The organism is Rathayibacter sp. AY1F2, from assembly GCF_002930885.1.
Classification (GTDB): domain Bacteria; phylum Actinomycetota; class Actinomycetes; order Actinomycetales; family Microbacteriaceae; genus Rathayibacter.
The window spans coordinates 55,939-239,959 of record NZ_PSVG01000003.1 but is presented as its reverse complement, the minus strand read 5'-3'; the positions used below and the strand labels follow the sequence as shown (position 1 = coordinate 239,959).

The window sequence follows — 184,021 nt, the reverse complement described above, 5'->3', positions numbered from 1 at the left end:
GGTCACCCGCCGCGTCGGCACCACCTCGACCCGACTGCGCGGCCCGAGGCTCGGCGCGGAGGCGGCGGCGCCCTCCTCGGGCGGGAGGCCGCAGACGTTGCAGTAGCCGTCCTCGATCGTCCCGGTGCAGCCGGGCGTCGCGGTGCAGGGGGCGCCGTTCATGGGGTGGCCTTCCGGTGGTGCGCGGGGTCGGGGTGCGGGAGGTCGCGGGTGACGACGTCGTACTGCTCGACCAGGTGGCGGGCGAGCGGGACGGAGCAGGGCACCGCGTCGAGGGCGGCGCGCACCTCCTCCTCGGCCGCGACGCCGACGGCGGTGGCAGCGCGGCCGTTGCCCTCGGCCCGCTCCCGCAGCGCCCGGACGCGGAAGCCGAGGGCGGCCCGTTCGCGCAGCGGCGAGGTGTAGGCGGCCTCGACCGCGTCGAACGCGCGGCCGACGGCGGTGAGCCGGGCGAGGTGCGCGTCGAGCGCCTCGCGGTCGGACGGAGGATCGCCCAGCCGGGAGACGTCGGGCACGGCCAGCCGCGGCGGGTCGGCGATCTCGCGGCGGCAGCGGGCCACGAGCTCGCGCAGCGGCGCCTCGCGTCGCTCGGCCGCCTCCGCCAGCTCGCGCGCCCGACGGCGGTCGCGCTCGAGTCCGCGCCGCTCGGACGCGGCGATGATCAGGTCGCGCTCGAGCCGGGCGGAGTCGCTCTCGAGCTGGCCGAGCGGCCCCGACACGTCGGCTCCCCGGCCCGCCCGCTCGGCGAGCGCGTCGAGGCGGGAGCGCAGCACGGCGACCCGCTCCGCCCGCTCGCGGTCGACCGTGCCGCCGCCGTCACGGGTGAGGTCGCGGCAGCGCTCGATCTCGGCGCGCACCCCCACGATCCGCCCGGCGACGTCGGTGCCGCTGGGGTCGAGCTCGAGCCGGGAGCGCAGCTGGCCGACGACCGCGTCGCAGAGGCGCACCGCCTCCACCAGCGAGACCGCGCCGCTCCCGGAGGCGTCGAGACGGCCCCAGATCAGCTGCGACATCCGCTCGCGCGCCACGACGTCGACGCGGCCGGAGTCCCAGACCGCCTCGAGCTCGGCGAGGCGCCGGGTGACGGACTCGCGGAGCGACTGGGCGAGCACCACGTCGGCTGTGTAGTTCTCGGCCTGCGGCGACGCCAGCGCGGCGGCGTCCAGCCGCGAGAGCTCGCGCGTGGTCCGCTGGAGCCAGCGGGTGAGAGCGGCGAGGTACTCGAAGAGCTCGCGCTGCGGCGCGGCCTCCCCCAGCCGGCCCGGAGCGACGGGGGTCCCCTCCGCGAGACCGGTGCTCATCGGCCGTACACCGGGGCCGGCGGCGAGGCCTCGCCGAGGACCCCGAGCCAGCGATCGTAGATGCTCTGCCAGCGGCCGTCGCTGCGGATGCTCTCGAGCGAGGCGTTGACGAAGCGCACGAAGTCGGGGTCGTCGGCGGGCAGGCCGAGGCCGTAGGGCTCCGAGCTCAGGGCGTCGCCGACGACCTTCGCGTACGGATCCTGCGCCACGAAGCCCGCGAGGATCGTGTCGTCGCCCGCGATGGCGTCGACCTCGCCGGCCTGGAAGAGGGCGAGGCACTGCGAGTGCGTGGCGGCCTCGACGGCCTCGACCTCCGGGTAGTCGTTCTGCAGGCGGCTGAGCGTCGTGGTGCCGCTGGGCGCGCAGACCCTCTCGCCGCCGAGGTCGCCGATGCCCGTGATCGGGACGCCGTCGGGGTCGTCGGAGACGAGCACCTTGAGGCCGGCGTCGTAGTACTCGGACGAGAAGGCGATCGAGCTCCAGCGATCGCAGGTCATCGTGAGGGTGCGGGCCACCATGTCGACCTGCGGGGCGCCGTCGCCGCCGGTCAGCGCGGGGAGGCGCTGAGCGGAGGTGATCACGACGTAGTCGATGGAGTCGCTGCCGAGGATCGCCCGGGCGACCTCGCGGGCGATGTCGACGTCGAAGCCCTCGATCGCCCCCGTGATCGGGTTGCGGGCGCTCATCAGGAGGGTGTCGGCCGAGACGCCGACGCGCAGGGTCCCGCGCCCGCGGATCTCCGCGAGCCTGGTGCTGTCGGTCACGCCGGTCGGCGCGTAGGAGGTGACCGCCGAGGGCGAGCAGTCCGCCGCGGCCGGAGCGGCGGGAGCGGCCGCGCTCGCCGTCGGAGTCGGGGTCGCCGCGGCGAGGGGCGTGCCGAGGTCGTCCGCCCCCGTCGTGCAGCCGGTGAGGGCGAGAGCCGCGGCGGTGGCCAGGGCGAGGGCGGCGGCGCGCAGGCGGTTCATCGGTACTCCTCCAGTCGCTGGGCGATGCCGCGCCAGGCGAACACGGCTCCGGCGAGACCGGCCGCCAGCAGGATCCACGAGACGAGGGTCGCGAACTCCGCGCCTCGATCGAGCGTGGTGGCGGCGGCCAGTGCCTTCTCCTGCACCACGTCGCGGGCGTCGTCGGAGAAGGTGGTGAAGAGCTCGTTCGGCGTGCCGTTCCCGGTGATCGTGGCGACGCGGACGGCCTGGTCCCAGTTCCCGGCGTCGTCCGCCTCCCGGATCTCCTCGTGGAACGACTGCCACTGCCCGAACTCGTCGACGAGCCGTGTCCTCGCCAGCTCGTCCTGCAGGTCGCCCGACAGCTTCTCCCGGGCGGAGTCGACGGCCTGGGTGTAGCGCTCCTCGAGGGCGGCGCCGGAGCCGCGCTTGATCAGCGTGAAGCTCTCGAGCGACTTGGCGTCGCTCGCGGCGATGAGCGCGTTCGACACGGTGAGCGCCTCGCGGTAGGACTCGACCCGCGCCGTCCCCGCGTCCGCCGCGACCGATCCGTAGGCGAGCGCCCCGCCGACGCCGACGACCAGCAGGAGGGCGGTCCCCGTGGCGAGCGGGCGGTTGAGGTAGCGGTGCGTACGGCGGGCGAGCCAGAGCTGCGCCGCCAGGAGGAGGACCAGCATCACGAGCGAGCCGATCATGAGCAGGACGCTCCAGCGGACGGCGTCGTAGGCGGCCGCGACCCGGTCGGCGCCGGAGTCGACGAGCCCGTCGAGGTCCTCGAGGATGCCGCCGTCTCCCGAGAGGGCCGTCGACGCCTGGTCGAGGTACGCCGAGGCGACGGGGAAGCCCTGCCGGTTGTTGGCCCGCGCCTGCTCGATCAGCCCGCTGTAGGTCGTGATGCTGCTGGCGACCCGGGCGAGGGCCCGGGTGTCCGCCGAGTCGGCGGCCGAGAGTCCGGCGATCGCGGAGGCGGCGCCGGTGAGGCTCGAGACGTACGACGCCCGCAGCTCGGTCGGCTCCAGTCCGCCGACGAGGAAGGTGTTGGCCGCGATCGCGTTGGCGTCCACCAGCAGCGTGCGGACGTTCTGCACGCCGAGGAGCTGCGCCGACTGCTCCCGGGCCGTCGTCGCGGCGCGCGCCTGCATCGCTCCGGCCTGCTGCGCGAACACGCCGAACAGCACGGTCGCCAGCGCCGTCAAGGCGAGCAGGAGGCGCAGGGTGGCCGGAGTGGTCGCGGTCGCGCGGGCCAGCAGCGACGGCTTCCGCTGCGCCGGCCGGTTGGCGACCTGGACGAGGGGCGGCTCGGGGATCCTCTGCGCGGGCGGCGCGGCGGGTGCGGTGCTCAACGGCTCTCCTCCTCGGGGTCGTCGGTGACGGGGACGGCCGTGCCGCTCGGGGCGGCGTCCGCCTGCCCGAAGGCCTCCTCAGAGCCGTCGACCGCGCCCTCGTCGTCGTCGCCGGCTCCGTCCGGGCTGCTCGAGGCTTCGGGGCTCTCCACCACGTCCTCGGGGAGCAGGATGCGCAGCTCGTCGAGCGTCGGCTCCTCCACGTCGCGGAGGCGCCAGGCGTGCCGGGCGATCGCCGCGTCGAGGACGTTGCGGACCCAGCGCCCGTTGCCGAACGCCTCCGTGCGCTGCTGCGCCGAGGCGAGGCCCGCGAACGCGGCGAGCGCCTCCTCCGTCGGCTCGAAGTCCGCGGAGGCGGCGAGGCGGCCGAAGATCGCCGAGAGCTCGTCGTCGGAGTAGTCGGCGAAGTCGATCGTGGTCGAGAAGCGGCTGGCGAGACCCGGGTTCGTGTCGAGGAAGCCCTGCATCGGCCCGGAGTAGCCGGCGACGATCACGACGAGGTCGCCGCGGTGGTCCTCCATGTCCTTCACGAGGGTGGTGACCGCCTCCGCGCCGTACTGGTCGAGCGCGAGCGCGTAGGCCTCGTCGATGAAGAGGACGCCGCCGCGCGCGGAGGCGATCACCTCCGCGGTCTTCGTCGCGGTCTGCCCGAGGTAGCCGGCCACCAGCTCCGATCGGTCGACCTCGACGAGCACGCCCTTCGAGAGGATGCCGAGCGAGCGGTAGATCCGCGAGACCAGCCGCGCCACCGTCGTCTTGCCCGTGCCGGGGTTCCCCGTGAAGACGAGGTGGCGGGTGAGCGTGGGCGTGCTGAGTCCGGCGGCCTGGCGCAGGGTGTCGATCCGGAGCAGCTGCGTCTGCCGCTTGATCTCGCTCTTCACCCGGTCGAGGCCGATCAGCGCGTCGAGCTCGGCGAGCAGGTCGTCGATGGACTCCGGCGGGTCGAGCGGCTCCGGCTCGGAGGCGGGCTCCGCGGCGGGAGCGGCGGCGGGCGCCGGCTCGTCCTGCGGACCGTCGTGCTCGGTCCGGCGGAGGCGCTCGAGGATCTCGTCGACCCCGGGCACGCCGGCGGGCAGACCGGTCGGCAGGTCGGCGCTCGCGGCACCGTCCGGCGTCCGGCCGGTCGTGTGCGGTACTCCGCCGCTCGTCGTCGGAGCGGCGCCCCGGGCGCCCGGGACGGCGGAGAGCTGGGCCGCGGCGGTCGCGGAGGCGGAGGCGATGCCGCCGATGCCCGGGTCGCCGAGAGCGCTGGCCGCCGAGACGACCTCGGTCAGGGCGCGGGCGTAGGCGGAGGCGTGGTGCGAGCCCGCGCCGACCAGGGCGGCCAGCTGATCGGTCGGCCCCGACCGCCAGCGCCGGCCGCTCGAGGCGGCGGTGAAGAACGCCTCCAGACCGCCCGTCGCGCCGGTCGCGGCGAGCCAGTCCTGTCCGGCGCCGCGGATCGACTCGGCGACGGCGGCGGCCAGCCGCGCACCCTCGTCGCGGACGGCCGCGGCGTCGAGGCCGGCGGCCGTCCCCGCGAGCACGAGGGCGTCCAGCGCCGGGGCGAGCGCGGTCACGAGGCGCTCGGCGGGGTCAGCGAGCCGGATCCGGACGGTGCTCCCGGCTGCGGAGGCGCGTCGAGACCGCTCGGGGAGAGCGAGGACTCCGTGAACTTCTCGGCCAGGAACTGCCCGTGCGCGATCAGCGCCGAGGCGTCCTGCCGCGAGACGGCGTCCGAGATGCGGTCGAGCGTGCCTCCGAGGAGGTCGAGCTGGTCGCAGAGGATCATCAGCGAGGTCTTCCCCCTGTGCACGGCGCGGCGGTCGGCGAAGTCCCTCGGCAGGCGGAGGTAGCCCTCCACCGCCTCGGGGAGGTAGCTGGTCGCGGTCGCGACGACGGTGTGGCCCTGCCGGCTCATCCCGCCGAGGCGGTCGAGACGGGGCACCATCTCGCGGACCGTCTCGTCGATCCGCTGGATGCGCGCCGCGACGATGCCGGGCACCCGGCCCTCCGTCCGCGTGCCGACCCGGTCGAGCGCCGCGAGGATGTCGTCGCTCGTCGGGACGCTCGGCAGAGCGGGCGCGGTCTCCTCCGGCGCCGCGGGGGCACCCGTGAACAGTCGGGAGAACCAGCCCATCGGCTAGCGGCCGAGATCGAGCGAGGACGTCGCGTCGATGTCCGAGTTGCTGCGGCGGGCCCGCTCGACGTACTCGCCGGCCTTCGCCGTCTCGGTCTGCAGGACTCCGACGGTCTGGGCCATGCTGTCGAGCGCCTTGATCTTGAAGTCCGAGATCGAGTCCATCGTCTGGTAGATGTTCGCGAACGCGGCCTGCAGCTGCGGCAGCCCGACCGTGGCCGAGGCGGCCTGCGACTGGATCGAGGCCGACTGGTCGGCGAGCATGCGCGAGGTGGCCTCGATCATGTTGGACGTCGTGGTGTTCAGCGCCGTGATCTGATCGAGCACGAGGCGCTGGTTGGCGAGCGCCTGCGCCACGATGACCGCCGTGCGCAGCGCCGAGACGGTCGTGGTCGTCGCGCGGTCGACGCCCTTGATCAGCTCGACGTTGTTCTTGATGACGACGTCGATCGCGAGGTAGCCCTGGATCGACACGGCCAGCTGGGTCAGCAGGTCCTGGTGCTTCTGGCGCGCGTAGAAGAGGACGTCCTCGCGCAGCGCCTTCGCCCGCTCCGGATCGGTCGCGTCGAGCTCGGCGATCTTCGCCGAGAGCTTCACGTCGAGCCGCTCGGCGACGTAGATGTACTCGTTGAGACGGGTCATCGTCTCCCAGAGGTTCTGCTTCTCGAGATTCAGGGCCGCGTTGTCCTTCCGCAGCTCGTCCTGCCCGTCGTACAGGGCCTGGATGATCGCGTTCAGGTGCGACTGGGCGCTCTCGTAGCGGCGGAAGTAGTCGGTGATCTTGTTGCCGAACGGGATGAAGCCCAGGATCTTCTTCTGCAGGTTGTCCTCGGACGGGTCCAGATCCTCCACCGTGCGGCGCAGCTCGAGCAGCGTCTTGCCGATGGTCGACCCCTCGGAGAGCCCGCCCTCCTGGAGGGCGCGCACCGGCGTGCTCAGCAGCCGGTTCGACGAGTCGGCGGCCGAGCGGATGTCGGCGTCGCCCATCGTGCGGATGTCGTTGGCCCGCGTCGCGAACTCGGGGCTGCGGGACTCCGTCGCCAGGAGCGTGTCGAGGTAGCCGTCGACCTTCGCCTCGAGGCCGGGCAGGGCGGCTTCGGGCACCTTCGGCGCGATCGACGGCGCCGAGGTGGTCGGCACCGCCGCCACCGGCTCCGGAGGCGTGAGCGAGAGGGCGTTCTGGACGGGCGGCTGCAGGGCCTCGGTCATCGGGATCCTCACCGTTCCTGGCGCTCGGCGCCGACTGGGATGAACGTCCGCCCAGCATATCCCGGGCCCTCCCGCGGGATCCCCGCGAGCCGCCTCGTCCGAGGACTCGACGCGATCGGGCGGCTGTGGAGGAGCATCCGCCGCCGGTCAGACCGCCTTCGGGCGCCTCCGCAGCGTCGCCACCGCGACTCCGGCCAGGGCGAGCGCGCCTCCGAGCAGCGCGGCGAGCGGCGGGGTCTCGCCCAGGACGAGCCAGGACAGCAGCACCACCACCGCGGGCACCGCGTAGGTGGACGCCGCGGTGCGACCCGCGCTGGAGCGCGCGAGGACGTACCCCCACGTCGTGAAGGCGACGGCCGTCGGGAAGATCCCGAGGTAGACCACGGCCAGGATCGAGGAGAGCGGAGCGGCGGCGAGCGCCTCGACGAGCTCCGGGGCGAAGGGCAGGCACGCGACCGTGCCGGCGAGGCAGCCGAGCCAGGTCATCGTCGGTGCGTCGATCCGTCCCAGCAGGCGCTTCTGAAGGGTCGCCGCGCTGCCGTAGACGACGGCGGCGACCAGGCCGAGGGCGACGCCGATCACGTCGAACTGCCCGGTGGAGGTGGAGAACGCGATCACCGCGACGCCGGTCAGCGCCACGAGCATCCCGGCGAGGAGACGGCGGGGGAACCCCTCCCCCAGCAGCAGCCCGGCGAGCACGGCGGTGATCATCGGCGCGATGTTCACCAGCAGCGCCGCCGTCCCCGCGTCGACGTGCCGCTCCGCAGCGTTCAACGCCAGGTTGTAGACCCCGAACCAGGCGACCCCCCAGCCCAGCACGAGCAGGAGGAGGCGCCCGCGCGGGACCGCCGTGCGCGGATCCGGAGCCGCCTCCGAGCGGCGCCTCCGGGCGGTGAGGACGACGCGCACCACCGTGAGCGCGAGCGACCCCACCACGATGCGGCCGAGGGTCAGCGCGCCCGGGCCGAAGTCCTCCGTCGTGGCGCGGATGCCGACGAAGGCCGACGCCCAGAGCAGGACGGTGACCGCGATCGCGCCCCACAGCAGGAGGGCGTCCCTCGTGGAGGGCGGGGCGGAGGAGGAGACGTCGGTCATGAGGCCATCGTGGCGCTGCCGGGGATTCAGCACCAGTTCCGTTCACTGTCGGATCGTTCAGCCGGACTGTACGGTCGTCTCATGCTCGACGTGCACCGGCTCCGCATCCTCCGCTCCGTCGTCGCCTCCGGCTCGATCGCGGGAGCCGCCTCCGGCCTCGGCTACACGTCCTCCGCCGTCAGCCAGCACCTCTCCGCTCTGCAGCGCGAGACCGGACTGACCCTGCTGGAGCGGGTGGGCCGCGGCGTCCGCCCGACCCCAGCCGGACGCGCCCTCGCCGCCCAGGCGGACCGCGTCCTCGAGCGCCTCGCCGAAGCGGAGGCCGTGGTGGAGGAGCTGCGCGAGGGCCGCTCCGGCCGCCTCTCGGTGACGTACTTCGCCTCCGTCGGCAGCGCCTGGATGCCGGAGGTCGCCCGCCGGCTGACCGCCGCGTTCCCCGGCCTCGCCCTCGATCTGCGCCTGGGAGAGGAGCTCGACGACGACCTCGGAGCGCGCCCCGACGTGCAGCTCCTCGTCGCCTCCTCCGAGCCGACCGCCCCCGGATTCACGGCGCACCACCTCCTCGACGACCCCTACCTCGTCGTCCTGCCCGACGGTCATCCGCTCGCCTCACGGAGCGAGATAGACCTCGCCGAGCTCGCGAACGAGCGCTGGGTCGACAACGACCTGCCCACCGGCTGGTGCCGCCGGAACGTCGTGGAGGCCTGCGCCGCCGCCGGGTTCGCGCCGCCCTTCCACGTCCAGGCCAACGACCACATCACCGCCGCCGCGTTCGTCGCCGCGGGCATGGGCGTGACGGTCCTGCCGGAGCTCGCGGCCCACCGTCTGCCGGACGGCGTCCGCGCCGTGCCCGTCGTCCGTCCCCGGCCTGTCCGCTCCCTCGAGGCCGTCGTGCGGAACTCCGCCGCCTCCTCCGCACCGGTGGCCCTGGTGCTGGAGACACTGAAGGCCCTCGCCGCGCGCCGCTGAGCGCGCCTGCACGGGCGAGCTCGCAGCACACCGGAGCACGATGGGCGCGTGAGCTCCGTCGAACCCGTCACCCGTTCCGCGCCCGCGCTCGGCGGACCGCGCATCCTGAAGCAGCGCTGGACCGAGGCGACGTTCCTGCACTGGCGGGTCGACCCCGCCCTGGTGGCGCCCCACCTCCCGGCCGGGACGAGGCCCGACGAGCACGACGGCTCCTCCTGGGTGGGCCTGATCCCGTTCCGGCTCTCGCGGACGGCCTTCCTCGGCGGCCCGCGGGTGCCCTGGCTCGGCACCTTCCCCGAGGTGAACGTCCGGCTCTACTCCGTCGACGAGCAGGGACGACGCGGAGTCGTGTTCGTCTCGCTCGACGCCTCCCACCTCCTTCCCGTGCTCACCGCGCAGGCGGTGTTCGGGCTCCCCTACCGCTGGGCCCGGATGAGCATCGAGCACCGCCACGGCGCGGTGATCTACGACACGATCCGGCACTCGGACTCGGCCGCCCGCTCCCGGATCGTCGTCCGCCCGGGCGAGCCGGTCGACGAGGACCCGCTCGGCTCGTTCCTCACCGCACGCTGGGCCTACCACGAGCGCCACCTGGGCTCCACCTGGTACGGCCGCAACCTGCACCGGCCGTGGCCGCTGCGACGCGCGGAGCTGCTCGCGCTCGACGACGGGCTGCTCGACGCCGCGGGCTTCCCCGGGCTGGCGACGCGCGCGCCGGACTCGGTGCTGTACTCGGCCGGAGTGGAGACCGTGTTCACGGTGCCGCGGAAGGTGTGAGGGGGGCGACGCTCCTCCACAGACGGTTCTTCGCGATGCTGTCCGATGAAACGGCGCTCCCGAGGCCCACGGCGAGACTTCGTCCGGTGAGATCAGGGCATGAAGGAATCGGCGACAGTAGACGACGCGCTCACGGAGGCGCTCGCGCTCGCCGGCTCACGGCACGCTGAGCGGTCCGCCGTCGAGGCATCCCGGTACCGGGCAGTCGAGGAGGCACGCCGCCTCGCGATGGCGGCACCGGCGGCGCTCGTCGGCGAGCACGTCCAGGTGCAGGTGGATCGGGCGGAGGCGGCGCACCGGGCGCTGATCGCGGAGCTCGCGACGGGACTCCGGGTCTCGGAGGCGCACGCCTCTGCACTGGTCGACGAGGCACGCCTGCTGGTGAACGACCTCCCGGCGACGTTGCGCGCACTCGCGGACGGAGCGCTCTCCCCCGAGCACGCGCGACTCGTGGTGCGAGGAGCGCTCGACGTCCCGGCCGAGGTCCGTGGGCGCTTCGACGAGGAGGCCGCCACGATCGCGGTCGCCTGCACCCCGCCCCAGCTGCGACGCGCCCTCCGGTCGCTCCGGGAACGGCTGCACCCGCAGACGCTCAGCGAACGTCATAGGGACTGCGCCCGTCGTCGCGCGCTCTGGGTGGAGGGCCTCGACGACGGGATGGCGATCCTGCACCTCTACACCGCAGCTCCCGATGTGCTCGGCGCGATGGACAGGATCGACCGGGCCGCCCGCTCCCTCGCGGATCTGCCGGACGAGGAGCGGACGCTGGGCCAGCTCCGCGCAGACATCGCCGCTGCGCTGCTGGTCGACGGGGAGACATCGGCCGACGGAGACGGCACGTCGATGCCGGCGGGAGTGCGCGCCGAAGTCGCGGTGACCGTGCCGGCGCTGACCCTCCTCGGGCGGTCCGACCAGCCCGCCGTCCTCGACGGATACGGACCCGTCGATCCGGAGACCGCGCGGCGTCTCACAGCAGGTGCTCCCTCGTTCACGCGGCTGCTCACCCATCCGGAGAGCGGAGCGGTCCTCTCCGTCGGACGCGACTCCTACCGAGTGCCGGCGGACCTGCGTCGCCACCTCCAGCACCGCGACGGGACCTGCCGGTTCCCGGGATGCACCCGCAGCACCCGCCACGCGGACGTCGACCACACGAACGACTGGCACCACGGAGGCACCACGTCGGCCGACAACCTCGCGCACCTCTGCCGACACCACCACCGGCTCCGCCACACCACGGGGTGGACCCACCGGCAGGAGCCGGACGGCACGCTGCACTGGACGAGCCCGACGGGACGGCAGCATGTCACCCGGCCCGGGGAGCCGGGGAACGGGACGGAGGGCGGACACGATCCGACCGGGACCGGCGGGCCGTGACAAGGGGCAGGTCGGGTGGCGTGGACGGGCAGGTCAAGGGGCGGGCCCGCTTCGGCGCGCCCGCGTAGCGTGGACGGCACGGGCCGATAGGCGCGGAAGCGACAAGAGGGGCAGCGACATGGCAGGAACGAAGGACAGGAAAGACGCGACGACGGGGACCTCCGCGGTGCTCTTCGACATCGACGGGACCCTCGCCGACACGAACTTCCTCCACGTCGAGGCGTGGTCGCGCGCCTTCTGGCAGGCCGACCTCGTCGTGCCCGCCTGGCGCATCCAACGAGCGATCGGCGCAGACTCGTCGGAGCTGCTCGACATGCTCCTCGAGGACGACGTGAAGGAGGAGCAGCGCGCACTGGTGAAGTCGCTGCACACCAAGAACTACGCCGAGACGACAGCACGCATCGTTCCACTCCCGGGAGCTCGCGAGCTCGTCGCGACGCTCGTCGGTCGAGGCGTCCACGTCGTCCTCGCCACCTCGGCACCGCAGAACGAGCTGGACGTGCTTCTCGACGTCCTCGACTTCGGCGGGTCCGTCCACGCTGTCACCAGCGGCGCCGACGTCTCCACCGCCAAGCCAGCACCCGACGTAATCTCGATCGCGCTCGACCGCGCGGGCGTCTCCGTCGACCGCGCCGTCATGGTCGGCGACGCGACCTGGGACGTCCTGGCCGCCGAGCGCGCGGGCCTGGCAACGGTCGGAGTCCTCTCCGGCGGTACCTCGGAGCACGAACTCCGCGAGGCCGGGGCCGTCGCCGTCTACGAGGACGCGGCGGCCGTCCTGACCGGTCTCGGCGAAGGGCCCCTCGCGAGCCTCCTGAACTGACCGGCCGTCGTCACAGGAGGGTCACGAGCCTCAGTCGCGGGGTCGCCGTCGCAGCACGAGGAGCGTCACTCCGATGGCGGCGGCGACCGCGGCGAGAGCGCCGCCGATCCACAGGACGTCCCCGAGGAGTGCCGGGTCCGATCCGGACGTCGCCTGCGCCTCGTCGGCGGACTCGGCCTGTCCTCCTGAGACCGCGACGGTGCCGTTGCAGTCCGGGACCGAGTCCGACCCGTCGGCGAGCGCGGTCCCGTCGGCCGGCGTCCAGTCGAACGCGTACTGGCCCGACACGGGGTGCCCGTCGGTGGACACGACCTGCCAGGTCACCTCGTAATCCCCCGCCGCGCCGAGCTCGAGCGGCATCGACGCTTCCGGCCCGACGACGCTGACGCAGCCGTCGCCGTAGTAGAGCCCGTCCGGCCCGACGACGCGCAGAGCCGCCGCCGTTCCGTCCGTCCCGAGGACGAGCAGGTCGTCGTTCGTCGTCAGCACCAGCGTTCCCGGCTGCTCCGTCACGGTCGAGTCCGCAGCGGGAGTCGTCGAGACGAGGTAGTTGTGCGCGCTGGCGGGCGCCGCCACCGCGATCGAGCCGAGCAGCCCGATCGCGGTAACGGCGACGAGGGCCTTCCGACGGGTCACGCCGACGCCCGGGGTCCGCGGCGGCGGGAGGCGAGCCCGACGGCCACGCCGACCGCGCCGACGACGAGCCCGCCGACTCCGAGGATGCGGGCGAGCACGTCGTCGCCGCTCGTGGCCGTCGTCGCCGAGGCGGTGGTCGCGACCGCGTCGTCACCGTCGCCGTCGCCGTCGTGTCCGCCCCCGTGGCCGGACCCCGCTTCCGCCGCGGTCACCGCGACGGTGGGAGCGGGCAGCTCGGGCTCGTTTTGGCCGTCGACGGTCGGCTGGTCCCAGGCGGTGCTGCCGGTCTCGCACGTCTGCAGCACGGGGAACTCCAGCGTGGAGCCGGCTGCGTCCTCGGGGAGCTGAAGCTGGAGGGCGACGGTGTCGCGGTAGCCGTCGGCGAGGGGCGTCTTCGCCGTGTAGACCACGTCCGAGACCCGCTTGGTCGCGGTGTTCCCGTGGGAGTCGGTGACCGGGTCGGCGATTGCGACCTCGTTCTTCACGACGTCCCAGTTCGGGTTGATCGTCGGGCTGACCGAGTTGATGCCGTCGGGCATCGTGATCGTGAGTCCCGTCGTCGGCGAGCCCTCGCAGCCGTGGGCCAGCGAGAACGTCACCACCGTGTACGAGCCGGCGGCGGTGCTGCTCGCCGCCGCGGTCACGTGGGCGCTGGCCGCCGTGGGCGCGGCGACAGCGAGCGCGATCGATCCGGCGGCGACGAGTGCGCCGCTGCCGACGAGGCGGAGCCGCGAGAAGGAAGAAGAAGAAGAAGAAGAACGGGTCATGACGGTCGTGTCCTCGGGGGAGATCCGGCGCGGGGCCGGGAGTTCTGGACGCAGCGCGGGTTCGCGGTGCATGCGGAGGCGCCGACCGGAGCCGCTCCCGCACGGGAGGGGCGTCAGGCGGCGCGGAGGACCCGCAGCGGCGGCCCGCGGTGCCGGAGGATCGAGAGGACCGCGTCGAGGGATCGGGGCGCCCGCGGCTCGGGGGTGCCCGTCATCGAGACGCCGGGTGCCGACGGGAGCGCGACCGCGGACGCGCGGGCGACGATCCGTACGACGACGCGGTGGAGGCCTGCTCCCAGCGTCCAGAAGAGGCGCTCGCCGTACCGGAACGCCGCGATCGTGAAGGCAGCCGCAGCGAGGTGGGCGAGGAGCATCACCGGCGCGTGAGCCGCGTGTCCGCCTCCGCCGGCGATCAGCTCGATGGTCGACCCGTCGTGGAAGTGCGCGCCGGTGCCCGTCGTCCCGACCACGCTCACCTCCCCACCGCTGCCCGTGATGAGGAAGAGGCCGTGGTACGCGATCTGGCTGAGGAGCACGGAGAGCGTCAGCCGGGGAAGGGACGGACGGCGCCCCGAGAGGAGGACGCAGACGACGACGGCGAACGCCGCGGCGAGGGCGAGCACGGCAGGAGTGGGGGTCTCGGCGCCCGCGACCGTGTGGGAGGCGGCGGCCGTGGCGGTCGCGGCGAGAGCGGCGGCGACGCCGCGAGCCACTCGTGCACCTCGGGTCTGCATTCGCCCGTCCTCTCGTCGTCGCGTCGACGCGTGCGCGCGACGTCTCCAGGGTAATCGACGCGGCGGAGCAGCTCCCCGCCGTCCCGGTTCCCTGCCGTTACGAAGCCGTTACCTAGATCACCGAAAGAAATCCAAACCCCCGCAGGGAGGGCTCCGAACACATGTCAACGGCCGCGACACGGTCCACACAGAACAGGTCCTCCGCATCACGTGGGGGCCGTCTCACGAAGGAGTAATCCCATGCGATCCACCAAGCGTTCCGCCCTCGCCGCATTCGCCCTGCTGGGCACCGCCGCCCTCGGCCTCACCGCCTGCTCGAGCGGAAGCGGCTCGACCACCGCCGCCAGCGACGCGGCGACCGAGATGTCGACCCCGATGGCCACCTCGTCGGCCTCCGCCTCCTCGACCCCCATGGCGACCATGGACCCGGCCGCGAACCTCGTCGGCCCCGGCTGTGCCGCCTACGCCGAGCAGGTCCCGGACGGCGCCGGCTCGGTCGAGGGCATGTCGCTCGACCCCGTTGCGACCGCCGCGTCGAACAACCCGCTGCTCACCACCCTGACCGCTGCGATCTCCGGTGGCCTCAACCCCGACGTCAACCTCGTCGACACGCTGAACAGCGGCGAGTTCACCGTCTTCGCCCCGGTCGACGACGCGTTCGCCAAGCTCGACGCCGCGACCGTCGACTCCCTCAAGACCCCCGAGGGCGCCGCCACGCTGTCCTCGATCCTGACCTACCACGTCGTCCCCGGCCAGATCGCCCCTGACGCGATCGCCGGCGACCACGCCACTGTCCAGGGTGGCAACCTCACCGTCACCGGTTCCGGCGACGACCTGAAGGTCAACGACGCGTCCGTCATCTGCGGTGGCGTCCAGACCGCCAACGCGACCGTCTACCTCATCGACACCGTGCTGACCCCCCCGGCCAGCTAATTCCCCTCACCGGCTCCGGCCGGTGAACACGCCGAAGGGCGGGCACCGCGAGGTGTCCGCCCTTCGGCGTTCGTGCGTGCAGAAGCCCTCCGCGAAGCCGGACACTGCAGAGTCGTCCGGCACAGAGTCGTCCAGCGCAGAGCCGCGCAACGCAGCGCCGCCCCACGGGAAGCCGCACAGCGCGGAGCCCTGCGTAGTGCGGAGTCGGAGGGTCACCACGACCCGGCACTCGCCGTCACGCCGCACCACAGAACCCACCACGAACGACACGAGGCGCGGACCCCGATGCAGGGGTCCGCGCCTCGTCGTCGTGCGGTCGGCGGCTACTCGGCCGGGGCGCTGATCTCGCGCAGGACGCGGTCGCCGGGGCGGGCCTCGATCATCTCGGCCTCGATCTCGGCCCGGTCGAGCAGCTCCTCCATGCGGCGGCGGCGGTTGCGCGTGATGAGCGTCACGACCGTGCCCGTCTTGCCCGCGCGGCCGGTGCGGCCGGAGCGGTGGAGGTACGTCTTGTACTCGTCGGGAGCGTCGGCCTGGATCACCAGGTCGATGTCGTCGACGTGGATGCCGCGCGCGGCCACATCGGTCGCGACCAGCACGTCGACGCGTCCACTGGTGAGCAGCGCGAGGTTGCGGGTGCGGCGCGACTGGTTGAGGTCGCCGTGGAGGCTCGTCGCGGGGATGTCCGCGTGGTCGAGCTGCTCCGCGAGCTGCTCCGCGAACGCGCGGGTACGGGCGAAGATCAGCGTCTTGCCCTGGCGGGCGGCGAGCTGCTCGATGATCTCGGCCTTGTCGCGGTGCTCGATCAGGAGCACGCGGTGGTCGATGGTCGAGGACGCCTGGTCCTCGCCGGCGACCTCGTGGACGCTCGGCTCGACCAGGAACTCGTCGACGAGCGTCGCGACGCCCTTGTCGAGCGTGGCCGAGAACAGCAGCCGCTGGCCGCCGTCGGCGGTCTGACGGAGGATGCGCTGCACGGGCTCGAGGAAGCCGAGGTCGCACATGTGGTCGGCCTCGTCGAGCACCGTGATGGTGATGTTCGAGAGGTCGAGGCGCCCCTGCTCGACGAGGTCCTCGAGGCGGCCCGGCGTCGCGATGACGATGTCGACTCCGCGCTGGAGGGCTCCGACCTGCTTGTACTGGGGGACGCCGCCGTAGATGGTCGTCGTGAACAGGCCGACGGAGCGGGCGATCGGCTGGATGGTCCGGTCGATCTGCATGGCGAGCTCGCGGGTCGGCGCGAGGATGAGCGCGCGCGGAGCGCGGCCCGGCTTGCGGCCCTTCGCTCCGTTGTTCTCCATCAGGCGCTCGACGACGGGGGCGCCGAAGGCGATGGTCTTGCCGGAGCCGGTCTTGCCGCGTCCGAGGACGTCCTTGCCGGCGAGCACCTCGGGGATGGTCGCGGCCTGGATCGGGAACGGCGCGGCCGCTCCGAGCTCGGTCAGCATCCGGACGATGTTCCCTCCCAGGCCGAGGTCGCCGAAGGTGACGCCCTCGACGTCGACGGCGAGAGTGGCCGTCGCCTCGAGGCGCTCGAGCACGACGTCGTCGGCCTGGTGCGGCGCACGGGCGTCGCGGCTGGGGTAGAAGTCCGAGCCGGAGTCGCGGCGCGAGGGCCGGGAGTCGCGGTCGAGCGAGCGGGTCGGGCGGTCGCCGCGGTCGTGGCCGCGCGAGGGACGCGCGTCCCGGTCGAAGGAGCGAGCCGGACGGTCGCTGCGGTCGAACGAGCGGGCGGGACGCTCGGTGCGGTCGTAGCCGCGCGAGGGGCGCTCGTCGCGGTCGCCGGTGCGGGCCGGACGGTCGTCGCGTCTGTAGGAACGCGCCGGACGCTCGTCGCGATCGTTCGAGCGCGCCGGACGCGCATCGCGGTCGAAGGAACGGGCCGGACGGTCGCTCCGGTCGAAGGAACGCGCCGGACGCTCATCGCGCCCGTAGGAACGCGCCGGACGCTCGTCGCGATCGTTCGAGCGCGCCGGACGCGCATCGCGGTCGAAGGAACGGGCCGGACGGTCACTGCGATCGAAGGATCGCGCCGGACGCTCGTCGCGGTCGTTCGAGCGCGCCGGGCGTGCGTCGCGGTCGTACCCGCGGACCGGACGCTCGTCACGGTCGTTCGAGCGCGCCGGACGCGCGTCGCGGTCGTAGCCGCGAGAGGGCCGCTCGTCGCGGTCGTTCCCGCGGGCGGGCCGATCGGCGCGCTCGGTGGCCCGCTCGGCGCGCTCGTCGGCGTTCCAGCGCGCCTTCTTGGGGGCGTTCTCGTCGACGGCGCGGAATCCGCGGTGGCCCTCGCTGCGCGAGCCCGGCTTGGCGCCGGGGAAGCGCGAGCGGCCGCCGAGCTGGGACTTGCCGCTCGAGGCGCCGAAGCGGTTGGGCTCGAAGTTCTTGGCCGGACGTCCGCCGGCGGGCTTCTTGTTCTTGGGCATGGCAGTTCTTCCTGGGTTCAGGTCGTGCGCGAGGAGGCGACGCCGGAGGAGCCCCGTCGTGAGGGGCGTCCGTGCGCTGGACTGCTGCGGGGCAGCAGGGGGGAGAACCCGGGCGAGTCATTGACCGGGGCCGATTCACACATGTGATTCGTCTCACGACGACTGTCGGAGACCCGGCCCACTTGACTAACAAACCCATCCGCACGAGAACGCACGGTGTCAAGAGCCGACCGAGCGAGTCTACACGCGGCCCCGGAGCCTGGCTAGGGCGGGGAGACGTGCGGCCAGGAGCCGCTCAGGTCGGGGGCCGCGAAAGCCGGGAGCCGCGAAGCCCGGGAGCCGCGAAGCCCGGGGGCCGCGCACCTCCGCAACCGGTCCCCCGCGGAGTCGCCCCGCAACAGCCCCCCGGCCCCGAGCCGCAGCACGATCGACGCGCGCCCGCGCGCAACGACCGCCCGTCCGCTACTGCGACGCCCGCCGGGCCCGGTACGCGGCCACGTTCGCGCGATTGCCGCAGTTGCCCGTGTCGCAGTAGCGCTTCGAGCGGTTGCGGGAGAAGTCCACGAGCACCGCCTCGCAGTCCTCCGCCGCGCAGACGCGGATCCGCTCGCGCTCGTCGCCGCGGATCACGTCGACGAACGCCATGGCGGCCTCGACCAGGATGCGGGTGGCGAGCGGGCTCTCGTCGCGCGTCGCGTGGAGGTGCCAGCCGTAGGGTCCGTGCCGGACCAGCTGCGGGAGCGCGCGGCCGGAGTCGAGCATCCCGTTGACGACGGGGACGAGGTCCTCCTCGGCCCGCGTGAGCCAGAGGGTGCGGAGGGAGGAGCGGATCGCCCGCACGGCCTCCAGCTCCTCGGTCGATCCGTCGCGGCTGCCCGTGTACCGGTTCTCGAGGAGGAAGTCGTCCAGCTGCTCGATCGTCGCCATCTCGTCCTCGCCGGACGGCGACAGCTCGGGGAGCGTGTTGACGAGGGTGGCGGTGGAGGTCAGTGACGCCTCGACGTCATAGGCGAACACCATGTTGACTCCTGACAGTGCGGCTCAGTAGTGTGCGATCAGCTCGCTGTCACGAGTGTAATCCTTTTGACTCCTGAAGGAGCCGACCATGACCGCCGAGAGCACCGCCGCCGTCACCCTCCCCGCCGCGAGCGCGCCCGCGCCTGCACGGCGCCTCGGCTCGGGCCTCGTCGCGGCGCTGGCCGCGTCGGCGGCGTTCGGTCTGGGCGGGCCGTTCGTGAAGCCGCTCCTCGAGGCGGGCTGGACGCCGGCGTCCGCGGTCCTCTCGCGCGCGGGCGGCGCCGCCCTGATCCTCGCGATCCCGGCGGTCCTGTCCCTCCGCGGCCGTTGGCCCGTGCTCCGCCGCAACCTCGGCACGATCGCCCTCTACGGAGTCTTCGCCGTGATCGCCGCGCAGCTCTGCTTCTACAGCGCGATCGAGCACATGTCGGTCGGCGTCGCCCTGCTGATCGAGTACCTCGCGCCGGTGTTCCTCGTCCTCCTCGCCTGGGCGCGCACCCGCCGGCACCCCGGCCGCTTCACCCTCGCCGGCTCCGCTCTCGCGCTCGGCGGCCTGGTGCTCGTGCTCGACCTGTCCGGCGAGTCGACCCCCGAGCTGGTCGGCATCGCCTGGGCGCTGACCGCCTCGCTCGGCCTGTGCGTCTACTACGTCATCGCCGGCCGAGTGGATCCGGAGCTGCCGCCGATCGCGCTCACGGCGGGGGCGATGACGGTCGGCGCCGCGATCCTGCTGGCACTCGGGGCGCTCGGCGTCACACCGCTGCGCGCGACCTTCGGAGAGGTGGTGTTCGTCGGAGCGGAGGTCAGCTGGCTCCTCCCCGCGGGCGTGATCCTCGGCATGTCGACGGTGCTGGCGTATCTGCTCGGGATCGAGGGCGGACGCCGTCTCGGCACGCGGATCGCCTCCTTCGTCGGCCTGACGGAGGTGCTGTTCTCGATCGCGGCCGCGTGGCTGATCCTCGGCGAGCTGCCCGCGCCGATCCAGTTCGGCGGCGGCGCGCTGATCCTCGCGGGGGTCGTCCTGGTCCGTCTGCAGCGCGAGCCCGGCACCCCCTGATCGCGGGGGTGCCGCATCCGGGGCGCCGGGCACCCCGTACGCTGATCGCACTCATGCGCGAGCCCACCCGATCCCCGCGACGCGTCGCCACGGTCCTGGCCGCCCTCGCACTCCTCCTCTCGGGCTGCGCGAGCACCACTCCCGTCTCGGAGCCGGTGGCGCAGGCGCTCGGAGCGGCACCCGCACCCGACTGGTCCGGCGTGAGCGTGACGGCCGACGTCGTCTACGACGCGAGCACCGGGCAGAGCGTCGACGTCTGCTCCTCCCCTGCCCCGTCGGCGGAGCCGCGGCCCGCCGTCCTCGTCGTGCACGGCGGCAGCTGGGCCCGTGGAGGCAAGGCCGACGCGAACTGGCGCCCGATCTGCCAGTGGCTCGGATCGGAGGGGTTCGTCGCCGTCTCGGTCGACTACCGCCTCGCGCCCGCCGCCGTGTTCCCCGCGCAGCTCGACGATGTGACGGCCGCCCTCGACTGGCTGCTCGAGCCGGAGCAGACCGCGCGCTTCGGCATCGATCCGGAGCGGGTGGCGGCCTTCGGCGGCTCGGCCGGCGGCAACCTCGCCTCTCTGCTCGGCACGCTGCCGGCGACCTCGTCGCGCCTGGCCGCCGTGGTCGACCTGAGCGGCCCCTCCGATCTCAGCGCCGCCGGCCTCGCCGACGACGACCCGGTGGTCGGAGTCGCGGCCGCCGTGCGCAGCTACCTCGACTGCGCGGACCTGGCCTCCTGCCCCTCCGCGACCGCCGCCTCGCCCCTCGCGCAGGTGGACGGCTCCGAGCCGCCGTTCCTCATCGCGCACGCGGCGCACGAGCGGGTCGCGCTCAGCCAGTCGACCCGCTTCGCGGAGGCGCTGCGCGGAGCGGGCTCGAGCGTCGACCTCCTCGTCCTCCCCGGCTCGCTGCACTCGATCGCGCTCCTCGACGACGCTCTGCGTGCTCGGGTCGTCGAGTTCCTCCGCGCCCACCTGGGCTCGTGAGCGGAGTCGTCGTCCGCCTCGAGGACGCAGCCGGAGCGGAGGGCCTCCTCGCCGCGGTCCCACCCCCGCACGCCCGCGTCCTGATCGCCCGGATCGACGGGGCGGCGGCCGGCGTGCTGGTGCTCGCTCCCGGCCCGGACGACTTCGCCGAGGTACTGGAGCTCGTGGTCGCCTCCGTCCACCGGCGCACGGGAGTCGCCCGACGGCTCGTCGCGGCGGCGGAGTCGTGGGCGCGGGTGCAGCGGATCCGCACGCTGCGCCTGGCCGCCGCTCCGGAGCTCGCCCCAGCGGCCGGGGCGCTCGGCTTCACGGCGATCGACGGCTTCGGAGCCCACGTCGGCGACGACGCGATGCTCTGCTTCGCGCGTCCGGTCTGAGCAGCGCCCGCTCCGATCCGAGTGCCGCTCCCGAGAGGCGGCCCCGCCCTCGTCCGGCGCCCACCCCCGCCGTCAGTCGATCGAGCAGCCCGGCTCGTCCGACAGCGCCCGCTCGATCCGGGCGCGGTGCTCGTCCGACATCGGCGGCAGCGCGTCGGGCGCGAACCAGCCGACCTCGGTCGACTCGTCGTCCGCGACGTGGGCCTCCCCCGAGATCCAGCGGCAGCGCACCACATGGTCGAGGTACTGCGAGCGGTCCCCGTTGGGGTACTGCATCGGGCGGAGGGTGTGCACCTGCACGAGGCGCTCGACCTCGATCTCGACGCCCGCCTCCTCCTGCGCCTCGCGGCGGGCGGTGCCGGCGACGGTCTCGCCCGGGTCGATGATCCCGGTGACGGCCGTCCAGGCGCCGGTGTCGGCGCGCCGGACGAGCAGGACCTCGAGCGCCGGCTCCTCGCGGAGGATCACCGCGGTCACGCCGGTGAGCCAGAGCAGCTCGGTCCCGATCCGCTCGCGCAGCCGCAGCACGAACTCGGGAGTCGCCATCAGTGCGCTTCGGGTCGGAAGTCGAACGCGACGATGCCGGCCGTGTCGACGAACGGCCCGACGAACTCCTTGAACGCGTCGTGCGCCGGATCCCAGTGCGCGGGGTCCTCGACGGCCGGCCGGCCCAGGTAGTAGTGCAGGTCGCCCTCGGAGGAGAAGGTCAGCAGGAACGCGCGGTCGAAGCCCTCGCCCGCGCCCTCGATGCTCAGCTGCGGCCCGGTCTCGATGGACTCGATGTAGGGCCGTCCGTCGCGGACGCACTCGTCGGCCAGGGCGAGGAAGCGGCGGGTGACCTCGTCCGCCTCGGCGACCAGCGCCGTCGGGCGGAAGCGGATCAGGACGAGGTGCCGGAGCGTGCCCGGGCGGAAGTCGCGGGCGACGAAGCGCTCCGGACCGATCTCGTCGAGGACCGCGGTGGCGCGCTCCGGGCCGCTGCGCCAGCGCGAGCCGACCGTCTCGGCCGCATCCCTGATGTCCGTCATGCCGACGCCTTCCCGGCGCGGGCGGCACGCCGCCGCTCACGATACCCCTCGACCAGGTTGTAGACGACGGGCAGGACCACGAGGGTCAGCACCGTCGAGGACACCAGGCCGCCGATCACGACGATCGCCAGCGGCTGCGAGATGAAGCCGCCGTGGCCCGTGATCCCCAGCGCCATCGGCAGGAGGGCGAAGATCGTCGCGAGGGCGGTCATCAGGATGGGCCGGAGCCGCCGCTCGGTGCCGTGCAGCAACGCCTCCCGCACCGGCATCCCGCGGTCGCGGTACTGGTTCACCAGGTCCACGAGCACGATCGCGTTCGTGACGACGATGCCGATCAGCATCAGCACGCCGATCAGGGACGGCACGCCCAGCGGCACGCCGGTGATCACCTGCAGGAGGATCGCGCCGGTCGCCGCGAACGGCACGGACACGAGCAGGAGCAGCGGCTGCAGGAGCGAGCGGAACGTCGCCACCATCACGACGTAGACGATCAGGATCGCGACCAGCAGCGCGATGCCCAGCTGCGAGAACGCGTCGGCCTGGTCGGCGGTCACTCCGCCGAGGGAGGCGTCGACACCGGCCGGAAGCGCCGTCGCGTCGATCGCGTTCTGCACGGCGACATTGGCCGAGGCGAGGTCGTCGCCCTCCGGGGTGACGGTGATGGTCGCGGTGCGCTGCCCGCGCTCGGTGGTGATGCTCGCCGGACCGTCCGTCTGCTCGACCGCCGCGAGGGTGGAGAGCGCGACGGTGCCGGTCAGGGTCGGCACCTCGAGGTTCCGCAGCTCGTCCACGGTGGCCGGCGGCTGCCCGTCGGCCAGGTAGATCGAGAGGGTGCGGTCGTCGATCACGACGCTGCCGACCTGGCTGGGCTGGAGCGCCTGGCTGACGATCGTGCCCACGGCGACCTCGCTGAGACCCGCCCGGGCCGCGGCGTCGCGGTCGACCCGCACCGCGATGTAGGGCAGCGAGGAGGAGAGGTTGCTCTCGGCCTGGCTGATCCCGTCGGTCCCGCGCAGGGCTTCGAGGAGCTGGTCGCTCGCGCTCTGGAGGTCGCTCTGCGAGGCGGTCGAGAGGTCGACCTCGATGTCCGAGGAGGCGCCGAAGCCGGAGGAGGCGGCGACGCTGATGTCCTCGGCCGAGGCGACGCCCGACAGCGCGTCGCGGACGTCCGCCTGCACGGCCACCTGGTCGGCCGACTCGTCGGTGGTGACGGAGTAGCGGATCGAGGTGCCGCCGCCTCCTCCCCCGCCGAACGCGCTCTGCAGGCCGCCGGAGGAGCCGACGGTGAGCTGGACGGTCTCGACGCCGTCGACGCCGAGGATCGCCGTGCTCGCCTGCTGCGCCGTCGCGTCCTGCGCGTCGAGGCTCTGGCCGACGGGGACCGTCTGGGTGACGGTGAAGGTGTCCTGCCCGCTGGAGCCGAGGAAGTTCGTCTTCATCAGCGGGTACAGCGCACCGGTCCCGACGAGCACGAGCAGCGCGAGGAGGACGGTGACGACCGAGTGCTTCAGGGTCCAGTGGATGATCGGGCCGTAGACCGACTGCAGCCCGCGCGCCCGCCGGGGAGCGGCGTGGGCGCCGTGGTGCGGGGCCTCCTCGACCGGCGCAGCGGTGTCGGCCGGGACGCCCGAGGCGGGTGTCCCTCCGGCCGCCGCGCGCTCCTCCGCGAGCGCCGCCTGCGCGGCCTGGCGCACCGCCGGCCGCATCGAGGGGCGGAGGAACCAGGAGGCCAGCACCGGCACGATCGTCAGCGCCACCACGAGGGAGGCGAGCAGGGCGATCGACACGGTCAGCGCGAAGGGCCGGAACAGCTCGCCCGTGGTGCCGCCGACGAACGAGATCGGCAGGAAGACCGCGACCGTGGTGATCGTGGAGGCGGTGATCGCGCCGGCGACCTCGCGGACGGCGACCGCGATGGTCCGGGCCCGGTCCTCGCCCGCGTCGAGGTGCCGCTTGATGTTCTCGATCACGACGATGGAGTCGTCGACCACACGCCCGATCGCGATGGTGAGCGCGCCGAGGGTCAGGATGTTGAGGGTGTAGCCGGCCGTCTGCAGGCCGATGAACGTGATCAGCACCGACGTCGGGATCGAGATGGCCGTGACCAGGGTCGAGCGCACCGACAGCAGGAACAGCAGGATCACCAGCACGGCGAAGACGAGGCCGAGCGCCCCCTCCTGCGCGAGCGACGCGATCGACTCCTGGATGTAGGGCGCCTGGTCGAAGACCGGGGTGAAGGCGGCGTTGTCGCCGATCGACTCCTCGAGGTCCGGGAGCAGCGCGGCCACGCCGGTCGACACGTCGACGGTGTTCGCCGCGGGGAGCTTGGTGATCGAGAGGGTCAGGGCGGGCTGGCCGTTGACGCGCGAGATCGAGGTGACGGGGGCGTCGGTGACGGCGACGGTCGCGACGGAGCCGAGGGTGGTGACCGTCGGCTCTGCGGTCACGGCCGCGCCTCCCGCCGCCGCTCCGACGTCGGAGCCGCCGACCGAAGCGCCGGAGCCCGCGGAGGCACCCGCGCCCGCTGACGCACCGGCGCCGCCCGCACCCGCGGAGGCACCTGCGGACGGCAGCAGCGGCAGCGCCGCGATCGCGTCGGTCGAGTCGAGCTTGACGCCCGACTGCACCGAGAAGGTCGAGCCGTCCTGGGTGATCTGTCCGCCCGCGACGAGCACGCCGTTCTGCTGCAGGGCCGAGCGGATGTCGCCGGTCGAGAGGCCGGCCGCGGCGAGCGCCGCGTCGTCCGGGGTGATCGTGACGCGCTGGGCGGTCTCGCCGACGAGCGCCGCCTCGCGCACGCCCTCGACCTTCTCCAGGTCCGGGATGACCGTGGTGCGCAGGCGCTCGGCCAGCGCGTCCGCGTCGCCGTCGCTCGACACGGCGAGCTGCAGCACCGGCAGGTCGTCGAGGGAGCCGGTGACCACCTGCGGGTCGACGCCGTCCGGGAGCGTGCTCTTGATCCGGTTGATCGCCTGCAGGATCTTCTGCTCGGCGGTGGCGAGGTCGGTGCCGTAGGTGAAGGACGCCGAGATGAGGGAGGAGTCCGTGGAGGACGTCGCGCTGGTCGTCTCGAGCCCCGGCACCCCCTGGATGGCGGTCTCGATCGGCGTCGAGACGTCGTCGTTGACCACCTCCGGAGCGGCGCCCGGGTAGGACGTGACGACGGCGAGCTGCGGGAAGGAGATCGACGGCGCGAGCTCCTGCTTGAGCCCGGTCAGGGCGACTCCGCCGAAGACGGCGATGACGACGGTGACGAGCGCGATGAGCGCCCGGTTCTTCATGCTGAGGACCGCGAGGAGATGCACCCTCCGAGTCTTCCATCAGCCGACTGAGTGTTGGGAGGGACGCGGCGTTCCGGGGCGTGCGACGGGGCGACCGGCGCCACCGGCCGGCCCCGGACGCCCTCAGCCCAGGCGGACCTCAGCCGTCGACGACCCGACGGGGAGGCTCACTGCAGCGCCCGCCCCGGCGCTCGAGAGCGCGAAGTCCCCGGCGAAGGCCCGGACGCCGACGCGCCCCTCGGCGTCCGTCCGGAGCACCGTCGGCTCGAGCCACCAGTCCCCGCGGATCCGCGAGCGCAGCGCCTCGTAGGCCGGCTTCGGGCTCCCGTCGCGGCGGAGGAACCCGCCCGGCGCTCCGAGCCAGGCGCCGGCGTCGTCGAAGCCCCAGTAGGTGATCGCCTCGACCGCCGGATGCGCGACCAGCGTCTCGTAGTGCCGCACCATCTCGTCCGCCTGCCGCGCCTCCCCCTCCGGGGTGGTCGGCCAGTCCTCGACCACGTGGTCGTTGAGGTCCTCGATCTCGGCGGGCATCAGCTCGCCCGAGACGAGGGTGGTCTCGGTCCAGTGCAGCGGCAGGCCGAAGCGCGCGAACCTGTCGCAGATCGCCGCGATCTGCTCCTCCCCGCGGAACCCCTGGTGCATGTGCGACTGCAGGCCGATCGCATCGGGCCGGATCCCGGCCTCGAGCACGTCCTCGATCAGCCGCTCGTACTCGGGCCCGAGGTCGAAGTCGTTCAGCACGAGCACCGGTCCGGTGCCGAGGCTGCGCGCCTCCGAGAAGGCCAGCTCGACCATGCCGACGCGTCCCTTCTCGCGGGCGAGGCGGGTGACGGCGTTCGTCACGCCGTCCGGCTCGTTCGCGAAGCGCGGCATGATGACGACCTCGTTGATCGCGTCCCAGGTGTCGATCAGCCCGGCGAAGGCGCCCACCTCCCGGCGGATGCGCGCGCGGAGGAGCTGCTCGGCCTCGTCCAGCGGCAGCGCGTCGAGCCACTCCGGCTTCACGTAGTGCCAGACGAGCGGGTGACCCTTCAGGCGGACGCCGTCCGCGGCGAGCGCGCGCGCCTCGGCGAGCACCTCCTCCGTCGCGGTGCGGCCGCGCTCCGGCTCGAAGCGTCCCCAGTAGACGGGGAGCGTCGCCGTGTCGAACAGGTCGAGCCAGAGCCGGCGCTCCTCGGCGCGGGCGGGGTCGGTGCTCGGAGGAGTGCAGCCGAAGGCGAAGGCGTGGCGGCGCTGCTCGACCGTCACGTCGGCGTGGGCGAGCGGAGCGCCCTCGGCACCGAGGACGGTGACGAGGGCGTCGGCGAGACGGGGGCTGAAGTCGGTCATGCGGGGCCTCTCAGGCGGGGTGGCGCTCGTCGAGCGCCGTGTACTCGGATCGGGTGAGCGGGAGGACCGCTCCGTGCTTGGTGTCCTCGGGCAGGTCGAACTCCTCCGCGAGCTCCCAGCGGCCCGAGGCCGGGTCGGTGCTCGTGTAGGCGCGGTAGCCGTAGGGGCGGAGGGCGTACTGGTCGACCCAGAGCGACCAGCGCTCCTCGCGGTGGTGCCGGAAGACCAGCGGCCCCTCGATGCTCGGGCCGAGCTCCTGCCCGATCCCCCGCGCGACGGTGGCGAAGTCGTCCGCGAAGAGGGAGGAGCCGACCTGCTGGAACACCTGCATCGTGTCGGGGGCCTCGTCGTGCTGCTTGGCGAAGCGGTGGACGGCCGTGCCCTCGATCAGCAGCGTCATGTCGATCACTCCGCCGGGCAGCCGCAGGTAGGTCTCGGGCTCGGCGAACGTGCGGAAGTCGCGCGTGCGGGACATCAGGATGCGGCTGTCGCCCGTCTCGCCGGTGGCGGGGTCGCCGTCCTCGGCCAGGCCGGAGGACCAGTGCACGAGGAAGTCGCCCGAGACCGGGTCGTAGACCGACTCCGGCGCCCAGGCCATGCCCGCTCCCGCGGGAGCGACGGCGACCGCGCGCGGCTCGGACCACTCGAGGAGGTCCGGGGAGTCCCAGACCACGAGGTCGCGGCTCCCCCGGTGCCGGTAGAGGTCCCAGTCCGGGCCCTCGGGCCGCCAGACGCGGAGATCGGTGGCGACGAGGTGGAAGCCCCGCGGCCCGCGGACGATGTGGGGGTCGCGGACGCCGCCCGTGCCGCCGGTCCACTCCAGCACCGGCCCGAGCGCGCGCCAGCGCAGCGGATCGTCGCCCCGGCTGAGCGAGAGGAAGATCTTCTCGCTGTGGCCGGTCCGGTCCTCCACGAAGTGGACCAGCAGGTAGCCGTACCCGTCGCTCATGAGAGAACGATCTCACACGCTCGGCGGGCACTCCACCTCAGACCACGTCGGCGAGGTACCCCGGGTCGGCCGCCGGGTGCCGGGCGACCTGCGCCCACGCCGTCGCGAGCGCCTCCACGGCCCGGTCGGTCGCCTCGGGCGAGTAGCCGATCGGGATGCGGAGGAAGCGCTCGAAGGCGCCGTCGATCCCGAAGCGCGGGCCCGCGGTGATCAGCAGGCCCGCCGTCCGGGCGGCGAGCGCGAGCTGCGAGCTCGCCGGCCGGCCCAGGCCCACCCAGGTGGAGAGGCCGCCCGAGACCCGCGGCACGCTCCACTCCGGGATCGCGCGCGCCAGGGCCGCCTCGAGGTGGTCGCGGCCGGCGCGCAGCTGCGAGCGCCGCAGCTCCAGCACGCCGTCCATACGGCCGAGCATGTCCGCGACCAGGAGCTGCTCCAGGATCGGCGTGCCGAGGTCGCTCGCCGAGCGCGCCAGCGCCAGCTTGCGGATCACCGCCCGCTCGGCGCGGATCCAGCCGATCCGGATGCCGCCCCACAGCGTCTTGCCGACGGAGCCGATCGAGAGCACCGTCCCCTCGGGTCCGTAGGCGGCGAACGGCAGCGGCGACATCCGCCGGTCGATGTCGAGCTCGGCCGTCGTCTCGTCGGCGATGATCAGGGTCCCCTGCCGGGCCGCGGCGGCGATCGCCCGCTCCCGCAGCTCGGGGGCCATGGAGCGGCCGGTCGGGTTGTGGAAGTCGGGCATCAGGTAGGCCAGGCTCGGGCTCGTGCCGCGCAGCGCGGCGATCAGGCCCTCTCCGTCCCAGCCGTCCGCCCCGTCGACGTTCACCGGCACGAGCCGCGCGCCGGCCAGCCGGAGGGCCTCGTAGGCGTGCGGGTAGGTCGGTGCCTCGATCAGCGCCCGGTCGCCCCGCGCGAGCAGGGTGCGGGCGACGAGCGCGATCGCGTGCTGCGCGCCGATGGTCACCATGATCTGGCCGGGCTCGGTGCGCAGACCCCGCGCGGTGTAGCGCTCGGCGATCGCGCGGCGCAGCACCGGCAGGCCGACGGTGTCGTAGGAGCCGGAGTCGAAGTGCTCGGGGGCCGCCTGCGCCGCGCGGGTGTACGCCTCGGCCAGCTCGGGGAGGGCGGGCAGGGCCGCCTTGGTGAAGTCGAGGAAGTCCGGCGCGAGCGAGGGCACCGCGTGCACGGCCGCTCCCGGCAGGCGGGTGACGCTGCCGGAGCCGCGCACGCTGACGAGGTAGCCGCTGTCGCGCAGCTCGCGGTACGCGGCGGCCACGGTCGTGCGGCTGACGCCGAGGCGGGCCGAGAGCTCGCGCTCGGCGGGCAGGCGGCTGCCCGCGGGGATGCGGCCGTCGATCCCGAGGAGGCGGATCCGGTCGGCCAGCGCGAGGTAGGCGGGCAGGGTGCCGCGCTGCTCGCGCCAGTCGCCGAGGAGGGTCTGCAGGGCGCGCGCGCCGAAGTGGACATCAGCCATGCGTCCAAGGTAGCCGAATTGGACCGCGCGAAGAAGGCCAATGTCGCGCTGTGATGAGTCCATGACGCTCACCGCTCCCGTTGCCGCCGCCGCTCCCCCGGCTGGCCAGTGGCGCCTCCGACCCGTGCCGCGCCTGCTGGTGGGCCTGATCCTCTACGGATTCGCCGACGCGATGATGATCCGCGCGGCGATCGGCGTGGACCCGTGGACCGTCTTCGCCCAGGGGGTCGCGCACCAGACCGGGCTCGGGATCGGACTGCTCACGAACGTGATCGGCCTGCTCGTCCTGCTGCTGTGGATCCCCCTCCGACAGCGGCCCGGTCTCGGCACCGTGCTGAACGTGCTCGTGGTCGGCACGATGATCGACGTCGGACTGCGTGTGCTGGCGACGCCGGAGGAGTGGTGGGCCCGCGGCCTGCTCTTCGCTGGCGGTCTCGTGCTGCTGGCGGTCGCGAGCGGGATCTACATCGGCGCCCGCCTCGGTCCGGGGCCCCGCGACGGACTGATGCTGGGCCTGCACACCCGCACGGGCCTGCCGATCTGGGTGGCGCGCTCGGGCGTCGAGCTCACGGTGCTGCTCATCGGCTGGGCCCTCGGCGGCGACGCCGGCCTCGGCACCCTCCTCTTCGCGGTGCTGATCGGGCCGCTCTGCTCGGTGACCCTGCCTCTGCTCGGGGTGCGGAGGCACTGACCCGCGCACGACGGACGCCCCGCCTCCCAGACCGGTTCCGGGAGGCGGGGCCTTCGCGATCGGATCGGCTAGCGCTTGGCCGCGATCTCCGCGCGCATCCGCGACGCCTCGTCGGAGTCCTGGATCGAGGCGATCCCCTCGGTGATCGAGGTGCCCGACGCGGGGGCCTCGTGCTCGTCCGCTCCGAGCGTGGTCTCGTCGAAGGGCGAGCGCCCGCCGAGGACCTCGCGGACCTGCACCATGTCGATCTGCTTGGTCCAGGTGCCCACGAGAAGGGTGGCGACCGCGTTGCCGGTGAAGTTGGTGACCGCGCGGGCCTCGGACATGAAGCGGTCGATGCCGACGATCACACCGACGCCGTTGACCAGGTCGGGACGGAAGGACTGGAGGCCGCCGGCCAGCGTGGCCAGGCCCGCTCCGGTGACGCCCGCGGCGCCCTTCGAGGCGATCATCATGAAGAGGAGGAGGCCGATCTGCTCCGGGATCGACATCGGCGCTCCGGTGGCCGAGGCGATGAACAGCGACGCCATCGTGAGGTAGATCGCCGTGCCGTCGAGGTTGAAGGAGTAGCCGGTGGGCACGGTGATGCCGACGACGGGCTTGGAGACGCCGAGGTGCTCCATCTTCGCGATCAGGCGGGGCAGCGCCGCCTCCGAGGAGGAGGTGCCGACGATGAGCAGGTACTCGCGGGCCAGGTACTTCATCAGCGAGAAGATGCTGACGCCGGTCACCAGGCGCAGCAGCAGGCCGAGGACGACGACCACGAAGATCGCGCAGGTGATGTAGAAGCCGATCATCAGGGTGGCGAGAGCGACGACCGCTCCCCAGCCGGTCTTGCCGACGACCGCGGCGATGGCGCCGAACGCGCCGATCGGGGCGACCCAGAGCACCATCGAGAGGATGCGGAAGACCAGGACCTGGAGCTGCTTGATCGCTCCGAGGATCGGCTGGCCCTTGGCGCCCATCTTCTGCAGCGCGAAGCCGACGAGCAGCGCGACGAAGAGGGTCTGCAGGATGCTGCCGTCCACGAGCGAGGAGAACAGCGAGACGGGGATGATCCCGAGGACGAAGTCGCTGGTGCTCTCGGCCTTGAGGTCGCTGGTGTCGTAGGTGGCGCTCGAGATGTCGAGGCCCTCGCCCGGGTGCAGGATGTTGCCGACGACGAGGCCGATCGCCAGGGCGAAGGTCGACATCACGATGAAGTAGCCCAGCGCGAGTCCGCCGACCTTGCCGACCGTGGCGGCCTTCGCGATGGAGCCGATGCCGATGACGATGGTGCAGAAGATGATCGGCGCGATCATCATCTTGATCAGTCCGACGAAGGCCTTGCCGACGGGCTCGAGCGTCGCCGCGAAGGCGGGAGCGACGAGTCCGACCACGACGCCGGCGACCACGGCGATGATGACGGCGATGTAGAGCCAGTGGTTCCGGTCGATGCGCCGCCGGGTCTTCGGAGGGGTGACCGCGGGGATCAGCCGGTCGGACGGCGTCTGAGGCGTCTTCGCCATGGGGGTGTCCTTCTCTTCGTCGAGGTGAGGGGGTAGGACGATGGTGGCCCCGCCTCCGGAGCCCGGCACGGTTGCGTTCATACTGTTCACGGCGGGGCGCCCCGAGCGCTCGCTCACGAGGGAGTGGCATGGTCAGGACGCCGAGCGCACGCGGACCGCGCGGCAGCATCGCCGCGCGCCTGTTCGCCGTGCAGCTGCTGAGCATCCTGCTGATCGCCGCAGCGGCCGTCGCGGTGCTGGCCCTCGACGCGCGGAGCCGGGCGGGCGACGAGGCCGCCCAGCGGAGCCTCGTCGTGGCGCGGACGGTGGCCGACAATCCGTTCGTCCTCGAGTCGACGGCCGGCGCGGATCCCTCCGCGAGCCTGCAGCCGTACGCCGAGGAGGTCATGCGGGACACCGGCGTCGACTTCCTCACGATCATGGCGCCCGACCGCACCCGGTACACCCACCGCGACCGCGACCGGATCGGCCTGCCGTTCCAGGGCACGATCGAGCCCGCGCTGGAGGGGCGGACCTTCACCGAGACGTACACCGGCACGCTCGGGCCCTCCGTCCGCGCCGTCGCGCCGATCGAGGACGCCGACGGCGCGGTCGTCGCGCTCGTGTCGGCGGGCGTCACGCTCTCGGCCGTGGACGCCTCCTTCGCCGCCCGCGTGCAGGTCGTCGCGTGGGGCGCGCTCGGCGCGGTCGCGCTCGGCGCGCTCGGCTCGTGGCTCCTCGCACGCTACCTGCGCCGGGTCACGGGCGGGCGGGGCCCGGAGCAGATGAGCCAGGTCTTCGCCTACTACGAGTCCGTCCTGCACTCGGTGCGGGAGGGGCTGCTGCTGGTCGACGACCGCGGCCGACTGGTGCTCGCCAACGACCACGCGCTGGAACTGCTCGGGCTCGAGGGCGTGCGGACGCCGGTGCCGGTCGCCGAGCTCGACCTCCCCGTCGCCCTGCGCGAGCTGCTGCAGGACGACGAGCCCGTCTCGGACCGCCTGGTCGTGGCCCGGGAGCGGATCCTCGTGGTGAACGAGCGGCCCGCCGCCTCCCCCGGCGCCCGCCCCCTGGGCACGGTCGTCACGCTCCGCGACCGCACCGAGCTGCAGCGGGTGAGCGGCGAGCTGGAGTCGCTGCGCACCCTCTCGGACGCGCTGCGCTCGCAGACCCACGAGTTCTCGAACCGCCTGCACACCATCGCGTCGCTGATCGAGCTCGGCCGGCCCGACGAGGCGCTCGCGTTCGCCGCCGGCGAGCTGAACCTCAGCCAGCGCCTGGCCGACCGGGTCCTCGGCTCCGTGCAGGAGCCGGTGATCGCCGCCCTGCTGCTGGGCAAGGCCGCACAGGCCCGCGAGCGCGGCGTCGAGCTGCACTTCGAGACGCACCTCGAGCCCGGCACGCAGGGGCTGGAGCCCGGGGACCTCGTGACGGTGCTGGGCAACCTGATCGACAACGCCCTCGACGCGGCCGCCTCGTCCGCTCCGGACCGCGAGCCGTGGGTGGAGGTCTACCTCGGCCTCGCGGAGGGCGAGCTGGTGGTGCAGGTGTCGGACAGCGGCCCCGGAGTCGCGAGCGCCGCCGACGTCTTCGCGCGCGGCTACTCGACGAAGGAGTCGGACGGCTTCGGCCGCGGCATCGGCCTGGCGCTGGTGCAGCAGGTGGTGGAGCGGCTCGGCGGCTCGATCGAGGTCTCGCGCCACGTCGGCGCGGTGTTCACGGTGCAGCTGCCGCTGCCCGCGCGGGTGGCGTCGTGATCCGGGTGCTCGTCGTCGAGGACGAGCCGCTGACCGCGAGCGCCCACGCCGACTACGTCCGGCGGGTCGACGGCTTCGAGGTGGCCGCGGTCGCCGGCAGCGGCGCGGAGGCGATCCGGGCGCTGCGCGCGGACCCGGGCATCGCGCTGATCCTGCTCGACATGAACCTGCCTGACATGGGCGGCCTCGACCTCTGCCGGGCCGTCCGGGCGGCGGGCCTGGACGTCGACGTCATCGCGATCACCGCCGTCCGCGACGCCGCGAACGTGCGCGCCTCCGTCGCCGCCGGCATCGTGCAGTACCTGATCAAGCCGTTCGTCTTCAGCGCGTTCGCCGCCAAGCTCGCCAGCTACCGGTCGTACCGCGAGCGGATGCACGGCGCCGACGTCGCCAGCCAGCACGAGGTGGACGGGGCCTTCGCGGCGCTCCGCACCTCCAACGCCCCGGGTCTGGCCAAGGGGCTCTCGGCCCAGACCCTCGAGGCCGTCACCGCACTGCTGGGCCCCGTCGGCCTCTCGGCGGCCGAGCTCGCCACCCGCCTCGACATCTCGCGGGTGACGGCCCGCCGCTACCTCGAGCACCTCGCCGACTCCGGAGTCGCGGACCGCGCGCCCCGCTACGGCTCCCCCGGCCGCCCGGAGCTGGAGTACCGCCGCCGCTGAGCGCGCGTCAGGCGGCCCGCAGTGCGGCGGCGATCTCCTCCTCGATCAGGTCGTGGTTGATCGCCGCGCCCACGCGCAGCCCGTCGGCGGACGAGGCGACGACCTGCGCCATCGGCTCGACCAGCGAGCCCGCGGCGAAGACCCCGGCGACGCCGGCCCGGCCCATCGGATCGACGGCGAGGTGCCGCGCGACTCCCGACGGGTGGTCGGCGAGCTCGAGGCCGAGCCCCTCGGGGAGCCGCCCCTCGACCCGCGGGCCGACGACGAGCGCGTCGAGCTCGTGCCGCCGACCGTCGATCACCACGCCGACCAGGCGGTCGTCCTCGACGAGGACCTTCTCGACGCGGCCCGGCACGAGAGCGATCCCGCGGGCGGCCAGCGCCGCCGCCTCGTCGCCGGCGGGCACGGGTGCGCCGTGGAGCAGGATCGACGTCCGGTCGCTGAGCTGACGGAACATCTGCGCCTGGTGCCCGGCGAACGAGCTGCCGAGCACGCCGATCCGCCGGCCGCGCACCTCGAAGCCGTGGCAGTAGGGGCAGTGCAGGACGTCCCGTCCCCAGCGGGCGCCGAGCCCGGGGATCTCCGGCAGCAGGTCGCGGACGCCGGTCGCGAGCAGGAGGCGGCGCGCGCGGAGGACCGTGCCGTCGGCGAGGGTCGCGGTCACGCCCTCGGCACCCGCGGAGGCGCGGACCGCCTCGCCCTCGACCACCCGGGCACCGTAGCCCTCGGCCTCGGCGCGCGCCAGGCGCACCAGCTCCGTGGGCGGGACGCCGTCGCGGGTCAGCACGTTGTGGGCACCGGGCGAGGGTGCGTTGCGTGGAGGTCCGCCGTCGACGACGAGGACGTCGCGGAGACTGCGGCCGAGGGCGGTGGCAGCGGCGAGGCCGGCGAAGGAGGCGCCGAGGATCAGGACGTCGGCGGGGGCGGGGACGGACGGGCCGGTGGGGGCGTCGGTGGAGGTCATGGGTCGATGCTCCGCCGCCCCGGGGCGGGCCGCGAGGATCCGTGCCGTTCCGGCATGCGGCGCGACCGCCCGTGCCAGGATGGCGTCGTGCCCGAGACCCCGCCCGCCCCCTCCGACGACGAGATCGTCGCCGCCGTCGGACCGCGGCTCCGTCGCCTGCGCACCCGCCGCGACCGCACGCTCGCGTCCCTCGCCGCCGAGACCGGCATCTCGGCGAGCACCCTCTCGCGCCTCGAGAGCGGCGGCCGCCGCGCGACGCTGGAGCTGCTCCTCCCGATCGCCCGCGCCCTCGGGGCGCCGCTCGACGAGCTCGTCGGCGCGGCGCCGGAGGATCCCCGCGTGCACGGGCGGCCGGTGCGCCGGAACGGCATGCTCATCCAGCCGCTCAGCCGCGACGCGGGCGCGCTCCAGGCGTTCAAGCACACGCTCCCGGCCGGGCCGGTGACGGAGCCGGCGGAGCAGCGCGCGCACGAGGGCTTCGAGTGGCTCTACGTGCTGAGCGGGCGGCTCCGCCTGCGGCTCGGCGAGCACGATCTGGTGCTGCCGGCCGGCGAGGCCGCCGAGTTCGACACCCGGGTGCCGCACTGGTTCGGCCGCGCCGACGAGCAGCAGGTCGAGTTCCTCAGCCTCTTCGGCCGCCAGGGCGAGCGGATGCACGTGCGCGCGTCCACGCGCCGCTGAGCGCGGTCACGCCTCGCCGAGCACCTCACGCGCGAAGCCCTCGGTGCGCGCCCGCAGAGTCGCGATCCGCTGTGCCCGCGCCGCCTCGAGGTCGAACCCGATGTAGGCCACCGACGGGCGCCGCCGCACATTCACCGAGCACTCGAAGCGGGAGCAGACGAGCGTGCCGAGCGAGTCCCCCGCCCGCCCGGCCGCTCCGGCCTTCCGCGCCCCGAAGAAGACGACGTCGTTCGGGAGCTGCACGTCGCGGCACCACGAGCACTGCGCCCGCGAGCGCGGCAGGGCGTCGGCCTGGGTGAGCAGGACCCCGACGAGGCGCTCCTCCAGCGGCACGACGACGTAGGCGCGGCGGCCCATCCTCCGGTCGCGCCAGCCGAGGTGGTCGATGACCGACCAGTCCAGCGCGTCGAAGTCCTTCGGCAGCGCGAGATCGGCGACCTCCTTGCGGGAGGCGTTGACGAAGGACTCGCGGATCTCGGTCTCGGTCAGTGGCTGCATAGCGCTTCCGAGCCTAGGCCGGGATCAGCCCAGGTGGGCGACGGCCTCCTTCGGAGCCTGAGCGAGGAACTCCTCCTTCTTCACCCGGATCATCGCGACGGCGACGACGGAGGCGACGACCAGCCCGATCGCGGCCGCGACGAAGACCGCGGAGTAGCCGTCGACGAAGGCGACCGGCGACTGCTGCTCACCCGCGACTCCCGCGTAGAGGGTCGTGAAGATCGACAGCCCGATCGAGCCGCCGATCTGCATGGCGGCGTTCGCGGTCGCTCCGGCGGCACCGGCGTCGTGGGCCGCGACTCCGGTGAGCGCGAGATTCTGCAGCGGCACGAAGACCATCGCCATGCCGACGCCCAGGAGGATCAGCGCGGGCAGCACCTCGAGGAGGTAGCCGCCGTCGGGGGTGATGCGGCTCAGGTAGAGGAGCCCGGCCGCCGCGATCAGCGGGCCGACGATCATCAGCACGCGCGGGCCGATGCGCGGCAGCAGCTTGGCGGCGACTCCGGCGACGATCATGATCGTCACCGTCATCGGCAGATTGGCCAGGCCCGCCTCGAGCGGCGGCAGGCCCAGGACCAGCTGCAGGTGCAGGGTCAGGTAGAGGGTGGAGCCGATCATCACGCTGCCGACGATCGCCTGGACCAGGAAGGCTCCGCCGCGGACGCGGTCGGCGACGATGCGCAGCGGCAGCGACGGGTGGTCGGAGCGGGCCTGGATCCGCACGAAGAGGGCCAGCAGCAGCACGCCGACGAGGAGGAAGCCGAGGGTGTCGACGCGGAGCCAGCCCTGCTCGGCGAGGGTGAAGCCGTAGACGACGCTCGCGAGCCCGAGCGCGACGGTGATCGTCCCGGCGACGTCGAAGCGGTTGCGCCCCTCCGCGCGGCTCTCGGTGACGAGCAGCTGGCCGGCAATCGCGCCGACCACGACGACGGGGACGTTGACGAGGAGGCACCAGCGCCAGTCGGCGAACTCGGTGAGCAGCCCGCCCAGCACGAGGCCGACGGCGGCGCCCGCTCCGGCGACCGCTCCGAAGACGGCGAAGGCCGTGCCCCGCTCGCGGCCGGAGGGGAAGGAGACGGTGAGGAGGGCCAGAGCGGCCGGAGCGAGCAGCGCGGCGAAGGCGCCCTGCAGCCCGCGGGCGGCGATCAGCTCGGTGCCGGAGGTGGCGAGGCCGCCCCAGGCGGAGGCGGCGCCGAAGCCGATCATCCCGATCAGGTAGGTGCGCTTGCGGCCGGTGTAGTCGGCGATGCGGCCGCCCAGGAGCAGGAGCGCGCCGAACGCGAGGGCGTAGGCGGTGACGACCCACTGGCGCTCGACGTCGGTGAGGCCGAGGTCGGCCTGTGCGGCGGGGAGCGCGATCGTGACGATGGTGCCGTCGAGCACGACGACGAGCTGCGTGAGCGCGAGGATCACGAGCACCCACCAGCGGCGGGCGGAGGAGGGAGCGGACGGGGAGGGCATGGCGGCCTTTCACACGGAGCGGAGCGGGACCGGCGGGTCCGGATCCGAGCCGCGTCATCGGGGCCGAACCACCCCAACCAGTTGGTTGGGCGAAGAAGAGTGTATCGTTCGAGCGCCTGGAGGTGAACCATGGAGCCGACATCCGATGCGGCGCTGCCCGCACGCGAGCGGATCCTCCGCGCCGCCTCCGTCGAGTTCGCCGCCCACGGCTTCGCGGGCGCCCGGGTCGACCGTGTGGCCGCGGCGGCGGGTCTGAACAAGGAGCGGCTCTACGCCTACTACGGCGGCAAGCGCGGCCTGTTCGTCGCGACCGTCGTCGAGGCGCTCGGCGCTCTCGACGAGACGCTCCTCGCCGAGGCGGCGGACCTCCCCGACCTCGCGGGCCGCATGTTCGACCATGTGTGGGAGCACCCGGAGTTCCTGCGCCTGCTCACGTGGGCGCGCCTGGAGGGAGCCGGCGTCTGGGAGGAGGCCGGCGAGCAGCTCGGCGGGGTCCCCGCCCCCGAGGCCCGGGTCCTCGAGTGGCAGCGCACCGGCGTCGTCGACGCGAGCTGGTCCGCCGACGACCTCTTCATCGCCCTCCTCGGCCTCTGCGAGATCTGGCACCTCACCCCCTTCGCCTCCCGGGGCGGGGAGAAGACGCGCGACCGCCGCCGCGCCTTCGTCGTGCACGTCGCGCAGCTGGTGGGCGCACCGCGCTGAGGCCGACCCCTCCCCCGGCAACGGAAGCGACGTCGGCATCTCCGATCCGGACGCGGTGGACGGGGCGGCTCATCCCTCCGAGCCGGAACCCGACGGATCGGAGGAGACTGGGAGGTCCCGCGGATCCGGCTTCGGGACGACCCCTTCATCACCCGGAAGGACCGCGCCCGCCGCGCGCTGAGCCTCGTCCTCGAGGAGGAGTGATTCGAAATCGCCGGGCGCGCACGGCATCTCCGCCCCGATCATGTACATCTCCTCGACAGCGCCGGTGACGAAACTCGCCCGCAGCACCGGTCCGCCCTGCCCGTAGACCGTCGGGCGCGGAGTCGAATCGGTCACTCTCACCGTCATCCCCAGAGACTCCCAGTAGTCCGCGACCTTCCGCGCATCCCCCTCGACATCGGTGCCCGCCGGGGCCCACCAGGCGTAGCTGTAGCTCGCACCGCTCACCCGGTCGCCGGGGCCGCACACATCGGGCCTGGCCGCGCCGCTCCGCGGCCACCACCCCTCCACATCGAGCCGCCCCGCGGAGTCCCGCACGAACTCCACCACCCGATCCCGACCCTCCCGAGGACTCATCGTGCTCACCGGTCTCGCCTCCTTCTCCGTTGCACAAGCGGTCATCGACATCACGAGCAGAGCGGCGACGGTCAGCGCGACGCCCGTCCGCTGAGGAGAACCTCTACCCGCCATGGGAGGCTCCCACGACCGCCTTCTGGAAGGCGGTCGGTCCGAGCGGCCGGTTCTCGGTCAGCAGGTCGAGTCGCCGGGAGACGGCCCACGCCGCGTTCTGCAGGGACTCGGTGTTCGTGTCGAGATACCCCGCGAGATCGCCGTCGTCGCTCTTCAGCGCAGCGTGATCCGTCACGATCCTCCCGGCGTCGCCTCCGGTCTCCACACCGAAGACGCGCGCGCCGAAGTCCTCGTCAGCGGGATCCGTGTGGTGGTTCCAGCTGAAGGCGCGGCCCATCCACGCGGCCTCGTCGCCGCTCTCGGTCTCGCCGAGGTACTTGTCCCGCGCCTGCCCCGCGAAGACGGATTCCGCGTGCAGGTCGCTCGCCTCGTCGACGCTGTCCGGGAGGCCGGCCGAGCCCAGCGTCACGACGACCCCGAGCTCGACGTCCGAGCGCGAGGCGGCGACGGCCATGACGGTGCTGCCGTAGGAGTGTGCAACGACGTTCGGCTTCGGCAGGTCGTCGCCCCGGACCGCGGAGAGCCCCTGGACAGCCGAGGCGAGTGCGGCGCCGCCGGCGACCGCCTGGTTCGAGGTGAGGACGTCCATGCCGTTCCCGCCGAGCCGCGCCATCGGCGGGGTCTCGTAGCCGATCCAGGAGACGACGGCGCTGCCGGGCGGGAGGAGCGACTGCAGATTCTGCGACGCCTTCGTCCATCGGGTCATGCTCTCCGTCGTCTGTCCCATCCCGGGGACGGCGTAGGTGACGTTCGTGGCGGTGTCGGGATCGCCGATCGAGACGGCGGCGAGCGGAGGCTCGTCGGCGGTCAGGGAGATGAGGAAGCGCGGTTCCTGACCGAGACCGCGCCGGAGCGATGCCCGCACGTCCCTCAGCGCCACCAGCTGCGACTCCACCGCCGCGAGTCGCTCCCCGTCGCCCGCCTTCCCGCGCAGGCCCGCCGCCTCGCTCCTCAGCGCCACGATCCGCGCCCTCAGCGCCCTCTCGTTCGCCCTCACCCGGGCGCGGTAGGGAACACCCTCCAGATTCCCGATCACCCCGGGCAGACCGGCGACCAGCGCCTCCTGCTGCGGCGAGAAGCGCGCGCCGTCCGTGGAGTCGAGGCTCCGCCACCAGTCGTTCACGAGGGTCGGAGCCAGTCGCCCGAGGCGCGCCGCGAGGTCGGGCGACGCCGCCAGGAGTGTCGCGAGATCGTCGGACGAGAGCGTCGCGAGGGAGTCGAGCAGGCTCCGGCCGCCCCGGGGCCGCGCCAGGGTGCCGACGGCGTCGAGGACCGGAACGGAGAGCGCCGCTCCCCCCGCGGCGGTGAAGGCCAGGGAGATCTGCTCGACCCAGGTCGCGTCGGCCGCACCGATCGACAGCAGCTCGCGGAAGCCCCGGAGCACCGAGAAGGACTCGACCGGCGCCCACGAGCAGCGGTTGCCGAAGGCTCCCCAGGCGGCCATCAGATCCTGGAGCCGGGAGCGCATCGCCTCGTCCGCCTGCCGGGTCTGCGAGACGAATACGTCGAGGCGCTCGGGGTCGGCGGAGGTCGTGCCTCCCGCGGCGGGGCCGCCCGGGGACGTGCGGGGCACCGACCGGGGGGAGAACAGCGCACGGATCGGCGGAGGCACGACCGGCCGATCGGACGGCGGCCGGTCGACGACCTCTTCGACTCCCGCCGCGAGGGCCGCGACCGGATCGAGGCGGCGCTGCTGCTCGCGCTCGTCCGCCCGCCGCTCCCAGGCCGCGTACTCCTCCCGGCGCCGACGCTCCTCCTCGGCCTTCCGTGCCACGAGCCGAACCGTGTCGGCGAGCTCGTGCAGCTCGGCGCTCAGCCGACCGCGGTTCTCCCTGTCGCAGACGCAGACCCGGCGGAACAGCTCGGCGTACGCGCCGCGGAACTCGCCCAGCGCGTACTCGGCAGCGACGGACCTCAGCAGGCCCTCGGAGGCGAGCGCCTCCGCCGCCTCGTCCGAGGCGCGGACCAGCTCCGCCGCTGCTGCGTGGTCGAAAGAGAACAGGGTCATCGCCTCCTGAGTGAGAACATCTCAGGAAATGTAGAACGACTACGACGGCGTCGGCACCGGGTGGCGCGAGACGGCGCGCGGTCAGCGCGCCCGCGCCGCGTCCGGCGGCACGCAGAAGTGGCGCGGACCGCATCGGACCGCGCCACTCGTCCAGATCACGCGGCTCACTCCGCCGCGGTCAGCCGCTCCAGGTATCCCGCGAACGCACGCAGGTCCTCCTCGGGCCAGGCGCTCAGCGCCTCCTGCATCCGCTGCCGCTGACGGCCGCCGAGGTCGCGCATCCGCTCGCATCCGGCCGCGCTGAGCGAGAGGAACCGCGCTCGGCCGTCGGCGGGATCGGAGGTCATCTCGACCAGGCCCAGCTCGGCGAGCTGGCGGGCCTGGCGGCTGATCGCGCTGCGGTCGACCCCGAGCCGCTCCGCCGCGGCGCCGGAGTGGACCGGACCGCAGCGCTCGAGGATCCGCAGCAGCCGCAGTCCGAAGGGCGGCAGCGCCGGGTCGATCGACGCCGCCGCGTCCCGGACGGCGAGGCGCACCTGGACGGCGAGCACGGTGATCTGCTCCTCGACCTCGTGCAGCGCCTCGGCCGAGGGCGCGGCGGCGGGCATCAGGAGCGCTCGATCACGTCGACGGAGCCGGTGGGAGCGGCGTGGCGTGCGTGCCCGACCGGCTCCTCCTGCCGCTCGTCGTCGGCGTGGCGGCCGTGTCCGGCGGGAGTGGCCTCGCGACCCTCCCGGGCGTGCGTCGCGTCGTCCGTCCGCCGGGCCTGGCCGACGGGGCGGAGCGCCGCCTGGCCGTCCGAGGCGGCGATGAGGGCGTCCTCCGCGGCCTGCAGCGGAGTGGTCGGCTCCGCCTTGAGCTGCACCGCGTTCTTCGAGCCGAGACTCACGTTGGGCAGGAGGACGACGGCGATCAGCGTGACCACGGCGAGCGGGATGCTGTAGAGGAACACGTCGCCGACGCCGATCCCGTAGGCGCTCTCGACCACGACGCGCACGGCGTCGGGCAGGGTGGCCGGCTGCGGGATCGTGCCGCTGCCCAGCGCCTGCGCGGCGAGAGCCTGGTCGGCGGGAGCGAGCCCCGCGATGCCGGTCTTGATGCGGTCGGCGATCACGGTGCCGAGCATCGAGCCCAGGACCGAGACTCCGACGGTGCCGCCGAGGCTGCGGAAGAACGTGACCGCGCTGGTCGCGACGCCGAGGTTCTTCACCTCGATCGAGTTCTGCACCACCAGGACGAGGTTCTGCATCAGCATGCCCAGGCCGGCGCCGAGGACGGCCATGTAGATCCCGACGAGGACCAGGTCCGTGTCGTAGCGGAGGGTGCTGAGGAGGGAGGTTCCGATCACGGCGAGCACGCCGCCGCTGATCATGATCGCCTTCCACTTGCCGGTGCGGGAGATGATCCCGCCGAAGATCGTCGACGCGATCAGCAGGCCGGCCATCATCGGGATGGTGAGCAGGCCCGACTGGGTCGGCGTGGCTCCGCGGGCCAGCTGCATGTACTGCGCGAGGAAGACGGCGACGCCGAACATCGAGACGCCGACCGAGATGCTCGCCACGACGGCGAGGCTGAAGGTGCGGTTCTTGAACATCCCCATCGGGATGATCGGCTCGGCCACGGTGAGCTCGGTGATCACGGCGGCGATCAGCAGCACGACGGCACCGCCGACCATGACCGCGGTCTCCCACGAGGCCCAGTCGAAGTTCTTGCCGGCGAGGGAGACCCAGATCAGCAGGAGCGAGACTCCGCCCGCGATGAGCACGGCGCCGAGGTAGTCGATCCGCACCTTGCGCTTCGGGTGCGCGGGGAGGCGGAGGGTCATCTGGAGGAGGACGATCGCGACGATCGCGACGGGCATCGCGATGAAGAAGTTCCAGCGCCAGCCGAACGCGTCGGTCACGACGCCGCCCAGGAGCGGGCCGCCGACGGTGCCGATCGCCATCACGCCGCCGAAGAGGCCGGCGTACTTGCCGCGCTCACGGGGGCTGATGATGTCGGCCATGATGATCTGGCTCAGCGCGGCGAGTCCGCCGGCGCCCAGGCCCTGGAACACGCGGAAGACGATCAGCATGTTCGTGTCCTGCGAGAAGCCGGCCAGGGCGGAGCCGATGACGAACAGCCCGAGGGCGAGCTGGATCAGCAGCTTGCGGTTGAACAGGTCGGCGAACTTGCCCCAGAGCGGGGTGGAGACCGTGGTCGCGAGCAGGGTCGCGGTGACGACCCAGGTGTAGGCGTTCTGGTCGCCCTTGAGGTCGGAGATGATCCGGGGCAGCGAGGTCGACACGACCGTGCCCGCGAGGATCGAGACGAACATGCCCAGCAGCAGGCCGCTGAGCGATTCGAGCACCTGGCGGTGCGACATGGCGCCGTCCGGCCCGGCGGGGGCGTGCGGCGCGGTGGTTCCGCGCGATGCGGCGCGGTGTTCGGGGTGTGACATGGGCTCCTCTTCAGCACGGCGGCGGTTCTAGTTGACTGCGATCAACTATTGACCGAGAGCAACTATATAGCCGGGCGTCACGAATCTCCAGTGGCACTCTGCTGCCGTCCAGGCGCCGCTCCGGCCGCGCCTATCCTCGGAGCATGGACAACATCGATCGGAAGATCCTCGATCTGCTGCGCCAGAACTCCCGCGCGGGCTACGGCGACATCGGCGGCGTGGTCGGGCTCTCCGCCTCCGCGGTGAAGCGCCGCGTCGACCGACTCGTGGCCGACGGCGTGATCCGCGGCTTCACGATCAAGGTCGACCCCGCGGTCGACGGCATGGCCACCGAGGCCTACGTCGAGCTCTTCTGCCGCGGCACCGTCGCTCCGGACGAGCTCCGCCGCATCCTCTCCGCGGTCCCCGAGGTCGTCGACGCGGGCACGGTCACCGGCTCCGCCGACGCGATCGTCCACATCCGCTCGCGCGACATCCCCAGCCTCGAGCTCGCCCTCGAGAAGGTCCGCATCGCGCCCAACGTCGACCACACGCGCTCCGCGATCGTCCTCTCCCGCCTCATCCAGCGCAGCGAGGCCTGACGGATCGCGCCACCTCCTCGACGCGCGTCGCGACCGCCTGGTACTCCATACCTGTATGGTGAATCCAGGAGGGCGAGCATGAGCGACAGGGAACAGGCCGGTACGGCGGCACGACGGAGACGGCGCATCTGGCTGATGCTGCCGGCACTGTTCGTCGGCGTCCTGGCCGGGCACCTCGTCGCGACCGCGGTGGGCGCCGAGGATCCGTGGGACGTCGTGGTCACCGCCGCCGTCGCGGCAGCGGTGGCGTCCGTCGTCCTCGCCCTCGTCGATCGGCGGCGCTGAGCCCTCCCTCCTGGATCGGAATCCGAGGGAGGGAACGACGATGGAACGACAGAGGACGAGCACGGCACTGGTCGCGGCGGCGGCCGCTCTGCTGGCGGTGCCGCTGTTCACAGCGCAGGCCGCGCACGCCGAGCCGGCGAGGCAGGAGACGAGCAGCCGGGTGCACCTCGAGGCACGGGGCGGATCGGCGTCGACGGTGACCTTCGACGTCACCGACGACACGCGGATCGTCGAGCTGGCGGGCGGCGGGGTCGGCTTCACGGACGGCGCCGAGACGTCCGACGCACTCCCGGAGAGGATCGACGTCGGACGCGGCCGCACCGTGTCGGGCCACTGGTCGATCGACGACTCCGACACGCTCACCTTCCACTTCGCCCCGGACTCGGCGTCCCGCTCGGCGGTGGGCGGCCTGCACCTGAACAGCGACTGGAGCTCGCCCGAATGGGGCCACTGCGTCGCCGGGAGCGGCGTCAGCGGTGCCGCGACCGGCGGGGTGATCGGCGCGATCTCCGGTCCCGGCGCGATCGCCTCCGCGACCGGCGGGCTGCTCGCGGGGATCATCGGCGGAGCGATCACCTGCTGAGTGCCGCCTCCTGAACGACCCGGATCAGGCGGGCGCGTCCGCTGCGGTGTGGACGCGCTCGCCGCCGATCCAGGTGCCCAGCACCCGGGTGTCCCCGATCGCCCGGGGGTCGCCGGCGAAGGGGTCCCGGTCCAGCAGGGCGAAGTCCGCCGCGAGTCCCACGGCGATCGAGCCCGACTCGCCGTCCAGGCCGTTCACCCACGCCGAGCCGGCCGTGGAGGCGGAGAGGGCGGTGGCGAGGTCGAGGCGCTGCTCCGGGAGGAACACCTCCTCGCTCCACCCCGGCTCGCGCTCGGACGGCGCCGAGAGCCGGTTCACCGCGACGTGGATCGCGGCGAGCGGGTCGGGCGTCGACACCGGCCAGTCGCTCCCCGCGGCGAGCACCGCGCCCGAGCGGAGCAGGTCGCCGAAGGGGTACTGCCACGAGCCGCGCCGCTCGCCGAGGAACGGCAGCGTCAGCTCCACCATCTGCGGCTCCAGCGAGGCCCACAGCATCTGCAGGTTGGCCGTGACGTCGAGCGCACGGAAGCGCGGCAGGTCGTCCGGATGCACGACCTGCAGGTGGGCGAGGTGGTGGCGGTTGCCGCGGCGCCCGTTCGCCTCGATCGCCCGCTCGACGGCGTCCAGGCACTCGCGCACGGCGCGATCGCCGATCGCGTGGAAGTGCACCTGGAACCCGGCCGCGTCCAGGAGCGGCACGGCCTCGTTCAGGAGGCGCGGGTCGACCATCGAGAGGCCGTCGCCGTGACCGTGGCCGCCGTGCCCGTCGAGGTAGGGCTCGAGCATCGCCGCCGTGAAGTTCTCGGCGACCCCGTCCTGCATGATCTTGACGGTCGTCGGCGCGAAGCCGTCGGCGGCGAGCGCCGCGCGCCGCTCGACGAGCTCCGGGATCTGCTCGACGCCGCGGCCCCGGTCCCACCACAGCGCACCGCGGACGCGCCCGGTCAGCTCGCCGCTCAGCGCCGCGCGGCGGTACACCGGACCGGGGTCGCCCACATCGCCGTAGGAGCCGATGATCGCGTCCTGCCACGCCGTCACTCCGAACGAGTGCAGGGTCTCCTGCCCGAGGAGCAGCGCGCGGTGGAGCTCGTCCGCGCTCGCGGGCTGGAGGTGGCGGCGGACCGCGTCCATCGCCCCCTCGTGCAGGATGCCGGAGGGGGTGCCGTCGGCCAGGCGCTCGATGCGGCCGTCGGCGGGGTCCGGCGTCGTGCGGTCGATCCCCGCGAGGCGCAGTGCGGCGGAGTTGACCCAGGCGCCGTGCCCGTCGGCGTTGGTGAGGAAGGCGGGCCGGTCAGGGACGACCGTGTCGAGCTCGCGGGCGGTCGGGGTTCCTCCGGGGAAGTCGGGCAGGTTCCAGCCGCCGCCGAGGATCCACTCCGCTCCGCTCTCCCGAGCCGCGTACCCGGCGACCGTCGCCAGGTGCTCGGCGGGCGATCCACCCGCTCCGAGCCAGCAGCGCAGCAGCGCGGCGCCGCCCCAGACCGGGTGCACGTGGGCGTCCTGGAAGCCGGGGACGAGCATCCGGCCCTCGAGGTCGACCACCTCGGTGCGCGGCCCGATCAGGTCGGAGGCGTCGGCGCCGACCGCGACGATCCGCCCTCCGACGACAGCGACGCCGTGCGCTCGGGAGCGCACGGCGTCGGCGGTGAAGACGGCGCCGCCGGTCAGGACGAGATCGGCGGCGCGCACGGGTTCAGAAGCCCGCGGGAGCGAAGGCCTGCGTCATCTGGGAGAAGAGCGACACCGTCCAGCCGATCGCGATGAGGAACGACACGACCACGACGCCGAGGAAGACCCAGAGCGGGAGGAGGCCGCCGCCGGTCACGCGCTTCACGACCACGCTGCGGCCGATCACGTAGACGTAGGGAGCGGCGAGGAAGGCCCACGCCCAGTGGAACGGACGCTGCAGGCCGGCTCGCTTCAGCTGGCGCCAGTCGAGGAAGGCGAAGACGACCTCCGCCGCGTAGATCAGGAAGCCGACGACCTGGAGCACGCCGAGGCCGACGAGGTAGGCCGTCGACATCCCCATCGAGGAGCTCGGCCCGTAGGTCGAGGCCATCGACGAGTCGACGATCGCGCTCGGCGGGAGGAGGAAGATCGACAGCGCCGAGAGCAGCGGCAGGAGGACCACCACCCAGATCCACGGGGTGGACGTGACGATGCTCGTGTCACGCTGCTGCACGGGTGCTCCGGGAGCCGCGGAGTAGGCCGGGTACTGCGGCTGCTGCTGGTTGTAGGGCTGCTGCGGCTGCTGGCCGTAGGGCTGCTGGCCGTACCCCTGCTGGCCGTACTGCTGGGGAGCCTGCTGGCCGTAGCCCTGCTGCGGCTGCTGCTGGCCGGAGGGCTGCTGCGGCTGCGGCTGCTGACCGGCGCCCTGCTGGCCGTAGCCCTGCTGCCCGTAGCTCTGCTGCCCGTAGCTCTGCTGCCCGTAGCTCTGCTGCGGGTCGGCGGACGACGGCTGCTGCGGATACCGACCCGAGGCCGACTGCCCGTAGCTCGTCGCCGCTCCGCTCGACGTCTCCCCGTAGGCGGGACGCTCGGCGGGCGGCGCGGGCGGAGTCGGTGCGGTCGGCGGAACGGGAGTCGCGGCGGCCTGCGCCGACCCGCTCCCGGCCGGGGCGGTGGGAGTGGCCGCCGGCGCGTCGCGGAGCGACTCCGTCCAGCCGGTCCCGTCCCACCAGCGCTGACGGGACGAGCCCGCCGGGTCCGGGTACCACCCGGCGCGGGGTCCGGAGGCCTCGCCGCCCGTGCTCGCGCCCTGGTCCGTGCCGGTTCCGTTGTCGTCCGTCATGGCGTCCTCCACTCCCCTCCGGGCGTCTGCCCGCGATCTCGGACCACCGTAGCGCCGCGACACGATGCGTGGCCTGAGGGCGGGCTGATCGCGCGCTGTCCGAGCGCTGTCCGCACCGGCAGGCGCCGGAGGCCGCCGACCGCCAGGATGGACGCATGCCCCACCTCCTCCGAGCCCGCGCCGCCCTCTTCGACATGGACGGGACGCTCGTCGACTCGACGGCCGTCGTGGAGACCATCTGGGGTGCCTTCGCCGAGCGCTTCGCTCTCGACCACGACGCGGTGCTCGGCGCCGTTCACGGTGTCCGCGCCGCCGACAGCGTCCGCCGCTTCGCCCCGGCCGGCAGCGACGTCGACGCGATCGTCGCGGAGCTCGACGCGTACGAGCTCGAGCACACCGAGGGCACCGTCGAGATCCCCGGCGCGACGGCGTTCCTCGCCTCACTCCCCCGCGAGCGCGTCGCCCTGGTCACGTCCGCGAGCCCGGCGCTGGCGGCCGCACGTCTGGCTGCGGCGGGCGTCCCCTCCCCCGACACCGTCGTCACCGCGCACGACGTCGCGAACGGCAAGCCTGCTCCCGACGGCTACCTCGCCGCCGCGGCCCTGCTCGGCGTCTCCCCCGAGGACGCGCTGGTGTTCGAGGACGCCGAGGCCGGCATCCGGGCGGGTCTGGACGCCGGCATGCGCGTGATCGTCGTCGGGAGCCACGAGAGCGCGAGCACCCGGGGTCTGCCCCGGATCGCGCACTACTCCGACGCACGCGCCGTGCTCGAGGGCGACGAGCTCGTCGTCACCCTCGGCGGGCCTCAGTAGCGGATCGCGTCGATCACCTTCACCCGCACGGCGACGATCGCCGGCACCAGGCCCGCGAGCGCGCCGACGAGGGTCGCCGCCCCGAGCCCGAGCAGCGCCGCCTCGGCCGGGAAAGGCGGGATGTCAGCGATCCCGTTGTCCTGCACGAAGGCCACGGTCCAGGGGTTGGTGACGAGGATGACCGCGATCGTCACGCCGACCACTCCGGCGACGACGGTCGCCACGACGCTCTCCATCATGATCGAGAAGAAGATGCGGCCGGAGGAGGCGCCGAAGCTGCGCCGGATGCCGATCTCGCGGATCCGCTGCCGGACGGTGACCAGGGCGATGTTGAGCAGTCCGAGCGCGCCGAGCGCCAGCACCAGGCCCGCCACGCCGCCGATCACCCAGGTCAGCACGCCGAAGGGGTCGGAGTCGTAGACCAGGTAGTCCTGCCGGTCGACCGACACCTCGAAGTCGGATCCCAGGGCGCCGGCCACGTCGCGCTCCACCGCCGCGGCGAGGGGCTCGGCCAGGTCGAGCGGCACCCACATCTCGTAGTTCGGCACGCCCTGCCCGCCGTACTGCGGGTCGGCGTCGCGGGCGACCGCCGGGTAGGCGTCCGCGAGCATCATCATCGACGGATCCGTCTCGAACTGCGAGGAGGGAGTCACGCCGACCACCACGCCCGTGACGTCGCGCTCGGAGCCGAGCAGGGTGACCACCGGGTGGGTGCGCAGATCCGGGCTCCCGATCCGCTCCCAGAAGCGCTCGTTGACGACGAGGGCGGGAGCGAGGCGCTGGGAGTCGCGGGCGGTGAACCAGGAGCCGTCCACGATCTTCAGCCGGTGCATCTCGGCGAAGGGCTGGTCGACCGCCTGCACCGCGACGACGACGGCGCCGTCGGCGAACTGGACGCGCGCGCTGCCGTAGGTCGAGCGGCTCGCGTAGGTGATGGAGTAGCGCTCGAGCGCACCGGTCCACGCGGCCTGGAGTGCGTCGGCATCCACCTCGGAGGTGCCGGTACCGGAGGGGTAGGCGGAGAGGAAGAGGCTCGCCGGGCGCCCGCTGGAGCGCTCGGCCTGCTCGATGCTGGCCTGGCGGGCGATGCCACCGGCGGCGACGACCGCGGTCAGGGCGGCGACGGCCACCGCGACTCCGATCAGCGAGAGCAGCACGCGGCCGCGGTGGATCCGCAGCTCGGTCCACGCCTCGACGATCGCGCCGGCGATCCCGACGAGCGCGCGCATCAAAGGACCACCCCCTCGGCGACGGGGCCCGCATCCGCGGTCGAGCCCAGGCGGCCGTGGTCGAGCCGGTAGTGGCGCTCGGCCCGCGCCGCGATGGCCGGGTCGTGGGTGATGGTGACCAGCGCGGAGCCGGACTCGCGGGCGATCTCGTCGAGCAGGCCCATCACGCTCTCGCCGGTGTCGGTGTCGAGGGCGCCCGTCGGCTCGTCGGCGAGGATCAGCCGCGGTCGGCGCACCAGGGCGCGGGCGATCGCGATCCGCTGCTGCTCGCCGCCGGACATGCGCCCGGGCATCGAGTCCACGCGGTGCCCGAGGCCGACCCGCTCCAGCATCTCGGCCGCGAGGTCGCGGCGGCGCCAGAACTCCGATCCGGTCGCGTAGAGCAGCGGCGTCATCACGTTCTCGCGGGCGGTCCGCCCCTCCAGCAGGTTGAACTGCTGGAAGATGAAGCCGATGCTGCCGCCGCGGATACGCGCGCGGGCCCGCGAGGACAGGGTCTCGGTGGGAGCACCCTCGAGCAGCATCCGCCCCTCGGTGGGCTCGTCGATGAGTCCGAGGATGTTGAGCAGCGTCGACTTGCCGGAGCCGCTGCGCCCCACGACCGAGACGTGGTCGCCCTCGCCCACCTCGAGATCGACGCCGTCGAGGATCGTCAGCGGCGGTGCGTCGGGCAGCGGGACGACCTTGCGGATCCCCTCGAGCCGGAGGATCGTCACGAGCAGAAGACCGAGCCGTCGGGCTGCGCGATGCAGTCGCCGCCCAGCTGGACGTCGGGAGCCGCCTCCTCCGCGCCCGGCACGAACTGCAGGAGCTCGGCGCCCTCCTCCACTCCGCCGGTGATCTCGACGGAGCTGCCGTCGGTGAGTCCCAGCGTCACCGGGACCTCCTCGGTGCTGCCGTCGTCCGCCCGGCGGAACACGACGCCGGACTGGGCGGTGCCCTCGACCGCGGTGGTCGGCACGACGAGGACGTCCTCCGCCTTGCCTCCCGCGAGCGTCACCGAGGCGGCGAGCCCGGGGAACACGGTGACCTCCGTCGGCACCTGGCAGGTGAAGCTCGTGCCGGAGCCGCCGGTGGAGGTTCCACCGCCGCCGCCGTCCGTCGCTCCGCCGGTCGTGCCGCCCTCGCCGGCTCCGGCGAGAGGGGTGCTGATGGTGAGGTCGGTGCAGGTGAAGCCGGCGGGCCCGCCGGTGATCGCGACCTGCGCCTCCGTCGGCCGGTTCTGGATGCGGTAGAGCTGCTGCGCGTCGATCGTGCCGGTGACGGCGTAGCTCGGCGGCGCGACCTGTCCGGTCACCTCGCCGACCGTGACGGCCTGGTCGTGGATGACGCCGAGCGCGCTGAGGGTGCCGCCGGTCGCGGCGTAGACCCGCTCGAAGCGCACGGAGGGCTCCTGCTGGGTGAGGGTGACGGCGCCGTCCGGGCCGGTCGTCTCGACCGGGTCGCGCGGAGTCTCGACGCGGATGTCGTAGATGAGATCGCCCGACGCGACGGCCGCGCCCTGCTGCACGTAGACGTCGTCGACCGTTCCGGCCGCCGTCGCCTTCAGCGGCACGGCGGGGTCGGCGGCGACGGTGCCCTGGAGGGTGAGGTCGTTGGTGACCGTGCCGCGGGCGACCGTGACGGTCGGCTCGGTGATCTCACCGGTCGGCTGCGTCGGATCGGCCTCGGCCGCGCCGTCCGGGAAGAACGCGATCTTCACCAGGGCGATGCTCGCCGCTCCGATGATGACCATCCACACGATCGGGAACACCCAACGCCGAACCGCACCCATCAAGTCCCCCGACTCCGCTTCCAGAGCGCTCCGCCGTGGGGCGCCGGAGGCAGCCTATCCGGCGGGGAGGTCGCGTCACGGACCGTGGCGCGCCCGTCAGCCGGCGAGCGCCGCGACGATCGAGGCGACGCGGCGCGCCCTCGTCTCGGCGGCCTTCGCGCCCTCGACCGACGTGACGTGGGCCTTCCGCGCGCTGGGCGAGAGCGCGGCGAAGCGCTCCACAGCGCCCGCTGAGGCCAGCGCGGACGCCAGGTCCTCCGGCACGACGACCTCGCGCGGCGCGGTGTCGAGCTCGATCACGACGTCGATCGCGTCACCGCCGGCGAGCTGCGTCTCGCGGCGCTTCTCGGCCGAGAACGGGATGAGCGCGCGTCCGCCCATCGCTCCGACCGTGCTGGTGAAGCGGTAGCCGTTCACCGTCACCGCGACGGCGGGACGCTTGCCGCCGCCGAGGGCCTCGAGGACCTCGGGCGGCACCTCGATGCCGGTGCTGTTGCCGATCTGGAAGAGCGTCGTGGTGAACTGCACGAGGTGATGATGGCATGGCCTACCGCGTGTCGCCCGGCCGATCGCCGGACTGACGCGGAGGGCCGTCGACTCGATCCTCGTCGGCCTCCCTTTGACGGATCCGGAGCGCTCGAGGGCGTTCTCCCCAGCGCTCGGCCGGACCCCGGATCTTCTGTTCGGCCCTGAATCCTCTGTTCAGCGACGCCGCCGCCTGCTCCGTCGCCTCCGAGCACGTGTCCGCGATGCTCCTCCCGCACCCCTCCTTCTCGACCTCCAGGTCGAAGGAGATCGTCGACGCGCGCTCCCAGGTGCAGGCCCTCTTCGCGGTGAGCGTCGGCAGTCGGGAGGAGGTCGGGAACGGTCCGGCCTCCGGCGGCGCCGAGCCGGTCGCGGTGCAGGACCTCGGCTCCATGCGGGCGCGCGGCCTCGAGGACCCTGACGGCCACGTCCGGGAGTCCCTGTACACGGATCCGGCCGCGGCCGAGGCCGGTCCGCCCCGGGAGTAAGGGTCGGCGCGCTCAGCAGGAGCGGGTGTCGGGGTCTCCGAGCGAGGAGCGCACGGCGTCGACCGTCATCCTGCCCTCGGGGTCGAGCCGGGTGAGCATGCGGGACATGATGTCGGCCAGCTGCGGGATCTTCTCGGCGTCGAGCGGATCGATGACGTCGGCCAGCACGGTCGCGACGTGACCGGGCGCCGTGTCGACGATCTTCTGGAGGCCGGCGTCGGTGAGCACCGCGTTCGTGGCGCGGCCGTCGGAGGCGCAGGGGCGGCGCTCGAGGTAGCCGCGGGCGACGAGGCGGGTCACCACGTGCGAGAGCCGGGGCAGGGTCGCGTTGGTGCGGGCGGCGAGCGTGGTCATCCGGAGGGCGCGGTCAGGCGCCTCGGACAGCATCGCCAGCGTCAGGTACTCGAAGTGCGTGAGCCCCGCGTCGCGCTGCAGCTGCGTGTCGAGGGCGCCCGGCAGCAGTTCCACGACCGCGATGAAGCGCAGCCAGGCGTCGAGCTGATCGGGCGTCAGCCAGCGTGTCTCGGGCGCACTCATCCCCCCACCCTACCCACTACTTGCCGCGACAAGTAAGTCCCCCCGTCGGCCCTCGCGACCCGCGTTCCGAACCAGTCGCGAGCACCACCCCCGAGGCGAACCAGCGATCCGCATACCAGCGGATCGCTGCAGCCGTACGCACCCCGCTCCTCAGAACGCACCCCGTCGAGAAGCCGACCGCGCCACACACGATCCACACCATCCCCGCGAGCACCGCCCCCGAGGCGAACCAGCGATCCGCGTACCAGCGGATCGCTGTAGCCGAACGCCCCCCGCTCCACAGAACGCACCCCGTCGCGAAGCCGACCGCGCCACGCCCGTCAGGGACGGGCGTGGAATCCAACTCACAGCACGTCGTCGCTCAGATCGATCGGGTTGCCGAAGCGGTGGTTCGTGATCGAGATCGCCTGCTCGCGGAGGAAGGGCAGCAGTTCGACGCGGCCGGCGGGGGTGACCGGGTCGGCGTAGACGGCGGTGTCGAGGGCGCCGCCGAGGGCTTCGGCGAGGGCGGTCGCGAGGGGGACGCGGGATCCGTCGGCGCGGGTGAGCGGGACCGGCTTGCCTGTGCTGCCGCGGGTCATGCCGGCGACGACGTCGGTGAAGGAGCCGGTCGAGTCGGACGATCGGCGGACGAGGGCCTGCTGTCCGTGCGTCGGGCTGCCGGGGGCCTGCGGGCCCGCGTAACCGTCGACGCGGTCGGAGACGATGTCGCCGATGATGCGGATGCGCGGCGTCGTGATGCGGCCGGCCGCGGCGCGCTCGAGCCACTGGGCGTCGGTCTCGACGACGATGCGCGGGACGAGGCCCGCCATCTCGGCGAGCTCGTCGCCGCCGAGCATCTCCTGGACCCGCGGCGGGAGCGGGAGGGACGTGGAGATGTCCATCCGGGAGCGGGTCAGCAGGCCCGCGGCGATGACGCGGAGGAGCTCTCCGAGGTCGCCGCCGTCGGCCAGGCGCAGCGCGATCGGCACGCGGAGGTAGCGGAACAGGTTCCGCTCGACGCCGACCTTCGAGATGTCGGTGACGACGCCGAACTCGGTCGCCCAGGCGAGCTGGTCGGAGAGGGCGGAGCGGCGGAGCAGGTCGAACTGCTCGAACCGGAGCGAGGACTGGGCCGCCTCGATGAACTGGCGCGCGCGGTCGTCGAGGCCGCGCAGGTGCAGCGTCGAGGAGGAGCGCGCGGGCGAGGGCTTCCAGGAGCCGAGGCCGATGAGGTGGTTGGGTCCGCCCGCCTTCGCGCCGCCGCCGACGGACGAGCGCTTCCAGCCGCCGAAGGGCTGGCGCCGGACGATGGCTCCGGTGATGCCCCGGTTGACGTAGAGGTTGCCCGCCTCGACCGAGTCGATCCAGAGGGCGAGCTCGTCGGCGTGCAGGGAGTGGAGCCCGGCCGTGAGCCCGTACTCGGTGCCGTTCTGCATCCGGACGGCGTCCTCGAGGGTCGCCGCGTGCATGATCCCGAGCACCGGGCCGAAGAACTCGGTGAGGTGGACGTAGCTGTCCTCGGTGACGCCCTCGCGGATCCCGGGCGACCAGAGCGTGCCGCTCTCGTCGAGCCGCTGCGGCTCGACGAGCCACGACTCGCCTCCGCCCAGCGTGGTGAGCGCGTGCAGGAGCTTGCCGGTGGGCTCCTCGATGAGCGGCCCCATCACCGCCGACGGGTCGTCGGGCCGGCCGACGCGGAGCGACGTGACGGCGTCGACCAGCTGAGCGCGGAAGCGCTTGGAGCGGGCGACCGAGCCGACCAGGATCACCAGGGAGGCGGCGGAGCACTTCTGGCCGGCGTGCCCGAAGGCGCTGCGGACGATGTCGGCGACGGCGAGGTCGTAGTCGGCGTGGGGAGTGACGATGATCGCGTTCTTGCCGCTGGTCTCGGCCTGCAGTGCGAGGCCGGGCCGCCAGGAGCGGAAGAGGCGGGCGGTCTCGTAGGAGCCGGTGAGCAGCACGCGGTCCACGAGGGGGTCGGTGATCAGCGCCCGTCCCAGCTCCTCCTCGTCGAGGTCGACCAGGGCGAGGAGCTCCTGCGGGATGCCCGCGTCCCAGAGCGCCTCGACGAGCACAGCGGCCGAGCGGCGGGCCTGGGGCGCCGGCTTCACCACGACTCCGGAGCCGGCGGCGAGCGCCGCGAGGATCGATCCGGCCGGGATGGCGACCGGGAAGTTCCACGGCGGAGCGACGACGGTGACCCGAGCGGGGACGAAGGTGGCCCCGGTGACGGCGTCGAGCTCGCGGGCGCGGGTGGCGTAGTAGTGGGCGAAGTCGATGGCCTCGGAGACCTCGGGGTCGGCCTCGGCGATCGTCTTGCCGGTCTCGGAGGCCATCACCTCGATCAGGCGGTCGCGGTTCGCGGCGAGGACGAGGCCGGCGCGGTCGAGCACGGCCGCTCGGTCGTAGCCCAGGCGCTCGCCCCAGCGCTCCGCGCGGCGGGACACCGTGCGCAGCACCTCCTGGAGCTCCGCCTCGGTGCTCACGCGTGCGGCGTCGGCCGTGCCCGCTCCGATGGTCGACCCGGCGATGCGCTCGGTGATCAGGCGCGCCCAGCGTCGGTTGCCGGGGAGGGCGGGGTCGGTGTCGGGCTCGTTGTGGAAGCCCGCGGTCGCGGCGGCCGCACCGGAGCCGCGGCTGAGGCCGAGGACGGCCTGCGTCAGGCCCGCGGCGGCCGGGTCCTGCGCCCGCTCGCCGGCGCGGGCGTGCTCCTGCACGAGGCGGCGGCCGGAGCCGGAGGACCACTCCCGCAGGCGGTCCTGCGTGCGGTTCGGCGGCGGGACGGAGTCGTCGAGGGCCTCGAGCGAGGCGCGGAAGCGGCCGAGCTCCCGCTGCAGCACCTCCTCGTCGTCGAGGCGGAACGCGGCCGACAGGAAGTTCTCGGGGCTGCTGTTCTCCTCGAGCCGGCGGATGAGGTACGAGATGGCCACGTCGAACTCGTGCGGGTGCACGACGGGCGTGTAGAGGAGGAGGCGTCCCACGTCCTCGCGGACGGCGCGCGCCTGCCCGGTCGCCATCCCGAGCAGCATCTCGATCTCGACCGCGCCGGTCACCCCGCGCTCGGTCGCCGTGAGCCACGCCCAGGCGAGGTCGAAGACGTTGTGCCCGGCGACGCCCACGCGCACCGCGTCGACGCGCTCCGGCCGCAGCGCCCGGTCGAGCAGGCGCTTGTAGTTCGTGTCGGCCTCCACCTTGCTGCCGACGGTCGCAAGCGGCCAGTCGTGCAGGGCCGCGTCGACCCGCTCCATCGCGAGGTTCGCGCCCTTCACGACGCGCACCTTGATCGGGGCTCCGCCGCGGGCCCGGCGCTCCTGCGCCCACCCGGTCAGCTCGTCGAGCACGCGGACGGAGTCGGGCAGGTAGGCCTGCAGCACGATGCCCGCCTCGAGGTCGAGCATGCCCGGCTGCTCGAGGAGGCGCCGGAACACGGCGACCGTCAGATCGAGGTCGCGGTACTCCTCCATGTCGAGGTTGATGAAGGTGGGGTCGGCTCCGGACGCGGCGGCCTGGTAGAGCGGGGTGAGACGCTCCACGACGCGGTCGACCTCCTCCTCGAAGGCCCACATCGACAGCTGGCTGACGACGCTCGAGACCTTGACGCTGACGTAATCGACGTCCGGCCGCTCGAGCAGGCGGAGGGTCCCCTCGAGGCGGCGGCGGGCCTCGCGCTCGCCGAGCACGGCCTCGCCGAGGAGGTTGAGGTTGAGCCGGTCGCCGCCCTCGCGCAGCGCGGCGACGGCCGCACCGAGACGCGCCTCCGACGCGTCGACCACGAGGTGCCCGACGAGGCGGCGGAGGACCCGGCGGGCCGCGGGCACGACCACCCAGGGCAGCACGGGGCCGACGGCGCCGCCGGTGCTGATCGCGGCGCGCAGGTAGGAGGGGAGGAAGGCGGGCGTCTTCGCGGTGAGCGCCGCGAGGTTCTCGGCCGCGACCGAGAGGTCCTCGGGCCGGGCGACGCCGTCGACGAACCCGACGGTGAAGTCGAGTCCGTTCGGGTCCTGGAGCACGCCCGCGAGCCGCTGGGCGGCGGGCTCGACCGGGAACTCGCCGCTGCGCGCGATCCAGCGGCGGACCAGGGACTCGACGCGCTCGATCATCGGGCGGTCGTCGACCTCGGGCTCGGCGGCGGCGGGCGCGGCGAGCTCCGACTCCGACGCGGCGTCGGGCCCGCGCAGGACCTCGTCCTCAGCGTCGCGCACGACCTCGTCCTCTGCATCGGGCTCGCTCACGGCCTCGTCCTGAGCGTCGCGCACGACCTCGTCCTCGTCCTGAAGACCGGGCTCGCGCAGGTCCTCGTCCTCAGCGTCGGACTCCTGCTCGTCCTGAGGCTCAGCCACGTCCTCAGCGTCGGACTCCTGGTCGTCCTGAGGCTCGGCCACGTTCTCGGACGCGGACTCCGGCGCCGGCACGACCTCGGCCCCGCTCACGGAGTCGCGCGCCTCACCGGCCTCGACCTCGTCGTCCGACCCCGTGCCGCCCTCCGGCGTCCGACCACCGATCGTCGCGTCGACCCCGCTCCGCACGGCCGCCTCGTCGGGCTCGCGCTCCGGGTCGCTGCCGGGCACACCTGGGGTCGTCGACTGCTGCATCCTCCGAGGCTAAGCCCGACCCGCCGCCCGGACGCGGCGTGACGCGGTGGTCGCGCCGACTCGCCCGCGAGCCGCCCCTGTGGAGGAGCGGATCAGTGCCGGCGGTGGTCCTGGATGGTCATCCGCGGGCCGTGCCGCGGCTTCCTCGCTCCGCTGCAGCCGATCAGCCGGATGACCCGCTGCCGGTGCCCGCGCCACGGCTCGAGGAGCTCGAGCATGCCGTCGTCGTCGACCCCGAGCCGGCCCGTGAGCGCGAAGCCGACGGCCGCGGCCAGGTGGTAGTCGCCCACGCTGACCGCGTCCGGATCTCCGTGGGCGCGCATCATCACCTCGGACGCCGTCCACGGCCCGATCCCCGGCACCGACTGCAGCCGGCGGGCGACCTCGTCGCCGCCCCGCCCGAGCGCGAGGGTCCGCTCGAGGCCGGAGGCGACGAGCGCGGCGGTGAGGACGGTCCGCGAGCGCCGCGGATCCACTCCCGCGCGGTGCCAGTCCCACGAGGGCACGCGCCGCCACTGCTGCGCGCTCGGAGCCACGTGCAGAGCGACCGGCCCCGGGGCGGGCTCCCCGTGGAGGCGCACCAGCACCCGGTAGGCGCGCCACGCCTCCGTGCTCGTGACCTTCTGCTCGAGGACCGACGGCGCGAGCATCTCGAACACCAGGTTCGCGCGCGTGAGGCGCAGGCCCGACGAGCGGCGGAGCACCTCGGCGAGCGGCGCGTGGGCCGACAGGTCGAGCCCGCTCCAGTCGTCGCCGTGGCCGAGGAGCTCGGGGACCGCGTCGATCAGCCACTCCGCTCCCCCGCCCCAGGCGCGCGCGTGGACCGCGCCGTCCACCGCCTGCCGCAGATGCAGGGTGCCCGGGCCGAGCGGCGTGCGGAACGCCCGCCAGAAGCCGGACGCGTCGAGGAGCATGGTCGGGTCGCCCGAGCCCCGCAGCAGCGTGCGGAGGGTGAGCGCGAGGCTCACCGGCTCCGCCGGCGCGTAGACCGTCGCCCAGGCGGGCTCCGGAGCAGGGGCGGGGATCGACACGCAGTGATGGTAACCGGCGGCTCCGACACCGGATCGGACGCTCCTGCACAGAACCCCCATTCACGACGTGTTCGGAGCGACACGCCCGGCGGATTGGTTCAGACGGCGTGAACACATGCGCGGATCCGATCGCCCGTTTCCACTGGTCAGCAGGTCGATCCCGGGCGTAGCTTCGCGCTGTCGCGGCGGCGCTCCAGCCGCCCGGCACCCGCCTATCACTGGAGATGCGCACATGTTCGACACGACCTTCATCCGCAACGCGATCGTCAAGAGCTCTGAGACCGCTCTCGACCGTCGCCGCTTCTTCGAGGCCACCGGCGTCGCCGGCCTCGGCATCGGAGCCGCGGCCCTCGCCGCGCCCACCGCCTCCGCCGAGGAGGTCGCTGCCAGCGGCCCCAGCGACGCCTCGATCCTCAACTTCGCCCTCAACCTCGAGTACCTCGAGGCCGAGTTCTACCTCCGCGCCGTCTACGGCACCGGCCTCGGCGGCTCGGACGTGACCGGCAAGGGCACGCCCGGCGGCGTCATCGGCGGCCGCCCCGTCGACTTCAAGACCCCGTGGCTGAAGAGCTTCGCCACCGAGGTCGCGAACGACGAGAAGGCCCACGTGCAGTTCCTGCGGGCCGCGCTGGGCACCGCGAAGGTGGCCCGCCCGGCGATCAACCTGAAGGACAGCTTCAACTCCGCCGCCGTTGCGGCGGGGCTGATCAAGGCCGGTCAGTCGTTCGACCCGTTCGCGAGCGAGTCGAACTTCCTGCTCGGCGCCTTCGTCTTCGAGGACGTGGGAGTGACCGCCTACAAGGGCGCCGCCCCGCTCATCCAGTCGAAGACCTACCTCGACGCGGCCGCCGGCATCCTCGCGGTGGAGGCGTACCACGCGGGCGCGATCCGCTCGGCGATCTACGCCGCCGACCTGTCCGACTCGGCGAACAAGCTCTCCGACGCGCGCGACAGCCTCGACGGCAAGACCGACCTCGACCAGGGCGTCAAGGTCAACGGCCAGGCGAACATCGTCCCGACCGACGGCAGCTCCATCGCGTTCAGCCGCACCCCGGGCCAGGTCCTCAACATCGTGTACCTGAACCCCGCGGCCGGCACGCGCACCGGCGGATTCTTCCCCCGCGGCGTCAACGGCGAGCTCGTCACGACCTAGTCCCACCAGCACAGAGCACGACGACGGGCCCTTCCTCGAGGCGGCGAGGAGGGGCCCGTCGTCGTCCGCGTGCACATCCGTTCACCGGGTCCTCTAACCTGAGCGGGTGAAGATCGGGATCCTGACCTCCGGTGGCGACTGCCCCGGCCTCAACGCCGTCATCCGCGGTGCCGTCTACAAGGGCATCAAGGTCTACGACCAGGAGTTCGTGGGCTTCCGGAACGGCTGGCGCGGAGTGGTCGACGGCGACCTCCTGCCCCTGGGCCGCCCCGAGATCCAGGGCATCGCCAAGCAGGGCGGCACGATCATCGGCACCAGCCGGACGAACCCCTTCGAGGGCGAGAACGGCGGCCCCGAGAAGATCGCCGAGATGATGGACCGCAACGGCATCGACTCGATCATCGCGATCGGCGGCGAGGGCACCCTGGCCGCGGCCAAGCGCCTCACGGACGCGGGCCTCAAGATCGTCGGCGTCCCGAAGACCATCGACAACGACCTCGGCGCCACCGACTACACCTTCGGCTTCGACACGGCCGTCGGCATCGCGACCGACGCGATGGACCGTCTCCGCACCACCGGCGACTCGCACGGCCGCTGCATGGTCGCCGAGGTCATGGGCCGCCACGTCGGCTGGATCGCCCTGCACTCCGGCATGGCCGCGGGCGCCCACGTCATCCTCATCCCGGAGAAGCGCACCTCCCTCGACCAGATCGTCGAGTGGGTGCAGAGCGCGCAGGACCGCGGGCGCGCACCGCTCGTCGTGGTCGCCGAGGGCTTCTCGCTCGACACGATGGACGACGCCCACTCCGAGCGCGGCCTCGACGCCTTCGGCCGGCCCCGCCTCGGCGGCATCGGCGAGCTGCTGGCTCCGCTCATCGAGGAGCGCACCGGCATCGAGACCCGCGCCACCACGCTCGGCCACATCCAGCGCGGAGGCACGCCCACCGCGTTCGACCGCGTCCTCGCGACCCGCCTGGGCATGGCCGCCATCGACTCCGTCGTCGCCGAGCACTGGGGCCGCATGGTCGCCCTGCGCGGCACCGACATCTACCACGTGGCCTTCGCCGAGGCGCTCGGCACCCTCAAGACGGTGCCGGACGCCCGCTACGAGGAGGCGCGCACCCTCTTCGGGTAGCGCGCGCTCCCCGCGGAGCGGTCAGTCCTTCGCGCCGTCCGGCGTCGCCGTGGCGACGATCTGCGCCCGCGCTAGGGTGTGGAAGTGCGCGTTGAAGCCGAGGATCGCCGGCGTCGACTCCGGGTCGAGGTCGAGCGACTCGACATCGAGGGCGTGCACCACGAAGAAGTAGCGGTGCTCGCGGTCCGGCGGCGCCGCTCCGACGAACTGGCGCAGCCGCATCTCGTTGGGCAGCGTCTGCGCGCCCGCCGGGAGCAGCTCGAAGCCGGCGGCTCCGGCTCCCGTCGGGAGCTCCGTGGTGTCGGCCGGGAGGTTGTAGACGGCCCAGTGCCAGAAGCCGGAGCCGGTGGGCGCGTCGGGGTCGAACACCGTCACGGCGAAGCTCTTCGTCTCGGCGGGGGCTCCCGACCAGCGCAGGTGCGGCGAGACGTCCTCGCCGCCGGAGCCCTCGCCGTAGTGGCGGGCGGACAGGGGCGCACCGTCGACGATGTCGTCGCTCTCGAGCGCGAAGGTCGGCACCTCGCCGAGGCGGGCGTAGGGGTCGTAGGTCCAGTCGGACATCCGGTTTCTCCGTTCGGGAAGGGCGGGCGGGGGCCCGCGCCCTCAGCCTAGGAACCCGGCGGTGCGCGCCGAAGGGCTTGCGGAGGGGGTCAGGACCCGAGATAGCGCCCGGGCCGGTGGTTGAACGCCAGGACCAGGTTGAGCACCACCACTCCCGCCGCCGAGATCAGCACGTTCAGCGGAGGCACCACCAGCAGCGCGGCCGCGACCACGCACGCGTCGAGCGCCATCATCACGTAGCCCGCCCGCCAGCCGAGCCGCTCCTGCGCGATCAGGGCGACGATGCTGAATCCGCCCAGGCTCGACCCGTGCCGGAAGAGGATCAGGAGGCCGATCCCCGCGAGCACGTCGCCCGTGAGGACGCCGTAGACGGGCTCGATCCGCAGCTCGCCGAACGCCAGCGGGTGCAGGCCCGCCAGGACCGAGACCAGCACGATCGAGAACATGGTCCGCAGCGTGAAGCGCCAGCCCTTCTTCCACAGCGAGAGGGCGAGGAACGGCACGTTGACCGTGACGAGGATCACGCCGAACGGGATGTCGAGCGGGTACCCCAGCAGCAGTGCGAGACCCGCGGTGCCGCCCGTGACCGCCTGGCTCGCGCGCAGCAGGTAGAGGCCGAGCGACACGACGAACGCACCGGTGACGAGACCGAAGACGTCCTCGAGGCGGGAGTGCGGCACGGGGGCGGAGGCGTCGGGCACCCGACGATGCTGCCACACGCCGCGCCCCGGTCCGGACGTCCTCGTAGGATGTGCCGGTGCTGCCGAAGATCCTGCTGTTCTACCGCTTCGTGCCGCTGGCCGACCCCGAGTCCGTGCGGCTGTGGCAGCGCGAGCTGTGCGAGTCGCTGGGCCTGCGCGGGCGCCTGCTGATCTCGGAGCACGGGGTGAACGGCACGCTGGGCGGCGGGATGGACGCCCTGAAGCGCTACGTCCGCCGCACCCGTGAGCACTCGGCATTCCACGGACTCGAGGTGAAGTGGAGCGACGGCTCCGGCCTCGACGACGACGGCCGCAGCCTCGACTTCCCCGGTCTCTCGGTGAAGGTGCGCGACGAGATCGTCTCGTTCGGCGCGCCCGACGAGCTGCGGGTCGACGCCGACGGGGTCGTCGGGACGGCTCCGCGGCTCGACCCGGACCAGCTGGACGCCCTCGTCGCCGAGCGCGACGACGTGGTGCTCTTCGACGGCCGCAACGCCTTCGAAGCCGAGATCGGCAGGTTCGAGGGGGCGATCGTGCCGGGGGTCTCCAGCACCCGCGAGTTCGTCGAGCAGCTCGACGCCGGCGTCTACGACCACCTCAAGGGCCGGCCCGTGGTCACGTACTGCACCGGCGGCATCCGCTGCGAGGTGCTGTCGAGCCTGATGACGGCGCGCGGCTTCGGCGAGGTGTACCAGCTCGACGGAGGCGTCGTCCGCTACGCCGAGGCGCGGCGCGACCGCGGTCTGTGGAAGGGGGCCCTGTACGTCTTCGACGGCCGCGGCTCCATCTCCTTCTCCCCCGACGCCGAGGTGCTGGGCCGCTGCACCTCGTGCGCCGCGCCGACCAGCCGGATGCGCAACTGCACCGACCTCTCCTGCCGCGCCCAGCTCGTGGTCTGCGCCGACTGCGATGCGGCGGCCTGCGCCGCGCACGCGGGCCCTACGCTCGTGCCATGAGCATCGAAGCGCGCGGGCGCACCCTCGTCGACCTCCACACCGCCCCCGAGCTGCTGCAGGTGGTGAACGTCTGGGACGTGATCAGCGCGACCACGGTCGCCGCGCTCCCGGAGACCCGGGCGCTCGCGACCGCCAGCCACTCCATCGCGGCGGCGTTCGGCTACGAGGACGGCGAGCGGATCCCGCTGGAGCTGCACCTGGGCATGATCGAGCGCATCGTCGCCGCCGTCGAGGTCCCGGTCTCGGCCGACCTCGAGGCGGGCTACGGCGACGCCGGCGAGACGGTCCGCCGCGCGATCGGGATCGGCGTCGTGGGCGCGAACCTCGAGGACCAGGCGAAGCCGCTCCCGGAGGCGCTGCGAGCGGTCGAGAAGGCCGTCGCCGCGGCCGAGGAGGAGGCGGTGCCCTTCGCGCTCAACGCCCGCACGGATGTGCTCCTCCGCGCCGGCGACCGCGACCGCGGCGAGGTCCTGGCCGACGCCGTCGAGCGCGGCCGCGCCTACCTCGACGCCGGCGCCACCTGCTTCTTCGTCCCCGGGCTGCTCCAGGACGCCGAGCTGGAGTCCCTCGTCGCCGCCCTCGGGCGGCAGCGCGTCAGCGTCATCGGCGTCCCCGGATCGCAGTCCCCCGCCCGCTTCGAGGAGCTCGGGCTGGCCCGCGTCTCCTACGGTCCGTGGACGCAGCGCGTCGCCCTGACGGCGCTCCAGGACGCGGCCTCCGCCCTCTACTCCGGCGGATCGCTCCCCGAGGGCACCCGGCCCCTGAACTGACCGCCCGGCCGCGGGCCCGCGGGCGTAGCGTGGGCCCATGTACCGAGCCATCGTCGTCGAGCGGCACTCCGACTCCGACACCGACACCCCCAACCGAGCCCGCCTCCTCGAGCGCGACGCTCCCGACCGCTCGCACGGCGACGTGTCGATCGCCGTCGAGTACTCGAGCGTCAACTACAAGGACGCCCTGGCGCTGGCGGGGCGGCCCGGGATCGTTCGCCGCACCCCGCTCGTCGCCGGCATCGACCTGGTCGGCACCGTGGAGTACGCGGACGGCGAGGCGGGCGAGCGCTTCGACTCCGGCGACCGGGTGGTGCTCAACGGCGCCGGCCTCGGCGAGCGCCACGACGGCGGGCTCGCCGAGCGGGCGCGTGTCGACTCCGCGTCGCTGCTCCGGCTGCCCGGCGCCATCTCGGCGGCACGGGCCGGAGCGATCGGCACCGCGGGCTTCACGGCGATGCTGGCCGTGCTGGCGCTCGAGCGGCACGGCGTGCGGCCGGGCAGCGGTCCCGTCCTGGTGACGGGGGCCTCGGGAGGCGTGGGGTCGCTCGCCGTCGCGCTCCTGGCGCGCCTGGGCCACGAGGTCGTCGCCTCGACCGGCCGGCTCGGCGAGCACGGCGCTCTGCTCCAGCGCTTGGGCGCCTCCGACGTCATCGACCGCGCCGAGCTGCAGGAGGGCGGGAAGCCGCTGCAGTCCGAGCGCTGGGCGGGAGCGGTGGACTCCGCCGGCTCGCACACGCTCGCGAACGCCCTCGCGCAGACGCGGTGGGGCGGCACCGTGGCGGCGTGCGGTCTCGCGCAGGGCCCGGACCTGCCTGTGAGCGTGATGCCGTTCATCCTGCGCGGAGTGACGCTGGCCGGCATCAACTCGGTGGAGGCGCCGCGCAAGCTCCGCGAGGAGGCCTGGCGCCGCCTCGCTCACGACCTCGACCTGGAGCTGCTCGACGAGCTGACGACGACGGTGCCGCTCGGCGGGGCGGTCGACGCGGCCGAGGACGTGCTCGCCGGCCGCTCGCACGGTCGGACGCTGGTGGACGTCCGCGCCTGAGGGCACGGCGTCGGCGGAGGGCGTCCGCCCGCCTCGAGCGTGGAGGAGGGGGCGCCTCGGCCGGCGCTGCGTGGCTGCTGCTCGTGCGGCGGTGCGCTACTCCGCGGCCTCGGTGGCGCCGCTCGGCTCGGCCGACGCGTGACCGACGGAGGAGTCGGGGCGCGCGGCGCGGGGTTTCGCCGGCGTGCGGGGCTTCGGCGCGGGCTTCGCGGCCGGCCCCGGCTTCGCGGGGGCGGGCTCGGCGGACTCGGATCCGGCGGGCTTTGGCTCGGCGGGCTTCGATCCCGCGGACTTTTTCTCGGCGGGCTTCGGCTCCGCGGGCTTCGGCTCGGCGGGCTTCACCGGAGCTGCGGAGTCGATCGGCTCGGAGCCGATGACGTCCACGGCCGCGGAAGCCCCGGACTCGGCCGGCGTGCTCGCGGCGGTCCGAGCACTCGTTTTTGGAGCGCCCTTCGGCGTGGCCTTCGGGCTCTTCGGAGCGGCCCCCGCTGCTGACTCCGTCGGAGCCGCGACGTCCTCCGCGGCGCCGTCCGCCTCCGGAGCCGCGGCCGCCGCGCTCCCGCTGCTCGCCGCCTCCCGGCCCTCGACCACCGTCGCCGGACCCGCCGCCTCCGCGGCCACGGCCGCGGCCTCCGCCGCCTTCGCCTTCTTCTTCGCGCGCTTCTCCGCGGCGGCCGCCTGTGCCCGCTCCGCCTGCTCGGCGACCTCGGGGACGATCACGAGGTCGTCGGTCTCGATCACGGGGATCGCCGCGGTCGTCGTCCCCAGCTGGAGGGCCGCGATCAGCTCGGGCGCGTGCTTGGTGCTCACGATCAGGCGGGAGTAGTCCTCGTCGACCAGGTCGATCACGACGGCCGAGGCGGTGCGCTTGATCAGCAGGAAGTCCTTGCCGCCGTGGAACTTCCACGTGCCGGCCGCGAGCGTGAGCGGCACCGCGGTGCCCGGCGCGCGGATGCCCCGCACCCAGATCCAGGGGTCCTCGGTGACCGTCGCCGAGCGGATGCTCGACCGGTCGACGACGACGTCGCTGCGGTGGAACGCGAGCAGTCGCTCGGCCGCGGTGAGGCGGAGTTCGAGGCGGTCGGGGAGCACGGTCACGACGGGCATGCCTCTAGTCTGCCCCGCCGCCCGCCGCCGGGTCAGCGCCGGATCGCACAACGATGCCCCGCCGCTCGCGTGGGTGGCAGCATGGTCGGATGCCGATGGATCCGGACGAGGCGCGCCTCCTCGACGCGCTGCTGGCCGAGCGGCAGGCCGAGACGCGCGACGAGGCGGCCCGGCTCGAGGCCTCGCTGGCCGAGCTCCTGCGCGACCGTGCCGACGGCACCGCCGATGACGAGCACGACCCGGAGGGCACGCCGCTCTCGGCCGAGTGGTCGCGGATGGCCGGAGTCCGCGACGCTCTCGCCCGCACGGCGCGCGAGCTCGACGCCGCTCGCGCCCGCCTCGGCACCGGCGGCTACGGGAACTGCGCCTCGTGCGGCCGCCCGATCGGGGCCGCCCGCCTCGCCGCCCGGCCCACGGCCGAGCTCTGCATCGACTGCGCCCGTCTGGCGGAGTCGCGCATCCGCTGACGCCCCGCGAGGCGAGCCTGCGGCGCGCCCTCCGCCTGAAGGCCCCCACAGATCCCGGCGTGCGGAAACCCGGTTTCTCCTGCGAGCATTCACATCCGGTCGCGTCCCTCGAACAGGTCTGACGGACCACCCCTCCCCCCCTGCTCGAAAGGCACTCCTGCGATGACCGAGACGTCGACCGCCCGATCGACCGGCGCCCCTCCCGCCCCCGACAAGCGCGCCTGGCGCTCGCTGATCGTCCTGCTCGCGGGCATGTTCATCGCCCTGCTCGACACGACCATCGTGAACGTGGCGCTGCCCACCATCCGCACCACGCTCGACGCCTCCGAGTCGACGCTCTCCTGGATCATCTCCGGCTACGCCCTCGCGTTCGGCCTCGCCCTCATCCCCGCCGGCCGCCTCGGCGACCGCTTCGGGCACAAGTGGGTCTTCGTCAGCGGCATCGCCCTCTTCACCGTCGCCAGCTCCGCGTGCGGACTGGCCGCGGACGACACCCAGCTCGTCATCGCCCGCATCGTGCAGGGCCTGGCGGGCGGCGTCTTCGTCCCGGCGGTCAACGCCTACATCCAGCTCCTGTTCCGCGGTCCCTCGCGCGGCAAGGCGTTCGCGGTCATGGGCGCGGTCCTCGGCGTCTCGTCGGCGCTCGGCCCGATCATCGGTGGCCTGATCATCCAGGCCTTCGGCGACGAGAACGGCTGGCGCCTGGTCTTCTGGGTGAACCTGCCCATCGGCGTCGCGACCCTGATCGCCGCCGCGGTCCTCCTCCCCGCCCGTCGCGACCTCGAGGCCGGCGACCGCGCCCCGAGCGGAGGCGTCGACTGGCTCGGCCTCGTGCTCGTCTCCGGCGGCCTGGTCGCCCTGCTCGTCCCGCTCATCCAGGGCGAGGACGAGGGCTGGCCGCTGTGGACCTTCCTCTCGATAGCCGGCGGAGTCCTGCTCCTCGCCGCGTTCGGCGCCTGGGAGGTCCTCCATGTCCGCCGCGGCCGCGCTCCCCTGGTGCCGCCGTCGCTGTTCCGCCATCCGGCCTTCACCGGAGGCGTGATCCTCGCGCTGGTCTACTTCGCGGCCTTCACGAGCATCTTCTTCACCATCTCGCTGCTCTGGCAGTCGGGCCTCGGCCACACCGCGCTCGAGTCGGGCCTGGTGTCGATCCCCTTCGCGATCGGCAGCATCATCAGCTCCTCGCAGAGCAACCGGATGACCGCGCGCCTGGGGCGCAACGTCCTGGTGATGGGCAGCGGGCTCCTCGCCATCGGGCTCGGCTGGGTCTGGCTGGTGCTGCTGACCGCGACCCCGGACTCGATCAGCAACTGGCAGCTCCTGCCGCCGCTGCTGATCGCAGGCCTCGGCAACGGCTTCTTCATCGCCCCGAACGTGCAGTTCATCGTCTCGACCGTCGACCCGCAGGACGCGGGCGCGGCGAGCGGCGTGATCTCGGCGATCCAGCGCATCGGCTCGGCCGTGGGCATCGCGGTCATCGGCAGCGTGCTGTTCGGGAGCCTCGTCATCACGGGTCCGGACACGGTCGCCTCGGGCTTCCTCGACGCCGCGGCTCCCGCGATGCTCCTCAGCACCCTGATGGCGGTCGCCGCCTTCGCGCTGGTGTTCGTGCTGCCGAAGTCGGTCTCGCGCCGGGGCTGAGGGCCCCTGCCCGGTCGCCGCACGCCGGCGGCCGGGCGCGCGGGACGTCCGCCGCTTCAGCGCGGCGGGCCCCCGCCTGATCCGCGGGTGGCCCCGGAGCCTACGCCCGAGCGGCCGCCGCGGCCTTCGCCGCCGCCGGCAGCGCGTCCACGATGCGCCCGATCGCCGCGTCGTCGTGCGCGGCCGAGACGAACCAGGCCTCGTACACCGACGGCGGCAGCGAGACGCCCGCGTCGAGCATCGCGTGGAAGAACGCCGGGTAGCGGAACGACTCCTGCGCCTGGACCTCGGCGTAGTCCCGCACCGGCCGGCCCAGGTCCGTGAACATGAAGCTGAAGAGGCTCCCGGCCGTCTGCACCGTGTGCGCGACGCCCTCGGCCGTCAGCGCCGCCGACACCTCGCGCTGGAGCGTCAGCGCCGTGGCGTCCAGCGAGGCGTAGACCGCGTCGTCGGCCAGCTGCAGCGTCCGGATGCCCGCGGCCACCGCGACCGGGTTCCCGGAGAGGGTGCCCGCCTGGTACACCGGCCCGAGCGGCGCCAGGTGGTCCATGACGTCCGCACGGCCGCCGAGAGCCGCGACCGGCATCCCTCCGCCGATGACCTTGCCGAAGGTGTAGAGGTCGGCCCGGTACGGAGCCTCGGCGCCGCGGTTCTCGAGCCCCCACCAGCCGCCGGCGCTCACGCGGAAGCCGGTCAGCACCTCGTCCATGATCAGCAGCGATCCGTTCGCGTGCACGAGCTCGGCGAGGGCCGCGTTGAAGCCCGGGTCCGGAGCGACCACGCCCATGTTGGCGGCCGCGGCCTCGGTGATGACCGCCGCGATGTCGGCGCCACGCTCGGCCAGGACCGCGCGCACCGCCTCGAGGTCGTTGTACGGCAGCACGATCGTCTGGGCCGCGGTCGCGGCCGTGACGCCGGCGGAGGCGGGCAGCGAGAGGGTCGCGAGACCGGAGCCGGCATCGGCGAGCAGCCCGTCGGAGTGGCCGTGGTAGTGGCCGGAGAACTTGATCAGCAGGTCGCGGCCGGTGACGCCGCGGGCGAGGCGGATCGCCGTCATCGTCGCCTCGGTGCCGGTGGAGACCAGGCGGAGCTTCTCGATCGGCGAGACTCCCCCGGCCGTGATCCGCGCCTCGACCAGCTCGGCGAGATCCGTCTCGGCGGGAGTGGACGCGCCGAACGAGAGACCGCGGGCGGCCGCCTCCTGCACGGCCGCGACGACCTCGGGGTGCGCGTGCCCGAGGACGGCAGGGCCCCAGGAGCAGACGAGGTCGACGTACTCGCGCCCGTCCGCGTCCGTGATGTACGGGCCGGCGGCCGAGACCATGAAGCGCGGGGTCCCGCCGACCGAGCGGAACGCTCTGACGGGCGAGTTGACGCCTCCGGGGATCGCGTGCCGGGCACGCTCGTACAGGGTGTCGTTCGCCGAGGTGGTCACCCCTCCAGGTTACGCGCGCCGCCCGGCGCCCTCGCGCCGGAGAGGCGCTTTCGGACGAGATGCCGAGGCTCGCTCCCGGGAGGAGGAGGCGGTTATCTCAGCAGGTCGCGAGCGATCTCGACGGCCCAGTAGGTGAGAACCGCGTCGGCCCCCGCGCGGAGGATCCCCGTGACCGACTCCAGGATCGCCGGCTCGCGCGAGATCCAGCCGTTCGCGGCGGCGGCCTCGATCATCGCGTACTCCCCCGACACCTGGTACGCCCAGACCGGCACGTCCGAGACGGAGGCGACGTCCGAGAGCACGTCGAGGTAGCTCATGGCCGGCTTCACCATCACCACGTCGGCGCCCTCGGCGAGGTCGAGGGTCGCTTCGCGCAGGCCCTCGCGGCGGTTCGCCGGGTCCTGCTGGTAGGTGCGGCGATCGCCCTCGAGCGTGGACTGCACGGCCTCGCGGAACGGACCGTAGAAGCTGGAGGCGTACTTCGCCGAGTACGCGAGGATCGCGGTGTCCAGGTGCCCGGCGCCGTCGAGAGCGGCGCGGATCGCTCCGACCTGGCCGTCCATCATCCCCGAGAGCCCGAGCAGGTGGGAGCCGGCCTCGGCCTGGGCGAGCGCCATCTCCTCGTAGCGGAGGAGCGTGGCGTCGTTGTCGACGCGCCCGCGGTCGTCGAGGACACCGCAGTGGCCGTGGTCGGTGAACTCGTCCAGGCACAGGTCGGTCTGCACGACCAGCGCGTCGCCGACCTCCTCCACGACGACCCGCGTCGCGGCGTTGAGCACGCCGTCGGGGTCGGTCGCACCGGAGCCGACCGCGTCGCGCGTGGTCGGCACGCCGAACAGCATCACACCGCCGATCCCCGCCTCGGCCGCCTCCGTCACCGCTCCGCGGACGCTGTCCAGCGAGTGGTGCATCACCCCCGGCATCGACCCGATCGGCCGGGCCTCGGTGGTCCCCTCGGCCACGAAGAGGGGCAGGATCAGCTGCGCCGGGTGGATGCGCGTCTCCTGGACGAGACGGCGGAGTGCGGGGGTCGTGCGGAGGCGGCGCGGGCGGATGGCAGTCATGTCCTCCAGCGTAATCCCGCCCCGCCGAGCACCTCCCGGGAGCGCGGACGCCTCACCCCGTGGAGGTGCTCCGGACGCACGACATCAGCCGAGAGGCGGATCCCTGGCCTGCGGGGCGAGGCCCGCCCCTCCCGGCCGACGTCGCGCCGGGGAGGCGGCTCAGCGGGGAGCGCGCTCCGTGGCGACGGCGGCGACCGCGTCGATGAGGGAGGAGGCCGAGCGCTCGTCGGCGACGACGTCGACGCGCAGGCCGAAAGCGCGGGCGTCCTTCGCGGTCTGCGGGCCGATCGCGGCGACGAGGATCGACTCGGGCACCGGGCCGAGCTGCTTCTGGACCTGCTCCGCCACGCTGCCCGAGGTGACGAGGATCGCGTGCACGGCTCCGCCGGCGACATCCGCCACGACGCGCTCCTCCACCGGGACGCCGACCGTGCGGTAGGCGACCACGGAGCGCACGTCGTGCCCGATGCGGGTGAGGCCCTCGGTGAGCAGCGGCTTGGCGATCTCGGACCGCAGCGTCAGCACGCGCAGGGGGTGTCGGCCGCCGGTGGCCTCCTCCCACTCGGCCAGGAGGCCGCGGGCGGAGTTGTCCTCGGAGGGGACGAGGTCGACGGAGTACCCGGCGGCGACGAGCGCGGCCGCCGTGGTCTCGCCGACCGCCGCCACCTTGGTGCTCGCGGGCACGGTGGTGCGCAGGAGGGAGAGGACATCGACCGTGGTGGCGCTCGTGACGGTCATCCAGTCGAAGGCGCCGGCCTCGAGGTCGGCGAGGGCCTGCTCGAGCGCGGGGAAGTCGTCGGTCGGCGCGAAGTTGATCATCGGAGCGACGACGGGCGAGGCTCCCTTGGCTCGGAGAGCGGCGGCGACACCGTCCCCCCACGGGCCTCCGCGGGGGACGAGGATGCGCCACCCCTGCAACGGCTTCTCCCACTGGGAGTAGGCGGCGGGGACGATCACGAAGGGGCTCCCAGGGGTGCGAGTTCGGCGGCACCCGCACCGAGAAGCGCGTCAGCGAGCAGAGAGCCGCAACGGAACGCGGCTTCGACGACGGGCAGTTCGCGACCACCATACTGCGGATCCGCCCGGTGTCGACCACCGCCGACCGAACCGTTATCGACCGGCTCCGCGACCTCCCGTGCGAGGGACGCCGTGCCGTCGACGGCGAAGACCACGCCGTGCAGGACCACGCGGTCCTCCTCGACGACCGCGGAGGCTCCGATCGGAGCGGCGCACCCGGCCTCGAGGGAGGCGAGGAGCGACCGCTCGGCCGTGATCGCCGCGCGGGTCGGCACGTGCTCGACCGCCGCGAGAGCGGCACGCAGCTCCTCCGACGGCTCCTCGTCGCGCACCTCGATGGCCAGCGCTCCCTGACCGGGGGCGTGCGGGGAGACGTCGAAGCCGAGCACCTCGGTGATCGCGTCGACCCGGCCGAGGCGGCGCAGGCCGGACAGGGCGAGCACGATCGCGTCCAGCGGCGAGTCGCTGCCGGGCAGCACCCTCCGGAGCCGGGTGTCGATGTTGCCGCGGATGTCCACGATCTCGAGGTCCGGACGGGCGGCCAGCAGCGCCGCGCGCCGGCGGGGCGAGCCCGTGCCCACGCGGGCTCCGACCGGCAGAGTCGCCAGGGTGAGCCCGTCGCGCGCGCAGAGCGCGTCGCGCGGGTCCTCCCGCTCGGGGACCGCTCCGAGCAGCAGGCCCTCCACCGGAGCGGTGGGCAGGTCCTTCAGCGAGTGCACGATCGCATCGCAGCGCCCGGCGAGCAGCGCGTCGCGCAGGGCGCTGACGAACACGCCGGTGCCGCCGAGGGAGGCGAGCGAGCCGCGCATGCGGTCGCCGTCCGACTCGATGCGCACCAGCTCCACGGGGACCCCCGCGGCGGCCGACATCAGATCGGCCGTCATCCGGGTCTGCGCCACCGCGAGCGCGCTCGCGCGGGTGCCGACTCTGATGCTCACGACAGACGACTCCTCATCACGGTGCGACTCCCGCCAGGGCGGGCTTGAACCCCGCTCGCACGTTCTCGCAGCAACCGGGGCGGCAGACGTCGTACCAGGGGCCGAGCGCCGTCATCGAGGGCCGGTCCTCGGTCGGCACGCCGTTGACGCGCTCGAGGACCAGGTCGATCAGGCCGGAGACGTAGACCGGGTCCGTGCCGGGGGTCGCGACGCGGAGCGCGACGAGTCCGTGCTCCTCCGAGGTCTCGAGGGCCTCGTTGTCGAGGTCCCACATGACCTCCATGTGGTCGGACACGAAGCCGAGCGGGACGATCAGCAGCGCGCGGCGGCCGCGGGCCGGCAGCTCCGCGATGGCGTCGTTGATGTCCGGCTCGAGCCAGGGCTGGGTGGGCGGGCCGGAGCGCGACTGGTAGACCAGCTGCCAGGGCACGTCCTCGTCCGTGGCGGCGGCCATGACGACCTCGGCGACGGCGAGGTGCTGCGCCTCGTAGGCACCGCCCGGTCCGAACTCGTGCACGTCGACGACGGTGCCGTCGTCGTGGCGCTCGTGAGGTCCGCTGCGCTCGGCGTCGGCCATGGGGATCGAGTGCGTCGAGAACAGCACCTCCACCTCGGACGTGACATCGAGGTCGGGCATCCGCTCGCGCAGCTCGTCGAGCCCGTCGTGGACGGCCTTGACGAACGGCATGACGAAGCCGGGGTGGTCGAAGAACTGGCGCACCTTGTCGATCCGCAGCTCGCCCTCGAGGCCGGTCGCGTCGAGCGCCGCCGCGTAGTCCTCGCGGTACTGCCTGCAGGACGAGAAGGAGGAGTACGCGCTGGTGGCGATGGCGAGCAGGTTGGTGAACCCGCGCTCCTTCGCCTCGGCGACGGCCTCGCTCATGTAGGGCGCCCAGTTGCGGTTGCCCCAGAGCACGGGGAGGTCGATGCCGCGGTTCGCGAGCTCGGCCTCGAGCGCCTTCTTCAACGCGCGGTTCTGCGCGTTGATCGGGCTGACGCCGCCGAAGTGGCGGTAGTGGTGGGCGACCTCCTCGAGGCGCTCCTCCGGGATGCCGCGGCCGCGGGTGACGTTGCGGAGGAACGGGATGACGTCGTCCTGACCCTCCGGCCCGCCGAAGCCGGCGAGGAGGATCGCGTCGTAGGCCACGGGGACCTCGACGTGCTCGGGGCCGGACGCCGCCGCAGGGGTGGCCCCGCGGACGAGGATCGGCTCGCTGGTCGTGTCGCTCATCGGAGCACCTCGGCGATCTGGTCGGCGTCGATGCGCCGGCCTGTGTAGAAGGGGACTTCCTCGCGCACGTGGCGGCGGGCCTCGGTGGCGCGCAGGTCGCGCATGAGGTCGACGAGGTTGACGAGCTCCTCGTCCTCGAGGGCGAGGATCCACTCGTAGTCGCCGAGCGAGAACGAGGCGACCGTGTTGGTCAGGACGGAGCGGAACCGCGAGCCCTGGCGCCCGTGCTGGGCGAGCATCGCGCGGCGCTCCTCCTCGGGGAGGATGTACCACTCGTAGGAGCGGACGAAGGGGTAGACCGTGAGCCAGCGGGCCGGCGCCTTCCCGCGCATGTAGGCGGGGAGGTGGTTCGAGCTGAACTCGGCGTCGCGGTGCACGCCCATCGCGTTCCACGTCGGCAGGAGGCCGACCAGCAGCTCCGTGCGCCGCAGCTCGCGGTAGGCCCGCTGCAGCTCCTCGGGCGCCGGGCCCGTGAGCCACAGCATGATGTCGGCGTCGGCGCGCAGGGCCGAGACGTCGTAGGTGCCGCGGACGGTCACGCCCTCGCCCTCGAGCTGGGCGACGAGGTGCTCGTACTGCTTCACCGCGGGATCCACGGCGTCGCTGGAGAGGGTGAACGGACGTGCGGGATCCCTGCGGAGAACCGCCCAGAGCGTGTATCCCAGGGCCTGATCGGAGTGATCCTGATCGGCGGGGGGCTGCGGCGCCGGAGCGGCGGCGCTCGTGTCGGGGGCGGACTGAACGGGACCCGCCGTGCCGGCGGTCTGATCGGTCATTGATCCATCATCCCTCCGCTCGTGCCGATGCACAAAAGCGGCGGGGGCTCTGGCGCCGGAGGGCCCGGGACGCTAGCACCCCGGGCCCTCCGGCGCTCAGTCCTCGATGACCTGCTTCGCGACGCCCCAGACGACGAGGCCCACGGCGGCGGCGGCGCCGACCGCTCCGGCGATCAGCGCGGAGGGGTTCTGGCGGCGCACCACCTGGAGCTTGCGCTCGATCGTCCGCTGGGCCGTGCGCACCTTGCGCGGCACGTTGACCTTGTACTCGATCGCGTCGAGGGTCGCGGCCAGCTCGGAGCGAGCGCGCTCGATGTCGGCCTTCAGCTGGCCGGGCTTCAGCTCCGCCGGGTCGACGAAGCGGGGCGTGGTGCTGCTGACGGATCGCTCAGTTGTCATAGCTGCCCACTCCCTTGAACGCCTGGACGTCCTTCTTGATGCTGTTGATCGAGTCCTGCGGCACCGGCGGCACGGCCTTCTTGATGGTGCGCACGCCGACGAGGGCGAGGATCACGGCCACCAGGAGGAAGAAGACCGTCACGATCAGCGCCGACAGCCAGGCCGGAAGCCAGGAGGCGATGCCGATGATCGCGAAGGCGACCAGCGTCGCCCACGCGGTCAGGAGGAGGAAGGCCGCGACCGCGAACAGGCCGACGGCCAGACCCGCGCTCTTCGCCTTGCCCGCCAGCTCGTTCTTCAGCGAGGCGACCTCGGCCTTGACGAGCTCGATCACGAGGCCGGGCAGGTCGCTGACCAGCTCTCCCAGTGATCGGGCGTTCTTGGGATTGCGTTCGTTCACCACGGGAGCTCCTCGAGGGTGGGACGTGCCGGCCGGCGCGCGCCTGGCACGGCCGGGGGGATGAGCACTAGGCCCTGCTGGTGGAGGTGGACGTCGTCGACCCGCCGGAGCCGGCCGACGCCGCGGCCTCGTCGACCTTCGAGGCCGCCTTGCGGGCGGCGGCCGACGCCTCCGCGTCGCTCGCTCCCTGGGCCTTCCTGCCGCCGGACACGGCCTTGACGACCACCGAGCGCACGACCTCGTACGCCTTGTCCGAGACGCTGCTCAGCTGGGTCTTCGCGGCACCGCCGACGGCGCCCGCGACGTCCTGCACCGGCTGGGTCCGCCAGAAGCGGCCTGCCGCCGAGGCGATCTGCTCGTACCGCTTGCGGCCGGCGCGTGCTCCCAGCACGTACCCGGCTGCGGCTCCTGCCACGAAAAGAATCTTGCCCTTCACGCCTACTCCTCGTCCTGGGTCGCTCTCGCGATCGTCCACGCGGTCGGTGACCACTCGTGCCGGGGCACGCCGCGCGCTCGCGCGGATGCCTGGGCCTAAGAGTAGCCGTCGGCGTCGCGGGCGTCGCTCGGCAGCCCGACTCCTTGACGCACCAGTCGGCGCCGGATAAGGGCGGCCGTCTCGGCGGCGTGCGGGAGCACCGAGGCGAGGCCCGTGCCCGCGATCCAGGTGCCGGTCACGGCGACTCCCTCGATCGGGAGGAGCGCCTCGCGGAACGCCTCCAGGTGCGCGCGGCGGCCCAGCGCCGCGGCGGGCCGGACGTTGGCCCAGCTCACCCGGGCGGAGTCGACGAGCGACGCCGGATCGAGGGCGAGTCCGAGCAGCGTCGAGGCGTCGAGCAGGGCGATCGCCGCCGCCTCGGCATCGGTGCGCCCCTCGAGCGGCGGGCGCTCGCCCGGGCGCCCGTAGGAGAGGCGAAGCACGTGGCGCCCGGGAGGGAGGGAGGCGGCCAGCCAGTCCCACTTCGCGGTCGCGTGCGTGATCGCCTTGGCCGTGACGTCGGTGGCGGTGGGCGCCACGAGCACACCGGAGCCGCGGGGGGCTGCGTCCAGGCGGGCGTCGTCGAGGACGAGGGTCACCAGCTCGACGGAGTCGTGGGGCGCCTCGTCGGCGCGCTCCGCGACGGCGGGGGCGAGGCCGGCCAGCAGCGCCCGGGCGTCGCGCTCCGGCGTCGAGACGATCACCGCTCGGGCGCTCAGAGTGCCGTCGGCGAGGGTCAGGACGAAGTCCCCGTCGGAGCCCTCGAGCCGCTGCACGGAGGCGCCGGTGCGGATCTCGCCGGAGAGGTAGTCGATCCGCTGGACCAGCGCGGCGACCAGGCGGTGCATCCCGCCCTCGATCCCGCGGACCGCGACTCCGGCCGGGAGGTTCGCGCGGAGGGCGGCCACTGCCCGGGCGAGGGAGCCCGCGCGGGTGAGCGCGCCGTTCAGTCCGGGTGCGGCGAGGTCGACGTCGATGTCGTCCGGCCGGCTCGAGTAGACGCCGGAGACGACCGGCGCGACCAGGTCCTCGAGCACGCGCTCGCCCATCCGGGTGCGCACCAGCTCGGCGAGGGAGTGGGCGCGGCCGATGCGCAGCACCGGCATCAGGGTGTCGAGCCAGGCGCGCCAGGCGCCGCGGCGGCCGATCGCCCGCACGACGTCGGGGGCGAGCGGCGTGCCGGGGATGCCGAGGATGCCGGCCCGGGGCGACGGCACGGAGCGGCCGCCCGAGAGGTGCAGCCACGAGCCGTGCGTCCGCGGCTCGACGATCGACTCGGCGAGCGGGACGCCGTCGAGGGTCAGCGCGGCGAGCGCCCGCTCGACGTGGCCGCCCCGCGTGGCGAAGCTCTCGGCGCCCGCGTCGAGCAAGGCGCCGGCCAGCGCGAGCGGGGAGACCGAGCCCCCGACCCGCTCCCCCGCCTCGAGCACCACGACGCGCAGGCCGATGCGCAGGCATTCCGCGGCGGCGGCGAGCCCCGCCACTCCGCCGCCGACGACCGCGACGTCGTACGACGCCGCGTCGCGGGGGCGCTCCTCGCTCACGGCCGCCAGGCGTGCACGAACGCGACGAGGCGCGTGAGCACGTCGGGGTCGGTCTCGGGCGGCACGCCGTGGCCGAGGTTGAGCACGTGCGCGGGGGCGCTCAGGCCCCGGCGGAGCACGTCGTCGACGTGGGCCTCGAGGACCTCCCACGGCGCGGTCAGCAGGGCCGGGTCGACGTTGCCCTGCACCGGCACGAAGCCGCCGAGGCGGTGGTTGGCCTCGTCGAGCGGGATCCGGTAGTCGACGCCCACCACGTCGGCGCCGATGCCGTGCATCGCTCCGAGCAGCTCGCCGGTGCCGACGCCGAAGTGCACGATCGGGACGTTGCGGCGCGTCTCCCCGTGGTCGAACGCCAGGGCGCGCACGTGGACGAGGGCGCGCGCGGAAGCGGGAGCGACGTGGGTCGTGTAGTCCGAGAGCGAGAGCGCCCCGGCCCAGGAGTCGAAGAGCTGCGCGGCGCTGGCCCCGGCGAGCACCTGCGCGCGGAGGAAGCGGCCGGTGACCTCGGCGGTCCACTCCATCAGCTGGGCCCAGGCGGCGGGGTCGGCGTGCATCATCGTCCGCGCGCGCAGGTGGTCCTTGGACGGGCCGCCCTCCACCAGGTAGGCGGCCAGGGTGAAGGGAGCGCCGGCGAAGCCGATGAGCGGGGTGTCGCCGAGGCCCGCGACGGTGCGGCGCACGCCCTCGCGGATGGGCTCGAGCGTCTCGTCGAGCACGGACGGGTCGATCGAGGCGAGCTCGGCGACGTCGGCGGCCGTGCGCACCGGCTTCTCGAGCACCGGACCGCGCCCGGGGACGATGTCGACGCCGACGCCCGCGAGCCGCAACGGGATCACGATGTCGCTGAAGAAGATGGCCGCGTCCACTCCGTGGCGCCGCACCGGCTGCAGGGTGATCTCGCTCGCCAGCGCCGGGTCGAGGCAGGCGTCGAGCATCTTCGTGTCGGTGCGCAGGGCCCGGTACTCCGGGAGGCTGCGGCCGGCCTGGCGCATGAACCAGACGGGCGTCCTCTCGCCCCGCTCGGAGCGGTAGGCGCGCAGGAGCAGCGAGTCGGCCGTGCGGCCGGCGGAGAGGGGGTGCAGCGGATCGAGCAGGCCGTCGGTGGGGGAGGTCACCGCGGCATTATTCCAGGCGCATCCGTGCATTCCTCCCCAGTCCGGGGACCCCGCCCCGCAGAGCGCGCGTAGACTGACGTGGTGCTTCTGTGTCTGACGGCGTCGCACAAGAACGCCAGCTTCGATCTCCTCGAGAAGCTCTCCGTCGACTCCTCCGCCGTGACCGCGGCCCTCTCCGAGGGGATCGACTTCGTCTCCGGAGCCGTCGTCGTCGCGACCTGCAACCGCTTCGAGGCCTACCTCGACATCGAGGAGCCGCTGACCGCCGCGCAGGCCGTCGCCGTCGAGGCCGCAACTGCAGCCGTCAGCGCCGCGACCGGCGTCGAGCAGGACGAGCTGCGCGGGAGCGTCGACGTCGTCTCGGGCGACCGGGTGGCCGAGCACCTCTTCGCCGTCTCCAGCGGGCTCGAGTCCGTCGTGGTCGGCGAGGGCGAGATCGCGGGCCAGGTCCGCCGGTCCCTCGAGGAGGCGCGCCGCCTCGGCACCACCTCCTCCGAGCTCGAGCGGCTGTTCCAGCGCGCCTCGCAGACCTCGCGCGGCATCAAGAACCGCACCGGCCTCGGCAGCGCCGGCCGCTCGATCGTGCGCCTCGCGCTCGAGCTGGCCGCGAGCCGCGTCACCGACTGGCGGGCCGCCCGCGTCCTCCTCGTCGGCACCGGCAGCTACGCGCGGGCGACCGTCGCGGCCCTGCGCGACCGCGGAGTGGTGGACATCGCCGTGCACTCCCCCTCCGGCCGCGCCGAGGGCTTCGCCGCCCGCCGCTCGCTCCGGCCCATCGCCGCCTCCGATCTCGCGCTCGAGGCGGTCTCGGCCGACATCGTCATCACCTGCACCACGACCCAGGAGCCGGTGCTCGACGCCGCTCTGCTCGCCGCCGGGCGCCTCCAGGGCTTCTCCCGCGAGCGCCAGCTCGTGATCGACCTGGGCCTGCCGCGCAACGTCGCCTCCGACGTCACCTCGGTCGCCGGCGTCGAGCTCCTCGACCTCGAGACGATCAGCCTGCACGCGCCTCTCGACGTGCTCGACGCGTCGCAGCAGGCGCGCGCGCTCGTCGACAAGGCGGCCCGGAAGTTCTCGGACGTCGCCGACGAGAAGAGCCTCACTCCGGCCGTCGTCGCCCTGCGCGCCCACGTGTTCGACGCGCTCGACGCCGAGATCGAGCGGGCCCGGTCCCGCGGCGACGAGGACGGCCGCACCGAGCAGGCGCTCCGCCACCTCGCCGGCGTGCTGCTGCACACTCCGAGCGTCCGCGCCCGCGACTACGCGCGCGCCGGAGCCCAGGGGGCCTACCTCACCGGGCTCGAGGCGCTCTTCGGCATCGAGGTCCCGGCCGAGCCCGCCGCCGCCGCGCGCCCCGACGCGGACGCCGCCACCGCGTGAGCCTCCGGCTCCCCTTCGATGCGGAGCCGCTGCGCTCCGCGCCGCTGCTCACCGAGCGCCTGCTCCTGCGTCCCCTCGGACCGGAGGACGCCGAGGACCACGCGCGCTACCAGGGCGACGCCGATGCCGTCCGGTTCCTCCGCTGGCCGGTGCGCACCCCCGAGGAGTCGCGGGCGCACCTGCAGCGCCGCCTCCCCTCGACACGGCTCGCCGCCGACGGCGACGTGGCCGTGCTGGCGATCGTCCCCCGGGAGGGCGTCCTCGCCGGGCGGATGATCGGCGACCTCACGCTCATCGCGACGTCCGTCGAGCAGGAGGCGGTCGAGATCGGCTGGGTGCTGCACCCGGAGGCGCAGGGGCGCGGCTACGCGACCGAGGCCGCCCGGGCGCTGCTCGACCTCGCGTTCGACACCCTCGGCGCGCACCGCGTGATCGCGCAGCTCGACGCTCGGAACACCGCGTCCGCCCGCCTCTGCGAGCGCCTCGGGATGCGCCTCGAGCCGCACCACCGGGAGGACGAGTTCTGCAAGGGCGAGTGGACCTCGACCCTCGTCTTCGCCCTGCTCGCCCGCGAGCGCTGACCGCAGGGCCGGCTGGTCCGCGCCCTCCGGGACGCCGCCGGCCCGTCCGGTCGGCGGCGTCCCGGGAGGAGCGTCAGGCCCCGCGGAGCCCGGTGAAGAGGTACGACTCGAGCTGCTCGAGCGGGATGCGCTCCTGCTTCATCGTGTCGCGGTCGCGGACGGTCACGGCGTCGTCCTCGAGCGAGTCGAAGTCGACGGTCACGCAGTACGGGGTGCCGATCTCGTCCTGGCGGCGGTAGCGGCGGCCGATCGCTCCGGAGTCGTCGAAGTCGACGTTCCAGAGCTGGCGCAGCTGGTCGGCGACGCGGCGCGCGAGCGGCGAGAGTGCCTCGTTGCGCGAGAGCGGCAGCACGGCCACCTTCACCGGCGCCAGGCGCGGGTCGAGGTGCAGCACGGTCCGCGTCTCGACCTTGCCCTTGGCGTTCGGCGGCAGCTCCTGCTCCTCGTAGGCGTCGACGAGGAACGCCATGAGCGCGCGGGTGAGACCGAACGACGGCTCGATCACGAACGGCACGTAGCGCTCGTTCTTGTTCTGGTCGAAGAACGAGAGGTCCTTGCCCGAGTGTTCGATGTGCGTCTTGAGGTCGTAGTCGGTGCGGTTCGCGACTCCCATCAGCTCGCCCCACTCGCCCGAGGCGAAGCTGAAGCGGTACTCGATGTCGACGGTGCGCTTGGAGTAGTGGGAGAGCTTGTCCTTCGGGTGCTCGTACTGCCGGATGTTCTCGGGGTTCATCCCGAGCCCGACGAACCAGTCCCAGGCGAGCTGCATCCAGGTCTCCTGCCACTCCTCGTCCGTGCCGGGCTCGACGAAGAACTCGAGCTCCATCTGCTCGAACTCGCGGGTGCGGAAGATGAAGTTGCCGGGGGTGATCTCGTTGCGGAACGCCTTGCCGATCTGGCCGATGCCGAAGGGCGGCTTGCGACGGGCGCTCTGCAGCACGTTCGCGAAGTTGGTGAAGATGCCCTGGGCGGTCTCGGGACGCAGGTAGTGCAGCCCCGACTCGTCGTCGACGACGCCGAGGTAGGTCTTCATCAGGCCCGAGAACTGCTTGATCTCGGTCCACTGGCCGACCTTGTCGGGGTGCTCCGGGTCCGGGATGTCGGCGAGGCCGTTCACGGGCGGGTGGCCGTTGACCTCCTCGTACTTCTCGAAGAGGTGGTCGGCGCGGTAGCGCTTGTGGGTGATCAGCGACTCGGTCAGCGGGTCCGAGAAGACGCCGACGTGTCCCGAGGCGTGCCAGATCGCCGTGGGCAGGATGACCGCGGAGTCCAGGCCGACGACGTCGCCCCGGCCCTGCACGAAGGTCTTCCACCACTGGCGCTTGATGTTCTCCTTGAACTCCACGCCGAGCGGCCCGTAGTCCCACGCGGAGCGGGTGCCCCCGTAGATCTCACCCGAGGGGAAGACGAATCCCCTGTGCTGCGCGAGGGTGATGACTTTGTCGAGGGTGGTGGGTTCTGCCACGGGTTGCTCCTCAGCTGTTCGGGCGCACGGGGCCCCGGCGCGCGCCGGCTGCGCGCGTCCTTCTGGTGTGCCCCCATGGTAGCCGCGGGGGCGCCGCGACGGTCCGCCCGCGGCGGGCATGATGAGCGGATGAGCACCCTCCCGCCGATCGTCGTGTCCGCCGTCGCCGTCCTCCGCGACCGGCGCGTCCTGATGGTCACGGCGCGGGGCCGCGACGTCCTCTACCTCCCCGGCGGCAAGGTCGACGAGGGCGAGAGCGGGATCGAGGCGGCGGCCCGCGAGACCCGCGAGGAGCTCGGCGCCGTCGCGCTCGGCCTCGTGCCCCTGTTCACCGTCCGGACCCAGGCGCACGGCGAGCCGGAGGGGCGGGAGGTCCACATGAGCGTCTTCGCCGCCGAGCTCGACCGGGAGGCGCGCCCGAGCGGCGAGATCGACTCGCTGCACTGGGTCGACGGCTCCGATGCGGGCCGCTGCCCGCCCGCCGGGGTCGAGACCCTCCGGCTGCTGCGCGGTCTCGATCTCGTCGACTGACCCTCCGGCGCCGGGCCGACCGCGGGGCGGCTAGCCTCGTGGCGTGGAGACGAGACGGCGTGCACGGGACCGGTCGAGCGCGGAGGAGCCGGACCGGCTCGAGCCGGTGAGACTGGAGGCGGCCGTGCCGATCCTGCGGATCTTCTCGGTCGCCAAGGCAGGCGAGTTCTACGTCGACTACCTCGGCTTCGAGGTGGACTGGGAGCACCGCGCCGCGCTCGACGCCCCCCTCTACCTGCAGGTGTCGCGCTCGGGGCTCCGCCTGCACCTCAGCGAGCACCACCGCGACGGCAGTCCCGGCGCCGCGGTGCACGTCGCCCTCCGCGGTGTCCGCGAGCTGCACGCCGAGCTCGACGCGAAGGCGTACCCCTACCTCAACCCGCGGATCACCCGCACGCCGTTCGGCTTCGCGCTCGACGTGATCGATCCGTTCGGCAACCAGCTGCGCTTCGCGGAGCCGGCCCCGGTGCCGCGCCTGCCCTGATCGGTGCGCGTGCGGGTGCTTGTACAACCTGAGCGCCGACTGATCAACCGTTCACCGGCCGTCCATGCACTTCGGAGTCCCATCCTTTAGCGTGGCTCCGATGGCTTCACGGGGGACGATCGAGCGGCCGGACACGGCCCGGGCAACGGGACGGCAGCGCCGACCGCGGCTCCGCTTCATGGAGGCCGCACCGCTGGCGACGGGCCTGCTGGGCTCGATCGCGATCCTCCTCGGCTCGCTCGGCGTGGGCTACCTGCCCGCCGGCTCGCCCATCCGCGACTGGCCTCTCGTCGCCTCGATCCGCGCCACGGGCTGGCTCACCGAGTCCAGCGGCGCCCTCGTCGTGGGCGGCGGGATGCTGCTGCTGATCGCGTGGCTCCGCCTGCGCACGGTCGCGCTCGCGGCGGGCCCCGGCTCCGTCCGCACCATCGTGGTGGCGGCCCTCGCCTGGACCGCTCCGCTCCTCGTGACGGTGCCGCTGTTCAGCCACGACATGTTCTCCTACGTGGCGCAGGGTCGCCTGATGACCCAGGGCATCGACCCCTACACCCACGGCGTCGCGACGCTCCCGGGCTGGTTCGACCTCGGCGTCGACCCGCTCTGGGCCGACACGCCCACGCCCTACGGGCCCCTCTACCTCCTGATCGAGCGCACCGCCGTGCAGTTCGCGGGCTACGGCGCACCGGAGCTCTCGATCGCGATGCTCCGCGCCGTGTCGGTCGCGGGCGTGGCCGTCATGGCCGTCTACGCGCTCCGCCTGGCGCGCCTGCGCGGCCTCTCGGTCCCGCTCACCGCCTGGACGATCGTCGCCAACCCGCTGACCCTCGTGCTCTTCGTCGTCGCCGGCCACAACGACTCCGTGATGCTGGCGCTCATCCTCGCGTCGCTCTACTACGCCCAGACCGACCGGCGCATCGCCGCCGTCGTGCTGATGGCCGGAGCGATCGCGATCAAGCCGATCGCCGTGATCGCGCTCCCCGTGCTCGCGCTCCTGTGGCTGCGCCACGACGCGACGTGGCGTGAGCGCACCCGCGGCTGGCTCTGGACGGGCGCCGGAGCGCTCGGCCTCGTGGTCGCCGTCGGGCTGCTCGCGGGCGTCGGGGTCGGCTGGGTCGCGGCGATGGTCGTGCCCGGCTCGATCCTGCACTGGTACGCGCCGATGTCGTTCGTCACGGTCTCGGTCTCCCGCGCCGTCGAGTTCACCGGTCACGACCCCGCCGCGGCGATCGCCGTGGTCAAGATCCTCGCGCTCGGGCTCGCCGGCCTGATCGCTGCGCGCCTCATGCTGTCGCGGCGCTCCATCGATCCGCTCGCCCGCCTGTCCGGCGCGCTGCTCGCGTTCGTGACGGCGTCGACCGCCATCCACCCCTGGTACGCCCTCTGGATCCTGCCGATCGCCGCGCTCGCGCGCCCGTGGAGCCGCTCCCACGTGCACCTGGCGGTCTACGCGTCGATCTTCCTCATGTGCGTCACGCTCGCCGAGCCGATCGACGGCGGAGGCGGCACGATGGACCAGATCCCGGCGCGGGTCGCGACGATCGCCGCGATCGCCGTGGTCGGGATGTACGTCCTCCTCGGCTACACGGACGAGGAGCGGGTCGAGGGTCTGCCCCTGGTGCGCGCGCTGCCGTTCGGCTCCGTGATCCTCGCCCGCCTCAGCGGCGGCCGCCTGGTCGACGCCCGGATGGCCGCCACTCGCCTGCGCGACTAGCCGGGGCCGCGGCTCAGGAGTCGGACTCGTCGCTCCGACGGCGCGTGCGGCGGTCGAGCGCGGCCTGCGCCGTCTCGGCGGCCGAGTCCGGGGAGCCGACCGGCCCGGTGGGACCGGCGAGGGTGCTCGAGAGCGACGACAGCCAGCCGGAGTCGTCGCGGCCGGCGTTCAGCGCATCCGAGAAGAGGGGGAGGTCGCTGCGGGCGGCGTGGATCGCGTAGGACTCGCGGGAGAACCCGTTGTCGGGGACGACGGGCGTCCTGCGGGACGCGCGCGTGGAGTCCGGGGCCTGCTCCTGTCGAGCAGCGTTCGACACCTGCTCCTGGGTGGACTGCTCCTGGGCGGCCTGCTCCCGGCGGGCGTCGCGCTCGTCGCGCGGGGTGCTGCTGTCGTGGTCCACGGCGGTCCTCCTGCTCTCCGCCCCGAGCGGAGGGACGGGCGCCGCGATGACGGGGCGGCGCCCGGTCAGGCTACCCCTCGTTCAGGGCGTGGCGTCGTCGTCGGCCTCTGATCGTGGCGCGGGGCGCCAGACGACCAGCTCGGTCCGGCGCTGCGCGCGCGTGCCGTGGCGCAGAGTGACCACGTCCCCCTCGAGTCCGGCGGCGAACACGCGGCGGCCCGGCCGGTTCAGGAGCTCGTCGGCGAGGGCCGACTCCAGCTCGCGCACCCGCTGCGAGAGCGACTGCACCTGGTTCTCGAGCTGCAGGATGCGCGCGATGCCCTCGAGCGAGACGCCCTCGGAGGAGAGCCGGGCGACTTCGCGCAGCTGCACCACGTCGCGCATCGAGTAGCGGCGCGACTTGCCCGCGGTGCGGGTCGGGCTCACGAGCCCGAGCCGGTCGTACTGCCGGAGCGTCTGCGGGTGCATCCCCGCCAGCTCGGCGGCGACGGCGATCGCGAAGACGGGCGTGTTCTCGTCCATGTCTCCTCCTCCGACCGGTCGCGCCGATCCGGTGCTAGTAGCGGGCCTTCTCCAGGATGTCCTCGCGCGGGTCCTCGTCCGGCTCGGCGGCGGCGTAGGCCTCGAGGGCCTCACGGGCGGCGGCGGACAGGTGGCTCGGGACGGCAACCTGCAGGACGGCGAGCAGGTCGCCCGTGCCCTTGGGAGTCGTGACGCCGCGGCCCTTGACGCGCAGGACGCGGCCGCTCGGGGTGCCTGCGGCGACCCGGAGCTTGACGGGCTCGCCGCCGAGGGTCGGCACCTCGATCGTCGCGCCGAAGACCGCCTCGACGAAGGTCACGGGGACCGTCACGCGCAGGTTCAGCCCGTCGCGCTCGAACACCGGATGCTTGCGGACCGAGACAGTGAGCACCAGGTCGCCGGGATCACCGCCGTCCGGGCTGGGGCGGCCCTTGCCGCGGACGCGGATCTTCTGGTCGTCGGCCACGCCGGCCGGGATGCGCACCGAGAGGGTGCGCCCGTCGCCGGTCTGCAGCTGGACGGTGTCGCCCCGGGTCGCGGTGCGGAAGTCGATGGTGGTGCTGGCGGTGACGTCGGCGCCCTTCTGCGGGCCGCCGAAGCCGCGGTAGCCGCCGCTGGGCTGGCCGAAACGGCTGCCTCCGCCGCCGAACATGCCGCCGAGGATGTCCTCGAAGCCGGGCGGCGGGCCCTGCTGGGTGCTGTAGGAGGTGCGCCCGCCCTGGCCGAACATGCCGCCGAAGACGTCGTCGAACCCTCCGGGCTGGCCTCCCGCGGTGAAGCGCGCTCCGCCGCCCATGGCGCGGATCTGGTCGTACTCCTTGCGCTGCTCGGCGTCCGAGAGCACGGTGTACGCCTCGCTGATCTCCTTGAAGCGCGCCTCGGCCTTCGCGTCCCCCGGGTTGGAGTCGGGGTGGAACTGGCGGGCGAGCTTGCGGTAGGTCTTCTTCAGGTCCGCGGCGGAGACGTCCTTGGACACGCCGAGGACCTTGTAGAAGTCCTTGTCGAACCAATCCTGGCTGGCCATGTGCCTCTTCCTGTGTCGAATGCGGCGAGGGACCCCGCCCCGGTCCGGCAGCGTGCTGCCGAGCGGGGCGGGGTCCTCCGCGGTGGTGGTGCCGGTGGCGGGGTCAGTCGGCGGGGACTGCCACGACCACCTTGGCGGCCCGCAGCAGCGAGCCTCCGAGGTAGTAGCCCGCCTCGACGACGTCCGCGACCGTGGAGGTCTCGGCGCCGGGGGTGGGCTGCTGGAAGATCGCCTCGTGGATGTTCGGGTCGAACAGGTCGCCCACGGCGCCGGTCTTCACCAGGCCGAGCTTCTCCACTCCGCCGCGCAGCTTCTGCGCGATGGCCGTGAAGGGCCCGCCCTCGGCGAGGTCGCCGTGCTTCTCGGCGCGGTCGAGGTCGTCGAGCACGGGGAGGATGACCTTCACCGCGTCGCCGATCGCCCGCTCCTTGTCGACCTGGCGGTTCGCCTCGGTGCGCTTGCGGTAGTTCGCGTACTCGGCGGTCACCCGCTGGAGGTCGGCGAGGTGCTCGGCTGCGAGCGTCTCGGCGCTGGACTGTCCCGAGAGGAACGAGAGGTCGGCGTCCGAGAGGCTGGTCTCGACGTCGGGCCCCTCGGCCTCGATGAGGCCCTCCTGGTCCTGGGCGTCCTGCGCCGCCTCCGCTCCCGCCTCGCCGCCGGTGACCGGCTGCTCCTCGGGGAGGTCCTGGGGCTCGTTCTCGGCTGCCATGGCTACTTCGTGTCCTTCGGCTCGTCCTCGTCGATGACCTCGGCGTCGACGATGTCCTCGTCGTCCTTCTTGTCACCGTCGGCCGGAGCGTCCGCGGGGGCGCTCTGCGCGGCCTGGTCCTGGGAGTAGATCGCCTGGCCGATCTTGGTCTGCGAGGCGTTGAGGGCGTCGAACGCGGTCTTGACGGCCGCGTCGTCGTCGCCGGCGAGCGCGGTCTTCAGCGCGTCGACGTCTCCCTGCACCTCGGACTTGACGTCCTCGGGCAGCTTGTCCTCGTTGTCCTTGATCAGCTTGTCGATCGAGTACGCCAGGGTCTCGGCGTTGTTGCGGATCTCGGCGGCCTCGCGGCGGGCCTTGTCCTCGGCGGCGTGCTCCTCGGCCTCGCGGACCATGCGGTCGATGTCGTCCTTGGGCAGCGACGAGCCGCCCGTGATCGTCATCGACTGCTCCTTGCCGGTGCCCTTGTCCTTCGCGGACACGTGGACGATGCCGTTGGCGTCGATGTCGAAGGTGACCTCGACCTGCGGGATGCCGCGCGGGGCCGGCGCGATGCCGGTCAGCTCGAACGTGCCCAGGTTCTTGTTGTCGCGGGTGAACTCGCGCTCGCCCTGGAAGACCTGGATCGCGACGGACGGCTGGTTGTCGTCGGCCGTGGTGAAGGTCTCGGACCTCTTGGTCGGGATCGCGGTGTTGCGCTCGATGAGCTTGGTCATGATCCCGCCCTTGGTCTCGATGCCCAGCGAGAGCGGGGTCACGTCGATCAGGAGGACGTCCTTGCGCTCGCCCTTGAGGACGCCGGCCTGCAGCGCGGCGCCGACGGCGACGACCTCGTCCGGGTTGACGCCCTTGTTGGGCTCCTTGCCGCCGGTGAGCTTCTTGACGAGCTCGGCCACGGCCGGCATGCGGGTCGAACCGCCGACGAGGACCACGTGAGCGATGTCCTCGACCTTGACGCCCGCCTCGGCGATGACGTCGGTGAAGGGCTTGCGGGTGCGCTCGATCAGGTCGCTGGTGAGCTCCTCGAACTTGGCGCGGGTGAGCGTCTCGTCGAGGTTCGCCGGGCCGTTCTCGGTGAGCGAGAGGTAGGGCAGCTGGATGCTGGTCGAGGTGCTCGAGGAGAGCTCCTTCTTCGCCTGCTCCGCGGCCTCCTTGAGGCGCTGGCGAGCGATCTTGTCCTTCGAGACGTCGACGCCGGTCGAGTCCTTGAAGCGCTTGACCAGGTGGTCGACGACGCGCTGGTCCCAGTCGTCGCCGCCGAGGCGGTTGTCGCCCGAGGTCGCGCGGACCTGGATGGTCGAGAAGTCGTCGTCCTTGCCCACCTCGAGGAGGGAGACGTCGAACGTTCCGCCGCCGAGGTCGAAGACGAGGATGAGCTCGTCCTCCTTGCCCTTGTCGAGGCCGTAGGCCAGCGCGGCCGCGGTGGGCTCGTTGATGATGCGCAGGACGTTGAGGCCGGCGATCTCGCCGGCGTCCTTGGTCGCCTGGCGCTCGGCGTCGTTGAAGTAGGCCGGGACGGTGATGACCGCGTCGGTCACCTTGTCGCCCAGGTACTGCTCCGCGTCGCGCTTGAGCTTGCCCAGGATGCGGGCCGAGATCTCCTGCGGGGTGTACTTCTTGTCCTCGACGCCGAAGGTCCAGTCGGTGCCCATGTGGCGCTTGACCGACGCGATGGTGCGGTCGACGTTGGTGACGGCCTGGCGCTTCGCGGTCTCGCCGACGAGCACCTCCCCGTCCTTGGTGAACGCCACGACGGACGGCGTGGTGCGGAAGCCCTCGGCGTTGGCGATGACGGTGGGCTCGCCTCCCTCGAGGACGGCCACGACAGAGTTGGTGGTTCCCAGGTCGATGCCTACGGCACGGGACATATGCGTTGTTCTCCTTCGCGATCGGCGTCGCGCGGGCGGCTGCCGGTCAGTTGACGGGTGGTGCGGAATCCTCTGCGGGAGTTGAGCCCCGCACGCTCAAGTTTACGCATCCGTCGTCTCGCGTCAAGTCCGGACGCGAGAAGTTGAGTCGCATCGGCTCAACTCTCAGACTCACGGGTCCCGCCGCTTCCGGCCGTTCACCTCCTCCCCCTACGGTGGGCCCATGACGACGCGCACCGGCCGCTGGCCCGTCCTCGCCTGGGGCCTGTGGGACTGGGGCGGATCGGCCTTCAACGCGGTGGTGACCACCTTCGTCTTCACCGTCTACCTGACCACCGACGGGCTCTTCGGCACCTCGAGCGGAGTCTCGGCCGCGCTCGGCTGGTCCCTCGCCGCCGCCGGCGTGGTCGTCGCCGTCATCGCGCCGATCACCGGCCGCCGGGCCGACCTCGGCGGGCACCGCCGGCTCTGGCTCGGGATCCACTCCGCCGTCGTCGTCCTCTGCATCCTGCTGATGTTCCTCGTGCGCCCCGACCCGGCCCTCCTCTGGCTGGGACTCGGACTGCTCGCGGTCGGCACGGTCTTCTTCGAGTTCGCGAGCGTCAACTACAACGCGATGCTCCTCCAGGTCTCGACCCGGGCGACCATCGGCCGCGTCTCCGGCTTCGGGTGGGGCATGGGCTACGTCGGCGGGATCGTCCTGCTGCTGATCGTGTACTTCGGCTTCATCTCGCCCGAGGTCGGGCTCTTCGGAGTGACGGGGGACGACGGCCTCGACGTGCGCGTCTCGATCCTGGTCGCCGGCGTGTGGTTCGCCGTCTTCGCCCTCCCTGTGCTGGTCGCGGTGCCGGAGACGCCGGCGCGCGCGAGCCGGGCGGAGCGCGTCGGCGTGATCGCCTCCTACCGCGCGCTCTTCGCGCAGGTCGCCGGCCTCTGGCGCGAGAGCCGCAGCACCGTGGCCTTCCTCATCGCCAGCGCGGTGTTCCGCGACGGGCTCACCGGGGTCTTCACCTTCGGCGGCGTGCTGGCGCAGGGCACCTTCGGCTTCGACGCCGGCGAGGTGATCCTCTTCGCCATCGCCGCGAACGTCGTGGCCGGAGTGGCGACCATCTCGGTCGGCGCGCTCGACGACCGCATCGGCCCCAAGGCCGTGATCGTCGCCTCGCTCATCGGCCTGGTCGTCTGCGGCACCGCCGTCTTCGTCCTGCACGACGGGGGGAGCACGGTGTTCTGGATCTTCGGCCTGCTGCTGTGCCTGTTCGTCGGCCCGGCGCAGTCGGCGAGCCGCAGCTACCTCGCCCGCCTCATCCCGGAGGGACGCGAGGGCGAGATCTTCGGCCTCTACGCGACCACCGGGCGGGCGGCCTCGTTCCTCGCGCCCGCCGCCTTCGCAGCCGCCGTCTCGATCGCCGCGGCCGTCTCGGGCAGCGGCGAGGCGAACGTGCAGTACTGGGGCATCCTCGGGCTCGTCCTCGTCCTCGCCGTGGGGCTGGTGCTGCTCCTGCCGGTGCGCCGCCCGCCGGCCACCGCCCCCGTCGTGCCGGAGCCGCGGCTCGCTCCGCCCGCCCGCCGGGACTGACGAGGCCCGTCCCGCGGGAGACGCGGGCGAGGCCCCTCCCCGCGCGCCGCCGGCCGCGGATCAGACCGTGGCGATCCAGAACACGATCAGCAGGAGCGTGACGAGGAAGCCGGTCAGGAAGTTCAGCGCGAGGAAGCGCTTCCAGCCCGCATTCGCCCGCTCCGCCTCGGCGTCCTCGAGCGACCGGTACGGCCAGATGCTCACCGCGTACGGCACCGCGAGGATCGCCGCGAGGGTCCCCGGCCAGGGCAGCAGGAGCAGGAGCAGGCCGCTCGCGACGTAGGCGGCGATGGCGAAGCGCGTGGTCGCCTTCGCTCCGATCACGGTCGCGATCGAGCCGATGCCGCCCGCGCGGTCGGCCAGGATGTCCTGCACCGCGCCGAAGGCGTGGCTCGCGATCCCCCAGAGGAAGAACGCCACGAGCAGCGCCACCAGAGGTCCGGTGACCACGGTGCCCGCGAGGGCGATCCCGTAGACGGCCGGGCTGACGAAGTGGGTCGCCGAGGTCAGCGAGTCGACGAACGGGCGCTCCTTGAAGCGGAGCCCCGGCGCACTGTAGGCGATCACGGCGAAGACGCTGATCGCGAGGACCAGCCACGAGACCGGTGACCCGAGCAGCACGAGCGCCACCAGGAACGGCACGTTCGTGGCCACTGCCGCGATCAGCGTCGCGCGGTGCTCGCTCCGGTCGAGCACGGCGCCCTCGACGCCGCCCTTGCGGGGGTTCCGCAGGTCGGACTCGTAGTCGAAGACGTCGTTGATCCCGTACATCGCGAGGTTGTAGGGGATGAGGAAGTAGATCGTGCCGAGCACGAAGGCGAGGTCGATCTCGCGGGTGGTCAGCAGGTACGCCGCCGCGAACGGGTAGGCGGTGTTGACCCAGCTCAGCGGGCGGCTCGAGACGAACAGCGCGCGCAGCCGGTTCACGGCTCGCTCCGACGACGCGAGGGCAGGAGCACCCAGAGCGCCGGGAGGGCGAGGGCCGCGGCGATCGCGTAGGCGAAGTCCTCGATCGGAGCGACGCCGATCCGGATCCCCGAGATCAGGTCGTCGTCGTAGGCGACCAGCAGGCCCACTCCGATCATGATGTTGTCGAAGACGGCGGTCATCACCAGCAGCACGGCGAGCGTGCCGAGGACGGCGGGCAGGCGCAGGACGCGTCGGCGCAGCGCGAGCAGCAGCAGCACCAGCACCACCGCGAGGAACACGGCGTTGAGGAGGAGGTAGGTCACGCGCGCGCCTCCGCCCGCCGGGAGACGCGCTGCGAGAGGAAGCCGTGCACGTCCATCGTCAGGTAGCAGAGCAGGGTGAGGAAGAGGACCTCCTCGACCGGGAGCTCCGGCGCGATCTGCAGGCCGGTCATGTAGGAGGTCTCGCCGCGGAAGAAGACGCCCAGGCCGATCCCCACGAGGTCCCAGACCAGGAAGAACGCGACTCCCACGGGCAGCACGATCGCCGCGCGTCGCGCGTCCGCCCAGAAGAACAGCCGGAAGCGGCGGTCGAGCACGATCATCCCGGTGATCGAGACGAGGAGCGCGAGCAGGTAGAGGATCCCCACGCCTACTCCCCCACGGCGACGGGCGCGACCGGAGCGGACGGCGCCTCCCGCACGGGCAGCGGCTCGGTCGACACGTCGCCGCGCACGCGCTTGAGCATGACCTCGGCGCTGATGATGCACATCGGCAGGCCGATGCCGGGGATCGTGGAGCTGCCGGCGAAGAGCAGGCCGTCGACGTGCCGGCTGACGTTCCCGGCGCGGAAGAAGGCGCTCTGCGAGAGGACGTGGGCCGGTCCGAGCATCGAGCCGCGCCAGGCGCCGAGGTCGCTCTCGAAGTCGGCCGGGCCGATGGTGCGGCGGACGACGATCCGCTCGGCCAGGTCGGTCGCGCCGGTCCAGGACGCGATCTGCGCGATGGCCTGGTCGGCGATGGCCTCGACGCGCGCGTCGCCCGCGCCGTCGACTCCCCCGTGGCCGATCGAGGTGTCGGCGGGGATCGGCACGAGCACGAACAGGTTCTCGTGCCCCTCCGGAGCCGTGCTCGCGTCGGTCGCGCTCGGGCGGCAGACGTAGATCGACGCGGGATCGGGGACGGTCGGGTGCTCGCCGAAGATCTTGTCGAAGTTGTCGCGCCAGTCCTTCGTGAAGAGCAGGGTGTGGTGCTCGAGCTCGGGCAGCTCCCCGCGCACGCCCAGGAGGACGAGGACGGCGCTCGGGCCGGGCTCGCGCTTCTCCCAGTAGGCGGGCGGGTAGGTCCGCAGCTCCTCGGGGAGGAGCGACTGCTCGGTGGTGAAGAGGTCGGAGGCGTTGACGACCAGGTCGGCGGGGATCCGCTCCGTGCCGTCGGGGCCCGTGAACTCGACTCCGACGACCTCGGCGCCGCGGCGTCCGCCGCGGGGCGAGCGGGCGGTGAGGATCCGTGTGGCGGGCGAGGACGTGCGGACGGTGACGCCGGCCTCCTCGGCGACGTCGGCGACCGCCTCGATCAGCTTCGTGAATCCGCCCATCGGGTAGAGCACGCCGTCGGCGAGGTCGAGGTGGCTCATCAGGTGGTACATGCTCGGCGCGGCGAACGGCGAGGAGCCGAGGAAGACGGCCGGGTAGCCGAGGATCTGGCGCAGCCGGTTGTCGGTGACCGCCGTCGCCGCGAACGTGTCGAGCGGCGTGAGCAGCAGGCGGCCGAGCCTCCCGGTCCGGCTGAGCACGTCGCGGCGCAGCAGCGGGAGGAAGGAGGAGAAGCTCGTGTAGAGGAAGCGGCGCTTGGCCATCTCGTAGGTGTCGCGCGCGGAGTCGAGGTACGCGCGCATCCGCTCGCCCGCTCCGGGCTCGATGCTCTCGAAGAGCGCGAGGTTCGACTCGAGGTCGGCGAGCACGTCGATCGGCTCGTCGACGCCCTCGCTGTAGACCCGGTAGCCGGGGTCGAGCGTGACGAGGTCGAGGCGCTCCTCGGCGCTGGTGCCCATGAGGCGGAAGAAGTGGTCGAACACCTCGGGCATCAGGTACCAGGAGGGACCGGTGTCGAAGCGGAAGCCCTCGTGCTCCCACGAGCCGGCGCGGCCGCCGACGGCCTCGCGCGCCTCCAGGAGGGTCACGTCGTAGCCGTCGCGCGCGAGCAGCGCGGCGGAGGCGAGTCCGCCGATCCCCCCGCCGATGACGACGGCGCGGTGCGGGCCGGTCCTCGAGCGGGTCGCGCGGACGGGGCCGGGGCCCAGGCGCGGGCCGAGCGTCGACACGGCCGCCTTCGCCGCGAGCGCCGCCTTGGCGGCCGTGGGCACGCTGACGCGGGCGCGGAGGAGCTCCTCGGCGGGCGTCGCGCGGATCCGGTCGGCCAGGGCGACGAAGAGGGAGTGGGCCAGCAGGACCGCGCGCCGGCTCGAGCGCGGGAGCTCGGGCACGATGGCGGCGGCCTCGGCGAGGTCGTCGTCGAGGTCGGCGAGCAGCGAGGCCTTGTCGCGCTCGGAGAACGCCCGCGGGTCGACTCCGGGGAAGTAGCTGCGGCCGAGGCCGTCGACGTCGGCGGCGAGATCGCGGAGGAAGTTGACCTTCTGGAACGCGGCGCCCAGGCGGCGCGCTCCGGCCACGAGCCGCTCGCGGGCAGCCTCGGAGACGAGCCCCGCGTCCGGCGCCGCGAGGAACACGTGCAGGCACATCAGCCCGACGACCTCGGCGGAGCCGTAGACGTAGGCCTCGAAGGACTCGGGGGTGTGCTCGGTCTCGCGGAGGTCGGCGCGCATCGACGCGAAGAACGGCCGGGTGAGCTCGGTGCCGAATCCGGTCGCCCGCGCGGTCCGAGCGAAGGCGTGGATCACGAGGTTGGAGCTGTAGCCGGAGGCGAGCGCGCGCTCGGTCTCGGCCTCGAAGGCGTCGAGGGACTCCTCCACCGCGGCCCGGTCGAGACGGGCCTCCGCGGCGACGCCGTCGACGATCTCGTCGGCGACGCGCACGAGGGCGTAGACGTCCTCCACCCGCTCGCGGACGCCCGGGGCTAGCAGACGCGTGGCCAGCCCGAAGGAGGTGGAGTAGCGGCGGATCACCTGCGCGGACGACTCGTGCGCGACGCGGTCGTACAGTTCGCTCTGGCGGCTCATCGTGCCACCGTACGGGGGCTCGGCCGGGCGGAGCGCATCGTCGCGCGCATCCGCGCGTGGCGGACAGCGCTCATCGGGTGCGCCCGACCACGCTGGCCACGAGCGGGCGGACCTCGTTGCGGAAGGCCTCCGACACCGCGGGCGTCTCCAGAGCCGCCCAGGCGCGATCGGCGAACTGGTTCGCGAGCCCCTCGGCGTAGCTGCGGGCGCCGCACTCCTCGAGGATGCCGCGCACCTTCTCCGCGGTCTCGGGCGCGAGGTGCTCGTCGCCGATCAGCGCCTCGATGTCGGGCCAGCAGTCCGTGCCGGCCGCGTGGGCGATGAGGACGGTGCGCTTGCCCTCGCGGAGGTCGCCCAGCGTGGTCTTGCCGGTCTGCCCCTCCGAGCCGAAGACGCCGAGCAGGTCGTCGACGATCTGGTAGGCGATGCCGATCCAGCGGCCGAACTCGCCGAGCGCGTCCACCGCGGCGTCCGAGGCCCCGGCGAGGATCGCTCCGGCCTGCAGCGGCGCCTCGAAGGAGTAGACGGCCGTCTTGAGGCGCTCCATCTCGAGCACCTCGTCGACCGAGGGCATGCCCGGCATGAGAGAGAAGTCCACATCGGCCAGCTCACCCGCGGCGGAGGCGAAGACGGCCTCGTCGAGCAGGGTGAGCAGGCGGGCCCGCACGCCGTCGGAGGCGCCGACGCCCTCGACGAGGCGGTGGGCGCCGGTGAGGGCGAGGTCCCCGGCGATCACGGCCACCGAGGTCCCGCGGTGCTCGGCGATCGGGATGGAGAGGCCCGCGGTCGTCGCCTCGTCGCGGTAGCTGCCCGAGACGTTCGGGCCGCCGCGGCGCACGAAGTCGCGGTCGATCACGTCGTCGTGCACGATCAGCGCGGTGTGCAGCAGCTCGAACGCCGCGCCGAGATGGGCAGCGGCCTCCGGATCCTGGCCGCCGTGGGCCTCGTACGCGGAGATCACCATCAGCGGGCGGAAGCGCTTGCCGCCGCGGGTGTTGGCCTCCAGCGTCTGCCACAGGGTCAGGTAGCGGGGTCCGAGACGCACCGCCCGGGACCTCGCCAACGAGAAGAACCTGTCCAGGACGGCATCGACGTGCTCCTGCCTCAACCGGGACAGAACCACGGGGTCGCGCGTATCCACGTGGGAAGGCTAACAAAGGGGAGAACCAGGACGATAAGCCGGCTGATGTGTTGCGGCGTGCTTGACTTGCGGGTATGACTTCGCCAGCCGCCACTGTGCAGACGGACCGGATCGAGCAGGTGGTCCTCCTCGACGAGGCCGGGAACGCCGTGGGGGTCGCCGACAAGGCGACCGTGCACGACACGGCCACTCCCCTGCACCTCGCGTTCTCCTGCCACGTCTTCTCCCCGGACGGCGCGCTTCTGGTGACCCGCCGCGCCCTCGAGAAGCGCACCTGGCCGGGCGTCTGGACCAACTCCTTCTGCGGGCACCCCGCCCCGGGCGAGCGGATCGAGGACGCCGTCGTCCGCCGGGCCGAGCGCGAGCTCGGCGCCCGGCTGGCCACGCTGGAGGTCGCCCTGCCGGACTTCCGCTACCGCGCGGTCGACGCGTCCGGCGTCGTCGAGAACGAGATCTGCCCCGTCTACACGGCGACGCTGTCGAGCCGCGACGCCCTCGATCCGCGCCTCGACGAGGTCATGGACTACGAGTGGGTCGACGCCGAGGCGACGCTCGCCGCCGTCCGCTCGACCCCCTGGGCGTTCTCCCCCTGGCTCGTGCTGCAGCTCCCCCGCCTGCTGGGCTGACCCCCGCGCCCTGATCCCTGCGCCGGCGTCAGTCGGTGTAGACGTCCGTGCGGTGGAAGCCGAGCGCCGAGCGCGACGCGGTCGGACCGCGCTGGCCCTGGTACCGCGAGCTGTACTCCGCCGAGCCGTAGGGCTTCTCGGCGGGCGAGCTGAGGCGGAAGAAGCACATCTGGCCGATCTTCATCCCCGGCCAGAGCGTGATGGGGAGCGTCGCGACGTTGCTGAGCTCGAGGGTGACGTGGCCGGTGAAGCCCGGATCGATGAACCCGGCGGTCGAGTGGGTCAGCAGCCCGAGCCGTCCGAGCGAGCTCTTGCCCTCGAGGCGCGCCGCGATGTCGTCCGGCAGCGACACCTCCTCGTAGGTCGAGCCGAGCACGAACTCTCCCGGGTGGAGGATGAACGGCTCGCCCTGCGGCGTCTCGACCAGGCGGGTCAGCTCGGGCTGGTCCTCGGCCGGATCGATGTACGGGTAGCGGTGGTTGTCGAACAGCCGGAAGAAGCGGTCGAGGCGCACATCGACGGACGACGGCTGCAGCATCGACGGATCGTGCGGGGCGAGCCCCACGCGGCCGGAGGCGAGTTCGAGCGAGATGTCGCGGTCGGAGAGGAGCACGCTGCGATCCTAGGGCGTGGTGCGACCCCGGGGCGTGGGCCGGCTCCGGGCCTTGCTACGATGTCCTGGTGCGCCCGAGCGGCGCCGCGCGAGTGTAGTTCAATGGTAGAACTTCTGCTTCCCAAGCAGATGGCGCGGGTTCGATTCCCGTCACTCGCTCTCCTCCCCCCCCCTCGTCTGCGGCCGGTCCTCCGGCCCGATGCGAGCGGCTCCTCCTCCGGCGCTGCAGCGACGTCCGTCAGCGCAGCGGCGTCCGGCAGCCCCGCGGTGTCCGTCAGCCCAGCAGCGGCAGCCGCCCGACGATCCTGTCGATCCGGTTCCTCGGCCCCACCAGGCTGACCGCGAGGTACTGCAGCTCGTCGGAGCCGCTCGCCGCCACCGCCTCCCGGTACTCGTCGTACACCCGGGTGGCCTGCGCCGACGCGGGCATGTCGGCGACGAACGTCCCGTCGTGCGCCTCGGCCTTCGCGCGGATCGCGAGCAGGGTCGCCGCGTCGGCGGCGAGGACCGTGCAGCCGGCCCACGGCAGACCGGGATTCAGCGATCCGGACGCGTCGGCGGGGCTCGGTCCGAGCAGCCCCGCGACGTGCGCGGCCGTCGCGGCGCCCACGCAGATCGCGGCGTTCACGGCGCGGCCGGCGGGGAGGGACTCGTCGACGACGACCACCCACTTGAGGCGGGCCGAGCGGGTGGGCGCGGCGGTGTCGATCTCGTCGGGGTGGAAGCCGACGGCGTCGGGGGCGGGGATGGTCATGATGCTCCTCGGTTCGTGCGCAGTGACGTCACGAACAGTAGGCAGGAGGGCTCCCCTTCGGCAGGATCTCCGTATGAACGACCAGCAGAACGGCCCAGGAGCGGCACTCGACGAACTCGACGTCCGGATCCTGCAGGTCCTGCAGTCGGATGCACGGATCACGAACCGTGACCTCGCAGCCGCCGTGCACGTCTCGCCGACCACCGCCCTCGACCGCACGAGGAGCCTCCGGCGCCGCGGCGTGATCACCGGCGCGACGCTCACTCTCGACTTCGCGGCCCTCGGGCGCGGCGTGCAGGCGCTGATCGCGGTCCGCATCCGTCCGCCGTCGCGCGAGATCATCGAGGCCTTCCGCGACTGGGTCGCCGGCCTCGACGAGTCGGCGTGTTCGTCACCTCCGGCTCGGAGGACTTCATCATCCACGTCGCCGTCCGCGACAACCAGGACCTCTACGCCTTCGTCATCGACGAGCTGACGCAGCGCCGCGAGGTCGCCGACGTGCGCACCTCGGTCGTCTACGAGCACTTGCGCGAGCAGGTCGTCCTGCCGCTGAAGCCGCACGGCCGCGCGGAGCGGTGAGGCGCCCGCGCGGCGTTTCGACGCGACACGCCGGGCGGATCCGCGGCAGCGCGCGGGATCGCGGGACGCAGAGGGCAGGGTGGAGGGGTGACAGAGCTCGTCCAGATCCCGTCGCCGGGCGTCGCCCTCGAGTACGGGCACCCCGGCCGGCCCGTGGTGGTCGTGCTGCACGACGTCTTCGGGCGCCTGCCGTGGCTGGAGCCGTTCGCCGAGGCCGTGGCGAAGCACGGCTACCACGTGCTCGTGCCCGACCTCTACGACGGCTGGGCCACGCTCGCCCCGGAGGACGCGCGCGACCTCGCCGCGATGGCCGCGCAGGACCGCACCCTCGCCGCCGTCGCCGAGGCGGTCGGCACCGGAGTCGCGGCCGGGGCGCCGCGCAGCGCCGTCATCGGCTTCGGCTTCGGCGGCCGCCTCGGGCTGCTCGCCGCGGGCACCGGGCTCGTGGACGCGGTGGTCGCGTACTACGCCACCCTCGGTGGGGAGGAGCACGTGCTGGTCCCGTGCCCCACCCTCCTGCACTACGCGCAGAGCGACGAGTGGCCCGCGGGCGACGACCCGGAGTCGTTCGTCGGGCGGCTGAAGGAGTCGGGGACGCCGGTCACGGCGCACACCTACCCGGACACGCAGCGTCACTTCGCGAACGGCAACCTGCGCGACGCGGTCAGCCCCGCCTCCGCGGCGCTCGCCTACGCGCGGACGCTCTCGTTCCTCAATCCCCAGCTCATCGACACCTGAGCTCAGCCCTGCACGTCGTGCAGGTGGTGCTGGACGTCGTGCAGGTAGTAACGGGCGATCGTGTCGACCGTGAACGCCGCGCCGTCGCTGCGGCGGCCTCGGCGCTGCCACTGGGCACCGGCGACGGAGTCGAACACCTCGGCGATGCGCTCAGCCGCCTCGACCAGCTCGCGGCCGACCGTCGCGGGGTCCTGCTGGTCGTAGCGCTCCTCCACGGCGGTGACGTCCTGGTCCCAGTTGGGGTAGAGCGGGTCGTCGCCGGCGAGCATCAGCTGCACACGGGTGCGGTAGATGCGGTGCACGTCGCGCACGTGCGCGGCGTACTCGAGCGGCGACCAGGTCTCGTCGTCGGGCCGGCCCGCCGCGTCGTCGCGGTCGAGCACGTAGGGCCAGGCGGCGGCGTTCTCGCGGATGAGCTCGGCGACCTCGTCGGCGTCGACGAGCGAGGCGTCGAAACCGCATTCGAGGCACGGGCGCTCGAGGACCCAGGTCCAGTCCTTGGTGTCGGGAGTGATCGGCATGGCACCAGAGTAGGGCGCCGCCGGATCAGCAGCGCGTCGGGGTCCCCTGCACGGCGCCGCGCTCGCCGTCGGCCGTCCACGGGAGCTGGGGCAGGCCCTCGGCTCCCGCCGCGGCTCCCTGCTCGACCGCGATGGCGGCCAGGGTGCGGGCGACCGTCGCGGCGAAGTCCCCGTCGGGCGTCGAGCTGTTGATCGAGACGGCCACGGTCAGGCCCGAGACCGGGTCGGAGTACGCCGCGGTGACGAAGCCGGGCGCGAGGCCCGAGAAGCCGCGGAGGGGTCCCGCCTCGTGCCCGCCGAGCCCGGCGCGGAGGTAGTCGGCGCGGCCCTGGCCCTGGACGACCGGGTCCCGCCACATGGCGTCGTCCGCGGGATCGGCCGCGAGACCCGTCGCCAGCCGCCGGAGGTCCTCCAGATCGGTCAGTGCTCCGCCGGCGGCGCCGAGGGCGGACGGGGACGCGGCGGTGACGTCGAGGCGCACGTCGCAGCGCTTCTCCCCGGTCGCCGGGTCGAGCGCGACCGCATAGCCGCGGGGGGACGGAGCGGGCAGGTCGACCTCGGAGGCGCCGGGCAGCTCCGTGCTCCGCAGCCCGTACCGCGGCACCACGTACTGGTCGTAGAGCTCCCCGATGCTCCGACCGGTCACCTGCGCGGCGACGATGCCGGCGAGCAGCGGACCGGTGGCGGAGTCGGACCACGCCGCTCCGGGCTCGGCCGAGGCACCGCGCACCTGGGCCGCGGCGAGCAGCTCGAGCGTCGGCCACTGCCGCGGGGGGTTCTGGAGCACGGTCGGCCAGAGCGCCGAGCGGAAGTCGGCCAGGCCGGAGGTGTGCGCGCAGAGCTCGCGCAGGGTGAGCCCGTCGATGCCGGGCAGGGAGCGCAGCGTCTCGCCGACGTCGGCGTCGAGGTCGACCCGGCCGGAGTCGGCGAGGGCGAGGACCACGTCGCAGGTCATCGCCTCGGTGCCGCCGGTGCCGAGCCGCAGGTGCGCGTCGGTGGTGAGGGCGGTGGTGCGCTCGTCCGACTCCCAGCCGACCGCGCCCTCCCAGCTGCCGCCCCACGGCGACCAGACCCCGGCGACCGCTCCGGTCGCGCCGGCGACGCCGACCGTCTCGTCGAGGAACCCCGACAGGGCGGAGGCGAGCTCCTCCGACGCCGCCTGCGCGGGCGCCTCCGCCACGCGCGAGGCGGCGGCGGGCGTGCAGCCGGCCAGTGCGAGCACGAGGACCGGGACGACGAGCAGCCCCGTCCGCGTCCGTCTGCGAGATCCCATGCCGTGCGACTCCCCCGTCGTCTGCGAACGGCACCACTGTACGGGGGCTCCGTCGGGCCGGAGAGGGCCACTGAGCGCGCGATCGCGATTCGTGTCCTGACCGTGACCGGCGGAGTCCACCCCGTTCCCAAACCGGCAGGCGCCGGGTTACGAAGAGAGGGAGTACAGCGCAGAGGCGCTGCTCGAAGGAGGTAAGAGACCATGCGCAGATCCCCCAATCGACTGCTGGCGACTCTCTTCGGAGCCGTCTACGTCGTCGTCGGGCTCCTCGGCTTCGTCGTGACCGGAGGCGTGCAGTTCCTCTCGACCGAAGGCGGGCTCCTGCTCGGCATCTTCGAGGTGAACCCGCTGCACAACATCGCCCACCTGCTCATCGGAGGCGCGCTGCTGATCGCGGGCCTGTCGACCGTCGCCGCGGCGAAGACCGTCAACGTGACCGTCGGAGCGGTGTACCTGCTGCTCGGCATCGTCGGCTTCTTCCTGGTCGACACGGCCCTGAACGTGCTGGCGCTGAACACCGCCGACCACTTCCTGCACCTGGCCAGCGCGCTGGTGCTCCTGGGAGTCGGACTCGGCACCGAGAAGACGGCGAGGACGCGCACCGCCGCGACCGCCTGACCCGGGCGGCACCTGCCGCCCCCCTCTACTCCGTCCGCCGTGGGCCCGCCGTTTTCCGCGGCGGACGGACTGAACGGCCCCGGACGACACGATGCGGTGTGTCGATCCGGGGCCTCCTCTTCTTCCCCGATCCAGCGAAGGAGCCGCCATGACCACCGTGGCCCGCTGCAACGCCGCTTTCGCCGGACTCGGCGCCGGGCTCGTCCACCTCTCGCTCGCCGCCGGCGGCGAGGGCGCGCAGGCCCCGGTGATCGGGGTGCTCGGTGCCGTCGAGATCCTCTGGGCGGTCCTCGTCCTGGCGCGCGGCCGGATCGTCGTGCCGCGCTCCGCGCTGGTCGTCGCGGTCGCCTCCCTGGCGGCGTTCGCCCTCGCTCTGGCCCTCGGCGCACTCGCCGAGCCCCTCCCCGCGCTGGCCGCCGCGGTCCTCCAGCTGATCGCGGTCGCCGTGGTGGCCGTCTCGCTCCGCTCTCCGCGCGTCGAGGAGAAGGCCGTCTCGCCGTCGCGAGCTCTCGTCGGACTCCTGGCCGGCGCGCTCACCGTCTCCGCCCTCGCCACCCCCGCCATGGCCGCCTCCTCGGGCGGCTCGGGCGACATGGGCGGGATGATGCACTCCGTCGTCGACGGCGGACACGGGCACTGACGCCTCTGGTCCCAGCGGCTCCGCTCGGCTAAGGTAAGGCAGTCCTCAGTCGCCGAGGGAGGCCACCGTGTCGAACGTCATCCCGTTCTCCGAGGCCCTGCGCCTGCGCATCGGGCAGTCCGGCGCGGACGACGAGGGCGCCGCCTTCATGACCTCGCTGATGACCGGCTCCGGCAGCCGCGACGACTACATCGCGCTCATCTCGCAGCACTACTTCGTCTACGAGGCCCTCGAGGCCGTGGCGGAGGACATGGCCGGCGATCCGGTCGCGGAGCCCTTCCTCTCGGCCAAGCTCACCCGGCTCCCCGCGATCGCGGAGGACCTGCGCTTCCTCGTCGGCGAGGACTGGCGGGAGCGCATCCGCCCGCTGCCCTCGACCAGCGCCTACGTCGACCGGATCCGCATCGTGGCCGCGGGTTGGAGCGGCGGCTTCGTCGCCCACCACTACACGCGCTACCTCGGCGACCTCTCCGGCTGCGCGATCGTCCGCGGGCTGCTGCAGCGGCGGTTCGGCTTCGAGACCAACGGCGTCGGCTTCTTCCTCTTCGGCGAGATCGCCGCACCGTCGGCCTTCCGCGCCACCTACCGCGAGCAGCTCGACGCCGCGGGCTGGGACGAGGAGGAGCGCGAGCGGGTCATCGCGGAGGTCGCGGAGGCGTACCGGCTGACGACGGAGCTGTTCCGCGATCTCGCCCGGACCTGCGCGGCGGCCTGAGGGCCTGCTCCGACCTCCTCCGCGGGGCGTCAGTCCGCGGACGCCTCCGCGACGGCGGCCGGCTCGGCTCGCCGTTCGGACATGAAGCGCAGCACGTCCTTGTCGACGATGATGTCGCTCGGCCGGAGCGGCCGCGTCAGGTAGAGCCCCTCGAGGCTCGTGATGCGGCTGAGCGCAACGTAGGTCTGCCCGGGGGCGAAGGCGCGCTGCCCGAGGTCGACCACGGCGGAGTCGTAGGTCTTGCCCTGCGACTTGTGGATCGTGACCGCCCACGCCAGGCGGAGCGGGAACTGCGCGAACTCGGCGACGATCTCGCGGGTGAGCTTCTTCGTCGCGGCGGAGTAGGAGTAGCGGTAGCGCTCCCAGGTCGCGGGCTCGACCTCGTGGACCTCGCCGTCCACCTCGACCCACACCGTCCCCGCGACCTTCGTCACCCGGCCGATGGTGCCGTTCACCCAGCGCTGCTCGGAGTCGTTGCGCAGGAACATCACGTGCGCGCCGATCTTGAGCTCGAGGTTCTGGTCCGCCGGGTAGGCGCGCCCGCCGAAGTCGCCGCTGATCTCGGCCGACGCGGTCTTCAGCGGGCCCTTCAGCCGCGCGAGCGCCGCCTGGTTGATGCGGTTGACCGTGTCATTGCGGGTCGCGAGCGTGATCGCGTCGTCGGCCGGAGGCGTCCGCGCGCCCGCCGCGTTCAGCACGTCGGCGATCTCCTTCGTCACCATGCCGAAGCGGACCGCGTTGAGCATCCACTTGAAGCGCTCGTCGCTCTGCCGGTGGATCCGGCCGAGCTCGACGATCCGCAGCGGCGCCTCCTGCCAGACGAGGGCGTCGAAGAACCACAGCGAGCGGTAGCGGTCGGCGAAGTAGGCGCGCTCCTCCGGATCGCCGGGAACGGGTGCGAGCTGGAACGGGTCGCCGAAGAGGACGACCTGCACGCCCCCGAACGGCTCGGAGCGCCGCTGCCGCGCCTGCCGGAGGCTGCGGTCGATCCCGTCGAGCAGGTCGGCGTTGACCATGGAGATCTCGTCGATGACGAGCGTGTCGATGGTGTTGAGGAGCTTGCGCAGCTCGGGCGGCTGGTCGAGGTCGGAGTCGGCGATGACGCCGATCGGCAGTCGGAAGAGCGAGTGGATGGTCTGGCCGCCGACGTTCAGCGCCGCGACGCCGGTGGGGGCGCAGATGACGATCTGCTTGTCGGTGTTCCAGCTCAGGTGGTTGAGCAGGGTGGACTTGCCCGTGCCCGCCCGACCCGTGACGAACAGGTGCTCGCGCGTGTTCTCGATGAGGTCGAAGACCCGCTGCTGCTCGTCGGAGAGGGTCGGCTGAGTCACCGCTCCACTGTACCCGCGGGCCGCCGGGACCCCGGGGCCCGGGCGCGGATCAGCCGCGCTTCTGGAGGGCGGCCAGGCGGTCGTTGTAGGCCGTGAGCTCGGCCTCTCCGGTGCGGTCGGCCTGGCGGTCGCGGCGCTTGGTCTCGCGGGCGTCGGAGCGGCTCCACATCATCGCGACGACGATCGCGAGCGCGAGGGTGGGGATCTCGCCGATGCTCCACGCGATGCCGCCGGCCGCCTGCTGATCGGCGAGCGCGGAGGTGCCCCAGCCCATCGCTCCGTACCAGTCGGCGAGGAGCAGCCCCTCCCCCGTCATCAGTGCGAGGCCGAAGAAGGCGTGGAACGCCATGGTGCCCAGCAGCAGCAGGAGGCGCATCGCGTAGGGCACGCGGTGCACGCTCGGGTCCACTCCGATCAGGACGCTGACGAAGAGGTACCCGGTGATCAGGAAGTGGACGATCATCCACTCGTGGCCGATGTGGTCCGTGGTGGCCCAGCGGAACAGCGGGGAGTAGTAGAAGCCCCAGAGCGACCCGACGAACAGCAGGGCGGCGACGATCGGGTGCGAGATCGCGGTGGCGAAGCGCGAGTGAACGGCGAGCAGCACCCACTCGCGCGCGCCGCGGGAGCCGTCGGTGCGGCGGGCGGCGGCGCGGGCGATGAGCGTGACCGGTGCCGCCGGGACGAGCAGCAGCGGCACCGCCATGGTGAGGACCATGTGCGAGAGCATGTGGGCGCTGAACAGGTACTTCTCGTACGCGTTCACCCCGCCGTTCGTGATGTAGGCCAGGAGGAGCATGCCCGCGATCCAGAGGATCGTGCGGTGCAGGGGCCAGCGGTCACCCCGGCGGTGCAGGCGCACCACTCCGGCGACGTAGAACGCGATGGCGAAGGAGCAGACCAGGAGCCAGACCAGGTCGATGTTCCAGAGCGTGAGGAAGTTCATCGCGCTCGCGGGCGGCGGCAGGGGCTCGCCCGTCAGCAGCTGAGCCGGTGTCGGATCCGTGAGCTGGCTGGCGGCGATCTGGTCGACCGGGGTCGCGGTGCGCGCGAGCGCCGCAGCGACTCCGGAGGCGATCCCCATGAAGGCGATCTCGGCGCCGACGAGCCACCAGAAGCTGCGGCCGCCGACACCGCCGGCCTTCCGCATCCGCTCGATGAGGTAGCGGCGCTGCAGCACGCCGAACAGGCCCAGCGCGACCAGCGCCGCGACCTTGACCAGCACGAGGATCCCGTAGCCGGTGAGCAGGTTGTCGAGGGTGGCGAGCCGGAGCTCGGCGCTGACGTAGCCGGACGCCGCGACCACGACGAAGCTCACGAGCGCGAGGCTGGAGTAGCGCTCGATCACGGGCAGCAGGCGGGAGCCGCCGAGCAGGGGCCGCAGGACGATGACGGTGATGAGGCCGCCCAGCCAGATCGCCGCGAAGACGAGGTGCAGGCCCAGCGCCGTGACGGCGGCGTCGTGCCCGCTCGCTCCCGCCGCGTGCCCCTGCTGCGCCATCGGCAGCAGCGTGAGCAGGGCCAGGCCCGTGACGAAGACGAGCGCGGTCTGGTTGCGGACGGCGAAGCAGAGGACGGTGACGACGGCCGCGAGCAGCGTCGTGATGAGCCAGGCCTGGCCGACCTCGATGCTGCCGATGAAGTAGCTGAGCTTGGTGCCGAAGTCGCGGTCGAGGCTCAGGGGCGTCTGCGTGACGTTGAGGAAGGTGAGGAACCCGGTCACCGCGCTGGACGCGGCGAAGAAGGCGGCGCTGGCGGCGGCGACGTCGAGGGCGATCGAGAACTCGGTGCGCGGCTCGGGCGCGGCCTCGGCGGGCGCGGGGCTCGCGGGGGCGACCGCGGTGCGCGTCGATCCGGCGCGGGAGGAGGACTGGCCGCCGCGCGAGGAGGACTGACCGGCGCGCGAGGAGGCGTGAGCGGTCGAGGCGCGGGACGAGGATCGGGCGTCGCGGGCGGCAACGGCGCGGGGGCTCAGCGCGAACAGCGTCAGCACGAGCGAGCCGATCATCCCCGCGGCGCCGAGATTGACGGCCAGCTTGGCGATCGGGAGGCCGTAGCGGACCACGGGGCCGGGATCGTTCAGCAGCGGAGCCGCGGCTCCCCCGCCGAAGGCCAGGGCCGCGAGGAGGGCGACGAGCGCTGCGGCGACGAGCACGAGCGCAGGGCCGACGATCCGGACGGTTCGATTCACCGGTCCAGCCTACGTTCCGCGGCTGATCGGCAGCCGCGTCCGCGGACGACGACGGCCCCGGCGCAGTGCCGGGGCCGTGTCGGAGGGCGCGACTACTTCGCGGCGGCCTTGAGCTTGGTGCCCGCGGAGACCTTGACCGAGTGGCCGGCGGCGATCTGGATGGTCTCGCCGGTCTGCGGGTTGCGGCCGGTGCGCGCGGCGCGGGAGGTGCGCTCGACGGCGATCCAGCCGGGGATGGTGACCTTCACGTCGTTCGACACGGAGTCGGCGAGGGTGGTGAAGAGCGAGTCGAGGACGCCGTTGACGGCGGCCTGGCTCTGGCCGGAGTCGGCGGCGATCTTCGCGACGAGCTCGGTGCGGTTGAGCGACTTGTCAGCCATGGAGTGTCCTCCCAGGACGTTCTCGCTGTCGGAACAGCTGGTTTCGATGGATCGTCCTCGGCCGGGGACGGACGTCCTCAACCGGTCGGACCGTCGGTAACCTACCAGCCCCGCCCCGGATCTCCGGCGATTCCGGCCTCGAGACGCCCGGAACGACGCCGATCGCGCCGGTCGGTCCCTCCACAGGAGGCGCTCGGCGCCTCTCGTCCACCGATCCGCCGATCGCCACTCCGCAGAGTCCGCCGCCTGACGAGGATCGGCTCATGACGACGACGGCACTCCTCCCTCCATCCGCTCCGGCCGACGCGGCCCTCCCCCGGCCGCCCCGGCGGCACCCTCCCGCTCGCCGGCCGTACGAGCCCGGCCTCGCCGCGCTCGCGCTGGGCCTGCTCGCGCTCGCGTCCTCCGTGCATCCGCTCTGGGCCCTCCCCGCCGTCGCCGTGGCGGTCGCCGCGGTGATCGCGTCCGTGCGGGCGCTGCGGTGGGCGGGCGAGCGGAGGAGCGCGGTGGCCGGGCTCGCCTGCGCGGCTCTCGCGCTGCTCGTCTGCACCGTCACGGCACCCGCCTCCGTGCGGGCGGGCCTCGCCGTGCTGGCCTGGATCGCCGCCCTGCGGCCCGGCTCGTGAGCGGGCGCGGCTCCGGTCCAGCCCGCCTCGCTACAGTGACGGCGGCCCGCGCCCGAGCGGGCCGGGAGGATGGCCACGATGGCTCAGACGGACGGTTGGATCTCGACGGCGATCTGGTGGCACGTCTACCCGCTCGGCTTCACGGGCGCCGAGGCGAGCGCCTCGGAGGGTCCGGGCCCGGACGACGAGCCGCAGCACCGCCTCCGCGCCCTGCTCCCCTGGCTCGACGACCTGCTGGCGCTGGGCTGCAACGGGCTGCTGCTGGGGCCGGTCTTCGCCTCCTCCACCCACGGCTACGACACGGTCGACCACTTCCGGGTCGATCCCCGCCTCGGCGACGAGGCAGACCTCGACGCGCTGATCGCCGCGTGCCGCGAGCGCGGGATCCGGGTGCTGCTCGACGGGGTCTTCAACCACGTGGGACGGGAGCACCCCTGGTGGCGTGCCGCCGTCGCGGCCGGCGAGGGCTCCCCCGAGGCGGCGCGCTTCTCCCGCAGCGAGCGGTCGCAGGAGGTCGACGGCCTCCGCGTCGACGTGTTCGAGGGGCACGACGCCCTGGTCGAGCTCGACAACGGGAACCCCGAGGTCGCGGAGCACGTGTCCTCCGTGCTCGCGCACTGGCTCGAGCGGGGCATCGACGGCTGGCGGCTCGACGCGGCGTACGCGGTCGCGCCGGCGGCCTGGCACGCGGCGATCGACCCGGTGCGGCAGCGCTTCCCCGACGCGTGGTTCGTCGGCGAGGTCATCCACGGCGACTACACCGGCTACGTGCGGGAGTCGGGGCTCGACTCGGTCACGCAGTACGAGCTCTGGAAGGCCGTCCGCAACTCCCTCGAGGAGGCGAACCTCTTCGAGCTGGCCTGGTCCCTGAAGCGCCACGACGACTTCGTCCGCGAGTTCCTGCCCCTGACCTTCGTCGGCAACCACGACGTGACCCGGATCGCCAGCGCCGTCAGCGACGAGCGCCACCACGGCCACGCCACGGCGATCCTCGGCTTCGTCGCCGGCGTGCCGAGCATCTACTCCGGCGACGAGCGGGGCCTGCGCGGCGTCAAGGAGGAGCGGATCGGCGGCGACGACGCGATCCGCCCGGAGTTCCCGGCCGAGCCCGCCGAGTGGCCGGGCGGGGAGGCCTACCGGGCCCACCAGGAGGTCGTCGCGTTCCGCCGACGGAACCCGTGGCTGGTCGGCGCGAGCACCCGCACGGTCGACCTCTCCAACACCGCCGTGATGCTCGTGGCGGAGGGCCCGGAGGGACGCACCGCGCGGCTCGCGCTGAACATCGGCGACGAGACGGCGACCGTCGGCGGCGTCCAGGTCGCTCCCCACTCCTGGTCGCTGCACGACTGACCCGGCGCGCGGGCGGCCCGGCAGTGCGCGACGGAGCGTCGACCTCCGGGGGCCCGTCCTCTACGCTCGGGCGCATGCCGAGACCTGCACGAGGACCCTTCGACGGGCGAGCCGACTCGATCGACGACGCCGGGATGCCGGCGTCCGGACTCGAGCAGGCGTTCGCCGCCCCCGTCGACCCGGAGAGCGACCCCGGACCGGGCGAGAGGAGCGGCCTGTCGAGCCGCATCGCCCAGGAGCTGCTCGAGGACGGCTTCGGCCTCGACGCGAGCGACGAGGAGCCCCCGTCCCGCGCCGTGGAGATCGACGATCCCGCCCGCGCCGTGGGTGACGATCCCGCCCACCCCGTGCACGGCTCGATGTCCGGCGAGTTCGAGCGCCGCTGAGCCCGGCCGCCGTCGGTCGGTCGTCGACAGCCCGGCGGCACCGTTCCGCCCGCCGGCCGTCGTCACCCCGCCGGTACCGCGCCGCCGGCCGCCGGAGCCGGGTCCGGGCCGGCCGCCTGCAGCTCGGCGAGGAATCCGGGCCGGAGCACGCGTGCCTCGATCGACGCGGCTCCCGAGGTCCAGCCGTCGCCGAGCGGACGCTCGGGCGTGAGCAGCACGTGGCCCGGCGTCCCCGCTCGGCCGAGGGCGGCGGCGACGCGGCCCTCCGGATCGTAGAGGGCGTGGTCGACGAGCGGCCCGTAGACGGCGTGCACCGCGAAGTCCTCGCGGCTGCCGAGGAGGACGGGCAGCAGCTCCTCGCCCGGGCGCAGGCCGTGGGGCCACCAGCGGAAGCGCTCGACGAGCGCGTGGCAGGCGGCGCACGAGGGCGAGAAGAAGACGAGGTGCGTCGCCGGGCGGGACAACTCCTCGAGCGTCAGGAGCTCGCCGGCCACTGTGACGAACGCGAGGTCGGCGGCCGAGAGGTCGCCCTCGGGCGCGCGCCCCGGCGCGGACTCCCTGTCGGCTGCGGACAGGCGGGCGGCCGCCCGGACGCGAGCGGCCGTCGACGCCGCAAGGCGGTCGCGCACCAGCACGAGCGAGACCGCGGCGAGAGCGGCGGCGAGCCCGGACGCCGCCGCCGAGGCACCGCCGCCGCCGAGCAGCGCGGCCGGAGCGAGCCCGCCGAGGGCCCCGGCGACCGCGAGCGCGAGCAGCACCGCGTTCCTCGCGACGGTGTGTCCGGTCATCCGTGCCGAGCCCAGCCCGCCGAAGCACTCGCAGTCGACGTCCTCCGTCGCGCGGACCGCACGGACGGCGACGACGAGGAACACGGCGTCGAGGAGCGCCACCGGCACGAGGGCGGCACGGTGCGCCGGAGCGGGCGCCAGCACCACCGCGGCGCCCAGCGCGATCTCGACGACGGGGAAGGCGGCCGCGAACCAGCCGCGGCGCCGGAGGAGGAGGGGGACCCCGAGCGCCTCGAGGCTCGCCCGGAACCGCTCCGTGCGGCCGAGCTTCAGGGCGCCGCTGACGACGAGCACCGCGCCCGCGCACCACGCGGCGATCGCGAGAACCGCCTCCAGCATCCGTCGCCCTCCTCGCTCGGCATCGACCCGCACAACGCTACCGGCGCGGACCGGCCTCCCGCGGCCGAGACGGGGAACGGGGCGGAGACGGCGCGATCCGCCCTCCGGACGAGCCGCTGCCGGCACATCCGGCGCCCGGATCCCTCCAGGCGGGGCGCCCCCGGGCTCCCTCCCGGTCCCGGACGGCCGCTCCGCCGTACACTGCGAGAGGATCGGAGGGGTCATGCGGGGACGGCGAGCGCGCGACGAGCGGCACGGCACGGCGGCGAGTCCGCCTGCGGCCGCCGCTCCCCCGGCTGCGGTCACGGCTCCGGCCCCCTCGGACTCGCCGGACGACGCCTCGGGCGACGTCTCGACCGGGATGCGGATCGCCGCCGCCTGGTCGTGGCGCTTCCTCGCCGTCGCCGGGCTCCTCTACCTCCTCGTGCGCCTCGTCTCGCTGCTGCCCGTGATCGTCGTGCCGGTGCTGATCGCGCTGCTGCTCACCGCGCTCCTCACCCCGCTGCGGAACCGGCTCGAGCGCCTGCGGCTCCCCCGCCCGCTCGCGGTCCTGGTCTCGATCGTCCTGATGCTCCTCCTGCTGACCGGCCTCGTCGGGCTGGTGATCGTGCAGTCGCGCTCCGGCTTCAGCGGAGTGGGGCAGCGCGCTCTCGACGCGGTCGACGGCGTCGAGGCGTGGCTGCGGAGCCCGCCGCTGTCGTTCTCGGACGTCCAGCTCTCGGACTGGGCGCAGCGCGCGGTCGACTGGGCCGACGCGCAGGCGTCGACGATCGCGTCCGGGGCCCTCGCCGTCGGCTCCCAGCTGGCCGAGGTCTTCGCCGGAACCCTCCTCACCCTGTTCTCGCTAATCTTCCTGCTCCTCGACGGCCGCCGGATCTGGCACTGGTTCCTCCGCCTCCTCCCCCGCCGCGCGCGCCCCGCGATGGAGCGCGGCGGCGCCGCCGGCTGGCGGACCCTCAGCCAGTTCGTGATCGCGCAGCTCGGCGTCGCCGGGATCAACGCCGTCGGCATCGGCATCGGCGCGCTCGCGCTGCAGCTGCCGCTCGTCGTGCCGATCGCGATCGTGGTGTTCCTCGGCTCGTTCGTCCCGATCCTCGGCGCGATCGTGACCGGTGCGCTCGCCGCACTGGTCGCTCTGCTGTTCAGCGGGCCCGTCGCCGCGCTGGTGATGGTCGGCGTCGTGATCCTGGTGCACCTGCTCGAGGGGCACGTGCTGCAGCCGCTCATCCTCGGGACCGCCGTGAAAGTGCATCCGCTCGCCGTGGTGCTCGGAGTCGCGACCGGGCTCGAGGTGGCCGGGCTCGCCGGGGCGCTGTTCGCGGTGCCGACCATCGCGACGCTGAACGCGGCGGTCACCGCCATGCGGGCGCGCGCGCCCGGCGCGGAGTGAGCGCGTTCGATCCGGCCGCCCGACCCGGATCGACGGTGCTGCCCGCCCTCGCCTGCCCGGTCTGCGGCGGCGCGCTCGCCCCCGATGCGCTGCCCCGCCCCTCCTCGCTCCGCTGCCCCCTCGGGCACAGCTCCGACCTCGCGCGCCAGGGCTACGCCTCGCTCCTGCGCGGGAGGCACGCGACCTCGGGCGACACCACGGCGATGGTGCAGGCCCGGGCCGACCTCCTCGGCTCCGGCCACTACCGGGTGATCCAGGACGCGGTCGCCGCGGCCGTCCCCGCCGGCGCACGGCTCGTGGTCGACCTGGGCTGCGGCACCGGGGCGTACCTCGCGGCCGTGCTCGAGGCGCATCCGGCGGCGGACGGGCTGGGCCTGGACCTCTCGGCCCCGGCCGCCCGCCGCGCCGCCCGCGCGCATCCCCGGGCGGCGATCGCGACCGCGGACCTCTGGCAGCCCCTCCCGCTGGCCGACGCCTCCGCCGACGCGCTGCTCACCGTCTTCGCGCCGCGGAACGCCCCGGAGATGCGGCGGGTGCTCCGTCCGGGCGGCGTCGCCGTCGTCGTCACTCCGCGCGAGAGGCACCTGCACGAGATCCGCGAGCGGTTCGGGATGCTCGGCATCGACGCCGGCAAGGCGGAGCGGCTCGACGAGCAGCTGGCGGGGTTCGCGCTCGAGGAGCGCATCGAGCTCGACACGACGGTGCTGATGAGCGTCGACGAGCTGCGCGCCGAGGTGCTGATGGGGCCGAGTGCCCACCACGTGGATCCCGAGGCGCTGGACGCTCGGCTCGCGGCGGTGGAGGGGACGACCGCGGTGACGGTCGCGGTCACCGTGTCGCGCTTCGTGCGCGCGGAGTAGCGGCGGGCGTGCCGCCGACCCCGCGTCAGTACGTCTCGCGCAGGCGCTCCTGGTCGACCACCGCTTCGCGGTCCGCGAGGCGGCGCAGGCCCGCGAGGGGCTGGGCCATCCGGTGGTTGCCGCGGAGGACCGGCTCGGCCCGGTCGAGGAAGGCCCAGTACCCGGCGGTCACCGGGCAGGCGTTCTCGCCCAGGCGCACCTTCGGGTCGAAGCGGCAGCCGCCGCAGTAGTCGGACATCCGGTTGATGTAGGCGCCGCCCGAGGCGTACGGCTTCGTCGCGACGACGCCGCCGTCGGCGTGCTGGGACATCCCGATCACGTTCGCCGGCATCACCCACTCCGTGCCGTCGACGAAGACGTCCACGAACCAGTCGTTGAGCTCCGCCGGATCCCACCCCCGCTGCAGTCCCCAGTTGCCGAGCACCATCAGGCGCTGGATGTGGTGCGCCCAGCCGTGCCGGTGCACGTCGTCGAGCGTCTCGTGCAGGCAGTTCGCCTCGATGCCGCTCGGGTCGAGAGCGAGCAGCTCGGCGGGCAGCGGCGTGGAGGCGCCGAGCGCGCGGCTGCGGTTCCGATACTCCGGTCCGAGGTGCCAGAACAGGTTCCAGACGTAGTCGCGCCAGCCGAGGATCTGGCGGATGAACCCCTCCGTCGCCGCGATCGGCGCGCCCCCGGCGGCGTACTCCGCCTCGGCCGCCTCGACGACCGTCCGCGGATCGAGCACGCCGAGGTTCATCGGGGCGCTGAGCAGCGAGTGGGCCATCGTCCAGTCGCCCGAGAGCATCGCGTCCTCGTAGGTCCCGAAGTCGCCCAGGCGCGACGACACGAAGTCGGCGAGCGCCGCCTCGGCCTCGGCGGGCGTCGCGGCGAATCGGCGCGGACCGTCGGCGCCGACCAGGCGGACCGCCCCCTCGGCCTCCCAGCGCGCGAGGTCGGCGCGCACCTCCTCGTCGATGTCGTCCTCCTCCGGCCACCACGGGTCCGGCAGGCCGAGCCGGGAGGCGCCCTTGGGCGGAGGCTGGCGGTTGTCGTGGTCGTAGTTCCAGCGGCCGCCCTCGGGCTGGTCGCCGCGCATCAGCACGCCGGTGCGCTCGCGGCTCCACCGGTAGAAGTCCTCCAGCAGCAGGCGCTTGCCCGAGCGGGAGAGCGCCCACTCGCGGAAGTCCTCCTCGGCCGTGATGAAGCCGCGGCTGGGCAGGACGCTCATACCGAGCCTGCGGGCGAGGCGGCGGCCGCCGCGGGTCGGCGGGTCGATCACCTCGAGGTCGTCGCGCCCGGCGAGGGCCTCGCCGAAGGTCTCGGAGCGGACGTACTCGGCGCGGTCCCCGAGCTCGCGGGCGCGGTGGCGGAGCGCCGACAGCAGCAGCTGCGCCTTGGCGCGGTGCATCGGGCGGCGCCCGAACGCCGATCGGGCCTCGACCAGCAGCATCGGACCGCCGTCGTCGAAGGCAGGGCCGAGCTGGCCGATGACGCTCCAGCGGGTGCGAAGGGGTCTGCTCATCCTCGGAGGCTAGGCGGACGGATCCGGCGCCGGTAGGAGTTGCGCGGCACGGATGTGCAGCCGCCACGTCTTGCACCCCCGCCCCCGATGCAGAAGTCTCGGAGCGAGCGCGGCGGATCCGACCGCGCACCGACGCGACGAAGCGAGGAGGCCGCCATGGCCCACCACGACCACGACAACGAGCACCACGAGGGTCACGAGCACCACGACCACCACGAGGGTCACGACGAGCACACCGCCGGCCACGGCCGTCACGTCGCCGAGGGCACGAGCACCGAGGACACCGAGGGCGGCGAGTACACCTCGACGGAGGGCGTCTCGCACACCGCCGGCGAGGCCGAGGGCAGCTACGTCGACACCTCGGTCAACGAGCAGAGCACCGCCGACAAGGGCAGCTACGTCGACACCAGCGCCGCGGGCACCTCCGCCGAGGGCGAGGGCGAGTACACCGACCGCGACGAGTGACCCGCGCCCGGGCGCCGCGCGTCCCGCCGGGACACCGCGCTCCGGCCGGTGTCCCGGCGGGGAGCCGGCGCCTCGGCGGGGAGGTGGTCCGCCGGCCCTTCAGGCGGGCTTCAGCGGGGCCGCGGCTAGCCTGGGCTCGCGCGGGGCCCCGCGCGCCGAGCCCGGGGAGGCCGCCATCCGCATCCTGGTCGTCGACGACGAGATCAACCTGCTCCGCGCCCTCGAGACGGGCCTGGAGGCCGAGGGCTTCGCCGTGGACACCGCGACCACCGGCACCGACGCCCTCTGGTACGCGCAGGAGGCCGACTACGCTGCCATCGTCCTCGACCTGATGCTCCCGGACGTCAGCGGCTTCCGCGTCTGCGAGCGGCTGCGCGCCGCCGAGGACTGGACCCCGATCCTGATGCTCACCGCGAAGGACGGCGACCTCGACCAGGTCGAGGCCCTCGACACCGGCGCCGACGACTACCTCACCAAGCCGTTCTCGTTCCCGGTGCTCGTCGCGCGGCTGCGCGCCCTCATCCGCCGCGGAGCCGCCGAGCGGCCCACGGTGCGCGTCGTCGGCGATCTCGTGCTGGATCCGGCGTCCCGGAGCGTCGAGCGGGGCGGAGTCGCCGTGCCGCTGACCGCGCGCGAGTTCAGCGTCCTCGAGTACTTCGTCTCACGGGCGGGCGAGGTCGTCTCCAAACGCGACGTCCTCGGAGCCGTCTGGGACTTCGACTACGACGGCGACCCGAACATCGTCGAGGTCTACGTCCGCACCCTGCGCAACAAGATCGACCGGCCCTTCGGCCGCGACACCCTCCGCACCCGGCGCGGGGCGGGCTACACGCTGGTGGCCGGGTGAGCCGCCGGAGCCTGCGGACCCGCATCACCGCGGCCGCGACCGCCGTGGTGGCCGCCGCCGCGCTCCTCGGGAGCGTGCTCTTCGTCCTGGTCCTCTCCTCCGTGCTCGCCTCGAGCGCCGCCTCCGCCGCCGACGCCGAGGCGGAGCGGGTCGCGGCGCTGGTCGAGCAGGGCGGCCCGGAGGCCGTCCGCGGCTCGGAGGGACTGGTCCAGCTCGTCGTCGACGGGCGGGTCGCCGCCGCGGGCGAGGACGCGGAGGACCTCCCTCCGCTCGCGCTGGCCGAGAGCGACGACCCGGTCACGGTCGACGTGGACGACGAGGGGGCGGTGGTGGTCGCCGCCCGCGAGCTCGACGACGACTCCCTCGTCGTGGTCGGCATGCCCGACGAGGGCCGCGAGGAGGCGGTGTCCACGACGATCGGGCTGCTCGCGGTCGCCGTCCCGCTGCTGATCGCGCTGGTGGCGGTGGTGTGCGCCGTCGTCGTCGGCCGGGCGCTGCGCCCCGTGGAGCGGATGCGCGAGGAGGCCGAGGCGGTCACCTCCTCCGCCCTGGACCGCCGGATCGCCGCTCCCGGCTCCGGCGACGAGGTCGACCGGCTGGCGCACACCCTCAACCGGATGCTCGATCGGCTGCAGAGCGGGCAGGAGCGGCAGCGGCGCTTCGTCTCGGACGCCTCGCACGAGCTGCGCTCCCCCGTCGCGGCGCTGCGCCAGACCGCGGAGGTGGCGCTCGCGCACCCGGACCGGCTCGACTCCGCCCGGCTGGCGAGGACGGTCGCGGAGGAGTCGGTGCGGCTCGGCGGGCTGATCGAGGGCCTGCTGCTGCTCGCCCGGGCGGACGAGGCGCGCCTGGCCGTGGCGGCGGCTCCCGTGGACCTCGACGACCTCGCCCTCGGCGAGGTGCGGCGCCTGCGCGACTCCGGAGCCCGGGTCGACGCGAGCGGGATCTCGCCCGTGCAGGCGGTGGCCGACGAGGCCCTGCTCTCGCGGGCGCTGCGGAACCTGGTCGACAACGCGGTGCGGCACCGCTCCTCGCAGCTGGCGCTCTCGACCCGGATCGACGGAGCGGAGGCGGTGCTCGCGGTGGACGACGACGGGCCGGGGATCCCGGCGGCGGAGCGCGAGCGGGTGCTCGAGCGCTTCGTTCGCCTCGACGAGGGCCGGGCGCGCGACGCCGGAGGCTCGGGCCTCGGCCTGGCGATCGTCGCCGGGATCGCCCGGGCCCACGGCGGACGGGTCGTCGTCGGCGACTCGGCGCTGGGCGGCGCCCGGGTCGAGGTGCGGGTGCCGCTCGTCCGCTGAGCGGGCGCTTCAGGCCTGCTTCAGCGCCCGACCGCGAGAGTGCTGGAGGCGTCGACGAGCGGCGCCGGGACGGAGCCATCGTGCAGAAGAAGACGAAGATCATCGCCGGGATCGCCGGAGCGGTCGTGCTGATCGGAGCCGGGACGGGCATCGCCTACGCCGCGACCGACGGCTTCGAGGGGTCCGACTCCCTCACCGGCAGCGACCTGGACCGCGCGAGCGAGGCCGCGCTCGCCGAGATCGGCGGCGGGACCGTCACCTCGGCCGAGCGCGACGACGACGGCGCCACCGGCTACGAGCTGGACCTGACCGACCGCGACGGCCTCGAGTACGAGGTGCGCCTCGACGACTCCTTCGCCGTCGTGTCCGTGGACCCCGACGACCGCGCCCTCCAGGCCGGCTCGGGCGACGACGGCGTGCCTGCCGGCGACCCGACCGCGGCCGCCGTGGACCCGGACGACCTCACCGGCGACGACCTGGCCCGCGCGAGCGAGGCGGCGCTGGGCGCCGTCGGCTCCGGGACCGTCACCGAGGCCGAGCGCAGCGACGACGCCGACCACGCCTTCGAGGTGGAGGTCACCCGCGAGGACGGCACGGACGTGGACGTCGAGCTCGACGCGGAGTTCGCCGTGCTCTCGACGCAGGAATAGCGCTCTAGCGGCCGCCGGGGCCCTTCGAGGCCCCGGGCGCGGCACCGCTGCCCGCGGGGGCGCCGACGCCGGTCGCCGCACCGCGAGCGCCCGGGCCGTTGCCGCCCGCGTTGCCGTTGCCGTTGCCGGGAGCGTTCCCGCTGTTGCCGGGTGCGCCACCGCTGTTCCCCGGAGCGTCGCCGCTGTTCCCCGGAGCGTCGTCGCCGGGAGCGGCCGGGGTCTCCTCCGCGGGCTCCTCCGGCTCGGTCGGCGTCTCCTCCGGCTCCGACTCCTCGGGCGAGGGGGCGGGGTCGTCCTCGGTCTCGACGGGGGCCGGCGTGTCCTCCGGCTCCTCCTCGACCGGGGTCGTCTCCTCGGGAGCCGGGGCGGTCGTCTCGGCCGGCGCCGGCTCCGGGGCTCCCGCGATCAGGGCCTCGAGGTCGGCGCGGACGACGTCGACCTGCGCCTGCACCGTCGCTGCGCGGTCGGAGCTGACGGAGTCCTCGGCGAGCGCGGCGTCGAGCGCCGACTGCAGCGAGGCGAGCTCGGTGAGAGCGCCCTGGTAGTCGTCGGCCGAGGCCTTCTCGGCGACGGCCACCACCGCGTCGTCGAGGGTCTGGGCGGTGCCCTCGTCGATGCCCTGCGGCGCGGAGGAGCATCCGCTCAGCAGCAGGACCGAGGCGAGCACGGCGCCGGCGGCGCGCAGTCTGAGGCCCCTCACGAGCGGATGCTCTCGCGCAGCTGACGGAGGTGGTCGCCCAGCTCGCCGTCCACCTGCGGCAGAGGCGACTGGGGACCGTCGATCAGGATGATCGCGAGCCCGACGGCGACCGCGACCAGCGCGAGCACCAGCACGATCAGCCACGGGCTCGGGCCGCGGCGCTGCGGAGGGGCGGCCGCGGGGCGGAGCGGAGCCGTGCGCGGCGCCGGAGCGGTCTGCGGTGCCGGAGCGATCCGCGGTGCCGGAGCGATCCGCTCGGTCGCAGTGAAGCGCTGCGTCGGAGCGATCGCCTCCGTGGCCGGGTAGGCGTCGGCCGCGAGCCGGCGGGTCGGGTCGAGCGCCTCCGTCCGCGTGATCGGCTCGGTCTCGGCGAGCGGCTCCGTCGACATCACCCGGGTGGCGGGGACGTCGGGGACGACGATGGCCGCCGGCGGGGAGTCGCGCCGCGGATCGATCAGGCGGCGTGCCGACTCCGCCACCTGGAGCGCGGCGGGACGCTCGCCGGGCTCGCGCCGCGTCATCGAGGTCAGGAGCGAGGTCCAGCCGCTGCCGAGCGACTCCGAGACCTCGGGGTCGCGGAGCAGGCGGGCGAGCGTGACCTCGATCGCCGAGCCCGTGAACGGGCGGCGGCCGGTCAGCGACTCCAGGAGCACCAGGCCGAGGGAGTAGATGTCGCTCGCCGAGGTGACCGGGTCGCCGTGCGCCTGCTCGGGGCTGAGGTAGGCGGCGGTGCCGATGAGGGTGCCCGGCGCGGTGATCCGCGTCGCGTCGATGAGGGAGGCGATGCCGAAGTCGGCCAGCTTCGGGCGGAACTCGCGGCTGGTCAGCGGGCTCGGGACGAGCAGCACGTTCGACGGCTTCACGTCGCGGTGCACGACTCCGGCCGCGTGGACCGTGTGCAGGGCCTCGCCGAGGTCGCCCGCCATCGAGGCGACGTCGTTCGGCGCGACCGGGCCCTCGGCGAGCCGCTCGGACAGGCTCGGGCCCTCGGCGAGCTCCATCACCATGTAGGCCTGGCCGTTGGTGTCGTCGCCGCCGTCGTGCGCGTCGTAGAGGGTGACGAGGGCGGGGTGGTTGAGGGCCGCGAGCAGCCGGATCTCGGACGCCTTGCGCTGCAGGTCCTGCGCGTCGTCGATGCCGGGGGCGAACATCTTCAGCGCGACGGAGCGGCCGAGGACGCCGTCTCGCGCCCGGTAGACCGTGGCCATGCCGCCGCGGCCGATGAGCTCCTCGATCGTGTACCGGCCGTCGACCGTCGTCCCGACGATGCGGGTGTCGCCTGTCCGGTGGGATGCCACGGGTCCTCCTCGCGGTCGGCGGCGGGTGTGCCGCGCCCCCCGGTGCGACCGTCGACCCAGGGTAGTACGTCGACCCTGCACGCCGCCCTCCCCCGGCCGGGCTGTCAAGCGGGTGCCCCCGCGCGCGCCCCGACGTAGCGTCGGAGGTCCCGACGAAAGGCGACGACATGGACCAGGACCGCACGGAGCAGGACGACCAGGGCTCGACCATCGGCAAGCCGGACGGGGCGGCTCCCGCCACCTCCTCCGAGAGCGAGACCATCGAGAAGGACATCTCGGAGTCGCCCGGCAGCGAGCGCGAGACCGAGGCCAAGCAGGACTCGGATCCGGCGGAGAGCCGCACCGAGGTCTCCGGCTCGGCCGAGGTGAAGGCCGTGCCCGGCACGGGCGGCCCGGACGACGTGGGCGACGTCGAGGTCGACCCCGACGAGGTCTCGCTGAACGGCAAGCCGTTCCCGGGTCACGCCGGCACGAAGTAGGACGCCCGGGAGGGGCGGGGCCGCGGCTCCGCCCCTCCCGTGCTCTCCGGTCCACCCACCACCCGTCGTCCGCCCTCGCCCGGGGGGTTCCGCAGATCGCGCGGATCGTCCCGCGCCCTCCGAGCGAACGGCCTCAGGCGACCGGCGTCAGCAGGCCCGGGTCGCGGCGGTCGACGGTGCGGGAGTTGTTCACGCGGCGGTCGACCGGGTGGGCCGTGACGGTCGAGGCCATCGCGACGGACGCCCGGTCGAGGGTGGCGAGCATCTCCTCGGCGGAGGCGAGCGGAGCCGGGTCGAGCCAGGCGTCGCGCACGTCGGGCGTGAGGAACACGGGCATCCGGTCGTGCACCTCGCCGGAGGCGTCGCGCGCCTCGCGGGTGATGATCGTGAAGGAGACGCGCCAGTCGTCGCCCTCCTTGCGGGCCGTGTAGAGGCCGGCCGCGGCGAGGATCGGCTCCTCGCCCTGCAGGAACCAGGGCTGCTTGCCGTCGGCGCGGGTCTCCCACTCGTAGTACCCGCGCATCGGGACGATCGCGCGCTGCTTGGCGAACGCCCCGCGGAACAGGCCGTTCGTCGCGACCGACTCGAGGCGCGCGTTGATCGGCGAGGGCCCCCTGCCCTTCGACCAGGACGGGGTGAAGCCCCAGGACGCGAGCTCCAGCTCGCGCTCCCGCTCGCCGTCGTGGAGCCGCTCGCGGACGATCGGCGCGACGTCGGTGGGAGCGACGCTGTAGTCGGGCGCCCAGTCCTCGGCGCGCCCGCCCGCGGCGACGAACTCGCGGATCAGCTCATCGGTCTCGGAGTCCATCGCGAAGCGGCCGCACATGCGGGACAGGCTACGCCGCACCTCCGACGCCGCGCGAGGCGCCCGGTCCGACCACCCGGGACTTCGCGGACCAGAAGCGCATCAGCGCGCCGGCGAGGATCGAGCCCAGCGCACCTGCGGCGAGGTCGCCGAGCGTGTCCTCGTAGCCGACGAAGATCGAGGAGTCGATGAAGCGGTGCCCCGCCCACTCGCCCCACTCCCACAGGACGCCCGCCGTCGTCCCGAAGCAGGCGCAGAGCACGACCGCCGGGAGCAGCGGCCCGCGATCGCCCGCGACGGCAGGCACGACTCCGGCCCGCGCGGCGACGATGTAGGCCACCGCGGCGATCAGCCCGTTGAGCACGCAGTGCACGACCAGGTCCCACTGCGGCCAGGCCTCGTAGAGGCCGAGGACGCTGCTCCAGGACGCCACGAGCAGCGCGAGCCCGAAGAGGGCGTCGAGCGCCGGACGGATGCCGAGGAAGCGCGGCAGCACCAGCCCGATCGCCGCGAGCGCGAGCACCGCCACGTCGACCAGGTCCCAGCCGATCGCGGCCGCCACGATGCTCGCCGCCCCGATCGCGCGGATGCCGTCGGCCGTCCACTCCCCGCGGGTGCGCGGGGGCACCAGGAATGTCTCGACGAGGGCGGAGCCGCTCACGGGTTCGTGAAGCGCAGCACGGCCTGGACCGGCTCGTGGTCGGAGGGCGCCGCTCCCCCGTAGCGGACGGCGTTGATCCCCGCGGAGACGACCTCGAACGCGCCCTCGCTGACGAGCAGCCAGTCGATCCGCTTGCCCGGCGCCGGCGGGCGGTAGTTCGAGAAGGTGCTCCACGAGTGGGTGAGGTGCTTCTCCGCCGTCTCCCACGCGTCCGCGAGGCGGCCCTCCTCGAGGATCGTCCGGTAGGGGACGGTGTCGACGTCGGTGTTGGTGTCGCCCATCACGATCGCGGGGCGTCCGAGCTCGAGCACGCGGCGGGCGATCAGCTCGGCGGAGCGCTGGCGCGAGCGCCGCGAGATGTGGTCGAAGTGGGTCGAGACCACGGTGAGCTCGCGGCTGGTCGCGTGATCGGTCAGCTCCGCGATCACGGCGGTGCGCGGGATGCGGTTGCCCCAGCTGCGCGAGCCGGCGACGTCCGGGGTGTCCGAGAGGGCGATCTGGGTCCAGTGCCGGACGGCGTAGCGGCTGCGGTCGACGAAGAGCATCACGCGCTCGCCGCCGCGGTCCGCGTCCCGGCCGAAGCCCATCGCCTCGAAGGAGGAGCCCAGCGCCTCGTGCACGGCGGCCGACTGGTCCGGCAGCGCCTCCTGCACGGCGAGGATCGAGGGGCGCTCCTGCTCCAGCACCCGCTGGACGAGCGGGCGGCGCCGGTCCCACTGGTCGACGGCGCGGGAGGTGAGGCGCGGCATGCGGCGGCGGATGTTGTAGGTCATCACGTGCAGATCGGGCGCCTCGGTCGGGCCGATCAGAGGCGTCGCGTCGGTCATCACTCCACCCTACGGGGGCGGATCGAGGTGCCACGGAGGCTTGCGGTGACCGCTCCCGGCCGCTCTACTTCGGACATGCCCCTCTCCCAGGACCTCACCGCTCTCGCCGACGAGCGCTTCGTCTCGCTCACCACGTTCCGGAAGTCCGGGGACGCCGTCTCGACCCCGGTCTGGATCGCCCGCGACGGCGACGAGCTGATCGTCACCACTCCCCGCCGCAGCGGCAAGGTGAAGCGCCTCCGCAACGACGCGCGGGTGACCCTCGTCCCCTGCGACCGCCGCGGCCGGGTCTCCGACTACGCGGTGCCGGTCGAGGCCGCCGCGGAGATCGACGCCGACCCCGGCGAGGTGGAGCGCCTGGGCCGCGTGTTCCTGGCGAAGTACCGGCTCGAGTACCGCGTGTTCCTCCTGATCGAGGGCCTGGTCACCCGCGCCGACCGCACCCGCGTGATGCTCCGCGTCTCCGACCGCTGACCCGGCACCGCCCTACACCCCCGGAGGCTCCCGCCGGAAGGCCTGGGGGCCGCCGGACCCGAGGTCTACCGTGGGGCGATCGCCGGTGCCCCTGCGCGCTTCCCGCGCGCGCTCCGGCGGCAGTCAGAAGGAGCACGCAATGAGCATCGGAGCAGGGATCTTCCTCCTCGTCGTCGGCGCGGTCCTCGCCTTCGCGGTGGACGTGCAGGTGTCCGGGATCGACCTGAAGCTGGTCGGCTACATCCTCATGGCGGCCGGAGCGGTCGGCCTGATCCTCGGGCTGGTCCTGCTGACGCGCCGCCGCCAGGCCGTCTCGACCACGCGCTCGGCCGTCGACCCGGCCAGCGGCGAGCAGGTCACCCGCCGCTCGAGCGAGAGCGACGGCCCGCTGATCTGATCGGCGGAACGACGAAGGGCGGGACCTCGCGGTCCCGCCCTTCGTCGTTCACGGCCCTACTCGGCGGGCTCGTCCGGCTCGCCGCCGGAGACGGTGTCGGTGTCGCCGCCACCGGAGGAGGTGTCCGTCCCGGTGCCGTCGGGGAGGTCCTCGGTCTTCTCGGTGTCCTCACCCGTGGTGCGGTCGGTGCTCATGGCGCTCTCCCTTCGCGTCGGCGACCTGCCGACCCTCCCACTCTGCTCCGCCCGCGCCTCGCGGGGCAGGGGGTAGCGGAGGCGGAGGGCGGCGTGGAAGGCGCCTACTCCTCGACGACGATGGTGGTGATGACCGGGTTCCGGCGGTGGCGGCGGGTCAGCCAGCGGCCGAGGGTGCGCGTGATCAGCGCCTCCATGGCCTCGAGCTCGACCGGCTTGCCCGCGGCCTGCAGGACGGCGTCGTCGATCGCCTTGCTCGCATTGGCCTTCCAGCCCGGCTCCTCGACGAAGCCGCGGGTGAAGAACTCGACGGGCTCGCCGAGCGTGCCGCGGTCGAGGTCGGCGATGGCGAGGACCGTGATGGCCCCCTCCTCGGCGAGGACGATGCGGTCGTTCATCGCGTCCTCGGTGGCGACGCCCATCGTGGTGCCGTCGACCAGGATCTGGTCGGCCGGGATGCGCCCGCTGATGCGCGAGCGGCCCTTCACCAGGTCGATCGAGACGCCGTCCTCGATGACGAAGACGTCCTTCTCGTCGATCCCGGTGCGCGTCGCGATCGCCGCATTCGCGGTGAGGTGGCGCCACTCGCCGTGCACGGGGAGCACCGCGGTGGGGCGGAGGATGTTGTAGCAGTAGGCGAGCTCGCCCGCGCTGGCGTGACCCGAGACGTGCACCTTGGCGTTGCCCTTGTGCACGACCGTGGCGCCCCAGCGGGTGAAGGCGTTGATGATCCGGTAGATCGCGTTCTCGTTGCCGGGGATCAGCGAGCTGGCCAGCAGCACGGTGTCGCCGGGGCCGATGTCGATGATGTGGTCCTTGTTGGCCATGCGCGAGAGCGCCGCCATCGGCTCGCCCTGCGAACCGGTGCAGATCATCACGATCTCGGTCGCGGGGAGCTTCTCGAGCACCTTCATGTCGACGACGAGGCCGGCCGGGATCTTGAGGTAGCCCAGGTCGGCGGCGATGCCCATGTTGCGGACCATCGAGCGGCCGACGAAGGCGACCTTGCGGCCGTGGCGCTGCGCGGCGTCGAGGACCTGCTGGATGCGGTGCACGTGGCTCGCGAAGCTGGACACGACGATGCGGCGCGGCGCGGTGCGGAACACCTGGTCGATCGCGGGGGCGAGGTCGCCCTCCGAGATCGCGAAGCCGGGGACGTCGGCGTTCGTGGAGTCGACCAGGAACAGGTCGACGCCCTCGTCGCCGAGGCGCGCGAAGCCGGGGAGGTCGGTGGTGCGCCCGTCGAGCGGGAACTGGTCCATCTTGAAGTCGCCCGTGTGCAGCACGAGGCCGGCCTCGGTGCGGATCGCGACGGCGAGCCCGTCCGGGATGGAGTGGTTCACGGCGAGGAACTCGAGGTCGAAGACGCCGGCGTCGATCCGGTCGCCCTCCTTCACCGGGCGCGTGCGCGGGGTGATGCGGTGCTCCTGCAGCTTCGCGCTGATCAGCGCGAGGGTGAAGGTCGAGGCGATGATCGGGATGTCGCCGCGCTCCTTGAGGAGGTACGGCACGCCGCCGATGTGGTCCTCGTGGCCGTGGGTGAGGACGATGGCCTCGATGTCCTTCAGGCGCGAGCGGATCGCGGCGAAGTCGGGGAGGATCACGTCGATGCCGGGCTGGTTCTCCTCGGGGAAGAGGACGCCGCAGTCGACGATGAGCAGCTTGCCCTTGTGCTCGAAGACGGTCATGTTGCGGCCGATCTCGCCGAGGCCGCCGAGCGGGGTGATCCGCATGGCGCCCTTCTCGAGGGGCTTGGGCTTGGGGAGCTCGAGGTGGTGGCGGGCGGGCTTGGCGGTTCTGGCGTTTCTCATGCGGTTCTTCCGGGAGGGAGTGGCTGGACGCGGGCGCGCGGCGCAGGGTCCGACCGCGCGCCCGGTCGGGCCGCGGTGATGTGTCGCTCCGGCGCTGTGAGCGCTGTCGGGAGCGGGTGGAGGTGTGCGGGACGGGGCCGGGCGGGGCCGCTCTCAGCGGGCGGTGCCGTCCGTGCGGCGCGCTCTCGCGCACCGACCGTCCCGTACATCCTGCCAGCGTTCCCTGGGTCGCGGGTCCAGGAGGCGGGATCCGGGCCTCGCAGGCGCTCAGGCGCGTGCGTCCTCGACCTCTCGCCGACCCACCGCGTCCTGGCGGCTGCGGAGGAGCTGGCGGCCTGGCGCGCGTGACGGGCGCCGTTCGATGGCTTTACTGCGCTTCACTCGATCTGGATAAAGCACAGTAAGACTCCTGAACCGGCCCGTATGGATGCCGTCGACAATCCCTACACGCCGAACGCGGGAGCGCGACCGGAGATCCTCATCGGCAGAGACGAGCAGACCCAGGCGTTCCGCACCCTGCTGACGCGCCTGCGACGGGGCCGCACGAACCAGTCGATGATCGTCACGGGGCTGCGGGGCGTCGGAAAGACGGTCCTTCTCAACGGCTTCCGGACGATCGCCCAGGAGGAGAACGGGGACAGTGATCGAGTTCGAGGCGGTCAAGCACGACAAGGGCCGGTTCCGCCAGGTGCTGGCATCCCAGCTCAAGGCGGCACTCCTCCGCCTGTCCCCCCGCGCGAGATGGACCGACCGCGGGAGGCACGCCGCCGCGGTCTTGAGCGCCTTCGCGGTGTCTGTCGGAGCGGACGGCGAGTGGTCCATCGGATGGGATGTACCGCCGGCAGAAGGAGTGGCCGATCATCGGGATCTCGGACTGGACCTGACGGACGTCCTCGTCGCCGTGGGTGAAGCGGCGGCCGAGCAGGGCGAGGGGATCGTCCTGCTCATCGACGAGGTCCAGTTCCTCGACTCACCGCAGCTCTAAGCGCTCATCCAAGCCATCCACAAGACCGTGCAGCGGAGCCTCCCCGTCACGTTCGTCGGTGCCGGTCCTCCGCAGATCGCCGAGCTTGTCGGCGATGCGAGATCGTACGCCGAGCGGCTCTTCACCTTTCCGCGGATCGACTCGCTCGATCACGACGAAGCGGTAGCGGCTCTCCGAGAGCCGGCAGCGGCCGAGGGCGCGGTCTACGACGACGACGCTGTTGAACTCGTAGTCGAGATCACGACCGGATACCCCTCTTTCATCCAGGAACTGGGCTACCAGGTCTGGACGGTGGCTGAGAACGATCGCATCCACCGGGAGGACGTCGAACTGGCGAGGGAGGCCTACGAGGCGAAGCTGGACAGCTCCTTCTTCCGCGTGCGACTCGATCGGGCGAGTCCACTTCAGACCGCGTACATGCGAGCCATGGCGGAGCTCGGACCAGAGCCCCAGAAAGCGGGCGACGTCGAGGCGCTTCTGGAGCGCGCGTCCACTCAGCTCGGATCGGTCCGCGCGGAGCTGATCGGGATGGGGCTCCTGTTCACTCCCGAGCACGGGTACGCCGCGTTCACTGTTCCGGACTTCGACCGGTTCATGAAGCGTGCAGTCCCCGTCTTGGAGGTGCCTCCCGTCGTGAGCCGGGGAGCCCGTCGAGCACCCGCCACCGAGGTCTGAGCCAGGCCGCACCCGTTCACGGCCGCCCGGCGTCAGGACTCGTCGGCCTCGAAGCGCAGGGACCGGTCGGCCACCGGCAGCCCGGAGTCGCGCACGGCGGCCTCGATCGCGGCGTGCCCGCCGTCGGGCGCGACGATCCGCAGGCCGTCCTCGGTCGCCCAGTAGGCGGTGACGCCGTGCTCCTCGACGAGGGTCGTGAGCAGCGCGGCGGTCCGCTCCTGCTCGCCGGGACCGACGGTGATCGCGGCCCAGGGACCGGAGATCTCGACCAGGGCGCCCCGCTCCGCGCCCGCAGCGTCCCGCAGGTCCTCCGCCGCCCGGACGATCGGGAGCAGCGCGGGCAGCCCGCCGGAGACGTCCTCGAAGGAGTCGAGGGCGAAGGACCCCTCGCGGAGCGACGCGTGCAGCTCCAGGTCACGGCCGAGCCCGTCGATCCGCTCGAGCAGGGCCGACGCGTCGACAGCGGGAGCGGGGCACGCGGCGGTCGGCTCCTCCGCGCCCGCGAAGGAGAGGGTGTTCCCGCCTGCGGACGTCGCCCGGAACGACCACAGCACCGGATCCGCGTACTCGGTCGCGCAGGCCGTCGCGAGGGCGTCGGCGAGCGCCGGCTCCTCGACCGCGACCCCGACCCAGGAGGTCGGCGGGCCGAACGCCGGCGCCTCGACCCAGCGCTCGGCGCCGTCGAGGGAGACTCCGGGCACCGCGGCGACCTCGCTCGTCAGACGGTCGAAGCCGGCGTCGGGCCGTGCGAACGGCGTCTCGTCGATCGTCCAGACGAGGAGCGTCAGCCCGCCGGCGGCGAGGGCCGCGGCGAGGACGCCGGCGACGGGGAGGAGGAGGCGACGGGACACGCCCCCATCCTCGCTCCCCTCCTCCGCGGCGTCACGTGGACATCGGGTGAACGGACGGTGCGCCGGCGTCGACGGCTCCCGCCCGCGGCCCGGCCCGCGCCGCTACTGCCCGGCGCCCATCCCGCCGTCGATCCGGTACTGGGCGCCCGTGATGAACGAGCTCTCGTCCGAGGCGAGGAAGAGCACCAGCGCGGCGATGTCCGAGGCCTCGGCGTAGCGTCCGAGTGGGATCCCGGCCTCGTAGGCGGCACGCTGCTTCTCAGCGTCGCCGCCGCCCGCCTCGATCGAGCGCATCATCCGCGTGTTCACGGGCGACGGGTGGATCGAGTCGACCCGGACGCCGGTGCCCGCGACCTCGAGGGCCGCGCTCCTGGTGAGCCCGGCGACCCCGTGCGTCGAGGCGACGGAGGGGCTGAGGCCCGGGGCGCCGTCGAGCCCGGCGACGGAGGAGGTGGTGATCACGCTGCCCCGCCCCTGCTCGATCATCCGCGGCAGCACGGAACGGAGCCGGTGCCGACCCGCTCCCAGCACGCTAGGCGGCGGCCGACCGCCTGCCACGGGGGTCGACCTCCGCGGGGGTCAGGGGTTACCGGCGCAGTCCCGAGACGAGCGCGAGGAGCCCGTCCATCGACTCGACGACGAGGGGCGGGAGGTCGCCGCGCTCGGCGACGAAGGCGATCGGGGTGGTCGCGACGACGTGCCCGGCGAGCTCGCCGTCGACGTGCACGACCAGGAGGCCCGCCCCCTCGGCCTCGGGGGTGCCGACCACGACCTCCCGCTCGCCGAGGAAGCCGGTCCGCGGATCCTTCCGGGCGGAGCGGATCCACGCGGGCAGCGGCTCCTCGGCGACGTACCTCGAGAGCGCGTCCTCGAGCGACGGGCAGGTCACGTCCTCCTGCGGCAGCCCGAGGCGGTGCGCCTCGAAGCCGCCGTCGACCGGCGTGATGAAGCCGAGCACGGCCTCCGGCTCCCGCGGGTCCTCGGTGCGGGCGCGGACCCGCCAGCCGTCGTCGCCGACCGGGTCGAGCTCCACGTCGTCGACGGTCGCGGGCAGTGCTGTGCGGATCACGGGTGGTCCTTCCTCGAGGGACCGTCCAGTCCACCGGACGGCGGAGGGCGCGTCACCGGGGTTGACGACGGTCGCACCACCCGCATCGAGCACGCCCGCTCCGGACGCGTCCGACTGCTCCCGCTCCGGCACAAGGCCCAGCGCGCGGGCCGCCGTCTCCGCTTGACTGGGGGCGACGCGCCGACCCTCGGCGCACCCGGGAGGCGACATGGCGAACCACCGTTTCGAGCTGCGGTCCGGCCGCGGGATGGGCGTCTCGGCGGCGGGCGATCCCGTCGCCGACCGGCTGGTGGTGTTCTGCCACCCCACTCCCGGAGCGGGCGGCTTCGACCCCGACCCGACCGTCACCGGTCCGTGGGGTCTGCACCTGCTGATCCTCGACCGCCCCGGCTACGGCGCCTCGGACCCGGTCGACGCCGCTCACGGCCGCGTCGAGGACCGCGCGGACGACCTCGCCGAGTACCTGCGCCGCTCCGAGCGCACCGCCCGCATGGTCGAGGGCGCCCGCTTCGGCAGCGTCGGCGTGGTCGGCTGGGGCTCCGGCGGCGCGTTCGCGCTCTCGCTCGCGGCCCGGCACCCCGACCTCGTGGACCGCCTCGCGCTGGTCGGCACCCCCGCGCCCCCGCAGGCCGGCGTGATCGTGCACCCCACCAGCGCGTGGGAGCGGCGCGAGACCCTCCGCGGAGAGGACGCCGACGCGATCGCCGCCGCCCTCCCGCAGACGCAGCCGGGCCTGGACGCGCTCGGGATCGACTCCGACGACCCGGTGCTCGCCACCCACGGCGGACTGCGCAACCGGCTGGAGCGGATGCTCGCCGAGGGCTGGCGGCAGGGCCCGAGCGGCGCCGCGACCGACCTCGCGGCGCTCCGCGACGGCTCCTGGGCCGACGACCTCGACCGGGTGACCGCCGAGACGCTCCTGGTCCACGGCGACGCGGACCCGGTGGCGAGCGCCGAGGACGGCCGCTGGTACCGCGGCCGCCTCGCCCGGGCCCGCACCGTGACGGTCGACGGAGCCGGCCGGCTGGCGCTGGTGCGCGAGTGGCGCCGGATCCTCGACCACGTCGCTCCGCTCGAGCGCGGGGCGGAGGGCCGATGAGCGGCCTGGGCGCGGGCCCGCTCGTGCTCGTGTCGGCGATGGCGGTCTCGGGAGTCGTCCATCTGGTGCACCCGCGGACCTTCGACGCGGTGGTCCCGCGAGGGATGCCCGGCTCGGCGCGCGGATGGGTCCTCGTCTCGGGAGCGGCGGAGCTGGTCTGCGCGGCCGCGACGCTGCACCCGCGGACCCGCGCGGCCGGCGGTCTCGCCTCCGCCGCCCTGATGGCCGCCGTCCTCCCCGGCAACGTGCAGATGGCGCGGGACGCCCGTCGGCCTCGGACCCGGGTGATCACGCTGCTGCGCCTCCCGCTCCAGATCCCGCTCGTGCTCTGGGGTCTTCAGGCGGCACGCAGCCGCTGACGCAAGCCCGCGCGGGCGCGGATCGCCCGCTGCTACCGTCCAGGCATGACCGACCAGAGCGCGGACGACCGCCACGACCAGCTGACCAGCGCCCCGAAGGCGACGGAGGCCGACGCGGCCCCGCGCATCGAGGTCTCCACCACCGAGGCCGGCGACACCCGCATCGACATCCGCGAGGACGCCGCCGTGCGACCGGGCCGTGTCGACGAGAACGGCGACGAGCTCGACGAGAGCCGCGACGATGCCTGAGCGCCGCCGTGCCGCGCTCGTCTACAACCCCGTCAAGGTCGACCTGGAGTCGGTGAAGGCCGCTGTGAAGCGCGCCGAGGAGGCCGCCGGCTGGGAGGAGACGCTCTGGTACGAGACCTCCGTCGAGGACCCCGGGGCCGGTCAGACGAAGGAGGCCCTCGCCGCGGGCGCCGACGTCGTGATCGCGGCCGGCGGCGACGGGACGGTCCGCGTCGTGGCGGAGGCCCTCCGAGGCTCCGACGCCTCGCTCGCGCTGCTGCCCTCCGGCACCGGCAACCTGCTCGCGCGCAACCTGAACCTCACGCTCGACGACATCGACAACTCCCTGACCGTCGCGTTCTCCGGACAGGACCGGGCGATCGACGTCGGGATGATCGACATCGAGACCTCCACGGGCCGCGACCGCCACGCCTACGTCGTGATGGCGGGCCTCGGGATCGACGCGAAGATGCTCGCCAACACCGACGACGACCTCAAGAAGCGGGCCGGCTGGCTCGCCTACGTGGACGCGCTGCGGAAGGCCCTGCTCGACAAGAACCAGCTCGAGTTCCGCTACCGCCTCGACGGCTCGAAGACCCGCAAGGTGCGCGCGCACACGATCATCGTGGGCAACTGCGGCGCCCTGCCGGCGAACATCCTCCTACTGCCGGACGCGGCCGTCGACGACGGCGAGTTCGACATCGTCCTGCTGCGCCCCGAGGGCTTCTTCGGCTGGGTGCAGATCATCTTCAAGGTGGTGTGGGAGAACGGCGTGCTCCGCCGCAGCGGCATCGTCGGCAAGAAGCTGATGGGCCTGACCAAGGAGGTGTCGGCCCTGCGGTACGTGAAGGGCCGCGACCTCACGGTCCGCCTCGAGCACGCGCAGGAGATCGAGCTCGACGGCGATCCGTTCGGCTCGACCTCGGCGTTCCGCACCTGGATCGAGCCCGGCGGGCTGACGGTGCGCGTCCCGGCGTAGCGCCGGCGGCGGCCGGGCGGATCCGCCCGGTCCGCCTCCCGCCGGGAGAGAGGATCGTCATCCCTCCCGGCGGAGGCGTCTGCTCCGAGCAGGGCGGTGCAGTGCGGCTTCGGGTACCGCACCCCATGCACCTGCATGAACACGGCGACTGTAGTGCGGAATCCGTCGCCGCCGCAACGATCCGCGGGGCTCCGGCGGCTCGAATGGGTAATTCCACCGTGCGATGCTCCGTGGCGGCGACGGATTCCGCAGCTGATCGGATGCAGAGCCTTGCGCGGGCGGGCGCGAGGATTCGTGTCGGCGGCCCACCACGAGTCAGCAAGGCCGATGCCTTCGCGCGCGCACGAGGCGGATCGATGTCGATCGGGACGCCATGTCCCGGTACTGTCAGGCTCGCTTCATCGAAAGCGAGAACAGGGGACACCTATGAGCGGTCATCAGGAAATGGGCGACGAGCCGCATTCGGCTTACGAGACAGCCGGAGACGCCGAGCAGGAGGGCTCAACGGGTTCTGAGGACACAGAGTCTTCCCGACCCCGCACTCGCTTTCGCCGCCCTCGGCGCTCGGTCCTCTTCGCGGCCGGCGGACTTGTTCTCGCCACTGCCCTGGTCGTCACAGGAATCGGTGTGACGAACGCGATAGCCGAGGCCGAGAAGGCCAAGGCCGAAGCAGTCGAGGATTACCAGACCGCACTCGAGCGGCACGATTCGACATTCCGAGCCCATCAGGAATCGACCTCGGACGCCAGAGCCGAATCTCTCTCGGTCGGAGCCGATGACCTCGACAATGCCGCGCTGCTCACTCTGCTGAAGGAGTCTCTCGAGCGCGCGGAGAAGGAGGAGGCGGACCTCGCCGCCGCCCAGCTCGACACGAGCGCCGTCAGCCGCGAAGAAGTGGAAGCTGCGACCGCGGAACTCGATGAGCGCGAGAAAGCTCTCGACCGGGGTAGCGACAGAGTCGACCTTGCCGTCGAGGCGGTCGAGAGCGATAAGACAGCGAAGGAAGAGCGGCTGGCTGCAGAGAAGCAGGCCGCTGAGGCAGCTGCTGCGAAGGCGGCAGCTGCCTCGATCGGCTACGAGGACCTCTTCCGAGCCGGGAACGCCGCGGCCGGCTCCTACTACAAGTTCGAAGGGAAGATCATCCAGGACGCAGGCGGAACGTACCGCGTGAACATCACACGCGAGCCTGGATACAGTCGGGATTTCTGGGAGGACACAATCCTCGTGACCATCGCTGGCTCGACTCCGCAGCGTCTGCTCGAAGACGACATCATCGCGTTCACGGCTCTCTCCGCGGGCGTTCAGTCCTACACGACGATCTTCGGTGCCACAGTGGAGCTCCCGTCCGTCGTCGCCTCGGGGAGCGACGTGAGCGTCACCGGCCGCGCCGAATAGGTCAGCTGCCCGTTCCCGTACCCGGGCGGTAGAAGAAGCACACTGCTGTCGGCGGGCGGGCTCGCCGCGGCGCGGGCGGGGTGTCAAGGAGGGACGGCAGGTCGGCCCGAGCCGATACCGTCCCTCCATGGGCTTCTTCGACCGCAACGACTCCTCGACCAGCGCCGCAGCGCCGCAGCCGAGCGCACCCGATCCGCAGCGGCGGGTCTGGAGCGACGGCCTCGGCCGGTTCGCCACCCGCTGCCTCCAGGTGGTCATCGTCCTCCTGCTGGCCTCGGTGCTCGTCTTCGCGATGACGCAGCTCACGCTGGTGCTCATCCCCGTGATGATCGCGCTCATCCTCGCCGCGGCGATCCACCCGGTCCTGGCGTGGATGCGGCGCAAGGGCGTGCCGTCGATCCTCGCGACCTGGCTGGCGCTGATCGGGCTGCTCGCGATCCTCGGCGCGGTCGGCTGGCTGATCACGGTCGCGGTCCGCAACCAGTGGGACGAGCTGGTCAGCAGCGCCTCCGACGGCATCACCTCGCTGCAGGACTACGTGCAGCACCTGCCGTTCCAGATCACCGACGAGCAGATCGAGTCCGCCCGCCAGTCGGTCGTCGACTTCCTCACCTCCAGCTCGTTCGGCAACGGCGCGCTCGCGGGTGTCTCCGCAGCGGCGAACTTCATCACCGGCCTCGTGCTGATGATCGTGGTGCTCTTCTTCTTCATGAAGGACGGCCCGAAGATCTGGGAGTTCCTCCTGCGCCCCTTCACCGGCTCGGGCTACGAGCGCGCCAAGCGCGTCGGGCACAAGACGGTCGACGTGCTGGGCGGCTACGTCCGCGGAACGGCGACCGTCGCGGCGGTCGACGCGATCGGCATCGGAGTCGCACTGGCGATCATCCAGGTGCCGCTGGCGATCCCGCTGGCCGTCATCGTCTTCCTCACCGCGTTCATCCCGATCGTCGGAGCCACGGCCGCCGGCATCCTCGCCGCTCTCGTCGCCCTGGTCGCCAACGGCCCGGTCGCCGCGCTGATCGTGATCCTGGTCGTCATCGGGGTCAACCAGCTCGAGGGCAACTTCCTCCAGCCGGTCGTGATGGCGCGCTCGCTGAAGCTGCACCCGCTGATCGTCCTGATCGCCCTGACCGTGGGCACCGTCCTCGCCGGCATCGTCGGCGCCGTGCTGGCCGTGCCGATCGCGGCCGTCGTCTGGGGCATCGTCTCGATCTGGAACGGACCCTCCGACCCCGCCGAGCCCGCGCGGCAGAAGCGCGCCGAGACGGTCTAGGCCCCCGGGATCGTCGAGCGCGCGCCTAGCGCTCGACGATCCCGTCGCGCAGCGCCTGCCGGCGGAGCGAGATCTTCGTGCCGACGGCCAGCCCCTCCGCCCGGTACTTGCCCCGGGCGCTGCGCAGCGAGCTCCGTGCGGCGTCCTGGGTGATGCCGAGGAGCGTGGCGACCTGCTTCAGCGGCATCCCGTCGACGAAGAGGCGGACGATCTCCCGCTCGCGGTGCGTCAGGGTGCCCGGGCGGTCGGCCCCGAGCAGCTCCCGCGTCTGCGCCGTCAGGAAGCGCTCGTCGCGCGCCGCCGCTCGGATCGCCGCGAGGATCGTCTCGGTCCGCTCGCTCTTGACCACGTAGCCGTGCGCCCCGGCCTCGAGCGCCCGGTTGATCGTCCCCGGCTCGGAGTGCGTGCTGATGATGATCGTGGCGGCGCCGGCGGCCGCGATGATCCGGATCTTCATGGCGAGGTCGAGCTCGTCGCCGAGGTCGATGTCGAGCAGCACCACGTCGGTCGGGAAGGCCGGGTGCGCGAGCAGGTCCGTCCAGGTGCCGGCCGTCGCCGCCACGCGGATGTCCGTGCCCGAGCGGCGGATCCACTCCGCCAGCGCCGCCAGCAGGATCGGGTGGTCGTCGAGGATGGCCAGCGTGATCGCGGGCTCGTCGCTCATGTCGTCGTCCTCCTCCGGGGCCGGTGGGCGACGAGGATCCTCGTCGCGCCGTGGTCGGTCGTCGTGCGGTGCTCGCCGAGCTCGCTGAGGATGCCCCAGACCGAGCGGTCGAGGTCGCGGGCGCGGATGCCCGCGGCGACCAGGGCGAGCTCCACCCCGCCGCTCTGGCCCGGCTCCAGGCGGACGGCGAGCGGAGTCCTCCCCGCGGGGGCGGTGAGCAGCCAGAGCACCGAGAGCAGCCGCGAGCGGTCGAGCGGGGCCAGCAGCGCCGCAGCCCCGCTCGGATCGTCGATCGCGACAGCGGAGGACAGCAGCGCCGACTCCTCCACCGCGATCCTCAGCCAGGTGCGGTCGTGGCTGCGGGCGAGCGCCTCGCGGAGCTCGTCTCCGAGCACCCGCGCCCGCTCGCCCAGCTCCTCGTCCAGCGGCACCGGCGTCCGGACCCGTTCGAGGAGCTCCTCGATGCGGGCGTCCACCTGCGAGAACTCGTCGTCCGCGGCGTGGACGGTGCCGTCGGCCAGGCTGCGGTCGAGCGTGCGCCGCACGTACTGGTCGAGCGAGGTGAGCACGACGACGCACACGGCCGCGGGCGCGACGGCGAGGAGGACGTTGCTCACCGCGAGGGCGGCGCCTCCGTCGCCGAGGAGCGCCTGGCCGACGAGGCCGAGCGCCGTGAGCCCGACCAGGACCACCAGGGCGAGGAACGAGCGCGAGAGCGGCTGGAAGGTGATCAGCGCGATCACCCCCGCGCCCACTCCCACGCAGACCGACGGGTAGTACATCGGAGCCGGTGTCGGCAGGGCGTGGTCGGCGAACTCGAGCAGCAGCGCGGCCACGTCCACAGCGAGGACGCCCGCGAAGGCCCGGCGGGGCAGCTCGCCGTGGCGGCGGAGGGCGATCGAGACCCCCACCGCGCTCGCGGCGACGACCAGCAGCCAGGAGAGTCCGCTCAGCCAGGTCGCGGACCGCGCGTCGAGGGACCAGAGGTACGAGATCACTCCGCGGATGTCGAGCAGCACCGCCATCGTGAGGAAGCCCAGCCCGAGGTAGCTCCCGCTCAGGCGGTTCGGCCGGGTGAGGCGCTCGCGGATGCTCCACAGCGCGCCCGGGCTCCTGTCCGCCGCCCGGACCAGCTCCAGGAGCGTCCCCTCCTCCTGCCGCGACCCGCTCACAGCGGCACGCTCAGCAGCACGGTCGCGCCGGACCCGGGCGCCGAGAAGACCCGGACCTCGCCGCCCACCGTCTCGATCCGGCCGACGACCGACTCCGCGAGGCCGAGGCGTCCGGCCGCCACCGCGGCCGGGTCGAAACCGCGCCCCTCGTCCGAGACGACGACGCGGAGCGAGCCCGCCTCCTCCGCCACGCTCACGTGGGCCAGGGCCGCTCCGGAGTGGCGCCGCACGTTCTCGAGGCACTCCCCGGTCGCGCGCACCACGGCGTCGAGCACCTCCGGTCGGATCCGCGGCTGCGCACCGCCGTGCCAGCGCACCTCCACGCCCACCGCCGCCGACCGCCGACCGAGCGCGAGGAGCGCCTCCGGCACCCCGGCCGCCCCGTCCGGGTCCGGCTCCTCCACCGTCTCCAGACCGCGCAGGAGGGCCAGGTCGGCGGCGGCCCGGTCGCGCAGCACGGGAGCGGGCACGCCCTCCCCCCGGTGCGCCACCAGCGTCAGCGTCGCCAGGATCGTGTCGTGCATCAGCCGCGCGTCGGCGCGGTGCCGGGACTCGCTCTCGCTCGAGCGGCGCTCGGCGTCGTGGGCGGTCCGGAGGCGGGCGGTGCCGACGTGCGCACGCGCGACGCAGCCCGCGAGCCACCGCGCGGCGGTCAGGAGCAGCGCCCAGCAGACGACGACCGAGATCAGGACGAAGGGAGCGCGCCCGGACGCGCCCGTCGCCGCCGCGCCGAGGGCGAGGACCGGGAGCAGCGCGAGGACCGCGGCCCACGGCATGCCCCGCCAGGAGCCGACGGCGAGCAGCGCGCACGGCAAAGCCATCGAGGCGAGCATCGTGATCCCGCCCAGAACGGCGCGGAGGGAGGCGTCGACGCCCGGCGAGAGGAAGGCGGCGAGTGCCGCGACGTCCAGCGCGGATCCCAGGATCACGGCCCTCGTCCCGGTCGCGACCGATCGGCCGGGCGCGAGCTGCACGAGCGCCGAGACGACCAGCAGCGCCAGGCTCGGCAGCACCGTGATCAGCTGCGCGGGCGTCAGGGCGAGCAGGTGCAGCGCGGAGGCGGCGGTCAGCACCCCGCCCGCCCGCCGGGCGCAGAGCACGCCGACCTCGCGCTGCTCGCGCAGCAGCACCGCGGCGTCGGCGGGCCGGGGAGGCAGGGGCACGGTGACCTCGGGAGGACGGGCTCCGGGCTCGTTCCGGGGCGACGGTGGCGGGGAGGCTGTGGCGGGGAGGCTGTGGCGGGGATCGGCGGCGGGGAACGGCGCGATCCGAGTCGTATCGTGGCACACCGCGACCCGCCCGGACAGCGGTTCCGGCCGCCTCGCGCACGCGAATCGGCGCGCCGTCTGACGCGTGCGGTCGCGCTCGGGGGCAGTGATCCCGTAGAGTCGAGACATCTCCTGGGCGATCGCCCGAATTCCACGGCTGAGAAGTCGCACGACGACGAAGAGACTCAGCCCCTGATAGAGACCGCACCGACTGAGAGCATCGTCCTCGGTCGTCCGGTTCGAACGCCCGCCTCGCACGCGGGTACCGCCCTTCACAGGACGCCGCGGAAGCCGCGCCGTTCCTCGTTCGACCCCCGCTCCACCGGCACGCCCGGTCCGCGGGACGTTCTCCCCCGCAGAGCCGCCCTCCCCCGGAGGCGCGAGCTCAGCCCCTAGACGACCCGGACGACTCCGGCAGACGCGTGTTTCACCCGCGGAGGCCGAGTCGAGCGGGTACCGCACACTCGTGCGGACTCTGACGACGCAGGCCCCGGTCGGCGTCATTAACACATAAGGAAAAGAAATGCCTACTGGCACCGTTAAGTGGTTCAACTCCGAAAAGGGCTTCGGCTTCATCGCTCCCGACGACGGAGGCGCCGACGTGTTCGCGCACTTCTCCGCCATCGCGAAGCAGGGCTACCGCGAGCTCGTCGAGAACCAGCACGTCGAGTACGACGTCGAGCAGGGCCGCAAGGGCCCGCAGGCCGCGAACATCCGCGGCGTCGGCGAGTAATCTCCGACTTCCGACGCCCCGTCGACCAGGATCCCCGGATCCGGTCGGCGGGGCGTCCGTCGTTGACGGGGTGATTACGCCCCCGGCCGGCGGAGGCGAAACCCGTGTCACCCCTCCGGACCGCAGGATCGGTATCCTCTCCGTGGCGGCTCCCGAGCTCACGGAGCCCGCGACGCCGTCCGGGACTCCGGCGCGTCGGCACCACTTCACGGCGGAGACAATGGGACGACTGATCTACGGACCGCAATCACTCGAGATCGACTTCGAGGACCGGCTCCTCGCGCACCTCAAGGTCGCGATGTTCACCAAGATGCGGCGGAACGAGTCGTTCAGCCTCTCCTGGAGCGAGCCGGAATCGTCCGGCTACGGCCGCAGCTCCGTCTGGGTGCACCCGACGACTCCGCTGCACTTCCGGTTCCACGGCAGCAAGCGCCCGTCGCTCAACCGCCTGTGGATCGAGCAGTTCATCGCGAGCGCGAACAACACCGGCGAGATGACCGTGGTGCCGGAGCCGGCCGAGGGCTCCTGAGCCGCGACGCTCCTCAGACCACGAGCGGCCGGGCCGTGTGCACGAGCTCCTCGTGCGGCAGGGCCCGGAGGCGCTCGGCGATCTCGGCACGGGCGCCCGCGTCGACCGACGCCCGGGCGTGCTCCTGCGGCCGCAGTGGCGTGAGGGTGACCAGGTCGGCGTGACCGGTCGCCAGGTCGAGCCGCTCGGGCAGGCCGGGGCTGCGCAGGCCCAGGAGGACACCGACGGTGCCCTGCTCGTCGGTCCAGGCGGGCGGCGCCGCGACGTTCGCGAGCCGCGCCGTGTCGAGGGAGCTGCGGCAGCACACCCCCTGCAGGGCGGCCCGTCGGGCGGCCTCGTACAGCAGGCGGAAGTGCCAGTGGTTCCAGAGCTCAGCGGTGGGGACACCGCGGACGGCAGACGTCTCGAGGCACAGCTCGAGGCCGAGACCGGTGCCGGGATGCGCGAGCCGGTCGAAGGGATCGCTCAGCCCGTCGGTCGCCAGCACCACGGAGGCGCCGCGGTCGACGCGCAGGAACGCACGGTGATCGGTGGGCCAGCGCGCGCCGCCGCGGACGCCGGGATCCTCGGTCGAGACGACGACGGTGCGATCGAGCGCACCCACTCCGCGCCAGGCGTCGGCCCGGTCCTCCGCCACCGCCTCGGCCAGCGCCCGCCTCTCGTCCTCGGTCCATCGGACCTCACGAATGCGGTTCAGGAACAACGACATGGGACTCCCCGTCCGCGCGACCGGCGTGCCGCGCTCCCGGAACGCTACGGCGCCCACCCCTGCTCCTCCTCCGAGCAACCGGAACGCCAGCTGTGTGCGGTGTTCACTCCCGCGGCGGTCCCCGCCCGCCGCGGCGCGGTCGGCTCCCAGGAAAGGCCGGGCAGGTGGAGCGTGTCGCGACCGGCTACGCCGAAACGCTGGAACGCGTTTCGTCGGTTCGCCTCCGGCGGTGGTCGTTACCGCGGCGGTAGCCGGCCGCCGCGGAAGACGGCTCAACCCAGCGGGTTGATGCCGTTGGTGCGCCAGCGCTCGTCGGCGAGCTGGCCGGGGGTGCCGGCGCTCGCGTTCTCGCCCAAGGGCTCGCCGCACTCGACGGCGTCGGCGCCGAGCGCGGTGCCGGCTCCCTCGGCGGTGCTGCCGGGGGGCAGCAGGCCCTCCTCGTCCTCGCGGGGGCCGACCTCGTCCTCGGGGGCGTTCTCGGAGCCGCTCTCGCTCATCGGGTCGTAGCCGTGGTCCGGGTCGCGGCTCTCGTCGGCCGTCGTGTTCTCCTCGACCTCGGCGTCAGCAGGACGGACGTCGTCGGCCTTCTCCGCATCGGTGGAGGGGGTGGCCTCGAAGCCTGCGAACTCGGGACTGTCGTCTGCGCTCATGGCCGCCACGGTAGCACCGGCCCCGCGGGCACCGGAGGGGGTTCCGCCGGGCGCCCGCGACGCCTCCGCTCAGCGGCCACGCCCTAGGCTCGGGGGGCTGGCACGGACGACGGGAGCGACATGCGACGACTCGGGTACGACAGGTTCGGCGGGCCCGATCTGCTCTCGTGGCGGGAGGCGCCGGTGCCGATGCCGGGTCGCGGCGAGGTCCTGGTGCGCACGCGCGCGGCGAGCATCAACGCGACCGACGAGAAGATCCTGTCCGGCTCCGCGCGGATCATGGCCGTCGGCCGCTCCCGTCCCTACGGGTTCGGCCTCGACATCGCCGGCACCGTCGAGGCGCTCGGCCCGGGGTCGCACTCGGTCGCGATCGGCGACCGCGTGGTGGGGATGACCCGCGACGGCGACGCCTTCGCCGACGCGTCCATCGCCCGCAGCCGCTCGCTCGTCCCGATGCCCGACTCCCTCGGCTTCGTCGAGGCCGTCACGCTCGCGATGTCGGGCGGCACCGCGGTGGGCCTGGTGGACGCACTGCACGTGCGCGCCGGCGAGCGCGTCCTCGTCAGCGGCGGCTCGGGAGCCATCGGCGATCCGACGATCCAGCTGCTGGTGCGGGCGGGCTGCACGGTCGCGGCCACAGGCTCGGCCGCCTCCGCCGACCTGCTCCGCTCGCTCGGCGCCGAGCCGCACGACTACCGCGCGCTCGACCTCGGGGTGCTGGGCGGCCGCTTCGACGTGGTCGTCGACGTCTCCGGCCACCTGCCGGTCGACGACGCGGCGATCCTCCTGGCCGAGGGCGGGCGCATCGCGACGCTGGTGCCGAGCGGTCCGGCGCTGGTCTCGCAGGCGACGGGCCTCGTCCGCCGCGACCGCCCACGGGTGCGCAACATGATCGTGGTGGCGACGGCGGAGCGGATCGGGCGCGCGGTCTCGCTCGCCGCCTCCGGTGAGCTGCGGCCCCGGCCGGGCGCCGTGCATCCTCTGGGCGACGTCGTCGACGTGCTGTCGCGCCGAGCGACCGGCGCCGACCGCACGATCGGCAAGATCGTCTTCACCGCCGACGACTCGGCTCCGCTGAGCTGACCACCGTCTCCTCCTCCTCGGCCGGTCGGCCGAGCGAGAGCGTGGCCAGGAAGCCGACGGCGAGGAACCCGGCGGCCGCGAAGGCGGCGTAGCGGGTGCCGTCCGAGAACGCCTCGCCCGCCGCCCGGGCCGCGTCGGCGGTGGCCGGTGAGGCGGCCAGCCCGGCGATCGCCGCACCGGAGGAGTCGACCACCGCGTCGACGGTGGTCGCCACCTGCTCCGCGGGGAGGCCCTGCTGCTCGAGCGAGGTCGTGAGGACCCCCGCGGTCGAGGTGTAGAGGATCGTCCCGAGCACGGCGATGCCGAGGGCGGAGCCGATCTGCCGTGCGGTCGACTGCGTGCCCGAGCCCTGCCCGCTGAGCTCGACGGGAACGTCCCGGAGCACGACCCCGGTCAGCTGCGCCGTCGCGAGGCCGACGCCGAAGCCGTAGACGGCGAGGAACGGGACGAGGGCCCACCACGGGGTGGAGTCGGAGACGACCAGGCCGATGCCCGCGACTCCGACGATCTCGGCCGCGAGGCCCACCCGCACGATCAGCACCGGCGCGACCCTGTTTCCGAAGGCGCCGGCGAAGCCCGAGGCGACGAAGGAGCCGAGCGCGAGCGCGAGGAGCACCAGGCCGGTCTGCACGGCCGTGTAGCCGAGGACGCTCTGGAGCCAGATCGGCAGCGCCAGGATGATCCCGAACTCGCCGAGGGAGACGATCATCGCGGCGAGGTTGCCGTTGCGGAACGAGGCGAGGCGGAAGAGCCCGATCGCAAGCATCGCCGAGCGCCCGGCGCGCTCGCGGGCCCGCGCCCAGAGGACGAAGGCGACCCCGGCGAGCACCGCGACGGCGAACGCGATCGGGACCGGCGAGAGGCCGAGCGGCCAGCTCCAGCCGCCGACGCTCAGCGGCTCGTCGACGCCCCACCAGCCGAGGGTGCGCCCCTCGATCAGGGCGAACACCAGGGAGGCGGAGGCGATGATCGAGAGCGCGGCGCCGCCGAGGTCGACCCGCCGCCCGTCGGGCTGCCGCGACTCGTCGACGAACAGCAGCGCTCCGACCACGATGATCACGCCGAGCGGGATGTTGATGCCGAACGCCCAGCGCCAGGAGAAGTCGGTGGTGAGCCAGCCGCCGAGCAGCGGGCCGACCGCGGTCATGCCGCCGATGGTCGAGCCCCAGACGGCGAAGGCGATGGCGCGCTCGCGCCCACGGAAGGTGGCGTTGATCAGCGAGAGGGTCGTCGGCAGCACCATCGCTCCTCCGACGCCCTGCACGACCCTGGAGAGGATCAGCAGGTCGCCGGTCGGAGCGAGGGCCGCCGCGACGGAGGAGAGCGCGAAGAGCGAGACGCCGACGATCAGCATGCGGCGCCGGCCCCAGCGGTCGGCGAGGGTGCCGAAGACCAGCAGGAGCGCGGCGAACACGAGCGTGTACGACTCCTGCACCCACTGCACCTGGGTCGAGGTGATCCCGAGATCGGCGACGATCGACGGGATGGCGACGTTGACGATGGTCGAGTCGACGATGATCGTCGCCACTCCGAGGCTGATGACGACCAGCCCGATCCACTTGCGGTTGCGCACGACGCTCTCCTCCGACGATTTAGTAAGCCAGCTGACTATATGCCCGCGGAGGGCGCCGTGTCGAAGGGAGGGCCTGGAAGATTAGCGGGAGGCGGGCGCGGCGACAAGGGCGCGAAGCTCCCGGAGCCGCCCGGTCAGGATGGACGCATGCCCGCATCCCCCCGTTCCTTCCCGTATCCCCTCGGCGTCTCCCTCCGCGGCGACGCCGGCGCCGACGTCGCCGTCTACTCCGAGACCGCGGACAGCGTCGAGGTCTGCCTCTTCGACGAGTCCGGAGCAGAGACCCGCGTCGCCCTCACCGAGCGGACCGGCCACGTCTTCCACGGCCTCGTCCCCGAGATGGGCATCGGCACCCGCTACGGGCTGCGCGTCGACGGCCCCTGGGACCCCGCCAACGGCCTCCGCCACAACGCCGCCAAGCTCCTCCTCGACCCGCACGCCACCGCGATCGAGGGCTCGTACACCTGGTCCGAAGACGTCTTCGGCCAGTTCTACGAGGACGCCGACACCCGCAACGACGCCGACTCCGCGCACGCGGTCCCCCGCTGCGTCGTCACCGACCCCGACTCCTTCGACTGGAGCGGCGACACCGCGCCGCGCATCCCGCTCGAGGAGACCGTCGTCTACGAGGTGCACGTGAAGGGCTTCACGAAGCTGCACCCCGACGTGCCCGAGGACATCCGCGGCACCTACCGCGGCCTCGCTCACCCCGCCGCGATCAAGCACTTCACCGACCTGGGCGTGACCTCGGTCGAGCTGCTCCCCGTGCACCAGTTCGTGCAGGACTCGCACCTCGAGGAGAAGGGCCTGCGCAACTACTGGGGCTACAACTCCCTCGGCTTCTTCGCGCCGCACAACGAGTACTCGCACGCCGGCGACGACGGCTCGCAGGTCGACGAGTTCAAGGCCATGGTCAAGGCGTTCCACGAGGCCGGCCTCGAGGTCATCCTCGACGTGGTCTACAACCACACCGCCGAGGGCAACGACAAGGGCCCCACCCTCTCGTTCAAGGGCATCGACAACGGCTCCTACTACCGCCTGGTGGAGGAGGACCGCGCGAACTACTTCGACACCACCGGCACCGGCAACAGCCTCAACGTCGCGCACCCGGCCGCGCTCGGCCTGATCATGGACTCCCTGCGCTACTGGGTGACCGAGATGCACATCGACGGCTTCCGCTTCGACCTCGCCACCACCCTCACCCGTCAGACCGGCGAGGCCGAGGTGCACAGCGCCTTCCTCGACCTGATCGCGCAGGACCCGGTGCTCGCGCCCGTCAAGATGATCGCCGAGCCGTGGGACACCGCCGGCTACCAGGTCGGCGGCTTCCCCGCGGACTGGTCGGAGTGGAACGGGAAGTTCCGCGACGACGTGCGCGACTTCTGGAACGGCGCCGACTCGGTGCTCGGCACGACCGCGCAGCGCGTCCTCGGCTCCCCCGACGTGTACGAGGCCGACCGCCGCTCGCCGGTCTCCAGCATCAACTTCGTCACCGCGCACGACGGCTTCACCCTCGCCGACCTCACCGCGTACTCGCGCAAGCACAACGCGGCCAACGGCGAGGACAACAACGACGGCGAGAGCGACAACCGCTCCTCCAACAACGGCGCCGAGGGCCCGACCGAGAACGAGGCGGTCAACGAGCGCCGCGACCGCATGCGCCGCAACTTCCTCGCGACGCTGCTGCTCTCGGCCGGCGTGCCGATGATCCTGGGCGGCGACGAGATCGCCCGCACGCAGGGCGGCAACAACAACGCCTACTGCCAGGACGACGAGATCTCGTGGTTCGACTGGGAGAACGCGGACCGCGAGCTGCTCGCCTTCACCCGCGAGCTGATCGCCCTCCGCGCCGCGGAGCCGGCGCTGCGCCCGAAGTGGTTCCGCCGCGCCCCCGGCGACGGCGGCCCCGACACGGTCGACATCCTCCGCTCCGACGCGCAGGGCTTCGCCGACGAGGACTGGGACAACCCCGACGCCCGCTCGATCACCTTCGTGTTCGAGCACGAGGGCAGCGCGAGCTTCGCCCTGCTGCTGAACGCGGCGGAGAACGGCGTCGAGTTCACCGTTCCCGAGGCGCCCGGCGCCGAGTGGACGCTGGCCGCCTCGAGCGACCCGGAGCAGGTCGTCGAGGGCGAGGTCACCACGCTGATCGTCCGCGACGGCTCGTTCACGCTGCTGCGCTCGGCCTCCTGATGACCGGCCGGACCCCGCGGCTCCTCCGCTTCGGCGGGCGCATCGCGGGGTTCGGCACGTCCTCGGGCACGAGGATCGTGCTGGGCCTCTGGGAGGACACCCCCTTCGGCCCGTTCGCCGACGCGATGGTCGAGGACGGCGACGGCCACCGCCTCCTGATCGCACCGACCCGCGAGGTCGCGGACTTCATCGGGTCGACGTACGCGTTCGACGAGGTGCGGATCGCGCCGGTGTCGTGGCGGAGGATCGCGGGCGGCCTGTCCGTCGCGGCCGGACCGCTCGCGGTGCGACTGGAGCTCGGCGGTCTCACTCCGCTCGGCCGGCTGCTGCGGATCGTTCCACGACCGCTCGCCGAGCACCCGGCATGGCTGACCGCGATCTCGCCGGTCGCCTCCCTGCTCGTCCGCGGAGTGAGCACGGCCGGGTCGGCAGGGCACGGACGCCGCGAGTACTACGGCGTGCGGGCGATCCGCCGCGTCGAGGGCGTCCACGCGGTGCTGGCGGAGGAGGACCTCGGCCCGCTGCGCCCGCTCTCGCCGCCCGTGCGGTTCGGCTTCTCGTCGGCGCCCGCCGCTCCGGCGATCGTCGACGTCACCACCACCATCGCGCTCCCGCGCGACGGGACCACCGCGCTCCGGCGCGACCGAGAGAGAGGAGCCGCCTCGTGAAGAAGGGCGACAAGATCAGCTGGAACACCTCGCAGGGCGAGACCCACGGCGAGCTGGTCGAGAAGAAGACGAAGGAGTTCCAGTTCGAGGGGCAGAAGTTCAACGCCTCGGACGACGAGCCCTACTGGATCGTGCAGAGCGACAAGACCGACGCGAAGGCCGCGCACAAGGAGTCGTCGCTGACGAAGAAGTGAGCGGGCGCAGGCCGAGCGGCTGCGGGCCGGGCTCCGGATCGACTCCGGGGCCCGGCCCGCGCCCGTCTCACGCGATGCGGATGAGCTTCTTGTTCACGAACTCCTCGAGGGCGGGGCGGCCCATCTCGCGGCCGGTGCCCGAGCGCTTCACGCCGCCGAAGGGCAGCTCGGCCGCGTCGCCGAGGACGAGGTTGATCCAGACCATCCCCGCGTCGATCCGGTCCGCCAGGCGCAGCGCCTGCTCCTGGTCGGTCGTGTAGAGGTAGGAGCCGAGGCCGTAGGGGGTGTCGTTCGCGAGGGCGATCGCCTCGTCCTCGTCGCGGACGCGGTAGAGCGCGGCGACGGGGCCGAAGAACTCCTCGCGGTAGGCGTCCATCGCGGGCGTGACGCCCTCGAGCACGGCGGGCGGGAAGAAGTTGCCGGTCACCTCGCCGCTGGCGCGGACGGTGGCCCCCTGCTCGCGCGCGGCCGCCAGCTGCGCCTCGAGGCGCTCCGTCGCGGCGGAGGAGGAGAGCGGGCCGAGGAGGGTGCCCTCCGCGAACGGATCGGCCGGCTGGGCGCGGGTGAACGCCTCCGTGAACTTCTCGGCGAACGCGTCGTACAGCTCGTCGATCACGATGAAGCGCTTCGCGGCGTTGCAGGACTGGCCGTTGTTGTCCAGGCGCGCGGCGACCGCGTCCTCGACCGCCTTGTCGAGGTCGTCGGTCGACAGGAGCACGAACGGGTCGGAGCCGCCGAGCTCGAGCACGACCTTCTTCAGATGGCGGCCCGCGAGCTCCGCGACGGCCGCGCCGGCCCGCTCGGAGCCGGTGACGGAGACACCCTGGACCCGGGGGTCGGCGATGACGGTCGCGGCCTGCTCGTTCGTGGCGTAGAGGTTCACGTAGACGCCGGCGGGCGCGTCCAGCTCCTCGGCCGCGGTATGGAAGATGTCGGCGATGGCGGCGGCCGACTCCGGGCACTGCGGCGCGTGCTTGAGCAGGATCGTGTTGCCCGCGACCACGTTCGGGCCGGCGAAGCGGGCCACCTGGTAGTAGGGGAAGTTCCACGGCATGATGCCCAGCAGCACGCCCAGCCCGGCGCGGCGGATCAGCGCGGAGCCGGTGCCCTCGGCGAGCTCGATCGGCTCGTCGGCGAGGAAGGCCTCGCCGTTCTCGGCGTAGTAGCGGTAGATGTCGGCGGCGAAGCCGACCTCGCCCTGCGCCTGGTCGAGCGGCTTGCCCATCTCGCGGACGATGATCGCCGCGAGCTCGTCGGCGCGCTCGACGTGCAGCTCTGCCACGCGGGCGATCAGCGCCGCGCGGGTCGCGACGGGCACGGTCCGCGACCAGGAGGAGTACGCGTCCTGCGCCGAGCCGATCGCCGCGGTCAGCTCGGCGTCGCCGAGGGTCGGGTACTCGCGGAGGGTCTCCCCCGTGGCCGGGTCGATCACGGCGTAGTGGGTGCTCATGCGGGCTGTGCTCCTTCGCGCTGGGGGGCCGGTGCGGTCGCGCCGTCCTCGTCGATGATCTCCTGTGCCAGGCGCCTGCCGACGCGGATGGCGCCGTCGACGTGCTGGTAGCCCTCGGCGGCGAGGTCGCTCGTGCCGAAGCGGAGCGGACCCACCGGCTCCAGCTGCAGCGCGCCGTACCGGGTCAGCCCGCCCAGGTCGAAGCTCGCGGCGTACGCGCCCTGCGTCCACTCCTCGGACGCCCAGTCGCTCTCGTAGTAGACGACCGGATCGAGTGCGGCCGGGCCGAAGTAGGCGGCGAGCGAGTCGAGGATCGCGGCCTTCCGCTCCGCCTCGTCGAGCGCGAGCACGCGGTCGGCCTTCTCGTCCGAGACGAAGCCGACCAGGGTGCCGCGCTCCTCCCCGTGGTTCGAGTTGTCGTAGGCCTCGTGCACGAGCGAGTGCGGGCTGAACGCGGTGCCGGAGAGGCCGGCGGCGCGCCAGAAGGGCGTGGCGTACGTGGCGTGCACCTTGATCACGAGGCCGAGCGACTGGTGCTGCAGGGCCTGCTGCCGCAGGCGCGGGAGCGGCGGGTCGAACGAGATGCGGCCGACGAGGTTCGGCGGCACGGCGACGATCGCGCGGCGGGCGCGGAGGACGACGCTGTCGGCGCGCACCTCGACCCCGTCGTCGCCGTGGCGGACGGAGCGGACCGGGTGCCCGAGCAGGACGCGCTCGGCGCCGAGGCGCTCGGCGAGCCGCTCCGGGACCTGCTGGAGGCCGCCGATCACGCGCTTGTCGAGGATGAAGTCGGCGTCGACCAGGTTGCTGAAGCTCCCCGCGCTCGCGGCCATGAGGAGCGCCTGGAGGAGGGAGAAGGCGTGCGCCGGCTTGGTGAGCATGGCGTCGGCGAGGAAGAGGGCGATGTTGGCCCGCGCCTCCTCGTCGTCGCTCTGCTGCTCCAGCCAGGCGGCGAAGGTGATGCGGTCGTAGTCGCGGGCGAGCGGATGCGTCCATGGCGCCGCCGGGTCCGTCTCGGCGACGAGGCGGTCGAGCACCTCGATCAGGCGGGAGATCTCGGACTCGGTGCGCTCGCTCCCCGGGAAGATGTCGCCGGTGAAGCGGCGAGCGGAGCCGTCGGCGCCGATGTAGACGCTCTCGCCCTCGCGGTAGCGGGAGTAGGTGCCGAGGCCGAGCTCGTCGAGGGTCTCGAGGAGCGCCGTCTGGTCCGGCGAGACCCACTGGCCGCCGAGCTCGAGGAGCTGCCCGTCGACCACGCGGGTCTCGAGCCGCCCGCCCACGCGCTCGCGCGCCTCGACGACGACGACGTCGCGTCCGTGCTGCTGCAGCCGGAGCGCCGCGGTGAGTCCGGTGGCACCGGCTCCGATCACGACGACGTCGTGCTCGCTGGGGGACATGACTTCTCTTTCCGTCGGTGATCGCGGGAGTGGACGCGCGAATACGGATGATCCTGTCACAGAAGCGGAGGAGAACGTCAGTGCGTGCGCCCGACGGAGGGTGGACTCGAAGCGCCCTCCATCGAACTACATAGGCGTGCTATATTGTTTCTCGTGCCCGATCCCAGTGCCCCCGTGCGTCTCGCCTCCGCCGCCACCGCCCTCACGCGGTTCGCGGGCCGGGCGAGCGGCGCGACCGGGCTCGGCGCGCAGTCCGGAGCAGTCTGGTCGACGCTCGCCGAGCTGCGCACCGCCTCCCCCTCCCGCCTCGGCGAGCTCGCCGAGCGGGCCCGCGTCACCCAGCCGACGATGACCGGCATCATCGCCCGTCTCGACGAGGCCGGCTGGATCCGCCGCGTCCACGACGCCGGCGACGGCCGCGCCTGGCTGATCGAGGGCACTCCCGCCGGCTTCGACGCCCTCGCCGAGCACCGGCTCCGCCTCGAGGCCGCCCTCGCCCCGCTGTTCGAGGACCTCGACGAGGACGACCGCCTCGCCCTCGAGCGCGCCGCGACCCTCGTCGAGGCCCGCGTCGCCCGGATCGCCGGCACCCCCGTCCCCTCCTCCCCCGAGAAAGGCTCCACGCCGTGACCACCTCCCCCCACTCGCCCGCCCAGGGCTCGATCCTGAAGCAGCCGCTGGCCGTCTGGGCCGTCGCCTTCGCCGCGGTGATCGCCTTCATGGGGATCGGCCTGGTCGACCCGATCCTCCCGGCCATCGCCGAGAGCCTGCAGGCGACTCCGACCGAGACCTCGCTGCTCTTCACGAGCTACCTCGTCATCACCGGCGTCGTGATGTTCTTCACCAGCTGGCTCTCCAGCCGCATCGGCGCCAAGAAGACCCTCATGATCGGCCTGGTGCTGATCGTGGTGTTCGCCGCGCTCGCCGGCACGGCGGGCAGCGTCGAGGGCGTCATCGGCTTCCGCGCGGGCTGGGGCTTCGGCAACGCGCTGTTCATCTCGACCGCGCTGTCGACCATCGTCGGCGCGGCGAGCGGAGGCTCCTCCGCGGCGATCGTGCTCTACGAGGCCGCGCTGGGCATCGGCATCGCCATCGGCCCGCTGCTCGGCGGGCTCCTCGGCAGCGTCTCGTGGCGCGGCCCGTTCTTCGGGACCGCCGTGCTGATGGCCGTCGGCTTCATCGCCATCGCGACGCTCCTGCGCGAGGACGGCCCGAAGCCCGCTCCGACTCCGCTCTCGGCGCCCTTCGCGGCCCTCAAGGTCCCGGCCATCCGCACGCTGGCGGGCGCCGCCCTGTTCTACAACATCGGCTTCTTCGTGCTGCTCGCCTACACGCCCTACCCGCTCGGGCTGGACGAGATGGGCCTCGGCTTCACGTTCTTCGGCTGGGGCCTGGGCGTGGCGATCACCTCCGTGTTCGTCGCTCCGCTGCTCACCCGGCGCCTCCCGCGCACCGTCGTGCTGCGCTCGGTGCTGCTGCTGCTCGCGCTCGACCTGATCGCCGGCGGCCTCGTGATCTCGTCGCGCGTCGGCCTGATCGTCTGCATCATCGTCGGCGGCCTGCTGCTCGGAGTCGTCAACACGGTGCTCACCGAGTGCGTGATGGAGGCGACCGACCTGCCCCGCTCCGTCGCCTCGTCCGCCTACTCCGGCGTCCGCTTCCTCGGCGGCGCGATCGCCCCGCCCGCCGCGTCCGCCCTGGCCGCCGCGATCTCGCCGGCCTTCCCGATGTACGCCGCGGCCGGAGCGGTCGCCGTCGCCGCGCTGATCGTGCTGCTCGGACGCCGCACCCTGGCCCGCGCCGACGCCCACGAGCCCGAGCCCGAGCTCGTCGAGGCGCAGGCGATCACGCTCGGCGAGTGACGCGCCCGGCGGGCTTCAGGGGCCCGCCGAGGCGTCACGAACGGTCGTCCTCCGGGCAGGGTGACGGCCGTTCGTGACGCCTGGACGCGGTCGAGCGAGAAGGGCGCAGGATCCGACCTGTGGAGAACCGGTTCACAAGATCGGGAGGCGGGACAGTGGCCGGATGCACGATCCCTCGCCGCTTCCGGTCGGACTCCGCGGCCGCGCCTTCACCGTCGATGACGCTCGCGCGAGCGGACTGAGCCGCGGGCGGCTCCGCAGCTCCGACCTCCACCGGCCCTTCCACGGGGTCCGCACCGCCGACCCCGACCCCGACCTGCGCCTGCGCGCGCAGGCGCTCCTCGCGCTGGTCGGTCCGGAGGCTCTCCTGAGCCACGTGACGGCGGCGCGGCTCTGGCCGCTCGACCTCCCGCCCGCCGCCGCGGACGAGCCGGTGCACGTCAGCGTCCGCCGGCCGGGACGCGCTCCCCGGCACCGGAACGTCGTCGGCCACGCCCTCGCCGATCCCGACGTCCGCCGCGTCCTGCGCCGCGGACTCCCCCTCACCGATCCGGCCTCGCTCTTCTGCCATCTCTCCGCACTCCTCGAGCCGGGCGACCTCGTCGCAGTGGGCGACGCGCTGGTGCGCACGCCGGTCGTCGGCGATCCGGCCGATCGACGGCCCTGGGTGCCGCTGCCCGACCTGCGGGAGCGCGCGTCGGCCTTCCGCGGTCGGGGCTCGGTGCGGCTCCGCGCGGCGCTCGCTCTGGTGCGCGACGGGGCGGAGTCGCGGCAGGAGTCGCGGTTCCGGCTCGCCTCGGTGCGGGCGGGCCTCCCGGAGCCGGTGCTGCAGGAGCCGCTGTTCGACTCCGACGGGGTCTTCATCGGGCGTCCGGACGGCTGGTACCCCGCGGAGCGGGTCGCGTGGGAGTACGAGGGCGACGATCACCGCACCAGCAACCGGCGCTTCGCGCGCGACCTCGGCCGCTACGACGACCTCGCCTCGATCGGGGTCCGCGTCGTCCGCATCGTCGGCGCCGAGTTCGTCCCCCACCCCGAGCGCTCCGTCGAGCGCCTGCGACGAGCACTCGCCGACCGGGCTCCGCATCGACGACCGCCGAGGGGTCACGAACGGTCGTCATCCGAGCGGGATGACGACCGTTCGTGACGCCTCACGGGAGGGCGCGCGCTCAGGAGTCAGGGCGCGACCTCGAAGAGGCGCGGGCGCAGCGCGGACGTGCGCGGGTCGGCGGCGCAGGCGGCGAGCGCCGCCGCGAGGACGCCGCGGGCCGGGTGCGGCTCTCGGACGTACACATCGACGCCGGCGGGCGTGAACGGAGTCCGGGCGAAGCGGGTGAGCGCCCAGCCCGCCTCCTCGTCGGCGGCCACGAACGACCAGCGGCTGCGGGCGAGGAGGGTCAGCGGCTCGACGCCCCGCCAGCGGAAGCCGGACGGATCGTGCGGGTCGGGGGTGTCGATCCCGACCACGTAGTGCGAGCGCGTCCGGCCGCGCCAGCTGACGACGTCGCCGATCCCGCCGGTCGGGAGCGGCGCGTACGTGATCGCCACCCCCGACCGCGAGCGCCAGAGCGGCAGCGAGGAGCCCCGGACGAACCAGGTGCCGCTCGCGAGCGCCCGGGCGTCGATCATCGGAGAGCGTGCTTGATGTTGGTGCGGGCCAGCGCGACGGCCTCGCCCGCTCCTCCGTTCATCACGATCTTCGAGACCGCCAGCGCGAAGCCCTTCACCTGCGCGCCCGTGATCGTGGGCGGGAGCGAGAGGGCGAGCGGATCCGTCACCACGTCGACGAGGACCGGGCCGCCGTCGGCGAGCGCCGAGCGGAGGGCCTCCTCCACGTCGCGCGGGTCCTCGACGCGGATTCCGCGGATGCCGATCGCCTCCGCCACCTTCGCGTAGTCGACCATCGGCACGTCGACAGCGAAGTCCGGGAAGCCGTCGACCAGCATCTCGACCTTCACCAGCCCGAGCGTGGAGTTGTTGAACACGACGATCGTCACGGGCAGCCGGTAGGCGGCGACCGTGACCAGCTCGCCCATCAGCATCGAGAGCCCGCCGTCGCCGCTCAGCGAGACGACCTGGCGCCCCGGGTGCGAGAGCTGCGCGCCGACCGCCTGCGGCAGCGCGTTCGCCATCGAGCCGTGCATGTACGAGCCGAGCAGGCGCCGCTTCCCGTTGGGGGTGATGTAGCGGGCCTGCCAGACGTTGCCCATGCCGGTGTCGGCGGTGACGATCGCGTCCTCGGAGAGCAGGCCGTCGAGCGTGGACGCGACGAGCTCGGGGTGGATCGGGCTGCGCGTGCCGACCTCGGTGTACTTCCCGACGACTCCGGTGACCAGCTTCTCGTGCTTCTTCAGCGTCTTGTCGAGGAAGCGGTGGTCCTTCCGCTGCACGAGCGGGGTCAGCGCGGTGAGGGTCGCCGCCACGTCGCCGTGGACGGGGTGCGCGACGCTGACGCGGCGACCGAGCTTCGAGGCGTCGCTGTCGACCTGAGCGATCACCACCTTCGAGGCGTCAGGGAGGAACTGCTCGTAGGGGAAGTCGGTGCCGAGGAGGAGGAGCAGGTCGGCGTCGTGCATGCCGGCGTGCGCCGCTCCGTAGCCGAGGAGGCCCGTCATGCCGACGTCGTAGGGGTTGTCGTACTGGATCCACTCCTTGCCGCGCAGGCTGTGCCCGACGGGCGCGCCCACCAGCTCGGCGAAGGCGACGACCTCGTCGTGCGCGTACTGCACTCCGGCGCCCGCGAAGATCGCGACGGTCCGCGCCTGGTCGATCGCGGCCGCGAGGGCGCGGACGTCGGCGTCGGCGGGGACCAGGACGGGCGTCGACGGCAGCACGAACGCGGGGAAGCCGTCCACCGCTTCCAGCTCGGCGATGTCGCCGGGGAGGGTGACCACGGCGACTCCGCGGAGCGCCACCGCGCTGCGCATCGCGGCGTTGACGACCCGCGGGGCCTGGGCGGCGGTCGAGATCAGCTCGCGGTAGTTCGAGCACTCGACGAAGAGCCTGTCCGGGTGCGTCTCCTGGAAGTAGGACGAGCCGATCTCGTTGCTGGGGATGTGGCTCGCGATGGCGAGCACCGGGGCGGAGGAGCGGTGCGCGTCGTAGAGGCCGTTGATCAGGTGCAGGTTGCCGGGGCCGCAGCTGCCGGCGCAGACGGCGAGGCGCCCGGTGAGCTGCGCCTCCGCGCCGGCGGCGAAGGCGGCCGCCTCCTCGTTGCGCACGTGGATCCAGTCGATGCCTCCCTTCTCGGAGCCGCCGCTGCGGCGCACCGCGTCGACGATCGGATTCAGCGAGTCGCCGACGATCCCGTAGATGCGGGAGACGCCGGCGTCGATGAGCTGAGCGATGAGCTGGTCTGCGACCGTCTTCTGAGCCATGACCCCATTCGACCGGACCGGGCTGAGCGTCCGCTACTCCGGAAAGTGGAGATCCGGATCGGGTGCATCCCCCTCGGGACGGATGCCCTGCACCTCTAGCCTGGGAGTCGTCACAGGAACACCTCCGTACCGCTGATCCCGGGAGTCGCCATGAACCGCCGCAGAACCGCCCTCGCCCTGGCCGCCGGCGCGGCCCTCACCCTCGGCCTGACCGGCTGCTCGGGCCTGAACGGCCTGATGGGAGGCGAGACCCGCGACGACGAGACCGGGGAGATCACCGAGGGCGGGACGACCGACGTCTTCCAGCTGCGCGTGGGCGACTGCCTGAACGGCGAGCTCAGCGAGGAGGCGACCGAGGTCACCGACGTGCCGACCGTGCCCTGCACCGACCCGCACGTCTACGAGGTGTTCCAGAACCTGACGATGGCCGACGCCGACGAGTACCCGGGCGAGTCCGTCGCGACGGAGCAGGCCGAGACCGACTGCGTCACGGCGTTCGAGTCGTTCACCGGGATCGGCTACCAGGACTCGGCGTACGACTTCAGCTACTACTACCCGACCGCCGAGAGCTGGGGCACGGGCGACCGCACGATCAACTGCATGATCACCGACCCGAACGGGCCGAGCACGGGCACGCTGGCGGGCGTCGCGGCCTGATCGCGATCCCCGCGCGCGGAGGTGCCGGTCCCGCCGAGCGCTCCGCGCGCGGCCCGGGTCAGTCGCGGTCGCGCGCGGGGAACAGGCGCAGGAGCAGGCCGGAGCCGATCCAGACCACGGCGATCCCCGAGACGAGCCAGGAGGCTCCGAGGCCGGACGCCGCTCCCGCCAGCACGGCGCCGACGGCCGCGGCGGCGGAGCGCAGCCCCGCGCCGATCGTGAACACCTGCGAGCGGACGGCGGCGGGGCTCTCCTGGTCGCGCAGCAGCAGCATCGCCGCGTTCGAGGGGGCCGTGAAGACGCCCGCGACCGCGAAGGCGGCGATCGCCACGACGACGCCCAGGTCGGGGACGGCGATCAGGAGGACGGCGCCGGTCGCGATGTAGGCGGCGCCCATGGTCCACGCCGGCGGACGGCGGGTCCAGCGGCGGGCCGCCACGGCGAGGGCGCCGAGCAGGCCGCCCACGGCGAAGGCGGTCAGGATCCACGCGGCTGCGTCGGTGCTGCCCAGCCGCTCCACCGAGAGGCTGATCGCCGCGACTCCCGCCGCTCCGCCCGCGACCTGGCTGAGCGTGCCCGCCGAGGTGACCACCGCGATCGGACGGTGTCGCACGAGGTGGGTGACGCCCGCGACGATCGTCCGCAGCACGCCGACGGTCGGCGCCGGACGGGCCTCCATCGCCAGGCCGAGCGACCCGACGACGCCGATGAGGGCGAGGACCGCCATGGCGAGCATCGCGGTCCGCGCTCCCCCGACTCCGACCGCGAGGCCCACGATGGCCGGCCCGCTGATCGAGGCGACCGTGTACGAGAGCGAGTCCTGCGCGTAGGCGCGGCGCGGCTCCGGGATGGCGCTCGTGACGAAGCTCGACATGCCGCCCATGTAGACGGGCGTCGCGAGCCCCGCGAGGAGCAGCAGCACCACGATGAGCGGCGTCGGCACCTCGCCGAGGAAGGCGGCGACCGCGAAGGCGACGGCGGTCGTGAGCGCGGCGCCGACCAGGAGCCGGCGGGGGCGGCGGACCCGGTCGAGCACCGTGCCGACCAGCGGCGCGGCGATCACGGCGGGGAAGAGCGCCGCTCCGGTCAGGGCACCGCCGAGCGCGACGTCGCCGAGACGCTCGACGGCGAGGACGGGGAGGGCGACGACCATGCCGGCGCTGGCCAGGCGGAGGGGGATCGACGCGGCCTGGTAGCTGACCGCGCTCATGCGGGACCGGGGATCGACATCACCTCCGATGGTGCCACGGCTGCGGGGCGGGGTCGTTCGGAGAGGCAGGCCACCGGCGTCCGAGCGGCCTGCGGCGGCGCGCCCTAGGCGATCGGCGTCCGCGCCGCGAGCTCGGCCGCCGCCGCGACGCCCAGGCGCCAGGGCGCGCCGTGGCCGGGGAGGAGGGTCCGCGCCCCGGTCCCGGCGAGGACCCGCAGCGAGTCGAGGGACAGCGCCGTGTCGGCGGTGGCGGCGCGCGCGACCAGGTGCGGGCCGGTGCGCGCGGAGTAGGGGTCGAGCGTGACCAGGGCGTCTCCGCCGATCACCGCGTCGCGCTCGGAAAGGTGCAGCGAGACGTGCCCGTCGGTGTGCCCCGGAGTCGCGAGCACGCGGGGCGACCCGGGCACGTCGAGCACCTCTCCGGCGGTCAGCGGCAGCGTCCCGTGCACGGGCGGCACCGCGAGCGCCCCGGCACGGGCCATCGCGCCGAGCACCGGGATCGCGGAGGGGTGCAGCAGCGGGTACACCAACGGGGTGCGCTGGCGGCGGTAGGAGTAGGGCTGCGCGGCGAGCGGCTCGTCGGCCGCGTGCAGGTGCACGGGGACGCCCCGCCGGACGAGGCTGCGGGCGACGCCGAGGTGGTCGAAGTGCGCGTGGGTCAGCACGAGGGCGTCGATGTCGCCGAGCGAGCGGCCGAGCACCTCCAGCGCACGGATCAGGTGCGGCCACGTCCTCGGGAGTCCGGCGTCGACGACGGTCAGCCGGCCGGCCTCCTCGATCAGGTAGAGGTTCGTCCAGGCGTGCTCGAGCCGGTGCACTCCGGGCGCGACGTCCCGGTGCAGGCTCGCGCCGCCCCCTCGCCGCTGCTGCCGGCCCTGCTGCTCGCGCTGCTGCTGCTCCATCGTGCTCCCGCCCCTCCGGGCCCGCGCCCGATCGCGACGACGCTACGAGCGTCTGCGACGGATCGGACAGGGCGTTGACGGCGGGGGTCCGCGTCGTGCAGGGCTCAGCGGCGCCGCCCGCGGAGGGCGAGCTGCACCGCCGCGAGCAGGAGGAGGACCGCGAAGAGGATCCCGGACACGCGCGCCGGCAGGAGGAAGGAGAGCGCCACTCCGGCGAAGGAGAACGCCGTCGCGGTGAGCCCGACCACGAGGCCCGCGCGCACGTCGAGCAGGCCGCGCCGGGCGTTCGCGATCGAGCCGGTGACCGCCGTGGGGATCATCGCGGCCAGCGAGGTGCCCTTGGCCAGGAGGTCCGCGAGCCCGAAGGCGCCGACCAGGACCGGCACGGCGATCGCTCCGCCGCCGATGCCGAAGAGGCCGGAAGCGACGCCCATCCCGATGCCGAGCCCCGCGAATCCGGGCCACACGCCCCAGCCCTCGGCGACGTCGCCGGTGTCGTTCGAGCCGAACACGGCCATCCGCACCGCCGCGGCCACGAGCAGCGCCACGAACATCCAGCGCAGCACGCCGAGGGGCAGCCGCGCGAGCAGCCAGGATCCGGCCACCGCCCCGAGCATCGCCGCAGCCGCGATCACCGCCGCCGGGACCCAGGCGACCTGACCGGCGAGGGCGTAGCCGAACGCTCCGGCGACCGAGGTCGGAGCGATCGCGAGCAGCGAGGTGGCGGAGGCGCGGCGCTGGTCCATCCCGGCCCACGCGATCAGCATCGGCACCATCACGATCCCGCCGCCGACGCCGAACGCGCCCGACAGGGTCCCGCCGACCGCGCCGATCAGGGCCAGGACGAGCAGGGCGCGCGGCCGCATGCGCTCGGCCGTCCGATCGGGGAGGGGCGCCTGCGGGGCGGTCGCGTCGGTCACGGCTCCATGCCACCACAGCACCGGGCCGAGGGCGAATCGACGGGCGTCGACCGCGTTCCTGAGAGGACCGGACCGGCCCGGCCCGCCTCTCTGGCAGTTGCCTGGGCGGGCCGGATCCGACCGTGACGTTCGGCGTCGACGGAGCGTCCTACCTGCATACCCCGCCTGATCGAGCGATCGGGCCCCGAGCGAAAGAGGAGACCATGGCCGAGACCACCGCGACCACCACCCGTCAGACCAGCACCGGATCCGGACGCACCGTGATCGAGGACGGCGTCATCGCCAAGGTCGCCGGCATCGCCGCGCGCGAGGTCCCGGGCGTCCACGCCCTCGGCGGAGGAGCGGCCCGAGCGATCGGCGCCATCCGCAGCGCGATCGGCAACGACGACCGCGGCCAGGGCGTCAAGGTCGAGGTCGGCGAGCGCCAGGTCGCCGCCGACATCACCATCGTCGCCGAGTACCCCGCGCCGCTGCAGAAGGTCGCCGAGGACGTGCGCTCCGCCGTCGCCGACGCCATCCAGCACATCGCCGGCATGGAGGTCGCCGAGATCAACGTGACCGTCCAGGACGTCCACATCCCCGAGGACGACACCCAGGAGTCCGACCCGCGCGTCGTCTGACCCGTTCCCCCCGCACCGACGCCCCGGGCCGAACGGCACCGGGGCGTCGGCGTGTCGGCGACCCTGCGTCGACCCCCGGGGCGTCCCCCGCGCCCCTCCCCGACCGGAAACCGACCCCGCACCCCGATGTGGGGCCCCCGCCCCCGAACCCCTGACCCGAACAGGAGCGATGACATGGAGAAGTCCTGCGTCCGCCCCCTCGACCTGGACGACGCCGTCGCCCTCGTCGGCATCCTCGCCGCCCTCCAGGCCCTCCTCGACAGCGGCGGCCTCCCCGCTGAGGAGGTCGAGGCCCTGCGCCACGGCCTCGAGCAGGGCGGCGCCCTCCTCCCCGGAAGCGACGAGAACGAGATCGCGACGGCTCTTGGTGGGCTGAACGCCCGCCTGCGTGGGACCATCGGGTGATCGCGCCGCGCTCGACGTTCCCGTAGCCTTCATCCGCGCTCGTGTCGACCCCGGAGACGCGCTCCCCCGCGCACGGGTAGCGTCCGGTCCGGTCCCGCACTCCCACGGGGTCGCTGAACCCCGAGAGCCGGAGGAGATCCGATCGTGAACGGTGACCACTTCGTCCTCTCGACCGCGACGCCGTGGGACGACCGCACCGAGATCATCGGCGTGTACGCCTCCGAGGCGTGGGCCCGCGAGGCGGCGGCCGCATGGCTCGGCTCGCCGGACCGCGAGGCGTTCCCCCGGTGCGTCATCGAGGGCTGGAGCGGCGCGCACCTCCTCGGCCGCGAGGTCGTCGAGGCCCTCGGCTTCGACGACGAGGGCGGCGACGAGTCGCTGGGCGGCCCCCGCAGCCTCTGACCTGGCGGGCTAGCCGCCCCAGTGCGACGGGCGCTCGAAATGCGACGGCAGCGTGGTCGCCGCATCCCCTCGGGCGCTGTTCACCTGCGCCTGGGTGAGGTAGACCGCCTCGGCGAGCCGCGCACCGGACACGTCCGCATCACGAAGGTCCACCCCGAGCAGGTCGCACCGCTGCAGATCCGCACCCCGCAGGTCCGCAGCCAGGAGGAGCGCGCCCCGCAGATCCGCTCCCCGCAGGTCCGCGTTCCGGAGCGGTGCGCCCGCCAGATCGGCACCCGGAGCGAGCCGACGGCCCTTCGACCGGCGGGCAGCCGGCGCCGCTCCTGCGCGAGCGGCCGCGCTCGCCGCGATCAGGAGCGGCCGGGATGCTCCGTACTCCGCGTCGACGTCGACCGCGACCACCTGCTCCGGCTCACCGAGGGTGTGCGCGTGCACCGCGTCGAACCGCTCGCGCAGCTCGTCGAGGAGCGGCGCGGCGACGCCGGGCAGCGCCAGTGCGGAGTCGAGGTACCAGAGCAGCTCGTGCAGGCGGCGCATCAGCGGGAACACCGCGAACATCCGCTCGCGCACGGCCGGTTCGGACCGCCAGGAGACGCCGCCGAACGTGTGCTGCGAGACCTTCTGGCCGGCGCCGAAGCAGTCGAAGACGGTGCAGCCGACGAAGCCCTGCGGCCGGAGCCGGCGGTGGATCGTGCATGCGTCCTCGCCGTCGAGGTTGACGCACGGGTCTCCGGCGCGCTTGTCGAACGGGAAGTCGGCGGAGCGGGCGAAGGCGAGAGCGACGCAGCACAGGCCGAAGCAGTTCGCACAGTCGGCGCCGAGGTCCTCGCGGCGGCCGAGCTCGACCCTGGTGCGTGACGTCATCCGTCCGAGCCTACGCTCGGCGGCGCCTCCGGATCAGTGCGCGAGCGCGAGCACGCCGACGACCAGCACGCCGAGGCCCACGATCCCGAGCAGCGAGAAGATGCTCTCCTTCCTGGAGAGGCCCGCGCGCACGACGGCGATGAGGGCGATCCCCGCGAGCGTGGCGACGTAGACGCCCGCGCCGATCCGCAGCGCGACCGTCGCGTCGATCCAGCCCAGCGCCGCGGCGCCGAGCGCGAGGACCGGCAGCGACGCCGAGGCGAGCGCCCCGCCCGCGATCCGCAGCATGGTGTGCGTCTCGGAGCGCGAGGGCGCCGAAGCGTGCACGACCTGGTGCGCGATCACCTCGGCGACGAAGCCCGCGGCCGAGATCCCGATGATCGAGATCACGAGGCTCTGGAGCGCGTGGACCGCGTCGGGGTGGTCGCCGACCAGGTAGATCGTCACCACGGCCAGGCCCGTGAAGGTCGCGTAGACGCGCTCCTTGAGGGCGCGGGCGATCTCGTCGAGGGGGCGGCGGGTCCGCTCCGCCCACCGGCCGGCGCGGCCCGGGCGCAGGCGCACCGGCGTCATCCGGTCGGCGGGTGCGGTGCGGCCCTCGTCGGCCGCTCCGTCAGTAGGAGGCTGAGTCGACACGTGCCGCGGAGGAGTCGCCCGAGTGCCGCGCCGCGAGGTCGCCGAGGATGGTCGCGGAGCCGCTGGTGCCGAAGCGGGTGACGCCGAGGCCGCGGTAGGCGAGGAGCGTGTCGAGGTCGCGGACGCCGCCGGACGCCTTCACCTGAACGGCCTCCGAGACGGCGCCGCGCATGAGGCGGAGGTCGTGCTCGTTCGCGCCTCCGCCCGCGAAGCCGGTGGCGGTCTTCACGAAGTCCGCGCCGGCACGCTCGGCCGCCCGGCTGCCCTCGACGACGTGCTCGTCGTCGAGGAGGCTCGTCTCGAGGATGACCTTGACGACGTGGCCCTCGGCGGCCTCGACCACGGCGCGGACGTCGTCCTCGACGTCCTGGAGCAGGCCGCTGCGGAGGCGGCCGATGTTGACGACCATGTCGAGCTCGGACGCGCCGTCGGCGAGCGCCTGACGCGACTCCGCGACCTTCGCCGCGGTCGAGGTGGTGCCGTGGGGGAAGCCGATGACGGTGCCGACCAGGACGCCGGAGCCCTCGAGCCGAGCGACCGAGTGGGCGATGTCGGAGGGGCGGACGCAGACGCTGAACACGCCGGACGCGCGCGCCTCGTCGAGCTGGGCGTCGACCTCGGCGCGGGTGAGCTCGGGCTTCAGGATCGCGTGGTCGATGAGCGCCGCGATCTCGGCGACGGTGGGCAGGCTGGAGTCGGTCATCCGCACATTTTACGTCCGCCGGCGGGACGACGAAGGCCCGCGATCCTTCGATCACGGGCCTTCGGTCGTTCACGCCGCTAGCGGCGCTCGGTCACCAGCTGGACTTGGTGATGCCGGGCAGCTCGCCGCGGTGCGCCATGTCACGGAAGCGGACACGCGAGATGCCGAACTTCGTGAGGTTGCCGCGGGGGCGGCCGTCGACGGCGTCGCGCGAGCGGACGCGGACGGGCGAGGCGTTGCGGGGGAGCTTCTGGAGGCCGACGCGGGCGGCCTCACGGGTCTCGTCGGTCCCGGCCGGGTCGACCAGAGCCTTCTTCAGCTCGAGGCGCTTGGCGGCGTAGCGGTCGACGATCACCTTGCGCTGCTCGTTGCGGGCGATCTTGCTCTTCTTGGCCATACTTAGCGCTCCTCGCGGAAGTCGACGTGCTTGCGCACTACGGGGTCGTACTTCTTGAGCACGAGACGGTCGGGGTCGTTGCGGCGGTTCTTCTTGGTCACGTAGGTGTAACCGGTGCCGGCCGTCGAACGGAGCTTGATGATCGGACGGACGTCCTGCTGCTTGGCCATTAGATCTTCACCCCGCGAGCGAGAACATCCTTGACGACGGACTCGATGCCACGGGCGTCGATGACCTTGATGCCCTTGGCCGAGAGGGTCAGGGTGACGTTACGGCGAAGCGACGGCACGTAGTACGTCTTCTTCTGCACGTTCGGGTCGAAGCGGCGCTTAGTGCGCCGGTGCGAGTGCGAGATGGCGTGCCCGAAGCCGGGGACGGCTCCGGTCACCTGGCAGACTGCTGCCATGGTTTCCTCCATGTGTGGTTACCGTGGATCACGCGCGGCACGAAGCCCCGCCCGACCCACCCAAGGTCACTTGTCGGCGCACCGCCCGCCTGTCCGGCCGGAGCCGGAGCTCCTGCCCGGTGGGCAGCACGCAAGCGCGTGCAGATGCACGCAACCTCGCTAGGCTACGCGACCCGGGCGGCGGCCGCAACAGGGTGGGGACACTCCCCCGACAGGGTGGGGACACTGCCCCGACAGGGTGGGGACACTGCCCCGACAGGGTGGGGACACTGCCCCGACAGGGTGGGGACACTGCCCCGACAGGGTGGGGACACAGCCCCGACAGGGTGGGGACGCTGCCCGGACGTGCACGGGGACTTCCTGGGAGGTTCCGGCAGAAGTGGCCTCCCGTACCCCCCGAGCAGGGCGTTCGTGTATCTTGCGCCTTCCTCGCGGGTCGACGAACGCCCTACTCTGAGCCGACCGCGGGCGCCCGCTCCCGGCAGCAGCCGGGAGTAGCAGCACATGCGCCAGTCCTTCCTCCGTTCCCTCGTCGCCGCGGCCGTGCTCGTAGCGGGCGCAGGACTCAGCGTCGTGGCCGCGCCGACCGCGTCGGCGGCGCCGGTCTTCAGCACCGCGTGCTTCACCTCCCCGAAGGTCTCGACGGTGTCGCAGTACACCGTTCCCGCGACCGGGGTCTCGACGGTCCGCGCCGTCCTCAGCGGCCAGAACGGCGGGAAGGGTGCGAGCGGCCTCGGGACGGGCAACGCCGGCGGACGCGGCTCCAGCCTCGTCGTGGAGGTGCCCGTCACACCCGGGCAGGTGCTGGAGATCGGGCGCCTCGCCGGCGCCCCGGCCGGAGCGGCAGGCGCCACGCGCTACGTGAACGGCGGCGTCTACGGGGGCGACTCCGGCGGCGCGGGCGGCGACGCCCAGTACCTCAGCACGGCCGGCTCGGACGGCTGTCAGCACGCCCTCGCCGTGGCGGCGGGCGGCGGAGGCGGCGGCGGGCGGTCCTCGGTCGGCGGCGACGCCGACGCCGGCAGCGGCGCGAGGGGCGGCGGGAACGGCGGCAGGAACAACGCGGCCGACGGCGGCGGCGGCGGCGCGGCCGGGCAGAGCTCGGGCGGCTCGCCCGGCGCCCGCGGCTACAGCACGTTCGGCGAGTGCGCCGACGGCAACAACGGCCAGTGGGGCGTGTTCCTCAACGACGGCAAGGGCGCCGACGCCGGCGCCTCCCGCGGCGGCGGCGGCAACTGCTCGTTCCCCGGCCACAGCGGCGGCGGCGGCGGGGCCGGCTGGTGGTACGGCGGCGGCGGCGGATCGCCCTACGTGTTCGGCAGCATGAACGACACCCTCGGCGTCATGAACGACCCCGGCGCCGGCGGCGGCGGCTCGAGCTACGTGCACCCGAGCGTGACGAGGATCTCGCAGACGGCCGGCCCGACGGCGGCCGACCCCGTGGTCGCTCCGGTGTACGACACCGCCGTGACCGTGACGCGGACCCCCGACTTCTCGATGCTCGGGCAGGAGGTCACCGTCACCGCGAAGGTGACCATCCCGAGCCTGGGCCGGCCGGTGGCCGCCGGCGGCACCGTCGAGATCCTCACCGGTGCAGGTACCAGCAGGGTGACCCTCGACGCGGACGGCGTCGGCGTTCTGACCACGAGGGACATCCCGCAGGGCTGGAACGAGATCCGCGCGCACTACCCCGACACCATCACCCCCGCCGAGGCGGGACGAGGGAGCTGGTCGGCGCTCCCCGCTCTGCGCCACGAGGTGCGCGCGTGCGCCGCGGCACCCGTCATCACCCGGCAGCCCTCGGACATCGCGGGCGTCACCAACCAGATCTACACGCTGACGATGGGCGTGAGCGTCTCGGCCGTCTACGGCGGCATCCCCGCCGTGTCCTGGGAGAGGTCCACGGACGGCGGCGCCACGTGGAAGCCCGCGCTCGGCCGGGCGGGCGCCCGGGAGGACGGGACCGCGTTCCTCGAGGCCGGCCCCGATCCCACCGGCTCCTACCGCTACCGGGCGACCCTGACCACCTGCGGCGGCAGCGTCCGCAGCGACCCGGCCACCGTGGCGGTGGGCGGCGTGCGCTTCGACCTGTCGACGCTCCCGCAGAAGGCGTACGGCGACTCCTTCGACGCGAGCCCCTACGCGCAGGCCGTCGATGTGCCCGGCCGCTCGATCGTCCTGAGCAGCAGGACCGCCGAGACCTGCTCCGTCAGCGGCATGAGGGTGACCGTGCTCCACGCCGGCGTCTGCACGCTCGCGGCGAGGCTCGACGCGCTCGCTCCTCTGGGCTGGGCGGGCGAGCCCCTGCAGAGCTTCACGGCGAAGCCGAAGGCGCTCACGGTGACCGCCCCGACGGTCGACTACCCGCGAGGCGCGCCGTCCCCCGACCTGCGTTGCACGGCCGCCTTCGTCGGCACCGACACCTTCGGCGCCCCGCTCACGGCCGGCGTCTACCGGCCGATCGTCACGGCGGGCGACGTCATCTACCGCTTGATCCCGAACTGGCCCACCTCCACCTTCACCACCTTCACCACGCGGTGCAGCGGCGCGAAGGTCAGCAGCGACTACACGATCGCGGGGTACAAGGACGGCGCGCTGCGCATCGTCGCGGCCGTCCCGATGGTGACCGCCTCCTCGCCCTCGTCGACCTACGGATCCACTCCCCCCGCGATCACCGCCTCCGTGACCGGCTCCCCCTCGGGGACGGTCTCCTGCGGCGCCTTCGCGGCGTCCGACACCGGATTCACGACGCCGCTGGCGCTCTCCGCGACGACCCCCGTCGGCCGCTACCCCACGCGCTGCTCCGGCCTGACGAACCCCTCGGGACAGCTGATCACCATCGACGGCGCGCTCACGATCTCGCCGGCGCCCCTCTCTGTGACCGCGTCGAGCCCCGGGACGCAGGCGCACGGCACCGCGACCGCCCCGACGGTCACCTGCACGGCCGACGGCTTCGCAGGAACCGACCGGTTCGTCACCGAGCCGACCGGCGCCTACTACACGGCGGACGGCACCGGGAAGGTGACGATCGGAGCGCGCACGCCCGTCGGCGACTACGTCACGCGGTGCGACGGAGGCGACGCGGGGCCGAACTACACCCTCCGGTCGATCCCCGGCACCTTCGCGCTGGCCGACCGCTCGGCCCCCGTCGTGACCGTGCCCGCCGCCGTCACGGCCGAGCCGGCCGACGTCTCCGGCGCCGTCGTCACCTTCGCGTCCTCCGCGCAGGACGCGGTCGACGGAGCCGTGGGCTCGACCTGCACGCCCGCCTCGGGAAGCGTCTTCCCGATCGGGGACACGACGGTCGACTGCACCGCGGACGACGAGGCCGGCAACACCGGCACGTCCTCGTTCCGGATCACGGTCCGGAAGTTCTCGCAGACGGTCGCCTTCACCTCCTCGCGGCCGACCGCGCCGACGGCGCTGGGCACCTTCACTCCGACGGCCACCGGCGGCGGCTCCGGGAGCCCCGTCTCGATCGGAGCGACCGGATCCTGCGCGATCGCCGACGGCGTCGTGACCTTCACCCGGAGCGGCACCTGCACCGTGACCGCGGATCAGGCCGGCGACGACCACTACACCGCGGGGCGCGCCTCCTTCGATCTCGAGGTCGCGAAGGCGTCGCAGACGCTGACGGTCGCGGTGCCGAGGACCGGCGTCCTGGAGTCGACCGGCGTCGCCACGGCGACCTCGAGCTCGGGACTGCCGGTGCTCGTCAGGACCTTCTTCGGCTGCACCGTCGCCCCCGACGCGACGGGTGCGCAGATCCTGACCTACACCGAGCCCTCGACCTGCGGCGTGCAGTTCGACCAGCCGGGCGACGACGTGTACGCGGCCGCCGACGGCCTGGTGCGCTTCGTCCCGATCTCGCGGATCCCCCAGACGGTCGTCGTCACCTCGACTCCGCCCGACCGGGTGTTCACCGACGACCGGTACACGGTCGAGGCGACCGGCGGCGGCTCGGGCAACCCGCTCGTGATCGCGGTGATCGAGAACGGCAACTGCACCATCGCGGACGACGTGGTGACGTTCTTCGGCGACGGCACCTGCACGGTGACGATCGACCAGGCCGCGGACGATCGACACGACGCCGCTCCGCAGGTCCGGCAGGTCATCACGGTCGGGACTCCCGAGGGGAACCTCTCCTTCGGGAGCACCGCGCCCCCGCACGCGATGTCGCTCGAGACGTACCGGCCGACGATCGTGCCCGGCCCGTCGAAGGGCGTGCCCGTGCTCTCCGCGAGCCGAGACTGCTCGATCCTCCCGGACGGAGTGACCGTGCGGAACGACGGGGCCGGGCTCTGCGTGCTGTCCCTCGACCAGCCCGGAGACGGCTACTGGCCCGCGCGGCACGCCGAGCAGGAGTACTCGATCTACTTCCTCCCGCAGACGGTCCGGATCACGAGCGCGCCTCCGGTCGGCGCCGTCCTCGGGGACACGTACCGCCCCGTGATCGAGGGCGGCGCCTCGGGCATCGCTCCGTTCCTCCTCACCACCGCGTCGTGCTCGGCGAAGGACGGCGTGGTCACCTTCACCACGAAGGGCGTCTGCGGCGTCTTCGCCTACCAGAACGGCAACCGGCAGTACGACAGCGCCCGGCCCGCCGTGCAGGAGGTGGAGGTCGGCTACGCGCCCGGCTCCGTGGCGTTCACGACCGCCGTCCCGACCGACGCGGAGGTCGGCGGATCCTTCACTCCCGCCTTCACGCGCGGACCGTCCTCCGGCCCCTCGGTGCTCAGCGTCTCGGGCGCCTGCTCCGACGGCGAGAACGGCGCCGTCCGGTTCGACTCCGCGGGCACCTGCACGCTGACGGCGATCCACTACCGCGACGCCACCTACGGCACCGCGCGGGCGGTCCAGACCTTCGAGGTCACCGCGATCGCGCAGACCGTCGCCTTCACCTCGACCGCGCCGTCGACGGCCGCGTCCGGCGACACGCTCACTCCGACCGCGACGGGCGGCGCCTCCGGGCTCCCCGTGACGATCGGAGCGACCGGCGCCTGCACGCTCGCCGACGGCGTCGTCACCTTCGCCGGCAGCGGCACCTGCACCGTCACGGCGGACCAGGCGGGAGACGGGCGCTACGCGGCGGCGGCGCAGGCCTCGCAGACCGTCGCGGTCACGCAGCTCGCGGGGACCGTCGCGTTCGGCGGCGATGCTCCGGCCGCGGCCCGGGTCGGGGGCTCCTCGACGGCCGCGGTCGTCGCCGGCCCCTCCAGTGCTCCCCCGGTGCTGACGGCCTCCGGCGCCTGCTCCGTCGGGCCCTTCCGACTGGTCTCCTACGACTCCGCCGGCACCTGCACGCTGACGCTGGACCAGGCGGGCGACTCCCGCCACAGCGCAGCGCCGACGGCGGTGCGCAGCTTCGAGATCACCCGGACCGCGCAGACCGTGGCCTTCACCTCGCAGGCGCCGGACTCGGCGCTCGCGGGCGGCACCTACCGTCCGACCGCGACCGGAGGAGCCTCCGGGCGGCCCGTGGTGCTCGGAGCCTCCGGGTCCTGCACGCTCACCAACGGGGTCGTCGCCTTCACCGGATCGGGCACCTGCACGGTGACCGCCGACCAGACGGGCGACACCCGGTACGACGCGGCGGAGCGGGCCTCGCAGGTGATCGCGGTCGGACTGCTCGCGGGCACCGTCTCCTTCGGCGGCAGCGCGCCGACCGGCGCGACGGTCGGCGGGACGACCACCCCGCGGATCGTCGCCGGACCGTCCACGGCGCGTCCGGTGCTGACCGCCTCCGGAGCATGCTCGGCGGCCGCGGGAGTGGTGTCCTACGACTCCGTCGGCACCTGCACGCTGACGCTCGACCAGGCGGGCGACTCGCGGTACGGCGCCGCTCCGCAGTCCGTCCGCACCTTCGCGATCGGCGCCCTCGGCCAGACGCTGGCGTTCGCCTCGCCGGTCCCCGACGCGGCGGTCGCGGGGGGCTCCTACACGCCCGTCGTGACGGCCGGCGCGTCGAGCGCCCCCGTGGTGCTCGGAGCGGCCGGGTCCTGCACGGTCGCGGACGGCGTCGTGACCTTCACCCGCTCCGGCACCTGCACGGTGACCGCGGACCAGGCCGGGGACGAGCGCCACTCGGCGGCTCCGCGGATCACGCAGTCGGTGGAGGTCGGCACGGCGGCGGGAGCGGTGTCGTTCCGCGACGCCGCTCCGACGGACGCCCGGATCGGCGGCTCCTGGACCCCGTCGATCGTCCGCGGCCCGTCGAGCGCCGACCCGGTGCTGGACGCCTCCGACTCCTGCTCGCTGGGAGAGGACGGCACGGTGTCCTACGACTCCGTCGGCACCTGCACGCTGACGCTGGACCAGGCCGGCGACGACGCTCACGCGCCCGCGGAGCAAGTCGTCCGGACGTTCCCGATCGGCAAGGCGCTGCAGACGGTCGCCTTCACCTCCGCGGCTCCGAGCACGGCGACCGCGGGCGGCCGCTACACGCCGACCGCGGCGGGCGGCTCCTCCGGTCTGCCGGTCACGATCGGCGCCACGGGCGCGTGCTCGCTCGCGAGCGGCGTCGTGACCTTCAGCGGATCCGGCACCTGCACCGTCACCGCGGATCAGGCCGGCGACGCCTCGCACGACGCGGCTCCCCGGGCGACCCAGTCGATCGCGGTCACCGCGGTCGTCCCGCAGAAGAAGAAGGCGCAGAAGGTCGCCTTCTCGACCGCGATGCCGTCCTCGCCCGAGAAGGGGATCGCCTACCCGGTCGCGGCCACCGCCTCCTCCGGTCTGCCCGTGAAGCTGTACGCGAGCGGCAGCTGCACGCTGACCGCCACCGGCGCGGGCACGGCGACGGTGCGGCTGACGGGCGCGGCGAGCTGCACCGTCCGGGCCACGCAGGCGGGCGACTCCGCGTGGCTCGCCGCGACCTCGGTGACGCAGTCGCTGCAGGTGAAGTCCTCCACCCGCGCCGACCTGACGCTGACGCTGGCGCCGGCGCCGGGACTGGCGGCGACGGCCCCGCTCTCGGGCACGATCACCGTCCGGAACACCGGCACCCGGGACGCGGCGACGACGACCACCCGAGTCGTCGTCAGCGGAACGGTGGCGAGTGCGCCCGGCGCCGTGCAGACGAAGGGCTCGGCCGCGGGCACGACGGTCCTCACCTGGACCGCGCCGAGCGTCTCGGCCGGGCGGAGCACCACCTACTCGGTGACGCTCGTCGACCGGCCGGCCGCCACGACGATCGACGCCAGGGTGTCGACCGCCGCCGCCGATCCCACGCCGGCGAACAACGCGGTCAGGCGCACCTTCCGGTAGAGGCTGCGGGGAGGGAGGGGTGTCGCGCCGCGTTGCCCGCTCCCTCCCCGACCGCTACGGTCGCGGGGACGCTCCGGGGGACGGGGCTCGCGAGGGGGGCCCGTGGACCGGTTGAGGCGACGCGCGCTGCTGCTGGGGATCGCCTCCTCGGCGGTCGCGCTGACGGGGTGCACGCCCGCCCGGCCCGCTCCCGCGGCGCTCCCGCCGAGCACGGCGCCGGCGGCGGTGCTGCCGTCCGCCGCTCCGACGGCCGTCCCGACCCCTCCCCGCCCCGTGCCGACCATGACCGCCGCGGCGACTCCGGTGCGGCGGAAGGCGCCGCTGCCCTCCGGCACGATCTCGGAGCTGCCCGGCGAGGGGAGCACGCTCGCCTGGACCGTCGACGACGGCGCCGACTCCGACGTGGTCGCCGCCTACGCGCAGTTCGCCCGCGACACCGGCACCCGGCTGACCTTCTTCCTCAACGGGAAGTACGACTCGTGGACCGCGAACGCGCCGCTGCTGGCTCCGCTCGTCGCCTCGGGGCAGGTGCAGCTCGCGAACCACACCTGGTCGCACGCCGACCTGACGAGCCTCTCGAGCGACGGCGTGCAGGAGGAGCTGGGCCGCAACGGCGACTTCATCCGCTCGACCTACGGGGTGGAGGCGGCGCCCTTCTACCGGCCGCCGTTCGGCTACACGGACGAGCGGAGCCGGGCCGCCGCGGCGGCGATCGGCTACACGGCGACGGTGCTCTGGTACGGCTCGCTCTCGGACTCGGGGCGGATCACGCCGGAGCAGGTGGTCGGCTTCGCGGACCAGTGGTTCCTGCCGCAGCACATCGTGATCGGGCACGCCAACTTCGATCCGGTGACGCAGGTCTACGCGCGGCTCGTCGACATCCTCCGCGAGCGCTCGCTCGAGACGGTGACCCTCCGCGACGTGTTCGCGGTCTGAGCGCCTCCCCGGCGGCGCAGGTCAGCGCGCGGGTCAGCGGAGCGCGGCGCGCGCGGCGGCGGAGACGGCCGCGGCGACCGCGTCGAGGGCGGGCGTGTGCAGGGCCCACTGCTGCCAGTAGAGGGGGACGTCGACGGGGTCGCCGCCCAGCTCGACGAGGCCCTCGCCGCCGACCGGGGCCTGCAGCTCGGGCAGCATCCCCCACCCCATGCCCAGGCGCACGGCCCGCTCGAAGTCGGTCGATCCGGGGACGCGGTGCTGCGGCGGTCTGCCGTCGACGCCGGCGGCCCGGAGGAAGTCGTCCTGCAGGCGGTCCTTCTCGTCGAAGACGACCAGCGGAGCGCTCGCGAGGCCGGCCGTGCCGCCGTCCGGGAACCAGCGCTCGGCGAACGCAGGCGAGGCCATGGCGCGGTACCGCATCACTCCGAGGGGCGCGACGGTGCAGCCGAGCACCGCCTCCGACTCTCCGGTGACGGCCGCCAGCACGGTGCCGTCGCGGAGGAACGCGGTGGTGTGCGCCTGGTCCTCGCGGTGCAGCTCCACCACGACGTCGGGGACGGAGGCGAGCGCGGGCAGCACCCAGGTGGCCAGGGAGTCGGCGTTGACGGCGAGCGGGAGGACGACGGGGCCCGCCCCCGCCGCGTCCTCGCCGCCGAGCGAGCGGACGGCGTCGTCGGCGAGGAGCTCGATCTGACGGGCGAGGCGGAGGAGCCCGGCACCGGCCTCGGTCGCGACGACGGGGCGCGAGCGCACCAGCAGGACGCGGCCGGCGGCGGTCTCGAGCGCCTTGATCCGCTGGCTGAGGGCGGAGGGGGTGATGTGCAGGGCCCGGGCGGCGGCGTCGAAGGAGCCGTACCGGACGGAGGCGGCGAGCGCGCGCAGGCGGGAGAGGTCGAGGTCGTCTGTCAGCATCAGTGCTGCTTACGGTACTGAAGGAGCATGAGCTGGTCTACAGGAGCGCCCCGCCCTAGCGTCGGAGCGTGTCCCCCCTCCTCGCCGCCCTCTCCGGCCTCGGCTTCGGCCTCTCGCTCATCATCGCGATCGGCGCGCAGAACGCCTTCGTGCTCCGCCAGGGCCTCCGCCGCGAGCACGTGCCCGCCGTCGTCGCGATTTGCGCGCTCTGCGATGCCGCGCTGATCGTGCTCGGGATCGCGGGGATCGGAGCGGTCCTGGAGTCGGCGCCGTGGCTGCTGGTGGTGATCCGCTGGGGCGGCATCGCCTTCCTCCTCGCCTACGCGGTGATGGCGGCGAGGCGCGCACTGCGGCCGGGGACCCTCGACGGCGATCCGGCCGGCGCCTCGACGTCGCTCCGCACGGCGATCGGCACGTGCCTGGCGCTCACGCTGCTGAACCCGCACGTCTACCTCGACACGGTCGTGCTGCTCGGGTCGGTGGCGAACACGCACGGCGACGAGCGCTGGTGGTTCGGGGCGGGGGCGGCGGCCGGGAGCGTGCTGTGGTTCACCGCTCTCGGCTTCGGGGCGCGGGCGCTGCGGCCGCTGTTCCGGAGCCGCGGGGCCTGGCGGATCCTCGACGCGGCCGTGGCGGTCGTGATGGTGGTGCTGGCGGTGTCGCTCGCGCTGCACTGAGGGCCTGGTGGTGCACTGCTTGTTCTACTAACATTGTGAACATGTTGTTCCGGGTCGACCACTCCGCGGCGGGCTCGCTCGCCGACCAGCTGGAGTCGCAGGTGCGCTCGGCCGTCGCCCGGGGCGAGCTCTCGGCGGGCGACCGCCTGCCGCCCGCCCGCGAGCTCGCCGACTCGCTCGGCATCAACATGCACACCGTGCTGCGCGCGTACGCCGCCCTGCGCGACGACGGGATCCTCCAGATGCGCCGGGGCCGCGGCGCGTGGATCACGGAGTCGGCCGGGCCCGGGCTCGTGCGCGTGACCGCCCTGGTCGACGAGCTGCTCGCGGAGGCCCGCCGCAGCGGCATCACCCCGGCGGAGCTCGTCCGCCTGATCGAGAGGACCGGATCATGACCGCCACCGCCGACCGCCGCCGCGAGCTCCTCGCCGCCGCGTCCCTCCTGCTCCCCGCCGCCGGAGTGCTCGTCTCGCGCCTCGTCCTGGACGACGCGCTGCCCGCGGAGCTCGCCTCGCACTGGTCGGGCACCGGGGCGGCCGATGCGACCGCGTCGACGGGCGCTCTGCTCGCGATCGCCCTCGTGCTCTCCGGGCTCCCGGCCGTCGCGGGCGTCGTGGCGGCGGTCGTCGGGCGCGCCCCGCGGCTCCTGCTGGCGACCCTCGGCCTCGTGGCCGGGCTGGGCGCCTCCGCCTGGGCGACCTCGGTCGGCACGACGCTCGCGGCCGGGCGCGCCGAGGGGGCGGAGCTCGGCGGGTGGCTGCTCGCGCTGCTCGGAGGGATGCTCTTCGCCGTCGTGCCCGCGCTGATCGCTCCGGGCACCCGGCGCGCCTCCCGCCTGGCCGCCGGCCGCCTGCCGCTGGCGGCGGAGGAGACCGGCGCCTGGTCGCAGACGCTGACGGGCCCGGTGTTCGCCGTCGCCGCGATCGCCACGGCGGCGGGCGCGGCCCTCTCCCTCGCGACGCTCGCCGCGGCGGGCGCCACCGGTCCGGCGATCGCGATGGCCGTCGTCCTCGGCGTCGTCGCGCTGGTGCTCCTCTCCTTCTCCCGCCTGAGGGTGACCGCCGACCGCCGCGGCCTCCGCGTCGTCACGACCGCCCTCGGCATCCCGCTGCGCCGCATCCCGCTCGACACCATCGCCTCGGCCGGCACGGCCCAGCTGCGGCCGTCGGAGTGGGGCGGCTGGGGGTACCGGGTGATGCCGGGCCGCTCGGCGGTCATCCTGCACGCCGGGCCGGGGCTGGTGGTGACGACGGACCGCTCGCGCGAGTTCGCGATCAGCCTCGACGACCCCGAGACCCCCGCGGCGCTGCTCGAGACCCTGCGCTCGCGGGCCTGAGGCGCCGACCCGTCAGTCGACCACGATCCGGACGAGCGTCGTGACGGCATCCACCGCGTTCACGTAGGAGTAGTGCCGCGAGGTCGGGAAGGCGAGGTGCCGTCCGGGCTCCAGCCGCACGGGCTCCTCGCCCTCCCGCTCCAGGAGGAGCGCGCCGGCGGTGACGAGCAGGATCTCGTGCCACCCCTCGGGGTCGGGCTGCGCGTCGTAGCGGTCCCCCGGACCGAGCGTCCAGGTCCAGAGCTGGGCCTCCCGGCGCGCGGGGACGGAGGAGAGCAGGACGGCGACGCTCGCCTCGCCCGCTCCCCGCCAGGCGACCTGGTCGATCGCCGCGGGCGCGGATCCCGGGGCCGAGACGAGTGCAGTGAACGTGGTGCCGAGGGCGGTCGCGAGGCGGTCGACTCCGGTCAGCGAGATGTTGGCCTCGCCGGCCTCGGCCGCGACGATCGTCCGCCGGCTGATACCCGAGCGCGCCGCCAGCGCGGACTGGCTCAGCCCGGCTCCGCGCCGCGCGAGGCGGAGGTTGCCGCCCAGGTGGGCGAGGACGGGAGCCGACATGCGCACTATTCTGCACCGACAGGCCCCTGTTGCTCCTAGGATGTGCAGAATGATGCACATCTCGCCGCTCCGGGGCCTCCGCTTCACCCGTCCGGAGTGGGCGCTCATCGGCATCACCGCGATCTGGGGCGGGACCTTCCTCGCCGTGCACATCGCGATGGAGCACAGTGGTCCGCTGTTCTTCGTCGGGATGCGGTTCGCGATCGCGGGACTGATCAGCGCGGTCGTGTTCCACCGGTCGCTCCGGGGGATGCGGCGGATCGATCTCGCGGCCGGCGTCGTGATCGGGGTGATGATCTTCGCGGGCTACGGCCTGCAGAGCTACGGGCTGCAGACGATCACGAGCAGCACCTCCGCGTTCCTCACCGCGCTGTACGTGCCGCTGGTGCCGCTGCTCCAGTGGGTCGTGTTCCGTCGCCGTCCGGGCGTGCTGACGCTGGTGGGCGTCGCGCTGGCGTTCGTCGGACTGCTCCTGATCGCGGGCCCGCAGCCGGGCGTCGCGCTCGGAGCGGGCGAGGTGGCGACGATCGTGAGCACGCTGCCGATCGCGGCGGAGATCATCCTGATCGGCCTCGTCGCCGGACGCGTGGACCTCGGCCGGGTGACCGTGGTGCAGCTGCTGGTCGCCGGCGCGCTCGGGTTCGCCTCGATGCCCGTCGCAGGCGAGGCGGTCCCGGCGTTCTCGTGGGCCTGGCTGATCCCCGCGCTCGCGCTCGGGGCGAGCAGCTGCCTGATCCAGCTGACGATGAACTGGGCTCAGCGCTCGGTCTCGCCGTCGCGCGCCACGATCATCTACTCCGCCGAGCCCGTCTGGGCCGGTCTGATCGGCCGCCTCGCCGGCGACCGGCTCCCCGCGCTCGCCCTGCTCGGGGCGGGGTTCATCGTCGCGGGCACGCTCGTCAGCGAGCTGAAGCCGCGCCGCGAGCCTGCGCCGCCGGCTCTCAGGTGACGGCGGGGAGGGCGGCGGAGGCGACGAGCGCGCCGCCGGCGTCGGTGATCTCGACGGCGGCGACGGACTCGCGCAGGACGGCCGCGTTCATCTCGCAGTCGAGCTCCGCGGAGCTGCCGAGGAAGGAGCCGGACGGGAGCCGCTCACCGGAGCCGGTGACCAGCACGAGGTCGTAGCTCTCGCCGAGCGCGAAGCCGGTCCCGCGGAGGATCGTCTCGGTGCCCCAGGTGTGCGCCACGAGCGAGCCGTCGAGCGTCACGCCCTCCGTCCGCTCATCGAAGGCGATCGCCTCGACGGCGCCGAGCGTCCCGGGCGGTCCCGCGACGGGGCGCTCCTCGGCGGACCGCAGGGCCGCTCCGGCGACGCCGCCCACGACGAGGAGCGCGGCCGCCGCGGCGACGGCCAGGACGGCACGAAGACGCGAGGCACGGCGGCGCGGGGCCCGGCGGCGCGAGGCACGCAGACTCTCCCCGCGCTCGGGCCGCTCCCCGGCGAGCGCCGCGACGCGCGACCGCAGCTCCGGCGACGGCTCCGCCTCCTCCCAGCGGCCCAGTGCGCCGACCCGGTCGACCACCGCACCGAACGACGCGAGCTCGCGGTCGATCGAGGGGTCGGCGGCGCGCAGGCTCTCGAACTCCCGCGCCTCCTCGGCGGAGAGGTCGCCGGCGAGGGCCGCGGCGAGGAGCTCCTCGCGGCGGCCGCCGGGCTCGTCTCCGTCGGGCTGGTCTCGGTCGATCACGATCTCTCCTCGTCGGTGGGTCCGGCGCTCGCGAGGTGACCGCGGAGCGCTCGGAGAGCGTAGAAGGCGCGGCTGCGCAGGGTGGCGACCGGCACGCTCGTGGCGGCCGACAGCTCGGCGTAGGTCTCGCCGTTCAGGTGGACGGCGACGACGACCTGCCGGTGCTCGGCGGAGAGCCGCGCGAGCGCCTCGGCGATCGCGAGCGGCTCGAGGGGGTCGCGGTCCTCCGCGGGCACCTCCTCCAGAATCTCGGCCTCGACCAGGCGCGGCAGGCGCCGGCGCGAGCGGTGCACGTCGATGACGACGTTGCGGGCGATGGCGAAGAGCCAGGTGCGGGTGCTGGCGCGCTCGGCGGAGTAGCTCGCCCGCGAGCGCCAGGCGCGCAGGAACGTCTCCTGCACGCAGTCCTCAGCGAGGCCGCGGTCGCGCAGGGCGTTGAGCGCGAAGCCGAGCAGGGCGGACCCGTGCTCGTCGAAGGCGGCGGCCGGGTCGAACTCCGCCGTCCGGGGCTCGAGGCGCACCACGGGAGCCGGGACCTCCGAGTGCTCGCGCGGCATCGCGGGCCCTTCGTCTCGTCGTGCCGTCGCCGTGCGCGCCACACCGCCTCCTCGTCGGGACCGGTGGTCCGTCGGAAGGGGGTACGGCCGCGGCGGCGGCGGCGTTCATCGGAGGCGAGGACCGTCTCCGTGAAGATCCTCTCAGATGGAGTGAACGCAGCGCCGCTTCCGGCCGTACTCCCTGCATCGGGCCCGCTCGGCGCTCGCGATCGAAAGGCTCCACCATGACGAAGACGTCCCCCGCGCGGAACCGCGCCGGCCGCCGCCTGCTCTCCCTCGGCGGCATCACCGCCGTCGCCGCCGCCTCCTTCTTCGCCGCCGCGCCGGCCCAGGCCGAGACCGAGGTCGCCGAGCCGTCCTCGTTCACCAGCGCCTTCACGGTGATGGCGACGCCCGACCAGGTCGTGAACGCCGATTCCGCCGCGACCCCCGGCCAGCCCGGCGCCACGGGCGAGATGACCTTCCGGGTCAACAGCGACCTCGACGTCATCTGCTACGACATCACCCTCACCGGTGTGACCGGCGACTACCAGAGCCCCGCGAAGACCGCGACGCACATCCACCAGGCGGCGCTGGGCAAGGCGGGCCCGCCGCGCATCGCGTTCCCGAACCCGGCCCCGGTCGGAGACGGCCCCCGCACCAGCAGCGGCTGCCTGCAGGGCCCCTTCACCACGGGCATCCAGGCGAACGGGGCCGACACCGGCGCCGGATTCACGCTGAAGGCCCTCGAGGCCGATCCCGCCGCCTTCGCGGGCGACTCCCACACGGCCTCGTATGCGGCTGGCGTCGTCCGCGGCCAGCTCTCGCAGGTGCCGGTCGGCGGCCTCCAGACCGGTGGCGGCGCGACCGCCGCCGGGAGCGACGCCACGGGCCCGTCCGGTCTCGCCGCGATGGCCGGCCTCGGAGCCGTCGTCGCCCTCGGCGCGGCCGGAGTGGTCGTCGCCCGCCGGCGCACCGCCTCCTGATCGTGGGCACCCGGTCGAGGAGCGGCGCGGCGGCACTGTGCGCCGTGCTGCTCCTCGCGGGGTGCGCCGCCGCGGACGGGAGCGGAGGAGCGGAGACGCCCGCGAGCGCGCCCGCGCCTCCGGCCCTCGCTTCTGCTCCCCCGCTCACTCCTCCCCCGGTCCCCGCGCCCGACCCCGCCGCTGCCGCGCCTGCGCGCACCGTCGGCGTCGAGCCCGCCCGGCTGAGCGTGCCCGCGATGGGCCTGGACGAGCCGCTGATCGCGCTGGGCATCCAGTCGGACGGGGCGATGGAGGTGCCGGTGGACTACGACGACGTCGGCTGGTTCTCGGGAGGCGGGCGCCCGGGTGGCAGCGGCCGCACCGTGATCGCGGCGCACGTCGACTCGCGGTCCGGTCCCGCGGTCTTCTTCCGCCTCGGCGAGCTCGCCCCGGGCGACGAGATCGCGGTGAGCGGAGTGGACGGCTCCGACCACCGCTACCGGGTGATGGCGGTCGAGTCCCACGCCAAGGCCGCGTTCCCCACCGCCCGCGTCTTCGGCGCGACCCTCGAGGAGGAGCTGATCCTCGTGACCTGCGGAGGCGAGTACGACGCGGCGATCGGCCGCTACCGGGACAACCTGGTGGTGTTCGCCTCCCCGCTCTGAGTCCCGCCACGGAGGCGCGGCACAGAGGCGCGGCACAGAGGGGCGGCACGACCGCCCGGCATCGTGGCGCGGAACGGTGGCGCAGAGCACAGCACGAGTGCCCCGCCGGCGCAAGGGTCCGGGCGCGCGCACGCCGTGTGGTCGGATGGGGAGGGCCGGCCCCCCGCCGGCGCTCTCCTCCCGCTCCCCACCGCCGTGGCGCGGCCGATCCGACAGGACGCCCGTGTCCACCAGCCCCCGCCCCACCCTCTTCGCCCTGCCCGGACTCGGGCTCGACGGCCGCGCCTTCGACGCGCTCGGCCGCGAGCTCGCCGACGTCGCGGACCTCGTCGCGCTCGACCTGCCCGGTGGATCCGGGACCTCGCTCGAGGAGATGACCGCTGCCACGATCCGCCGGATCCGCGAGCACGACGCCTCCCGCTGGCTGCTCCTCGGGCACAGCATGGGCGGGAAGATCGCCTCCCTCGTGGCCTCGCGCACGGTCACCGGCCGCTCGGGCCTGTTCGGGCTCGCGGGCGTCGTGCTCCTCGCCGGGTCGCCGCTCTCGCCCGAGCCGATGGAGGAGGAGCGCCGCTCGACCATGCTCGGCTGGGTCGACGACGGGCACCTCGACGAGGCGCAGGCGCGCGAGTTCGTCGACCAGAACGTCGGCTCGCCGCTGCCCGCCGACGCCGACGCGGAGGTGCTGGCCGAGCTGCGCCGCTACTCCCCCGAGGGCTGGCGCGACTGGCTCGAGCACGGCAGCCGCGAGGACCGCACCGGAGAGGCCGCCCTCGGAGCCGTGCCCGCGCTCCTGATCGCGGGCGGTGCGGACGGCGACCTCGGCGCCGACGCGCAGCGCCGCCTCAACGGCTCCCTCTACTCCCGTGCCCGGCTGCTCACGCTCGCCGGGGCGGGCCACCTGCTGCCGTTCGAGCGCCCGGTCGAGGTGGCGGCGGCGATCCGCCGGTTCTGGGAGGAGGAGGCCGGCACGGCGCCGTCGGTCCCGGCCGACGTCGGCGCAGCCATCGCCTCCGCCCGCACCTCCACGCGGGTGCGCGGGCTGCTGGCCGTGCGCGCGCTCGCCGACGACCCGGAGTACGCGCCGCGCGCCCTGACCGTCGCCCAGCTCGCGGAGCTGCGCGCGATCGCCGACCGGGTCGTCCCGCAGGAGGGCGGCCGGATCGACCTGGCCGCACGGGTGGACACGCAGCTCGCGAACGGCGAGGGCGACGGCTGGCGCAACGCCGACCTGCCGGCCGACCCGATCGCCTACGGTCTGGCGCTCGACGCCCTCCGGGGCTTCGCCGGCCTCGGCCCCGCCGAGCAGGACGCGCGCCTCACCGCGATCGCCGACGGCTCCGCGGAGCCCGGCGACCGCTCGGCCGGCGGGCTCGGTGCCGAGCAGCTGACCGCATGGTTCGAGGACTGCCGCGTCGACCTCGTGAAGCAGTGGCTGGCGCACCCCGCGTCGATGGCGCGGATCGGCTACGACGGCTACGCCAGCGGCGGCGACACGCTGCCGCTCGTGACGGGCTTCCGCCTGCTCGGCGCCGACGACCGCGAGACCTGGGAACCGACGACGAGGAGTCACCGATGAACACGACCGGCATGCGCCGCTTCCCGCTCGACGAGACGGTCGACGCCGTCGTGATCGGCACCGGGGCCGGCGGAGCGCCCCTGCTCTCGGTGCTCGCCGCTCGCGGGCTGCGCGTCGTCGCCCTCGAGGCCGGGCCGCACGTCGATCCGCTGGGCCACACCGCCGACGAGACGGCGGCCGTCGAGATCAACTGGATGGAGGAGCGCCTCAGCGGAGGCGAGACCCCCACCGCCTTCGGGCAGAACAACAGCGGCCGCGGGGTCGGCGGCTCGACGTTGCACTGGGGCGCGTTCACGCCCCGCCCCGACCCGCGCGACCTGCGACTCCGGAGCGACTCCGGCGTCGGCCGCGACTGGCCGATCGAGCACGCCGAGCTCACCGCGTACATCGAGAAGGTGGAGGCGACGATCGGAGTGGCGGGCCCGGCCGAGTACCCGTGGGACCCGTCGCGCCGCTACCTGCAGGGCCCGCTCGCGCGGAACGCCTCGGCCGACATGATGCTGCGCGGCTGCGCGGCGATCGGGATGCGCGCGACCGACGCGCCCGCCGCCGTGCTCAGCGGCCCGCGGGACGACGGCCGGCCCTCCTGCGTCAACTGCGGCCAGTGCCATCAGGGCTGCCGGACCGGCGCGAAGACGAGCATGGACGTGACCTACCTGCCGGAGGCGGTGCGGGCCGGCGCCGAGATCCGGGCCGACTCGTTCGTGCACGGGATCGAGCTGGACGCTGCGGGCCGCGTGTGCGCCGTGGTCTACACGAGCGGCGGAGTGGAGCACCGGCAGCGCTGCTCCGCCCTGTTCCTCTGCGCGGGCGGCGTCGAGACGCCCCGGCTCCTCCTGCACACCGGCATCGCGAACAGCAGCGGCCAGGTGGGCCGGAACTTCCTGGCGCACGGGGCGACCCAGGTCTGGGGCACCTTCGAGAGCGAGATGCGCGGCTACCGCGGCTACCCCTCCTCGGTGATCACCGAGGACACCGTCCGCCCGGCCGACGCGGACTTCGCGGGCGGCTACCTGATCCAGAGTCTCGGAGTGATGCCGCTGACCTACGCGACGACGCTCGCCCGTGGCGCGGGCCTCTGGGGCAGGGATCTGATGGACGCGCTCGACGGCTACCGCTTCGCGGCGGGCGTCGGGATCAACGCGGAGTGCCTGCCCGCCGACGGCAACCGCCTGGAGCTGACCGACGAGCTGGACGAGCACGGGGTGCCGAAGGCGCGCATCACGTTCTCGGCGGGCGCCAACGAGGAGGCGATCGACCGGCACGCGATCCGGACGATGACCGCGATCGTGGAGGCGGCCGGCGCGACGAGCACGCGGGTGATGGCGCGCACGGCGCACACGCTCGGCACCGTGCGGATGGGCACCGACGCGGGCGACGCCGTGATCGACGCGGACGGCCGCAGCTTCGACGTGCCGAACCTCTGGGTGTGCGACAACTCGGTGTTCCCGAGCGCGCTGATCGCGAACCCGGCGCTCGCGACGATGGCGCTCTCGCTGCGGACGGCGGACCGCTTCCTGGCGGCGTAGCGTCGTGGCGGCGGGACGGCTGCGTCGCGGCGGCGGGACGGCTGCGTCGCGGCGGCGGGACGGCTGCGGGGCGGCCGCGGGGCGGGACGACGGGCGAGGTGCTCCTCCGCGTCGCCGACTGACCGCGCGGGCGTGCCCGGACTGCGCACCCCGCCGGATCAGCCGTGGGGCCGTGCGGGGCGCCAGCGCAGTCGCGAGACGCGCTGCCCGAACGGCGGCCCGACGCGACGGCGCTCGACGGCGGTTCGGCGCGCGCTGAGGTGCCGAGGTGCCGAGGTGCCGAGGTGCCGGATCGTGGTGGCCGAACGGCGGCAGGGCGCAAGGCGGCGGCACGGCCCTGGTGTCGGCACGGCGTCAGGCGACGGTGCGGCCCCGGTGACGGTCCGCGCCTCAGCGACAGTGGCGCGGCGGTGCGGCCGCGTGAACCCGAGCGAAGGCGCGGATCCGAGCGGCAGTGGCGCGGCGGTAGGGCGCTGAGCACTCGCCTCCGAGCGACAGCACGGCCCGATCACCAGCGCGAACCCGCGCAACGGGCCGAACCCGCCCGACAGCCGATTCCCTCAGGGGTGCACGGCAGCACGGGAGCACGAAAGCACGGCAGCACGGCAGCACGGCAGCACGGCAGCACGGCAGCACGGCAGCACGGCAGCACGGCAGCGTGTCAGAACGGCGGCGGCCGGTCCGCGAACCTCGGAGTCGCGGGCGGGCCTGGACGGAGCCGTTCCTCGAGGCCCGGCGGGCGCGTGGTGATGCGGCGGCCGGTGGGGGTGGTCCAGTCGGCGGTGCCGTCGGGGTGGAGGACGTAGGTCCAGCGGTCGCCGTGCCGCACGTGGTGATGGGCGACGCAGAGGCTGGCGAGGTTGGCGGGGTCGGTGCCGCCGCCGTTTCGCCACTCGACGACGTGGTCGGCCTCGGCGCCCGCGGCGGAGCGGGTGCAGCCGGGGAAGCGGCAGGTCACGTCGCGGAGCTGGAGGAGGAGCCGCAGCTCGCGGTGCGGCAGTCGGCGTGTGCGCCCGACCGAGAGGACGGCGCCCGTCCGGGGCTCGGTCAGCACGCGGGTGACGGTCGCGGGGACGAGGCTCCGAGCGACGTCTGCCGGGATCGGGCCGTAGCCGTCGAGCTCGGCGGAGGCGTCGTCGGCGCCGGACGCGGTGCTCGCCGACAGGGTGACCCGCACCTCGGCGCGCACGCCGGTGACGAGGGTCGGAACGGGCCGATCGGCGCCGACCGGGTCGGGCACCGTGCCGATGACGTCCGCATCGCAGAGGAGGTCGGCGAGAGCGTCGGCTCTCAGCTGGGCGAGGGTCCGCGCGTCGCCCGCTCGGGAGATCGCATCGACGGCGCCCGCCCCGGTGGTCCCGGCGGGCTCCGCTCCGGTCGTCCCGCTGGACTCCGCTCCGCAGGAGCCCGCTTCCGCGGCGGCGAGCGGCGGCGTCCCTTCCGCCGCGTCGCGGAGGATCCGGGCGATCCGGTCGAGGCGGCTGTACGCCCCCACGGCGACCGGGGCGGGGAGGAGGGCGCAGAGCGTCGCCATGCCGTCGACCTCGGGGGTCAGCCAGACCGCGCGGTCCTCGCGGGCACGTCGGTGGCGCTCGGCGAGGGGCTGCTCGTGGAGCTCCTCCCGCAGTCGGGCCAGAGCGCGCCGCAGCTGGGTCGGCGTGGTGCGGGCCGCGAGCTCGGCCGCCCGCGTATCGAACGCGGCGCGGGAGCCTGGGGGCAGGGTGGCCGCGACGGCGCAGACGACCTGGCCCGCCTCCCACCGCAGGCGCGCCCCGGCGAGGGCGGCGCGGGTGGCCGGCAGGTCTTCGACGAGGAGGCGCGCGTGGTCGAGCTCGCGGGAGGCGACCCGCTCGGAGACTCCGAGGGCGACGGCGAACTCCGCACGGATCGATCGCTCGGCGAGGTCGCTCGACGCGTCGGACGCCGAGCCGCGGGCGAACGACTCCGGACGCTCGAGCGCGGCCCGGTGCCCGGCGTGCAGCTCCTCGGCCGCGGCCAGGAGCAGCGGGGACGCCGAGCGGGCCAGCGCCGCGGCTCGGTCGCCGCGAGCACGCACCTCGCTGAGCACCGCCTCCGCTGCTGTCGACCCGCTGATCATCGTCATACGTGTATTCAATCAGCGACCACCGACACGGAAGCGACGGATCGTCACATCCGTGGAGAACCGGCGTGAGGCCCTCCTGTGGAGGGAGGGATCACCGCAGCCGACACCGCACATCCCCGCCGTCCTCGGGGCGGCGCGCGCAGGACACCGGCGCAACACCCCGCCACACGCACCGCCACACGCCCCCCGCTCACGCGAACCGCACCGCCACACACGCCCCCGCTCACCCGAACCGCACCGCCACACGCACCCGCTCACCCGAACCGCACCGCCACACGCACCCGCTCACCCGAACCGCACCGCCACACGCACCCGCTCACCCGAACCGCACCGCCACACGCCCCCGCTCACCCGAACCGCACCGCCACACGCCCCCGCTCACGCGAACCGCACCGCCTCACGCACCCCCGCACGCCCCCAGCCTCACGCGAAACGCCCCGCCACCTCCGCCAGGCACTCCCGGAACACCCGCACGGCCGGCGACGCCAGCTGCGCCTCGCGCTGGGCGGTGAAGATCGTGCGGCGGGGCGTGCCGGGCAGCTCGAGGAGGCGGCAGTCCGGCGCCTCGCCCGCCCAGACCAGGTCGGGCATCAGGGCGACGGCGTGGCCGGAGGCGGCGAGGCGGATCTGCGCCTGCAGGTCGGCGGTCTCGAAGCGGACGTCCGGCTCGAAGCCCGCGACCCGGCAGGTCTGCTCGGCGAAGTGGCGGCTCGCGGTGCCGCGCGGCTCCATCACCCAGGCGGAGTCGCGGGCCGAGGCGAGGTCGACCACGGCGGAGTCGCGGCTCACGGCGAGGCGGATCGCGTCGGTCGTCAGGTCGCTGCGCACCAGTCCGGGCAGCCAGGAGGTCGAGTGGCCGGGGTACTGCTCGGCGACGACGAGGTCGAACTCCCGCGCCCACGACGTCTCGTGCAGCGCACCCTCCGGCTCGCGCTGCACCATCTCGATCCGCACCTCCGGGAAGCGGTCGGCGACGGCCCGGAGCGCGCCCGGCATGAGCGCGAGCGCGGCCGACTGGAACACCGCGACGCGCACCCGGCCGGTCACCGACTCCCCCGAGGCCGCGAGCGCCGCCTCCGCCCGCTCGAGCAGGGCCATCACCTCGCCGGCCGCCTCGACCAGGATCTCGGCCTGGGGTGTGAGCTGCACGCGCCGGCCCGCCTTCCGCAGCAGCTCGACGCCGGCCTCGCGCTCGAGCACGGCGAGCTGCTGCGAGACGGCCGAGGGACTGTAGGCGAGGGCCTCGGCCGCGGCGGCGAGAGTGCCGCGGATGGCCACCTCGCGGAGCAGGACCAGGCGGCGGACATCGAGCACGGCGTCCCTCCGATCGTTCAGCTGAGCTGACCGGTACCGGTAAGGAACGGTCGCTTCTGCTCAACGGTAGCCGGTCGAATACTGAAGGCACCCACCTCAGAGCAGAAGGACCGCACCATGACGGATCTCGCCAGCCCCGCTCTCGCCACCGGCCCCGCCGCCGACGGCCCGTCCACCGATTCGATCGATCCCCGCCTGGTCGACGAGAGCGTCGCCCTGGTGCGGCGCTGGCTGCGCGAGGCGTCCGCGATCCCGATCGACGCCTCCGGGGCGCAGCTGGCGGGCGTGCTGAAGGACCCGGCCGGCCTGGACTTCACGGTCGGCTTCGTCGACGGCGTCGTCCGCCCCGAGGACACCCGCGTCGCGGCGGCGGCGCTGAAGGCGATCGCGGGCGGCGTGCCGTCCTTCCTCCCTGCTCCGATGCGCGGCGCGGTCGCCCTCGGCGGCGTCATGGCGCCGCTCCTCCCGGACGTCGTGGTGCCGATCGCGCGCCGGGTGCTGCGACGGATGGTCGGCCACCTGATCATCGACGCGACCGACTCGCGCCTGGGCCCGGCCATCGCCGCGATCCGCCGCGACGGCGTCCGGCTCAACATGAACCTGCTCGGCGAGGCCGTCCTCGGCCGCGAGGAGGCCCACCGCCGCCTGGACGGGACGCACCGGCTCCTCGCCCGCG

186 protein-coding genes, 1 tRNA gene and 1 pseudogene (1 of these 188 cut by a window edge) are annotated in these 184,021 nt (G+C 73.6%); 84 read left to right on the top strand and 104 right to left on the bottom strand.

Features of this window, described 5'->3' with window-relative positions; genetic code table 11:
• Nucleotides 1–158: 158 nt before the first annotated feature.
• From C5C54_RS04410 to C5C54_RS04380, 7 genes are all read right to left on the bottom strand, one after another.
• Nucleotides 159–1,301, bottom strand: coding sequence for a hypothetical protein (locus C5C54_RS04410; RefSeq protein ID WP_104287875.1), 1,143 nt, complete (start codon nt 1,299–1,301; stop codon nt 159–161).
• Entirely contained in the window at nt 1,298–2,266 is a 969-nt protein-coding gene (locus C5C54_RS04405; protein ID WP_104287874.1) for a glutamate ABC transporter substrate-binding protein, read from the bottom strand. Before C5C54_RS04405 ends, C5C54_RS04410 begins: the two co-directional genes overlap by 4 nt.
• The gene (locus C5C54_RS04400; protein WP_104287873.1) at nt 2,263–3,588 is read right to left on the bottom strand and encodes a hypothetical protein; all 1,326 of its coding nucleotides are present in this window, start codon (nt 3,586–3,588) and stop codon (nt 2,263–2,265) included. The genes C5C54_RS04405 and C5C54_RS04400 overlap by 4 nt, the downstream gene beginning before the upstream one ends.
• Nucleotides 3,585–5,147 (bottom strand): AAA family ATPase, encoded by a 1,563-nt coding sequence (locus C5C54_RS04395; protein ID WP_104287872.1) that lies wholly within the window; start codon nt 5,145–5,147, stop codon nt 3,585–3,587. Before C5C54_RS04395 ends, C5C54_RS04400 begins: the two co-directional genes overlap by 4 nt.
• On the bottom strand, nt 5,144–5,707 hold the full coding sequence (locus C5C54_RS04390; RefSeq protein WP_104267137.1) for a hypothetical protein: 564 nt from the start codon (nt 5,705–5,707) through the stop codon (nt 5,144–5,146). The genes C5C54_RS04395 and C5C54_RS04390 overlap by 4 nt, the downstream gene beginning before the upstream one ends.
• Before the next feature lie 3 nt (nt 5,708–5,710).
• Entirely contained in the window at nt 5,711–6,916 is a 1,206-nt protein-coding gene (locus C5C54_RS04385) for a toxic anion resistance protein (protein ID WP_104223833.1), read from the bottom strand.
• Between the two features lie 147 nt (nt 6,917–7,063).
• Nucleotides 7,064–8,011, bottom strand: a complete 948-nt coding sequence (locus tag C5C54_RS04380; protein ID WP_104249861.1) for a DMT family transporter — start codon at nt 8,009–8,011, stop codon at nt 7,064–7,066.
• An 81-nt stretch (nt 8,012–8,092) separates the two neighbouring features.
• Between C5C54_RS04380 and C5C54_RS04375 the strand changes: the two genes are divergently transcribed.
• From C5C54_RS04375 to C5C54_RS04360, 4 genes are all read left to right on the top strand, one after another.
• The gene (locus tag C5C54_RS04375; RefSeq protein WP_104269369.1) at nt 8,093–8,980 is read left to right on the top strand and encodes a LysR family transcriptional regulator; all 888 of its coding nucleotides are present in this window, start codon (nt 8,093–8,095) and stop codon (nt 8,978–8,980) included.
• Nucleotides 8,981–9,028: 48 nt separating this feature from the next.
• On the top strand, nt 9,029–9,757 hold the full coding sequence (locus C5C54_RS04370) for a YqjF family protein (protein WP_104246884.1): 729 nt from the start codon (nt 9,029–9,031) through the stop codon (nt 9,755–9,757).
• Between the two features lie 99 nt (nt 9,758–9,856).
• Nucleotides 9,857–11,131, top strand: a complete 1,275-nt coding sequence (locus tag C5C54_RS04365) for an HNH endonuclease signature motif containing protein (RefSeq protein WP_104287871.1) — start codon at nt 9,857–9,859, stop codon at nt 11,129–11,131.
• 118 nt (nt 11,132–11,249) lie between these two features.
• Nucleotides 11,250–11,954 (top strand): HAD family hydrolase, encoded by a 705-nt coding sequence (locus C5C54_RS04360; RefSeq protein WP_104287870.1) that lies wholly within the window; start codon nt 11,250–11,252, stop codon nt 11,952–11,954.
• 30 nt (nt 11,955–11,984) lie between these two features.
• Here the strand turns inward: C5C54_RS04360 and C5C54_RS04355 are convergent, their stop codons facing one another.
• The 3 genes from C5C54_RS04355 to C5C54_RS04345 are packed head-to-tail and all read right to left on the bottom strand — an operon-like array spanning nt 11,985 to nt 14,091.
• On the bottom strand, nt 11,985–12,590 hold the full coding sequence (locus C5C54_RS04355) for a copper resistance CopC family protein (RefSeq protein WP_104287869.1): 606 nt from the start codon (nt 12,588–12,590) through the stop codon (nt 11,985–11,987).
• The gene (locus C5C54_RS04350; protein WP_104287868.1) at nt 12,587–13,429 is read right to left on the bottom strand and encodes a YcnI family protein; all 843 of its coding nucleotides are present in this window, start codon (nt 13,427–13,429) and stop codon (nt 12,587–12,589) included. The genes C5C54_RS04355 and C5C54_RS04350 overlap by 4 nt, the downstream gene beginning before the upstream one ends.
• Before the next feature lie 41 nt (nt 13,430–13,470).
• The gene (locus C5C54_RS04345; protein WP_146078789.1) at nt 13,471–14,091 is read right to left on the bottom strand and encodes a hypothetical protein; all 621 of its coding nucleotides are present in this window, start codon (nt 14,089–14,091) and stop codon (nt 13,471–13,473) included.
• A gap of 240 nt (nt 14,092–14,331) precedes the next feature.
• On the opposite strand from C5C54_RS04345, the gene C5C54_RS04340 reads away from it, so the two are divergent.
• Nucleotides 14,332–15,024: a fasciclin domain-containing protein gene (locus C5C54_RS04340; RefSeq protein WP_104246890.1), complete on the top strand. Its 693-nt coding sequence runs from the start codon at nt 14,332–14,334 to the stop codon at nt 15,022–15,024.
• 323 nt (nt 15,025–15,347) lie between these two features.
• Here the strand turns inward: C5C54_RS04340 and C5C54_RS04330 are convergent, their stop codons facing one another.
• Nucleotides 15,348–17,447 (bottom strand): DEAD/DEAH box helicase, encoded by a 2,100-nt coding sequence (locus C5C54_RS04330; protein ID WP_104287865.1) that lies wholly within the window; start codon nt 17,445–17,447, stop codon nt 15,348–15,350.
• A gap of 462 nt (nt 17,448–17,909) precedes the next feature.
• Nucleotides 17,910–18,467, bottom strand: coding sequence for a CGNR zinc finger domain-containing protein (locus C5C54_RS04325; RefSeq protein ID WP_104262740.1), 558 nt, complete (start codon nt 18,465–18,467; stop codon nt 17,910–17,912).
• Nucleotides 18,468–18,552: 85 nt separating this feature from the next.
• Between C5C54_RS04325 and C5C54_RS04320 the strand changes: the two genes are divergently transcribed.
• From C5C54_RS04320 to C5C54_RS04310, 3 genes are read left to right on the top strand one after another with little or no spacing between them, the layout of a single operon-like run.
• The gene (locus tag C5C54_RS04320; RefSeq protein WP_104287864.1) at nt 18,553–19,521 is read left to right on the top strand and encodes a DMT family transporter; all 969 of its coding nucleotides are present in this window, start codon (nt 18,553–18,555) and stop codon (nt 19,519–19,521) included.
• Nucleotides 19,522–19,574: 53 nt separating this feature from the next.
• Entirely contained in the window at nt 19,575–20,492 is a 918-nt protein-coding gene (locus C5C54_RS04315) for an alpha/beta hydrolase (protein ID WP_104287863.1), read from the top strand.
• Entirely contained in the window at nt 20,489–20,869 is a 381-nt protein-coding gene (locus C5C54_RS04310; RefSeq protein WP_104287862.1) for a GNAT family N-acetyltransferase, read from the top strand. Before C5C54_RS04315 ends, C5C54_RS04310 begins: the two co-directional genes overlap by 4 nt.
• 72 nt (nt 20,870–20,941) lie before the next feature.
• Here C5C54_RS04310 and C5C54_RS04305 read toward each other — a convergent pair whose 3' ends face one another.
• From C5C54_RS04305 to C5C54_RS04280, 6 genes are all read right to left on the bottom strand, one after another.
• A complete protein-coding gene (locus C5C54_RS04305; RefSeq protein ID WP_104287861.1) occupies nt 20,942–21,415 on the bottom strand; it encodes an NUDIX domain-containing protein in 474 nt (157 codons plus the stop codon).
• Entirely contained in the window at nt 21,415–21,897 is a 483-nt protein-coding gene (locus tag C5C54_RS04300) for a Dabb family protein (RefSeq protein ID WP_104223816.1), read from the bottom strand. Before C5C54_RS04300 ends, C5C54_RS04305 begins: the two co-directional genes overlap by 1 nt.
• Nucleotides 21,894–25,202, bottom strand: a complete 3,309-nt coding sequence (locus C5C54_RS04295) for an efflux RND transporter permease subunit (RefSeq protein WP_104287860.1) — start codon at nt 25,200–25,202, stop codon at nt 21,894–21,896. The genes C5C54_RS04300 and C5C54_RS04295 overlap by 4 nt, the downstream gene beginning before the upstream one ends.
• A gap of 99 nt (nt 25,203–25,301) precedes the next feature.
• Nucleotides 25,302–26,507 (bottom strand): endo-1,4-beta-xylanase, encoded by a 1,206-nt coding sequence (locus C5C54_RS04290; RefSeq protein ID WP_104287859.1) that lies wholly within the window; start codon nt 26,505–26,507, stop codon nt 25,302–25,304.
• A gap of 10 nt (nt 26,508–26,517) precedes the next feature.
• The gene (locus tag C5C54_RS04285) at nt 26,518–27,456 is read right to left on the bottom strand and encodes a glycoside hydrolase family 43 protein (RefSeq protein WP_104287858.1); all 939 of its coding nucleotides are present in this window, start codon (nt 27,454–27,456) and stop codon (nt 26,518–26,520) included.
• A gap of 37 nt (nt 27,457–27,493) precedes the next feature.
• Complete coding sequence (locus tag C5C54_RS04280) at nt 27,494–28,930, bottom strand: PLP-dependent aminotransferase family protein (protein ID WP_104287857.1); 1,437 nt, start codon at nt 28,928–28,930, stop codon at nt 27,494–27,496.
• Between the two features lie 61 nt (nt 28,931–28,991).
• Between C5C54_RS04280 and C5C54_RS04275 the strand changes: the two genes are divergently transcribed.
• Nucleotides 28,992–29,621: a YitT family protein gene (locus tag C5C54_RS04275; RefSeq protein WP_374953139.1), complete on the top strand. Its 630-nt coding sequence runs from the start codon at nt 28,992–28,994 to the stop codon at nt 29,619–29,621.
• A gap of 68 nt (nt 29,622–29,689) precedes the next feature.
• On the opposite strand, the gene C5C54_RS04270 is transcribed toward C5C54_RS04275, so the two are convergent.
• Complete coding sequence (locus tag C5C54_RS04270) at nt 29,690–31,129, bottom strand: cation:dicarboxylate symporter family transporter (RefSeq protein WP_104223811.1); 1,440 nt, start codon at nt 31,127–31,129, stop codon at nt 29,690–29,692.
• 128 nt (nt 31,130–31,257) lie between these two features.
• Here C5C54_RS04270 and C5C54_RS04265 point away from each other — a divergent pair, with 128 nt between their 5' ends.
• Both C5C54_RS04265 and C5C54_RS04260 read left to right on the top strand, forming a co-directional pair.
• Nucleotides 31,258–32,865 (top strand): sensor histidine kinase, encoded by a 1,608-nt coding sequence (locus C5C54_RS04265; RefSeq protein WP_104260395.1) that lies wholly within the window; start codon nt 31,258–31,260, stop codon nt 32,863–32,865.
• The gene (locus C5C54_RS04260; protein ID WP_104223809.1) at nt 32,862–33,527 is read left to right on the top strand and encodes a response regulator; all 666 of its coding nucleotides are present in this window, start codon (nt 32,862–32,864) and stop codon (nt 33,525–33,527) included. Before C5C54_RS04265 ends, C5C54_RS04260 begins: the two co-directional genes overlap by 4 nt.
• A 7-nt stretch (nt 33,528–33,534) precedes the next feature.
• Here C5C54_RS04260 and C5C54_RS04255 read toward each other — a convergent pair whose 3' ends face one another.
• A complete protein-coding gene (locus tag C5C54_RS04255; RefSeq protein WP_104287856.1) occupies nt 33,535–34,491 on the bottom strand; it encodes an NAD(P)/FAD-dependent oxidoreductase in 957 nt (318 codons plus the stop codon).
• Between the two features lie 87 nt (nt 34,492–34,578).
• Between C5C54_RS04255 and C5C54_RS04250 the strand changes: the two genes are divergently transcribed.
• Nucleotides 34,579–35,172 (top strand): helix-turn-helix domain-containing protein, encoded by a 594-nt coding sequence (locus C5C54_RS04250; protein WP_104283164.1) that lies wholly within the window; start codon nt 34,579–34,581, stop codon nt 35,170–35,172.
• 6 nt (nt 35,173–35,178) lie between these two features.
• Here C5C54_RS04250 and C5C54_RS04245 read toward each other — a convergent pair whose 3' ends face one another.
• Both C5C54_RS04245 and C5C54_RS04240 read right to left on the bottom strand, forming a co-directional pair.
• Nucleotides 35,179–35,670 carry an FBP domain-containing protein gene (locus tag C5C54_RS04245; protein ID WP_104222848.1) on the bottom strand — a complete coding sequence of 164 codons (492 nt, stop codon included), beginning with the start codon at nt 35,668–35,670 and terminating at the stop codon, nt 35,179–35,181.
• Nucleotides 35,671–35,694: 24 nt separating this feature from the next.
• Complete coding sequence (locus C5C54_RS04240) at nt 35,695–37,131, bottom strand: MFS transporter (RefSeq protein ID WP_104222849.1); 1,437 nt, start codon at nt 37,129–37,131, stop codon at nt 35,695–35,697.
• Between the two features lie 129 nt (nt 37,132–37,260).
• On the opposite strand from C5C54_RS04240, the gene C5C54_RS04235 reads away from it, so the two are divergent.
• Nucleotides 37,261–37,833, top strand: coding sequence for a TetR family transcriptional regulator (locus C5C54_RS04235; protein ID WP_104233110.1), 573 nt, complete (start codon nt 37,261–37,263; stop codon nt 37,831–37,833).
• A gap of 69 nt (nt 37,834–37,902) precedes the next feature.
• On the opposite strand, the gene C5C54_RS04230 is transcribed toward C5C54_RS04235, so the two are convergent.
• From C5C54_RS04230 to C5C54_RS04215, 4 genes are all read right to left on the bottom strand, one after another.
• Nucleotides 37,903–38,385: a hypothetical protein gene (locus tag C5C54_RS04230; protein ID WP_146078788.1), complete on the bottom strand. Its 483-nt coding sequence runs from the start codon at nt 38,383–38,385 to the stop codon at nt 37,903–37,905.
• 130 nt (nt 38,386–38,515) lie between these two features.
• The gene (locus C5C54_RS04225) at nt 38,516–40,534 is read right to left on the bottom strand and encodes an alpha/beta hydrolase (protein WP_104287855.1); all 2,019 of its coding nucleotides are present in this window, start codon (nt 40,532–40,534) and stop codon (nt 38,516–38,518) included.
• A 164-nt stretch (nt 40,535–40,698) separates the two neighbouring features.
• Complete coding sequence (locus C5C54_RS04220) at nt 40,699–41,142, bottom strand: MarR family winged helix-turn-helix transcriptional regulator (RefSeq protein ID WP_104222853.1); 444 nt, start codon at nt 41,140–41,142, stop codon at nt 40,699–40,701.
• Nucleotides 41,142–42,899 (bottom strand): MDR family MFS transporter, encoded by a 1,758-nt coding sequence (locus tag C5C54_RS04215; RefSeq protein WP_104222854.1) that lies wholly within the window; start codon nt 42,897–42,899, stop codon nt 41,142–41,144. The genes C5C54_RS04220 and C5C54_RS04215 overlap by 1 nt, the downstream gene beginning before the upstream one ends.
• Nucleotides 42,900–43,117: 218 nt before the next feature.
• Here C5C54_RS04215 and C5C54_RS04210 point away from each other — a divergent pair, with 218 nt between their 5' ends.
• The 3 genes from C5C54_RS04210 (at nt 43,118) to C5C54_RS04205 (ending at nt 44,423) form a co-directional block, all read left to right on the top strand.
• Nucleotides 43,118–43,555 (top strand): Lrp/AsnC family transcriptional regulator, encoded by a 438-nt coding sequence (locus C5C54_RS04210; protein ID WP_104222855.1) that lies wholly within the window; start codon nt 43,118–43,120, stop codon nt 43,553–43,555.
• Nucleotides 43,556–43,633: 78 nt separating this feature from the next.
• Nucleotides 43,634–43,840, top strand: coding sequence for a hypothetical protein (locus C5C54_RS17570; RefSeq protein WP_146076614.1), 207 nt, complete (start codon nt 43,634–43,636; stop codon nt 43,838–43,840).
• A gap of 40 nt (nt 43,841–43,880) precedes the next feature.
• Nucleotides 43,881–44,423 carry a hypothetical protein gene (locus tag C5C54_RS04205; protein WP_104269353.1) on the top strand — a complete coding sequence of 181 codons (543 nt, stop codon included), beginning with the start codon at nt 43,881–43,883 and terminating at the stop codon, nt 44,421–44,423.
• Nucleotides 44,424–44,447: 24 nt separating this feature from the next.
• Here the strand turns inward: C5C54_RS04205 and C5C54_RS04200 are convergent, their stop codons facing one another.
• Both C5C54_RS04200 and C5C54_RS04195 read right to left on the bottom strand, forming a co-directional pair.
• Complete coding sequence (locus C5C54_RS04200) at nt 44,448–46,112, bottom strand: amidohydrolase (RefSeq protein ID WP_104287854.1); 1,665 nt, start codon at nt 46,110–46,112, stop codon at nt 44,448–44,450.
• A 4-nt stretch (nt 46,113–46,116) separates the two neighbouring features.
• The gene (locus C5C54_RS04195) at nt 46,117–47,214 is read right to left on the bottom strand and encodes a DUF2510 domain-containing protein (RefSeq protein WP_146078787.1); all 1,098 of its coding nucleotides are present in this window, start codon (nt 47,212–47,214) and stop codon (nt 46,117–46,119) included.
• A 155-nt stretch (nt 47,215–47,369) separates the two neighbouring features.
• On the opposite strand from C5C54_RS04195, the gene C5C54_RS04190 reads away from it, so the two are divergent.
• On the top strand, nt 47,370–48,026 hold the full coding sequence (locus tag C5C54_RS04190) for an HAD-IA family hydrolase (RefSeq protein ID WP_104237636.1): 657 nt from the start codon (nt 47,370–47,372) through the stop codon (nt 48,024–48,026).
• Here the strand turns inward: C5C54_RS04190 and C5C54_RS04185 are convergent.
• The 4 genes from C5C54_RS04185 to C5C54_RS04170 form a co-directional block, all read right to left on the bottom strand.
• Nucleotides 48,020–49,255 carry an ABC transporter permease gene (locus tag C5C54_RS04185; protein ID WP_104287852.1) on the bottom strand — a complete coding sequence of 412 codons (1,236 nt, stop codon included), beginning with the start codon at nt 49,253–49,255 and terminating at the stop codon, nt 48,020–48,022. The two genes, C5C54_RS04190 and C5C54_RS04185, sit on opposite strands and share 7 nt — an antisense overlap.
• The gene (locus tag C5C54_RS04180) at nt 49,255–49,971 is read right to left on the bottom strand and encodes an ABC transporter ATP-binding protein (protein WP_104233102.1); all 717 of its coding nucleotides are present in this window, start codon (nt 49,969–49,971) and stop codon (nt 49,255–49,257) included. The genes C5C54_RS04185 and C5C54_RS04180 overlap by 1 nt, the downstream gene beginning before the upstream one ends.
• The gene (locus C5C54_RS04175) at nt 49,968–50,990 is read right to left on the bottom strand and encodes an efflux RND transporter periplasmic adaptor subunit (protein ID WP_104246912.1); all 1,023 of its coding nucleotides are present in this window, start codon (nt 50,988–50,990) and stop codon (nt 49,968–49,970) included. Before C5C54_RS04175 ends, C5C54_RS04180 begins: the two co-directional genes overlap by 4 nt.
• Before the next feature lie 135 nt (nt 50,991–51,125).
• On the bottom strand, nt 51,126–51,557 hold the full coding sequence (locus C5C54_RS04170) for a YdeI/OmpD-associated family protein (RefSeq protein WP_104287851.1): 432 nt from the start codon (nt 51,555–51,557) through the stop codon (nt 51,126–51,128).
• A 212-nt stretch (nt 51,558–51,769) separates the two neighbouring features.
• Between C5C54_RS04170 and C5C54_RS04165 the strand changes: the two genes are divergently transcribed.
• The gene (locus C5C54_RS04165; RefSeq protein WP_104287850.1) at nt 51,770–52,042 is read left to right on the top strand and encodes a VOC family protein; all 273 of its coding nucleotides are present in this window, start codon (nt 51,770–51,772) and stop codon (nt 52,040–52,042) included.
• A 12-nt stretch (nt 52,043–52,054) separates the two neighbouring features.
• Here the strand turns inward: C5C54_RS04165 and C5C54_RS04160 are convergent, their stop codons facing one another.
• The 3 genes from C5C54_RS04160 to C5C54_RS04145 all read right to left on the bottom strand — a co-directional run bounded on the left by C5C54_RS04160 (nt 52,055) and on the right by C5C54_RS04145 (nt 58,184).
• Nucleotides 52,055–52,579 (bottom strand): MarR family winged helix-turn-helix transcriptional regulator, encoded by a 525-nt coding sequence (locus tag C5C54_RS04160; protein WP_104287849.1) that lies wholly within the window; start codon nt 52,577–52,579, stop codon nt 52,055–52,057.
• Between the two features lie 344 nt (nt 52,580–52,923).
• Entirely contained in the window at nt 52,924–56,661 is a 3,738-nt protein-coding gene (locus tag C5C54_RS04155) for a bifunctional proline dehydrogenase/L-glutamate gamma-semialdehyde dehydrogenase (protein ID WP_104287880.1), read from the bottom strand.
• 584 nt (nt 56,662–57,245) lie between these two features.
• The gene (locus C5C54_RS04145; RefSeq protein ID WP_258063215.1) at nt 57,246–58,184 is read right to left on the bottom strand and encodes a DNA-3-methyladenine glycosylase; all 939 of its coding nucleotides are present in this window, start codon (nt 58,182–58,184) and stop codon (nt 57,246–57,248) included.
• Between the two features lie 232 nt (nt 58,185–58,416).
• Here C5C54_RS04145 and C5C54_RS04140 point away from each other — a divergent pair, with 232 nt between their 5' ends.
• On the top strand, nt 58,417–59,337 hold the full coding sequence (locus C5C54_RS04140) for a ferritin-like domain-containing protein (protein ID WP_104222865.1): 921 nt from the start codon (nt 58,417–58,419) through the stop codon (nt 59,335–59,337).
• A 106-nt stretch (nt 59,338–59,443) separates the two neighbouring features.
• Nucleotides 59,444–60,472 (top strand): 6-phosphofructokinase, encoded by a 1,029-nt coding sequence (locus C5C54_RS04135; protein WP_104246916.1) that lies wholly within the window; start codon nt 59,444–59,446, stop codon nt 60,470–60,472.
• A 21-nt stretch (nt 60,473–60,493) separates the two neighbouring features.
• Here the strand turns inward: C5C54_RS04135 and C5C54_RS04130 are convergent, their stop codons facing one another.
• Nucleotides 60,494–61,033 (bottom strand): YbhB/YbcL family Raf kinase inhibitor-like protein, encoded by a 540-nt coding sequence (locus tag C5C54_RS04130; protein ID WP_104287848.1) that lies wholly within the window; start codon nt 61,031–61,033, stop codon nt 60,494–60,496.
• An 89-nt stretch (nt 61,034–61,122) separates the two neighbouring features.
• On the bottom strand, nt 61,123–61,734 hold the full coding sequence (locus tag C5C54_RS04125) for a YitT family protein (protein WP_244230588.1): 612 nt from the start codon (nt 61,732–61,734) through the stop codon (nt 61,123–61,125).
• Between the two features lie 56 nt (nt 61,735–61,790).
• On the opposite strand from C5C54_RS04125, the gene C5C54_RS04120 reads away from it, so the two are divergent.
• Genes C5C54_RS04120 through C5C54_RS04110 form a run of 3 tightly spaced genes read left to right on the top strand, consistent with a single transcriptional unit; the run spans nt 61,791 to nt 64,508 of the window.
• Entirely contained in the window at nt 61,791–62,690 is a 900-nt protein-coding gene (locus C5C54_RS04120) for a rhodanese-related sulfurtransferase (RefSeq protein WP_104287847.1), read from the top strand.
• Entirely contained in the window at nt 62,687–63,460 is a 774-nt protein-coding gene (locus C5C54_RS04115; RefSeq protein ID WP_104255335.1) for an isocitrate lyase/phosphoenolpyruvate mutase family protein, read from the top strand. Before C5C54_RS04120 ends, C5C54_RS04115 begins: the two co-directional genes overlap by 4 nt.
• Nucleotides 63,461–63,497: 37 nt before the next feature.
• Nucleotides 63,498–64,508, top strand: coding sequence for an MDR family oxidoreductase (locus C5C54_RS04110; RefSeq protein WP_104287846.1), 1,011 nt, complete (start codon nt 63,498–63,500; stop codon nt 64,506–64,508).
• Nucleotides 64,509–64,604: 96 nt separating this feature from the next.
• On the opposite strand, the gene C5C54_RS18245 is transcribed toward C5C54_RS04110, so the two are convergent.
• Nucleotides 64,605–65,615: a hypothetical protein gene (locus C5C54_RS18245; protein WP_258063214.1), complete on the bottom strand. Its 1,011-nt coding sequence runs from the start codon at nt 65,613–65,615 to the stop codon at nt 64,605–64,607.
• Nucleotides 65,616–65,704: 89 nt separating this feature from the next.
• Here C5C54_RS18245 and C5C54_RS04100 point away from each other — a divergent pair, with 89 nt between their 5' ends.
• Nucleotides 65,705–66,082 carry a TraR/DksA family transcriptional regulator gene (locus C5C54_RS04100; RefSeq protein WP_258063213.1) on the top strand — a complete coding sequence of 126 codons (378 nt, stop codon included), beginning with the start codon at nt 65,705–65,707 and terminating at the stop codon, nt 66,080–66,082.
• 162 nt (nt 66,083–66,244) lie between these two features.
• Nucleotides 66,245–67,723, top strand: a complete 1,479-nt coding sequence (locus C5C54_RS04095; protein WP_104287845.1) for an MFS transporter — start codon at nt 66,245–66,247, stop codon at nt 67,721–67,723.
• Between the two features lie 100 nt (nt 67,724–67,823).
• Here the strand turns inward: C5C54_RS04095 and hemL are convergent, their stop codons facing one another.
• From hemL to hemE, 11 genes are all read right to left on the bottom strand, one after another.
• Nucleotides 67,824–69,158: a glutamate-1-semialdehyde 2,1-aminomutase gene (hemL, locus tag C5C54_RS04090; protein ID WP_104246920.1), complete on the bottom strand. Its 1,335-nt coding sequence runs from the start codon at nt 69,156–69,158 to the stop codon at nt 67,824–67,826.
• 92 nt (nt 69,159–69,250) lie between these two features.
• Nucleotides 69,251–70,222 carry a porphobilinogen synthase gene (gene hemB, locus C5C54_RS04085; RefSeq protein WP_104287844.1) on the bottom strand — a complete coding sequence of 324 codons (972 nt, stop codon included), beginning with the start codon at nt 70,220–70,222 and terminating at the stop codon, nt 69,251–69,253.
• A 159-nt stretch (nt 70,223–70,381) separates the two neighbouring features.
• Nucleotides 70,382–71,176 carry a uroporphyrinogen-III synthase gene (locus C5C54_RS04080; RefSeq protein ID WP_104222950.1) on the bottom strand — a complete coding sequence of 265 codons (795 nt, stop codon included), beginning with the start codon at nt 71,174–71,176 and terminating at the stop codon, nt 70,382–70,384.
• Entirely contained in the window at nt 71,176–72,177 is a 1,002-nt protein-coding gene (hemC, locus tag C5C54_RS04075; RefSeq protein ID WP_104249903.1) for a hydroxymethylbilane synthase, read from the bottom strand. The genes C5C54_RS04080 and hemC overlap by 1 nt, the downstream gene beginning before the upstream one ends.
• 16 nt (nt 72,178–72,193) lie before the next feature.
• Nucleotides 72,194–73,408, bottom strand: coding sequence for a ferrochelatase (locus C5C54_RS04070; protein ID WP_104226143.1), 1,215 nt, complete (start codon nt 73,406–73,408; stop codon nt 72,194–72,196).
• The gene (gene hemQ / locus C5C54_RS04065) at nt 73,405–74,184 is read right to left on the bottom strand and encodes a hydrogen peroxide-dependent heme synthase (RefSeq protein ID WP_104233087.1); all 780 of its coding nucleotides are present in this window, start codon (nt 74,182–74,184) and stop codon (nt 73,405–73,407) included. The genes C5C54_RS04070 and hemQ overlap by 4 nt, the downstream gene beginning before the upstream one ends.
• Nucleotides 74,185–74,280: 96 nt before the next feature.
• Nucleotides 74,281–74,583, bottom strand: coding sequence for a DUF3618 domain-containing protein (locus C5C54_RS04060; RefSeq protein WP_104287843.1), 303 nt, complete (start codon nt 74,581–74,583; stop codon nt 74,281–74,283).
• Entirely contained in the window at nt 74,573–74,983 is a 411-nt protein-coding gene (locus tag C5C54_RS04055; protein ID WP_258062864.1) for a phage holin family protein, read from the bottom strand. The genes C5C54_RS04060 and C5C54_RS04055 overlap by 11 nt, the downstream gene beginning before the upstream one ends.
• A 67-nt stretch (nt 74,984–75,050) precedes the next feature.
• A complete protein-coding gene (locus tag C5C54_RS04050) occupies nt 75,051–75,398 on the bottom strand; it encodes a YtxH domain-containing protein (protein WP_146076886.1) in 348 nt (115 codons plus the stop codon).
• A gap of 116 nt (nt 75,399–75,514) precedes the next feature.
• On the bottom strand, nt 75,515–77,002 hold the full coding sequence (locus tag C5C54_RS04045) for an NAD(P)/FAD-dependent oxidoreductase (RefSeq protein ID WP_258063212.1): 1,488 nt from the start codon (nt 77,000–77,002) through the stop codon (nt 75,515–75,517).
• Nucleotides 76,999–78,147, bottom strand: a complete 1,149-nt coding sequence (gene hemE / locus C5C54_RS04040; protein ID WP_104287842.1) for a uroporphyrinogen decarboxylase — start codon at nt 78,145–78,147, stop codon at nt 76,999–77,001. Before hemE ends, C5C54_RS04045 begins: the two co-directional genes overlap by 4 nt.
• A gap of 51 nt (nt 78,148–78,198) precedes the next feature.
• Here hemE and C5C54_RS04035 point away from each other — a divergent pair, with 51 nt between their 5' ends.
• Entirely contained in the window at nt 78,199–79,497 is a 1,299-nt protein-coding gene (locus C5C54_RS04035) for a glutamyl-tRNA reductase (RefSeq protein ID WP_104287879.1), read from the top strand.
• Entirely contained in the window at nt 79,494–80,078 is a 585-nt protein-coding gene (locus tag C5C54_RS04030) for a GNAT family N-acetyltransferase (RefSeq protein WP_258063210.1), read from the top strand. Before C5C54_RS04035 ends, C5C54_RS04030 begins: the two co-directional genes overlap by 4 nt.
• A gap of 73 nt (nt 80,079–80,151) precedes the next feature.
• On the opposite strand, the gene C5C54_RS04025 is transcribed toward C5C54_RS04030, so the two are convergent.
• Nucleotides 80,152–81,543: a glycine--tRNA ligase gene (locus tag C5C54_RS04025; protein ID WP_104226140.1), complete on the bottom strand. Its 1,392-nt coding sequence runs from the start codon at nt 81,541–81,543 to the stop codon at nt 80,152–80,154.
• 129 nt (nt 81,544–81,672) lie between these two features.
• Between C5C54_RS04025 and C5C54_RS04020 the strand changes: the two genes are divergently transcribed.
• The 3 genes from C5C54_RS04020 to mptB all read left to right on the top strand — a co-directional run bounded on the left by C5C54_RS04020 (nt 81,673) and on the right by mptB (nt 84,269).
• Nucleotides 81,673–82,074 carry an NUDIX domain-containing protein gene (locus C5C54_RS04020; protein WP_104287841.1) on the top strand — a complete coding sequence of 134 codons (402 nt, stop codon included), beginning with the start codon at nt 81,673–81,675 and terminating at the stop codon, nt 82,072–82,074.
• A gap of 43 nt (nt 82,075–82,117) precedes the next feature.
• Complete coding sequence (locus tag C5C54_RS04015) at nt 82,118–82,558, top strand: glyoxalase superfamily protein (RefSeq protein ID WP_208543318.1); 441 nt, start codon at nt 82,118–82,120, stop codon at nt 82,556–82,558.
• Between the two features lie 100 nt (nt 82,559–82,658).
• Entirely contained in the window at nt 82,659–84,269 is a 1,611-nt protein-coding gene (mptB, locus tag C5C54_RS04010) for a polyprenol phosphomannose-dependent alpha 1,6 mannosyltransferase MptB (RefSeq protein ID WP_146078786.1), read from the top strand.
• A 13-nt stretch (nt 84,270–84,282) separates the two neighbouring features.
• Here mptB and C5C54_RS04005 read toward each other — a convergent pair whose 3' ends face one another.
• From C5C54_RS04005 to dnaK, 5 genes are all read right to left on the bottom strand, one after another.
• On the bottom strand, nt 84,283–84,669 hold the full coding sequence (locus C5C54_RS04005; RefSeq protein ID WP_104287840.1) for a hypothetical protein: 387 nt from the start codon (nt 84,667–84,669) through the stop codon (nt 84,283–84,285).
• Between the two features lie 81 nt (nt 84,670–84,750).
• Nucleotides 84,751–85,191 carry a heat shock protein transcriptional repressor HspR gene (locus C5C54_RS04000; protein WP_104222887.1) on the bottom strand — a complete coding sequence of 147 codons (441 nt, stop codon included), beginning with the start codon at nt 85,189–85,191 and terminating at the stop codon, nt 84,751–84,753.
• Between the two features lie 34 nt (nt 85,192–85,225).
• Nucleotides 85,226–86,215: a DnaJ C-terminal domain-containing protein gene (locus tag C5C54_RS03995; protein ID WP_104222888.1), complete on the bottom strand. Its 990-nt coding sequence runs from the start codon at nt 86,213–86,215 to the stop codon at nt 85,226–85,228.
• Between the two features lie 103 nt (nt 86,216–86,318).
• Complete coding sequence (locus tag C5C54_RS03990) at nt 86,319–86,924, bottom strand: nucleotide exchange factor GrpE (protein ID WP_104237617.1); 606 nt, start codon at nt 86,922–86,924, stop codon at nt 86,319–86,321.
• A 2-nt stretch (nt 86,925–86,926) separates the two neighbouring features.
• Nucleotides 86,927–88,789 carry a molecular chaperone DnaK gene (gene dnaK / locus C5C54_RS03985; RefSeq protein ID WP_104222890.1) on the bottom strand — a complete coding sequence of 621 codons (1,863 nt, stop codon included), beginning with the start codon at nt 88,787–88,789 and terminating at the stop codon, nt 86,927–86,929.
• Nucleotides 88,790–89,012: 223 nt separating this feature from the next.
• Between dnaK and C5C54_RS03980 the strand changes: the two genes are divergently transcribed.
• Nucleotides 89,013–90,368: an MFS transporter gene (locus tag C5C54_RS03980; protein ID WP_104222891.1), complete on the top strand. Its 1,356-nt coding sequence runs from the start codon at nt 89,013–89,015 to the stop codon at nt 90,366–90,368.
• Nucleotides 90,369–90,428: 60 nt separating this feature from the next.
• Here C5C54_RS03980 and C5C54_RS03975 read toward each other — a convergent pair whose 3' ends face one another.
• The 5 genes from C5C54_RS03975 to C5C54_RS03955 form a co-directional block, all read right to left on the bottom strand.
• Nucleotides 90,429–91,295, bottom strand: coding sequence for a prenyltransferase (locus C5C54_RS03975; RefSeq protein ID WP_104222892.1), 867 nt, complete (start codon nt 91,293–91,295; stop codon nt 90,429–90,431).
• Nucleotides 91,292–91,600, bottom strand: a complete 309-nt coding sequence (locus C5C54_RS03970) for a lycopene cyclase domain-containing protein (RefSeq protein WP_104222893.1) — start codon at nt 91,598–91,600, stop codon at nt 91,292–91,294. Before C5C54_RS03970 ends, C5C54_RS03975 begins: the two co-directional genes overlap by 4 nt.
• The gene (locus tag C5C54_RS03965) at nt 91,597–91,926 is read right to left on the bottom strand and encodes a lycopene cyclase domain-containing protein (RefSeq protein ID WP_104255346.1); all 330 of its coding nucleotides are present in this window, start codon (nt 91,924–91,926) and stop codon (nt 91,597–91,599) included. The genes C5C54_RS03970 and C5C54_RS03965 overlap by 4 nt, the downstream gene beginning before the upstream one ends.
• Before the next feature lie 2 nt (nt 91,927–91,928).
• Entirely contained in the window at nt 91,929–94,454 is a 2,526-nt protein-coding gene (gene crtI / locus C5C54_RS03960) for a phytoene desaturase family protein (RefSeq protein ID WP_104287839.1), read from the bottom strand.
• A 70-nt stretch (nt 94,455–94,524) separates the two neighbouring features.
• The gene (locus C5C54_RS03955) at nt 94,525–95,499 is read right to left on the bottom strand and encodes a polyprenyl synthetase family protein (RefSeq protein WP_244229492.1); all 975 of its coding nucleotides are present in this window, start codon (nt 95,497–95,499) and stop codon (nt 94,525–94,527) included.
• Nucleotides 95,500–95,669: 170 nt separating this feature from the next.
• Between C5C54_RS03955 and idi the strand changes: the two genes are divergently transcribed.
• Nucleotides 95,670–96,221 carry an isopentenyl-diphosphate Delta-isomerase gene (idi, locus tag C5C54_RS03950; RefSeq protein WP_104222897.1) on the top strand — a complete coding sequence of 184 codons (552 nt, stop codon included), beginning with the start codon at nt 95,670–95,672 and terminating at the stop codon, nt 96,219–96,221.
• Nucleotides 96,222–96,249: 28 nt separating this feature from the next.
• On the opposite strand, the gene dcd is transcribed toward idi, so the two are convergent.
• The gene (gene dcd / locus C5C54_RS03945; RefSeq protein ID WP_104246931.1) at nt 96,250–96,834 is read right to left on the bottom strand and encodes a dCTP deaminase; all 585 of its coding nucleotides are present in this window, start codon (nt 96,832–96,834) and stop codon (nt 96,250–96,252) included.
• A gap of 88 nt (nt 96,835–96,922) precedes the next feature.
• Between dcd and C5C54_RS03940 the strand changes: the two genes are divergently transcribed.
• Nucleotides 96,923–96,993, top strand: a tRNA-Gly gene (locus C5C54_RS03940).
• A gap of 115 nt (nt 96,994–97,108) precedes the next feature.
• Here C5C54_RS03940 and C5C54_RS03935 read toward each other — a convergent pair.
• Nucleotides 97,109–97,588, bottom strand: a complete 480-nt coding sequence (locus C5C54_RS03935; RefSeq protein ID WP_104287838.1) for a DUF2000 domain-containing protein — start codon at nt 97,586–97,588, stop codon at nt 97,109–97,111.
• Here C5C54_RS03935 and C5C54_RS03930 point away from each other — a divergent pair.
• The 3 genes from C5C54_RS03930 to C5C54_RS03925 all read left to right on the top strand — a co-directional run bounded on the left by C5C54_RS03930 (nt 97,581) and on the right by C5C54_RS03925 (nt 98,905).
• Nucleotides 97,581–98,063, top strand: a complete 483-nt coding sequence (locus C5C54_RS03930; protein WP_308470735.1) for an Lrp/AsnC family transcriptional regulator — start codon at nt 97,581–97,583, stop codon at nt 98,061–98,063. The two genes, C5C54_RS03935 and C5C54_RS03930, sit on opposite strands and share 8 nt — an antisense overlap.
• Nucleotides 97,973–98,167 carry an Lrp/AsnC ligand binding domain-containing protein gene (locus C5C54_RS18235; RefSeq protein WP_258063209.1) on the top strand — a complete coding sequence of 65 codons (195 nt, stop codon included), beginning with the start codon at nt 97,973–97,975 and terminating at the stop codon, nt 98,165–98,167. Before C5C54_RS03930 ends, C5C54_RS18235 begins: the two co-directional genes overlap by 91 nt.
• A gap of 87 nt (nt 98,168–98,254) precedes the next feature.
• A complete protein-coding gene (locus tag C5C54_RS03925) occupies nt 98,255–98,905 on the top strand; it encodes a dienelactone hydrolase family protein (protein ID WP_104233076.1) in 651 nt (216 codons plus the stop codon).
• Between the two features lie 2 nt (nt 98,906–98,907).
• Here the strand turns inward: C5C54_RS03925 and C5C54_RS03920 are convergent, their stop codons facing one another.
• Nucleotides 98,908–99,426: a DinB family protein gene (locus C5C54_RS03920; protein WP_104222903.1), complete on the bottom strand. Its 519-nt coding sequence runs from the start codon at nt 99,424–99,426 to the stop codon at nt 98,908–98,910.
• 25 nt (nt 99,427–99,451) lie between these two features.
• A complete protein-coding gene (locus C5C54_RS03915; RefSeq protein WP_104287837.1) occupies nt 99,452–100,699 on the bottom strand; it encodes a serine hydrolase in 1,248 nt (415 codons plus the stop codon).
• A 201-nt stretch (nt 100,700–100,900) separates the two neighbouring features.
• Between C5C54_RS03915 and C5C54_RS03910 the strand changes: the two genes are divergently transcribed.
• The 3 genes from C5C54_RS03910 (at nt 100,901) to C5C54_RS03900 (ending at nt 102,672) form a co-directional block, all read left to right on the top strand.
• The gene (locus C5C54_RS03910; protein WP_104246935.1) at nt 100,901–101,317 is read left to right on the top strand and encodes a DUF4383 domain-containing protein; all 417 of its coding nucleotides are present in this window, start codon (nt 100,901–100,903) and stop codon (nt 101,315–101,317) included.
• 148 nt (nt 101,318–101,465) lie between these two features.
• Nucleotides 101,466–101,957, top strand: a complete 492-nt coding sequence (locus C5C54_RS03905; RefSeq protein WP_104287836.1) for a hypothetical protein — start codon at nt 101,466–101,468, stop codon at nt 101,955–101,957.
• Between the two features lie 67 nt (nt 101,958–102,024).
• Nucleotides 102,025–102,672 (top strand): heme oxygenase (biliverdin-producing), encoded by a 648-nt coding sequence (locus C5C54_RS03900; RefSeq protein ID WP_104269448.1) that lies wholly within the window; start codon nt 102,025–102,027, stop codon nt 102,670–102,672.
• 29 nt (nt 102,673–102,701) lie between these two features.
• Here C5C54_RS03900 and C5C54_RS03895 read toward each other — a convergent pair whose 3' ends face one another.
• From C5C54_RS03895 to C5C54_RS03885, 3 genes are all read right to left on the bottom strand, one after another.
• A complete protein-coding gene (locus C5C54_RS03895) occupies nt 102,702–104,003 on the bottom strand; it encodes an ATP-dependent RecD-like DNA helicase (protein WP_104222908.1) in 1,302 nt (433 codons plus the stop codon).
• Between the two features lie 49 nt (nt 104,004–104,052).
• Nucleotides 104,053–106,194: a bifunctional copper resistance protein CopD/cytochrome c oxidase assembly protein gene (locus C5C54_RS03890; protein WP_258063207.1), complete on the bottom strand. Its 2,142-nt coding sequence runs from the start codon at nt 106,192–106,194 to the stop codon at nt 104,053–104,055.
• A gap of 92 nt (nt 106,195–106,286) precedes the next feature.
• Nucleotides 106,287–106,574, bottom strand: coding sequence for an HU family DNA-binding protein (locus C5C54_RS03885; protein ID WP_056037903.1), 288 nt, complete (start codon nt 106,572–106,574; stop codon nt 106,287–106,289).
• Between the two features lie 263 nt (nt 106,575–106,837).
• On the opposite strand from C5C54_RS03885, the gene C5C54_RS03880 reads away from it, so the two are divergent.
• The 3 genes from C5C54_RS03880 (at nt 106,838) to C5C54_RS18230 (ending at nt 108,936) form a co-directional block, all read left to right on the top strand.
• Nucleotides 106,838–107,200, top strand: a complete 363-nt coding sequence (locus C5C54_RS03880) for a hypothetical protein (RefSeq protein ID WP_104222909.1) — start codon at nt 106,838–106,840, stop codon at nt 107,198–107,200.
• Nucleotides 107,201–107,278: 78 nt separating this feature from the next.
• Nucleotides 107,279–108,550 (top strand): alpha-amylase family glycosyl hydrolase, encoded by a 1,272-nt coding sequence (locus tag C5C54_RS03875; RefSeq protein ID WP_104260427.1) that lies wholly within the window; start codon nt 107,279–107,281, stop codon nt 108,548–108,550.
• Between the two features lie 74 nt (nt 108,551–108,624).
• Entirely contained in the window at nt 108,625–108,936 is a 312-nt protein-coding gene (locus C5C54_RS18230; protein WP_146076888.1) for a hypothetical protein, read from the top strand.
• A gap of 62 nt (nt 108,937–108,998) precedes the next feature.
• Here C5C54_RS18230 and C5C54_RS18225 read toward each other — a convergent pair whose 3' ends face one another.
• Nucleotides 108,999–110,063, bottom strand: coding sequence for a MauE/DoxX family redox-associated membrane protein (locus C5C54_RS18225; protein ID WP_104260428.1), 1,065 nt, complete (start codon nt 110,061–110,063; stop codon nt 108,999–109,001).
• A 223-nt stretch (nt 110,064–110,286) separates the two neighbouring features.
• Here C5C54_RS18225 and C5C54_RS03860 point away from each other — a divergent pair, with 223 nt between their 5' ends.
• Both C5C54_RS03860 and C5C54_RS03855 read left to right on the top strand, forming a co-directional pair.
• The gene (locus C5C54_RS03860; protein WP_104226121.1) at nt 110,287–111,453 is read left to right on the top strand and encodes an AI-2E family transporter; all 1,167 of its coding nucleotides are present in this window, start codon (nt 110,287–110,289) and stop codon (nt 111,451–111,453) included.
• 35 nt (nt 111,454–111,488) lie between these two features.
• Complete coding sequence (locus C5C54_RS03855; protein ID WP_374953256.1) at nt 111,489–112,313, top strand: methyltransferase domain-containing protein; 825 nt, start codon at nt 111,489–111,491, stop codon at nt 112,311–112,313.
• A 25-nt stretch (nt 112,314–112,338) separates the two neighbouring features.
• Here the strand turns inward: C5C54_RS03855 and C5C54_RS03850 are convergent, their stop codons facing one another.
• Nucleotides 112,339–113,814 (bottom strand): cryptochrome/photolyase family protein, encoded by a 1,476-nt coding sequence (locus tag C5C54_RS03850; RefSeq protein ID WP_104261530.1) that lies wholly within the window; start codon nt 113,812–113,814, stop codon nt 112,339–112,341.
• 156 nt (nt 113,815–113,970) lie between these two features.
• Here C5C54_RS03850 and C5C54_RS17870 point away from each other — a divergent pair, with 156 nt between their 5' ends.
• The 4 genes from C5C54_RS17870 to C5C54_RS17865 all read left to right on the top strand — a co-directional run bounded on the left by C5C54_RS17870 (nt 113,971) and on the right by C5C54_RS17865 (nt 117,077).
• Entirely contained in the window at nt 113,971–114,279 is a 309-nt protein-coding gene (locus tag C5C54_RS17870; protein ID WP_181027115.1) for a hypothetical protein, read from the top strand.
• A gap of 175 nt (nt 114,280–114,454) precedes the next feature.
• The gene (locus C5C54_RS03840; RefSeq protein ID WP_104222956.1) at nt 114,455–115,126 is read left to right on the top strand and encodes a response regulator transcription factor; all 672 of its coding nucleotides are present in this window, start codon (nt 114,455–114,457) and stop codon (nt 115,124–115,126) included.
• On the top strand, nt 115,123–116,427 hold the full coding sequence (locus tag C5C54_RS03835) for a cell wall metabolism sensor histidine kinase WalK (protein ID WP_104287835.1): 1,305 nt from the start codon (nt 115,123–115,125) through the stop codon (nt 116,425–116,427). Before C5C54_RS03840 ends, C5C54_RS03835 begins: the two co-directional genes overlap by 4 nt.
• An 80-nt stretch (nt 116,428–116,507) precedes the next feature.
• A complete protein-coding gene (locus C5C54_RS17865) occupies nt 116,508–117,077 on the top strand; it encodes a PepSY domain-containing protein (RefSeq protein ID WP_104287834.1) in 570 nt (189 codons plus the stop codon).
• 4 nt (nt 117,078–117,081) lie between these two features.
• Here the strand turns inward: C5C54_RS17865 and C5C54_RS03825 are convergent, their stop codons facing one another.
• Together C5C54_RS03825 and C5C54_RS03820 are read right to left on the bottom strand one after the other, a co-directional pair.
• Nucleotides 117,082–117,777, bottom strand: a complete 696-nt coding sequence (locus tag C5C54_RS03825; protein WP_104287833.1) for a hypothetical protein — start codon at nt 117,775–117,777, stop codon at nt 117,082–117,084.
• Nucleotides 117,774–119,075, bottom strand: a complete 1,302-nt coding sequence (locus C5C54_RS03820; protein ID WP_104226116.1) for a serine/threonine-protein kinase — start codon at nt 119,073–119,075, stop codon at nt 117,774–117,776. Before C5C54_RS03820 ends, C5C54_RS03825 begins: the two co-directional genes overlap by 4 nt.
• A 167-nt stretch (nt 119,076–119,242) precedes the next feature.
• On the opposite strand from C5C54_RS03820, the gene C5C54_RS03815 reads away from it, so the two are divergent.
• A complete protein-coding gene (locus tag C5C54_RS03815) occupies nt 119,243–119,554 on the top strand; it encodes a hypothetical protein (protein WP_104222919.1) in 312 nt (103 codons plus the stop codon).
• Between the two features lie 133 nt (nt 119,555–119,687).
• Here the strand turns inward: C5C54_RS03815 and C5C54_RS03810 are convergent, their stop codons facing one another.
• The 3 genes from C5C54_RS03810 to C5C54_RS03800 are packed head-to-tail and all read right to left on the bottom strand — an operon-like array spanning nt 119,688 to nt 121,847.
• Nucleotides 119,688–120,380 carry an SOS response-associated peptidase gene (locus C5C54_RS03810; protein WP_104226115.1) on the bottom strand — a complete coding sequence of 231 codons (693 nt, stop codon included), beginning with the start codon at nt 120,378–120,380 and terminating at the stop codon, nt 119,688–119,690.
• A 10-nt stretch (nt 120,381–120,390) separates the two neighbouring features.
• The gene (locus C5C54_RS03805; protein ID WP_146078785.1) at nt 120,391–120,987 is read right to left on the bottom strand and encodes a hypothetical protein; all 597 of its coding nucleotides are present in this window, start codon (nt 120,985–120,987) and stop codon (nt 120,391–120,393) included.
• A gap of 29 nt (nt 120,988–121,016) precedes the next feature.
• The gene (locus C5C54_RS03800) at nt 121,017–121,847 is read right to left on the bottom strand and encodes an endonuclease/exonuclease/phosphatase family protein (RefSeq protein ID WP_104262773.1); all 831 of its coding nucleotides are present in this window, start codon (nt 121,845–121,847) and stop codon (nt 121,017–121,019) included.
• Nucleotides 121,848–121,922: 75 nt separating this feature from the next.
• On the opposite strand from C5C54_RS03800, the gene C5C54_RS03795 reads away from it, so the two are divergent.
• Nucleotides 121,923–122,321, top strand: a complete 399-nt coding sequence (locus C5C54_RS03795) for a PPOX class F420-dependent oxidoreductase (RefSeq protein ID WP_104238818.1) — start codon at nt 121,923–121,925, stop codon at nt 122,319–122,321.
• A 139-nt stretch (nt 122,322–122,460) separates the two neighbouring features.
• A complete protein-coding gene (locus tag C5C54_RS03790; protein ID WP_104222924.1) occupies nt 122,461–122,718 on the top strand; it encodes a DUF6458 family protein in 258 nt (85 codons plus the stop codon).
• Between the two features lie 56 nt (nt 122,719–122,774).
• On the opposite strand, the gene C5C54_RS17860 is transcribed toward C5C54_RS03790, so the two are convergent.
• Together C5C54_RS17860 and C5C54_RS03785 are read right to left on the bottom strand one after the other, a co-directional pair.
• Entirely contained in the window at nt 122,775–122,912 is a 138-nt protein-coding gene (locus tag C5C54_RS17860) for a hypothetical protein (protein ID WP_159940924.1), read from the bottom strand.
• Nucleotides 122,913–123,016: 104 nt separating this feature from the next.
• Nucleotides 123,017–124,723, bottom strand: coding sequence for a ribonuclease J (locus C5C54_RS03785; RefSeq protein ID WP_104222925.1), 1,707 nt, complete (start codon nt 124,721–124,723; stop codon nt 123,017–123,019).
• A gap of 423 nt (nt 124,724–125,146) precedes the next feature.
• On the opposite strand from C5C54_RS03785, the pseudogene C5C54_RS18220 reads away from it, so the two are divergent.
• The 3 genes and pseudogenes from C5C54_RS18220 to C5C54_RS18210 all read left to right on the top strand — a co-directional run.
• Nucleotides 125,147–125,293, top strand: a pseudogene (locus tag C5C54_RS18220) (ATP-binding protein); the annotation flags it as partial.
• 70 nt (nt 125,294–125,363) lie between these two features.
• Nucleotides 125,364–125,708 carry a hypothetical protein gene (locus C5C54_RS18215; RefSeq protein WP_258063221.1) on the top strand — a complete coding sequence of 115 codons (345 nt, stop codon included), beginning with the start codon at nt 125,364–125,366 and terminating at the stop codon, nt 125,706–125,708.
• A 27-nt stretch (nt 125,709–125,735) separates the two neighbouring features.
• Nucleotides 125,736–126,383 (top strand): hypothetical protein, encoded by a 648-nt coding sequence (locus tag C5C54_RS18210; RefSeq protein WP_258063204.1) that lies wholly within the window; start codon nt 125,736–125,738, stop codon nt 126,381–126,383.
• Between the two features lie 32 nt (nt 126,384–126,415).
• Here the strand turns inward: C5C54_RS18210 and C5C54_RS03775 are convergent, their stop codons facing one another.
• The 3 genes from C5C54_RS03775 to C5C54_RS03765 all read right to left on the bottom strand — a co-directional run bounded on the left by C5C54_RS03775 (nt 126,416) and on the right by C5C54_RS03765 (nt 128,303).
• Complete coding sequence (locus tag C5C54_RS03775) at nt 126,416–127,234, bottom strand: hypothetical protein (RefSeq protein ID WP_104287832.1); 819 nt, start codon at nt 127,232–127,234, stop codon at nt 126,416–126,418.
• A 102-nt stretch (nt 127,235–127,336) separates the two neighbouring features.
• The gene (locus C5C54_RS03770) at nt 127,337–127,732 is read right to left on the bottom strand and encodes an SDR family NAD(P)-dependent oxidoreductase (RefSeq protein ID WP_258063203.1); all 396 of its coding nucleotides are present in this window, start codon (nt 127,730–127,732) and stop codon (nt 127,337–127,339) included.
• Between the two features lie 88 nt (nt 127,733–127,820).
• Nucleotides 127,821–128,303: a hypothetical protein gene (locus tag C5C54_RS03765; protein WP_104246946.1), complete on the bottom strand. Its 483-nt coding sequence runs from the start codon at nt 128,301–128,303 to the stop codon at nt 127,821–127,823.
• Between the two features lie 208 nt (nt 128,304–128,511).
• Between C5C54_RS03765 and C5C54_RS03760 the strand changes: the two genes are divergently transcribed.
• From C5C54_RS03760 to C5C54_RS03735, 6 genes are all read left to right on the top strand, one after another.
• Nucleotides 128,512–129,402 carry an alpha/beta fold hydrolase gene (locus C5C54_RS03760; RefSeq protein WP_104222928.1) on the top strand — a complete coding sequence of 297 codons (891 nt, stop codon included), beginning with the start codon at nt 128,512–128,514 and terminating at the stop codon, nt 129,400–129,402.
• On the top strand, nt 129,399–129,761 hold the full coding sequence (locus tag C5C54_RS03755; RefSeq protein ID WP_181068405.1) for a hypothetical protein: 363 nt from the start codon (nt 129,399–129,401) through the stop codon (nt 129,759–129,761). The genes C5C54_RS03760 and C5C54_RS03755 overlap by 4 nt, the downstream gene beginning before the upstream one ends.
• Nucleotides 129,762–129,806: 45 nt before the next feature.
• Nucleotides 129,807–130,010, top strand: coding sequence for a multidrug transporter (locus C5C54_RS03750; RefSeq protein WP_104222930.1), 204 nt, complete (start codon nt 129,807–129,809; stop codon nt 130,008–130,010).
• The gene (locus C5C54_RS03745) at nt 130,003–130,968 is read left to right on the top strand and encodes a diacylglycerol kinase family protein (protein WP_104226107.1); all 966 of its coding nucleotides are present in this window, start codon (nt 130,003–130,005) and stop codon (nt 130,966–130,968) included. Before C5C54_RS03750 ends, C5C54_RS03745 begins: the two co-directional genes overlap by 8 nt.
• 426 nt (nt 130,969–131,394) lie before the next feature.
• Nucleotides 131,395–132,363 carry a hypothetical protein gene (locus C5C54_RS03740; RefSeq protein WP_146078784.1) on the top strand — a complete coding sequence of 323 codons (969 nt, stop codon included), beginning with the start codon at nt 131,395–131,397 and terminating at the stop codon, nt 132,361–132,363.
• A gap of 127 nt (nt 132,364–132,490) precedes the next feature.
• The gene (locus tag C5C54_RS03735) at nt 132,491–133,636 is read left to right on the top strand and encodes an AI-2E family transporter (RefSeq protein WP_104226105.1); all 1,146 of its coding nucleotides are present in this window, start codon (nt 132,491–132,493) and stop codon (nt 133,634–133,636) included.
• Nucleotides 133,637–133,661: 25 nt separating this feature from the next.
• Here the strand turns inward: C5C54_RS03735 and C5C54_RS03730 are convergent, their stop codons facing one another.
• From C5C54_RS03730 to C5C54_RS03720, 3 genes are read right to left on the bottom strand one after another with little or no spacing between them, the layout of a single operon-like run.
• Nucleotides 133,662–134,300 (bottom strand): response regulator, encoded by a 639-nt coding sequence (locus C5C54_RS03730; protein WP_104287829.1) that lies wholly within the window; start codon nt 134,298–134,300, stop codon nt 133,662–133,664.
• Nucleotides 134,297–135,472: a hypothetical protein gene (locus C5C54_RS03725; RefSeq protein ID WP_104287828.1), complete on the bottom strand. Its 1,176-nt coding sequence runs from the start codon at nt 135,470–135,472 to the stop codon at nt 134,297–134,299. Before C5C54_RS03725 ends, C5C54_RS03730 begins: the two co-directional genes overlap by 4 nt.
• Nucleotides 135,469–136,635: a sensor histidine kinase gene (locus C5C54_RS03720; protein ID WP_104287827.1), complete on the bottom strand. Its 1,167-nt coding sequence runs from the start codon at nt 136,633–136,635 to the stop codon at nt 135,469–135,471. The genes C5C54_RS03725 and C5C54_RS03720 overlap by 4 nt, the downstream gene beginning before the upstream one ends.
• A gap of 628 nt (nt 136,636–137,263) precedes the next feature.
• On the opposite strand from C5C54_RS03720, the gene C5C54_RS03715 reads away from it, so the two are divergent.
• A complete protein-coding gene (locus C5C54_RS03715; RefSeq protein ID WP_055786246.1) occupies nt 137,264–137,473 on the top strand; it encodes a cold-shock protein in 210 nt (69 codons plus the stop codon).
• A gap of 220 nt (nt 137,474–137,693) precedes the next feature.
• A complete protein-coding gene (locus C5C54_RS03710; protein ID WP_104226101.1) occupies nt 137,694–138,002 on the top strand; it encodes a hypothetical protein in 309 nt (102 codons plus the stop codon).
• 13 nt (nt 138,003–138,015) lie between these two features.
• Here C5C54_RS03710 and C5C54_RS03705 read toward each other — a convergent pair whose 3' ends face one another.
• Both C5C54_RS03705 and C5C54_RS03700 read right to left on the bottom strand, forming a co-directional pair.
• Complete coding sequence (locus C5C54_RS03705; protein ID WP_104233051.1) at nt 138,016–138,711, bottom strand: hypothetical protein; 696 nt, start codon at nt 138,709–138,711, stop codon at nt 138,016–138,018.
• Between the two features lie 272 nt (nt 138,712–138,983).
• Complete coding sequence (locus tag C5C54_RS03700; RefSeq protein ID WP_146078783.1) at nt 138,984–139,361, bottom strand: hypothetical protein; 378 nt, start codon at nt 139,359–139,361, stop codon at nt 138,984–138,986.
• 120 nt (nt 139,362–139,481) lie between these two features.
• On the opposite strand from C5C54_RS03700, the gene C5C54_RS03695 reads away from it, so the two are divergent.
• Nucleotides 139,482–140,444 carry an NADP-dependent oxidoreductase gene (locus C5C54_RS03695; RefSeq protein ID WP_104226099.1) on the top strand — a complete coding sequence of 321 codons (963 nt, stop codon included), beginning with the start codon at nt 139,482–139,484 and terminating at the stop codon, nt 140,442–140,444.
• Here the strand turns inward: C5C54_RS03695 and C5C54_RS03690 are convergent.
• Entirely contained in the window at nt 140,413–142,017 is a 1,605-nt protein-coding gene (locus tag C5C54_RS03690) for a DHA2 family efflux MFS transporter permease subunit (RefSeq protein WP_104287826.1), read from the bottom strand. The two genes, C5C54_RS03695 and C5C54_RS03690, sit on opposite strands and share 32 nt — an antisense overlap.
• 147 nt (nt 142,018–142,164) lie before the next feature.
• Between C5C54_RS03690 and glgX the strand changes: the two genes are divergently transcribed.
• Genes glgX through C5C54_RS03675 form a run of 3 tightly spaced genes read left to right on the top strand, consistent with a single transcriptional unit; the run spans nt 142,165 to nt 145,072 of the window.
• Nucleotides 142,165–144,210: a glycogen debranching protein GlgX gene (gene glgX / locus C5C54_RS03685; RefSeq protein ID WP_104246955.1), complete on the top strand. Its 2,046-nt coding sequence runs from the start codon at nt 142,165–142,167 to the stop codon at nt 144,208–144,210.
• Nucleotides 144,210–144,878: a hypothetical protein gene (locus C5C54_RS03680; protein WP_104262783.1), complete on the top strand. Its 669-nt coding sequence runs from the start codon at nt 144,210–144,212 to the stop codon at nt 144,876–144,878. Before glgX ends, C5C54_RS03680 begins: the two co-directional genes overlap by 1 nt.
• Nucleotides 144,875–145,072, top strand: a complete 198-nt coding sequence (locus C5C54_RS03675) for a DUF2945 domain-containing protein (protein WP_056866275.1) — start codon at nt 144,875–144,877, stop codon at nt 145,070–145,072. Before C5C54_RS03680 ends, C5C54_RS03675 begins: the two co-directional genes overlap by 4 nt.
• Nucleotides 145,073–145,139: 67 nt before the next feature.
• On the opposite strand, the gene C5C54_RS03670 is transcribed toward C5C54_RS03675, so the two are convergent.
• Both C5C54_RS03670 and C5C54_RS03665 read right to left on the bottom strand, forming a co-directional pair.
• The gene (locus tag C5C54_RS03670; RefSeq protein WP_104262784.1) at nt 145,140–146,522 is read right to left on the bottom strand and encodes an NAD-dependent succinate-semialdehyde dehydrogenase; all 1,383 of its coding nucleotides are present in this window, start codon (nt 146,520–146,522) and stop codon (nt 145,140–145,142) included.
• Nucleotides 146,519–147,919: an NAD(P)/FAD-dependent oxidoreductase gene (locus C5C54_RS03665; protein ID WP_104262785.1), complete on the bottom strand. Its 1,401-nt coding sequence runs from the start codon at nt 147,917–147,919 to the stop codon at nt 146,519–146,521. Before C5C54_RS03665 ends, C5C54_RS03670 begins: the two co-directional genes overlap by 4 nt.
• A 153-nt stretch (nt 147,920–148,072) precedes the next feature.
• Between C5C54_RS03665 and C5C54_RS03660 the strand changes: the two genes are divergently transcribed.
• From C5C54_RS03660 to C5C54_RS03650, 3 genes are all read left to right on the top strand, one after another.
• Nucleotides 148,073–148,549, top strand: coding sequence for a MarR family winged helix-turn-helix transcriptional regulator (locus C5C54_RS03660; RefSeq protein ID WP_181068404.1), 477 nt, complete (start codon nt 148,073–148,075; stop codon nt 148,547–148,549).
• Nucleotides 148,546–149,781, top strand: a complete 1,236-nt coding sequence (locus C5C54_RS03655; RefSeq protein WP_104226092.1) for an MFS transporter — start codon at nt 148,546–148,548, stop codon at nt 149,779–149,781. Before C5C54_RS03660 ends, C5C54_RS03655 begins: the two co-directional genes overlap by 4 nt.
• 163 nt (nt 149,782–149,944) lie before the next feature.
• Complete coding sequence (locus C5C54_RS03650; RefSeq protein ID WP_104287824.1) at nt 149,945–150,928, top strand: hypothetical protein; 984 nt, start codon at nt 149,945–149,947, stop codon at nt 150,926–150,928.
• A gap of 29 nt (nt 150,929–150,957) precedes the next feature.
• Here C5C54_RS03650 and C5C54_RS03645 read toward each other — a convergent pair whose 3' ends face one another.
• Nucleotides 150,958–151,410 carry a hypothetical protein gene (locus C5C54_RS03645; protein WP_104225142.1) on the bottom strand — a complete coding sequence of 151 codons (453 nt, stop codon included), beginning with the start codon at nt 151,408–151,410 and terminating at the stop codon, nt 150,958–150,960.
• Complete coding sequence (locus C5C54_RS03640) at nt 151,407–153,158, bottom strand: pyruvate dehydrogenase (RefSeq protein WP_104287823.1); 1,752 nt, start codon at nt 153,156–153,158, stop codon at nt 151,407–151,409. Before C5C54_RS03640 ends, C5C54_RS03645 begins: the two co-directional genes overlap by 4 nt.
• 150 nt (nt 153,159–153,308) lie before the next feature.
• On the opposite strand from C5C54_RS03640, the gene C5C54_RS03635 reads away from it, so the two are divergent.
• Entirely contained in the window at nt 153,309–153,815 is a 507-nt protein-coding gene (locus tag C5C54_RS03635) for a septum formation family protein (RefSeq protein WP_104261346.1), read from the top strand.
• Between the two features lie 58 nt (nt 153,816–153,873).
• Here C5C54_RS03635 and C5C54_RS03630 read toward each other — a convergent pair whose 3' ends face one another.
• The 3 genes from C5C54_RS03630 to C5C54_RS03620 form a co-directional block, all read right to left on the bottom strand.
• The gene (locus C5C54_RS03630) at nt 153,874–155,025 is read right to left on the bottom strand and encodes an MFS transporter (RefSeq protein WP_104262790.1); all 1,152 of its coding nucleotides are present in this window, start codon (nt 155,023–155,025) and stop codon (nt 153,874–153,876) included.
• 104 nt (nt 155,026–155,129) lie between these two features.
• Nucleotides 155,130–155,927 (bottom strand): MBL fold metallo-hydrolase, encoded by a 798-nt coding sequence (locus C5C54_RS03625; RefSeq protein ID WP_104262791.1) that lies wholly within the window; start codon nt 155,925–155,927, stop codon nt 155,130–155,132.
• A 104-nt stretch (nt 155,928–156,031) separates the two neighbouring features.
• The gene (locus tag C5C54_RS03620) at nt 156,032–156,847 is read right to left on the bottom strand and encodes a sulfite exporter TauE/SafE family protein (protein ID WP_104262792.1); all 816 of its coding nucleotides are present in this window, start codon (nt 156,845–156,847) and stop codon (nt 156,032–156,034) included.
• 203 nt (nt 156,848–157,050) lie between these two features.
• Between C5C54_RS03620 and C5C54_RS03615 the strand changes: the two genes are divergently transcribed.
• The 3 genes from C5C54_RS03615 to C5C54_RS03605 all read left to right on the top strand — a co-directional run bounded on the left by C5C54_RS03615 (nt 157,051) and on the right by C5C54_RS03605 (nt 158,274).
• Nucleotides 157,051–157,467, top strand: coding sequence for an Asp23/Gls24 family envelope stress response protein (locus C5C54_RS03615; protein ID WP_104225148.1), 417 nt, complete (start codon nt 157,051–157,053; stop codon nt 157,465–157,467).
• A 174-nt stretch (nt 157,468–157,641) separates the two neighbouring features.
• Nucleotides 157,642–157,872 (top strand): hypothetical protein, encoded by a 231-nt coding sequence (locus C5C54_RS03610; RefSeq protein WP_104234552.1) that lies wholly within the window; start codon nt 157,642–157,644, stop codon nt 157,870–157,872.
• A gap of 144 nt (nt 157,873–158,016) precedes the next feature.
• Nucleotides 158,017–158,274 carry a hypothetical protein gene (locus tag C5C54_RS03605; RefSeq protein WP_104238985.1) on the top strand — a complete coding sequence of 86 codons (258 nt, stop codon included), beginning with the start codon at nt 158,017–158,019 and terminating at the stop codon, nt 158,272–158,274.
• Nucleotides 158,275–158,283: 9 nt separating this feature from the next.
• On the opposite strand, the gene C5C54_RS03600 is transcribed toward C5C54_RS03605, so the two are convergent.
• The 6 genes from C5C54_RS03600 to rpmB all read right to left on the bottom strand — a co-directional run bounded on the left by C5C54_RS03600 (nt 158,284) and on the right by rpmB (nt 161,280).
• Nucleotides 158,284–159,138 (bottom strand): pentapeptide repeat-containing protein, encoded by an 855-nt coding sequence (locus C5C54_RS03600; protein WP_104263550.1) that lies wholly within the window; start codon nt 159,136–159,138, stop codon nt 158,284–158,286.
• 33 nt (nt 159,139–159,171) lie between these two features.
• Entirely contained in the window at nt 159,172–159,774 is a 603-nt protein-coding gene (locus C5C54_RS03595; RefSeq protein ID WP_146078782.1) for a hypothetical protein, read from the bottom strand.
• A complete protein-coding gene (gene deoC / locus C5C54_RS03590; RefSeq protein WP_181127846.1) occupies nt 159,752–160,477 on the bottom strand; it encodes a deoxyribose-phosphate aldolase in 726 nt (241 codons plus the stop codon). The genes C5C54_RS03595 and deoC overlap by 23 nt, the downstream gene beginning before the upstream one ends.
• A 91-nt stretch (nt 160,478–160,568) precedes the next feature.
• Nucleotides 160,569–160,874 (bottom strand): 30S ribosomal protein S14, encoded by a 306-nt coding sequence (rpsN, locus tag C5C54_RS03585; RefSeq protein ID WP_104225107.1) that lies wholly within the window; start codon nt 160,872–160,874, stop codon nt 160,569–160,571.
• A 2-nt stretch (nt 160,875–160,876) separates the two neighbouring features.
• Entirely contained in the window at nt 160,877–161,044 is a 168-nt protein-coding gene (rpmG, locus tag C5C54_RS03580; protein WP_027692168.1) for a 50S ribosomal protein L33, read from the bottom strand.
• Nucleotides 161,044–161,280 (bottom strand): 50S ribosomal protein L28, encoded by a 237-nt coding sequence (gene rpmB / locus C5C54_RS03575; protein WP_056038148.1) that lies wholly within the window; start codon nt 161,278–161,280, stop codon nt 161,044–161,046. The genes rpmG and rpmB overlap by 1 nt, the downstream gene beginning before the upstream one ends.
• Nucleotides 161,281–161,784: 504 nt before the next feature.
• Between rpmB and C5C54_RS03570 the strand changes: the two genes are divergently transcribed.
• Both C5C54_RS03570 and C5C54_RS03565 read left to right on the top strand, forming a co-directional pair.
• Nucleotides 161,785–168,546, top strand: a complete 6,762-nt coding sequence (locus C5C54_RS03570) for an HYR domain-containing protein (protein ID WP_146078781.1) — start codon at nt 161,785–161,787, stop codon at nt 168,544–168,546.
• Between the two features lie 102 nt (nt 168,547–168,648).
• Nucleotides 168,649–169,482, top strand: coding sequence for a polysaccharide deacetylase family protein (locus C5C54_RS03565; RefSeq protein WP_219812150.1), 834 nt, complete (start codon nt 168,649–168,651; stop codon nt 169,480–169,482).
• Nucleotides 169,483–169,515: 33 nt separating this feature from the next.
• Here the strand turns inward: C5C54_RS03565 and C5C54_RS03560 are convergent, their stop codons facing one another.
• Nucleotides 169,516–170,394, bottom strand: a complete 879-nt coding sequence (locus C5C54_RS03560) for a LysR family transcriptional regulator ArgP (RefSeq protein WP_104263547.1) — start codon at nt 170,392–170,394, stop codon at nt 169,516–169,518.
• Between the two features lie 68 nt (nt 170,395–170,462).
• Here C5C54_RS03560 and C5C54_RS03555 point away from each other — a divergent pair, with 68 nt between their 5' ends.
• Genes C5C54_RS03555 through C5C54_RS03545 form a run of 3 tightly spaced genes read left to right on the top strand, consistent with a single transcriptional unit; the run spans nt 170,463 to nt 172,407 of the window.
• Nucleotides 170,463–171,071, top strand: coding sequence for a LysE/ArgO family amino acid transporter (locus C5C54_RS03555; RefSeq protein ID WP_104227345.1), 609 nt, complete (start codon nt 170,463–170,465; stop codon nt 171,069–171,071).
• 41 nt (nt 171,072–171,112) lie between these two features.
• Nucleotides 171,113–171,466, top strand: a complete 354-nt coding sequence (locus tag C5C54_RS03550) for a GntR family transcriptional regulator (protein ID WP_104225158.1) — start codon at nt 171,113–171,115, stop codon at nt 171,464–171,466.
• Nucleotides 171,463–172,407: a hypothetical protein gene (locus C5C54_RS03545; RefSeq protein WP_104263546.1), complete on the top strand. Its 945-nt coding sequence runs from the start codon at nt 171,463–171,465 to the stop codon at nt 172,405–172,407. The genes C5C54_RS03550 and C5C54_RS03545 overlap by 4 nt, the downstream gene beginning before the upstream one ends.
• 12 nt (nt 172,408–172,419) lie before the next feature.
• On the opposite strand, the gene C5C54_RS03540 is transcribed toward C5C54_RS03545, so the two are convergent.
• A complete protein-coding gene (locus tag C5C54_RS03540; protein ID WP_104227343.1) occupies nt 172,420–172,965 on the bottom strand; it encodes a helix-turn-helix domain-containing protein in 546 nt (181 codons plus the stop codon).
• 49 nt (nt 172,966–173,014) lie between these two features.
• On the opposite strand from C5C54_RS03540, the gene C5C54_RS03535 reads away from it, so the two are divergent.
• Nucleotides 173,015–173,914: a DMT family transporter gene (locus C5C54_RS03535; protein WP_258063200.1), complete on the top strand. Its 900-nt coding sequence runs from the start codon at nt 173,015–173,017 to the stop codon at nt 173,912–173,914.
• Here C5C54_RS03535 and C5C54_RS03530 read toward each other — a convergent pair.
• Both C5C54_RS03530 and C5C54_RS03525 read right to left on the bottom strand, forming a co-directional pair.
• On the bottom strand, nt 173,907–174,653 hold the full coding sequence (locus tag C5C54_RS03530) for a hypothetical protein (RefSeq protein WP_104287822.1): 747 nt from the start codon (nt 174,651–174,653) through the stop codon (nt 173,907–173,909). The genes C5C54_RS03535 and C5C54_RS03530 overlap by 8 nt on opposite strands.
• Nucleotides 174,650–175,210 (bottom strand): sigma-70 family RNA polymerase sigma factor, encoded by a 561-nt coding sequence (locus C5C54_RS03525; protein ID WP_104261336.1) that lies wholly within the window; start codon nt 175,208–175,210, stop codon nt 174,650–174,652. The genes C5C54_RS03530 and C5C54_RS03525 overlap by 4 nt, the downstream gene beginning before the upstream one ends.
• Nucleotides 175,211–175,434: 224 nt before the next feature.
• Here C5C54_RS03525 and C5C54_RS03520 point away from each other — a divergent pair, with 224 nt between their 5' ends.
• The 4 genes from C5C54_RS03520 to C5C54_RS03505 all read left to right on the top strand — a co-directional run bounded on the left by C5C54_RS03520 (nt 175,435) and on the right by C5C54_RS03505 (nt 179,927).
• Complete coding sequence (locus tag C5C54_RS03520; protein ID WP_104287821.1) at nt 175,435–176,175, top strand: CHRD domain-containing protein; 741 nt, start codon at nt 175,435–175,437, stop codon at nt 176,173–176,175.
• 2 nt (nt 176,176–176,177) lie between these two features.
• Nucleotides 176,178–176,819: a class F sortase gene (locus C5C54_RS18200; protein WP_181127845.1), complete on the top strand. Its 642-nt coding sequence runs from the start codon at nt 176,178–176,180 to the stop codon at nt 176,817–176,819.
• Nucleotides 176,820–177,042: 223 nt separating this feature from the next.
• Nucleotides 177,043–178,398, top strand: coding sequence for an alpha/beta hydrolase (locus C5C54_RS03510; protein ID WP_104287819.1), 1,356 nt, complete (start codon nt 177,043–177,045; stop codon nt 178,396–178,398).
• Entirely contained in the window at nt 178,395–179,927 is a 1,533-nt protein-coding gene (locus C5C54_RS03505; RefSeq protein WP_104287818.1) for a GMC family oxidoreductase, read from the top strand. The genes C5C54_RS03510 and C5C54_RS03505 overlap by 4 nt, the downstream gene beginning before the upstream one ends.
• A 661-nt stretch (nt 179,928–180,588) precedes the next feature.
• On the opposite strand, the gene C5C54_RS03500 is transcribed toward C5C54_RS03505, so the two are convergent.
• Both C5C54_RS03500 and C5C54_RS03495 read right to left on the bottom strand, forming a co-directional pair.
• Nucleotides 180,589–182,031 (bottom strand): HNH endonuclease signature motif containing protein, encoded by a 1,443-nt coding sequence (locus tag C5C54_RS03500; RefSeq protein ID WP_104287817.1) that lies wholly within the window; start codon nt 182,029–182,031, stop codon nt 180,589–180,591.
• Between the two features lie 423 nt (nt 182,032–182,454).
• A complete protein-coding gene (locus C5C54_RS03495; protein WP_104261769.1) occupies nt 182,455–183,345 on the bottom strand; it encodes a LysR family transcriptional regulator in 891 nt (296 codons plus the stop codon).
• Between the two features lie 117 nt (nt 183,346–183,462).
• On the opposite strand from C5C54_RS03495, the gene C5C54_RS03490 reads away from it, so the two are divergent.
• A protein-coding gene (locus C5C54_RS03490; protein WP_104287816.1) for a bifunctional proline dehydrogenase/L-glutamate gamma-semialdehyde dehydrogenase crosses the window boundary here: on the top strand, nt 183,463–184,021 show its 5' portion. The gene runs 2,903 nt beyond the window's last position; only the first 559 of its 3,462 coding nucleotides appear in the window; the start codon lies at nt 183,463–183,465; the stop codon falls past the right edge of the window.

Bases quoted from the DNA above. Each gene is read 5' to 3' on its own strand.
- C5C54_RS04410 (WP_104287875.1), bottom strand. From the start codon at position 1,301: ATGAGCACCGGTCTCGCGGAGGGGACCCCCGTCGCTCCGGGCCGGCTG.
- C5C54_RS04405 (WP_104287874.1), bottom strand. From the start codon at position 2,266: ATGAACCGCCTGCGCGCCGCCGCCCTCGCCCTGGCCACCGCCGCGGCT.
- C5C54_RS04390 (WP_104267137.1), bottom strand. From the start codon at position 5,707: ATGGGCTGGTTCTCCCGACTGTTCACGGGTGCCCCCGCGGCGCCGGAG.
- C5C54_RS04385 (WP_104223833.1), bottom strand. From the start codon at position 6,916: ATGACCGAGGCCCTGCAGCCGCCCGTCCAGAACGCCCTCTCGCTCACG.
- C5C54_RS04380 (WP_104249861.1), bottom strand. From the start codon at position 8,011: ATGACCGACGTCTCCTCCTCCGCCCCGCCCTCCACGAGGGACGCCCTC.
- C5C54_RS04375 (WP_104269369.1), top strand. From the start codon at position 8,093: ATGCTCGACGTGCACCGGCTCCGCATCCTCCGCTCCGTCGTCGCCTCC.
- C5C54_RS04365 (WP_104287871.1), top strand. From the start codon at position 9,857: ATGAAGGAATCGGCGACAGTAGACGACGCGCTCACGGAGGCGCTCGCG.
- C5C54_RS04360 (WP_104287870.1), top strand. From the start codon at position 11,250: ATGGCAGGAACGAAGGACAGGAAAGACGCGACGACGGGGACCTCCGCG.
- C5C54_RS04350 (WP_104287868.1), bottom strand. From the start codon at position 13,429: ATGCACCGCGAACCCGCGCTGCGTCCAGAACTCCCGGCCCCGCGCCGG.
- C5C54_RS04345 (WP_146078789.1), bottom strand. From the start codon at position 14,091: ATGCAGACCCGAGGTGCACGAGTGGCTCGCGGCGTCGCCGCCGCTCTC.
- C5C54_RS04340 (WP_104246890.1), top strand. From the start codon at position 14,332: ATGCGATCCACCAAGCGTTCCGCCCTCGCCGCATTCGCCCTGCTGGGC.
- C5C54_RS04330 (WP_104287865.1), bottom strand. From the start codon at position 17,447: ATGCCCAAGAACAAGAAGCCCGCCGGCGGACGTCCGGCCAAGAACTTC.
- C5C54_RS04325 (WP_104262740.1), bottom strand. From the start codon at position 18,467: ATGGTGTTCGCCTATGACGTCGAGGCGTCACTGACCTCCACCGCCACC.
- C5C54_RS04320 (WP_104287864.1), top strand. From the start codon at position 18,553: ATGACCGCCGAGAGCACCGCCGCCGTCACCCTCCCCGCCGCGAGCGCG.
- C5C54_RS04315 (WP_104287863.1), top strand. From the start codon at position 19,575: ATGCGCGAGCCCACCCGATCCCCGCGACGCGTCGCCACGGTCCTGGCC.
- C5C54_RS04305 (WP_104287861.1), bottom strand. From the start codon at position 21,415: ATGGCGACTCCCGAGTTCGTGCTGCGGCTGCGCGAGCGGATCGGGACC.
- C5C54_RS04300 (WP_104223816.1), bottom strand. From the start codon at position 21,897: ATGACGGACATCAGGGATGCGGCCGAGACGGTCGGCTCGCGCTGGCGC.
- C5C54_RS04290 (WP_104287859.1), bottom strand. From the start codon at position 26,507: ATGACCGACTTCAGCCCCCGTCTCGCCGACGCCCTCGTCACCGTCCTC.
- C5C54_RS04285 (WP_104287858.1), bottom strand. From the start codon at position 27,456: ATGAGCGACGGGTACGGCTACCTGCTGGTCCACTTCGTGGAGGACCGG.
- C5C54_RS04280 (WP_104287857.1), bottom strand. From the start codon at position 28,930: ATGGCTGATGTCCACTTCGGCGCGCGCGCCCTGCAGACCCTCCTCGGC.
- C5C54_RS04275 (WP_374953139.1), top strand. From the start codon at position 28,992: ATGACGCTCACCGCTCCCGTTGCCGCCGCCGCTCCCCCGGCTGGCCAG.
- C5C54_RS04270 (WP_104223811.1), bottom strand. From the start codon at position 31,129: ATGGCGAAGACGCCTCAGACGCCGTCCGACCGGCTGATCCCCGCGGTC.
- C5C54_RS04265 (WP_104260395.1), top strand. From the start codon at position 31,258: ATGGTCAGGACGCCGAGCGCACGCGGACCGCGCGGCAGCATCGCCGCG.
- C5C54_RS04255 (WP_104287856.1), bottom strand. From the start codon at position 34,491: ATGACCTCCACCGACGCCCCCACCGGCCCGTCCGTCCCCGCCCCCGCC.
- C5C54_RS04245 (WP_104222848.1), bottom strand. From the start codon at position 35,670: ATGCAGCCACTGACCGAGACCGAGATCCGCGAGTCCTTCGTCAACGCC.
- C5C54_RS04240 (WP_104222849.1), bottom strand. From the start codon at position 37,131: ATGCCCTCCCCGTCCGCTCCCTCCTCCGCCCGCCGCTGGTGGGTGCTC.
- C5C54_RS04235 (WP_104233110.1), top strand. From the start codon at position 37,261: ATGGAGCCGACATCCGATGCGGCGCTGCCCGCACGCGAGCGGATCCTC.
- C5C54_RS04225 (WP_104287855.1), bottom strand. From the start codon at position 40,534: ATGACCCTGTTCTCTTTCGACCACGCAGCAGCGGCGGAGCTGGTCCGC.
- C5C54_RS04220 (WP_104222853.1), bottom strand. From the start codon at position 41,142: ATGCCCGCCGCCGCGCCCTCGGCCGAGGCGCTGCACGAGGTCGAGGAG.
- C5C54_RS04215 (WP_104222854.1), bottom strand. From the start codon at position 42,899: ATGTCGCACCGCCAGGTGCTCGAATCGCTCAGCGGCCTGCTGCTGGGC.
- C5C54_RS04210 (WP_104222855.1), top strand. From the start codon at position 43,118: ATGGACAACATCGATCGGAAGATCCTCGATCTGCTGCGCCAGAACTCC.
- C5C54_RS17570 (WP_146076614.1), top strand. From the start codon at position 43,634: ATGAGCGACAGGGAACAGGCCGGTACGGCGGCACGACGGAGACGGCGC.
- C5C54_RS04205 (WP_104269353.1), top strand. From the start codon at position 43,881: ATGGAACGACAGAGGACGAGCACGGCACTGGTCGCGGCGGCGGCCGCT.
- C5C54_RS04195 (WP_146078787.1), bottom strand. From the start codon at position 47,214: ATGACGGACGACAACGGAACCGGCACGGACCAGGGCGCGAGCACGGGC.
- C5C54_RS04190 (WP_104237636.1), top strand. From the start codon at position 47,370: ATGCCCCACCTCCTCCGAGCCCGCGCCGCCCTCTTCGACATGGACGGG.
- C5C54_RS04185 (WP_104287852.1), bottom strand. From the start codon at position 49,255: ATGCGCGCGCTCGTCGGGATCGCCGGCGCGATCGTCGAGGCGTGGACC.
- C5C54_RS04175 (WP_104246912.1), bottom strand. From the start codon at position 50,990: ATGGTCATCATCGGAGCGGCGAGCATCGCCCTGGTGAAGATCGCGTTC.
- C5C54_RS04160 (WP_104287849.1), bottom strand. From the start codon at position 52,579: ATGAGTGCGCCCGAGACACGCTGGCTGACGCCCGATCAGCTCGACGCC.
- C5C54_RS04155 (WP_104287880.1), bottom strand. From the start codon at position 56,661: ATGATCGAGCGCGTCGAGTCCCTGGTCCGCCGCTGGATCGCGCGCAGC.
- C5C54_RS04140 (WP_104222865.1), top strand. From the start codon at position 58,417: ATGTTCGACACGACCTTCATCCGCAACGCGATCGTCAAGAGCTCTGAG.
- C5C54_RS04130 (WP_104287848.1), bottom strand. From the start codon at position 61,033: ATGTCCGACTGGACCTACGACCCCTACGCCCGCCTCGGCGAGGTGCCG.
- C5C54_RS04115 (WP_104255335.1), top strand. From the start codon at position 62,687: ATGAGCATCGAAGCGCGCGGGCGCACCCTCGTCGACCTCCACACCGCC.
- C5C54_RS04110 (WP_104287846.1), top strand. From the start codon at position 63,498: ATGTACCGAGCCATCGTCGTCGAGCGGCACTCCGACTCCGACACCGAC.
- C5C54_RS18245 (WP_258063214.1), bottom strand. From the start codon at position 65,615: ATGCCCGTCGTGACCGTGCTCCCCGACCGCCTCGAACTCCGCCTCACC.
- C5C54_RS04100 (WP_258063213.1), top strand. From the start codon at position 65,705: ATGCCGATGGATCCGGACGAGGCGCGCCTCCTCGACGCGCTGCTGGCC.
- C5C54_RS04095 (WP_104287845.1), top strand. From the start codon at position 66,245: ATGACCGAGACGTCGACCGCCCGATCGACCGGCGCCCCTCCCGCCCCC.
- hemB (WP_104287844.1), bottom strand. From the start codon at position 70,222: ATGACTGCCATCCGCCCGCGCCGCCTCCGCACGACCCCCGCACTCCGC.
- C5C54_RS04070 (WP_104226143.1), bottom strand. From the start codon at position 73,408: ATGAGCGACACGACCAGCGAGCCGATCCTCGTCCGCGGGGCCACCCCT.
- hemQ (WP_104233087.1), bottom strand. From the start codon at position 74,184: ATGACCGATCAGACCGCCGGCACGGCGGGTCCCGTTCAGTCCGCCCCC.
- C5C54_RS04060 (WP_104287843.1), bottom strand. From the start codon at position 74,583: ATGACAACTGAGCGATCCGTCAGCAGCACCACGCCCCGCTTCGTCGAC.
- hemE (WP_104287842.1), bottom strand. From the start codon at position 78,147: ATGCACGGATGCGCCTGGAATAATGCCGCGGTGACCTCCCCCACCGAC.
- C5C54_RS04020 (WP_104287841.1), top strand. From the start codon at position 81,673: ATGAGCACCCTCCCGCCGATCGTCGTGTCCGCCGTCGCCGTCCTCCGC.
- mptB (WP_146078786.1), top strand. From the start codon at position 82,659: ATGGCTTCACGGGGGACGATCGAGCGGCCGGACACGGCCCGGGCAACG.
- C5C54_RS04000 (WP_104222887.1), bottom strand. From the start codon at position 85,191: ATGGACGAGAACACGCCCGTCTTCGCGATCGCCGTCGCCGCCGAGCTG.
- C5C54_RS03995 (WP_104222888.1), bottom strand. From the start codon at position 86,215: ATGGCCAGCCAGGATTGGTTCGACAAGGACTTCTACAAGGTCCTCGGC.
- C5C54_RS03990 (WP_104237617.1), bottom strand. From the start codon at position 86,924: ATGGCAGCCGAGAACGAGCCCCAGGACCTCCCCGAGGAGCAGCCGGTC.
- dnaK (WP_104222890.1), bottom strand. From the start codon at position 88,789: ATGTCCCGTGCCGTAGGCATCGACCTGGGAACCACCAACTCTGTCGTG.
- C5C54_RS03980 (WP_104222891.1), top strand. From the start codon at position 89,013: ATGACGACGCGCACCGGCCGCTGGCCCGTCCTCGCCTGGGGCCTGTGG.
- crtI (WP_104287839.1), bottom strand. From the start codon at position 94,454: ATGAGCCGCCAGAGCGAACTGTACGACCGCGTCGCGCACGAGTCGTCC.
- idi (WP_104222897.1), top strand. From the start codon at position 95,670: ATGACTTCGCCAGCCGCCACTGTGCAGACGGACCGGATCGAGCAGGTG.
- C5C54_RS03930 (WP_308470735.1), top strand. From the start codon at position 97,581: ATGGTCATGATGCTCCTCGGTTCGTGCGCAGTGACGTCACGAACAGTA.
- C5C54_RS03935 (WP_104287838.1), bottom strand. From the start codon at position 97,588: ATGACCATCCCCGCCCCCGACGCCGTCGGCTTCCACCCCGACGAGATC.
- C5C54_RS03920 (WP_104222903.1), bottom strand. From the start codon at position 99,426: ATGCCGATCACTCCCGACACCAAGGACTGGACCTGGGTCCTCGAGCGC.
- C5C54_RS03915 (WP_104287837.1), bottom strand. From the start codon at position 100,699: ATGGGATCTCGCAGACGGACGCGGACGGGGCTGCTCGTCGTCCCGGTC.
- C5C54_RS03910 (WP_104246935.1), top strand. From the start codon at position 100,901: ATGCGCAGATCCCCCAATCGACTGCTGGCGACTCTCTTCGGAGCCGTC.
- C5C54_RS03905 (WP_104287836.1), top strand. From the start codon at position 101,466: ATGACCACCGTGGCCCGCTGCAACGCCGCTTTCGCCGGACTCGGCGCC.
- C5C54_RS03885 (WP_056037903.1), bottom strand. From the start codon at position 106,574: ATGGCTGACAAGTCGCTCAACCGCACCGAGCTCGTCGCGAAGATCGCC.
- C5C54_RS03880 (WP_104222909.1), top strand. From the start codon at position 106,838: ATGACGACGACGGCACTCCTCCCTCCATCCGCTCCGGCCGACGCGGCC.
- C5C54_RS03875 (WP_104260427.1), top strand. From the start codon at position 107,279: ATGGCTCAGACGGACGGTTGGATCTCGACGGCGATCTGGTGGCACGTC.
- C5C54_RS18230 (WP_146076888.1), top strand. From the start codon at position 108,625: ATGCCGAGACCTGCACGAGGACCCTTCGACGGGCGAGCCGACTCGATC.
- C5C54_RS18225 (WP_104260428.1), bottom strand. From the start codon at position 110,063: ATGCTGGAGGCGGTTCTCGCGATCGCCGCGTGGTGCGCGGGCGCGGTG.
- C5C54_RS03860 (WP_104226121.1), top strand. From the start codon at position 110,287: ATGCGGGGACGGCGAGCGCGCGACGAGCGGCACGGCACGGCGGCGAGT.
- C5C54_RS03850 (WP_104261530.1), bottom strand. From the start codon at position 113,814: ATGAGCAGACCCCTTCGCACCCGCTGGAGCGTCATCGGCCAGCTCGGC.
- C5C54_RS17870 (WP_181027115.1), top strand. From the start codon at position 113,971: ATGGCCCACCACGACCACGACAACGAGCACCACGAGGGTCACGAGCAC.
- C5C54_RS03815 (WP_104222919.1), top strand. From the start codon at position 119,243: ATGGACCAGGACCGCACGGAGCAGGACGACCAGGGCTCGACCATCGGC.
- C5C54_RS03810 (WP_104226115.1), bottom strand. From the start codon at position 120,380: ATGTGCGGCCGCTTCGCGATGGACTCCGAGACCGATGAGCTGATCCGC.
- C5C54_RS03800 (WP_104262773.1), bottom strand. From the start codon at position 121,847: ATGACCGACGCGACGCCTCTGATCGGCCCGACCGAGGCGCCCGATCTG.
- C5C54_RS03795 (WP_104238818.1), top strand. From the start codon at position 121,923: ATGCCCCTCTCCCAGGACCTCACCGCTCTCGCCGACGAGCGCTTCGTC.
- C5C54_RS03790 (WP_104222924.1), top strand. From the start codon at position 122,461: ATGAGCATCGGAGCAGGGATCTTCCTCCTCGTCGTCGGCGCGGTCCTC.
- C5C54_RS17860 (WP_159940924.1), bottom strand. From the start codon at position 122,912: ATGAGCACCGACCGCACCACGGGTGAGGACACCGAGAAGACCGAGGAC.
- C5C54_RS03785 (WP_104222925.1), bottom strand. From the start codon at position 124,723: ATGAGAAACGCCAGAACCGCCAAGCCCGCCCGCCACCACCTCGAGCTC.
- C5C54_RS03760 (WP_104222928.1), top strand. From the start codon at position 128,512: ATGGCGAACCACCGTTTCGAGCTGCGGTCCGGCCGCGGGATGGGCGTC.
- C5C54_RS03755 (WP_181068405.1), top strand. From the start codon at position 129,399: ATGAGCGGCCTGGGCGCGGGCCCGCTCGTGCTCGTGTCGGCGATGGCG.
- C5C54_RS03750 (WP_104222930.1), top strand. From the start codon at position 129,807: ATGACCGACCAGAGCGCGGACGACCGCCACGACCAGCTGACCAGCGCC.
- C5C54_RS03745 (WP_104226107.1), top strand. From the start codon at position 130,003: ATGCCTGAGCGCCGCCGTGCCGCGCTCGTCTACAACCCCGTCAAGGTC.
- C5C54_RS03740 (WP_146078784.1), top strand. From the start codon at position 131,395: ATGAGCGGTCATCAGGAAATGGGCGACGAGCCGCATTCGGCTTACGAG.
- C5C54_RS03735 (WP_104226105.1), top strand. From the start codon at position 132,491: ATGGGCTTCTTCGACCGCAACGACTCCTCGACCAGCGCCGCAGCGCCG.
- C5C54_RS03730 (WP_104287829.1), bottom strand. From the start codon at position 134,300: ATGAGCGACGAGCCCGCGATCACGCTGGCCATCCTCGACGACCACCCG.
- C5C54_RS03715 (WP_055786246.1), top strand. From the start codon at position 137,264: ATGCCTACTGGCACCGTTAAGTGGTTCAACTCCGAAAAGGGCTTCGGC.
- C5C54_RS03710 (WP_104226101.1), top strand. From the start codon at position 137,694: ATGGGACGACTGATCTACGGACCGCAATCACTCGAGATCGACTTCGAG.
- C5C54_RS03705 (WP_104233051.1), bottom strand. From the start codon at position 138,711: ATGTCGTTGTTCCTGAACCGCATTCGTGAGGTCCGATGGACCGAGGAC.
- C5C54_RS03700 (WP_146078783.1), bottom strand. From the start codon at position 139,361: ATGAGCGCAGACGACAGTCCCGAGTTCGCAGGCTTCGAGGCCACCCCC.
- C5C54_RS03695 (WP_104226099.1), top strand. From the start codon at position 139,482: ATGCGACGACTCGGGTACGACAGGTTCGGCGGGCCCGATCTGCTCTCG.
- glgX (WP_104246955.1), top strand. From the start codon at position 142,165: ATGCCCGCATCCCCCCGTTCCTTCCCGTATCCCCTCGGCGTCTCCCTC.
- C5C54_RS03680 (WP_104262783.1), top strand. From the start codon at position 144,210: ATGACCGGCCGGACCCCGCGGCTCCTCCGCTTCGGCGGGCGCATCGCG.
- C5C54_RS03670 (WP_104262784.1), bottom strand. From the start codon at position 146,522: ATGAGCACCCACTACGCCGTGATCGACCCGGCCACGGGGGAGACCCTC.
- C5C54_RS03665 (WP_104262785.1), bottom strand. From the start codon at position 147,919: ATGTCCCCCAGCGAGCACGACGTCGTCGTGATCGGAGCCGGTGCCACC.
- C5C54_RS03650 (WP_104287824.1), top strand. From the start codon at position 149,945: ATGCACGATCCCTCGCCGCTTCCGGTCGGACTCCGCGGCCGCGCCTTC.
- C5C54_RS03645 (WP_104225142.1), bottom strand. From the start codon at position 151,410: ATGATCGACGCCCGGGCGCTCGCGAGCGGCACCTGGTTCGTCCGGGGC.
- C5C54_RS03640 (WP_104287823.1), bottom strand. From the start codon at position 153,158: ATGGCTCAGAAGACGGTCGCAGACCAGCTCATCGCTCAGCTCATCGAC.
- C5C54_RS03635 (WP_104261346.1), top strand. From the start codon at position 153,309: ATGAACCGCCGCAGAACCGCCCTCGCCCTGGCCGCCGGCGCGGCCCTC.
- C5C54_RS03630 (WP_104262790.1), bottom strand. From the start codon at position 155,025: ATGAGCGCGGTCAGCTACCAGGCCGCGTCGATCCCCCTCCGCCTGGCC.
- C5C54_RS03625 (WP_104262791.1), bottom strand. From the start codon at position 155,927: ATGGAGCAGCAGCAGCGCGAGCAGCAGGGCCGGCAGCAGCGGCGAGGG.
- C5C54_RS03615 (WP_104225148.1), top strand. From the start codon at position 157,051: ATGGCCGAGACCACCGCGACCACCACCCGTCAGACCAGCACCGGATCC.
- C5C54_RS03610 (WP_104234552.1), top strand. From the start codon at position 157,642: ATGGAGAAGTCCTGCGTCCGCCCCCTCGACCTGGACGACGCCGTCGCC.
- C5C54_RS03600 (WP_104263550.1), bottom strand. From the start codon at position 159,138: ATGACGTCACGCACCAGGGTCGAGCTCGGCCGCCGCGAGGACCTCGGC.
- deoC (WP_181127846.1), bottom strand. From the start codon at position 160,477: ATGACCGACTCCAGCCTGCCCACCGTCGCCGAGATCGCGGCGCTCATC.
- rpsN (WP_104225107.1), bottom strand. From the start codon at position 160,874: ATGGCCAAGAAGAGCAAGATCGCCCGCAACGAGCAGCGCAAGGTGATC.
- rpmG (WP_027692168.1), bottom strand. From the start codon at position 161,044: ATGGCCAAGCAGCAGGACGTCCGTCCGATCATCAAGCTCCGTTCGACG.
- rpmB (WP_056038148.1), bottom strand. From the start codon at position 161,280: ATGGCAGCAGTCTGCCAGGTGACCGGAGCCGTCCCCGGCTTCGGGCAC.
- C5C54_RS03570 (WP_146078781.1), top strand. From the start codon at position 161,785: ATGCGCCAGTCCTTCCTCCGTTCCCTCGTCGCCGCGGCCGTGCTCGTA.
- C5C54_RS03560 (WP_104263547.1), bottom strand. From the start codon at position 170,394: ATGCTGACAGACGACCTCGACCTCTCCCGCCTGCGCGCGCTCGCCGCC.
- C5C54_RS03550 (WP_104225158.1), top strand. From the start codon at position 171,113: ATGTTGTTCCGGGTCGACCACTCCGCGGCGGGCTCGCTCGCCGACCAG.
- C5C54_RS03545 (WP_104263546.1), top strand. From the start codon at position 171,463: ATGACCGCCACCGCCGACCGCCGCCGCGAGCTCCTCGCCGCCGCGTCC.
- C5C54_RS03540 (WP_104227343.1), bottom strand. From the start codon at position 172,965: ATGTCGGCTCCCGTCCTCGCCCACCTGGGCGGCAACCTCCGCCTCGCG.
- C5C54_RS03535 (WP_258063200.1), top strand. From the start codon at position 173,015: ATGATGCACATCTCGCCGCTCCGGGGCCTCCGCTTCACCCGTCCGGAG.
- C5C54_RS03525 (WP_104261336.1), bottom strand. From the start codon at position 175,210: ATGCCGCGCGAGCACTCGGAGGTCCCGGCTCCCGTGGTGCGCCTCGAG.
- C5C54_RS03520 (WP_104287821.1), top strand. From the start codon at position 175,435: ATGACGAAGACGTCCCCCGCGCGGAACCGCGCCGGCCGCCGCCTGCTC.
- C5C54_RS03505 (WP_104287818.1), top strand. From the start codon at position 178,395: ATGAACACGACCGGCATGCGCCGCTTCCCGCTCGACGAGACGGTCGAC.
- C5C54_RS03500 (WP_104287817.1), bottom strand. From the start codon at position 182,031: ATGACGATGATCAGCGGGTCGACAGCAGCGGAGGCGGTGCTCAGCGAG.